General features: G+C 67.1%; 206 protein-coding genes, 5 tRNA genes and 2 pseudogenes (1 of these 213 only partly in view). 108 read left to right on the forward strand and 105 right to left on the reverse strand.

Features of this window, described 5'->3' with window-relative positions; genetic code table 11:
- Positions 1 to 59: 59 nt before the first annotated feature.
- From ASE02_RS10905 to ASE02_RS10915, 3 genes are all read right to left on the reverse strand, one after another.
- Complete coding sequence (locus ASE02_RS10905) at positions 60 to 1466, reverse strand: alkaline phosphatase (RefSeq protein WP_082602008.1); 1407 nt, start codon at positions 1464 to 1466, stop codon at positions 60 to 62.
- Entirely contained in the window at positions 1426 to 3699 is a 2274-nt protein-coding gene (locus ASE02_RS10910) for a TonB-dependent siderophore receptor (RefSeq protein WP_056734074.1), read from the reverse strand. The genes ASE02_RS10905 and ASE02_RS10910 overlap by 41 nt, the downstream gene beginning before the upstream one ends.
- Before the next feature lie 138 nt (positions 3700 to 3837).
- The gene (locus ASE02_RS10915; protein ID WP_056734076.1) at positions 3838 to 4764 is read right to left on the reverse strand and encodes a S1/P1 nuclease; all 927 of its coding nucleotides are present in this window, start codon (positions 4762 to 4764) and stop codon (positions 3838 to 3840) included.
- Between the two features lie 157 nt (positions 4765 to 4921).
- Here ASE02_RS10915 and ASE02_RS10920 point away from each other — a divergent pair, with 157 nt between their 5' ends.
- Positions 4922 to 6730: an acyclic terpene utilization AtuA family protein gene (locus ASE02_RS10920; RefSeq protein WP_056734078.1), complete on the forward strand. Its 1809-nt coding sequence runs from the start codon at positions 4922 to 4924 to the stop codon at positions 6728 to 6730.
- A 113-nt stretch (positions 6731 to 6843) separates the two neighbouring features.
- On the opposite strand, the gene ASE02_RS10925 is transcribed toward ASE02_RS10920, so the two are convergent.
- Genes ASE02_RS10925 through ASE02_RS10940 form a run of 4 tightly spaced genes read right to left on the reverse strand, consistent with a single transcriptional unit; the run spans position 6844 to position 11741 of the window.
- The gene (locus ASE02_RS10925; protein WP_056734081.1) at positions 6844 to 7098 is read right to left on the reverse strand and encodes a hypothetical protein; all 255 of its coding nucleotides are present in this window, start codon (positions 7096 to 7098) and stop codon (positions 6844 to 6846) included.
- Between the two features lie 19 nt (positions 7099 to 7117).
- Entirely contained in the window at positions 7118 to 8653 is a 1536-nt protein-coding gene (locus tag ASE02_RS10930; protein ID WP_082602009.1) for a Ppx/GppA phosphatase family protein, read from the reverse strand.
- The gene (locus ASE02_RS10935; protein ID WP_056734083.1) at positions 8634 to 10832 is read right to left on the reverse strand and encodes an RNA degradosome polyphosphate kinase; all 2199 of its coding nucleotides are present in this window, start codon (positions 10830 to 10832) and stop codon (positions 8634 to 8636) included. Before ASE02_RS10935 ends, ASE02_RS10930 begins: the two co-directional genes overlap by 20 nt.
- Before the next feature lie 57 nt (positions 10833 to 10889).
- Positions 10890 to 11741: a DnaA ATPase domain-containing protein gene (locus ASE02_RS10940; protein WP_304438358.1), complete on the reverse strand. Its 852-nt coding sequence runs from the start codon at positions 11739 to 11741 to the stop codon at positions 10890 to 10892.
- Positions 11742 to 11847: 106 nt separating this feature from the next.
- On the opposite strand from ASE02_RS10940, the gene ASE02_RS10945 reads away from it, so the two are divergent.
- Entirely contained in the window at positions 11848 to 12156 is a 309-nt protein-coding gene (locus tag ASE02_RS10945; protein WP_056734089.1) for a hypothetical protein, read from the forward strand.
- A gap of 13 nt (positions 12157 to 12169) precedes the next feature.
- Here ASE02_RS10945 and ASE02_RS10950 read toward each other — a convergent pair whose 3' ends face one another.
- Positions 12170 to 12943 carry an arginyltransferase gene (locus tag ASE02_RS10950; protein ID WP_056734091.1) on the reverse strand — a complete coding sequence of 258 codons (774 nt, stop codon included), beginning with the start codon at positions 12941 to 12943 and terminating at the stop codon, positions 12170 to 12172.
- 95 nt (positions 12944 to 13038) lie between these two features.
- Positions 13039 to 13944, reverse strand: a complete 906-nt coding sequence (locus ASE02_RS10955) for a flagellar motor protein MotB (protein WP_056734092.1) — start codon at positions 13942 to 13944, stop codon at positions 13039 to 13041.
- A gap of 85 nt (positions 13945 to 14029) precedes the next feature.
- Between ASE02_RS10955 and ASE02_RS10960 the strand changes: the two genes are divergently transcribed.
- Positions 14030 to 14884 (forward strand): NAD(P)-dependent oxidoreductase, encoded by an 855-nt coding sequence (locus tag ASE02_RS10960; RefSeq protein WP_056734094.1) that lies wholly within the window; start codon positions 14030 to 14032, stop codon positions 14882 to 14884.
- 63 nt (positions 14885 to 14947) lie between these two features.
- On the opposite strand, the gene ASE02_RS10965 is transcribed toward ASE02_RS10960, so the two are convergent.
- The 3 genes from ASE02_RS10965 to ASE02_RS10975 are packed head-to-tail and all read right to left on the reverse strand — an operon-like array spanning position 14948 to position 16793.
- Complete coding sequence (locus ASE02_RS10965) at positions 14948 to 15337, reverse strand: NUDIX domain-containing protein (protein ID WP_056734095.1); 390 nt, start codon at positions 15335 to 15337, stop codon at positions 14948 to 14950.
- The gene (gene hemB / locus ASE02_RS10970) at positions 15334 to 16344 is read right to left on the reverse strand and encodes a porphobilinogen synthase (protein WP_056734097.1); all 1011 of its coding nucleotides are present in this window, start codon (positions 16342 to 16344) and stop codon (positions 15334 to 15336) included. The genes ASE02_RS10965 and hemB overlap by 4 nt, the downstream gene beginning before the upstream one ends.
- Positions 16341 to 16793, reverse strand: coding sequence for a hypothetical protein (locus ASE02_RS10975; protein WP_156406014.1), 453 nt, complete (start codon positions 16791 to 16793; stop codon positions 16341 to 16343). The genes hemB and ASE02_RS10975 overlap by 4 nt, the downstream gene beginning before the upstream one ends.
- A 132-nt stretch (positions 16794 to 16925) precedes the next feature.
- On the opposite strand from ASE02_RS10975, the gene ASE02_RS10980 reads away from it, so the two are divergent.
- From ASE02_RS10980 to hemA, 5 genes are all read left to right on the forward strand, one after another.
- Positions 16926 to 18065, forward strand: coding sequence for an isobutyryl-CoA dehydrogenase (locus tag ASE02_RS10980; protein ID WP_056734101.1), 1140 nt, complete (start codon positions 16926 to 16928; stop codon positions 18063 to 18065).
- Positions 18062 to 19105 carry an enoyl-CoA hydratase/isomerase family protein gene (locus ASE02_RS10985; protein ID WP_056734103.1) on the forward strand — a complete coding sequence of 348 codons (1044 nt, stop codon included), beginning with the start codon at positions 18062 to 18064 and terminating at the stop codon, positions 19103 to 19105. The genes ASE02_RS10980 and ASE02_RS10985 overlap by 4 nt, the downstream gene beginning before the upstream one ends.
- A gap of 41 nt (positions 19106 to 19146) precedes the next feature.
- Positions 19147 to 19872: a class I SAM-dependent methyltransferase gene (locus tag ASE02_RS10990; RefSeq protein WP_082602010.1), complete on the forward strand. Its 726-nt coding sequence runs from the start codon at positions 19147 to 19149 to the stop codon at positions 19870 to 19872.
- A 2-nt stretch (positions 19873 to 19874) separates the two neighbouring features.
- Positions 19875 to 20768, forward strand: coding sequence for a 3-hydroxyisobutyrate dehydrogenase (gene mmsB, locus ASE02_RS10995; RefSeq protein ID WP_056734105.1), 894 nt, complete (start codon positions 19875 to 19877; stop codon positions 20766 to 20768).
- 155 nt (positions 20769 to 20923) lie between these two features.
- A complete protein-coding gene (hemA, locus tag ASE02_RS11000) occupies positions 20924 to 22153 on the forward strand; it encodes a 5-aminolevulinate synthase (RefSeq protein ID WP_056734107.1) in 1230 nt (409 codons plus the stop codon).
- Positions 22154 to 22264: 111 nt separating this feature from the next.
- Here hemA and ASE02_RS11005 read toward each other — a convergent pair whose 3' ends face one another.
- Positions 22265 to 22696 carry a MucR family transcriptional regulator gene (locus ASE02_RS11005; RefSeq protein ID WP_056734109.1) on the reverse strand — a complete coding sequence of 144 codons (432 nt, stop codon included), beginning with the start codon at positions 22694 to 22696 and terminating at the stop codon, positions 22265 to 22267.
- 188 nt (positions 22697 to 22884) lie between these two features.
- On the opposite strand from ASE02_RS11005, the gene glyA reads away from it, so the two are divergent.
- From glyA to ASE02_RS11050, 9 genes are all read left to right on the forward strand, one after another.
- On the forward strand, positions 22885 to 24174 hold the full coding sequence (gene glyA / locus ASE02_RS11010) for a serine hydroxymethyltransferase (protein ID WP_056734110.1): 1290 nt from the start codon (positions 22885 to 22887) through the stop codon (positions 24172 to 24174).
- Positions 24175 to 24216: 42 nt separating this feature from the next.
- Positions 24217 to 24690, forward strand: a complete 474-nt coding sequence (gene nrdR / locus ASE02_RS11015) for a transcriptional regulator NrdR (protein ID WP_056734112.1) — start codon at positions 24217 to 24219, stop codon at positions 24688 to 24690.
- The gene (locus ASE02_RS11020; protein WP_056734114.1) at positions 24680 to 25327 is read left to right on the forward strand and encodes a RibD family protein; all 648 of its coding nucleotides are present in this window, start codon (positions 24680 to 24682) and stop codon (positions 25325 to 25327) included. Before nrdR ends, ASE02_RS11020 begins: the two co-directional genes overlap by 11 nt.
- Positions 25328 to 25918 (forward strand): riboflavin synthase, encoded by a 591-nt coding sequence (locus ASE02_RS11025; protein WP_056734116.1) that lies wholly within the window; start codon positions 25328 to 25330, stop codon positions 25916 to 25918.
- A 29-nt stretch (positions 25919 to 25947) separates the two neighbouring features.
- The gene (gene ribH, locus ASE02_RS11030; RefSeq protein WP_056734118.1) at positions 25948 to 26412 is read left to right on the forward strand and encodes a 6,7-dimethyl-8-ribityllumazine synthase; all 465 of its coding nucleotides are present in this window, start codon (positions 25948 to 25950) and stop codon (positions 26410 to 26412) included.
- Positions 26409 to 26873, forward strand: a complete 465-nt coding sequence (nusB, locus tag ASE02_RS11035) for a transcription antitermination factor NusB (protein WP_056734119.1) — start codon at positions 26409 to 26411, stop codon at positions 26871 to 26873. Before ribH ends, nusB begins: the two co-directional genes overlap by 4 nt.
- Entirely contained in the window at positions 26860 to 27834 is a 975-nt protein-coding gene (gene thiL, locus ASE02_RS11040) for a thiamine-phosphate kinase (protein WP_056734121.1), read from the forward strand. The genes nusB and thiL overlap by 14 nt, the downstream gene beginning before the upstream one ends.
- A 45-nt stretch (positions 27835 to 27879) precedes the next feature.
- On the forward strand, positions 27880 to 28338 hold the full coding sequence (locus ASE02_RS11045) for a hypothetical protein (protein WP_056734123.1): 459 nt from the start codon (positions 27880 to 27882) through the stop codon (positions 28336 to 28338).
- 203 nt (positions 28339 to 28541) lie between these two features.
- Entirely contained in the window at positions 28542 to 30668 is a 2127-nt protein-coding gene (locus tag ASE02_RS11050) for a sodium-translocating pyrophosphatase (RefSeq protein ID WP_056734125.1), read from the forward strand.
- Between the two features lie 76 nt (positions 30669 to 30744).
- Here ASE02_RS11050 and ASE02_RS11055 read toward each other — a convergent pair whose 3' ends face one another.
- Positions 30745 to 31233: an outer membrane protein assembly factor BamE gene (locus ASE02_RS11055; protein WP_056734127.1), complete on the reverse strand. Its 489-nt coding sequence runs from the start codon at positions 31231 to 31233 to the stop codon at positions 30745 to 30747.
- Between the two features lie 105 nt (positions 31234 to 31338).
- Between ASE02_RS11055 and ASE02_RS11060 the strand changes: the two genes are divergently transcribed.
- The 7 genes from ASE02_RS11060 (at position 31339) to ASE02_RS11090 (ending at position 35584) form a co-directional block, all read left to right on the forward strand.
- On the forward strand, positions 31339 to 31869 hold the full coding sequence (locus tag ASE02_RS11060; protein WP_056734129.1) for a ubiquinol-cytochrome C chaperone family protein: 531 nt from the start codon (positions 31339 to 31341) through the stop codon (positions 31867 to 31869).
- Entirely contained in the window at positions 31866 to 32387 is a 522-nt protein-coding gene (locus tag ASE02_RS11065) for a DUF177 domain-containing protein (RefSeq protein ID WP_082602011.1), read from the forward strand. Before ASE02_RS11060 ends, ASE02_RS11065 begins: the two co-directional genes overlap by 4 nt.
- A gap of 83 nt (positions 32388 to 32470) precedes the next feature.
- Entirely contained in the window at positions 32471 to 33523 is a 1053-nt protein-coding gene (gene plsX, locus ASE02_RS11070; protein WP_082602012.1) for a phosphate acyltransferase PlsX, read from the forward strand.
- On the forward strand, positions 33524 to 34504 hold the full coding sequence (locus tag ASE02_RS11075; protein WP_056734133.1) for a beta-ketoacyl-ACP synthase III: 981 nt from the start codon (positions 33524 to 33526) through the stop codon (positions 34502 to 34504). It abuts the gene before it with no gap.
- Between the two features lie 162 nt (positions 34505 to 34666).
- Positions 34667 to 34969 carry an integration host factor subunit alpha gene (locus tag ASE02_RS11080; RefSeq protein WP_056734135.1) on the forward strand — a complete coding sequence of 101 codons (303 nt, stop codon included), beginning with the start codon at positions 34667 to 34669 and terminating at the stop codon, positions 34967 to 34969.
- Positions 34970 to 34982: 13 nt separating this feature from the next.
- Positions 34983 to 35396, forward strand: a complete 414-nt coding sequence (locus ASE02_RS11085) for a MerR family transcriptional regulator (protein ID WP_056734138.1) — start codon at positions 34983 to 34985, stop codon at positions 35394 to 35396.
- A 111-nt stretch (positions 35397 to 35507) separates the two neighbouring features.
- Positions 35508 to 35584 (forward strand) — tRNA-Pro (locus ASE02_RS11090).
- Between the two features lie 51 nt (positions 35585 to 35635).
- On the opposite strand, the gene ASE02_RS11095 is transcribed toward ASE02_RS11090, so the two are convergent.
- Positions 35636 to 35836: a DUF2842 domain-containing protein gene (locus ASE02_RS11095; protein ID WP_056734140.1), complete on the reverse strand. Its 201-nt coding sequence runs from the start codon at positions 35834 to 35836 to the stop codon at positions 35636 to 35638.
- 43 nt (positions 35837 to 35879) lie between these two features.
- The gene (locus ASE02_RS11100) at positions 35880 to 36128 is read right to left on the reverse strand and encodes a GlsB/YeaQ/YmgE family stress response membrane protein (protein ID WP_056734141.1); all 249 of its coding nucleotides are present in this window, start codon (positions 36126 to 36128) and stop codon (positions 35880 to 35882) included.
- 138 nt (positions 36129 to 36266) lie between these two features.
- On the opposite strand from ASE02_RS11100, the gene ASE02_RS11105 reads away from it, so the two are divergent.
- Positions 36267 to 37298 carry a COX15/CtaA family protein gene (locus ASE02_RS11105; protein WP_056734143.1) on the forward strand — a complete coding sequence of 344 codons (1032 nt, stop codon included), beginning with the start codon at positions 36267 to 36269 and terminating at the stop codon, positions 37296 to 37298.
- Between the two features lies 1 nt (position 37299).
- Here ASE02_RS11105 and ASE02_RS11110 read toward each other — a convergent pair whose 3' ends face one another.
- Positions 37300 to 38736, reverse strand: a complete 1437-nt coding sequence (locus ASE02_RS11110) for an alkaline phosphatase PhoX (RefSeq protein WP_056734145.1) — start codon at positions 38734 to 38736, stop codon at positions 37300 to 37302.
- 215 nt (positions 38737 to 38951) lie between these two features.
- On the opposite strand from ASE02_RS11110, the gene rplM reads away from it, so the two are divergent.
- The 5 genes from rplM to msrB all read left to right on the forward strand — a co-directional run bounded on the left by rplM (position 38952) and on the right by msrB (position 41928).
- Positions 38952 to 39425 (forward strand): 50S ribosomal protein L13, encoded by a 474-nt coding sequence (gene rplM / locus ASE02_RS11115; protein WP_056734146.1) that lies wholly within the window; start codon positions 38952 to 38954, stop codon positions 39423 to 39425.
- A 5-nt stretch (positions 39426 to 39430) separates the two neighbouring features.
- Positions 39431 to 39901, forward strand: coding sequence for a 30S ribosomal protein S9 (gene rpsI, locus ASE02_RS11120; RefSeq protein WP_056734149.1), 471 nt, complete (start codon positions 39431 to 39433; stop codon positions 39899 to 39901).
- Between the two features lie 91 nt (positions 39902 to 39992).
- Positions 39993 to 40970 carry an N-acetyl-gamma-glutamyl-phosphate reductase gene (gene argC / locus ASE02_RS11125; protein ID WP_056734150.1) on the forward strand — a complete coding sequence of 326 codons (978 nt, stop codon included), beginning with the start codon at positions 39993 to 39995 and terminating at the stop codon, positions 40968 to 40970.
- Positions 40967 to 41407, forward strand: a complete 441-nt coding sequence (locus ASE02_RS11130; RefSeq protein ID WP_200957662.1) for a GNAT family N-acetyltransferase — start codon at positions 40967 to 40969, stop codon at positions 41405 to 41407. Before argC ends, ASE02_RS11130 begins: the two co-directional genes overlap by 4 nt.
- 38 nt (positions 41408 to 41445) lie before the next feature.
- Positions 41446 to 41928: a peptide-methionine (R)-S-oxide reductase MsrB gene (gene msrB / locus ASE02_RS11135; protein WP_056734152.1), complete on the forward strand. Its 483-nt coding sequence runs from the start codon at positions 41446 to 41448 to the stop codon at positions 41926 to 41928.
- 16 nt (positions 41929 to 41944) lie between these two features.
- Here msrB and ASE02_RS11140 read toward each other — a convergent pair whose 3' ends face one another.
- Together ASE02_RS11140 and phaC are read right to left on the reverse strand one after the other, a co-directional pair.
- Entirely contained in the window at positions 41945 to 42898 is a 954-nt protein-coding gene (locus ASE02_RS11140; RefSeq protein WP_056734154.1) for an alpha/beta fold hydrolase, read from the reverse strand.
- A gap of 22 nt (positions 42899 to 42920) precedes the next feature.
- Positions 42921 to 44879, reverse strand: coding sequence for a class I poly(R)-hydroxyalkanoic acid synthase (gene phaC, locus ASE02_RS11145; protein ID WP_162257164.1), 1959 nt, complete (start codon positions 44877 to 44879; stop codon positions 42921 to 42923).
- 77 nt (positions 44880 to 44956) lie between these two features.
- Here phaC and ASE02_RS11150 point away from each other — a divergent pair, with 77 nt between their 5' ends.
- The 12 genes from ASE02_RS11150 to ASE02_RS11205 all read left to right on the forward strand — a co-directional run bounded on the left by ASE02_RS11150 (position 44957) and on the right by ASE02_RS11205 (position 53545).
- Complete coding sequence (locus ASE02_RS11150; RefSeq protein ID WP_056734156.1) at positions 44957 to 45436, forward strand: hypothetical protein; 480 nt, start codon at positions 44957 to 44959, stop codon at positions 45434 to 45436.
- Between the two features lie 114 nt (positions 45437 to 45550).
- A complete protein-coding gene (locus tag ASE02_RS11155; protein ID WP_056734890.1) occupies positions 45551 to 46771 on the forward strand; it encodes an LL-diaminopimelate aminotransferase in 1221 nt (406 codons plus the stop codon).
- Positions 46768 to 48057 carry a homoserine dehydrogenase gene (locus ASE02_RS11160; protein ID WP_056734158.1) on the forward strand — a complete coding sequence of 430 codons (1290 nt, stop codon included), beginning with the start codon at positions 46768 to 46770 and terminating at the stop codon, positions 48055 to 48057. Before ASE02_RS11155 ends, ASE02_RS11160 begins: the two co-directional genes overlap by 4 nt.
- 44 nt (positions 48058 to 48101) lie before the next feature.
- On the forward strand, positions 48102 to 49055 hold the full coding sequence (glpX, locus tag ASE02_RS11165) for a class II fructose-bisphosphatase (protein WP_056734159.1): 954 nt from the start codon (positions 48102 to 48104) through the stop codon (positions 49053 to 49055).
- 120 nt (positions 49056 to 49175) lie between these two features.
- Positions 49176 to 50975, forward strand: a complete 1800-nt coding sequence (recJ, locus tag ASE02_RS11170; RefSeq protein WP_056734160.1) for a single-stranded-DNA-specific exonuclease RecJ — start codon at positions 49176 to 49178, stop codon at positions 50973 to 50975.
- 142 nt (positions 50976 to 51117) lie between these two features.
- Positions 51118 to 51192, forward strand: a tRNA-Glu gene (locus ASE02_RS11175).
- A gap of 152 nt (positions 51193 to 51344) precedes the next feature.
- Positions 51345 to 51956 carry a cold-shock protein gene (locus ASE02_RS11180; RefSeq protein ID WP_056734161.1) on the forward strand — a complete coding sequence of 204 codons (612 nt, stop codon included), beginning with the start codon at positions 51345 to 51347 and terminating at the stop codon, positions 51954 to 51956.
- 24 nt (positions 51957 to 51980) lie between these two features.
- Complete coding sequence (locus ASE02_RS22970; protein WP_156406015.1) at positions 51981 to 52556, forward strand: DUF192 domain-containing protein; 576 nt, start codon at positions 51981 to 51983, stop codon at positions 52554 to 52556.
- Positions 52549 to 52977, forward strand: a complete 429-nt coding sequence (locus ASE02_RS11190; protein ID WP_056734163.1) for a PaaI family thioesterase — start codon at positions 52549 to 52551, stop codon at positions 52975 to 52977. Before ASE02_RS22970 ends, ASE02_RS11190 begins: the two co-directional genes overlap by 8 nt.
- A gap of 72 nt (positions 52978 to 53049) precedes the next feature.
- Positions 53050 to 53126, forward strand: a tRNA-Pro gene (locus ASE02_RS11195).
- Positions 53127 to 53156: 30 nt separating this feature from the next.
- Positions 53157 to 53462: an ETC complex I subunit gene (locus ASE02_RS11200; RefSeq protein WP_056734165.1), complete on the forward strand. Its 306-nt coding sequence runs from the start codon at positions 53157 to 53159 to the stop codon at positions 53460 to 53462.
- Between the two features lie 6 nt (positions 53463 to 53468).
- Positions 53469 to 53545, forward strand: a tRNA-Arg gene (locus ASE02_RS11205).
- Between the two features lie 17 nt (positions 53546 to 53562).
- Here the strand turns inward: ASE02_RS11205 and ASE02_RS11210 are convergent.
- A complete protein-coding gene (locus ASE02_RS11210) occupies positions 53563 to 54324 on the reverse strand; it encodes an SRPBCC domain-containing protein (RefSeq protein WP_056734167.1) in 762 nt (253 codons plus the stop codon).
- A gap of 104 nt (positions 54325 to 54428) precedes the next feature.
- Positions 54429 to 55592 carry a cystathionine beta-lyase gene (gene metC, locus ASE02_RS11215; protein WP_056734169.1) on the reverse strand — a complete coding sequence of 388 codons (1164 nt, stop codon included), beginning with the start codon at positions 55590 to 55592 and terminating at the stop codon, positions 54429 to 54431.
- 139 nt (positions 55593 to 55731) lie between these two features.
- On the opposite strand from metC, the gene ASE02_RS11220 reads away from it, so the two are divergent.
- A complete protein-coding gene (locus ASE02_RS11220) occupies positions 55732 to 56796 on the forward strand; it encodes an amino acid ABC transporter substrate-binding protein (RefSeq protein WP_082602013.1) in 1065 nt (354 codons plus the stop codon).
- On the opposite strand, the gene sseA is transcribed toward ASE02_RS11220, so the two are convergent.
- From sseA to ASE02_RS11235, 3 genes are read right to left on the reverse strand one after another with little or no spacing between them, the layout of a single operon-like run.
- Positions 56793 to 57632, reverse strand: coding sequence for a 3-mercaptopyruvate sulfurtransferase (sseA, locus tag ASE02_RS11225; RefSeq protein ID WP_200957663.1), 840 nt, complete (start codon positions 57630 to 57632; stop codon positions 56793 to 56795). The genes ASE02_RS11220 and sseA overlap by 4 nt on opposite strands.
- Positions 57633 to 57634: 2 nt before the next feature.
- Positions 57635 to 58633: a cysteine synthase A gene (locus ASE02_RS11230; RefSeq protein ID WP_056734172.1), complete on the reverse strand. Its 999-nt coding sequence runs from the start codon at positions 58631 to 58633 to the stop codon at positions 57635 to 57637.
- Positions 58634 to 58676: 43 nt separating this feature from the next.
- Positions 58677 to 59819, reverse strand: coding sequence for a cyclopropane-fatty-acyl-phospholipid synthase family protein (locus tag ASE02_RS11235; protein ID WP_235536668.1), 1143 nt, complete (start codon positions 59817 to 59819; stop codon positions 58677 to 58679).
- A 308-nt stretch (positions 59820 to 60127) separates the two neighbouring features.
- On the opposite strand from ASE02_RS11235, the gene kdsA reads away from it, so the two are divergent.
- The 6 genes from kdsA (at position 60128) to ASE02_RS11265 (ending at position 66929) form a co-directional block, all read left to right on the forward strand.
- Positions 60128 to 60973 (forward strand): 3-deoxy-8-phosphooctulonate synthase, encoded by an 846-nt coding sequence (gene kdsA / locus ASE02_RS11240; RefSeq protein ID WP_056734175.1) that lies wholly within the window; start codon positions 60128 to 60130, stop codon positions 60971 to 60973.
- A 20-nt stretch (positions 60974 to 60993) separates the two neighbouring features.
- Entirely contained in the window at positions 60994 to 62448 is a 1455-nt protein-coding gene (gene rfaE2, locus ASE02_RS11245) for a D-glycero-beta-D-manno-heptose 1-phosphate adenylyltransferase (RefSeq protein WP_056734177.1), read from the forward strand.
- Complete coding sequence (rfaD, locus tag ASE02_RS11250; RefSeq protein WP_056734179.1) at positions 62445 to 63443, forward strand: ADP-glyceromanno-heptose 6-epimerase; 999 nt, start codon at positions 62445 to 62447, stop codon at positions 63441 to 63443. The genes rfaE2 and rfaD overlap by 4 nt, the downstream gene beginning before the upstream one ends.
- A 13-nt stretch (positions 63444 to 63456) precedes the next feature.
- Positions 63457 to 64584: a DUF3089 domain-containing protein gene (locus ASE02_RS11255; protein WP_056734181.1), complete on the forward strand. Its 1128-nt coding sequence runs from the start codon at positions 63457 to 63459 to the stop codon at positions 64582 to 64584.
- 24 nt (positions 64585 to 64608) lie between these two features.
- Positions 64609 to 65865 carry an NAD(P)/FAD-dependent oxidoreductase gene (locus tag ASE02_RS11260; protein WP_056734183.1) on the forward strand — a complete coding sequence of 419 codons (1257 nt, stop codon included), beginning with the start codon at positions 64609 to 64611 and terminating at the stop codon, positions 65863 to 65865.
- Positions 65866 to 65933: 68 nt separating this feature from the next.
- Complete coding sequence (locus tag ASE02_RS11265) at positions 65934 to 66929, forward strand: NADP-dependent oxidoreductase (RefSeq protein ID WP_056734185.1); 996 nt, start codon at positions 65934 to 65936, stop codon at positions 66927 to 66929.
- A 136-nt stretch (positions 66930 to 67065) separates the two neighbouring features.
- Here ASE02_RS11265 and recG read toward each other — a convergent pair whose 3' ends face one another.
- On the reverse strand, positions 67066 to 69141 hold the full coding sequence (gene recG, locus ASE02_RS11270) for an ATP-dependent DNA helicase RecG (RefSeq protein WP_056734187.1): 2076 nt from the start codon (positions 69139 to 69141) through the stop codon (positions 67066 to 67068).
- Positions 69142 to 69216: 75 nt separating this feature from the next.
- Here recG and ASE02_RS11275 point away from each other — a divergent pair, with 75 nt between their 5' ends.
- The 4 genes from ASE02_RS11275 (at position 69217) to ASE02_RS11290 (ending at position 74070) form a co-directional block, all read left to right on the forward strand.
- Positions 69217 to 69816 (forward strand): hypothetical protein, encoded by a 600-nt coding sequence (locus ASE02_RS11275; RefSeq protein WP_056734189.1) that lies wholly within the window; start codon positions 69217 to 69219, stop codon positions 69814 to 69816.
- A 46-nt stretch (positions 69817 to 69862) separates the two neighbouring features.
- Positions 69863 to 70153: a succinate dehydrogenase assembly factor 2 gene (locus ASE02_RS11280; protein WP_056734191.1), complete on the forward strand. Its 291-nt coding sequence runs from the start codon at positions 69863 to 69865 to the stop codon at positions 70151 to 70153.
- Positions 70143 to 73634, forward strand: coding sequence for a transcription-repair coupling factor (gene mfd / locus ASE02_RS11285; RefSeq protein ID WP_056734193.1), 3492 nt, complete (start codon positions 70143 to 70145; stop codon positions 73632 to 73634). Before ASE02_RS11280 ends, mfd begins: the two co-directional genes overlap by 11 nt.
- A gap of 61 nt (positions 73635 to 73695) precedes the next feature.
- A complete protein-coding gene (locus ASE02_RS11290) occupies positions 73696 to 74070 on the forward strand; it encodes a hypothetical protein (protein ID WP_156406016.1) in 375 nt (124 codons plus the stop codon).
- 7 nt (positions 74071 to 74077) lie between these two features.
- On the opposite strand, the gene ASE02_RS11295 is transcribed toward ASE02_RS11290, so the two are convergent.
- A complete protein-coding gene (locus ASE02_RS11295; protein ID WP_056734197.1) occupies positions 74078 to 74584 on the reverse strand; it encodes a CcdC protein domain-containing protein in 507 nt (168 codons plus the stop codon).
- Positions 74584 to 75912 (reverse strand): diguanylate cyclase domain-containing protein, encoded by a 1329-nt coding sequence (locus ASE02_RS11300; protein ID WP_056734199.1) that lies wholly within the window; start codon positions 75910 to 75912, stop codon positions 74584 to 74586. The genes ASE02_RS11295 and ASE02_RS11300 overlap by 1 nt, the downstream gene beginning before the upstream one ends.
- A 133-nt stretch (positions 75913 to 76045) precedes the next feature.
- On the opposite strand from ASE02_RS11300, the gene ASE02_RS11305 reads away from it, so the two are divergent.
- Together ASE02_RS11305 and ASE02_RS11310 are read left to right on the forward strand one after the other, a co-directional pair.
- Entirely contained in the window at positions 76046 to 76822 is a 777-nt protein-coding gene (locus ASE02_RS11305; RefSeq protein WP_056734202.1) for an SDR family NAD(P)-dependent oxidoreductase, read from the forward strand.
- Between the two features lie 60 nt (positions 76823 to 76882).
- A complete protein-coding gene (locus ASE02_RS11310) occupies positions 76883 to 78016 on the forward strand; it encodes a CaiB/BaiF CoA-transferase family protein (RefSeq protein WP_056734204.1) in 1134 nt (377 codons plus the stop codon).
- A gap of 53 nt (positions 78017 to 78069) precedes the next feature.
- Here ASE02_RS11310 and ASE02_RS11315 read toward each other — a convergent pair whose 3' ends face one another.
- On the reverse strand, positions 78070 to 79149 hold the full coding sequence (locus tag ASE02_RS11315; RefSeq protein ID WP_082602014.1) for a substrate-binding domain-containing protein: 1080 nt from the start codon (positions 79147 to 79149) through the stop codon (positions 78070 to 78072).
- Positions 79150 to 79452: 303 nt separating this feature from the next.
- On the opposite strand from ASE02_RS11315, the gene ASE02_RS11320 reads away from it, so the two are divergent.
- Complete coding sequence (locus tag ASE02_RS11320; protein ID WP_366932436.1) at positions 79453 to 80421, forward strand: YihY/virulence factor BrkB family protein; 969 nt, start codon at positions 79453 to 79455, stop codon at positions 80419 to 80421.
- Here the strand turns inward: ASE02_RS11320 and ASE02_RS21990 are convergent.
- Together ASE02_RS21990 and ASE02_RS11325 are read right to left on the reverse strand one after the other, a co-directional pair.
- Positions 80393 to 80638 carry a sulfurtransferase TusA family protein gene (locus ASE02_RS21990; protein ID WP_235536669.1) on the reverse strand — a complete coding sequence of 82 codons (246 nt, stop codon included), beginning with the start codon at positions 80636 to 80638 and terminating at the stop codon, positions 80393 to 80395. The two genes, ASE02_RS11320 and ASE02_RS21990, sit on opposite strands and share 29 nt — an antisense overlap.
- A gap of 38 nt (positions 80639 to 80676) precedes the next feature.
- Positions 80677 to 82092 carry a CoA transferase gene (locus ASE02_RS11325; RefSeq protein WP_056734898.1) on the reverse strand — a complete coding sequence of 472 codons (1416 nt, stop codon included), beginning with the start codon at positions 82090 to 82092 and terminating at the stop codon, positions 80677 to 80679.
- Positions 82093 to 82247: 155 nt separating this feature from the next.
- On the opposite strand from ASE02_RS11325, the gene ASE02_RS11330 reads away from it, so the two are divergent.
- Positions 82248 to 84764, forward strand: a complete 2517-nt coding sequence (locus tag ASE02_RS11330; protein WP_056734206.1) for an ATP-binding protein — start codon at positions 82248 to 82250, stop codon at positions 84762 to 84764.
- A 50-nt stretch (positions 84765 to 84814) separates the two neighbouring features.
- On the forward strand, positions 84815 to 85426 hold the full coding sequence (locus ASE02_RS11335) for a pyridoxamine 5'-phosphate oxidase family protein (RefSeq protein ID WP_056734208.1): 612 nt from the start codon (positions 84815 to 84817) through the stop codon (positions 85424 to 85426).
- A gap of 4 nt (positions 85427 to 85430) precedes the next feature.
- Here ASE02_RS11335 and ASE02_RS11340 read toward each other — a convergent pair whose 3' ends face one another.
- Together ASE02_RS11340 and ASE02_RS11345 are read right to left on the reverse strand one after the other, a co-directional pair.
- Positions 85431 to 86168 (reverse strand): 16S rRNA pseudouridine(516) synthase, encoded by a 738-nt coding sequence (locus ASE02_RS11340; RefSeq protein ID WP_056734210.1) that lies wholly within the window; start codon positions 86166 to 86168, stop codon positions 85431 to 85433.
- A complete protein-coding gene (locus ASE02_RS11345; protein ID WP_056734212.1) occupies positions 86165 to 87067 on the reverse strand; it encodes a class I SAM-dependent methyltransferase in 903 nt (300 codons plus the stop codon). The genes ASE02_RS11340 and ASE02_RS11345 overlap by 4 nt, the downstream gene beginning before the upstream one ends.
- A 127-nt stretch (positions 87068 to 87194) precedes the next feature.
- Here ASE02_RS11345 and lpxA point away from each other — a divergent pair, with 127 nt between their 5' ends.
- From lpxA to ASE02_RS11360, 3 genes and pseudogenes are all read left to right on the forward strand, one after another.
- Entirely contained in the window at positions 87195 to 87989 is a 795-nt protein-coding gene (gene lpxA, locus ASE02_RS11350) for an acyl-ACP--UDP-N-acetylglucosamine O-acyltransferase (protein ID WP_056734214.1), read from the forward strand.
- Between the two features lie 330 nt (positions 87990 to 88319).
- Positions 88320 to 89324 (forward strand): annotated as a pseudogene (ftsZ, locus tag ASE02_RS11355) (cell division protein FtsZ); the annotation flags it as partial.
- Positions 89325 to 89503: 179 nt separating this feature from the next.
- Entirely contained in the window at positions 89504 to 90199 is a 696-nt protein-coding gene (locus ASE02_RS11360) for a superoxide dismutase (protein WP_235536670.1), read from the forward strand.
- 3 nt (positions 90200 to 90202) lie between these two features.
- Here ASE02_RS11360 and ASE02_RS11365 read toward each other — a convergent pair whose 3' ends face one another.
- The gene (locus ASE02_RS11365) at positions 90203 to 91513 is read right to left on the reverse strand and encodes a dicarboxylate/amino acid:cation symporter (protein WP_082602017.1); all 1311 of its coding nucleotides are present in this window, start codon (positions 91511 to 91513) and stop codon (positions 90203 to 90205) included.
- A 145-nt stretch (positions 91514 to 91658) separates the two neighbouring features.
- Here ASE02_RS11365 and ASE02_RS11370 point away from each other — a divergent pair, with 145 nt between their 5' ends.
- The 4 genes from ASE02_RS11370 to ASE02_RS11385 all read left to right on the forward strand — a co-directional run bounded on the left by ASE02_RS11370 (position 91659) and on the right by ASE02_RS11385 (position 94814).
- Positions 91659 to 92378, forward strand: coding sequence for an RNA polymerase sigma factor (locus ASE02_RS11370; protein WP_056734216.1), 720 nt, complete (start codon positions 91659 to 91661; stop codon positions 92376 to 92378).
- Positions 92371 to 92949, forward strand: a complete 579-nt coding sequence (locus ASE02_RS11375; protein ID WP_056734218.1) for a ferritin-like domain-containing protein — start codon at positions 92371 to 92373, stop codon at positions 92947 to 92949. The genes ASE02_RS11370 and ASE02_RS11375 overlap by 8 nt, the downstream gene beginning before the upstream one ends.
- 58 nt (positions 92950 to 93007) lie before the next feature.
- Positions 93008 to 93373, forward strand: a complete 366-nt coding sequence (locus tag ASE02_RS11380; RefSeq protein WP_156406032.1) for a cytochrome c family protein — start codon at positions 93008 to 93010, stop codon at positions 93371 to 93373.
- 163 nt (positions 93374 to 93536) lie between these two features.
- A complete protein-coding gene (locus ASE02_RS11385) occupies positions 93537 to 94814 on the forward strand; it encodes an O-acetylhomoserine aminocarboxypropyltransferase (RefSeq protein ID WP_056734222.1) in 1278 nt (425 codons plus the stop codon).
- Between the two features lie 41 nt (positions 94815 to 94855).
- Here the strand turns inward: ASE02_RS11385 and ASE02_RS11390 are convergent, their stop codons facing one another.
- The 3 genes from ASE02_RS11390 to ASE02_RS11400 are packed head-to-tail and all read right to left on the reverse strand — an operon-like array spanning position 94856 to position 96409.
- The gene (locus ASE02_RS11390) at positions 94856 to 95557 is read right to left on the reverse strand and encodes a uroporphyrinogen-III synthase (RefSeq protein ID WP_235536671.1); all 702 of its coding nucleotides are present in this window, start codon (positions 95555 to 95557) and stop codon (positions 94856 to 94858) included.
- The gene (locus tag ASE02_RS11395; protein WP_056734225.1) at positions 95539 to 96195 is read right to left on the reverse strand and encodes a hypothetical protein; all 657 of its coding nucleotides are present in this window, start codon (positions 96193 to 96195) and stop codon (positions 95539 to 95541) included. Before ASE02_RS11395 ends, ASE02_RS11390 begins: the two co-directional genes overlap by 19 nt.
- 10 nt (positions 96196 to 96205) lie before the next feature.
- Positions 96206 to 96409 carry a hypothetical protein gene (locus tag ASE02_RS11400; protein ID WP_056734227.1) on the reverse strand — a complete coding sequence of 68 codons (204 nt, stop codon included), beginning with the start codon at positions 96407 to 96409 and terminating at the stop codon, positions 96206 to 96208.
- Positions 96410 to 97032: 623 nt separating this feature from the next.
- On the opposite strand from ASE02_RS11400, the gene ASE02_RS11405 reads away from it, so the two are divergent.
- Genes ASE02_RS11405 through ASE02_RS11420 form a run of 4 tightly spaced genes read left to right on the forward strand, consistent with a single transcriptional unit; the run spans position 97033 to position 98447 of the window.
- A complete protein-coding gene (locus ASE02_RS11405) occupies positions 97033 to 97230 on the forward strand; it encodes a hypothetical protein (protein WP_056734229.1) in 198 nt (65 codons plus the stop codon).
- Entirely contained in the window at positions 97227 to 97613 is a 387-nt protein-coding gene (locus ASE02_RS11410) for a GreA/GreB family elongation factor (RefSeq protein ID WP_056734231.1), read from the forward strand. The genes ASE02_RS11405 and ASE02_RS11410 overlap by 4 nt, the downstream gene beginning before the upstream one ends.
- The gene (locus tag ASE02_RS11415; protein WP_082602018.1) at positions 97610 to 98053 is read left to right on the forward strand and encodes an NUDIX hydrolase; all 444 of its coding nucleotides are present in this window, start codon (positions 97610 to 97612) and stop codon (positions 98051 to 98053) included. The genes ASE02_RS11410 and ASE02_RS11415 overlap by 4 nt, the downstream gene beginning before the upstream one ends.
- Positions 98054 to 98069: 16 nt before the next feature.
- On the forward strand, positions 98070 to 98447 hold the full coding sequence (locus ASE02_RS11420; protein ID WP_056734235.1) for a GreA/GreB family elongation factor: 378 nt from the start codon (positions 98070 to 98072) through the stop codon (positions 98445 to 98447).
- 17 nt (positions 98448 to 98464) lie between these two features.
- On the opposite strand, the gene ASE02_RS22330 is transcribed toward ASE02_RS11420, so the two are convergent.
- The 5 genes from ASE02_RS22330 to ASE02_RS11440 form a co-directional block, all read right to left on the reverse strand.
- A complete protein-coding gene (locus ASE02_RS22330; protein WP_200957664.1) occupies positions 98465 to 98584 on the reverse strand; it encodes a DUF2474 family protein in 120 nt (39 codons plus the stop codon).
- On the reverse strand, positions 98581 to 99588 hold the full coding sequence (gene cydB, locus ASE02_RS11425) for a cytochrome d ubiquinol oxidase subunit II (RefSeq protein ID WP_056734236.1): 1008 nt from the start codon (positions 99586 to 99588) through the stop codon (positions 98581 to 98583). The genes ASE02_RS22330 and cydB overlap by 4 nt, the downstream gene beginning before the upstream one ends.
- Complete coding sequence (locus tag ASE02_RS11430) at positions 99585 to 101006, reverse strand: cytochrome ubiquinol oxidase subunit I (RefSeq protein ID WP_056734238.1); 1422 nt, start codon at positions 101004 to 101006, stop codon at positions 99585 to 99587. Before ASE02_RS11430 ends, cydB begins: the two co-directional genes overlap by 4 nt.
- Position 101007: 1 nt before the next feature.
- Positions 101008 to 101592, reverse strand: a complete 585-nt coding sequence (locus ASE02_RS11435) for a GbsR/MarR family transcriptional regulator (protein WP_056734240.1) — start codon at positions 101590 to 101592, stop codon at positions 101008 to 101010.
- 96 nt (positions 101593 to 101688) lie between these two features.
- Positions 101689 to 103425 carry an amidohydrolase family protein gene (locus ASE02_RS11440; protein ID WP_056734242.1) on the reverse strand — a complete coding sequence of 579 codons (1737 nt, stop codon included), beginning with the start codon at positions 103423 to 103425 and terminating at the stop codon, positions 101689 to 101691.
- A gap of 232 nt (positions 103426 to 103657) precedes the next feature.
- Between ASE02_RS11440 and ASE02_RS11445 the strand changes: the two genes are divergently transcribed.
- Positions 103658 to 104683, forward strand: coding sequence for a RimK family alpha-L-glutamate ligase (locus ASE02_RS11445; RefSeq protein WP_156406017.1), 1026 nt, complete (start codon positions 103658 to 103660; stop codon positions 104681 to 104683).
- Entirely contained in the window at positions 104680 to 105393 is a 714-nt protein-coding gene (locus ASE02_RS11450; RefSeq protein WP_056734245.1) for a bifunctional 2-polyprenyl-6-hydroxyphenol methylase/3-demethylubiquinol 3-O-methyltransferase UbiG, read from the forward strand. The genes ASE02_RS11445 and ASE02_RS11450 overlap by 4 nt, the downstream gene beginning before the upstream one ends.
- Positions 105394 to 105429: 36 nt before the next feature.
- Here ASE02_RS11450 and ASE02_RS11455 read toward each other — a convergent pair.
- Positions 105430 to 105519, reverse strand: a tRNA-Ser gene (locus ASE02_RS11455).
- A 156-nt stretch (positions 105520 to 105675) separates the two neighbouring features.
- On the opposite strand from ASE02_RS11455, the gene ASE02_RS11460 reads away from it, so the two are divergent.
- The 6 genes from ASE02_RS11460 to ASE02_RS11485 are packed head-to-tail and all read left to right on the forward strand — an operon-like array spanning position 105676 to position 110541.
- The gene (locus ASE02_RS11460) at positions 105676 to 106641 is read left to right on the forward strand and encodes a septal ring lytic transglycosylase RlpA family protein (RefSeq protein WP_056734247.1); all 966 of its coding nucleotides are present in this window, start codon (positions 105676 to 105678) and stop codon (positions 106639 to 106641) included.
- Positions 106642 to 106689: 48 nt separating this feature from the next.
- Positions 106690 to 107337 carry a dTMP kinase gene (gene tmk, locus ASE02_RS11465; RefSeq protein ID WP_056734904.1) on the forward strand — a complete coding sequence of 216 codons (648 nt, stop codon included), beginning with the start codon at positions 106690 to 106692 and terminating at the stop codon, positions 107335 to 107337.
- A complete protein-coding gene (locus ASE02_RS11470; protein ID WP_056734249.1) occupies positions 107330 to 108328 on the forward strand; it encodes a DNA polymerase III subunit delta' in 999 nt (332 codons plus the stop codon). The genes tmk and ASE02_RS11470 overlap by 8 nt, the downstream gene beginning before the upstream one ends.
- A gap of 13 nt (positions 108329 to 108341) precedes the next feature.
- Entirely contained in the window at positions 108342 to 109118 is a 777-nt protein-coding gene (locus ASE02_RS11475) for a TatD family hydrolase (protein ID WP_056734251.1), read from the forward strand.
- On the forward strand, positions 109115 to 109936 hold the full coding sequence (locus ASE02_RS11480; protein ID WP_056734252.1) for an MBL fold metallo-hydrolase: 822 nt from the start codon (positions 109115 to 109117) through the stop codon (positions 109934 to 109936). Before ASE02_RS11475 ends, ASE02_RS11480 begins: the two co-directional genes overlap by 4 nt.
- Complete coding sequence (locus ASE02_RS11485) at positions 109936 to 110541, forward strand: phosphoribosylglycinamide formyltransferase (protein ID WP_056734253.1); 606 nt, start codon at positions 109936 to 109938, stop codon at positions 110539 to 110541. Before ASE02_RS11480 ends, ASE02_RS11485 begins: the two co-directional genes overlap by 1 nt.
- Here ASE02_RS11485 and ASE02_RS11490 read toward each other — a convergent pair.
- The 10 genes from ASE02_RS11490 to ASE02_RS11535 all read right to left on the reverse strand — a co-directional run bounded on the left by ASE02_RS11490 (position 110538) and on the right by ASE02_RS11535 (position 120683).
- Positions 110538 to 111929, reverse strand: coding sequence for an NAD(P)/FAD-dependent oxidoreductase (locus ASE02_RS11490; RefSeq protein ID WP_056734254.1), 1392 nt, complete (start codon positions 111927 to 111929; stop codon positions 110538 to 110540). The genes ASE02_RS11485 and ASE02_RS11490 overlap by 4 nt on opposite strands.
- Positions 111930 to 111994: 65 nt before the next feature.
- The gene (locus tag ASE02_RS11495; protein WP_056734256.1) at positions 111995 to 113401 is read right to left on the reverse strand and encodes a PepSY domain-containing protein; all 1407 of its coding nucleotides are present in this window, start codon (positions 113399 to 113401) and stop codon (positions 111995 to 111997) included.
- A 2-nt stretch (positions 113402 to 113403) separates the two neighbouring features.
- Positions 113404 to 115569, reverse strand: a complete 2166-nt coding sequence (locus tag ASE02_RS11500) for a TonB-dependent siderophore receptor (RefSeq protein WP_056734258.1) — start codon at positions 115567 to 115569, stop codon at positions 113404 to 113406.
- A gap of 84 nt (positions 115570 to 115653) precedes the next feature.
- Positions 115654 to 116034, reverse strand: a complete 381-nt coding sequence (locus ASE02_RS11505; protein ID WP_235536672.1) for a hypothetical protein — start codon at positions 116032 to 116034, stop codon at positions 115654 to 115656.
- A gap of 25 nt (positions 116035 to 116059) precedes the next feature.
- Positions 116060 to 116656: an SCO family protein gene (locus ASE02_RS11510; protein ID WP_056734260.1), complete on the reverse strand. Its 597-nt coding sequence runs from the start codon at positions 116654 to 116656 to the stop codon at positions 116060 to 116062.
- Positions 116653 to 117123 carry a copper chaperone PCu(A)C gene (locus tag ASE02_RS11515; RefSeq protein ID WP_056734262.1) on the reverse strand — a complete coding sequence of 157 codons (471 nt, stop codon included), beginning with the start codon at positions 117121 to 117123 and terminating at the stop codon, positions 116653 to 116655. Before ASE02_RS11515 ends, ASE02_RS11510 begins: the two co-directional genes overlap by 4 nt.
- 143 nt (positions 117124 to 117266) lie before the next feature.
- A complete protein-coding gene (locus tag ASE02_RS11520; RefSeq protein ID WP_235536673.1) occupies positions 117267 to 117695 on the reverse strand; it encodes a DUF2946 family protein in 429 nt (142 codons plus the stop codon).
- A 46-nt stretch (positions 117696 to 117741) separates the two neighbouring features.
- On the reverse strand, positions 117742 to 118875 hold the full coding sequence (nagA, locus tag ASE02_RS11525; protein ID WP_056734266.1) for an N-acetylglucosamine-6-phosphate deacetylase: 1134 nt from the start codon (positions 118873 to 118875) through the stop codon (positions 117742 to 117744).
- Positions 118875 to 119879, reverse strand: coding sequence for an SIS domain-containing protein (locus ASE02_RS11530; RefSeq protein WP_056734268.1), 1005 nt, complete (start codon positions 119877 to 119879; stop codon positions 118875 to 118877). The genes nagA and ASE02_RS11530 overlap by 1 nt, the downstream gene beginning before the upstream one ends.
- Positions 119880 to 119945: 66 nt before the next feature.
- Positions 119946 to 120683: a GntR family transcriptional regulator gene (locus ASE02_RS11535; protein WP_056734269.1), complete on the reverse strand. Its 738-nt coding sequence runs from the start codon at positions 120681 to 120683 to the stop codon at positions 119946 to 119948.
- A gap of 246 nt (positions 120684 to 120929) precedes the next feature.
- Between ASE02_RS11535 and ASE02_RS11540 the strand changes: the two genes are divergently transcribed.
- From ASE02_RS11540 to nagE, 5 genes and pseudogenes are all read left to right on the forward strand, one after another.
- A complete protein-coding gene (locus tag ASE02_RS11540; RefSeq protein ID WP_056734272.1) occupies positions 120930 to 123590 on the forward strand; it encodes a TonB-dependent receptor in 2661 nt (886 codons plus the stop codon).
- Positions 123591 to 123726: 136 nt separating this feature from the next.
- Entirely contained in the window at positions 123727 to 126030 is a 2304-nt protein-coding gene (locus ASE02_RS11545; RefSeq protein ID WP_056734908.1) for a family 20 glycosylhydrolase, read from the forward strand.
- Positions 126020 to 126400: pseudogene (locus ASE02_RS23340) on the forward strand (PTS glucose transporter subunit IIA); the annotation flags it as partial. The gene ASE02_RS11545 and the pseudogene ASE02_RS23340, both read left to right, overlap by 11 nt.
- A gap of 93 nt (positions 126401 to 126493) precedes the next feature.
- Positions 126494 to 128530 (forward strand): phosphoenolpyruvate--protein phosphotransferase, encoded by a 2037-nt coding sequence (ptsP, locus tag ASE02_RS11550; RefSeq protein ID WP_369818563.1) that lies wholly within the window; start codon positions 126494 to 126496, stop codon positions 128528 to 128530.
- Position 128531: 1 nt separating this feature from the next.
- Positions 128532 to 130220, forward strand: coding sequence for an N-acetylglucosamine-specific PTS transporter subunit IIBC (gene nagE, locus ASE02_RS11555; protein ID WP_056734277.1), 1689 nt, complete (start codon positions 128532 to 128534; stop codon positions 130218 to 130220).
- Positions 130221 to 130232: 12 nt separating this feature from the next.
- Here the strand turns inward: nagE and ASE02_RS11560 are convergent, their stop codons facing one another.
- Both ASE02_RS11560 and ASE02_RS11565 read right to left on the reverse strand, forming a co-directional pair.
- Positions 130233 to 130877: a hydrolase gene (locus ASE02_RS11560; protein WP_056734279.1), complete on the reverse strand. Its 645-nt coding sequence runs from the start codon at positions 130875 to 130877 to the stop codon at positions 130233 to 130235.
- Positions 130878 to 131024: 147 nt separating this feature from the next.
- Positions 131025 to 131894, reverse strand: a complete 870-nt coding sequence (locus tag ASE02_RS11565; protein ID WP_056734280.1) for a pirin family protein — start codon at positions 131892 to 131894, stop codon at positions 131025 to 131027.
- Between the two features lie 118 nt (positions 131895 to 132012).
- Between ASE02_RS11565 and ASE02_RS11570 the strand changes: the two genes are divergently transcribed.
- Positions 132013 to 132915: a LysR substrate-binding domain-containing protein gene (locus ASE02_RS11570; protein ID WP_056734282.1), complete on the forward strand. Its 903-nt coding sequence runs from the start codon at positions 132013 to 132015 to the stop codon at positions 132913 to 132915.
- Between the two features lie 243 nt (positions 132916 to 133158).
- On the opposite strand, the gene ASE02_RS22655 is transcribed toward ASE02_RS11570, so the two are convergent.
- Positions 133159 to 133848: a PEPxxWA-CTERM sorting domain-containing protein gene (locus tag ASE02_RS22655; protein WP_082602019.1), complete on the reverse strand. Its 690-nt coding sequence runs from the start codon at positions 133846 to 133848 to the stop codon at positions 133159 to 133161.
- A gap of 206 nt (positions 133849 to 134054) precedes the next feature.
- Positions 134055 to 135794, reverse strand: coding sequence for a gamma-glutamyltransferase (ggt, locus tag ASE02_RS11580; protein ID WP_235536674.1), 1740 nt, complete (start codon positions 135792 to 135794; stop codon positions 134055 to 134057).
- Between the two features lie 284 nt (positions 135795 to 136078).
- Between ggt and yghU the strand changes: the two genes are divergently transcribed.
- Genes yghU through ASE02_RS11595 form a run of 3 tightly spaced genes read left to right on the forward strand, consistent with a single transcriptional unit; the run spans position 136079 to position 138698 of the window.
- The gene (yghU, locus tag ASE02_RS11585) at positions 136079 to 136954 is read left to right on the forward strand and encodes a glutathione-dependent disulfide-bond oxidoreductase (protein ID WP_056734287.1); all 876 of its coding nucleotides are present in this window, start codon (positions 136079 to 136081) and stop codon (positions 136952 to 136954) included.
- Positions 136955 to 136962: 8 nt separating this feature from the next.
- Positions 136963 to 137877: a hypothetical protein gene (locus ASE02_RS11590; protein WP_056734289.1), complete on the forward strand. Its 915-nt coding sequence runs from the start codon at positions 136963 to 136965 to the stop codon at positions 137875 to 137877.
- A 26-nt stretch (positions 137878 to 137903) separates the two neighbouring features.
- Positions 137904 to 138698 (forward strand): SDR family oxidoreductase, encoded by a 795-nt coding sequence (locus tag ASE02_RS11595; protein WP_056734291.1) that lies wholly within the window; start codon positions 137904 to 137906, stop codon positions 138696 to 138698.
- 60 nt (positions 138699 to 138758) lie between these two features.
- Here the strand turns inward: ASE02_RS11595 and ASE02_RS11600 are convergent, their stop codons facing one another.
- The gene (locus ASE02_RS11600) at positions 138759 to 139079 is read right to left on the reverse strand and encodes a multidrug efflux SMR transporter (RefSeq protein ID WP_056734293.1); all 321 of its coding nucleotides are present in this window, start codon (positions 139077 to 139079) and stop codon (positions 138759 to 138761) included.
- A gap of 286 nt (positions 139080 to 139365) precedes the next feature.
- Between ASE02_RS11600 and ASE02_RS11605 the strand changes: the two genes are divergently transcribed.
- Positions 139366 to 141036: an MFS transporter gene (locus ASE02_RS11605; protein WP_056734296.1), complete on the forward strand. Its 1671-nt coding sequence runs from the start codon at positions 139366 to 139368 to the stop codon at positions 141034 to 141036.
- A gap of 79 nt (positions 141037 to 141115) precedes the next feature.
- Here the strand turns inward: ASE02_RS11605 and ASE02_RS11610 are convergent, their stop codons facing one another.
- Entirely contained in the window at positions 141116 to 142708 is a 1593-nt protein-coding gene (locus ASE02_RS11610) for an isocitrate lyase (RefSeq protein WP_056734298.1), read from the reverse strand.
- Between the two features lie 166 nt (positions 142709 to 142874).
- Between ASE02_RS11610 and ASE02_RS11615 the strand changes: the two genes are divergently transcribed.
- Positions 142875 to 144293 carry a short-chain fatty acyl-CoA regulator family protein gene (locus tag ASE02_RS11615; RefSeq protein ID WP_056734300.1) on the forward strand — a complete coding sequence of 473 codons (1419 nt, stop codon included), beginning with the start codon at positions 142875 to 142877 and terminating at the stop codon, positions 144291 to 144293.
- 138 nt (positions 144294 to 144431) lie between these two features.
- On the forward strand, positions 144432 to 146576 hold the full coding sequence (locus ASE02_RS11620; RefSeq protein WP_056734301.1) for a malate synthase G: 2145 nt from the start codon (positions 144432 to 144434) through the stop codon (positions 146574 to 146576).
- A gap of 75 nt (positions 146577 to 146651) precedes the next feature.
- Here ASE02_RS11620 and ASE02_RS11625 read toward each other — a convergent pair whose 3' ends face one another.
- The 3 genes from ASE02_RS11625 to alr all read right to left on the reverse strand — a co-directional run bounded on the left by ASE02_RS11625 (position 146652) and on the right by alr (position 149468).
- Complete coding sequence (locus ASE02_RS11625; protein ID WP_056734303.1) at positions 146652 to 146999, reverse strand: RidA family protein; 348 nt, start codon at positions 146997 to 146999, stop codon at positions 146652 to 146654.
- Between the two features lie 67 nt (positions 147000 to 147066).
- Complete coding sequence (locus ASE02_RS11630) at positions 147067 to 148323, reverse strand: D-amino acid dehydrogenase (protein ID WP_056734305.1); 1257 nt, start codon at positions 148321 to 148323, stop codon at positions 147067 to 147069.
- Positions 148320 to 149468, reverse strand: coding sequence for an alanine racemase (gene alr, locus ASE02_RS11635; protein WP_056734307.1), 1149 nt, complete (start codon positions 149466 to 149468; stop codon positions 148320 to 148322). Before alr ends, ASE02_RS11630 begins: the two co-directional genes overlap by 4 nt.
- Positions 149469 to 149599: 131 nt before the next feature.
- Here alr and ASE02_RS11640 point away from each other — a divergent pair, with 131 nt between their 5' ends.
- On the forward strand, positions 149600 to 150079 hold the full coding sequence (locus ASE02_RS11640) for an Lrp/AsnC family transcriptional regulator (protein WP_056734309.1): 480 nt from the start codon (positions 149600 to 149602) through the stop codon (positions 150077 to 150079).
- A gap of 4 nt (positions 150080 to 150083) precedes the next feature.
- Here the strand turns inward: ASE02_RS11640 and ASE02_RS11645 are convergent, their stop codons facing one another.
- From ASE02_RS11645 to ASE02_RS11655, 3 genes are read right to left on the reverse strand one after another with little or no spacing between them, the layout of a single operon-like run.
- Positions 150084 to 151694, reverse strand: a complete 1611-nt coding sequence (locus ASE02_RS11645; RefSeq protein WP_082602020.1) for a fatty acid--CoA ligase — start codon at positions 151692 to 151694, stop codon at positions 150084 to 150086.
- Between the two features lie 11 nt (positions 151695 to 151705).
- Complete coding sequence (locus tag ASE02_RS11650) at positions 151706 to 152890, reverse strand: acyl-CoA dehydrogenase family protein (RefSeq protein WP_056734310.1); 1185 nt, start codon at positions 152888 to 152890, stop codon at positions 151706 to 151708.
- An 11-nt stretch (positions 152891 to 152901) separates the two neighbouring features.
- Positions 152902 to 155268, reverse strand: a complete 2367-nt coding sequence (locus tag ASE02_RS11655) for a TonB-dependent receptor (protein ID WP_056734313.1) — start codon at positions 155266 to 155268, stop codon at positions 152902 to 152904.
- Between the two features lie 151 nt (positions 155269 to 155419).
- Between ASE02_RS11655 and ASE02_RS11660 the strand changes: the two genes are divergently transcribed.
- Positions 155420 to 156178, forward strand: a complete 759-nt coding sequence (locus ASE02_RS11660) for a LuxR C-terminal-related transcriptional regulator (RefSeq protein ID WP_056734315.1) — start codon at positions 155420 to 155422, stop codon at positions 156176 to 156178.
- On the opposite strand, the gene ASE02_RS11665 is transcribed toward ASE02_RS11660, so the two are convergent.
- From ASE02_RS11665 to ASE02_RS11690, 6 genes are all read right to left on the reverse strand, one after another.
- A complete protein-coding gene (locus ASE02_RS11665) occupies positions 156175 to 157470 on the reverse strand; it encodes a sugar MFS transporter (RefSeq protein WP_200957665.1) in 1296 nt (431 codons plus the stop codon). The two genes, ASE02_RS11660 and ASE02_RS11665, sit on opposite strands and share 4 nt — an antisense overlap.
- A 22-nt stretch (positions 157471 to 157492) precedes the next feature.
- On the reverse strand, positions 157493 to 159454 hold the full coding sequence (locus ASE02_RS11670; protein ID WP_056734320.1) for a glycoside hydrolase family 3 protein: 1962 nt from the start codon (positions 159452 to 159454) through the stop codon (positions 157493 to 157495).
- A 136-nt stretch (positions 159455 to 159590) separates the two neighbouring features.
- Positions 159591 to 160589: a glucokinase gene (gene glk / locus ASE02_RS11675; RefSeq protein WP_082602021.1), complete on the reverse strand. Its 999-nt coding sequence runs from the start codon at positions 160587 to 160589 to the stop codon at positions 159591 to 159593.
- Between the two features lie 14 nt (positions 160590 to 160603).
- Entirely contained in the window at positions 160604 to 161416 is an 813-nt protein-coding gene (locus tag ASE02_RS11680; RefSeq protein WP_056734324.1) for a phosphatase PAP2 family protein, read from the reverse strand.
- 28 nt (positions 161417 to 161444) lie between these two features.
- Positions 161445 to 163604 carry a TonB-dependent receptor gene (locus tag ASE02_RS11685; protein WP_162257165.1) on the reverse strand — a complete coding sequence of 720 codons (2160 nt, stop codon included), beginning with the start codon at positions 163602 to 163604 and terminating at the stop codon, positions 161445 to 161447.
- Between the two features lie 104 nt (positions 163605 to 163708).
- Positions 163709 to 165913 carry a TonB-dependent receptor gene (locus tag ASE02_RS11690; RefSeq protein ID WP_056734327.1) on the reverse strand — a complete coding sequence of 735 codons (2205 nt, stop codon included), beginning with the start codon at positions 165911 to 165913 and terminating at the stop codon, positions 163709 to 163711.
- Between the two features lie 254 nt (positions 165914 to 166167).
- Between ASE02_RS11690 and ASE02_RS11695 the strand changes: the two genes are divergently transcribed.
- Positions 166168 to 167178, forward strand: coding sequence for a LacI family DNA-binding transcriptional regulator (locus ASE02_RS11695; protein ID WP_056734329.1), 1011 nt, complete (start codon positions 166168 to 166170; stop codon positions 167176 to 167178).
- On the opposite strand, the gene ASE02_RS11700 is transcribed toward ASE02_RS11695, so the two are convergent.
- From ASE02_RS11700 to ASE02_RS11735, 8 genes are all read right to left on the reverse strand, one after another.
- Positions 167175 to 168191: a LacI family DNA-binding transcriptional regulator gene (locus tag ASE02_RS11700; protein WP_235536675.1), complete on the reverse strand. Its 1017-nt coding sequence runs from the start codon at positions 168189 to 168191 to the stop codon at positions 167175 to 167177. The two genes, ASE02_RS11695 and ASE02_RS11700, sit on opposite strands and share 4 nt — an antisense overlap.
- A gap of 111 nt (positions 168192 to 168302) precedes the next feature.
- Positions 168303 to 169898, reverse strand: a complete 1596-nt coding sequence (locus tag ASE02_RS11705) for a carboxylesterase/lipase family protein (RefSeq protein ID WP_235536676.1) — start codon at positions 169896 to 169898, stop codon at positions 168303 to 168305.
- A 44-nt stretch (positions 169899 to 169942) separates the two neighbouring features.
- Entirely contained in the window at positions 169943 to 172105 is a 2163-nt protein-coding gene (locus tag ASE02_RS11710) for a beta-glucosidase (RefSeq protein WP_235536677.1), read from the reverse strand.
- Between the two features lie 266 nt (positions 172106 to 172371).
- The gene (locus ASE02_RS11715; protein WP_156406019.1) at positions 172372 to 175608 is read right to left on the reverse strand and encodes an efflux RND transporter permease subunit; all 3237 of its coding nucleotides are present in this window, start codon (positions 175606 to 175608) and stop codon (positions 172372 to 172374) included.
- A gap of 3 nt (positions 175609 to 175611) precedes the next feature.
- Positions 175612 to 176775 (reverse strand): efflux RND transporter periplasmic adaptor subunit, encoded by a 1164-nt coding sequence (locus tag ASE02_RS11720; RefSeq protein WP_056734335.1) that lies wholly within the window; start codon positions 176773 to 176775, stop codon positions 175612 to 175614.
- Entirely contained in the window at positions 176772 to 178025 is a 1254-nt protein-coding gene (locus tag ASE02_RS11725; protein ID WP_056734337.1) for a TolC family protein, read from the reverse strand. The genes ASE02_RS11720 and ASE02_RS11725 overlap by 4 nt, the downstream gene beginning before the upstream one ends.
- Positions 178026 to 178076: 51 nt before the next feature.
- Entirely contained in the window at positions 178077 to 178439 is a 363-nt protein-coding gene (locus tag ASE02_RS11730; protein WP_056734338.1) for a hypothetical protein, read from the reverse strand.
- A gap of 8 nt (positions 178440 to 178447) precedes the next feature.
- Positions 178448 to 179167: a cation transporter gene (locus tag ASE02_RS11735; protein WP_235536678.1), complete on the reverse strand. Its 720-nt coding sequence runs from the start codon at positions 179165 to 179167 to the stop codon at positions 178448 to 178450.
- 75 nt (positions 179168 to 179242) lie between these two features.
- Between ASE02_RS11735 and ASE02_RS11740 the strand changes: the two genes are divergently transcribed.
- On the forward strand, positions 179243 to 179686 hold the full coding sequence (locus tag ASE02_RS11740) for a helix-turn-helix domain-containing protein (RefSeq protein ID WP_056734343.1): 444 nt from the start codon (positions 179243 to 179245) through the stop codon (positions 179684 to 179686).
- On the opposite strand, the gene ASE02_RS11745 is transcribed toward ASE02_RS11740, so the two are convergent.
- From ASE02_RS11745 to ASE02_RS11770, 6 genes are all read right to left on the reverse strand, one after another.
- The gene (locus ASE02_RS11745; protein ID WP_056734346.1) at positions 179683 to 181116 is read right to left on the reverse strand and encodes a mannose-1-phosphate guanylyltransferase/mannose-6-phosphate isomerase; all 1434 of its coding nucleotides are present in this window, start codon (positions 181114 to 181116) and stop codon (positions 179683 to 179685) included. The genes ASE02_RS11740 and ASE02_RS11745 overlap by 4 nt on opposite strands.
- Before the next feature lie 100 nt (positions 181117 to 181216).
- Positions 181217 to 181627, reverse strand: a complete 411-nt coding sequence (locus ASE02_RS11750) for an OsmC family protein (RefSeq protein ID WP_200957666.1) — start codon at positions 181625 to 181627, stop codon at positions 181217 to 181219.
- 156 nt (positions 181628 to 181783) lie between these two features.
- Entirely contained in the window at positions 181784 to 184630 is a 2847-nt protein-coding gene (locus ASE02_RS11755) for a TonB-dependent receptor domain-containing protein (RefSeq protein WP_156406020.1), read from the reverse strand.
- Positions 184631 to 185105: 475 nt separating this feature from the next.
- Positions 185106 to 186110 (reverse strand): SMP-30/gluconolactonase/LRE family protein, encoded by a 1005-nt coding sequence (locus tag ASE02_RS11760; protein ID WP_056734350.1) that lies wholly within the window; start codon positions 186108 to 186110, stop codon positions 185106 to 185108.
- Between the two features lie 2 nt (positions 186111 to 186112).
- Positions 186113 to 187753 carry a PQQ-binding-like beta-propeller repeat protein gene (locus ASE02_RS11765; RefSeq protein ID WP_056734351.1) on the reverse strand — a complete coding sequence of 547 codons (1641 nt, stop codon included), beginning with the start codon at positions 187751 to 187753 and terminating at the stop codon, positions 186113 to 186115.
- Positions 187750 to 188607: a c-type cytochrome gene (locus tag ASE02_RS11770; RefSeq protein ID WP_082602022.1), complete on the reverse strand. Its 858-nt coding sequence runs from the start codon at positions 188605 to 188607 to the stop codon at positions 187750 to 187752. Before ASE02_RS11770 ends, ASE02_RS11765 begins: the two co-directional genes overlap by 4 nt.
- A 240-nt stretch (positions 188608 to 188847) precedes the next feature.
- Between ASE02_RS11770 and ASE02_RS11775 the strand changes: the two genes are divergently transcribed.
- A complete protein-coding gene (locus ASE02_RS11775; RefSeq protein WP_056734917.1) occupies positions 188848 to 189594 on the forward strand; it encodes a hypothetical protein in 747 nt (248 codons plus the stop codon).
- A 113-nt stretch (positions 189595 to 189707) separates the two neighbouring features.
- The gene (locus ASE02_RS11780; protein ID WP_056734355.1) at positions 189708 to 190535 is read left to right on the forward strand and encodes a flagellin; all 828 of its coding nucleotides are present in this window, start codon (positions 189708 to 189710) and stop codon (positions 190533 to 190535) included.
- 3 nt (positions 190536 to 190538) lie between these two features.
- Here ASE02_RS11780 and ASE02_RS11785 read toward each other — a convergent pair whose 3' ends face one another.
- Complete coding sequence (locus ASE02_RS11785; protein ID WP_056734357.1) at positions 190539 to 192776, reverse strand: TonB-dependent receptor; 2238 nt, start codon at positions 192774 to 192776, stop codon at positions 190539 to 190541.
- 178 nt (positions 192777 to 192954) lie between these two features.
- On the opposite strand from ASE02_RS11785, the gene ASE02_RS11790 reads away from it, so the two are divergent.
- From ASE02_RS11790 to ASE02_RS11800, 3 genes are read left to right on the forward strand one after another with little or no spacing between them, the layout of a single operon-like run.
- The gene (locus tag ASE02_RS11790; protein ID WP_056734358.1) at positions 192955 to 194241 is read left to right on the forward strand and encodes a TetR/AcrR family transcriptional regulator; all 1287 of its coding nucleotides are present in this window, start codon (positions 192955 to 192957) and stop codon (positions 194239 to 194241) included.
- A 2-nt stretch (positions 194242 to 194243) separates the two neighbouring features.
- Positions 194244 to 195392, forward strand: a complete 1149-nt coding sequence (locus tag ASE02_RS11795) for a serine hydrolase domain-containing protein (RefSeq protein ID WP_056734360.1) — start codon at positions 194244 to 194246, stop codon at positions 195390 to 195392.
- 39 nt (positions 195393 to 195431) lie between these two features.
- Positions 195432 to 196445, forward strand: a complete 1014-nt coding sequence (locus ASE02_RS11800; RefSeq protein WP_056734919.1) for an LLM class flavin-dependent oxidoreductase — start codon at positions 195432 to 195434, stop codon at positions 196443 to 196445.
- On the opposite strand, the gene ASE02_RS21995 is transcribed toward ASE02_RS11800, so the two are convergent.
- On the reverse strand, positions 196442 to 196618 hold the full coding sequence (locus tag ASE02_RS21995; protein ID WP_082602025.1) for a YegP family protein: 177 nt from the start codon (positions 196616 to 196618) through the stop codon (positions 196442 to 196444). The two genes, ASE02_RS11800 and ASE02_RS21995, sit on opposite strands and share 4 nt — an antisense overlap.
- Positions 196619 to 196813: 195 nt before the next feature.
- Between ASE02_RS21995 and ASE02_RS11805 the strand changes: the two genes are divergently transcribed.
- The 3 genes from ASE02_RS11805 (at position 196814) to mazG (ending at position 199624) form a co-directional block, all read left to right on the forward strand.
- On the forward strand, positions 196814 to 197314 hold the full coding sequence (locus ASE02_RS11805) for a hypothetical protein (RefSeq protein WP_056734362.1): 501 nt from the start codon (positions 196814 to 196816) through the stop codon (positions 197312 to 197314).
- 95 nt (positions 197315 to 197409) lie between these two features.
- Positions 197410 to 198834, forward strand: a complete 1425-nt coding sequence (locus ASE02_RS11810) for an MFS transporter (protein WP_200957667.1) — start codon at positions 197410 to 197412, stop codon at positions 198832 to 198834.
- On the forward strand, positions 198809 to 199624 hold the full coding sequence (mazG, locus tag ASE02_RS11815; RefSeq protein WP_082602026.1) for a nucleoside triphosphate pyrophosphohydrolase: 816 nt from the start codon (positions 198809 to 198811) through the stop codon (positions 199622 to 199624). The genes ASE02_RS11810 and mazG overlap by 26 nt, the downstream gene beginning before the upstream one ends.
- Before the next feature lie 38 nt (positions 199625 to 199662).
- Here the strand turns inward: mazG and hflX are convergent, their stop codons facing one another.
- The 5 genes from hflX to ASE02_RS11840 form a co-directional block, all read right to left on the reverse strand.
- On the reverse strand, positions 199663 to 200979 hold the full coding sequence (hflX, locus tag ASE02_RS11820) for a GTPase HflX (protein WP_056734366.1): 1317 nt from the start codon (positions 200977 to 200979) through the stop codon (positions 199663 to 199665).
- The gene (gene hfq, locus ASE02_RS11825; protein ID WP_056734369.1) at positions 200976 to 201227 is read right to left on the reverse strand and encodes an RNA chaperone Hfq; all 252 of its coding nucleotides are present in this window, start codon (positions 201225 to 201227) and stop codon (positions 200976 to 200978) included. The genes hflX and hfq overlap by 4 nt, the downstream gene beginning before the upstream one ends.
- A 101-nt stretch (positions 201228 to 201328) precedes the next feature.
- Positions 201329 to 202192: a D-amino-acid transaminase gene (locus ASE02_RS11830; RefSeq protein WP_056734372.1), complete on the reverse strand. Its 864-nt coding sequence runs from the start codon at positions 202190 to 202192 to the stop codon at positions 201329 to 201331.
- A gap of 1 nt (position 202193) precedes the next feature.
- On the reverse strand, positions 202194 to 203585 hold the full coding sequence (locus ASE02_RS11835) for a sigma-54 dependent transcriptional regulator (protein WP_056734374.1): 1392 nt from the start codon (positions 203583 to 203585) through the stop codon (positions 202194 to 202196).
- Entirely contained in the window at positions 203585 to 205825 is a 2241-nt protein-coding gene (locus ASE02_RS11840) for a PAS domain-containing sensor histidine kinase (protein WP_056734376.1), read from the reverse strand. Before ASE02_RS11840 ends, ASE02_RS11835 begins: the two co-directional genes overlap by 1 nt.
- A 289-nt stretch (positions 205826 to 206114) precedes the next feature.
- Between ASE02_RS11840 and ASE02_RS11845 the strand changes: the two genes are divergently transcribed.
- On the forward strand, positions 206115 to 207206 hold the full coding sequence (locus ASE02_RS11845) for a 3-deoxy-7-phosphoheptulonate synthase (RefSeq protein ID WP_056734378.1): 1092 nt from the start codon (positions 206115 to 206117) through the stop codon (positions 207204 to 207206).
- Between the two features lie 133 nt (positions 207207 to 207339).
- On the opposite strand, the gene ASE02_RS11850 is transcribed toward ASE02_RS11845, so the two are convergent.
- Genes ASE02_RS11850 through dusB form a run of 3 tightly spaced genes read right to left on the reverse strand, consistent with a single transcriptional unit; the run spans position 207340 to position 210892 of the window.
- The gene (locus ASE02_RS11850; protein WP_056734381.1) at positions 207340 to 208770 is read right to left on the reverse strand and encodes a sigma 54-interacting transcriptional regulator; all 1431 of its coding nucleotides are present in this window, start codon (positions 208768 to 208770) and stop codon (positions 207340 to 207342) included.
- Complete coding sequence (locus ASE02_RS11855) at positions 208767 to 209888, reverse strand: nitrogen regulation protein NR(II) (protein ID WP_056734383.1); 1122 nt, start codon at positions 209886 to 209888, stop codon at positions 208767 to 208769. The genes ASE02_RS11850 and ASE02_RS11855 overlap by 4 nt, the downstream gene beginning before the upstream one ends.
- On the reverse strand, positions 209885 to 210892 hold the full coding sequence (gene dusB / locus ASE02_RS11860) for a tRNA dihydrouridine synthase DusB (RefSeq protein ID WP_056734385.1): 1008 nt from the start codon (positions 210890 to 210892) through the stop codon (positions 209885 to 209887). The genes ASE02_RS11855 and dusB overlap by 4 nt, the downstream gene beginning before the upstream one ends.
- Positions 210893 to 210982: 90 nt before the next feature.
- On the opposite strand from dusB, the gene ASE02_RS11865 reads away from it, so the two are divergent.
- A complete protein-coding gene (locus ASE02_RS11865) occupies positions 210983 to 212128 on the forward strand; it encodes a bifunctional 2-C-methyl-D-erythritol 4-phosphate cytidylyltransferase/2-C-methyl-D-erythritol 2,4-cyclodiphosphate synthase (RefSeq protein ID WP_056734386.1) in 1146 nt (381 codons plus the stop codon).
- 7 nt (positions 212129 to 212135) lie between these two features.
- Here ASE02_RS11865 and ASE02_RS11870 read toward each other — a convergent pair whose 3' ends face one another.
- A complete protein-coding gene (locus tag ASE02_RS11870) occupies positions 212136 to 214385 on the reverse strand; it encodes a spermidine synthase (RefSeq protein ID WP_056734923.1) in 2250 nt (749 codons plus the stop codon).
- A gap of 83 nt (positions 214386 to 214468) precedes the next feature.
- Between ASE02_RS11870 and ASE02_RS11875 the strand changes: the two genes are divergently transcribed.
- Positions 214469 to 214960: a CinA family protein gene (locus ASE02_RS11875; RefSeq protein WP_056734389.1), complete on the forward strand. Its 492-nt coding sequence runs from the start codon at positions 214469 to 214471 to the stop codon at positions 214958 to 214960.
- Here the strand turns inward: ASE02_RS11875 and ASE02_RS11880 are convergent.
- Together ASE02_RS11880 and lipA are read right to left on the reverse strand one after the other, a co-directional pair.
- Positions 214957 to 215406 carry a type II toxin-antitoxin system RatA family toxin gene (locus tag ASE02_RS11880; RefSeq protein WP_056734391.1) on the reverse strand — a complete coding sequence of 150 codons (450 nt, stop codon included), beginning with the start codon at positions 215404 to 215406 and terminating at the stop codon, positions 214957 to 214959. The genes ASE02_RS11875 and ASE02_RS11880 overlap by 4 nt on opposite strands.
- Before the next feature lie 2 nt (positions 215407 to 215408).
- Positions 215409 to 216371 carry a lipoyl synthase gene (gene lipA / locus ASE02_RS11885; protein WP_056734393.1) on the reverse strand — a complete coding sequence of 321 codons (963 nt, stop codon included), beginning with the start codon at positions 216369 to 216371 and terminating at the stop codon, positions 215409 to 215411.
- Between the two features lie 77 nt (positions 216372 to 216448).
- Between lipA and ASE02_RS11890 the strand changes: the two genes are divergently transcribed.
- The 3 genes from ASE02_RS11890 (at position 216449) to ASE02_RS11900 (ending at position 219593) form a co-directional block, all read left to right on the forward strand.
- A complete protein-coding gene (locus tag ASE02_RS11890; RefSeq protein ID WP_056734396.1) occupies positions 216449 to 217468 on the forward strand; it encodes an alpha/beta hydrolase in 1020 nt (339 codons plus the stop codon).
- Between the two features lie 125 nt (positions 217469 to 217593).
- A complete protein-coding gene (locus tag ASE02_RS11895; protein ID WP_082602028.1) occupies positions 217594 to 219147 on the forward strand; it encodes an AMP-binding protein in 1554 nt (517 codons plus the stop codon).
- A 50-nt stretch (positions 219148 to 219197) separates the two neighbouring features.
- Positions 219198 to 219593 carry a DoxX family protein gene (locus ASE02_RS11900; protein ID WP_056734399.1) on the forward strand — a complete coding sequence of 132 codons (396 nt, stop codon included), beginning with the start codon at positions 219198 to 219200 and terminating at the stop codon, positions 219591 to 219593.
- A 127-nt stretch (positions 219594 to 219720) separates the two neighbouring features.
- Here ASE02_RS11900 and lpdA read toward each other — a convergent pair whose 3' ends face one another.
- The 5 genes from lpdA to ASE02_RS11925 all read right to left on the reverse strand — a co-directional run bounded on the left by lpdA (position 219721) and on the right by ASE02_RS11925 (position 225237).
- A complete protein-coding gene (gene lpdA / locus ASE02_RS11905) occupies positions 219721 to 221121 on the reverse strand; it encodes a dihydrolipoyl dehydrogenase (protein ID WP_056734401.1) in 1401 nt (466 codons plus the stop codon).
- Between the two features lie 10 nt (positions 221122 to 221131).
- The gene (locus ASE02_RS11910) at positions 221132 to 222412 is read right to left on the reverse strand and encodes a pyruvate dehydrogenase complex dihydrolipoamide acetyltransferase (protein ID WP_056734403.1); all 1281 of its coding nucleotides are present in this window, start codon (positions 222410 to 222412) and stop codon (positions 221132 to 221134) included.
- A gap of 57 nt (positions 222413 to 222469) precedes the next feature.
- Positions 222470 to 223822: a pyruvate dehydrogenase complex E1 component subunit beta gene (locus ASE02_RS11915; protein WP_056734406.1), complete on the reverse strand. Its 1353-nt coding sequence runs from the start codon at positions 223820 to 223822 to the stop codon at positions 222470 to 222472.
- Complete coding sequence (gene pdhA, locus ASE02_RS11920; protein ID WP_056734408.1) at positions 223819 to 224865, reverse strand: pyruvate dehydrogenase (acetyl-transferring) E1 component subunit alpha; 1047 nt, start codon at positions 224863 to 224865, stop codon at positions 223819 to 223821. Before pdhA ends, ASE02_RS11915 begins: the two co-directional genes overlap by 4 nt.
- A gap of 75 nt (positions 224866 to 224940) precedes the next feature.
- Positions 224941 to 225237, reverse strand: coding sequence for a septum formation initiator family protein (locus ASE02_RS11925; protein ID WP_056734925.1), 297 nt, complete (start codon positions 225235 to 225237; stop codon positions 224941 to 224943).
- A gap of 96 nt (positions 225238 to 225333) precedes the next feature.
- Here ASE02_RS11925 and ASE02_RS11930 point away from each other — a divergent pair, with 96 nt between their 5' ends.
- Positions 225334 to 226491 (forward strand): MFS transporter, encoded by a 1158-nt coding sequence (locus ASE02_RS11930; RefSeq protein ID WP_056734410.1) that lies wholly within the window; start codon positions 225334 to 225336, stop codon positions 226489 to 226491.
- On the opposite strand, the gene eno is transcribed toward ASE02_RS11930, so the two are convergent.
- The 3 genes from eno to ASE02_RS11945 all read right to left on the reverse strand — a co-directional run.
- Positions 226488 to 227771, reverse strand: a complete 1284-nt coding sequence (gene eno, locus ASE02_RS11935; protein WP_056734412.1) for a phosphopyruvate hydratase — start codon at positions 227769 to 227771, stop codon at positions 226488 to 226490. The two genes, ASE02_RS11930 and eno, sit on opposite strands and share 4 nt — an antisense overlap.
- A 189-nt stretch (positions 227772 to 227960) precedes the next feature.
- The gene (gene rpmF, locus ASE02_RS11940) at positions 227961 to 228143 is read right to left on the reverse strand and encodes a 50S ribosomal protein L32 (RefSeq protein WP_056734414.1); all 183 of its coding nucleotides are present in this window, start codon (positions 228141 to 228143) and stop codon (positions 227961 to 227963) included.
- A 91-nt stretch (positions 228144 to 228234) separates the two neighbouring features.
- Positions 228235 to 228420 carry the 3' portion of an MmcQ/YjbR family DNA-binding protein gene (locus ASE02_RS11945; protein WP_056734416.1) on the reverse strand. 201 nt of this gene lie beyond the right edge of the window, so the window shows 186 of its 387 coding nt (coding positions 202-387); its start codon lies off the right edge, out of view; its stop codon occupies positions 228235 to 228237.

Raw genomic sequence — 228420 nt, forward strand, 5'->3', positions numbered from 1 at the left:
CCTAGGCTTCATCCACCTCGCCGCCACACTCATCTGGATGCGCTGAATGTCGATTCCACCTAGTCCGCAGGCAGGCCCAAGGCCTCGCGCATGACCTGGAACACGGCCGGGTGATCCATCAGACCGTGAACCCGCTCGGCGCCGGGGCCGGTGGCGTAGGTCGCGACGTCCTCGCCGGTGTGAGCGGCGCTGTAGAGCGGCACGGCGGCGAAGTTGCGCAGGTCGGGATCGGCGGTGTCGACGTCGGTGAGGTCGGGGCGAAGCTCGCCGACCGGCGGGGCGCCGGGGCCGCTGGCGTACATCAGGATCGGGATCGCCTTGCCGTCCATGGCCTTGGCCGGGTCGTCGTCATTGCCGGGCAACAGGCCCAGGATCGAGGTGTCGCGCATCCCGCCATTGATCGTCAGGCCATGGCTGTGGTCGGCCGTGACGATGATCAAGGTGTCCTTCGGATCGGTCATGGCCACAGCGGCGGCCACCGCCTTGGAGAGCTCGACCGTCTCGGTCAGGGCTTCGTGGGCCAGGCTGAGGTGGTGGGCCTTGTCGATCAGGGCGCCTTCGACCATCAGGAAATAGCCCTGCTTGCTCTGCGACAGGATCTCGATGGCCTTGACGGTCATGTCGGTCAGGCGCGGTGCGTCGGTTTGCGTGGCTCGGCGGGCGTTCTCACGCATCATGTTGCCGGGCGCGAACAGGCCGAGCAGACGCTTGGTCCCCTTGGGCACGGCGGCCATCGCCGTGCCGGTCTCGACATAGGCGCCGCCTGAGGCCCGCCACTCGGCGGTCAGGTCGCGGCCGTCCAGACGCTTGCCCGTACCTTCGCTGGGCGTAAAGGCGGCCTGGCCGCCGCCCAGCATGACGTCGAGTTGCAGGGCCTTGGGGCCGTCCAGCATTTGCCGGGCGATGTCCTTGCAGCCTTGCGCGACCGCTTCAGGCGGCAGGTCGGCGTCCGACTGCCATTGGCGCGAGGGGGTGTGGGCGTAGAGCGAGGCCGGGGTGGCGTCGGTGATCGCGGCCGTGGAGACCACGCCGGTGGCCAGACCCTTCTTGCGCGCCATCTCCGCCAGAGTTGGAACCGACGCACCCTTGACCGAGGCGCAGTCGCCGCGCCGCACCTTGTCGTCGACGCCGAGCGCGCCGTTCAAGGTCCGGTGGCCGGTGAGGATGGCCGAGGCCCCGGCGGCGGAGTCCGTCACCAGCCCGTCGGCCGAATAGGTCTGGCTGAGGGCCAGGTGAGGGAAGGTCTCGAAGGACAGGCGATTGGAGGCGCCATCCTTGCCCCGCTGCTGACCGTCATAGATCCGCGCCGCGGTGAGGGTCGCGACCCCCATGCCGTCGCCGATGAACAAAATTACGTTCCGGGGGCGCTCGGCGGCGGAGGCCGGAGCCCCCGCCGCGCAGATCACGCCCACCAGGGCCAGCGCGCTAGAAGCGCGCCGACACCCTGACAAAATACTCTCGCCCATCGACACCAAGTCCGCCTGCCTCCGTATAGGGTCGGCCGTCGTTCGAACCGACGACCTCGTCGGGGTACTCATCGGTCGCGTTGATCACACCCGCATGAAGGCTGAGCGTTTTATTGATCTCGACGGACGCGGTGAGGTCCAAGGTGATCTCGTCGCCGAACACCTGGGTCGGTCCGAGCGGCGAGGAACGGTATTTTCCAAAGCGCACGACGTCGGCCAGCAGGCTCCAGCGACCCATGTCGAGACCCGCGTTCAGCGTGACCTTGTTGCGCGGCTGGGCGTCGGTGAGGACGCCGATCGAGGTCGGGCCGAGCAGGGCCAGCGCCGGCAGCACCGGGTTCACGGCCAGCGATTTCACGTCGTTGTCGTAGGCGGCGTAGGCCAGGGTCAGGGTCAGCCGGCCGTCGGTGGCGATCGGCGTCGACCAGTTGACCGCGGCCTCCCAGCCTTCGGTGCGGGTGTCGGCGGCGTTGGTGAAGAACCGGACCTGCGAGGCGTTGGTGATGCCGCGTGCCGCCAGGATGGCGGTGACGGCCGGCCCCGACAGCGATTCCGACAGCGCGATGCGGTCATCGATCTCGATGCGGAAGACGTCGGCGGTGAAGCTCAGCCGAGGGATCGGCGTCAGCACCACGCCTGCCGAGATGTTGCGCGACTTCTCGGGCTTGAGGTCGGAGGCGCCCAGCGCGCGGGCGACCGGATCGCTGACCGCGAAGGTGCCGACATTGACCAGTTGGCCGGCCGAGAGCTGGCTGGTCACGGTGGCGAAGTGCTGCTGTTGCAGGGCCGGGGCGCGGAAGCCGGTGCTGGCGGTGGCGCGAACGGCCAGCCAGTCATTCGTGCGCCAGAACAGCGAGGCCTTGCCGGTCGTTCGGTCGCCAAAGTCGCTATAGTTCTCGAACCGGGCGGCGAGCCCGAGGTCGAGCCCCTTCACCGGCGAGATTTCCCCGTCGATGAAGGCGCTGTATGCGGTGCGGTCGACATTGACCGGGGACGGCGGATTGTAGCCGGGGAAGCCTTGCGCGCCCGCGCCCTGGTACGAGGCGGGCTCGCCGGGGACGATCTTGAAGCTCTCGAAGCGGTGCTCAAGGCCCGCCGCAAGGTTGGCCCCGGCCAGCACGTCTTCGAACCGGCGGTTGACCGTCAGGTTCACCAGGTTCTGGCCGTAGCGGGTGCCGCCGGATTCGAACCGCCTGGGGCTGGCCGCGCCGAGCGAGGTGTTGGCGCTGTTGGAGACGGCGAAGTCTCCGCGGTTGAAGCCGACCGTGTCGCTGAGGTCCCAGGACCAGCCGGCGGCCTCACCACGCACCCCGACCGCGCCGCCGAAGTCGATCATGTCGAACTCGACCAGGGGCAGGAAGCCGAGCGGATAGAGCGCCGGCGCGACATTGGGCAGGCGGAACAGCGGCGCGCTTTCCGAGTAGCGGCGGTCGAAGGTGGCGAAGCCGTAGAGCGTGGCGCCGGGTAGCGGGACCTCGGCGTTGGCGGCGAGGTTCAGATCGAGCGATTCCGGATCGCCGTGGCGCTGGGTGACGCGGCCGACCCGCGGATCGACGCGGGCGGAGTTGGTGAAGTTGCGATAGCGGGCCTCGGCGGCCAGGGTGAGGAAGCCGTCCTCGCCGAGTTTGAAGCCCTGGCGCGCGGTTCCGATGGCGGTCTCGCCGTCGCCGTCCTCGGTGGCGCCGATCTGGAACGTGCCGAGCCCGCCCTCGGCGTCGTCGCGCAGGACGATGTTGATCACCCCGGCGATGGCGTCGGAGCCATACTGGGCCGCGGCGCCGTCACGCAGCACCTCGACCCGGGCGATGGCCGAGGCCGGGATGGTGTTGAAGTCGATGGGCACGGTGCCGCGCCCGACATTGTTGTTGAAGTTCAGCACCGAGGACGAGTGCCGGCGACGGCCGTTCACCAGCACCAGCACCTGGTCGGGGCTCAGGCCCCGCAGACTGGCCGAGCGGGTGTTGGCGGCCGAGGGGCCGGTGGCCGAACGGGGGAAGTTGAAGGACGGCGAGACGAACTGCATGACCTTCGACAGGTCGTTGAAGCCGCGAGCCGCCAGTTCCTCGCCGGTGAACACGTCGACGGGCGATGAGGTCTCGGTGGCGAGCCGGGGCGCGCCGCGCGAGCCGACCACCACCAGTTCGCCGAGCTCTTCGACCGGCGGAGCTTCGGCCCAAGCCTGCCCCGCCATCAGGGCCAGGCCCGCGGCTCCGCATAGAATGTTCCGACGCATGCCGATCCCCCTTCAAGAAACTTGCAGCCGGCTTCTGGCCGGGGGCGTGGGCAGGGTCGAACGCAAAGGGCGCGACGGGCGTTGCGTGACGCGCAACATCCGACATGGATGTGTCACGCGCCCGCCGCGCGCCCGGCGTCAGTCAGCGGCGACCAGGGCCTGGGCGATGTCGGCCAGGCGATAGCCGGCCAGGGTCAGGCGGCGCTCAGCCTGCGCCGTCACGTCGGCGACATAGGCCCCCGGAAGCTCAGGAGCCTTGTCGGCGCTGTCGGCCGAGACTAGATCGGCTCGATAGGCGAGGGGCCCCGCCAGGCGGTAGCTCTCGCCCGCCCAGGCGCTGAAGGCTGTGGCCACGGCGGGGCTGTGGCCCAGTTCCGGGAAGGAGGCGCGCGGATAGCGCGTGGTCAGGTCGCGCGCGCGGGCCAGGGCCTGCTCCGGCTCGCCGTCGCGATTGACCGAGTCGTCCCAGAACCAGTGCAGGCTGATCGGCTCGCCGGTCTTGGGATCGCGGACATGCTGCAGTCCGCCGCCCCGATCTCCGGTCGGGAAACGGCCGGAGAACAGCTGGGCGGTGTGCAGCGGCTGGTGAATGTCGCCAGCGATGTGGAACACCCAGGCGACGGCCATGGCGCGCTCGGAGATCGGGGCCTTGGGGTCCGAGGCGACCTTCACGTTGAGGGCGAAGGCTTCGTTGGCCGCGCCCGCGCTGTCGGTGGCCGGGGTCTTGGGCGGCGGGCTGCGCGGGTCGATGACCGGCCGCAGGGCGTGGTGCCAGGTCGGGTGGTCCTGGGCGCCGCCGCGCACGTCGTCGGGCCAGCGCGCCAGCTCCATGAACAGTCGCCGGGCGCGCTCGTCCCCGGTCGCCCGGCCGACGGCGACTTCAAACGGCCCGCGGTCGGGGTGTTGAGCGGCGATGGAGAGCAGCTTCTGCAAGGCCTTGGGATCGCGGGCGGCGAGTTCGTCATAGGCGATGGCGGCCGTGACCATGTGGCCCGGCCGGGTCCAGGCCTGGGCCGGAGCGTGCAGGGTGAGCGCCAGGGCGGTGGCGAGAAGGGGCAGGCGCATGATCGGGCTTCCATTGAGTGGCAGGAAACCTTGGTAGCAGCCGGGCTATCGCAGGCTGTCGCAAAGGACCGAACGCCAGTTGCGCGGCGCGCAACGTGCTAGGCGCCCGCTACGGCAGGGGCCTAGCTTTGCGGCGCGTAAGTTCAGCGAGGCGGCTATGGTCAAGATTGTCAGGATCGGTGGAGCCGGCGGCTTCCTGGGGGACTCCTCGGTGGCCGCGCCGCAACTGCTGAAGGGCGGCCGGCTCGACTACATGATCCTCGACTATCTGGCCGAGGCGACGATGTCGTCGCTGGGTCAACTGAAGGCGGCGCGGCCGGATCAGGGCTATGCCCGTGATTTCACCGAGTGGGTCTGGAAGGACAACCTTCAGGAGCTGAAGGCGCAGGGGGTGAAGATCGTCACCAATGCGGGCGGGCTCAACCCGCACGCCTGTCGCGCCCGGATGGAGGAACTGGCCGCGGCCGCAGGGCTCAGCTTCAAGATCGCCGTGGTCGAGGGCGACGATCTGATGGGCCGGCTGGATGATCTGGCGGCGCGCGGTCTCACCGAGATGTTCACCGACGCGGCCTTCCCCGATCCCAAGCGGGTCTTCACCGCCAACGCCTATTTCGGCGGGAGGCCCATCGCCGAGGCCCTGGCGGCCGGAGCCGACATGGTGATCACCGGGCGGGTGGTCGATAGCGCCCTGGCCTTGGGCCCGCTGATGCACGAGTTCGACTGGACGGAGGCCGACCACGATCTGCTGTCGGCCGGCTCGCTGGCGGGGCATGTGATCGAGTGCGGCGCGCAGGCCACCGGCGGGTTGTTCACCGACTGGGAGGACGTGTCCGACTGGGCCCACATCGGCTATCCGGTGATCGAGTGCCAGGCCGATGGGACCTTCGTGGTCACCAAGCCGCCCGGCACCGGCGGGCTGGTGTCGCCGGCGGCGGTGGCCGAACAGATCCTCTATGAGGTCGGTGACCCGCAAGGCTACGCCCTGCCGGACGTGGTGTGCGATTTCACGCAGGTGAAGGTCGAGGCCGTGGGCGAGGACCGCGTGCGGGTCAGCGGCGCCAAGGGCTATCCGCCGAGCGGCGCCTACAAGGTCTGCATCACCTTCGAGGATGGCTATCGGTTCATCGGCGCCATGCCGGTCGTCGGGCGCGACGCCGTCCGCAAGGCAGAGCGTCAGGCGCAGGCGGTGCTGGAACGCCTGGGGGAGATGCTGCGGGACCGCAACCTGCCGCCGCTGCGCGATCAACGGATCGAATTGCTGGGCGCCGAGACGTCCTATGGCGCGCAGGCCCGGCCTGAAGCCCGTGCGGCGCGCGAAGTCGTGGCGCGGGTTGGGGCTGAGCACGAAAGCGCCCAGGCGCTGGGGCTGTTGGCGCGGGAGTTCGCCTCGCCGACTACGTCGATGAGCGTGGGATCGACCGGATGGTTCGGCGGCGCGCCGACCATCACCCCGGTCGCGCGGGTGTTCTCGGTCTTGCTGCCCAGGGTCGAAGTCGACGCCGTGGTGAGCCTTGGCGCCGAACGCCGTGAAATCCGCGCCGCGCCGCCCGCGGCGCTGTTCGATCCTGGCATGGTGGTGCGGCCGGTTGTTCCAGAGCCCCCGAGCACGGAGGGCGAACTTGTCCTGACGCCGCTGATCGACCTGGCCTGGGCGCGGTCGGGCGACAAGGGCGACGCCTTCAATATCGGGGTGATCGCCCGGCGGCCTGAATACCTGCCCTGGATCCGGCGTGGCCTGAGGCCCGATGCTGTCCAGGCGTTCTTCGCCCACGAGTTCGAGGGAGCGAAGACGCCCAAGGTGCTTTGCTATGAGCTGCCGGGTTTGCAGGCGATCAACCTGCATTGCATCCAGGCCTTGGGCGGGGGCCAGTTCTCGAGCCTGCGCCTGGATCCCTTGGCGAAGGGCAAAGCGCAGCAGCTGCTCGACATGGAGATCGAGATTCCGGCGGGCTTGCTGGGCGGGTAGGCGTTGGGGCTCGGCCCTTCCACCCACCTCGTCATCCTAGGCACAAGGCCTAGGATGACGAGGCGAGAGGCGAGAGGCGAGAGGCGAGAGGCGAGAGGTGACAGGTGGGAGCCTTAAGCCCCTGCCGACGCATCCTGAGCGCGGCGGGCGGCTTGGATCGCGCCGGTGATCGCGGCGCGGGCTTGTGGGCTGTTGCGCCAGCAGGTCGAGCCCAGGTGGGCGGAGGCGGCGACGCACAGGGCGGCGGCGTCTTGCCCCGCCAAGGTGGCGAGATCCTCGACGCCCATCTGTTCAAGGCGCAGCACGACCGTGGGGCCGACGCCCTTCACCGCGAGCAGGATGGCCCGTTCGTGTTCGGCGAAGGCCATGACGTCTCCTGGTTCGGGTCTAACCCAACTGTAGCTTGAGCCGCAGCGCCTGGGCCAGGGTCTGGGCGCGCTTGGCGGTCTGTTCGCCGAGCAGCATGTCGGACCAGCCGTCCTGGGCGCGTAGGATCAGGCGCTCGCCTTCGATCGCCAGGGTGCAGTGGCCGAGCAGGCCCGCGTTGCGGCCCGACAGGTCGCAGCCGAGACGGATGGCCGAGCCCAGCGCTCGGGCGCGTTGGCGGCGCTCGACCGACAACACCTTGGAGACCGTGCCAGGTTCAGGCGTCGCGGGGGCCGAGGAGTGGCGGGCGAAGGCCGCGCTGGCCAGGAAGGCGCGCTCGGGGTGGTTCATGCCGGCGATGGGGGCCCGCAACACCTGTTCGAAGGCCAGCTCGCCGCGATGGTCGGGGTGAAGTCGCGCGCCGAGATCGGCCAGTCGGCAGGCGGCGGCGATGAGCACCGGCTCGCGGGCGCCGAAGACCGGGGGCAGGCGACTGAAGGCCGGATCGAGCCAGGCATGCAGCGCCGTGCCGAGATCGTTGGAGAGCCCGCGCACGGTCGTCAGGGCTTCGCAGCCCTCGATCAGCGGGTCCTGCGCGGCCTCTTCGGGCGCCATGGCTTCCAGCAGTAGGCCTTCGCGCAGGCCATAGGCGGAGATCACGATGCGCTCGATGCCCAGGCGCTCGATTAGGGCGTCCAGCACCAGGGCCGAATAGGGCAGGGTGTCGAAGCGCTTCTTTGACAGCCCCTGCATCCGCTCCAGCGAGCCCTTGGACTGGCGGGCGACAAAACGGGCGACGTCGACGGCGTCGGAGCGGTTCATCTCGTACTGGTGAGCGACGCGCAGCGGGTAGTCGGCCATCTCCATGTGCAGGAGCGCCAGGTTGCGCCAGGCGCCGCCAACGGCGTGGAACTCGCGCGTGCGGAACCGCAGGCCGGCGTTTTCAATGCGGCCCTCGATCACCTTGCGCATCTTGTCGACGTCGAGCGGTTTGGGCGCTCCCAGGGCGAACGGGCCGAGGGGCAGGGTGACGCCGTCACGCGGCGCGCCCGAATCGAGGTGCACCAGTTCGAGGCTGGAACCGCCCATGTCGCCGACCACGCCGGTGGCGTCGGGCTGACCGGCCAGGACGCCGAGCGCGGCGTAGCGGGCTTCCTCGACGCCCGAGAGGACGCGCAGGCGCAGGCCGGTCTCCATCTCCACGCGGGCGAGGAAGGCCGGACCGTCAGAGGCCTCACGCACGGCGGCGGTGGCGACGGCGAAGATGTCGGCGGGAGCCCAGCCGCTGAGCGCGGCGCGGAACCGGCGCAGGGCGACCAGGGCTGTCTCGATGCCGGCCGGCGACAGGCGACCAGTGGCCGGCAGGTCGCGGCCGAGGCCGGCCAGGGCCTTTTCGTTGAAGACCGTCCAGATCGCGCGGCCTTCCAGCCGGTAGATCACCAGGCGCACGGAGTTGGAGCCGACGTCGATGACGGCGGTCTGACGGGAACCTAGGTCCTTGAAAGCTCCAGGACCGGGATCGGGGGAAAGGGCCCGGCTATCCGCGCGGGGCCACATGATCGATCGCGCGCGGCATGTCCTTCACCTTCTGCCCCCGGCCCGACAGGCTGGGATTGGTCATGAAGTACTCGTGCGCGGAGAAAGCGCCCGGGTGATCCCATGATGGATCGCGGGTATAGCGGCCGTCCGCGTCGAGCGTCCAGCTTTGCGCTTCGTCCTTGAGATTGGCCACCATGATCTGTTGCAGGACCTGCTGGTGGACAGTGGGGTTCTCGACGGGAGTGAGGCACTCCACGCGGCGGTCGAGATTGCGCGGCATCCAGTCGGCCGACGAGATGAAGACGCGGTTTTCCGCCGAGGGCATGGCCGCGCCGTTGCCGAAGGCGACGATGCGGGCGTGCTCCAGGAACCGGCCGACGATCGACTTGACCCGGATGTTCTCCGAGAGGCCGGGCACGCCGGGGCGCAGGCAGCAGATGCCGCGGATGACGAGGTCGATGGAGACGCCGGCCTGGCTGGCCTCGTAGAGGGCGTCGATGATGACCGGATCGACCAGCGAGTTCAGCTTGGCCCAGATGGCGGCGGGCTTGCCGTCATGGGCGCTCTGCACCTCACGCATGATGTAGGTCAGCAGGTCGGCCTTCATGGTCAGCGGCGAGGGCGACAGCTTCTCCAGGCCGTCGGGGCGCGCATAGCCGGTAATGAAGTTGAAGAGGCGGGCGCTGTCGCGGCCCATGGCCGGGTCGCAGGTGAACAGCGACAGGTCGGTGTAGATCCGCGCGGTGACGGGGTGGTAGTTGCCGGTCCCGAAGTGGCAGTAGGTGCGAAGGGTGTCGCCCTCCTTGCGGACCACCATCGAGAGCTTGGCGTGGGTCTTGTACTCGACGAAGCCGAAGACGACGTGGACGCCGGCGCGCTCGAGGTCGCGCGCCCATTTCAGGTTCGCTTCCTCGTCGAAGCGGGCCTTGATCTCGACCAGGGCGGTGACGTTCTTGCCGTTCTCGGCCGCCTCGATCAGGGCGGCGATGATCGGGCTGTCGGACGAGGTCCGATAGAGGGTCTGCTTGATCGCCAGGACGTTGGGGTCGCGGGCCGCCTGACGCAGGAACTGGACCACCACGTCGAAGCTCTCGAACGGGTGGTGGACCAGGATGTCCTTGTCGCGGATGGCCGCGAAGCAGTCGCCGCCATGGTCGCGGATCCGCTCGGGGAAGCGGGCCTCGAACGGTTTGAATTTCAGGTCGGGCCGGTTGGCGGGGATCAGCTGTGACAGCTCGTCCAGGCCCAGCAGGCCGTCGATGAGGATGATGTCGTCGTCCTTGGCGTGCAGGTTCTCGACGATGAAGGTGCGCAGTTCGGCCGACATCTCGGCCTCGATCTCGACGCGGACCACAGAGCCGAGGCGGCGCTGCTTGAGCCGCAACTCGAACTCGCGCACCAGGTCCTCGGCCTCTTCCTCGATCTCCACGTCGCTGTCGCGGATCAGGCGGAAGACGCCTTTGGCCTCGATCTCGCTGTCGGGGAACAGGTGGTCGAGGAACAGGGACGTCAGGCTTTCCAGGCTGATGAACCGACGATCTGGAAACTTTCGGCGGCTAGGCGCGGCCGGCAGCTCCCAGAACCGGGCGACCTGGGCCGGAATCGGCACCAGGGCGTAGAGCGGGCGGCCGTCCGACACCCGCTTCAGCTTCAGCACGATGCAAAAGGCGAGGTTCGGAATGAACGGGAACGGGTGAGCCGGGTCGATGGCCAGCGGTGTCAGCACCGGGAAGATCCGGGTGATGAAGGTGGCTTCCAGCGCCTGTTTCTCGGCCGCGGTGACTTGCTCCTCGCCGATCACGATGAGGCCTTCGCCGGCGAGCTCGTCGCGCAGCCGGCGCCATTGACCCTGCTGGTCGGCCATCAGGTTGGCGGCCTCGGCGTTGACGCGCACCAGCTGCTCGACGGGGGTGAGGCCGTCCTGGGACACGACCCGGAGGTCTTCGCGGGCCTGGGCCTTCAGGCCGGCCACCCGGACCATGTAGAATTCGTCGAGGTTGTTGGCCGAGATCGACAGGAACCGCAGGCGCTCCAGCAGCGGATGGCGCGGGTTCTTGCTCTCGTCCAGCACGCGCTCATTGAAGGCGAGCCAGGAGATTTCCCGGTTGAAGAAGCGTTCGGGCGAGCCGACCAGCTCAGAGTCGAGCGCCAGGGGCGTCTCGCCGGCGGGCCGCGGACCAGGGGCGGCGTAGGTCATGATTTCAGCGTCCGTAGGCATAGGTTGGTTCTGACCCAACCCGAAATGTACCGCAAGTCATCCATCGAAAAGGTCAAGATTCTCGCTATCATCTTCAAGAATCTGTCGCGCAAGTATGCGCGAAATAGGGCGTTGTTCATCGTCGGCGGCTTCATCCAGCCGCTTCACGATTTCGCGCGCATAGGGGATCGACCTCTCCATGCGGCGCAGCAGGTAGGGATAGACCTCCTTCGGCGCGCGAATGCTCCGTTCGCGGAAGAATTTCTTGAGGACGCCTTCCAGGACTTCATCGTCCGGCTCCTCGATCTCGGCCACCAGCAAGGCGTGGAGACGCGAGGGCAGGTCAGGCAGCTCGGTGCGCCAAGCGACCGGCGCCTCGCGTGCGGTCAGCAGCAGGCCGCCGCCTTCGCGGGCGGCCATGTTGATTAGGTGGAACAGCGCCTCGTTGTCGACGCCCTGGTCGACGTCCTCCAACAACACTGGGCGACCGGCGGCGGCGGCCACGTCGGGCGCCAGGCGATCCAGGACCACGGCGTTGGCGCGCGTGGCCCATTCGCGAGCGAGATGGGTCTTGCCGATGCCGGCCGGGCCGAACAACGCCAGCGCGCCGCCGGGCCAAGCCGGCCACAGGTCCAGCGCCGCGATGGCCTGGGCGTTTGACGGGCCGGTTATGAAATCCCGGCGCGAGAAAGAGCCCGGGCGCCGGAGTTCCAGGCGCAACTGCCGTGTCATGCGTCTGGTCCAACCAACTGAAGCACAAGAGCGGTTTACCAAGCTGGCGGCGCCTGGTCGACGTGTTGCAACCCTGGGCTTGGGGATGACTTGGTGAATCCGAGGGACAACTCGGCGCTGGCGAGCAGCTTGGCGGGTTCCAGTCACGAACATGTGCTGCTGCGGCGCGGCGGTCACGATTGACGGGCGTTCGCGATGAGCAGTGGGTGCACGCCGCGAGGGGGGAAAGCAGCGTCCGCGCGCCCTCGATCCCGAGCAGCGGTGACGCTCAAGGGAGGATGACATGATCGGTGTAGGACGCAGCGCCCAGATCATCGGAGATCCCCAGGCCGCGATGGCGTTCGCCGCCAGCATGACCGAGCACATCAAGGGCTGGCCCGGCGTGCAGCGCGCCACTTGCTGGGCTTCGCTCGCCGGGGCGACCGGCACGGTGGCCTGGTGGCTGGAAATGACGGACTTGGCGGCCTTCGAGGCCCTGAACACCGCAATCGCCAGCGACAAGACCTACTGGGCCAAGGTCACTGAGGCGCGAGACAAGGGTTACTTCGCGCCCCAGAGCTTCCATGACAACCTGATGCGACAGGTCGCCTGATCGCGACCTGGGATCAGGAGCCGGGACTGTCGATTGGCCGGACCCGGTCGCGGGCCGACATCAAGGACCAGCCCTCCGGGCGCAGCAGTTCGATGGGCGAGAAGCGGACCTTGTAGTCCATCTTCTCCGACCCCCGGACCCAGTAGCCGAGATAGACGTACGGGATGTCGGTCAGGCAGGCCTGGACGACGTGGTCGAGGATGACGAATGAACCAAGGCTGCGACGGGTCAGGCCTGGGTCGTAGAACGAATAGACCAGGCTGAGGCCGTCGCTCATCAGGTCGACCAGGGCGCAGGCGACCAGATCGCCGGGGCCGCCGTCCTTGGAACGCTGTCGGTATTCGATGATGTGGGTGCGGACGGCGGTGTCCTCGACCATGGCGACATAGTCGGGCCAGGTCATCTCGGCCATTCCACCGTCGGCGTGACGGGTCAGCAGGTAGCGGCGGAGCAGATCGAACTGCTCCATGGTGGCCTCGGCCTCGACCAGATGGCGTTCGAGATCCTCGTTGCGCGACAGGACGCGGCGTTCGGAGCGCGAGAAGACGTAGTCCTTGGTCGGGATACGGGCCGAGACGCAGGCCGAGCAGCTTTCGCAGGCCGGGCGATAGGCGATGTTCTGCGAGCGGCGGAAACCGACCTGGGTCAGGCTGTCGTTGACGTTCGCGCCGTCCGACAGCGGCAGGTGCGCGAAGACCTTCCGTTCGTGCCGTTCCGGCAGGTACGGACACGGACTGGGCGCGGTCAGGAAAAACCTGAGTTGTCGTGTCGGAAAATGCTGCGTCACGGACTTGCGATCGCTTTCGAACCACTGCGCCTGGAGAGATTAGGCGTCATGGGAAGCCCAGGCGCAAGGTCCCAAACGTCACGGAGCGAGTTACGTCATTGAAGCCCATGGTCAGGCGGGAGCACCGGCGCCTCGCGGAGCAGCACGATGGCGATGCGGCGATTGCCCGCCAGGGTCGGATCGTCCGGATAGAGCGGTTCGGAGCTGGCCTTGCCCGAGACTTGATAGACGCGGTCGGGGTCGACGCCGGCCGACTGCAGCACGCGGCGCGAGGCGTCGGCGCGGCCGGCCGAGAGCTGCCAGTCGCCGTCGGGCTTGGCCCCGTCGGCCGAGGCGTTGGTGTGGCCGGCGATGCTGACCCGGTTGGGAAGCTGGTTGATGATCTTAGCCACCGCGCGCAGCAGCAGCTTGGCGCGGTCGTTGGGTTCGGTGCGGCCGGTGGCGAACATCGAGCGGCCTTCCTGGTCGACAAGCTGGATGCGCAGGCCTTCCGGGGTCTGGTCGATCAGGATGTTCTTCGACAGTTCGGCCAGCTCGGGCATGTCCTGCAGCGCCTGGCGCAGGGATTGGGCGGCGGAGGCGAAGGCGGCCTGCTCACGTTGCAAGATGGCTTCGCGCAGGGCCTCGGTGGAGGCTTCCGGGGCCATGGCCTTGGCGGCGTCTTCCTGGGCGCCGTCGCTCGGGTTGCGCGATTCGGGAGCCATCTCCTCGATGATCGATTGAGACCCCGCGCCCTTGACGCCGTCCTCGCCCAGCGCGGTGCCGCCGAGGATGCCGCCGGAGCCGGAGGTGGATTCGGAGATGCTGGCCGGAGCGAAATAGTCGGCGATGCCGCGCTTCTGCTCAGGGCTGGTGGTGTTGATCAGCCACATCAGCAGGAAGAAGGCCATCATCGCCGTGACGAAGTCGGCATAAGCGACCTTCCAGGCGCCGCCATGGTGAGCGTGCCCGCCGGCCTTCTTGACCTTCTTGATCAAGATAGGCGCTTCGCCCATCGCCATGGTTCAAACCCCGTTAGCCCTGATTCCGCCGCAAGATGGCGCAGGTCCCGTTAAGATGACGTTGAGTTGAGAGAAGGACGTACGGATGAAAGTCGCTTTCGTGGGCCTGGGCGTGATGGGCTTCCCCATGGCGGGCCACCTGGCCAAGGCCGGACATGAGGTCTCGGTGTTCAACCGCAGCCCGGAGAAGGCCCAGCGTTGGGTCGCGACGCACGGCGGCCGGGCCGGGGCCAGCGTGGCGCAGGCCGCGGACGGCGCCGAAATCGTTTTCCTGTGCGTCGGCAACGACGACGACGTTCGCGGCGTCGTCACCCAGCTGCTGCCTGCGATGGCGGCGGGCGGGATCGTCGTCGATCACACCACGACCTCGGCCAAGGTCGCCCGCGAGATGGCGGTGCTGGCCGGCGAGGGCGGGCGCTGGTTCGTCGACGCGCCGGTCTCGGGCGGCCAGGCCGGAGCGGAGAACGGCCAACTGACCGTCATGTGCGGCGGCGACGGCGGCGCCTACGCCCGGGCCGAGCCGGTGATCGCCGCCTTCGCCAAAGCCTCGCGGCTGATGGGCGGACCTGGCGCGGGCCAGCTGACCAAGATGGTCAACCAGATCTGCATCGCCGGGATCGTTCAGGGCCTGGCCGAGGGCATGCATTTCGCCAAGCGCGCCGGGCTCGATCCGCTGGAGGTGGCCGCGGCGATCTCCAAGGGCGCGGCGCAGTCCTGGCAGATGGACAATCGCTGGGGGACGATGGCGGAAGGCAAGTTCGACTTCGGCTTCGCCGTCGACTGGATGCGCAAGGATCTGGGCCTGGTGCTGGACGAGGCCCAGGCCAACGGCTCGAGGCTCGACATGACCGCGCTGGTCGACGGCTATTACGGCGAGGTCCAGGCGCTGGGCGGCGCCCGCTGGGACACCTCGAGCCTGGTGGCGCGGTTGGAGAAATAGGCTCTCGCAACTCGTCATCCCCCGGGCTCGCAAAGCGAGATCCGGGGGATGACGATATTTGGTCTATGCGGCCGTCAAACGCGGCAGCACTTGGCGTTCCAGCAGCGGGGCAAGCCGCACGCTGGGCGGGGATTTCGGGTCGATCCAGAGCAGTTCTTCGATCTCGGCCTTGGCGACAGCCTCGCCGGCGACGACCGCCAGATAGATCGATCCGTAGACGCGGGTCTCGGGCTCATTGGCGGCCGGGGCGTCGAAGGTGCCCAGATGATCGGCGGTGATCAGGTCGCAGCCGATCTCCTCGCCCAGTTCGCGCGAGAGGGCGGTGATGTCGCTTTCGCCGGCCTCACGCTTGCCGCCGGGCAGCATGAAGGCGCTCGTGCCGCGTTTGCGGACGGTCAGGACGCGGCCGCCGGCGTCACGAATGACCCCGGCGACGATCTCTATGGCCTTCACGCGCCGAGCATTTTCGCGGCGCGCGGTGCGAAATAGGTGATGACGCCGGCGGCGCCGGCGCGCTTGAAGGCGCCCAGGCTTTCCAGGACGGCGCGTTCCTCGTCGATCCAGCCGTTCTGGGCGGCGGCCATGATCATGGCGTACTCGCCCGAGACCTGGAACGCGAAGGTCGGCATCTGGAAGGCCTCGACCACCCGGCTGACGATGTCGAGATAGGGCATACCCGGCTTGACCATGACCATGTCGGCGCCTTCGGCGATATCAAGGGCGACCTCGCGCAGGGCCTCCTCGGTGTTGGCCGAGTCCATCTGGTAGGTCTTCTTGTCGATCGGCGCGCCGCCGGTGCCGAGCTTTCCCGAGCCGATGGCGTCGCGATAGGGGCCGTAGAAGGCCGAGGCGTACTTGGCGGCGTAGGACATGATCATGGTGTCCTGCAGGCCCGCGCCCTCCAGGGCGGCGCGTAGGGCGGCGCAGCGGCCGTCCATCATGTCGGACGGGGCCAGGATATCGCAGCCGGCCTGGGCCTGGATCAGGCCCTGCTCGACCAGGCGCTCGATGGTCGGGTCGTTGGCGATCTTGCCGTTTTCGATGACGCCGTCATGGCCATGGTCGGTGAAGGGATCGAGCGCGACGTCGCACATGATGCCGACCTCGGGGGCCGCGTCCTTCATGGCCTTGATCGCCTTGACGATGACGCCGTTCGGGTCGGCGGCTTGGGAGCCTAGGGCGTCCTTCTTGGAGCCGTCGATGTGCGGGAAGATCGCGATGGCCGGAATGCCCAGCTTGCGGGCCTCGACGGCGGCCTTGGCGCACTCCTTGACCGACAGGCGCGAGACGCCGGGCATGGAGGCGACGGGAACCTCGCCATCGCCCTCATGGACGACCATCGACCAGATCAGGTCGGCAGGGGTCAGGACGCTTTCGCGAACCAGCCGGCGAATCCAATCGGACTGGCGCAGGCGGCGAAGACGCAGGGCGGGGTAGGCGGCGAGGGGGGCGGAGCTCATAAGCGCGCGCTGTGGCCCATCCCCCGCTCGGACGCAAGCCTGACGAAGCCGTAGGCGGGCGCCAGCACCAGCCAGACGCCGCCCAGCGCCGAGAACAGCCCCGTCGACGTCAACAGGGCGACCAGGGTTCCGTCGAGGGTGACGTTCGACAGGTCCAGTTTCACATTGTCGTGGGTGTCCCAGCCGGTGATCTGCGTGAACTCGAAGACCTCCCCGGTGATGCGGATGACCACGCCCAGGAAACTCAGGCCGGCGGCGACGGCCAGGGCGAAGGCGACCCAGAAGATTCGAATCTGGAATCTGTGGTGCGAGCGGATGGTCGGCGGCGCCTCGTCCTGTTGGGAATAGGCGATGATCGCGGCGATCAGGGCCGGCACGCCGGCGAAGAACAGCGACGCGAACAGCAGTCCGTAGTTGATGTAGGCGAGATTCCGAGCGGACTCGCTCACGCGCCCGCCAACCGCTTCGTTCGCCATTCAAAGACCCCGAGAAAGGCGCGCCCCCACGCGTCGCGTCGTTGACAGGTTGCGCCAGCAGAGCGACTTGCTCAAGTCAGCCTCTTCAAACGCGGGTTCGAGCGCATGGATTTCACCCTCTCCGACGATCAGCGCGCAATACAAGATGCGGCGAGAGCCTTCGCCGAGGCTGAACTTGCCCCGAACTCGGCGCGCTGGGATGAGGACAAGCACTTCCCGGCGGACGTTTTGCGCCAGGCCGCGGAGATGGGGTTCGCCGGCATCTACATTGGCGAGGACGTTGGCGGCTCGGGCCTGACCCGGCTGGACGCCTCCATCGTGTTCGAAGCGCTGAGCTATGGCGACGTCTCGGTGGCGGCCTACCTGACCATCCACAACATGGCCTCGTGGATGATCGACCGGTTCGGGGACGATCAGCTGCGCCAGCGCTATCTGCCGCGCCTGACGACCATGGAGTTGATCGCCAGCTACTGCCTGACCGAGCCGGGTTCGGGCTCCGACGCCGCGGCGCTGCGCACTAGCGCGGTCCTGGACGGCGACCATTATGTGCTGAACGGCTCGAAGGCCTTCATCTCCGGCGGCGGGGTTTCGGACCTCTATGTGGTGATGGCGCGGACCGGAGCCGCCGGGGCCAAGGGCGTCTCGGCCTTCGTGGTCGAGAACGGCGCGCCGGGCCTGTCGTTCGGGGCCCAGGAAAAGAAGATGGGCTGGAACGCCCAGCCGACCGCCCAGGTGAACTTCGACAATCTCCGGGTCCCGGTCGCCAACCGGATCGGCGGGGAGGGCGAGGGGTTCCGCTTTGCGATGATGGGGCTGGACGGCGGGCGGCTGAACATCGCCTCCTGCTCGCTGGGCGGGGCGCAACTGGCCCTCGATACCGCCCAGGCTTACATGACCGAGCGCAAGCAGTTCGGAAAGCAGCTCGCCGACTTCCAGGCCTTGCAGTTCAAGATCGCCGACATGGCCACCGAACTGGAGGCCGCGCGCTTGATGGTGCGGCGGGCGGCCCAGGCGCTGGACGACCGCGATCCCCAGGCGACCAAATACTGCGCGATGGCCAAGCGCTTCGCGACCGACGCTGGGTTCGAGGTCGCCAACCAGGCGCTGCAACTGCACGGCGGCTACGGCTACCTGAAGGACTATCCGCTGGAGAGAATCGTCCGCGACCTGCGGGTCCACCAGATCCTCGAAGGCACCAATGAAATCATGCGGGTGATCATCGCCCGGGAGATGTTCCGGCAATGAGCGACGTCCTGACCCGTATCGAGGGCCGTGTCGGCCGGATCACCCTGAACCGGCCCCAAGCGCTGCATGCCCTGACGACCGACATGTGCCAGGCGATGACCGATGCGTTGTTGGCCTGGCGAGAAGACCCGGCTGTCGAACTGGTGCTGCTCGACCACGCCGGCGAGCGCGGCTTCTGCGCGGGCGGCGACATCCGGATGCTGGCCGAGAGCGGCGCGGGCGACGGCAAGGCCGCGCGCGAGTTCTTCTTCATCGAGTACCGGCTGAACCACCTGCTGTTCGAGTACCCCAAGCCGGTCGCGGCGATCATGGACGGGATCACCATGGGTGGCGGCGTCGGCCTAGCCATGCCGGCCCGCTACCGGGTGGCGACCGAGAAGACCACCTTCGCCATGCCCGAGACCGGGATCGGCCTCTTCCCCGACGTCGGCGGCGGCTGGTTCCTGCCGCGGATGCCGGGCCATATCGGCCAGTGGCTGGGCCTGACCGGGGCTAGGATCAAGGCGGCCGACTGCGAATTGGTCGGGGTCGCCACCGACTTCGTCGAAAGCGGCAAGATCGCGGAGTTGAAGGCCGCCATCGTGGCCGATCCGGCGGCCATCGAGACGCTGCTGACGCAATTCGAGGCCGACGCGGGCCGTCCGCCCATCGCCCAACATCAGGACGAGATCGACAGAATTTTCGGACAGGGCAGCCTCGAGGCGATCCTGGCGGCGCTGGAGGCGTCAGGCTCGGACTGGGCCAAGGACCAGCTGAAGGTGCTGGCCACCAAGTCGCCCCAGACCATGAAAGTGGCGCTGCGCCAGCTGCAACTCGGCGGGCAGGCCAAGACCTTCGCCGAGAACATGGCGATGGAGTATCGGGTCGGGGCGCGCGTCGTGCAGCGGCACGACTTCCTCGAGGGCGTGCGAGCGGTGATCGTCGAGAAGGACCATACCCCGCGCTGGAATCCTCCGACCCCCGAAGGCGTCAGCGAGACCATGCTCGAGGCGATTTTTGCAGCTCTTCCTTCCGCCGAGGAGTGGACGCCACTACCTTGAACGGAACGGCGGCCATTGAGCACGCCGATGGAGGAAGCAAGATGACGCGCAATCTGTTGATGGCCGCTAGCGCGGCCCTGGTGCTCTGCGTATCGGCCGCCCACGCCGCCCCGCCGGCCAATGTGGCCGCGGCCGTCTCCGATCCAAGCCGTTCCGACGCCGACAAGGCCCGCGACGCCGCCCGCAAGCCCGCTGAGATGCTGGAGTTCGCAGGCGTGAAGCCGGGCGACAAGGTGGTCGAGCTGCTGCCAGGCGGCGGTTATTTCACCCGCGTGCTGAGCGCCGCGGTCGGCCCGACCGGCAAGGTCTACGCCGCTGTGCCCGCCAATGACGTGGAGAAGGCCAAGACCGTCCTGCAGAAGGGCAATGTCGAGGTCATCACCCTGGCCGCCAAGGACTTCAAGACGCCTGAGCCGGTCGACGTGATGTTCACCGCTCAGAACTATCACGACTTCCACCTGAAGCAGTTGGCGCTCGACGTTCCAACCGTCAACAAGACCCTGTTCAATTCGATCAAGCCGGGTGGCACGCTGCTGATCATCGACCATGCGGCGGTGACCGGCGCGCCCGTCGAGGTGGCCGACACCCTGCACCGGATCGACCCGGCCATCGTCAAGGCCGAGGTCGAGGCGGCGGGCTTCAAGTTCGTCGGCGAGGACAACGCCATCCGCAATCCGGCCGACCCCAAGACCGTCAACGTCTTCGATCCGACGATCCGCGGCAAGACCGACCAGTTCGTCTTCAAGTTCCAAAAACCCAAGGGATAGTCATGCGTATCGCGTTCATCGGCCTGGGAAACATGGGCGGCGGCATGGCCGCCAACCAGGCGAAGGCCGGCCGTCAGGTCGCGGCCTTCGATCTGTCGGCCCAGGCTCTGGATCGCGCCAAGGCGGCGGGCTGCACGCCCGCCGCGACCGTGGCTGAGGCGGTCCGGGACGCCGACGTCGTCGTGACCATGCTGCCGGCCGGACCGCACGTCCGTTCGGTCTATGCCGAACACATTCTGCCGAACGCTCCCAAGACCGCGCTGCTGATCGATTGCTCGACCATCGACGTGGAGAGCGCCCGGGCGGTGGCGACGCAGGCCAAGGACCTGGGGTTCAGGTTCGCCGACGCCCCGGTCTCCGGCGGTACGACGGCGGCGGACGCGGGCACGCTGGCCTTCATGGTCGGTTGCGACGAGGCCGACTTCACCGAAGTCGAGGCCGTGATCGCGCCGATGGCGCGGGCGGTGATTCGCGCTGGCGATCACGGGGCGGGGCAGGCGGCCAAGATCTGCAACAACATGGTGCTGGGCATCTCGATGATCGGCGTGTGCGAGGCCTTCGCGCTCGCCGAGAAGCTCGGTCTCGACGGCGAGCGGTTCTTTGAAATCGCCACCAAATCCTCGGGGCAATGTTGGTCGCTGTCGAACTACTGTCCCTGGCCGGGGCCGGTGGAGACCGCGCCGTCAAATCGCAGCTACGAAGGCGGTTTTGCCACGGCGATGATGCTCAAGGACCTGAAACTGGCCCAGCAAGCCGCAGCCGCAGCCGGGGCCGCGACGCCGATGGGGGCCCAGGCCGAGGGGCTCTACGCCCTATTTGATCGGCTGGGATATGGAACTAAGGACTTCTCCGGAATTGTGCAGATGCTCCGGGGGCGTTTGGATGAATTGGCGTAACCGATCACGAAGGTTGCACGGTCCTTAGTAAAAACTGATCGACTGTGACGTGACGGATTGTAGACAATCGGCTCGGGTGGCGCGATAAGCCCGGCCATATCAAGGGACCGCCTTCGGCGTGAGATCGTCGACCGTCCAAGGCGGAATTTGAATCGATGGATTACAAGAGCGCCTTCACCTCCGCCCTCGAACAGATCCGTTCGGAAGGTCGCTATCGGGTGTTCGCTGATTTGAAGCGCCATCGCGGGCAGTTCCCGCAGGCGACCTGGACGCAGAACGACGGCACGCAGTCGGACGTCGTGGTCTGGTGTTCCAACGATTATCTCGGTCAGGGCCAGAACCCGATCGTCACCGACGCCATGCACAAGGCGATCGATGAAGCCGGCGCCGGTTCGGGCGGCACACGCAACATCTCGGGCACCACGCACTATCACGTCGAGCTCGAGCATGAGCTCGCCGACCTGCATGGCAAGGAAGCGGCCCTGCTGTTCACGTCGGGCTATGTCTCGAACGAGGCTTCGCTCTCGACGCTCTACAAGATCCTGCCCGGCCTGATCATCTTCTCCGACGAGTTGAACCACAACTCGATGATCTCCGGCATCCGGGCCGGCGGTCGCGAGAGCCGCCGGGTCTTCCGGCACAACGATCTGGCGCATCTGGAAGAACTGCTGGCCGCCGCGCCGGCCGACGCGCCCAAGGTGATCGCCTTCGAAAGCGTCTATTCCATGGACGGCGACATGGCCGACATGGCCGGCACCGTGGCCCTGGCCAAGAAGTACGGCGCCATGACCTATCTGGACGAAGTCCATGCGGTCGGCATGTACGGTCCGCGCGGCGCGGGCGTCGCCGAGCGCGACGGCGTGATGGACCAGATCGATATCGTCGAAGGAACGCTCGGCAAGGCGTTCGGCGTGATGGGCGGCTATATCGCCGCCGACGCCCTGATCGTGGATGCGATCCGCTCCTATGCCGACGGCTTCATCTTCACCACCTCGATCCCGCCGGCCCTGGCGGCCGGGGCCGTCGCTTCGATTCGCTGGTTGAAGGATCACAACGAGATCCGCGAAGCCCATCAGGAGCGCGCCGCGACCCTGAAGGCCCGTCTGCGCAAGGCCGGCCTGCCGGTCATGGACTCGGTCAGCCACATCGTTCCGGTGCTGGTGGGCGACGCGGTTCACTGCAAGATGATCTCGGACATCCTGCTGGCCGATCACGGCATCTACGTGCAGCCGATCAACTACCCGACCGTGCCGCGTGGCACTGAGCGCCTGCGCTTCACGCCGTCGCCGGCCCATACCGACGAGATGATGGACGCCCTGGCCGATGCGCTGGAAAAGCTGTGGGTCCACTGCAACATCGCCCGCGTCGGCGGCGTCGCGGCCTGATCTCACTTGCCCACGAGATCACGCGGGCGCATACCCGCGTGATCTGCGATTTCTCGGAGACCCCACGGGTTCGCTAAGTCATTGAACGAAGGGGCGGCTAGGCCGCCCGCATCATTTCCCTCGACGGACGCCTCGGCCCAGGCCGATCTTTTTGGCGAAGTCGGAGCGGCGCGCCGCATAGGCCGGCGCCACCATCGGATAATCCGGCGGCAGACCCCAGCGACGACGATAGTCGTCCGGGCTCATGTCGTAGCGCGAGCGCAGATAGCGCTTGAGCATCTTGAGCTTCTTACCGTCCTCCAGGCAGACGATGAAGTCGTGCTGGATCGAGCGGTTGATCGGAACTGCCGGCTTAGGTTTCTCCTCCGGCGCAGCTACGCTGGCCTTGTTGAGGCCTTCCAGAGCGCCATAAACAGAACGGATGATATCCGGGACCGCATCAGCGGAAACGGAATTGCGGCTGACATAGGCCGAGACGATATCCGCCCCAAGCCGCATCAGTTCCTCGCCCGAACGAACCTCGGGCTCGGCTTCCATACTCATTCAGGATCCCCTGGCAACGCGATGACAAGCGGCGCAGGTGCACGAACACGCGCACCCCGACCTCTCACGCAACGCTGCAGACAGAAGTTCGTTCCCCGCCGTTGGATCGCAGGTCCGATGGCGCTAAAGAGCCCTCGACGAGGTGCTCGCCCGCTCTCCGCCTCAACCGTTTTCCGAAAGGCCCGGCCATGACCGTTCACGCACAAACCCCCGCCGACGCATTCTTCACGTCCAGCGTCGCGGAAACCGACAAGGACATCGCCGCTGTCCTCTCCGGCGAGCTGAAGCGTCAGCAGGATCAGATCGAGCTGATCGCCTCGGAGAACATCGTCTCCAAGGCCGTCATGGACGCCCAGGGCTCGGTGCTCACCAACAAGTACGCCGAAGGCTATCCGGGCAAGCGCTATTACGGCGGCTGCGAAGTCGTCGACATCGCCGAGGAAATCGCCATCGCGCGGGCCAAGGAGATCTTCGGCTGCGAATACGCCAACGTGCAGCCGCACTCGGGCAGCCAGGCGAACCAGGCGGTGTTCATGGCGACCATGAGCCCCGGCGACACCTTCATGGGCATGGACCTGTCGGCCGGCGGTCACCTGACCCACGGTAAGAACGTCAACCAGTCGGGCAAGTGGTTCCGGCCGGTGGCCTATGGCGTTCGCCAGCAGGACCACCTGATCGACTACGACATGGCCGCCGAGGTGGCGCTGGCCGAGAAGCCCAAGGTGATCATCGCTGGCGGTTCGGCCTACAGCCGCGAAATCGACTTCGCTCGCTTCCGCGAAATCGCCGACAGCGTCGAAGCCATCCTGATGGTCGATATCGCCCACTATGCGGGCCTGGTGGCCGGCGGGGTCTATCCGAACCCGTTCCCCCACGCTCACGTGGTGACGACCACGACCCACAAGACCCTGCGCGGCCCGCGCGGCGGCATGATCATGACCAACTCCAAGAAGCTGGCCAAGAAGATCGATTCGGCGGTGTTCCCCGGTCTGCAGGGCGGTCCGCTGATGCACGTGATCGCGGCCAAGGCCGTGGCCTTCGGCGAGGCCCTGCGCCCTGAGTTCAAGCAGTATGCCCGTCAGGTGGTCGATAACGCCCGCGCGCTGTCCGACAGCCTGCAGGCCGCCGGTTTCAAGATCGTCTCCAACGGCACCGACAGCCACCTGATGCTGGTCGACCTGACGCCCAAGGGCGTGAGCGGTTCGGATGCCGAGGTGGCCCTGGAGCGGGCGCTGATCACCACCAACAAGAACGGCATTCCGTTCGACCCGCTTCCCCCGATGCAGACCTCGGGCCTGCGCGTCGGCACGCCGGCCGGGACCACCCGCGGCTTCGGGACCGGTGAGTTCCGTCAGATCGGCACGTGGATCGGTGAAGTTCTCGACGGCCTGGCGACGGGCGGCGACAACTCGGCCGTGGAAGCCAAGGTGCGTGACGAGGTATTGGCGCTGACGAAACGATTCCCCATCTACAGCTAGACCCTGTATCTGGGGGCCAAGTAGGCCAAGAGGGGCTATATTATGCGGTGCCCGTTCTGCGGCCACGCCGAGAGCCAAGTGAAGGACAGCCGCCCGTCGGAAGACGGCGCGGCTATCCGTCGCCGGCGGCTCTGCCCGGAGTGCGAGGGTCGGTTCACGACCTTCGAGCGGGTGCAGTTGCGTGAACTGACAATCCTGAAGCGGTCGGGACGGCGCACGCCGTTCGACCGTGACAAGCTGGCGCGCTCCATCGCCATCGCCACCCGCAAACGGCCGATCGAGCCGGAGCGGATCGAGAAGATGATCTCGGTCATCGTTCGCCAGCTCGAGAGCATGGGCGAAACCGAACTGCCGTCATCGGCGGTCGGCGAGATGATCATGAAGCAGCTCAAGAGCCTCGATGACGTGGCCTATGTCCGCTACGCCTCGGTCTATCGCGACTTCCGCGAAGCTGGAGAGTTCGCCACCTTCCTTGGCGAAGAGGGCCTGAACGACGGCGACGAGGATGGCCGGTAGCGTCACCCTCAAACTCGCCACCTCGCTGGATGGCAAGATCGCCACGGCGTCGGGCGAGAGCCGCTGGATCACCGGACCGGAGGCGCGAGCCGCCGTGCACCAGCTGCGCGCCGAGCATGACGCGGTGCTGGTCGGCGTCGAGACGGCGCTGGCCGATGATCCCGAACTGACCGTGCGGCTGGACGGCTGGGCAGGTCCGCAACCGGCCCGCGTCGTGCTGGACAGTCGCCAGAGGCTGGCCGACGGTTGCAAGCTGGTCGCCACCGCCCGCGACATCCCGACCTATGTGATCTCCACCACGCCGCCCGCGTCGCGGCTGGTCGCGGCCGGCGTGCGGGTGCTGCAGGTCAAGGCGTTCGGCGACCGCCCCGAGTTGCATGACGTTGTGGAAGCCCTGGCAAAGGCTGGTCTGAACCGTCTGTTCGTCGAGGGCGGCGGGCAGGTGGCGGCGAGTTTCCTAAGCTGTGGCCTGGTTGAGCGGCTGGAATGGTTCCGGGCGGCCATGGTGATCGGCGGGGAGGGGCGTGCGGGCGTCGGCGCCCTGGCCCTGAGCGCGCTGGCCGACGCGCCGCGCCTACGCAGAATTGAAGTCCGGGAGGTCGGAGACGACCTCTGGGAGCGTTACGAGAGGATTTGAATGTTCACCGGCATCGTCACCGACGTGGGGCGGCTCCGCGCCGTCCGTGAGACTAACCGCGACCTTCGCTTCGAGGTCGAGACCAGCTTCGACCCGTCGACGATCGACATGGGCGCCTCGATCAGCCACGCCGGTTGCTGCCTGACCATCGTCGAGAAGGGCGAGGGCTGGTTCGCGGTCGAGATTTCCGGCGAGACCATCAGCCTGACCACGCTGGGCGGCTGGAAGGAAGGCGATCCGATCAATCTGGAACGCGCCGCGCGTGTCGGCGACGAACTGGGCGGGCACATCGTCTCGGGTCACGTCGATGGCGTCGGCGAGGTGGTCTCGATCGAATCCGAAGGCGGCTCGCATCGCGTGAAAGTGCGCGTTCCCCGGCCGCTGCACCGCTTCATCGCCCCGAAGGGCTCGATCACCGTCGATGGCGTTTCCCTGACGGTGAACGAGGTCGAGGACGACGTTTTCGGGGTCAATCTGATCCCCCACACCTGGGATGTGACCACGCTGGGCCGGCTTCGGCCGGGGGCAAAGGTCAATCTCGAGATCGACATGTTGGCCCGCTATCTCGCCCGCTGGCGCGAAACGGCCTAAAGGGTCGGACTGAACAGAGACTGGACCCCATGCTCGAAGAGAAAATCCGCATCCTCATCGTCGAGGCGCGCTTCTACGACGACCTCGCTGACGAGTTGCTGAAGGCCGCGGCCGACGTGATCACGGCCCATGACGCCGAGTACGACGTCATCAGCGTGCCTGGCGCGCTGGAGATCCCCGGCGCCATCGCCATCGCCGAAGAGGGCGGCAGCCGTCCGACCGGCCGTCGCTATGACGGCTATGTCGCGCTTGGCACGGTGATCCGTGGCGAGACCTATCATTTCGAGATCGTCTCCAACGAGTCGGCTCGCGGGATCATGGATCTGGCGGTCGGCAAGCGCCTGGCCATCGGCAACGGTATCCTCACCGTCGAGGACGAGTCCCAAGCCTGGGCGCGGGCCAAGGCCAGCGAAGGCGACAAGGGCGGCGGCGCGGCGCGCGCGGCGCTCGACATGATCGAACTGAAGCGCCAGCTGCTCGGCCACGCCCGATGAGCCGGGTCCATAACCAGCGGTCGGTCGCGCGTCTGGCGGCCATCCAGGCCCTCTACCAGATGGAAGTCTCCGGCGTCGGCGTCGAGGCGGTGATCCGCGAGTTCGCCGACCATCGCTTCGACCGCGGCGTCGAAGGCGACGCGGCGACCGAAGGCGACATGATGGCCAGCGCCGACGAGGGCTTCTTCGCCGAGCTGGTTCGCGGCGTGGTCGAGAACCAGCGCGAGATCGACACCGCCGTGGTCAAGCGCCTGGCCTCCGGCTGGCGGCTGGAGCGGATCGACGCCACCGTGCGGGCGATCCTGCGCTCGGGCGCCTTTGAGCTGGCCCATCGCGCCGACGTGCCGACCGAGGTCGTGATCGACGAATATGTCGAACTGACCAAGTCGTTCTTCGAAGGGCCCGAGCCCGGCTTCGTGAACGGGGCGCTGGACGCGGTGGCCCGCGATGTCCGCACCTGAGCAGCCCGATGGCGGGGGTTTGGACGAGTTCGGGCAGATCGCCCGGCTTTTCCGCCCCCTGACCAAGGGCGCTGCGGAAGCGCTTGGGCTGATGGACGACGCCGCGGCGATTCCCTCGCGGCCGGGTTTCGACCTGATCGTCACCAAGGACGCGATGGTCGAGGGCGTGCATTTCCTGCCCGGCGAAGCGCCTGACCTGATTGCGCGCAAGCTGCTGCGAGTGAACCTCTCCGATCTGGCGGCCAAGGGGGCCGAGCCCTACGGCTACTTCCTGGCGACCGCCTGGGCGCCGGACTTCGATTGGGCCAAGCGGCAGGCCTTCGCCGAGGGCCTGCGCGTCGATGGCGAGGCCTTCGGGCTGGTGCTGCTGGGCGGCGACACGGTGTCGACACCGGGGCCGCTGACGCTGTCCCTGACCATGCTGGGCTGGGTTCCGAGCGGCACGATGATTCGGCGGGGCGGGGCGCAGGCCGGCGATCTGATCCTGGTTTCCGGCGCCATCGGCGATGGATGGCTTGGACTGCAGGCCGCGCGCGGCGAACTGGCCGACCCAGACGGTTATCTGGCCGGCCGCTATCGTCTTCCCGAACCCCGAGTCGCCCTGCGCGAGGTCCTGCGCGCTCACGCCAACGCCGCGGCTGATGTTTCGGACGGACTGATCGCCGACGCCGGCCATCTTGGGCAAGCCAGCGGCCTGGCGGTGCATCTTGATCTCGACCGGCTGCCGCTGTCGGCGGCGGGCCGCGCCTGGCTGGAGGCGCAGCCGAATCGCGCCGAGGCGTTGCGCGCGCTGGCGTCAGGCGGCGATGACTATGAAATCGTCTGCACCGCCCGGCCTGACGTCGCCGCCGGGCTCGGGCTGACCGTCATCGGCGTGATGGCTGAGGGCGAGGGGATCGGCGTGATGGTCGACGGACGGGCCATTGCGGCCGGGCCAGGCGGCTGGAAGCACGTGCTCTAGAGCCAGGCAAGCTTCCGGAAACCCTATTGCGGTAAGGCTGGGCGCATGATCCGCCGCGCCTTCACGATCTCCGCCATTCTCCTCGCCGTCGCCACCTCCGCCGGTGCGGCGGAGAAGGACGCCCCGGCGAAGCCGAACGGCCAATATGTCGACCTGGCCCCGGTGGCCTTGCCGATTGTCGTCGATGGCCAAGTGATCAACTACGTCTTCGTCTCGACGAGGCTGCAGCTCAGCGCGACCGCTGATGTGATCAAGCTCCGCGCCAAGGAACCCTACTTCCGCGACGCCCTGGTGCGGGCCGCCCACAAGGCCCCGTTCACCGATCCGAAGGACTACACCGTGGTCGATGTTCCCCGGCTCCAGGCGGTGCTGTTCCGGGAGGCCAGCGCCATCGCCGGCGGCAAGAACATCAAGGCCGCTGTGGTCACCGCGCAAACCCCGAAGCAGCGCCGGGGGCTTCCCAAGCCTTCGACGAGCGCCGCCGCGCCCCAGGTCCGACCCTAACCCTAGGGGTTGACGTCCCGGCGCCTTGGTCAACGGGGCGTTGCGCGTCCCGGTTACAACTGGCAACGTCTCGACCATTAATAAGGAGCGCCGGGTTCACGGGGCTCCACCTAAGGGAAAAACGACAGGGCCTGGAGCGTCGAACACCGCCCATCCCGGGCGGCGATCGGCGGCTTCGCGCAATCGATAGGGGCGCTTAGAACATGAGTCTTACGCTTACGCTGGTGATCGCCGCCGGCTTACTGGCGGTGCTCTACGGCATCGTCCAAACCGCATCGTTGTTGCGTGCTTCCCCGGGTAACGCCCGGATGCAGGAGATCGCTGCGGCGATCCAAGAAGGGGCGCAGGCCTATCTGCGCCGCCAATACACCGCCATCGCCATTGTTGGCGTCATCATCCTCATCGCCGTCGCGATCCTGATCGGGCCGCTGGCCGCGGCCGGCTTCCTGGTCGGCTCGGTCCTCTCGGGCCTGGCTGGCTTCGTCGGCATGCTGATCTCGGTCCGGGCCAATGTCCGCACCGCGCAAGCCGCATCGGAAGGACTGGCCCAGGGGTTGTCTCTGGCGTTCCGCTCCGGCGCGATCACCGGCATGCTGGTGGCTGGCTTCGCCCTGATCGGGGTGGCCGGCTACTACGCGGTGCTGACCGGGCCGCTCGGCCATGAGAACACCAGCCGCGAAGTCGTCGACTCGATGGTCGCGCTTGGCTTCGGGGCTTCGCTGATCTCGATCTTCGCCCGTCTGGGCGGCGGTATCTTCACCAAGGGCGCCGACGTCGGCGGCGACATGGTCGGCAAGGTCGAGGCCGGAATTCCGGAAGACGACCCCCGCAACGCCGCCACCATCGCCGATAACGTGGGCGACAATGTCGGCGACTGCGCCGGCATGGCCGCCGACCTGTTCGAGACCTACGCGGTGACCACGGTCGCCACCATGGTCCTGGCCGCGATCTTCTTCCGTGGAACCGACGCGGTCAGCAACATGATGCTGCTGCCGCTGGCGATCTGCGGGGTCTGTATCCTGACCTCGATCATCGGCACCTTCGCGGTCCGCCTGGGCAAGTCCAACAACATCATGGGCGCGCTCTATCAGGGCCTGATCGTCACCGGCGTGCTGTCGGTGTTCGCGATCTACTGGGTGGTTCACCAACTGGTTCCTGGCCAGTTGACCGTGGGCGAGAAGACCTTCGACGCCATGAGCCTGTTCTGGTGCGGCATCGCCGGCCTGGTGGTCACCGCCCTGATCGTGGTGATCACCGAGTACTACACCGGCACCGGCTTCCGTCCGGTGAAGTCGGTGGCCAAGGCCTCGGTCTCGGGCCACGGCACCAACGTCATCCAGGGCCTGGCCATGTCGCTGGAGTCCACCGCGGCTCCGGCCCTGGTCATCGTGGTCGGCATCATCGTCACCTACGGCCTGGCGGGCCTGTTCGGCATCGCCATCGCCACGACGGCGATGCTGTCGCTGGCGGGCTTTATCGTCGCCCTGGACGCCTTTGGTCCGGTCACCGACAACGCCGGCGGCATCGCGGAAATGGCCGGTCTTCCGCCGGAGGTCCGTGTCACCACTGACGCCCTGGACGCGGTCGGCAACACCACCAAGGCCGTCACCAAGGGCTACGCCATCGGTTCGGCCGGCCTGGGCGCCCTGGTGCTGTTCGCGGCCTACACCGAAGACCTGAAGTACTTCGCCGCCAACGCCGAGCCTGGATCGTTCTTCCACGGCCTAGGCACCGTCGCCTTCGACCTCTCCAACCCCTACGTGGTGGTGGGCCTGCTGATCGGGGGGCTGCTGCCCTTCCTGTTTGGCGGGATGTCCATGACCGCCGTGGGACGTGCGGCCGAGGCGGTCGTCGAGGAAGTTCGCCGTCAGTTCCGTGAGAACCCCGGCATCATGACCGGCGAGGTGAAGCCCGAATACGGCCGCGCCGTCGATATCCTCACCAAGGCGGCGATCAAGGAGATGATCGTGCCGTCGCTGCTGCCGGTGTTCTCGCCGATCGTGCTGTTCATCATCATCAACATGATCGCGGGCAAGGTGAACGCCTTCGCCAGTCTGGGCGCCATGCTGATGGGGGTGATCGTCACCGGCCTGTTCGTCGCCATCTCGATGACCTCGGGCGGCGGCGCCTGGGACAACGCCAAGAAGCTGATCGAAGAAGGTCACTATGGCGGCAAGGGATCGGAGGCTCACAAGGCCGCCGTGACCGGCGACACCGTCGGCGACCCCTACAAGGACACCGCGGGTCCCGCGGTGAACCCGATGATCAAGATCACCAACATCGTGGCTCTGCTGCTGCTGGCGGTCCTGGCCAAGGGCGTCGTCGGATAGACCGACCCGCCTGACAACGAGAAAACCCCGGAGAGCGATCTCCGGGGTTTTTTGATTCTGACGGCTGTCTGATCGACTAGCGCTGATCGCCCGGACGGCTGCCGGGGACGCCTTCGTCCTGGTTCGGCAGCATGCCGCCGCGGCCGACGTTGCCCAGCAGCTGCTCGAGGATGGTCAGCTCGCGACCGCGGGTCGGGGTCTCACGACCATTGAAGGCGACGACCTTGCCGTCCTTCAGGGACATGGTGTCGACGGTCTTCACGACCTCGGTGTCCTTGTCGAAGGTCACCGCCACGACGTTGCGCGAAGTGATCACCGGCCGACGAAATGCGACCCGCTCCTTGATCTGATCGATATAGAACCAGACATTGGGGTCGAAGGTGGATGTGGCCGAGGGAGAGCCGAGGCTGGCCCTAACGGTCGACTTGGTGTCTGTGCCGACCTTGACGTCCTTCGGATTGGCCTCGATGGCCTGGAACCCAGAGTAGGTCGTGATTGGCGCGCAAGCGGCCGCTGAGGTCAGGAGACCGGCGGCGAGTGCGACATAGGCGACGCGGCGAAACATGTGCGAACCGGACCTGTTCAATTCTTCGAGGCTTTGACCTATCTCTCGCCGCCCCTTAGTTCAATGCCGCCTGTATCTGCGCCTGAGGGCGAAATCGAGGCCGATATGTTCCTAGACCGTTTCTTCCGCCCTCGCGTCACCCAAGCCATGGGGCAAAAGCTCTATGTCGGCGTGGTCGCTCAGGCCCGAACGCCTGCGCTCTATGAGAGCTATGGCGTGCCAGACACCGTTGAGGGCCGGTTCGAGCTCTACACCGTGCACGTTTTCCTTCTGCTGGACCGGTTGAAGGGGCAGGGCGCCCGCGCGAGCGAGACCTCTCAAGCCCTGTTCGACACCTATCTCAGCGCGCTGGACGACGCTCTGCGCGAGATGGGCGTCGGCGATCTGTCGGTCGGCAAGAAGATGCGCAAGCTGGGCGAGGCCTTCTACGGTCGCGTGAAATCCTATGAGTCGGCGTTCGCCGCGCTGCCGCAGCTCGATCACCTGCAGGCGCTGTTGAGTCGCACCGTTTATGAGCAAGGCGGGGCGGAAAACGCGGCCAAGCTTGCGGATTATGTCGTTCGGCAGCGCGCGGCGCTGGCCGAGCAGAAACTGGACGCCCTGATGGACGGCCAAGTGGCCTGGAGCGCGGCGTGAGCGACTGGAAACATGTGATTCGGCTCGCCGATCTGGCGCGCGGCTCGGTGAGCGTGCGGCTGGAACCGGACGCCGAGACCCTTGGCAAGCTGGCCAAGGAGCTGAACCTCGAAGCTCTGCTGGCCTTCAGCGGCAAGCTGACGGTGCGGCCCTGGCTGGACGGCGCGGAGATCCTGGGACGCTATTCGGCGCGGGTGGTGCAGATCTGCGGCGTGACCCTGGACCCGTTCGAGGAGGAGCTGGAGGGCGAGATCGCGCTTCAGGTCGTGCCGCCGGGCAGTCCTCACGCCCTGATCGAATCGGAAGGCTCCGAGATCAGCCTTGATCTGGACGCACCCGATCCGCCGGACGTGCTGGAGAGCGAGGAGATCGACCTGGCGCACTATCTGGTCGAACAACTGGTGCTCGATCTGGATCCCTTCCCGCGCAAGCCCGGCGTGGCGTTCGACTACACGCCCGCGGTTACGGAAGAATCGCCCTTCGCCGTCCTCAAGACGCTGAAGGGTGACGGAGAGTGAGCACGTCCCGGTTTTCATCGACGGGCCTCGGCTGTATCTATGTGACGATTACGGCGCGACGCTGTGAGGGGTAAGGCGACGCCGTGACGAAGTCTCCAATCATCTCCATCGACGCCATGGGCGGCGACCACGGTCCTTCCGTGGTGGTGCCTGGCGTCGTGCTGGCCGCGGCCGAAGCCCCGAGCCTGCGCTTCATGCTTCACGGCGACGAGGCCGCGATTTCGGCTGAGCTCGCCAAACACCCGACCCTCAAGGATCGCGTCGAGATCCGTCACGCTGACCGCGTGGTGGCCATGGATGAGAAGCCCGCCCAGGCCCTGCGCCGGGGCAAGGGCACCTCGATGTGGGCGACGCTCGAAGCTGTGAAGGCCGGCGACGCCTCCGCGGCCGTCTCGGCCGGCAACACCGGCGCTCTGATGGCGATCTCGCTACTGATTCTGCGGATGAGCGTCGACGTCGACCGGCCTTGCCTGGTGGTGGGCTGGCCCGGCGTGCGGGGCACGACCACGGTGCTGGACGTCGGAGCCAATGTGGACTGCGACGCCGAGCGGCTGGTGGAGTTCGCCATCCTCGGCGAGGCCTTCCACCGCGCGGCGCACGGCGTGGCCAAACCGACCGTCGGCCTGCTCAACGTGGGCTCCGAGGACATGAAGGGTCACGAGGAGGTCCGTCAGGCCCACGCGATCCTGCGCGGCGGCCAGTTCGATCTGGACTATCGCGGCTTCGTCGAAGGCGATGAGCTGTTCCAGAACAAGGTCGACGTCGTGGTCACCGACGGCTTCACCGGCAATGTCGCGCTGAAGACCGCCGAGGGGGCCGCGAAGTACATTGGCGGGGAGCTGAAGGCCGCCCTCACCAGTTCGCTGATCTCCAAGCTCGGGGCGCTGCTGGCGCGCTCTGGTCTGTTGAAATTCCGTGAGAAACTTAGCCCCGACGCCGCGGCGCCCTTGCTCGGCCTCAATGGCGTGGTGGTGAAGAGCCACGGCGGCGCCTCGGCCCGGGATTTCGCCGCCGCGATCCGCATGGCGTCCAAGTTGGCGCAAAGCGACTTCGCAGCGGAGATCGAACGGAATATGACGCGGCTCACCGCCGCGGTGGCCGAACAACAGCCGCCGGCCGTGGATGGAGCCGCCTGAGTGACGAAAGTTCTGCGTAGCGTTGTGACCGGCGTCGGAGGCTATCTGCCCGACGAGATCGTCACCAATGACGACCTGGCCAAGGTGGTCGACACCACAGACGAATGGATCATCGAACGCACCGGCATCCGCCAGCGCCATCGCGCGGCGGAGGGGCAGGCGGTGTCCGATCTCGCCGTCGAGGCCGCGCGCCGTGCATTGGCGGCGGCAGGCAAGACGCCGGCCGATGTCGATCTGATCATTGTCGGCACTACGACGCCTGACCTGACCTTCCCGGCGACCGCCACTATCGTGCAGCGCAAGCTGGGCTGCCCGGTGGGTATCGCCTTCGACGTTCAGGCGGTCTGCTCGGGCTTCGTCTACGCTTTGTCGACCGCCGACGGCTTCGTGGCCCGCGGGCGCTCGAAGTGCGCGCTGGTCATCGGCGCCGAAACCATGACCCGCCTGATGGACTGGACCGACCGGGGCACCTGCGTGCTGTTCGGCGACGGGGCCGGGGCCGTGGTGGTGGAGCCGCGCGAAGGCGACGGTACGACCGCCGATCGCGGTCTGCTGGGCTTTGCGCTGCGCGCTGATGGCACCAAGCAGGACCTGCTCTATGTCGACGGCGGCGTTTCGACGACCGGCCAGATCGGCCATCTGCGCATGCAGGGCAACCAGGTGTTCCGCCATGCGGTCGTGAACATCTCCGAGGCGGTTTTCGCCGCGGCCGCCGACGCCGGCGTCCCGGTGGACGAGGTCGACTGGTTCATCCCCCACCAGGCCAACCAGCGGATCCTGGAGGGCGTCGCGCGGCGCGTCGGTATCCATGAGTCGAAGGTGATCTCGACGGTGGCCATACACGCCAATACGTCCGCGGCCTCCATCCCGCTGGCGTTGGCCAAGGGCGTCGAGGACGGGCGGATCAAGCCTGGGCAGATGCTCCTGCTGGAAGCCATGGGCGGGGGCCTGACCTGGGGCGCTTGCGTTCTGCGCCTCTAGGCTGCACGCGAAAATCCTGGCGCTTGCGTCTTGTGCTTGTAAGCGCGAGGTTGGGCGCGGGGACAATGAATCCCTTGAAGTCTTTGACCTGATGCGACAATCAGGTCATGACGGAATGTCGATCTATTCAGTAACGGTGTTTTTTCCGGGGTAGGGGCGTTCATGAAAGGCGCGACAGTAACGCGAGCCGACCTGTGTGAGGCGGTTCACGAAGAGGTGGGTCTGACTCGCCAGGACTGCTCCGAACTTGTTGAGCGGACCCTGGAGCTGATGGCCCAGGCCCTGGAACGGGGCGAGCAGGTGAAGCTTTCGGGATTCGGCGTTTTCCAGGTTCGCGCCAAGCGCGCGCGCATGGGCCGCAATCCCAAGACTGGGGAACCCGCCGCGATCGAGCCGCGCCGGGTAATCGGCTTTCGCGCCTCCCAGGTCATGAAGGCGCGGGTGGACCGCGCCCTCGCAAAGTGAGGAAGGCGGCCGCGTGGCCAAGGGGCCTGACGCCTTTCGAACGATCTCCGAAGCAGCCGATGAGCTGAACGTGCCGCAGCATGTGCTGCGGTTCTGGGAGACCAAGTTCTCCTTCATCAGACCAATGAAGCGGGCTGGCGGACGTAGGTTCTACCGCCCGCAAGACGTCGCGGTGCTGCGCGGCGTGCGCGTCCTGCTGCATGACGCCGGCTACACCATCAAGGGCGTGCAGAAGCTGCACAAGGAGCAGGGGCTGAAACGCCTGCTGGCGGCGGCCGACGGCGATGTCGGTCCGCGCTCCGAAAGCCTGGCGCTCGATCTTGCAAATAGCGACATGACCGAGGAGGGACGCGAGCGTCTGCTCTTCGCTCTGGATGATCTCCAGACCGCCAAACGCCGCCTGGATGCGTTGCTGAGCCGGGATTAGGCGACCGGCTCGCGGGGCGCCAAGAAAACTATCCTCAGCGGTCTCGCCTGTTCCTCGAAATTCAGCTTGCCCGCCGGGCGCAAGCGGTTAGAAGGGCCGCCTTGCCGATGTCGGAGCGTGGCGCAGCCTGGTAGCGCACTTGACTGGGGGTCAAGGGGTCGCAGGTTCGAATCCTGTCGCTCCGACCATCGGCGGACTTCCCCAAAAAGACTATCAGACGCCCTGCGGGGCAGGGCCGCCTAGAGGCGGCCGCGGTTCATCCACGAGATGAGCGGCAGAATCGGGATGCCCCAGGCGAGGCCGCCGATTCCATAGAAGGCGAGCTGGGCCCACCAACGGTCAGGCAGATGTTCGCCGACCGTCGTCAACGCCCAGGCGTAGGCGCCCAGGAAAACGACAATACCAATTCCACCGATAAACTTCCGGACGCGCGCGCTCATGACGCCAGCCTATAGGCGCCTGAGCGCGCGTCGTCACTAGACGCTAACGTCGCTTCATCATCCCGAGCAGGAAGAGCAGCAAGATCGCGCCCAGCGAGGCGATGACAAAGCTGCCGATCCAGCCGCCGAAATTGATGCCGAGCAGGCCGGCGATGAAGCCGCCGAGTAGAGCGCCGACAACCCCGACGATGAGGTTGGTCAGCAGGCCTTGATCACGTTTCATCACCTTCTCGGCGACGAAACCGGCCGCGATGCCGATCACAATCCAGCCGATAATTCCTACGCCTTGCATTGAGCAGCCCTCTGGTTGAATCCCACTAACCAAATGCAATCAAGCTTAACCGGTTCCGTTCGCCCACCATGGACCTTCGTTGCGATCTCCGATAGCGGATCGCCGTAAGAACGCCCTGAAGAGTACCCATTCAGAGTCATGACCTCGTTCCTTCGTTCAGATCGGTCCCGTCCGGTCGCGGTTTGGTTGTTTGTCGTCGCCGCCCTGGTGCTGGCCATGATCGTGGTCGGGGGTGCGACGCGCCTCACCGACTCGGGCCTCTCGATCACCGAGTGGAAGCCCGTCACCGGGGCCTTGCCGCCGATGTCGGCCAAGGACTGGAACGACGAGTTCGCGCTGTACAAGGAGATCCCCCAGTACGCGCAGCTGAACCAGGGCATGAGCCTGGATCAGTTCAAGACCATCTACTGGTGGGAGTGGAGCCACCGGCTGCTGGGCCGCCTGGTCGGCGCGGCCTTCGCCCTGCCGTTCGCCTACTTCCTTATTCGCCGTGAATTGCCCAAACGCCTGATCGTCCGCTGCGTCGGATTGTTCGCCCTGGGCGGCCTTCAGGGCGCGGTCGGCTGGTGGATGGTGGCCAGCGGGCTGTCGGACCGGGTCTCGGTCGCCCCCGAGCGGCTGACGGTTCACCTAGGCCTGGCCTTCACCCTGCTGGGCGCCCTGGTCTGGACGGCGCTGGACGCCTGGAACGGCGCGCCGCGCCAGACGGTCCCTAGTCCCTGGTCGCGCCGGGCGTTGGCCTTGGTTGGCCTGATCTTCCTCCAGATTCTGCTGGGCGCGCTGGTGGCGGGCAACGACGCTGGGCTGGTTTACAACGACTGGCCGCTGATGAACGGGGCCCTGCTGCCCCAGGAATACGCCGGGGCCAACCTCTGGGCGACGATCGCTCACAGCCAGGGGGCGGTTCAGCTGCATCACCGGCTGGTGGCCTATTTGCTGACCGTGGTCGGAATCGCGGCGGCCTGGGGCGCGTCGCGCTCGCGCTACCTGCCGTTCGACGCCAAGGTCCTGGCCGTGACGGTCGGCGGCGCGATTGTGCTGCAGGCGATTCTCGGCGTGATCACCCTGGTCTTCGGCGTGCCGATCTGGCTGGGCATGGCCCACCAGATCGTCGCGGCGATTGTCCTGTCCCTGGCGGTCGCCTTCGCTTGGCGCGCTCGGCGACCCTGATCTAGGCCTTGAAGGCGCCCCAGGGGCCGGTGATCGCCAGCGTGCAGCCTGGGCTGTAGATGTTCACGAACAGGGTCGAACCGTCCGGCGAGAAGCAGACGCCGGCCAGCTCCGAGGTGCCGCGCACCTTGGCGCCGCCCAGCATCTGGGCGTTCCGGCCCAGGGCGTAGACCTGTCCCTGGGGCGTGATCCCGCGCAGATAGTTGGTGCCGCCGATCTTATCCTCGCAGGCCACGATATGGCCCCAGGGAGCGATGGCGATGTTGTCGGCCATTTCCATGAAGCGGGTGTCCGAGGGCTCGACGAACAGCTGCAGGCGGCCGGGCTCGTCGACCTCGCCGGTCTGGCCCTCGTGCTCGCTCGGCACGTAACGCATCACCTGGCCGTGGTGCTTGGGACCGCCGCTGGTGCAGGTGAAATAGAGCTCATCCTTGCCGAAGAAGATGCCTTCGCCGCGGGCGAACCAGGAGGCGCCGGCCGCCTTGCCGCGCTGGCGCAGATCGTTGCCTGGGTTGTCGACACCGTCGAGGTCCACCCAGCGGACGCTCTTCCAGTCGCCCTGTTTCCAGGAGTCGGAATCCCAGTTACGCGGATCGCCGCCATCGGTGACCGCCAGGGCCTGCAGGCGTCCGCCCTTGTGCAGGCGGCGGCGATCATTGGGCAGGTAACGGTAGAACAGGCCCTTACCGTCCACCTCGTCCTCGGTCATGTAGATGACGCCGGTGCGCGGATCGACCGCGCAAGCCTCATGCTTGAAGCGGCCCATGGCGGTGATCGGCAGCGGGTCGGCCAGGCCGCGCAGGCGGGACGGGACCTCGAACACCCAGCCGTGGTCCTTCTTGGCGGTCTGCCCCGCCTTGATGAGCGTCTCCTCGCAGGTCAGCCATGAGCCCCAGGGCGTTGGGCCCCCGGCGCAGTTGACGGCGGTTCCGGCCAGACTGAGGTGCTGTGACTTCAGCTCCCGGCTCTTCAGGTCGTAGATCAGGGTCGAGGTCCCGCCGCCCAGCGGCAGGCCCGCCAGGTCGGTGTCGTAGACGCGCGCGGCCGAGACCTTGGGCGCGAGCAGCCGGTCGGCGCCGTAGGCGGTGATCTGGAGATCGCGGGGCGGGGGGCTGATCTCGTGGTTGCGGACCAGGGCGACCTTATTGCGGCCGGCCGGGAAGCAACCCATGCCGTCCATCTTGCCCGGCGCGATGAGACCGTCGTCCATCCTGTCGCCGGCCTTGGAGATCACCTGATAGGAAAAGCCCTCCGGCAGATCGAAGACCTGGGCGGGGTCGAGCCGGAGCGGGCCATAGCCTGTGACTTCGCTGGCGTAACCGGGGTTGGAATAGCCGTCTGGCCCCGTCGTGATCTGGGCGTTGGCGTACCGCGAGAGGCCTGAGAAGGCGGCGGTGGCCGCGGCGGTGCGAAGGAACTGACGACGAGAACCGATCATGACTCTTTCCAGCTTGGCTTTGGCGTGCTGGCGGGACCATAGAAGCGGAACTGCTGCTTTGTGCGGTATCATAATACCGAAGGCTGGAAAGCCTTATCGCGTAACGATTTGCGGCATGTACGTTGCGTTTAAGTGTTGACAGGCGGGCTGTGGCTGCTTACTAGCCGCCCCTTCGTCGGGACCGTTTCGTCCCGCTAACTTACGGACCCGTTCCCATGATGAAGACGACGGCTTCTTTGAAGCCCGCCGACGTCGAGAAGAAGTGGATCGTGATCGACGCAGAGAACGCCGTTGTCGGCCGCCTCGCTTCGTTCATCGCCATGCGTCTTCGCGGCAAGCACCGCCCTGACTACACCCCGCACGTCGATTGCGGCGACTTCGTCGTCGTGATCAACGCCGACAAGGTGAAGTTCACCGGCAAGAAGCTGACCGACAAGGTCTACTACTGGCACACCGGTCACCCGGGCGGCATCAAGGAACGCACCGCGGACAAGATCCTCGGCGGCAAGTACCCGGAACGCATCCTGGAAAAGGCCGTTGAGCGCATGCTGCCCAAGGAAAGCCCCTTGGCCCGTAAGCAAATGACCCACCTGCGTATCTACAATGTGGGTGAACATCCGCACCAGGCGCAGAACCCCGAAGTCATCGCGTTCGCCGACCTGAACTCCAAGAACGTGCGGAGCAAGTAAGCCAGATGTCCGAGACTCAAGGTTTCGAGGCCCTGCAAAGCCTCTCGTCCAACCCCGACGTCGCTCCGGCCGAGCCGAAGATCGACGCCCTGGGCCGCGCCTATGCCACCGGCAAGCGTAAGAACGCGATCGCCAAGGTCTGGATCAAGCCCGGTAAGGGCACGATCACGATCAACGGCCGCGACCAGGAAGTCTATTTCGCGCGTCCCGTGCTGCGCATGATGATCGCTCAGCCGCTGCAGGTCACCGACCGCCTCGGCCAGTTCGATGTCATCATCTCGGTCGAAGGCTCGGGCCTGTCGGGCCAAGCCGGCGCGATCCGTCACGGCCTGTCCAAGGCGCTCACCTACTACGAACCGGCCCTGCGCCCGGTCCTGAAGCCGCACGGCTTCCTGACCCGCGATAGCCGTATCGTTGAGCGTAAGAAGTACGGCAAGGCGAAAGCCCGACGCAGCTTCCAGTTCTCGAAGCGCTAACCCGCTCACGCGAACTCGCGTTTGGAGGGGCGCTTCGGGCAACCGAAGCGCCCTTTCTCATATCCGGTCGACAGTTTTCAGGACCCGCACCATGTCCCACACCGTGTTCATCGATGGCGAAGCCGGCACCACGGGCTTGCAGATTCGTCAGCGCCTGGAAGGCCGCAAGGATCTCGAGGTCGTCTCGATCGATCCCGCCAAGCGCAAGGACGTCGATGCGCGCGCCGAGCTGCTGAACAGCGTCGACGCGGTGATCCTGTGCCTGCCCGACGATGCGGCCAAGGAGGCCGTCGGCCTGATCTCGTCCAACAGCGTGCGGGTGATCGACGCCTCGACCGCCTATCGGACCGCGTCCGGCTGGACCTACGGCTTCGCCGAGATGGACCGTGATCAGCGCGCGGCCATCGCCTCGTCGACCCGGGTCAGCAATCCTGGCTGCTATCCGACCGGCTTCATCGGCCTGGTGCGTCCGCTGGTGACGGCCGAACTGATCCCCAGCGACTGGCCGCTGACGCTCAACGCGATCTCCGGCTACACCGGGGGCGGGAAGGGGCTGATCGCTGAGTTCGAGGCGCCTGCGCCGGAAACCAGCAGCGACGCCTTCCGCATCTACGGCCTGCCGCTGCAGCACAAGCACATCGGCGAGATGCAGGCGCATGGCGGGCTGGATCATCCGCCGCTGTTCGCGCCCGCCGTCGGCCGCTACGCCCAAGGCATGATCGTCGAGGTGCCGCTGCAACTCTGGGCGCTGCCCGGCAAGCCGCGCCCCGCCGACCTGCGCGAGGCGTTGGCCAAGGCCTATGCGCGTGAAGCCTTCGTCGAAGTGGCCAGCGCCGAGGAATGCACGGCGCTGCAAAAGGCGCGGGCGGGCGCGGCCGGCTACAACGCCGACCTCGATCCCGAAGCGCTGAACGGCACCAATCGCATGAAGCTCTATGTCTTTGGCAACGAGGAACGCCAGCAGGCGCGCCTGGTGGCGGTGCTGGACAACCTTGGCAAGGGCGCGTCGGGGGCCGCGGTGCAGAACCTCAACATCATGCTGGGCCTGCCTGAGACGGCGGGGCTGTGATCCTGCGCCGGGCGAGCCTGGACGACGCAGGCGCCATCGCCCGACTGCACCGCCTGACCATGCGGGAATCGTTGCCGTTCCTGCCGGAACTCCACACCGCCGAGGAAGACCTGTGGTTCTTCCGCGAGCGATTGATGGTCGAGAACGAGGTCTGGGTTTCCGAGAGCGACGGGGAAATCTCCGGCTATGTCGCCTTCAAGCCCGGCTGGGTCAGCCACCTCTATGTCCACCCGCAGCACCAGGGACGACGGATCGGGGACGCCTTGCTCGCCAAGGCCCTGGAGGATGGCGAGGCGCGCGAGCTCTGGACCTTCCAGCAGAACGCCCGGGCGCGGGCGTTCTATGAGGCGCGGGGGTTCACCATGGTCAAACTGACCGACGGCGCCGACAACGAAGAGAAGACGCCGGACGCGCTTTACGCCTGGGCAGGCCGCTAGGCTTGCATCCAAGGCCCGAGAGGAGTCGTATCTCGGACATGAGCAAGATCGACCGCCGCGCCTTCCTGATGGGCTCCGCCCTGGCCGTCACGCCGATGACCGCCTTCGCCGCCGATGATCCCTACGCCGCCTCGCCGTGGCGTAAGATCACCGACGCGCAGTGGAAGAAGCGGCTGGATGTCGCGACCTACAACGTCCTACGCCATGAGGCGACGGAGATGGCCGGCACCAGCCCGCTGAACAAGGAGAAGCGGCGAGGGACCTTTGTCTGCGCCGGCTGCGCCCTGCCGCTGTTCAAGTCCGATTGGAAGTTTGAGAGCGGGACGGGGTGGCCCAGCTTCTACACCGCCATCAAGGGCGCGATGGGCAAGAAGACCGATTTCGCCATCGGGGCGCCCCGCACCGAGTACCACTGCGCCCGTTGCCTGGGTCACCAGGGCCACGTCTTCCCCGACGGCCCGCCTCCTACGGGCCTACGCTACTGCAACAACGGCGACGCGTTGCGGTTCGTGCCGGCCTGATAAAGGCGAGGGAGATTCACTTCGCCTGCGGGCTTGGCGGGGCGAGCGCGGCCAGGACGTGATCGACGGCCCGCAGCACCGCGCCGTTGTGCTCAAGACCAAGCAGGTTGGCGTGTTCAGCCTCCGCGACGTTTTCGTAGTAGCCGGCGCGGGAGGCCCGTTCGGGCGCTCGGCGGGCGATGTTCCATTCGCCCATGCGGGCGGCGTCGCCGGCGGTGACGACGGCCACGGGCCATTGCCGATCCAGGCTCACCTTCCCAGCCTGGATCGATCCCTGATCCCAGGCGAGGACCTCGGCCGCAGCGGTGCGCGCATGGCGGCCGGAGACGAAGGCGTGACGCTTCTCAGCCTGGCCTTGTGGTGGAAGACCGATGCGGTCGCCCCAATAGTAGGCGACGGGGGTCAGGCCAAGAGAGCCGGCGGCGGCGGTCGCACGGGCCACGTTGCGCACGCGGCTGAGGAACGGCTGGGCGCGCGGATCGCTGGTCATTTCCGGCGTCGTGGCTTCCAGCAGCACTAGGCCGGCGACCTGATCGGGGTGCTGGCCGGCGAACAGCCGGATGTGCTGGCCGCCCATCGAGTGGGCCATCAGGATGAAGGGGCCGCGTTCACCCGACGCCTCGATCAGCTTGGCGAGGTCGGCGGCGATGGCGGCGCTGTTACGGGGCCCTGGGCCAGGATCGGAAAAGCCCATGCCAGCCCGGTCATAGGCGCAGGAGCGAACGCCCTTCGCCGTCAGTCCCTGCTGGATGGCGGCGAAGTCGGCGGCCAGGCCCCAGGCGCCGGCCTCCATCCAGACCACTGGCTTGTCGGACTTCGGGCCGTCGCAGACCAGCCGCAGCTTGCGCCCGCCGATGTCGACGAAACGCCCGCTGGGCTCGAAGCGGCCCGACAAGGCCACGACCGCGAAGCCCGCGCCGATCCATACGGCGAGCAGGACGGCGAGGCCGCCAATCAGCAATTTGAGCATCTATCCCCCAGGGAGCGGTCGCTTACGACTTCACCTTCACATAGGAACCGGGCGCGTCCTCGATAGGCTTGAACTTGCCGTTCGCCGGATCGCGGGCCGGGACGAGACCGCCGGACTTCTCCCGCAGCCAGGTAGCCCAGTGCGGCCACCAGGAGCCCGCCGTTTCCTTGGCGCCCTCCATCCACTGTTCGACGGAGCCGGGGAGGTCGGTGTTGGTCCAGTGCTGGTACTTGTTGGCGACCGGGGCGTTGATCACGCCGGCGATGTGCCCCGACCCCGCGAGGGTGAAGGTCACGGGGCCGCCGAACAGCCGCGCGCCGCGATAGACCGATCGCGCCGGGGCGATGTGGTCTTCCTTCGACGACTGCACGTAGACCGGGGTCTTCACGGTCGCCAGGTCGAGCTTGATATTGTCGAGAACCAGCTCGCCCTTCGCGAGGGCGTTCTCGCCGTAGAACTTGCGTAGATAGAACAGGTGCAGCGCCTTGGGCATGCGCGTCTGGTCGGAGTTCCAGAACAGCAGGTCGAAGGGCTTGGGCTCCTTGCCCATCAGATAGTTGTTCACGAAGAACGACCAGATCAGATCGTTGGCGCGCAGCGAGTTGAAGGTCTCGGCCATGGCCTGGCCCGACAGCACCCCGCCGGCCGCGTCCATCTGCTTCTCGAGATCGCCCAGCCAGTCTTCATTGGTGAACAGCAGCAGGTCGCCGGCCTCGGCGAAGTCCTGCTGGGCCGCGAAGAAGGTCGCCGAGGCGATCCGCTTGTCGTTCTTGGCCGCCATGTGGGCCAGCGTGGAGGAGAGCAGGGTGCCGCCGATGCAGTAGCCGACGGTGTTTACGCGATCGACGCCGGCCTGGGTCATGGCCGCCTCGGTCGCGGCGTAGATGCCATCGAGCATGTAGTCCTCGAAGGTCTTGGCGGCCATGGCGACGTCGGGATTGACCCACGAGGCCACGAAGACCGTGAAGCCCTGGTCCGCCAGCCAGCGGATCATCGAATTTTCCGGCCGCAGATCGAGGATGTAGAACTTGTTGATCCAGGGCGGGAAGATCAGCAGCGGGATCTCGTGGACCTGTTCGGTCGTCGGGTTGAATTGCAGCAGCTGGAGCACGTCGTTCTGGAACACGACCTTGCCCGGCGCGGTGGCGACGTTCTCGCCGATCTTGAACATCTGATAGTCGGTCTGGCTGATCGCCAGCTGACCGCCGCCGCGCGTCAGGTCGTCGGCGAAGTTCTCCATGCCCTTCAGCAGCGAGGCGCCTTGGGTCTGCATGGCTTCGCGCAGGGCGGCCGGATTGGAGACCAGGAAGTTCGACGGCGAGAAGGCGTCGGTGAGCATCTTCATGAAGAACTCGACCCGGCGCTTGGCCATCGGATCGACGTCCTCGACCTGGGAAACCAGCGCGTTCAGCCAGTTCGAGGTCAGCAGGTAGGATTGCTTGATCACGTCGAAGACCGGGTTTTCGGCCCAGTCGGGATCGTTGAACCGCTTGTCGCCCTTGGCGGGGCTGACCACGGGCTCGACCGTTTCGCCCCCGGCGCGGCGGGCGGCCGATTGCCAGAGCTCCAGATATTGTTGGAACAGGTCGGCCTGGGCGCGGACCATCCGGTCGGGCTGACTGGCCAGCCGACCCATGACGTCGGTGAGGGCGGGGGCGACGTGGAAGGGATCGGGTTGCAGGGCGGCCGGACGTTCGGCCTGGCGCAGGGCGGCCTCGGCGATCGCGCCCTGGGCGGTCAGCGCCGCGCGGGCCAGATTCGCCGACAACTTCTCCATCATGTCGCGTTGGTCAGCGCTCAGGTGGTCCAGCCTCGCGGAGGTGGTCTCGCCGTTCCGCGGCGGTTCGGGGGGCGGAGCGGCCTCGAAAGCTGCGGCTTTGGCGGCGGTTTCAGCCTTATTGGCCTTGGAAACAGCCTTGTCGGCGGCCTTGGCCTTCTTTTTTCCCTTGGCCTTGGTAGGCGTCGACGGTTGTACGCTCATCGCTCAACTTCCTCCCACACGCGCTTCCTTGAGGCTTTGGGGCGCTCGCGCCCTTTCACCTGAGGCGATCATGGCATATGACCTGGGTGAATATGAACGCGCCGCTTCGACTTTTCGCAAAAGCGCCATTCGGGGCCTCCGCTCGGGGGCTGCTGGCCTGTGTCTGCCTGGGGGCGCTGCTGGCTGGCTGCGCGACCTCCAACCCGTTTGCGACTGTCCCGGTGGATCCGGCCTCGCCGGTGGCGGCCGACGTGGCGCGCATGGCGCGAACCGGCACGGACTATCCGACCTTCGCCGACATTCCGCCGCTCCCCACCGATCAGCGACCGATCGCGCAATGGGGCAAGGAAGCCGACAAGCTCGAGACCGCCAGCGCCGATCTGGAGCGGAAGACCGCGGCCAACACCTGGACGCTGGACGGCACCGAGCGGTTCCAGGCGCGGGCCCAGGCCGAGGCCGGACCCGACAACACCGGCGCAGCCTCCAGCACAGCAGCCACCGAGGCCTTCGCGCGGCAGCTCCGGGAACGAGCTACGCCGCCTCCGTCGCCCAGATAAGAGGCAGGCGGGGGCATAAATGACCTTGAACCTGCTTGGCTGCGCCCCTGACGGGGGCTATCCATGCGCGACTTCAGCTCCCAATCGCCGCAGGGTCCGCGGTACGAGCTCAAAATGACTCCCGAATTCCACCGTATCCGCCGCCTCCCGCCGTACGTCTTCGAGGAGGTGAACCGCATCAAGGCGCGGCTTCGCGCCGAGGGCGTGGACATCATCGACTTCGGCATGGGCAATCCGGACATGCCGACGCCCAAGCACATCGTCGACAAACTGGTCGAGACCGCCCGCGACCCGAAGGCCGGGCGCTATTCAGCTTCCAAGGGCATCGTCGGCCTGCGCAAGGCTATGGCCGGCTACTATGAGAAACGCTTCGGCGTGACCTTGAACCCCGACACCGAGGTGATCGCCACCCTGGGGTCGAAGGAGGGCTTCGCCAACCTCGCCCAGGCGCTGACCGCGCCGGGCGACGTGATCATCTGCCCGAACCCGGCCTATCCGATCCACGCCTACGGTTTCATCATGGCCGGCGGGGTGATCCGTCACGTGCCGGCGCCTTCGCCTGAAGAGTATCTGGCCGGCATCAGCCGAGCGGTGAAGCACTCGGCGCCGCCGCCGTCGGTGTTGATCCTGTCCTATCCGTCGAACCCGACGGCCCAGTGGGTCGATCTCGACTTCTACAAGGACGCGGTCGCGCTGGCGAAGAAGCACGACATGCTGGTGCTGTCGGACATCGCCTATTCCGAGATCTATTTCGACGACAATCCGCCGCCCTCGATCCTGCAGGTCGACGGGGCCAAGGACATCGCCGTCGAGGTCAACTCGCTCTCGAAGACCTACGCCATGGCCGGTTGGCGCGTGGGCATGGTGGTCGGCAACGCGCGCATGTGCGCGGCGCTGGCGCGGGTGAAGTCGTATCTCGACTATGGCGCCTATACGCCGATCCAGGTCGCGGCGGCCGCGGCGCTGAACGGTCCGCAGGATTGTGTCGATGAGATCCGCGCGATGTACAAATCGCGCCGAGACACCCTGGTGTCGTCGATGAAGCGCGCCGGCTGGGACATTCCCGCGCCGTCCGCCTCGATGTTCGCCTGGGCGCCGCTGCCGGAACAGTTCAAGGAAGCCGGCTCGATGCTGTTTTCCAAGCTGCTGATCGAGGAAGCGGGCGTGGCTGTGGCCCCGGGCGTGGCCTTTGGCGAATATGGCGAGGGGTATGTGCGTATCGGGCTCGTGGAGAACGAGCACCGCATCCGTCAGGCCGCGCGCAACGTGAAGAAATTTCTGGCCAATGCCGACGAAATCCTCGGCCGAGCCCACAACACCTTGGCGGTGCAATGAGTAAAACTGAATGGCGGGTCGGCGTCGCGGGCCTCGGTACGGTCGGCGGCGGACTGCTGAACTTCCTTTCCGACCACCCGGATTTCGCTCCGGCCGGCGGCCGCGCCGTCGTGACCGGCGTTTCGGCGCGTTCGCGTTCGCGTCCGCGCGCCTTCGACATCTCGAATCTGCCCTGGTTTGATGATCCGGTGGCGCTGGCCGCCTCGCCGGACAACAACATCTTCGTCGAACTGATCGGCGGCTCCGACGGTCCGGCCAAGGCCGCGGTCGAGGCCGCGCTGAACGCCGGCAAGCCTGTCGTCACCGCCAACAAGGCGCTGATCGCCGAGCACGGGGCCGAGCTGGCCGCGCTGGCCGAGGCCAAGGGCGTTCCGCTGCTGTTCGAGGCCGCCGTCATGGGCGGCACTCCCGCCGTCAAGATGATGCGCGAGGCGATGGTCGGCGACGAGATCAAGTCCGTCGCGGGCATTCTCAACGGCACCTGCAACTACATCCTGTCGGAAATGGACTCCGGCGGCCGGGCCTTCGCCGACGTGCTGGCCGAGGCTCAGCGCCTCGGCTACGCCGAGGCCGACCCGACCATGGACGTCGGCGGGTTCGACGCCGCGCACAAGATCTCGATCCTGGCGGCGCTGGCCTTCGGCTGCGCGCCGAACTACGCCGCCGCCGAGATCGAGGGCATCGACCAGGTGGCGCTGCTGGACATCCAGCTCGCCAAGGACCTGGGCTACAAGATCAAGCTCATCGCTTCGGCCAACCGGTCGGACGACGGCGTGCTGGTGCGGGTGCACCCGACGTTGGTGGCCCAGAATCATCCGCTGGCCCAGGCCGGCGGGGCCTTGAACGCGCTCTTCATCGAGGGCACGCGGATCGGCCGCATCTATCTGCAGGGCCCAGGCGCCGGCGCTGCGCCGACCGCCGCGGCCGTGGCCGCCGACATCGCCGACGTGATGACCGGCGCGGCGCGCCCGGTCTTCCAGGCTCCCGCCGCCACGCTGAAGCCGTTCACCCCGATCGATCCGGCCAAGAGCATGAGCCGGGCCTATCTGCGCTTCCTGGTGAAGGACGAGCCGGGTGTGATCGCGGCGGTGTCGGAGACCTTGGCCGAGGCCGGCGTCTCCATCGAGAGCTTCCTTCAGAAGCCCGTCGAGAACGCCGACGGCGTACCGATTGTGCTTACGACGCATGCAGTTGCGGAGTCGGTGCTCACGGCGGCGATCGATCGCATCGCAAATCTGCCTTCAGTACTGGATAGACCGCGCCTCTTGCGTATCGCGCGCATATAAGAGCCCAACGATAAAACGCGCCCTGGAGGCGCCGGGAGAGACTTATGAGTTCGGAAAATCTGGATCGCGGCCTGGTTCTGGAAGCGGTCCGGGTGACGGAAATCGCCGCCATCGCTGCTTGGAAGCTGGTTGGACGTGGTGACGAGAAGGCGGCCGACCAAGCCGCCGTGGACGCGATGCGCACGGCGCTGAACGACCTCGACATCGACGGCGAGATCGTCATCGGCGAGGGCGAGCGCGATGAAGCGCCCATGCTCTACATCGGCGAAAAGGTCGGCAGCGGCAAAGGTCCGGCGATCGACATCGCCCTCGACCCGCTGGAAGGCACGACGCTGACCGCGAAGGCCATGGCCAACGCGCTGGCCGTCATGGCTTGGGCGCCGAAGGGCACCCTGTTGAACGCGCCGGACACCTATATGGACAAGATCGCTTGCGGGCCGGGCTATCCGGCCGGCGTGATCGATCTCGACAAGTCGCCTGCGGAAAACGTGCAGGCGCTGGCCGAGGCCAAGGGCGTCGAGCCCTCGGAGATCACGGTCTGCATCCTGGACCGTCCGCGTCACGCCGATCTCATCGCCAGCGTCCGTTCGGTCGGCGCGCGGGTCTATCTGATCACCGACGGCGACGTGGCCGGGGTGATGAACACCGCCGATCCCTCGACCGGCGTCGATCTCTATGTCGGCCAGGGCGGAGCGCCCGAGGGCGTGCTGGCCTGCGCGGCGCTGAAGTGCGTCGGCGGCCAATTCCAGGGCCGTCTGGTGTTCCGTAACGCCGATGAGAAGGCCCGGGCGGCCCGCGTCGGCATCACCGACTTCGACAAGAAGTACGACCTGCACGAGATGGTCCGCGCCGACGCGATCTTCGCGGCCACCGGCGTGACCAACGGCGCCCTGTTGGACGGCGTGCAGTACGACGACGGCTTTGTTCATACCCACACCCTGGTGATGAACTCGGCCACCCGCACCGTGCGCGAAGTGCGGATGAAGCGTCCGGTCTAGAGCCAGGGGGCTCTAGATTTTTGATTGGAGCGCGATGGTCGCCGAAACCGGCGTCCACTTTCAGCTATCGCGCTCGGGAGTATCCTTCGTGGCGGTTCCGACTCCGACTAGGCTCGACCGATGGCCGATGGAACCGCCTCCTTGGGATATCTAGGCGTCGAGCGCTCGCTGAGCGGGCGACTGTGGCGTGAACGTCCTGCTGACGCCGAGGTGGTGCGCCGTCACCAGCTCGGCCTTGGCCTCAGCGAGCCGCTGGCCCGCGCCCTGGCCTCGCGCGGCGTGACCGCCGAGGGCGGGGTCGACTACCTCAACCCGACCCTCAAGGCGCTGTTTCCCGATCCGTCGAGTTTCGTCGACATGGATCTGGCCGCCAAGATCCTGATCGACGGCCTGATCGCCGACCGTCCGATGACGGTCTTCGCCGATTACGATGTCGACGGGGCCTCCAGCGCGGCCCAGTTGGTCCGTTGGTTCCGCACCCAGGGCAAGGAATTGCCCATCTATGTTCCCGACCGCCTGACCGAGGGTTATGGCCCTTCACCCGCCGCCTTCCGGCGGATCCGCGAATCCGGCGTCGAGCTGGTGATCACGGTCGATTGCGGCGCGGCGGCCTATGAGGCCTTGGCCTGCGCCAAGGAGATTGGTCTCGACGTCGTGGTGATCGACCACCACCTGATGCGCGACGAGATCCCGGAGGTCGCGGCCCTGGTGAACCCGAACCGGCCGGGCTGCGGCTCGGGGCAGGGGGTTCTGGCCGCCGCGGGCGTCGTTTTCGTGCTGATGGCCGCCCTCAACCGCGAGGCGCGCGGTCGCGGCCTGTTCGAGGACCGCCCCGAGCCCGACCTGCGCCAATGGCTGGACCTGGCGGCGATGGGCGCGATCTGCGACGTCACCCAGCTGGTCGGTTTCAACCGCGCCCTGACGACCCAGGGGCTGAAGGTGATGTCGGCCTGGCGCAATCCAGGCCTGAAGGCCTTGCTGGAGGTCGCCAAGGGTTCGGGTCCGGCCGGCGTCTTCCATGCCGGCTTCATCCTGGGGCCGCGCATCAACGCCGGCGGGCGGATCGGGCGTTCGGACCTCGGCGCACGTCTGCTCTCGACCGACGATCCGGAAGAGGCCGCGATGCTGGCCGCCGAGCTGGATGGCCTGAACGCCTCACGCAAGGAAGTCGAGCGCGAGATCCTGGAAGAGGCGATCCGTGTCGTCGAGCGCGAGAGCAACCAGGAGGGCGCGGCCCTGACCATGGTCGCCGCCGACGGTTGGCACCCAGGCGTCATCGGGATCGTCGCCAGCCGACTGAAGGAACGCTACCGCAAGCCGGCCCTGGTCATCGGGATTGATCGGGCGGCCAATATCGGCAAGGGCTCGGGCCGCTCGCAAACCGGGGTGAACCTGGGGCGAGCCGTCCAGGCGGCCTATGACGAGGGGCTGCTGCTGGCCGGGGGCGGGCACGCCATGGCCGCTGGCCTCTCGGTGCGCCCCGACACCATTCCGGACCTGCGGGCCTTCCTGAACGAACGCCTGGCCGACGAGGCGCAGGCCGCCGCCGAACAGGACGGTCTCGACATCGACGCCCTGATCACGACCGGCGGGGCGGACCGCGGCCTCTATCAATCATTCCAGGCCCTGGCGCCGTTCGGTCCCGGAAACCCCGAGCCGATGTTCGCCGTGGCTAATGCGCGGGTCGAGCGGCCGATGGCGCTGCGCGGCGGCCATGTCCGCGTGACCCTCACCGACGGGTCGGGCGGACGTCTGAAGGCTGTGGCCTGGCGCGCGGAAGACACCGAGGCGGGCCGGCGGCTGCTCAATGAGGGCGGCGCCATCCATGTGGCGGGCCGCCTGAAGCCCGACGACTGGCAAGGCCGCGAGAGCGTCGAGTTGGAAATCGAGGACGTCGCCGACCCGCGCCGGGTGGGCTGAGCATTTTCGCCTGGCCGCATGGCCCAGGTTTTTCGCCGATTTCGGCACTGTCCACAGGCTGCTGCGGCACTTTCGAAAAAGGTTGAGCAAGGCGCTTGCCACCCCGCGGAATCGTCAATATAGACACCGCTCTCGCGGACGCGGTCCCTTCGTCTATCGGTTAGGACGCCAGGTTTTCAACCTGGAGAGAGGGGTTCGACTCCCCTAGGGACTGCCACCGCGAGGCTCCCCCACACGATGTTGGCGCGATAATTACGACTGATGCGTGCATCAGTTGGAAAATGCCCCATTGACGGCACTCTCCCAACGAGAACAGTGTTATAGCTGGCTACGTCCGAAAGGATCGGGGGGACCGGGCCAGAGGGGCATATGTCTGGTTACGAATTCGAGGGAGTGGGTCCACACGAAGAATCCGTGAGGATCAGCGGGCGGGTGAAGTGGTTCGACGCCGGCAAGGGGTATGGCTTTATCGTTCCTGACGACCCCAATCAAACGGGGCTCAAGGACGTATTGCTCCACGTCACCAGTTTGAGGAGTTCCGGGCGCGAGAGCGCTCTGGAAGGGGCCGTGATCGTCTGTGACGTGATCCGCCGTCCGAAGGGCTGGCAGGTATCGGAGGTGGTGGAGGTCGACGAGACGTCGGCGCCGCCGGCTTCAGACCGCCGAAGGCACGAGGAGGGCGGCGGTTTCCGTCGGGAGCGCGATAGCTACGACCAGGGCGGCTTCCAGGCTCGGCAACCGCGAAGGCCGCTGACGGCGCGCGGTCCGCTGGAACGGGCCAAGGTGAAGTGGTTCAACCGCGCCAAGGGCTACGGTTTCGTGGTCCGCGACGGGGAGAGCGGCGACATCTTCGTGCACATCGAAACCCTGCGACGATCCGGTATCGAGGACCTGCAGCCTGGCGACGACGTCATGGTGCGGTTCGCCGAAGGTCCGAAAGGGCTTGTCGTGGCCGAGATCGAGTCTGTAGGTCTGGCTTAAGACCTAACAACTCGGAGTTCTCCGGTGTCCAGTTTGACGGGGCCGCAACGCGGCTTGACCGCGACATTCGTCGCGCTTGCGCTGTTGGCGGCCTGCGCCGAGCAGCCGGCCGCCCAGACCGGCTCGGCGGCCGCTCAGGCCAAGCCGACCCAGGCCCCGCCAACGGCGGCTGGCGCGCCGGCCAAGGCCGCGGCAGGGGCGGTTGGTCAGGCCCCAGCCGGGTTTGAGGTCCTGGAGGCGGTGACGCCGTCCGGACGCACCCGGTTCTTCGTGGAAATCGCCGACAACGACGCCACGCGCGAGCGGGGCCTGATGTTCCGCAAGTCGCTGGCGCCTGATCGCGGCATGCTGTTCGACTTCCACACGCCGCGCGAGGTGGCGTTCTGGATGCGCAACACGCTGATCCCGCTCGACATCATCTACATCAAGGCGGACGGCACGGTGCTGTCGATCGCCCGCAACACCACCCCGCTGTCGGAGGCGCCGATTCCTTCCGGCGGGCCGACCCTGGGCGTTCTGGAACTGGCCGGCGGGCGTTCGGCCGAGATCGGCCTGATGCCCGGCGACCGCATCGAGCATCGGATCTTTAAGCGTGACTGACCGCGATGTCGTGCCGCCGCCGCCCGAGGGGTTCGTTGAATCGAGCGGGCGCGGAGCGTTCTCCAGCCATAACGGCCCATACTTCCATCGCGCGCAGATGGGAGAACTGACCGAGCAGGCCTTCTACGCCCTCCCGCGCCACGCCAACGGCCTGGGACTGGTGCATGGCGGCATGCTCAGCGCCTTCCTCGACGGTCTGATGGGGGCGACGGTGTTCCGGGCCACGCGCCAGACGGCGGTGACCATCCACCTGTCGATCGACTTCCTGCACATGGGGCGGGTCGGCGACTGGGTGATGGGCGAGGGCAAGATCACCCGGGTGACCAAGGACGTCGCCTTCGTCGAGGCCCGCGCCCATGTCCGCGGCGTGGACGTTGTGAGGGCCACCGGGGTCTTTAAATTGATGCATAAACGCGCCTAATCGCCCAAAGCGAGTTTGTTCGTTTGCGATAAAGTCCAAAGCCTTATATCGGACCCCCTCGCCGGCGTTTTTCGGGGTGTAGCGCAGCCTGGTAGCGCATCTGGTTTGGGACCAGAGGGTCGGAGGTTCGAATCCTCTCGCCCCGACCAACGCCGGTCAGAATTGTTTGAGGGGTCCGCATGCTCGCGCGCATCTATCGTCCAGCCAAGAACGCCATGCAGTCGGGCAAGGCGAAGACCAAGGACTGGGTGCTGGAATTCGAGCCGGCCTCGGCTCTGCGCTCGGACCCGCTGATGGGCTGGACCCTCACCGCCGACATGGACGGACAGATCCGCCTGGCCTTCGAGACCAAGGACGAGGCGGTCGCCTACGCCCAGGCTCACGGCATCGCGTTCCAGATCTCCGACCCCAAGCCCGCCAAGCGCATCATCAAGGCCTATGCCGACAACTTCGCCTTCGGCCGCAAGCAACCCTGGACGCATTAGTCCGCGGCGCCCATAGCTCAACCGGATAGAGCATCCGCCTTCTAAGCGGACGGTTGCAGGTTCGAGTCCTGCTGGGCGCGCCAGGATTGGGCCGGGGCCCTCAGGCCAGGCGCTGGCCTTTTATTTCTTCTGGAAAATTCGTCTTCCACCATGCGGCCCAGCGGCCGTGGGCTGCGTCGAACGCCGCGTCGTCCAGGCCGTAGGTGGTGACGATGACCGAGCCGCCGCCATGCGGCGGGCGGTTCTGCGCGCTGAAGTCGGTGACCAGGACCAGGCCGTCGCCGAACCCATCGACGGAGAAGGAGATCTGGCGACGGGACCGGTGCCAGACCTTGCCGGCCAGGGTGTCGCCTGGGCCGACCTTCAGGCTGTAGTGGGCGTCCTCTACCAGGTCGGCGAGGGCGTCGACGCCGAGCGCCGCGCGAGGCAGGTCGGCGTCAGCGCCCTCGGCCAGATGGCCGGCGAGATAGAAGGTGCGGCGCTCTTCCCCCGGGTGATGCTCCATGGCGAAGCGGAGTTGCTCCAGGAAGGCCTTCCAGCCCTCGGTCATGTCCTCGTTGGGGCCGTCCCAGTCGCTCTCGTCACCGGTCGCGCCCAGGCGGGTCAGGCGCAGGCGGGTTCGGCCGCCGCCCAGGTCTGTCAGTTCGAAGCGGTCAGGCATGCCCTCGAATGCGAGGATATGGGCGGCCTCATCGGGCCTGACGTGGTCGACGAAGATGTAGTCGATCTCGTCGGCCAGGGTGTCGGCGTCCCAACCGAACCAGCGGCGGATCTGGGCCGGGTCGCGCAGCGCCTCCCAGACCGTGGCGATAGGAGCCGCGATGGTGATCTCGATGACCGGCTTGTGCTCAGACTGACTCAAGGAAACCTCCCTGGCTGGCCTGGCCCATTCCGTGAGCAGGCCCCCGAACTCCGACACATCAGCGGTCCGAAGTCCATTCGAGGCATGAGCCGGGTGGCGCGTTCCTAGGCCGTCGCCCGGGCGTAGGCGTCCAGGCCGCCGCGCAGGTCGGCGATCAGGTCGTCCTCGTTCTCCAGGCCGACGTGCAGGCGCATCAGCGGTCCGGCCAGATCGGGCACGAACTTGCGCTTGCCGAGCTGCGGGTCGCAAAGAATGGCCAGGCTCTCGAACCCGCCCCAGGAAAAGCCGAGGCCGAACAGGTCAAGGGCGTTGAGGAAGGCGTTAGCGCAAGCTTCGGAGCCGGGCCTCAGGACGAAGCCGAACAGGCCGCAGGCGCCGCTGTAGTCGCGCGCCCAGAGGTCGTAGTCGGCGGCGCCAGGCAGGGCGGGATGGATGACCTGCGCCACCTCGGGCTGCTCGCGCAGCCAGGCGGCGATCTTCAGGCCAGCCTCGCCCTGGCGCTTCAGCCGGGTGGGCAGGGTGCGCAGGCCGCGCAGCATCTGGTAGGCGTCCTCGGCGGCGACCGCCCAACCGAGATTGTGCACTCCGTCCTCAAGCTGGCGGACCAGGGCCAGGTCGCTGGCGGCCGCAGAGCCCATGAAGACGTCCGAGTGACCGCCGACATACTTGGTCAGGGCCTGGACGCTGATATCGATCCCCTGGGTCAGGGGCTTGAAGAGATAGCCGGCGCCCCAGGTGTTGTCGGCCAGGGTGAGGATGCCGCGCGCCTTGGCCAGCCGGGCGATAGCGGCGAGGTCCTGCAGTTCGAAGGTCAGCGAGCCGGGCGACTCCATGACGATCAGCCGGGTGGCGGCGGTGGCCGAGCCGACGAGGTCTTCTGGGGACTGGCGCGGATCGAAATAGCGGACCGCGACGCCGTAGCGCGCCAGCACCTGGTCGCAGAAGCGGCGGGTCGGCTTGTAGATGTTGTCGACGACCAACACCTCGTCGCCGGCTTTCAGCACCGCCAGCATGGCGCCGGTCAGGGCCGCGAGCCCGGACGGATAGAGGTTGACGCCGGCGGCGCGCTCCATCTCGCCCAGCGCCGCCTTCAGCGCGTCATGCGCGGCTAGCCCGGCGCGGCCGTAGGTCAGATAGGCGTCGTCGTCGTACAGCGCCTCGGCGCAGGGCAGCAGCACTGTCGATCCCCGCTGGATCGGAGGTCCGACCGTCTTGACGAGATCGCCTGACGTAGCGCCGGCGCGGATAAGACGGGTTTCTTCTGACATGCGGGTTGACGGGCCGGAACGAACTGGAGCCAAAATCAGGCGTCACTTAGGGCCTTGGCCGCTAAGCAATCAAGGAGGGCGACCAATCTCCCGGCGCAGTATTTCTCGGCCAGGCCCATGGATCGCTCTGGTCGCCGCGATGGTCCTTACCGGCTGCAGCAAAGCCAAGGAGGAGGCGCCCGCGCCACCGCCGGCCGCAGCGCCCATCGCCGCCCCCGCGCCGGGCGCCTACAAACCCAAGCCCAGCCCTACCTTGGCGGCGATCAAGGCGCGGGGATGGCTGTCCTGCGGCGTCAATCCTGGACTGGCCGGGTTCGCCTACTCCGACGACCGCGGCGCCTGGCGGGGCTTTGACATCGATGTCTGCCGCGCGGTGGCCGCCGCGGTGCTGGGCGACGCCAAGGCGGTGCGGTTCACGACGGTCACGGCCCCAGAGCGCTTCACGGCCCTGAGGGGCGGCAAGATCGATATCCTGTCGCGCAACACCTCCTGGACCCTGTCACGCGACGCGGGCGAGGGCGTTGATTTCGCGGCTGTCACCTACTACGACGGCCAAGGCTTCCTGGCGCCTAAGACGCTGTCGCTCGCCTCGGCCGACGAACTGAACGGCGCGCGAATCTGCGTCCAGAAGGGCACCGCCAGCGAGACGAACCTGGCCGACTATTTCCAGGCGCGTGGCCTGAAGTACCAGGCCGTGGTGGTGAACAACGGGGCCGAGGCGCGAGCGCGCTACCAGGCCGAGGAATGCGACGTCTTCACCGCCGACATGGCGGCGCTGGCCTCGGCGCGTTCGCTGATGAACACGCCTAACGCCCACGTGATCCTGCCGACGGTGATCTCGAAGGAGCCGCTGGGGCCCGTGGTGCGGCAGGACGATCCCGCCTGGACCGATATCGTCCGGTGGACCGTCTACGCCACGATCCTGGCCGAGGAGCTAGGGGTGGATTCGAAGTCCGCGCCGGACCAGCTCAAGACCTCGACCGATCCCAGGGTGCGACGGCTGCTGGGCGCCCAGGACAATCTGGGGCCGATCCTGGGGCTGAAGCCTGACTGGGCCTATCAGGTCATCGTCCAGGTCGGATCCTATGATGAGATTTTCGAGCGCAATCTGGGGCAGGGCTCGTCGCTCAAGCTGGCGCGGGGACACAACGCCCTTTGGAGCGCGGTGGAACCTGGCCTGATGTACGCCCCGCCGGTGCGCTAGGCGCCGATGACGACCGGGGTGTCGGTCAGCCCGCCCCATTCGGTCCAGGACCCGTCATAGACCGGGGTCCGGTCGAGACCGATCCGCGCCAGGGCCAAGGCCAGGACCGAGGCGGTGACGCCCGATCCGCAGCTGGTGACGATAGGCTTGCCGAGATCGACGCCCGCGGCCTTGAAGACCGCCTTGAGCTCATCGGCCGGTTTCAGCGTACCATCGACGGCGATGACCTGCTCCCACGGCACATTGGCCGCGCCCGGCATATGGCCCGAGCGCAGGCCGGCGCGGGGTTCGGGGGTTTCGCCGGTGAAGCGTGTCGCCGAGCGAGCGTCAACCACTCGGGCCTCGCCGGAAACCAGCAGGGCGCGCACGTCGTCGACATTGCGCACCAGGGCGGGGTCAAGGATGGGTTCGAGCGCCGCGGCGCGCGGGAAGATCTCACCAGCTTCGACCGGCCGGCCTTCGGCGAGCCATTTCTTCAGGCCGCCGTCCAGCACGTAGACCTTCGGATAACCCATGGCCCGCAGCGTCCACCAGACGCGCGCCGCTGAGCGGATCCCATGGGTGTCATAGACCACGATGTCGGCTTCTCGCGGCAGGCCCAGCGCTCCGGCCTCTTGGGCGAAGACCTCGGGCGAGGGCAGCATGTGCGGCAGGTCGGTTGCGCGGTCGGCGATGGCGTCGATATCGAAGAACACCGCGCCCGGAATGTGGGCCTGCAGATATTCGTCGCGACCGGAACGCCTCTCGGCGGGCATGAACCAAGTTCCATCGACGACGCGGACATCCGGCGCCCGCAAGCGGTCGGCCAGCCACGCGGTGGAGACGACGGGATCCATGCCTACAGCCACTTCGGAATTGGGAAGCCGCGTTCCTTCAGGAACTCGGGATTGAAGATCTTGCTCTGATAGCGTGAGCCCTGGTCGCACAAGATGGTCACGATGGTGTGGCCGGGGCCCATGTCCTTGGCCATGCGGATGGCGCCGGCGACATTGATGCCGGTGGAACCGCCCATCACCAGGCCTTCGTGCTCGACCATGTCGTAGATGACGTTCAGCATCTCGTGGTCATCGATGCGATACGGGCGGTCGATGTTCAGGCCTTCGAGATTGGCGGTGATCCGGCCCTGGCCGATGCCCTCGCTGATCGAATTGCCTTCCGACCGCAACTCGCCGTCGGCGTACCAGGAATAGAGCGAGGCGCCGTGCGGATCGGCCAGGCCGATCTGGATGTCGGACTTCCGCGCGCGCAGAGCCTCGGCCACGCCGGCCAGGGTGCCGCCCGAGCCCACGGCTGAGATGAATCCGTCGACCTTGCCGCCGGTCTGTTCCCAGATTTCCGGCCCCGTCGTCTCCACGTGGGCCTGGCGGTTGGCGACATTGTCGAACTGGTTGGCCCAGACCGCGCCGGCCGGTTCCTTGGCGTTCAGTTCCTCGGCCAGGCGGCCGGAATAGCGGACATAGTTGTCGGGGTTGGAGTAGGGGACGGCGTCCACCTCGACCAGCTCGGCGCCGAGCAGCCGAATGGCGTCCTTCTTCTCCTGGCTCTGGGTGCGCGGGATGACGATCGTGGTGCGATAGCCGGACGCGGCGGCGACCATGGCCAGGCCGATGCCGGTGTTGCCCGCCGTGCCTTCGACGATCCGCCCGCCAGGCCGCAGCAGACCGCGTTTTTCCGCATCGCGAATGATGTAGAGCGCCGCGCGGTCCTTCACGGACTGGCCGGGGTTCATGAACTCGGCCTTGCCGAGAATTTCGCAACCCGTGGCCTCGCTTGCGCGGCGCAGGCGGATCAGGGGCGTGTTTCCGATGGCGTCGAGGACGCTCTGAGCGACGGTCATGGCCGTCTACTTAAGCGGCCAAGGCCGCCAAGAACAGGGGTCATCAAGCCTTGGAGAGGCTTAGCTGCACGACATTGGTGCGGCCGGTGCGGAACCCTGCCTCGCAATAGCTGAGATAGAACCGCCAGAGTTTGCGGAACCGCTCGTCGAAGCCAAGCTGAGCGATCTCGTCCCAGGCGCCCTCAAACCGCCGGCCCCATTCGGCCAGGGTGTCGGCATAGTCCTCACCGAACCGGCTGAGACCGGTCCAATGCAGGCCGGCCCGATCGGTGATCGGTTTTAGGCGCTCTTCGGACGGCAGCATCCCGCCCGGGAAGATGTACTTCTGGATGAAGTCGGCGCGGCGGCGATAGGCGTCGAAGATCTCGTCGCGAATGGTGATGATCTGCAAACCGGCGCGGCCGCCGGGGGCCAGGACGTCGCGAATCTTGCCGAAATAGGTCGGCCAGTAGCGTTCGCCGACCGCCTCGAACATCTCGATAGAGGCGACCCGGTCGAAGCTGCCTTCGACGTCGCGATAGTCGATCATGCGGATGTCGGCCCGCTCAGTCAGGCCCTGCTCGAACATCCGCTTGCGGGCGAAGTCGAACTGCTCCTTGGAAATGGTGATGCCGGTGACCTTGGCCCCAACTTCCTTGGCCGCATATTCGGCGAATCCGCCCCAGCCGCAGCCGATCTCCAGCACGCTCTGATCTGGGCCAAGCCCCATGCCCAGCGCCAGCATCCGGTACTTGTTGGTCTGGGCCTGATCCAGCGCCTGACCGGAGCGTTCGTAGCGGGCCGAGGAGTAGGTCATCGTCCGGTCGAGCCAGCGCGAATAGAAGGCGTTGCCGAGATCGTAGTGGGCGTGGATGTTCTTGCGCGATCCTTCGCGGGTGTTGGCGTGCAGGGTGTGGCCGACGAAGTTGGCGGCGCGCACCAGCGGATTGCCAAGCACCACCCTGGCCAGGCGGTCGAAGTTGAGGCTCACCGCGCTGAGCACCGCCGCGAGGTCCGGCGTTTCCCATTCGCCGGCCATGTAGCCCTCTGCGAACCCGATGTCGCCAGCGGCCAGCACTCGCCGCATGAAGCGGAAGTCGTGAATGATGATCCGGGCCTCGACCCCAGGCTCGGCGCCCTTGATCTTGAGTTCGCGGCGTGAGGGCGTGACGAAGGTGAGGCCCCCGACCCGCCAGTTCAGCGCCATCAGCCTGGCCGCGAAGCGAAACGCCGCCGGAGCTCCCGCGAGTTCGGGGAGCCTGCCGAAAGCTCTGGGCGAGGCGGCGAGCGCTCTCAACGATGGTTCATGCGCCAAGCTCATGGTCGCAACCCTCGATTTTCTTCAAGCTAACACTGCATTTGGGATTGAGGCGAATCAACTCCAACCCTCGCCCTACGGTTCCGCTGGTCAGGCGGATGTGTTCTGGGGCGTTTTCGCGCTTGTGAACCACGCAGACGCGCGCCACTTAGGCCCTTACGGCGCTAGACCGCCGACGGAAAAAGCTCGGGAATGTCATGACCGTACTGACGCTCAATCGCTGGAATATCTCCATCGGCGACGGCCAACCGCTGGTCGTGATCGCGGGGCTGAACGTGATCGAGGACTTGGATCTGGCGCTGGAGACCGGCCGCCATCTGAAGGCGGTGACCTCCGAGCTGGGCCTGCCCTATGTGTTCAAGGCGAGCTTCGACAAGGCCAACCGCTCTTCGATCAAGAGCTTCCGCGGGCCGGGCCTGACCGAGGGCCTCAAGATCCTCGCCGAGGTGAAGGCGCAGTTGAATGTGCCGATCGCCACCGACCTGCATGAAGTCAGCCAGGCCGAGCCGGTGGCCGCTGTCGCCGACATCGTCCAGATCCCCGCCTTCCTGTGCCGCCAGACCGACCTGGTCGTGGCCACCGCCAAGGCCACGGCGGCGGCCGGCGGGCTGCTGCATGTGAAGAAGGGCCAGTTCCTGGCGCCTTGGGACTGCCAGAACATCCTCTCGAAGATCAAGGAAGCCGCCGACGTGGGAGTGATCCTCTGCGAGCGCGGCAACTCGTTCGGCTACAACAATCTCGTGGTCGACATGCTGGGCATTCAGGAGATGAAGAAGCTCGGCGCGCCGGTGACCATCGACGCCACCCACGCCGTGCAGCTTCCTGGCGCAGATCCGCGAACGGGCGGGGCCTCGACGGGCGGGCGACGCGAGGGCGTGGCGATCATCGCCAAGGCGGCCGTGGCCTCGGGCGCGGACGGTGTGTTCCTGGAGTTCCACCACGATCCGGACAAGGCGCTCTGCGACGGCCCGAGCTGCCTGCCGCTGGACGGCGCGCGTGATCTGCTGGCGACCTTGAAGGCCGTCCATGCGGCCGTGCGATAATCGGCGTAGTCTCTGAAATCATGGACCTGTCGGCCCTTCAGCAGATTCTCTCCGCCCTCCCGGGGGCTCGTATCGCCTGTGTCGGCGACCTGATGGTCGACCGCTTCGTCTATGGCGACGTCACCCGCGTCTCGCCCGAGGCGCCGATCCCGGTCCTGGCCCGCAAGCGCGAGCTGGTGATGCTGGGCGCGGTCGGCAACGTGGCGCGCAACGCCGCGGCCCTTGGCGGTGAGGTCTGCCTGGTCGGCATGATCGGCGGCGACGCCGAGGGCGTCGAAGCCCTGCGCCTAATCAAGGCCGAGGTGGGCGTTGAAGGCTTCGTGGTCACCGATGCCGGGCGGCCGACCACCTTGAAGACGCGGTTCGTTTCCGGCGGTCAGCAACTGCTGCGCGTCGACATGGAAACCAGCGGCCCGGCCAGCGGGGATGTGGAGCAGCGGCTGATCCGCACCGTCCGCGACGTGGCGCGCGATGTCGGCGTTGTGCTGTTGTCCGACTACGGCAAGGGCGTGGTTACGGCCGGCGTCATCGAGGCCTGCCGGGCCTCGGGCGCGGTGATGATCGTCGACTCCAAGGCGCGCAGCTTCGCGCGCTATGGGCAGGTCGACATCGTCAAGCCGAACGCGGCCGAACTGGCCCACGCCACCGACATGCCGACCTCGACGGACATTGAGATCGAGGCGGCGCTCATTCACGCTCTGACCCTTTGTGAAGCCAAGGCGATCTTGGTGACGCGGGCGGCGAAGGGGATTTCGCTGGCGGTGCGCGGGCAAGCCGTGCGGCACTTCCCGGGCGTTCCGCGCGAGGTGTTCGACGCCTCGGGCGCGGGCGACACCACGCTGGCGGCGCTGGGCCTGGCCCTGGCGGCCAAGGTCGAGATCGCCGACGCCATCGCCTTCGCCATGCTGGCCTCAGGCGTGGCGGTGGGCAAGGCCGGCACCGCCGTGGTGACGCCGGAAGAGATGATCGAGGCCTCGATCAGCGCCCACATGGCGCCGGCGGAGGCCAAGATCGTCACGCCGCAACGGATGGCCGACGAAATCGCCCGCTGGCGGGCCAAGGGGCTGAAGGTCGGCTTCACCAACGGCTGCTTCGACATTCTGCATAAGGGTCATGTCGCCTATCTGACCCAGGCGCGGGCCTGGTGCGACCGGCTGATCGTCGGGGTCAATTCCGACCGGTCGGTGCGCGAACTGAAGGGCGAGGGGCGTCCAGTCAACGACCTGGAGGGCCGCGCCGTGGTGTTGGCCGGGCTGGGCTCGGTGGACCTCGTCGCGCCGTTCGACGAGGACACCCCGATGAAGCTGATCGAGGCGGCGCGGCCTGACGTCCTGATCAAGGGCGCGGACTATGCCGAAAGCGAAGTGGTCGGCGGGGATTTCGTGAAGTCCTACGGCGGAGAGGTTAGGCTGGCGCAGATCGTCGACGGCTATTCGACCACGGCCGCCATCGCACGGATGCAGGAGAAAGCATGACCCGCCGGATCATCTTCGTCACAGGCGGGGCCGGGTTCATCGGCTCCAACATCGTCGCCAAGCTGGCCGAGGACCCGTCGCTGGACGTCGTCGTCTGCGACTGGCTGCACGAGGCCGAGCTCGGCAAATGGCGCAACATCGCCAAACACCCGATCGGCGACTTCGTGGCCCCGGAATCGATGTTCGAATGGCTTGAGAAGCGTTGGCGCGACGTCGAGCTGGTCGTCCATATGGGCGCGGTGTCCTCCACCACGGAGCCGGACGCCGACAAGATCGTCCATGCGAACTTCACCCTCAGCCGCGACCTGTTCCGTTGGTGCGCCGACCATCAACGCCGGTTCGTCTACGCCTCCTCGGCGGCGACGTATGGCGACGCCGTCGACTTCCGGGACCAGGACGACGTGGATTCGCTGGCCGCGCTCCGGCCGCTGAACACCTACGGCTGGTCCAAGGCGCTGTTCGACCTGTTCGCGGCCCGCCAGGCGGCTCGGGATTACGCGCCGCCGCAATGGGCGGGGCTGAAATTCTTCAATGTCTACGGGCCGAACGAGGAACATAAGCACTCGATGAAGTCGGTGGCCTCGCAGATCTGGCCGAAGGTGCGCGACGGCCATGCGGTGCAGCTCTTCAAGTCCTATCGCGAGGGCGTCCCGGACGGCGGCCAGACCCGCGACTTCGTCTATGTGCGCGATGTCGCCGACGTGGTCGGCTGGCTGGCCAAGAACGAGCAGGTCAGCGGGATCTACAATCTCGGCTCGGGCACGGCGCGGACCTTCGAGGACATGGCCAAGGCCGTCTTCGCCGCCGTCGATCGGCCTGCCGAGATCGAGTACACGCCGATGCCGCCGGCCATTCGCGACAAGTACCAGTACTTCACCCAGGCCCACATGGAACGCCTGCAGGCCGCCGGCTACAACCAGCCGATGACCGGGCTGGAAGAGGGTGTCGGCGATTACGTGAAGCGTTACCTCTCTCAGCCCGACCCGTACCGGTAGGGCCAGGGCGGTCATGGCGGATCGTCCCAGGGGATTTCGGCGCCTGATCGCCGCTGGAGTTGTGCTGCTGGCCTTGCTGGTGGCCGCGGCGGCTTTCGTCTGGCGCGACGATATCCTGCGGACCCGGCTCGATCCCAAGGAACCGTTCCAGACCTACGACCCGCCGCCGGCGCCGGACTATGCGACCAAGGCCGCCTGGGCCTTGCTGCCGGCCAATGCGGGGAGCCCGACGCCCAGGGATCCGCCGGCCGATGTGTTCTTCGTCGGGCCGACCACCTTTGACGGCGGCCGTCACTGGAACGCGCCGATCGATGATCCCAAGGCCGACCGGCTGTTTCGGGAGGTGATGGCGCCGAACTATGCCGGGCCGTTCGTTCGGGTCGGCCGGATCTTCGCGCCGCGCTATCGGCAGGCCAGCCTCTACACGCTGATGACCCTGCGGGACGACGCCAAGGAGGCGCGCCGCTTCGCCTATTCCGACGTGGCGGCGGCCTTCCGGTACTATGTCGAGCACTACAACCAGGATCGGCCCTTCGTGGTTGTCGGCGTAGAGCAGGGCGGGACCCTGGCGGCGCGGCTGCTGGCGGAGGAAGTCGCGGCTCATCCGGAACTGAAGGCGCGGATCGCCGCAGCCTATCTGGTTCAGACGGTGATCCCTGCCAACTCGCCGCCGCTGCCCCCGTGCCTTGGTCCGGGGCAGCCTGGATGTGTCGCGGCCTGGGCCTCGGTGTTCGAGGGCGAGCCCGAGCGGGCCCAGGCGATCTTGGATCGCTCGTTGGTTTGGGGCGAAGGCGGCCAGCTGGTGAACCTCCAGGGCCGGGTTCCCATGTGCTTCAATCCGTTGCTGGGCGCGGCGAGCAACGCCGAGGCTCCGGCGCGTCTCAGCCTGGGCGCGGCCAACGCCACGGGCCTGGAATGGGGCGCGCGGCCGGCCTTCTTGAGCCGGCAGATCTCGGCGCGCTGCGAGAAGGGCGTGCTGCGCGTGTCGCGGCCGAAATCGACCTCGCTGAAGCCGTCGGGATCGTGGACCGATCGCCGCAAGTCACCGGCCTACAACCTGTTCTACGGCGATCTGGAGGCCGATGCGAAGGCCCGGGTGGCTGCGCTGGAAGTCCAGCGATCCGATGGAATGCAGAACTAGCGTGCTCGTGCAGGGGGTTTTCGCGTGAACCAATCGTCGGCCCCCGCTCATCGTCCTCAGGTCGTCATCATCGGCGGCGGCTTTGGCGGTCTGGCCGCGGCGCGCGAACTGGCCAAGGCGCCGGTCGACATCACCCTGCTGGATCGTCGCAACTATCACCTGTTTCAGCCGCTGCTCTATCAAGTCGCGACCGCGGCCTTGTCGCCATCAGAGATCGCCTGGCCGATCAGGCATCTGTTGCGGGGGCAGCCGAACGCGCGGGTCCTGCTGGCCGAAGCGACCGGGGTCGATCTTGATCGGCGCTGCGTCCAGACCACGGTCGGCGACCAGGCGTTTGACTATCTGGTGGTCGCCACCGGCGCCGATCACTCCTATTTCGGCCACCCGGAATGGTCGGAAAGCGCGCCGGGCCTGAAGAGCATTGAGGACGCGACAGCGATCCGTCGGCGGGTGCTGGGCGCGTTCGAGAGGGCGGAGAACGCGCCGCTCGCCGAGCGCGAGGCGCTGCTCACCTTCGTTATCGTCGGCGGCGGGCCGACCGGGGTGGAGATGGCCGGCGCGGTCGCCGAACTCGCCCGCGACGCCCTGGCCCGCGACTTCCGCAACGTCGATCCGCGTGAGGCCAAGGTGATGCTGGTCGAGGCTGGTCCCCGCATCCTGGCGGCCTTTCCCGAGCCGTTGGCCGCCTATGCGGCGCGGGTTCTGCGGCGGCTGGGCGTGAGCGTCATGACCGAGACCGCCGTCACGGGGTGTAGCGCGGACGGCGTCGAACTCGGCGAACGCCATCTGGCGTCCAGCACAGTCATCTGGGCGGCCGGCGTGGCCGCCTCGCCGTTGGCGGCAGGCCTCACCGGCCCTCATGACCGGGCGGGTCGATCCGTGGTGCAGGACGATCTCTCGCTGGAAGGTCACCCCAATGTCTTCGTGGTCGGCGACGCCGCGTCGACGAAGGGACCCGCGGGCGCGTCCGTGCCCGGCATCGCCCCAGCCGCCAAGCAAGCGGGCCGGCATGCGGCTGGCGTGATCGCGGCTCGCATTAGCGGGCGTCCCGGGCCGGGCGCGTTCCGCTACCGCCATGCCGGCGACCTCGCCACCATTGGCCGTAGCGCCGCCGTCGTGCGGTTCGACGGGTTCCATCTCACCGGCTGGCTCGGCTGGGTCTTCTGGGGCCTGGCGCACATCTACTTCCTGATCGGCCTGCGTAACCGGATCGCCGTCGCGCTCGACTGGTCCTGGAGTTGGCTCACCCGCCAGCGGCACGTGCGGTTGATCATCGGCTAGGTTCGATTGACCTGCGCCGCCGCCAAGGGCCATCGTGCCGGCCCAGAGCGCCCCAGGGAGATAACGCCATGACCAATCGCCAGATCGTCCTCGAGCAACTTCCCCAGGGCAAACTGTCGCCGGACCACTTCCGCCTGACCGAGACGGCGACGCCGACACCTGGCGATGGGGAGGTGCTGCTTCGGACCCGCTACATCTCGCTGGACGCCGCCAACCGGGCCTGGATGCAGGGCGCGACCTATCGCGCGGCCCTGGCGGCAGGCGATGTCATGGCCGGCGGATCGCTGGCCGAGGTGGTGGAGAGCAAGGCGCCGGGCCTGGCCAAGGGCGACTTCGTGTTCGCTGACACCGGCTGGCAGGACTATGCGGTGCTGGCGGGCGAGGGGCTCTCCAAGCTGCCGGACCTGAAGCCGATGACGCACCTGCTCAGCGTTTATGGCGTGGCCGGGCTGACCGCCTATTTCGGCCTGCTGGAATGCGGCCAGCCAAAAGCCGGGGAGACGGTCGTGGTTTCGGCGGCGGCCGGCTCGGTCGGCTCCCTGGTCGGGCAGATCGCCAAGATCCGCGGCTGCAAGGTGGTCGGGATCGCCGGCGGCGCCGAGAAGTGCGCCTGGCTGAAGGACGAACTCGGGTTCGATGAGGCCGTCGACTACAAGGCCGGTGACGTTCGGCGCGCCTTACGGGCGGCATGTCCGAAGGGGATCGACGTCTATTTCGACAATGTGGGCGGCGACGTCTTCGAGGCGGCGCTGTTCAACATGAACAATTTCGGCCGGATCGCCTGCTGCGGGGCGGTCTCGCAATACGACGGCAGCGCGCCGCCGCACGGTCCGCGTGGCATTCCCGGCCTGATCGTCACCAAGCGCCTGAACGTGCGGGGCTTCATCGTCTCCGACTTCAACGCTCAGCGTGAGGCCGCGCTGTCCGACCTGGAGAGCTGGGTCGAGACCGGCAAGCTGGAGGTGTTGGAGGATGTCATCGACGGACTTGAGAACGCGCCGTCGGCCCTGGTCGGCCTGCTGGCGGGGGAGAACCGCGGCAAGCGTATGGTGAAGGTTAGCTGATCTTCCCGCTCGTCATCCTCCGATCAGCCGAAGGCTGATCCGGGGGACCCAAGCTGACTTCGCAGAATGTGGTGAGCCCGTCTGGGTCCCCCGGATTGTCTTTCAGACGACCGGAGGATGACGAGCATCAATAGTGCTAACCCGCGTCCCTCAGCGGCGAGCTCGGGCGCCAGTCGAAGAGTTCCTGCAACACCCGCAAGGCCTTGCCGCGCTCGGAGGTGAGCTCGGGATCACGATCCACGATCATGCGAGCATCGTCGCCGGCCGTGGCGATCAGGTCGCGGTGGGCGATGGGATCGGCGAAGACATAGGCGGGGAAACCCGACTGTCGCAGGCCCAGCGCATCGCCGCCGCCACGCAGTTCGAGGTCGACCTCGGCGATCTGGAACCCGTCATCGGTGCGCCGCAGGATGTCGAGCCGCTTCTGGGCGGTCTCCGACAGCGGCGGATCATAGAGCAGGACGCAGGCGCTTTCGCGCGAACCGCGCCCGACCCGGCCGCGAAGTTGGTGAAGCTGGGCCAGGCCGAAGCGTTCGGCCTGTTCGATCACCATGATGGTCGCATTGGGGACATTGACCCCGACCTCGACGACCGTGGTCGCCACCAGCAGGCTGATCTTGCCGTCGGCGAAGTCGGCCATGACCGCATCCTTCTCCGGGCCGCTCATCTTGCCGTGCACCAGGCCGACGCCAGGACCGATTTTCTGGCGCAGCTCGGCGGCGCGCTTCTCGGCGGCCTTCAGGTCGATCAATTCGGATTCGGAAACCAGCGGGCAGATCCAGAAGGCCTGGGCGCCGTTGGCGATCACATCGCGCAGCCGGGCCTCGACCTCCTCGACCCGGCTCATGGGGACGGCGCGGGTGGCGACCGGCGTGCGGCCCGGTGGCTTCTCGTCGATGCGCGAGACGTCGAGATCGCCGTAGACGGTCAGTTCCAAGGTCCGCGGGATCGGGGTGGCGGACATGGCGATCAGGTGGACAGCTTCGCCCTTGGCCTGGAGCCGCTGACGCTCAGCCACGCCGAAGCGGTGCTGCTCATCGACGACGGCCAGTTGCAGGCGTTGGAAATTCACATCGTCCTGGAAAAGGGCGTGGGTGCCGACCGCGACCTGGACGGCGCCGGAGGCCAGGGCGCGCAGCTTTTCGGCGCGGGCCAGGCCCTTGTCTCGGCCAGTGAGCAGGACAGCGCTGATCCCGTGGTCGGAGAGCGGACCGGAGAGGGTCTCGAAGTGCTGGCGGGCCAGGATCTCGGTCGGGGCCATCAGCGCGCTCTGGCCCCCGCCGCCCGCGACATCGGCCATGGCCAGCATGGCCACCACGGTCTTGCCGGAGCCGACATCGCCCTGGATCAGCCGGCTCATCCGCTCGCCGGCGGCGAAGTCATTGCGAATGTCGGCGAGGGCGCGCTCCTGGGCTCCGGTCAGGGAGAAGGGGAGGTCAGCCCTGATCTTGGCGGAAATCTCGGCGGGAACGAGCTTGGCGGCCGGCTCGCGGCGGCGGTCGGCCTTGCGTTGGGCCATGGCCAACTGATGGGCGAGGAGTTCGTCATAGGCCAGGCGGCGAATGTGCGGCGTCTGCGGGGCCAGGTCGATTTCGCCGGCCGGAGCGTGGAGCCGGACCAGGGCCTCGCGCCAGGTCGGGAGCTGTTCGCGCGCCAACCAGGCGGCGTCCTGCCACTCGGGCAGTTCGGGCGCGCGTTCCAGAGCCTCCAACGCAAACTTGCGGACCGTGCGGGCGGGGAGGCCCGCCGTGGCTGGATAGACCGCCTCGAAGAGGGCGATCTCGTCGGCCCGTTCCGGAGGCAGGAAATAGTCCGGATGGGCGATCTGCAGGTTCAGGCCGAAGCGCTCGACCTTGCCGCTGACCAGCCGCTTGGCGCCCAGCGGGTGCTTCTGCTCGAGCTGTCCACCGAACCCGCCAAAGAAGACCAGGGTGAGGACGCCGGTGCCGTCATAGGTCTCCACGCGCCAGGGCTGCTGCGGGCTGCGCGGCTTCTTGAAGGCGTCGATCTGGACTTCGAAGATCTGGGTCGCGCCCTCGATGGCGGTGTTCACCGTGGCGTGGGTCCGCTGGATCACCGAGTGAGGGCGAAGGAACAGGACGTCGCGGACGACGGGGCCAGCCAGTTTTTCCAGCAAGGGAGCCACGCGAACGCCGACCCCCTTGAGCGAGGTGATGGGCGCGTAAAGCGGGAATAGAATCTCAGGCCGCATGGCGCGAACATAGCGCGACCATGGACAGGGTGCGGCGCCCGTGATGATCTTCTTTCAAACAGGGGGGAATCTACCATGCGTAGCGCGCTCATCGCGACGGTCGCCGTCGTTCTGCTGGCCGGTTGCGGTCAATCTGCCGAGACGGCCAAGAGCGAGGCCGCGGCGGCCCCGGCGCTGCCGCCGGCGGTGGCGATCGACCCCAGCTTCACCGGTTTCGCCAAGCCCAAGGGCGACGATCAGTTCGGCTATTACCTGCCGGCCGCCGAGGTGAAGGTGGGCGACTACAGGCTCGATAACCTGCACATCGCCGGGCAACAGGGCTTTGGCGACTGGGAACGGGGAGACCGGACCAAGACCTATGGTCCGGTCATGCTCGAATTCGTCGACATCACCAGTCCGGCCCGTAAGAACGCGCTGGGCAATGTGACCTATTCGGTGAAGTTGAAAGTGCTGCCCGCGGCCTACGCCGTCACCGACGATCGGGTGCGGCTGGTGGGCAAGCATCCCAAGCTCGGCGATGTGCGGATGGACGTGAAGATCGACCCCGCGGCGTTGAAAAAATCAAAGGCGACCAAGGGCAAGGACGGCGTGACGGTCGCGACCGGCGCGCTGCAGGTCGGGGACACGCCGTTCAAGGACGTGGCTTTCACCTGGCGGGGAGGCGATTGGGGCTGATCGCCCCTGGCGTGGGACGACGGGGGGGCCTATATCGGCCTCCCTCATGAACACCCACGAAACACGACTGAAAAAGGTGAAGTTCCGGGCCTGGCACCGGGGCTTTCGCGAAGCGGACCTCATCTTGGGGCCGTTCGCGGACCGCTACGCCGCGAGCCTGAGCGTCAGCCAGCTCGACGCCTTCGAGGCGTTGATGGAAGAGGCCGACCAGGACCTCTATGAGTGGATCGTCGAGCGGACGCCGACTCCGCCTGAGTTCGACGGCGAAATCATGAAAATGATCAAAGCTTTCCGCTTCGAAGCTTATGAGGCTCGCGGAGAGGATCATGGCGGCTGACGGCGCGCGCGCGCCGACGGCGGCTGACCATCGGCGGATAGCTCAGGATCCTGGGCGGCTTGACCTTGTGGGCGCGCCGGAGGGTTTCGACGCCCTGGTGATGGCCGATATCGTCAAGGCCCGTGGGGGCCTGTCGATGTTTGTCGCCCGCGACGGCTCGCGGCTTTCGGCCTTCATCGACGCCTTCACCTTCTTCTCGCCGCAGGTGCAGATCTTGCGGTTCCCGTCGTGGGATTGCCTGCCTTACGACCGCATCGGGCCTTCGCCAGGCTCCGCCGCCGAGCGGATGACCACCCTGGCGCGGCTGGCCAAGGGGCTAGACCCCAAGAAGCCGTCGCTGCTGGTGACCACGGTCCCGGCGCTGCTGCAACGGGTTCCGCCGAAGTCGACCGTCGAGGGCGCGGCCTATTCGGCCAAGGTCGGCAATGTGGTCGAGATCGCCGATCTCGAACGCTATTTCGCGATCAATGGCTACCAACGGGCCTCGACGGTGTCGGAGCGCGGCGAGTTCGCGATCCGCGGCGGGGTGATCGACGTCTTCCCGCCGAGCGCCGAGGAGCCGGTGCGGCTCGACCTGTTCGGCGACACGCTGGAATCGATCCGGGGCTTTGATCCCGAGACTCAGCGCTCAACCCGCCAGCTCAAGGACGTCTCGCTGCTGCCGGTGAGCGAGTGCCTGCTGGACAAGGATGCGATCTCGCGTTTCCGGCGCGGCTATGTCGAGACGTTCGGCGCGCCCGGCGGCGACCCGCTGTACGAAACCGTCAGCGAAGGCGGTCGCCGCGCGGGCATGGAACATTGGCTGCCGCTGTTCTATCCGGACATGGCGACCCTGCTGGACTACCTGCCCAGCAACACCTTGATCGCCACCGATCACCTGGCTGAATCGGCCCGCGAAGAGCGGATGTCGATGATCGCCGACGCCTACGATTCCAGGGCGCAGGCCGACCGCAAGGTTCACTATCATCCGCTGTCGCCCGACCGGCTCTATATGGACGCCGACGAATGGCGCGAGCGGCTGGCGGCGCGGCCGACCCGGCGGTTCTCGGCCTTCCAGGAAGTGGAAGGCGACACCGTCGTCGACATGGGCGCGCGGCTCGGCCGGACGTTCGTTGCCGAGCGTCAGCAGGATTCGGTCAATCTGTTCGAGGCCACGGCCGACCACGCCCGGAAGAAGGCCGCTGAAGGCAAGCGCGTGCTGTTCGCCTCCTGGTCGGACGGTTCGTCGGACCGCCTGGGCGCCATGCTGGCCGATCATGGCCTGAAGAACATTTCGCTCGCGCCTTATTGGGATGCGGCCAAGGCCGCCGATCCGAAGAGCCCGCAGCGCGTGGTGCTGCCGCTGGAGTCCGGTTTCGAGACCGAGAACCTGGCGGTCATCTCCGAGACCGACATTCTCGGCGACCGGCTGGCGCGTCCGCGCCGCAAGCGCCGGGCCGCGAACTTCCTGGCCGAGGCCTCGTCCCTGACGCCAGGCGATCTGGTGGTCCATATCGACCACGGGATCGGGCGTTATGAGGGCCTGAAGACCCTCGACGTCCAGGGCGCCCCGCACGACTGCCTGGAACTGCAATACGGCGGCGAGGCCAAGCTCTATCTGCCGGTCGAGAACATCGACCTGCTGACCCGTTACGGCTCGGACGGCGAGAACGTCCAGCTTGACCGCCTCGGCGGGGCGGCCTGGCAGGCGCGTAAGGCGCGGGCCAAGGAGCGCCTGCGCGAGATGGCCATGGGCCTGATCGGCATCGCCGCCGAGCGCGCGACCAAGGTCACCGACCCGGTCGTGCCGCCGCATGGCGTGTTCGACGAATTCTGCGCCCGCTTCCCCTATGAAGAGACCGAAGACCAGCTCAACGCCATCGGCGATGTCCTGGAAGACCTGGGCGCCGGCCGGCCGATGGATCGCCTGATCTGCGGCGACGTCGGCTTCGGCAAGACCGAGGTCGCCCTGCGCGCCGCCTTCGTGGTGGCGATGAGCGGCCTGCAGGTCGCGATCGTGGCCCCAACGACCCTGCTGGCCCGCCAGCACTTCAAGACCTTCTCCGAGCGCTTCCAGGGTTGGCCGATCAAGGTCCGGCGTCTGTCGCGCCTGGTTCCCGCCAAGGAAGCGGCCGAAACCCGCGAGGAGCTCAAGAACGGCGAGGTCGAGATCATCGTCGGCACCCATGCGGTGCTGTCCAAGCAGGTCGGGTTCAAGAACCTCGGCCTGGTGATTGTCGACGAGGAGCAGCACTTCGGCGTGAAGCACAAGGAGAAGCTCAAGGAGCTTCGCACCGACGTGCACATGCTGACCCTGACCGCGACGCCGATCCCGCGGACCTTGCAGATGTCGCTGTCGGGCATCCGCGAGATGTCGATCATCGCCACGCCGCCGGTCGACCGGTTGGCGGTGCGGACCTATGTCACGCCCTTCGATCAGGTGGTGATCCGCGAGGCGCTGCTGCGCGAGAAGTATCGCGGCGGCCAGGCCTATTACGTCGCTCCGCGTCTTTCCGACCTGCCGGAGTTGGAACGGTTCCTGCGCGTGCAGGTGCCGGAGGTTCGCTATGTGGTCGGCCACGGCCAGATGGCGCCGACCCAGCTCGAGGAGGTGATGAGCGCCTTCTACGAAGGGCAGTATGACGTGCTGCTGTCGACCACCATCGTCGAGAGCGGGCTGGATATCCCGACCGCCAACACCATGATCCTGCACCGCGCCGACATGTTCGGCCTGGCCCAGATGTACCAGCTGCGCGGCCGGGTCGGCCGGGCCAAGGCGCGGGCCTACGCCTATCTGACCACCCCGGCCGAGAAGCCGATCACGCTGTCGGCCGAGCGCCGCCTGAAGGTGCTGCAGTCGCTCGACAGCCTCGGTGCCGGCTTCCAGCTCGCGAGCCATGACCTGGACCAGCGCGGCGGGGGCAACCTGCTGGGCGAGGAACAGTCGGGCCATATCCGCGAGATCGGGGTCGAGCTCTATCAGCAGATGCTGGAAGACGCGGTCAACGAGCTGAAGGAACTGGCCGGCAAGGGCGACGGCGCCGCCGACCGTGGTTGGTCGCCGCAGATCAACACCGGCGCGGCCGTGCTGATCCCCGAGGAATACGTGCCCGACCTGAACGTGCGCCTGTCGCTCTATCGCCGTCTGTCCGACGCCGAGAAGTCGGGCGACCGCGAAGCCCTGGCCGCCGAGATGATCGACCGCTTCGGTCCGCTGCCGCCGGAGGCTGGCCAGCTGCTGAAGGTCGTGGCCATCAAGGGCCTGTGCCGCGAGGCCAATGTCGCCAAGATCGACGTCGGCCCCAAGGGCGCGGTCGTCACGTTCCGGGGCGATGAATTCAAGAACCCGATGGGTCTGGTCGGCTTCGTCCAGAAGAACCAGATCGCCTGGAGAATCCGTCCCGACCACAAGGTCGTGGTGAAGGGCGAGTGGGAAACCCCGGAGCAACGGCTCGCCGCCGCCGAGCGGGTGCTGGCCGAGCTCGCCAAGCTGGCGGCCTAGCGGGGTTTGCCTCGCGATGGCGCTGCTCTAGGTTGCGGCGTCGGGGTGTAAGGGAACGTTCGTGCAAAAAGTCATCACCGCAGCAGCTCTGACTGCATCGCTATTCATGGCCGGCGGTGCGAGGGCGCAGGATGCTGAGACCTTGGGCGACCTGAAGTGCATCGCTGTCATATCGATCGCCGCCGGCCAACAGACAGATCCGGCCGCCGTCATGAGCGCGGGGATGGGAATCCTCTATTTCATGGGCCGGATCGAAGGCCGCGTCCCGGGCTTCAACGTCGAGAACGGCCTGCGAGTCGAGGTGGGGAAGCTGACCAGCGCCGGCGTGACGACCGAACTTGTCCGCTGTGGCGGGGCGCTGACCTCGAAGGGCAAAGAACTGCAGGCCATCGGACGCAGCATGCAAAGCATGCCCGACTTGAAGCCGGACACCTGAGCCTGGTTCAGGAGGCTTCCGTCGCCGTCAACAGGCGCCGTGCCCGGATCCACATTTCAAGCCGCTGGGCGCAGACCAGGCCCGCCGCGAACAGCAGGAAGACGTCGGTGATCTCCACCGGCGTGACATGCAGCTCGCTTGCGTGGCTCATCGCATAGTCCCTGAACGAGAAGCGCAGCAGGAAGACGCCGGCGATCAGCGCCATGCCGAGCGGCGAGGCCTTGCTGGTAAAGGCGTGGGTGGCTGGATCGATGGTGATGGCGACAGTCCGTCCGCGCCACCAGCCCATGCCGACGCCCATGCCAAGCGCAAACATCTCCGCGGCCAGAACCGGAAGACGCGGCGCGGCTTGGGCGGAGAGGCTGAGGATGACCGCAGTTAGGATCAAGGTCGGCATGATCCACATGCGTTCGATCCGCAGGCGGCGTGCGCGGCTTCCGCGCAGGACCATGATCGCTATGGCGATGAGCGGAACAAGGTAGGTCCAGGGGACCGCCGAGTTCTGCGGCTCCATCAGCTGGCTTTCTGATGGGCGCGCGCGGCCGCCTCTTCCAACGCCTTGCCGACTGCGTCGGGGGATGCGACCTCGGCGACGCCGATGTCGAAATCGACCACGAAGGGCGGCTTGCCGTCACCGGCCTCGAAGGCGGTGCAGCCAATGACCGCGGCGATCCGTTCGCCGGCGGCGCGGGCCGCGGCCTTGTTGGTGGCGGGTAGCGCGAGCGCGAAGACTTCAGGACCCAGACGGGCGGCGGTGTCCTCGACGCGGACCAGGCGGCCGATCATCGAGCCGATCTGCGGTATGGCGCGATCGAGCCAGCCGCCGGCGCGGGCGTGAGAGACGTCGGTGCGTTCTGCGACCTTGAGCACGCAGACCGAGAGCGGCCGCCCGCGAACCCGCGAGGCCTGGGCCAGTCGGCCCACGTGACGGGCGAAGAGGTCGCGGGTGAAGAGGCCGGTGGCCGCGTCCATCAGGCCCGAGGTGCGGGCCTTCTCCAGGGCGCGGCGGACCGCGCTCTGATGGCGGTAACTGCGGGCCAATTCCAGAACACGCCGGGCGGTCTCGGTCTCCGGAGTTTCCGGCGAGGCCACATCGGAGACGCCCCGATGGTAGGCCTCGGACATGGTCACGTAGCTTTCCTGGCGCATGTAGAGCAGGGCGGGCGTGTGATAGAGGCGGGTGTTGCGGCGCATGCCGGCGGCGATCGACAACGCCTCCTGGCTGGTGTCGCCGGCCCACAGCACCACGGCGTCGAACGGCCGCTCATGCAGGTAGTCGAAGGCCGTGTACGCGGTGAAGGCGCCAACCACCTCGGCCCCCGACCGGGTGAGGGCGTTGGCCAGGGCCAGGAACTGCGGGGCCGGTTCGCCGATGGCCAGCACCTGGAACGGCGAGGCGTCGGGTTCGGGCATGTCCAGCCGGCGGCCACGGTCGGCGAAGGTCTCGAGCCGAAGTTCGAACTCTTCTTCCGCCACGGCGGTCCGGACCAGTGTCTCCAGCCGCATCACCGCCTGGGCGGGGTGCAGCGGGGCCGCCAAGGTCAGGTCGAAATCATAGGTGTCGAGCTCGGGGCCCGGATCGCCAATGGCGATGACCGGCAGCCGGCGCGGGGCGCAGGCCGCTTTCAGGCGGCGCGCCATGGTCAGGGCTTCGTGACCGCCGCTGGCGAGGTCGACGATGGCCGCCTCAACCCCCAGGTCGCCCAGGGCCGCGAGCGCCGCATAGGGGCCGCGGGCGGTGACCGTGCGCCAGCCGAGCCTGTCCAGACCCTCGGCGAGAGGGCCCGCCAGGGCGTCGTCGCGTGCAACAATCAAGACGCGCGCCTGGACGCCAGCCGTCATTTCCGAGAATCCTCGCCCAGTTTCCGCGACGCCCTTACCCGGTGTGGGCGGGAATCGAAGCGCAGAAGGACTATACAGCCCCAGCGCGCATGGGACAGCGACCGCGCGTCGCAGGGAGAAGAGAAGGATGGTTATGGATCAGATGCTTAAGGGCCAGGTGGCGGTGATTACGGGCGCTTCGGGCGGCCTGGGCGCGCATTTTGCGGGTCTGCTGGCGCGGGCGGGGGCTTCGGTGGCCCTCACGGCCCGTCGGCTCGATCTTGTGGAGAACCATGCTGGTGTCATCGCGGGCGAAGGCGGACGCGCCATGGCGCTGAAACTGGACGTGGCGGACGCCGCGTCCATCGGTCCGGTCTTCGACGAGGTGGAGACCGCGCTCGGTCCGATCTCGATCCTGATCAACAACGCCGGCGTCGGCGGCGAGGGGCTGGCCCTGGACCTCTCCATCGACGAGTGGGATCGGACCTTCGACGTTAATGTGCGCGGGGTCTTCTTCGCCGCCCAACAGGCCGCCAAGCGGATGATCGCCTCGGGCGTCGCCGAGCGGGGCGACGGACGGATCGTCAACATCGCCTCGATCGCCGCGCACACGGTGCTGCCGGGCCTTTCAGCCTACTGCGCCTCCAAGGCTTCGGTCGCGATGCTGACCAAGGGGCTGGCGCGCGAATGGGCGCGACGTGGCGTAGCGGTGAACGCGATTTGCCCGGGCTATATCGAAACCGACATCAACGCCGATTGGTTCGCCACTGAAGGCGGGCAGAAGCAGATGAAGAGCTTCCCGCGGCGGCGGCTGATGGAGGCCGGTGACCTGGACGCCGCGCTGATGATGCTCTGCGGCCCGGCCGCCCGCGCGATCACCGGGACCGTCATCACCGTCGATGATGGCCAGTCGTTGCCCGGCGGCGGCTGATGGTTGGCTGACGGAGCGTCACCACTTCTAAGCTCTCAGCACAATCAAGGGAGACGACACATGGGCCAGGGACCGCTTTCGGGGCTTAAGATCGTGGAGTTCGCCGGGATCGGACCTGGCCCGTTCTGCGGCATGTTGTTGTCGGACCTGGGGGCCGACGTCGTGCGGATCGACCGCAAGGGTCAGGGCCGGGCCTCGCCCGCCGACATCACCAGTCGCGGGCGGCGCTCGGTGGCCCTGGACCTGAAGAACCCGGCGGCCATCGAAACCTGCCTGAAGCTGATGGAAGGGGCGGACGCCGTCTTCGAGGGCTTCCGCCCAGGCGTCATGGAGCGGCTCGGGCTCGGCCCCGAGGTGGCGCTGAAGCGCAATCCGAAGCTGGTCTATGGCCGGATGACCGGGTGGGGGCAGTTTGGCCCCTACGCCAATGCGGCTGGCCACGACATGAACTACATCGCCATCACCGGGGCGCTGCACGCCATCGGGTCCAAGGACAAGCCGGTCCCGCCGCTGAACCTGGTCGGCGATTTCGGCGGCGGCGCGCTCTATCTCGCCTTTGGCCTGCTGGCCGGGGTGCTGAGCGCACGCTCGACCGGCCGCGGCCAAGTCATCGATTGCGCGATGAGCGACGGCGCGGCCTCGCTGATGTCGATGTTCTACGGCTTCAAGGCTAGCGGGATGTGGAAGGACGAGCGGCGGGCGAACCTGCTCGACGGCGGCGCGCACTTCTACGACACCTATCAATGCGCCGACGGCAAGTGGATCTCGATCGGCTCGATCGAGCCGCAGTTCTACGCGTTGCTGCTGGAGAAGACCGGGATCACCGACCCTGAGTTCGCGGCCCAGATGAACCGCGGCAGCTGGGATTCGCTGCGCGAGAAGCTGGCCGAGGTGATCGCCAAGAAAACCCAGGCCGAATGGTGCGAGATCATGGACGCCACCGACGTCTGTTTCGCGCCGGTGCTGGACCTCGATGAAGCCCCCAAGCACGCGCATAACGTGGCGCGGCAGACCTTTGTGGAACTGGAAGGCGTGGTTCAGCCCGCTCCGGCGCCGCGGTTTTCGGTGACGCCTGGGGCGATCCAAGGACCGCCGCCGGCCATCGGCGCCCACGACCAGGAAGCCTTGGGAGATTGGGGCTTCTCACCGGCCGCCATCGACGCGCTGAAGGCTTCGGGCGCGCTGGCGGGGTAGGCGCGTCGCGCTCCGGATCGACCAGGCGGCCGATCCGGAGGCGACCTCAAATACTACTTCGTCGGGGCGGTCATCGCCGTCATCGCGGTGGCGACTTCCTTCTGAGCGGCGTGGGCGTCGGCCGCGAGCGGGATCAGGCCGCGTTGCTGCAGATAACCGCCCTTGCCGGTCGCGCCGTCGGAGACGAAGGCCGAGACGAACTCGCGCAGGCCCGGCGTCACGCCGATATTGGCCTTTTTCACGTAGATGTAGAGCGAGCGCGACACCGGGTAGGTGCCGTTGGAAATGGTCTCGAACGTCGGGGCGACGCCGTCGACCTTGGCCGCCTTGACGGTGTCCATGTTGTTTTCGAGGAACGAGTAACCGAAGACGCCGAGCGCGTTCGGGGTCTTGGTCAGGGTTTGGACGATGGCGTTGTCGTTCTCGCCAGCGTCGACCCAGGAGCCGTCGCTGCGGATCGTGTGAGCCTTGGCCTTGAAGGCGTCCTCGTCCTTGCCGTGCAGGGCGTCGAGAGCCGGGATCTTGCGGGCGCCCTTTTCCAGGCCGAGTTCGACGAAGGCGTCGCGAGTGCCCGAGGTGGGCGGCGGGCCGTAGACCAAGATCGCCTGGGCGGGCAGGGAAGCGTCGACGTCCTTCCAGCTCTTGGCGCTGTTCTTGGCGAAACCGGCCCCATCGGGCAGTTCGGCGGCCACGCCGCGATAGACCTGATCGAGCTTGAAGTCGTAGGTCGGGCCGGACTTGGCGTTGGCGATCACGATGCCGTCATAGCCGATCTTGATCTCGACGATGTCGGTGACGCCGTTGGTCACGCACTGCTCGAATTCCGACTTCTTGATTGGACGCGAAGCGTTGGCGACGTCGGGGAACGCCGCGCCGCTACCGCCGCAGAACAGCTTGAAGCCGCCGCCGGTGCCCAGGCTTTCGACCTTGGCCGGACGACCGCCCGTGGTCTTGGCGACATTCTCGGCCACGCGGGTGGCGAAGGGGAAGACCGTGGAGGAGCCGGCGGCCCAGACCTGGTCGCGCCCGCTGGCGCTGGGACCTGCAGCCTTCTCGGCGCCGCTCTTGGAAGGTTGCTGACCACAGGCGCTCAAGGCGACCGCGACGACGGCGAGATAGGCAAAAGTCTTCATGGGATGGCTCCGCACCAGTTTAGGTGGCTGGCGCTAACATCCAAGTTTGACAGTTCCGTGAAGGTCACGTGACGGCTTACCCAGCGGATGAACGGGTTCCGTGAACGGCGTTCACGCAGGGTTCAGCCGAGAAGCCCCAAAACCACGCCAGATTGGTCGCCGCAAACTCCCGTCCCTCGACGTGGCGGCTGGTCTGGTGGAACGACACGCCCATCGGCGGCGCGCCGGTTTCCCGCAAGGGGCCGGCGCGCCGTTTCACATGCGCGAGGGGCCTGCGATGATCGCTTGCGCCGGGAGGCGACGTTGATCACCTTCCGCGCCATGTCGATCCGCCAGAGAATCCGTCAGTTGCGAGAGATCGATTGGGACCCGTCACATTGGGCGCGGCTCATTCTGATCATCACCGGACGGGCCTTGAGCCGGCTCTGGGGCCGCGACGTCATGCTTTATGTGGGCGGCGTCTCGTTCTTCGTCATGCTCGCGGTGTTTCCCGCCCTGGCGATCAGCATCGGGATCTACAGCCTGCTGGCTGATCCCAGCACAGCAGCGCATCAGGCCGAGATGTTGGCGCGGCTGATGCCGGCCGGCGCCCAGAGTCTGTTCCAGGCCGAGCTGGAGCGCTTGGCCCACGCCCCGTTCCAGGCGATCTCGACCCAGAGCATGGTTGCGCTGGTGGTCGGCGGATACGCGGCCCATCGCGGCTTCAAGGCCTTGCTCGCCGGCTTGTCGTTCATCCATGACGACGAGGCGCCGCGTGGCTTCCTGGGGTTCAATCTCCTGGCGCTGGGGGTGCTGATCGCAGCGTTCGCGATGATGGCGTTCTTCTCCACCATCTTCTTCTATTTCCGGTTCGTCGCCGCGGCGTTCGGACTCAAGCCGCTGGCCGGCGTGTCCTGGCTCTATAGCGAGTGGACCTGGGCGAGCCTTGGCCTGACCTTCGCCATGAGCCTGATCTACCGCTTCGCCATGTCCAGCCGACCGGTCGACTGGCGCGCCTCGATCCTAGGCGGGGCGTCGGCGGCGATCCTTTGCCTGTTCGTGTCCTGGGCCAGCGCCTTCTATGTCGAACAGATCGCCCACCTGGGCGCGACCTACGGCTCGGTGGCCGCTGTCGTCATCTTCCTGATCTGGCTGTCGTGGAGCGTAAACGCGGTGTTCTTCGGCGGGGCCTTCGCCACCGAGATCGAGATCGTCCTGAACGAGCGGCGGTCGTTGCCGCTGCTGGACGATCAGCGAGAGAAACCTAAGCTGGTTTCCCGATCAGAAAACTGAGCACGCCGTCGTCCTCGGCGACATCGAGCACCTCGAAACCACCACTGGCGGCGAAGTGTGGCACGTCGATCCGCGCCAGCGGGTCGTCGGCATAGAGACGGACCAAGGCGCCCGAGGGGGCGTTTTCCAACGCGCGCCGCAAGCGAAGGGTCGGCACCGGGCAGCGGTGACCGCGGGCGTCCACGGTGATTTCAGTCGAAGGCATGCCTGCGGCCATACAGGTTCGAAGCCCTAAACCCAAGCGTGGCCTTCGTCCTAAACCGGCCAAGCGGCCGGGTGACTGCCCAGCGGCATGGTCGGCCGCGCCCAGCCGACTGGGGTCGCCGACATCGACACCGGCGCGCGCAGGTGGCGAACAGGCCCGAAACCAGAGTCGGAGTCGATCCGCCAGCCGTCGATCTCCTGGGGCGACAGGGGCTGAACTTCGCTCAAGGCCTCAACTGTTTTGAGCCCGAGCCCGCGCACCCAGACCCCGGTCTGGGCCAGGGAAACCCGGACCAGATAGCTCCCGCCGAAGCGGGCGCGGCGATCCAGCGCGACCATGGTTCCGAAGGCGGCGAGGAAGCCGGTCGTGTAGTCGGTGACAGCGCCGGGCTGAAGTTGCGGTCCTCTAGCCCCGCCGTGAATATCGGCCATGCCGGTCACGGTCTGGGCCAGTTGCTCCCAGCCGGGACGCTGGCTCCAAGGGCCTTCATGACCGTAGGCGTTGATCGAGGTGTAGATGATCCCGGGCCGCAGCCGAGCGAGGTCCAGCGGTCCCAGGCCCATGCGTTCGAGAGCTCCGGCCCTGTAGCCCTGACTGAACACGTCGCACTCGGCGATCAGGGCCTTGAGGCGGGTCAGCTCGGCCGGATCGGTTAGATCCAGCCAGGTCGATAGCTTGCCGTGGTTGACGTCGCTGATGAAGTACTCGGTCGCCGGCAGCTTTGGCGAGGCCACGTAGAGAACGTCAGCGCCGTGCTGAGCCAGGGTCCGGCCGCAGGTCGGGCCGGCCAGGACGCGGGTCAGGTCCAAGGCCCGGACACCCGAAAGCGGCTGGTCGCCGTGGGCGGGCAGGGGCATCGGCGGGCCTTCGGCGATCTTGATCACCTCGACGACCGGCCGCGAGGCCAGGATCTGGCCCTGTTCCGAGGCGTCCCATTCATCGGCCGTGCGGACCATGGCGCCGCACACGCCGGCGTCGACGATGGCCTTCTCCAGGTCCAGCGCGTTCCAGGTCAGGACGTTGGCGGCGACCGCCGCGTTGTCGGCGGGTGAGCCGATCAACTTCAGCAGCTTGGCGGTGCTGGCCGGGAAGCTCGGGTGCAGGAACACCGCGCGGCCGTCCTTGGTCGGGAAGAAGCCCTGGCCAAGAATCGCCGGAGCCCCGCCGAGTTCCCCGGGGAGCGGGGGCGGCGCCCGCGACGCATCGGTGAAGTTCTGGAACGCGAAACTGAGAAGGGCCGCGCCCGCTTCGCGCGTGGAGACCGTGACGTCCTGCGTCTGGCCGGTGCGCTGGGTCCAAAGGTCGGCGGCCATGGCGCCGGTCGCGGCGAGGGCGGCGGCGGCGGCGGCTTCGGCGTGAAACCGGGTCTTCAATCCGGCCGCCTCCTCGGTGATCGCGACGGACGCTGAGGGCGCCTTGCCCGCTATCCGCATCAGTTGCGCGAACGCATCAGTCGCCGCCGTCATCGAGATCCCCACCCTGGTCTTTTGACCATTATGGAAGGTGTCGCGCGGCGGTGGCAACAGGGACCACCTGGGCGCCAAGCAGTTGGAAAGACGTGTAAACCAGGGCGAAACAACTTCCCCGCTATGCTCGATGGGTGAAGCGAGCTCGGGGTGGCATGCAGTCTCTGTCGCGCAGGTTCCAGGTCAGCCTGGGGGTGATGTCGCTTGTCGTCACCGCGCTCGGAACCCTGGGAGCCTTCGTGGTCTTTCAGCGCGAGCTTTCGAGCCGGCAGATCACCTATCTGGCCGACTATGTGCAAGAGCGCAGCAGCAACGTCGATAAGCGCTTCTCCAACCTCGAGAACCTTCACAAGTCCGCGGCGCACGAACTGGAGCGGCGGGTGAATCAGCTCTCGCCGGCCCAGGTCGAGCAAATGATGGAGACCTATTATCCGTTGCGGCCGGACGGTACGCGACGGAGCCGACCGGAACATTTTGAAGGCCACCAGACCTCGGCGGGCAAGATCATCTATGGGGTCGGCGCCTTCGTTTCGCGGCCGCAAACCGCAACGATGGCGGAGAAGGCGGCGATGGTCGCGGCTTTCGAGATCGTGTCCGACTTCGGTCAGGCCGCCCGCGGCGACTACGACAACTTCTACTTCGTCACACCCGAGACGCGGCTGGTGATGTTCGGGCCCGATCGGCCCGATCGCCTGATGTTCTATCGCGAGGAAGCCCCCGCCGACCTTGATGTCGGCAAGGAGGAGATGGCCACCCTGACCACCCCAGGGAATGATCCGGAGCGCTCCACCCGCTGCACCAGCCTGCAGCGCCTGATCCAGGACAATCACGGCGAGCGTCTGGCGACCGCCTGCATGACGCCGGCCTATGTGAACGGCCAGTATGTGGGCGCGTTCGGATCCTCCATCGAGCTGACGGGCTTCTTCCTCAACGCCATTCGTCACACCCTGCCTGGCGCATCGAACCTGGTCGTCACGGGGAAGGGGCAGCTTATCGCCTATCCCGGGTTTGAGACGCGCGGGACCGCGTCGGAAACCACGATCCGCAACTACGAGCAGAACCTGGACGTGAAGGCGCTGGTCCGCGCCATCCGAGCCGACGGCAAGACCCACGGCGTGATCCTGAGCCCGTCGGGGAAGGATATCGTCGCCTATGGCAAGCTGACCGGACCCGACTGGTATCTGCTGCTCACCTACCCAAAATCGGCGGTGACATGGTCGGCGGCGAAGTCGGCCTCGTGGGTCTTGCTGCTGGGCTTGTTGGCCGCCGTCGCCCAGATGCTGATGGTCCTCGCAGTCGCCCGGCGCACCATCGTCCAGCCGTTACGGCGACTGGCCGCCTCCTGCGAGCCGGAGGCGTTCGGCGAACGCGACCGCACCGACGTGACCGATATCGAGGCGCGTGACGACGAGATCGGCGTGCTGGCCAAGGCGCTGCGAGGTGAGCGCGACAAGGTCGATCAGGTCTTGGCCTCGCTCGAGGACCGAGTCCACGAGCGGACCGCGCAGTTCGAACGCGCCAACGCCGAGAAGTCGCGGTTCCTGGCCAATATGAGCCACGAACTGCGAACCCCGCTGAACGGGGTGATCGCGATCTCCGAAACCCTGGCTCAGCAACAGAAGACCCAGCAGAGCCGTGAACTGGCTGAGCTGATCGTGTCGTCCGGCCGGCTGCTGGAACAGGTGCTGACCGACATCCTGGACTTCTCGAAAATCGAGGCCGGCGAGATTTCGCTCGGCAGCGAGGCGTTCTCGATGCCCGAGGTGGTCGGGCGGATCGCCGAATTGCATCGCGCCTCGGCCGAAACCAAGGGGCTGGTGCTCGCCTGGAGCGTGGAGGCGGGCGTCGATGGCCGATTCATGGGCGACCCCGTCCGGCTGACACAGGTGCTTTCGAACCTGCTGTCCAATGCTGTGAAATTCACGGACGCTGGATCGATCCGGCTGGAGGTCCGAGGCCATGGCCGGGCCGTCCAGTTCACGGTCACCGACACCGGCATCGGTTTCGACGACGAGGTGAAGCAGCGACTGTTCCGCCGTTTCGAACAGGCTGACGCCTCGATCCGCCGGCGGTTTGGAGGCACAGGGTTGGGACTGGCGATCAGCCGGTCGCTGGTCGAATTGATGGGCGGAGGGATCGACGTCGAGTCCGAGGCTGGAATCGGTTCGACCTTCGCCTTCACGCTTCCCCTCGAGCGGGCCGCCGAAGAGACGGCGGCGCCCGCGCCTTGTCCGACCGAGAGCTTCGACATCACCGGCCGACGGGTGTTGCTGGCGGAAGATCACCCCACCAATCAGAGGGTCGTTCAGCTGATCCTGCAGTCGGTGGGCGTCGATCCGGTCATCGTGGAGAACGGCGCCCTGGCGTTGGAGGCGCTGCGGGCCGAGCGGTTCGACGTGGTGTTGATGGATATGCAGATGCCGGAACTCGACGGCCTGTCGGCGACCGCGCTGCTACGAGACTTCGAGCAGGCGCAAGGCTTGACCCGCACCCCGGTGATCATGCTCACGGCCAACGCCTTGGATGAACATGTCCGGGCCAGCCACGACGCCGGAGCGGACCAGCATCTGTCCAAACCGATCCGGGCCGGCGCCTTGATCGAGGCGATCGTCCAAGCGATCGCTGGCGCTGAACCGAAGGCCGAGGCCTTGAAACCGGCGGTCGGCGGCTGACGCGAGGCTGTTGCGCGGCTACAAGCGGCGTGGCGATTGCGGAGGATGTAGTGACCATCATCACCACGACCGAACAACTGGAAGCCCTTTACGGCGTTCCGGGCGAGGCCTCGACGGTCAAGGAGACCGACCAGATCACGCCGGAATATCGCGCGCTGATGGACGCTTCGCCGTTCGTGGCCCTGGCCACGGCCGGGCCGGAGGGCCTGGACTGCTCGCCGCGCGGCGACGCCGGGCAGGCGGTGAGGGTGGTCGACGAACGGACCCTGATGATGCCCGACCGGCGCGGCAACAACCGCTGCGACTCGCTGCGCAACATCGTGCGTGACCCGCGTGTCGCCTTGCTCTTCCTGATCCCCGGCTCGGGGACGACCTTGCGCGTCTATGGAACGGCCCAGCTATCGGTGGACCCCGAGCTGCTGACCTCGTTCGCGGTCAAGGGCCAGGCGCCGCGCTCCGTCATCGTGATCACGATCCAGAGCATCTATTTCCAATGCGCCCGGGCCATCGTGCGCTCGGAACTGTGGAACCCGGAACGTCATGTCGATCCGGCGACCCTGCCGACGCCAGGGGACATCCTGGCCTCGATGAGCCAGGCGCGGGTCGGGGGACGGGCCTATGACGAGGAATGGCCCGAACGCGCCGCCAAGACCATGTGGTGAGCTTCTAGCCCGCGAACACCAGCTCGGCGGTCGCGGCCTGCAGCACCCTATGCGCGCCCGGCTCCAGGTCGTCAGGCAGGATAAGGCCGCCGATACGGTCGCGATGCAAATCGACCACATGATTGCCCACCGCGGCGAACATGCGCCTGACCTGGTGGTAGCGGCCCTCCTCGATGATCAGTCGGGCCTTGGTTTCCGAGAGCGGCTCGAGGATCGCCGGGAGCAGGGGCTTCTCCTCGCTCTCCAGCATCAGAGTCCCGGCGGCGAACACCGCGCCTTCCTCCCCGGTCAGGGGCCGATCAAGCGTGGCGATGTAGCTCTTGGGCACGTGGCGCTTGGGCGAGATCACTCGGTGCAGGAACCCGCCGTCGTCGGTGATCAGCAGCAGGCCGGACGTATCCTTGTCCAATCGCCCAACGCTCGACAGCGCAGGGTCGCGAACCCGCCAGCGCGGCGGCAACAGGTCATAGATGCGACGGCCGGCTTCCTTGTGCGAGCAGACAACGCCGACCGGCTTGTGCAGCATGATGACGACCGGCGGCGGCGGATCGACCGGATGGCCCATGATCGTCATCCGAACCGGCAAGTCGGGGCCGATAGCGATCCGCGCATTGGCGTCGGTGAGTTCGACCCCGTCGAGGGTCACCTCGCCGGCGGCGACCAGACCGTGCATCTCCTTGCGACTGCCGTAGCCCAGATTGGCCAGCAGACGGTCCAGGCGCATGGTCGGGGTCTTGCTCATCGTCGCGCCTCATAGACCTTGAAGCCGCTGGCGTCCGCCACCGGTTTCACAACCTTGAACACTTCGCCAAGCACCGCCTCATAGGGCAGATGGCGATTGGCGGTCAGCCAGAGCGAGCCGCCCTTGCGCAAAGAGCTTGAAGCGGCCCGGATAAAGGCCTGGCCCAGCGCACGGTCCTCGGCGCCGCCGTCGTGGAACGGCGGGTTCATCACCACGAAGTCAAGGTCAGCGAGGGTGGCGGAGGCGCCCCGGACGTCGGCCCATTCGAGCGAGACGCGGGGATCCTGGACGTTGCGTTTCACGCAGTCGACCGCCCGACGATCCAGTTCGATGAGCTTGAGGCTGGTGACCTCAGGATAACTCAACACCTTTTGCGACAGCCAACCGATCCCGCATCCGAGGTCCGCGCCTCGGCCTTTCAGTTTCGGAAGGTGCTTGATCAGCAGTTCGCTGCCGGGGTCGAGCCGCTCCCAGCTGAACACGCCGGGCTGGGACCAGAGGCCCGAGGCCAGCTGCCGTGGCGCGCCATCAGCGATGGCCTGCTCCAGCCCTACCAACGCCGCCGGCCGCTCGACCGAACAGATGCGATGATGGCGGCGCGAAACCTCAGCGACCTCGCAGCCGAAGCCTTCCAGCGTACGCTTCAGACGCAAGCCGCCACGATCCTTGGGGGCCGCAGCGGTCAGGGTCCCGCCCGGCGTCAGGACCCGCAGGGCCTGGGCCACGACAAAGCGCGCCTCGACCGCGCCTGGCGGAACCAGCAACGCAACCTCGTCCAGCGAGGCGTCCGCGAGTTGGGCCAGATCGTCCGAGCCGGGGATCAGCGGCGATAGCTGCCGAGCTCCCTTAGGCGTCTCGATGACGTCGGCGGGCGGGTTTCCATAGACTGCAGTAGGCAAGGGGCAGGTCCGAACGGCGAATCTCAAACCTCTCCTTTAGGCTATTGGGCCGCCTGGCGCCTCGCTCCGTCGCAATCAGACATGCAAGTTGAGTTGGCCCGTGATGTGCGAAGCCTAGGGTCTGGCGATGGCGAACGTTCACTCCACCGCGGTCATCGCACCTAGCGCGTCTATTCATGAGACCAGCGAGGTCGGACCCTACGCCGTCATCGGTCCGCAGGTTCGTCTAGGGCCTGGGAATGTGGTGGGGCCGCATGTGGTGATCGAGGGCGACACCGAGATCGGGGCCGACAACCGTTTCTTGGCGTCCTGCTCGATCGGCGCCAGTCCGCAGATCACCGGGCGGAGCGGCCACGTCGGGCGCCTGATGATCGGCGATGGCAATGTCTTCCGGGAGTTTGTCACCGTCCACGCAGGCGGCGAGGGTGTCACCGTCCTGGGTTGCCGCAATCTGATCATGGCGACGGCTCACGTGGCTCATGATTGCCGGCTAGGCGACGACATCGTCCTCGCGAACGGCGCGACCCTGGGCGGTCATGTGCAGATCGAGGACGCGGCCCAGGTCAGCGGGCTCTGCGCCATCCATCAGCATGTGCGAATCGGAACCAACGCCTTCGTGGCGGGTGGCTCAATCGTCACGCAGGACGTGGCCCCCTATTGCCTGGTGCAGGGCGATCGAGCGCGCCTGGTCTCGCTGAACCTGGTGGGGTTGAAGCGGGCAGGGCTGTCGACGATCGAAGTGGCCGCCTTGAAGCGGGTCTATCGGGCGCTGTTTCGTGGGCCTGGTTCAATGGCCCAGCGGATCGCCGCCCTGGACGCCAGCGCGCCCGATCAGCGCGCGCGTCGCCTTCTGACGTTCCTGCGGACCAGCGAGCGCGGGGTCATCACGACACCGCGCCGGAGCTTTGCAACTGCGGCCTAAGGCCCAATCGTTCACCTTCGGCTTGCCGTTTGTCGCCCGATAGGCGAAGTGACCGCCATGGCCATTGGACGCAGGAGAGTAGATCGGGCGCAACGCTTTCGGGCGCGCCGGGTCTGGTGGGAACGGCACGGCGCGTTTACGCGGGGCGTGGTCACGGGCGTCGTGTTGTGCGCCGTGGTCATGTGGATCGCGCGGATCGCCGCCACCTTCTAAGAGCTGGGGATAGGTCGCGGGCCGCCCGGTTCAAACCACATTCCTGTGGAACTGGTCCGCGCTCGGTTGCGGAATCGCAGCCGATCACGACAGGGACATACGAGGGATTTTCGGAGCATGGCAGTGTCACCCCACAACGGTTCGCGGCCGGCGGTCACCCAATTGAAGCCTCGCATCGTCGTGTTCGGCGTTGGGGGCGCCGGGGTCAACGCCGTCAACAATATGATCGAATCGGGCCTTGAGGGCGTCGATTTCGTGGTGGCCAACACCGACGCCCAGCAGTTGTCGCTGGCGCTGGCCAGCCAACGCATCCAGCTGGGCATGCACGTGACCCAAGGTCTCGGCGCCGGCGCGAACCCGAACGCCGGCCTGAGCGCGGCCGAAGAATCGATGAGCGACATCGTCCACTACCTGGACGGCGCCGACATGGTCTTCATCACCGCGGGCATGGGCGGCGGCACCGGCACCGGGGCCGCGCCCTTCGTGGCCCGCTGCGCCCGGGAGCGCGGCATCCTGACTGTCGCCGTGGTCTCCAAGCCGTTCCGCTTCGAGGGCCGTCACCGGATGCGCCTGGCCGAGGCTGGCCTGCGCGAGTTGCAGCAGTTCGTCGACACCTCGATCATCGTGCCGAACCAGAACCTGTTCCGCGTCGCCACCGAACAGACCACCTTCGCCGAAGCCTTCAACATGGCCGACCAGGTGCTGCACGCCGGCGTGCGTTCGATCACCGACCTGATGGTGCTGCCGGGCCTGATCAATCTCGACTTCGCCGACGTGCTCAGCGTCATGGGCGGGATGGGCAACGCCATGATGGGCACCGGCGAGGCGGTCGGCGAAGGCCGCGCCAGCGTCGCGGCCCACAACGCCATCCAGAATCCGCTGCTGGACGAAACCTCGCTGGCCGGCGCCAAGGCCGTGCTGGTGAACGTCACCGGCGGCTCGGACATGACGCTGCTGGAGGTCGATGAGGCCGCCAACGTCATCGCCGACCAGGCCGATCCGGACGCCAACATCATCTTCGGCGCGGCCTTCGACGCCTCGTTGGAAGGCAAGCTGCGGGTCTCGGTCGTGGCGACCGGCATGTCCTCGGGCAACACCGACGCGCCGATCGGACCGGCGCCGGGCGCCCCGCCGCCTCAGGCCGAAGAACCGGGCGGCGGAGAGCCTACGCCCGCCACGCGCCGCTTCTGGTGATCGACCGGGCGGCGCGATCTTTAGCAGGCGTCGCCGTCATCCAGGTCTAAGGTTTCTCTTCGGGACGAGCGGCATAGGACCGACCTCGTCCCGAGGGAGCCTTCGCCTTGCCTGATCCCATCCTCGACCGCCGCCAGATGCTGGTCATCGGCGCGGCGGTGTCCGGCGCAGCAGCCGTTCCGGCCGTGGCCGCCACCGCCCCGTCACCCGCCTTCACCGCCAAGCCGCTGCCCTTCGATCCCAAGGCTGTGCCCGGATTGTCGGAAAAGCTGCTGGTCAGCCATTTCGAGAACAACTACGGCAACGCCGTCCGCAAGATCGGGGCGATCACCGCCGAGGTCGCGGCGATGGATGTCGCCACAGCGCCCGGCTATCGGCTCAACGGGCTGAAGCGCGAAGAGCTGCTGGCCTGGAACTCCGTGGTCCTGCACGAGCTCTATTTCGCCGGCCTGGGCCTGGCCGTGGCGCCGAGCCCGGCGCTAGCCAGAGCGCTTGAGCGTGATTTCGGCGGCCATGAGGCTTGGCGCGCCCAGTTTTCGGCCATAGGCAAGGCGCTGGGCGGCGGATCAGGCTGGGTGATCCTGGCCTGGAGCCGACGCGACGGACGCCTGGTCAACCAGTGGGCGGGCGATCACACCATGAGCCTGGCCGACGGCGCGCCGCTGCTGGCGCTGGACATGTACGAACACGCCTACGCCATGGACTACGGCGCCAAAGCGGCCAGCTATGTGGACGCCTTCATGAAGGCGATGACCTGGAGCGAGGCCAATCGCCGCTTCGCCCGGGAGATCGCAGAGGCCTAGGCGCTATTCGACGGGCCGCGCCAGATAGGCCGCCTCGTCGAGCTCGCCCTCCCACTTGGCGACGGTCACCGCGACGGACAGATCGCTGGTGGCGTTGGTGATCGTGCGGGTCATGTCCAGCAGCCGGTCGAAGGGGAGGACGAAGCCGACCACCAGAGCGGTCTGTTCGGCGCTCAATCCGATGACCTGCAGGACGGCGGCCAGCATGAACAGCGAGGCCGACGGCACCGGGGCGGTGCCCAGAGCCACGACCGTGGTCGTGATGCCAAGCATCAGATACTGCGCGAAGGTCAGGTCGACACCGAAGGCTTGCGCCGACAGCATGGCCAGCAAGGCCACGTAGAGCGCGGTGCCGTCCATGCTCAGGGTGACGCCCAGCGGCAGCGCCGTCGAGGCCACGGTGTGGCTGACCCCCAGGTTCTTCTCCGCCACCCGCATCGCCACCGGCAGGGTCGCGGCGCTGGAGGAGGTTGAGAACGCGATGGTCACCGCGTCGGTGATGTCGCGAAAGAAGGGGAGGGCCGGCAACCGCGCGACGAGGCGGATCAATCCGCCATGGATGAGCAAGGTCTGGATCGCGCAGCCGACAATCAGAGCCGCGGCGAGCTTCAGGACATGGACGAACGCGCCTGGGCCTGACGTCCCCATGACCCAGGCGACCAGGGCGAAAACCCCAAATGGGGCGACCTCCATGATGAAGCGGACGATCTGCAGCATGATATCCGCGCCGGCCTGGAAGAGGCGTGCGGCGATCTCGGCCTTCGGCGCGATGGTCAGGATGCCCAGGCCCACCAGGATGCCGAAGAAGATCACCGACTGGATTTCCCCGGCGGCGAGCGCGGCGATCGGATTGGTCGGGATGATGCTGATCAGGTGCTCGCCCAGCCCCGGCGGCGCCTTGGCGATCACCTCAGGCGTCGCCCCGCTGACGTTCATACCAACGCCGGGTTGGAACAGCGTGCCGATGCTCAGGCCGACGCTGACCGCGATCACGGTGAGCGTCAGGTAGAGGGCCAGGGTCTTGACCCCGATGGAACCCAACCGCCGCGCGTCGCTCATGCCGGCGATCCCGGAGACGATAGAGAAGAACACCAGCGGCGCCACGACCATCCGGATGAGGCGTATGAAGACATCGCCCATCCATTTGATCTGCACGGCGACCTCGCCAAGCACCAGTCCAATGATCGTGCCGAGCACCAAGGCCGCCAGGATGCGCTTCCACAGGACGACGTCGAACCAATAGCGCCGGATCAGACCGCCGACGCCCGGGCGTCGGGCTACTGGTGGGGCGGCGGGATCAGGGTCGATGGCCATGGAAGCATCCTAGGTTACGCCGTGCCGAGATACGCCGGACAACGATAGTTGCGTCGGTATCTCCAACACTAGCCTGACCGGGCGGCGGATTTCGGGAACCTTTCGAGATCTCCGTCATCCAATCGAGCGAACAAGGGGCAGAGCCATGAGCGTCCAACCGCAGATCGACTACGAAACGCTCAGCGATCTGGAGCTCGCGGCCTTTGTCGCGGTTCGGGACGCGGCGGCGGTGCGGGTGATCACCGGCAGGAACAACCAGCGCCTGTTCCGCGCCGCCTGGAGCATCCTGAAGAACCGCAGCGAAGCCGAGGATGCGGTGCAGACCGCCTACCTCAAGGCGTTCGCCGCCATCGCGGGGTTCAACGGCGGGTCTTCGCTCGCGACCTGGCTGACCCGTATCGCCATCAACGAGGCCTTAGAACGACGCCGCGCCAGTCGTCGGCGCGAGGCGCAAATCGACGCCGGATCCGTGGTCGTCATGGAGGAGTACCGGGACAAGCTCATGCGTGGATCGACCAACGGCCAACCCGATGGCGCGCTGCTGCGCGCCCAGATCCGCCGCCTTCTGGAGGAGGCCATAGGCCGGCTCCCCGACGACTTCCGTCTGGTCTTCGTCCTGCGGGAAATCGAAGGCCTGAGCGTGGAGGAGGCGGCCGAGGTGCTGGGCATTCCGCAACCGACCGTGAAGACACGGCACCTGCGGGCCCGGCGCCGGCTTCAAAACGAACTCGACCCCGAACTCAAGACCGCCCTCGAAGGCGCCTTTCCCTTTGCCGGCGTGGACTGCGAGGCGCTGACCGAGCGGGTCCTAGCGCAGTTCTGCGACATACCTTCACTTCCCACCGGAGATCTCGAAAATGACTGATCAAATGCGGTTCATTGACCGCCGCGCGGCGCTGGCTCTCGGAACCTCCACCCTTTCTGCCGCTGGCGTCCTGGCGGTGCTGGGCGTGGCCACACCGCGCAGCGCCTTCGCCGCCGGCGCGCCGACCCAGGACGTGCAACTTCTCAACGCCGCCATCGCCTTGGAGCATGAAGGCATCGCGGCCTATCAGATCGCCGCCGAAAGCGGACTGCTGACCCCCGACGTGTTGAAGATCGGGATCACCTTCCAGGGACACCACAAGCAGCACCGCGACGACCTGGCCTCGGCGGTTCGCCGCCTGGGCGGCCAGCCGGTGGCGGCCAAGGCCCTGAGCGCCTACGCCACCGATCTGGGCGCGGGGTCGCTGAAGGATCAGACCGGGGTGCTGAAGCTGGCCCTCAAGTTGGAGCGGGGCGCGGCCAACGCCTATCTTGGCCTGATCCCGTCGCTGGACCAGACCGACTTCCATGTCCTGGCCGCCCGCATGGCCGGTGACGAGGCCTTCCACGCCGCCACGCTGGGCAATGCGCTGGGCGAGGCCATCCCGCAGAAGGCGCTCATCTTCGGCTGAGCCAGGACACGCCATGACACCGCTTCGCTTCGCAATTCCCGCAGTCGCCGCGGTGCTCATGGTCTGCCCGCCTGCCGCGGCCGCTTCGCTCCCCGGTGATCCCCAGCGGGGGGCGAGCCTCTATGAGACCCGGTGTGGGGCTTGTCATTCCCTTGACGCCAACCGGATCGGGCCTAGCCATCGCGGGGTCGTCGGACGGCGCGCAGGGGTGGTTCCAGGGTTCGCCTACACCCAGGCCCTGAAAGCTTCGGGCCTGGTCTGGACACCGAGCAACCTCGACCGCTGGCTGACGGCGCCGACCAGCCTAGCAAAAGGAACCGCCATGGGCTTCCGGATGCCCGCCGCCCAGGACCGCGCCGACGTCATCGCCTATCTCGCCAGCCCCGCGGTCGCTGGAGCCAAGCGGCCCGCCGCCGGACGATAGACCGATATTCCTCCCGCAGAACGATCAGGAGTTGCACCTGGCGATGGGATCGCCGATGCGATGGTCAGAGCCATGGCGAGCGGCCCCCTCGGGGACGCCTTCTCGACTGGCCGCGCGCTTGATTTCGTTGTTGCAGCGCCCCCAAGGCGCAGGAAGGAAACCGATGACCTCGCCGAAGCTGGAGACGCTGGCCATCCACGCCGGAGCCGCGCCCGATCCGACCACCAAGGCGCGGATCACCCCGATCTATCAAACCGCGTCCTATGTCTTCGACGACGCCGACCACGCTGCGGCGCTGTTCAATCTGGAGCAGGGCGGCAACATCTACACCCGGCTGATGAACCCGACGACCAGCGTCCTGGAAGAACGGGTCGCGGCGCTAGAAGGCGGCATGGCCGCCTTGGCCGTCGCCAGCGGCCACGCCGCCCAGTTCATCGTCTTCCACACCCTGATGGAACCCGGCTGCAACATCGTGGCCTCACGCAAGCTCTATGGCGGGTCGATCAACCAACTCGGCCAGAGCTTCAAGCGGATGGGCTGGGGCGTGACCTTCATCGACAGCGACGAGGCGTCGGACTTCGCCGCCGCCATCGACGACAAGACCCGCGCGGTGTTCGTAGAATCGATCGCCAATCCGGGCGGCGTCATCACCGACATCGCTGCGATCGCCGAGGTCGCCCATGCCGCCGGCGTGCCGCTGGTCGTCGACAACACCATGGCCAGCCCGTACCTGTGCCGGCCGTTCGAGCATGGGGCGGACATCATCGTCCACTCGCTGACCAAGTTCCTGGGCGGCCACGGCAATTCGCTGGGCGGCGTGATCGTCGACAGCGGCCGCTTCGACTGGAAGGCCGGGGGCAAGTACCCGTACCTGTCGGAACCCAACCCCAGCTACCATGGCAAGGTCTTCACCGAGGCCTTCGGCCCCGTCGCGTTCATCGTGGCCTGCCGGGCGCTCGGCCTGCGCGACCTGGGTCCCGCCCTGTCGCCGTTCAACGCCTTCATGATCCTCACGGGCATCGAGACCCTGCCGCTGCGGATGGAGCGGCACGTCCAGAACGCGCTGGCCGTGGCCCAGTGGCTGCAGAAGCACCCCAAGGTGGCCTGGGTGTCCTATGCCGGGCTCCCGGACGATCCCTACTACGCCAAGGCGCAGAAGTACGCGCCGCGGGGCGCCGGTTCGGTGTTCACCTTCGGGCTGAAGGCCGGCTTTGACGCTGGCGTGAAGTTGGTCAGCGGCGTGAAGCTGTTCTCCCACCTGGCCAATCTTGGCGACACGCGCAGCCTGATCATCCATCCGGCCTCGACCACGCACCGGCAATTGGAAGAGGCGGCTCAGCGCGCGGCCGGCGCTGGTCCCGACGTAGTCCGGCTCTCGGTCGGGCTGGAGCATATCGACGACATCATCGGCGATCTGGACCAGGCCTTGGCCCAGATCTAGGGCGAGGCTTTCCGGCGGGCCTGCGCTCGCCGGGACCTTCATCACGCTGAGCCCAGCGCCGCGAGCATCGCCGCCTCACCGGGGTGGGCGGCGATGACGACCGGGTGTCCGGCTTCGATCAAGGGCTGGGCCGCCGCCTTTGAGATGCAGATGATGCGGCTGGCCGCTGGATGGCTCAGCAAGCCGGCGAGCCGGCGTCCAGCTCTTGGCGAATGCACCAGCACGGCGGCCATGTCGCCAGAGGCCAATCTACCGATCTCGGGGCCGCCAGCGTCGAGGTCCGTGGCCGTCGTCTCGTAGACGACGCAGCTTTCCCCCTGGATGCCCAGCGCCGCCAGAGCGCCGTCGAGGTCGCCGGCCGGCTCACGCGGGCCGGGGCGTAGCAGGCGGCCGGAGAAGCTCTCCCGCCGCGCATCGATCAGGCCCACAAGATCGTGGACGTCGCCAGCCGCCGAGATCACCTCGGCGAAACCGGCGCAGCGAGCAGCGTCAGCCGTCCCGTCACCGACCGCGAAGACGGGCAGGGCCCGTTCGGTCCGCAGACGCGCGAAGGCTGCAACTCCATTGGGGCTGGTGAACGCCAGGGCACCCACCTCGTCCAGTGCGACCGGAGCATCGAGCAGCCGGACCTCCAGCAAGGGGCTGACCAACGGCGTCCAGCCGAGCGCTCGCACCCGCGCGGCGGTGAGCGCGGCGCCCGGCAGGGTGCGCGTGATCCAGACAGTCAGGCTCGGGAGGCCCACGGCTCGAACGGAGCCCTCAACCATTTCCAGACACCGCCCCTTTTCGGCTGTGACCTCGTACGCTCGGTTTTGCGAGGTTTGACCGCCTCCAGCCGCAGGCTCAAGCCGAGTTCCCCGGCCCGCATGAGCCGGCGCGCGTCCAGGTCGGCGGTGATCCTGGGGTCATCCCATAGGGCGGACTGCAAGACGATCTCGTCGCTGAGCCGCTCAGTTAACTGACGCGCGGCGGTGAAGGAGTCGCCGCCGTCCTGCAGCAGGCGCGCCTCGATGCTCGCGGCCACCGAGGCGGCGACCGCGTCGGCCGGCTGGTAGGGTGTCACCAGCCGCCTGAGTTCCGCCCGGCTTTCGGGGCTCGGACGAAGCTCCTCGGCGAAGAAGGTCGGCCAGTTGGAGAGGGCGGCGCGACCCCAGGCGAGATCATCCGCGGCCGCTTCGAGCGCGCGGCTCTTGAGCTGTTCGCGGGCCGCGCCGGAGTGGGCCAGCTCGGCCGCTCGCTCGCGGAGCCGCGCTACGACGCCGGCGCGGCCTGCATGGCGGGCGAGGCCGTGGATCTCCTCATGGACCTCGATGATCGCCGCGGCGGCGGCCGAGGCGACAATGGAGTCGGCGATCCCGACCGGCGGGGACGTGGATGTCATGGCTGGGTTCCTAGCGCCGATAGGCGGCTTGGGAGGCGCCGCCCTCAAGCAGCCCGGCGGCGCCCTTGGCCCCTTTGGCGCGCAGGGCGAGCGCGGCTTGGCTCACAGCGAAGGTGTTCGCCGGATGGGTCGCGGCGAAGGTCTGGACCAGGGCGGCGAGCGCGGTCTCCAGATCGACGATCCGAAGCTGATGATCGTGAAGGCTGAGCGACATGAATGGTCTCCGGTTGGCGCGCGACGTCGAGGCGCAGGACCGTCGGCGCGGGGAGGCGATTGTTCTGTGTGATTTGTCCCGTCGAAGGCTCGCGGTCAGGCGAGCCTGCCCCGAGCTTGGCGGGGGGACGCCTAAGCTCGGGGTGGCTCACCTTCGACGCGCCGGCCTGCATGGCAGCGGCGGCCATCGGGAGGGGGGAGGGACCACATGACCCCCTGAACATGGCCAGCCAAATCGGAAAGTCAATCGCGCGGCGGCGGCGTTGTGGAAAATCTAGATAAGAAACCGCGATTTGACATGCGGCATGGGCTGGCCCATCCTTGGCGCATCATGAATTTGCGGACCTCGACCAGCCCGCGCCGAAAGCAACAACGCGGCGCCATCGAACAGTCTTAGCCCCGAACTGCTTGCGGCATAGGTCGCGCGGTTCGGGGAAGACTTCATTGTCCCTGTCATAAATTGCATGAAAGCTTGTCGGATACCTTAGTCCCGCAAGAATGAATCGTGTCTCATCAACAGAAGAAACCGGCGCCTTCAGGCGCGGGTGAGACGGCCGTGGCCGCTCGCAGCGCAGGCCTGAGCGCCCCGCAGCGGGGGTATAGAGCCGTCTCGCGAGGCCCCTCGTGATCGGCGCAGTCCTGCTCGGGCTGCTGGCGGCCGGCCCTGCCGGGCTCGCACGCTGGCTGACCTTCAACCGCGCCGCCCATGCCGGCCGTTTCGACGATCCGATCGGCGCGATCTTCGCCGTCTGGCTGGCCGTTCCCACCGCGCCGCCTGACGCCCGCGCCAGCCAACATCCATTCCGAAGGAGTTTCACATGACCAATACCTCGCCGCCGCCGGTCTTCGCGTCGAACGACGACTTCCTCGCGCTCTCCAGTCTTGGACAAACCCTCGAGGGATCCACCGCGCCGGGGCCGATGCTGCTGGCCGCCGAGATCGGCCGCCTGTCCGTTGTCGAAGATCCGAAGGCCGGGGCGCCGTTCGTGCGGATCGGCTCGCGCGTGACCTACTGCGACGTGCAACGCCGCCGCGTGCGGACCGCTCGCGTGGTGATGCCGGGACAGGACAGCATCCACGAGAGCACCATCCCGGTCACCTCGCCGATCGGCGCGGCCTTGCTCGGCCTGGGTGTCGGCGACGTGTTCAGTTGGTGGACCAATGGCGGGATGCGCAGCGTCCACGTCCTGGACATCGGCAAGTGAGCGGCGCGGAGACCAAGCTCCGCCGTCAGTTCGCCGCCCTGCCGTTCACGGTGGGGAGCGACGGCGACGTCCGCATCCTGCTGGTCACCTCGCGCGGGACCGGCCGCTGGGTCTTGCCGAAAGGCTGGCCCAATGCGGCCGACGCCACCAACGCCGACACCGCTCGGCGCGAAGCCTTCGAAGAGGCCGGAATTCACGGCGATATCGTCGGTCTCAAGGAGGTCGGAGCCTATCGCTATGAGCAGGTTGGGAAGGACGGGGTGGCCGCGACATGCCGGGTGGGGGTCTTTCCCCTACGGGTCTCAGGTCTGGCCAAGACTTGGCCCGAGAAGGGCCAGCGGGTTCTGCGCTGGTGCACTCCCAAGCAAGGCGCTCGGCTGGTTCAGGAGCCTGAACTGGCCGCGCTGTTATCGGGCTTCAAGGCGCCCGGCGAATTCTGACGACAAGAGGATAGCCATGTTCACACGACCGCCCGTCTACGCGCTCGCCGACGACGTTCCCAAACTGCAGGTTCTGGCCCAGAGGTCAGAAAGGGACGCCCCGGGCGCCGTTCTGTTCGCCGAGGAATTCGATCGCCTCTGCGTCCTCTCTCACGGCGGCAAGGACCCGTTCGTTCGTCCGGGATCGTGGCTGACCTATCGCGACCTACGCACCAAGGAGGAACGCCGGGTTCGCCTCTCGCATCCAGGCGATGGCGATCAGGGCGCGGACGACGTCTCGATGCTGTCGCCGCTCGGCGCCGCACTGATCGGTCTGATGGAGGATGCGATCTTCCGCTGGTCGGAGGCCGATGGTCGGCTGAGGGCGATAAAGGTCGTGTCTATCGAGACTTGATCCCGCCCCCGGCGGCGTCAGAGCAACCAGGTGCGGATCACCATGCTGACCGCGCCGACCGTCAGGACGCCGCCGAGCCACAGTCCGAGGAACCACAGCAACCGGCGCCAGAGCGGGGTCGGGCCGGCGGCCATCAATGATAGCCCTCCTGCCCGACCTTGCCGCGGAACACCCAGTAGGCATAGCCGGTGTAGGCCAGGATGATCGGCACCAAGACGACCGCACCCACCAGCATGAAGATCAGGCTGGAGTCCGGAGCGGCGGCCTGCCAGATCGTCACCGCGCCCGGCACGACATAGGGGAACATGCTGATCCCCAGGCCGATGAAGCTCAGACCGAACAGGCCGAGCGCCAGCAGGAACGGCCACCGCTCATGGCCGCGCCGCAGGCTGCGGAAGAACAGCACGGTTCCGATCAGCACCAGCAGCGGCACCTGCGCCGTCAGCAGGACGTTCGGCCAGGCGAACCAGTTCTCGTAGTAGGCGCCTTTCAGGAACGGCGTCACCGCGCTGACCACGCCGATCAGGCCGACGGTCCCGGCGCCCAGCCATCCGGCCAGGCGGCGCACATGGGCCTGCATGTCGCCCTCGGTCTTCATCACCAGCCAGGTCGCGCCGAGGAAGGCGTAGCCGACCACGAGGCTGACGCCGGTCAGCAGGCTGAACGGGGTCAGCCAATCCCACCAGCCGCCGCCATACTGCCGGCCGTCGACGGCGACGCCTTGGAGCAGGGCGCCCAGGGTGATCCCCTGGGCCAGGGTGCCGATGATCGAGCCGCCGGTGAAGGCCACGTCCCAGAAGGCGCGGTGATCGGGGTCGCGCCAGCGGAATTCGAAGGCCACGCCACGGAAGATCAGAGCCAGCAGCATGATGATGATCGGTGCGTAGAGCGCCGGCAGGATGATCGCATAGGCCAGCGGGAAGGCCGCCATCAGGCCGCCGCCGCCGAGCACCAGCCAGGTCTCGTTGCCGTCCCAGACCGGAGCGACGGAGTTCATGGCCGAGTCGCGCTCGCGCCCCGGCTTAAAGGTCGGGAACAGGATGCCGATGCCGAGGTCGAAGCCGTCCATCACCACATAGGCGAACACGGCGAAGGCGATGATGCAGGCCCAGATGGTCGGGAGGTCCAGAGCCAGGCTCATGACGCATCTCCCTCTGAGGCGTGTTGGATGCCGGGGGCGGGCGTAATGCCGGCCGTCCGCACCGGATGGTCGGGGCCTTGCTCCAGGCCAGGTTCGCCGGCGTGGGGCGCGTGGCTCATCAGTTTCAGGATGTAGCCGGTGCCCGCGGAGAAGACGACGAAGTAGACGATGACGAAGGCGAGCAGGGAGGCGGCGACGGCCGGAGCGTCCAGCGGCGCAGCCGAGTGCGCGGTGCGCAGCAGGCCATAGACCGTGAACGGCTGGCGCCCGACCTCCGTCGTCACCCAACCAGCCAGGACGGCCACGAAGCCGGCCGGCCCCATGACCAGAGCGAAGCGGTGCAGCAGCGGCCAGTCGTAGAGCCCGCGCCGAACCCGCGCCAGGACGCTGAAGGCGCCCAGGGCCAGCATCAGCATGCCGAGCCCGACCATGATCCGGAAGGACCAGAAGACGACAGGCACCGAGGGCCAGTCCTCGCGCGGCACGGTGTCCAGGCCCGCCAGCGGGGCGTTCGGGTCGTGCTTGAGGATCAGCGAGGACGCCTTGGGGATCGCAATCTGTGCGCGGACCTCGCCAGCCTTCTGGTCGGGGATGCCGAACAGGATCAGCGGCGCGCCGTCAGGGTGGCTCTGGTAGTGGCCTTCCATGGCCATCACCTTGGCGGGCTGGTGCTCGAGCGTGTTGAGCCCATGCATGTCGCCCGCGAAGATCTGGATGGGCGCTGCGACGGCGACCAGGCCCATCGCCATGTTGAACATCACCCGCGCGCCGGGGTTGGTTCTGTCCTTAAGCAAATGCCAGGCGCCGACCGCGCCGACCACCAGGGCCGTGGTCAGGTAGGCGCCGAGCACCGTGTGGACCAGGCGGTAGGGGAACGACGGATTGAAGATGATCGCCAGCCAGTCGGCCGGGGCGAACTGGCCCGCGGCGTTCATGGTGAAGCCTTGCGGCGTCTGCATCCAGCTATTGGCCGACAGGATCCAGAAGGCCGAGATGAAGGTGCCGACCGCCACCGCCAGGGTGGCCACGAAGTGCAGTTTCGGTCCGACCCGGTTCATGCCGAACAGCATGACCCCCAGGAAACCCGCCTCGAGGAAGAAGGCGGTCATCACCTCATAGGCCATCAGCGGCCCAATGATCGGTCCGGCCTTGTCGGAGAACACCGACCAGTTGGTGCCGAACTGGTAGGACATGGTGATGCCCGAGACGACGCCCATGGCGAAGGCCAGGGCGAAGATCTTCAGCCAGTATTTGAAGAGGTTGAGATAGACCTCGTTCTTGGTGCGCAGCCAAAGCGCTTCCAGAACCGCAAGGTAGCTGGCCAGGCCGATGGAGAAGGCCGGGAAGATGAAGTGGAACGAGACGGTGAAGGCGAACTGAGCCCGCGCCAGATTGAGCGCACTGATGTCGTCAAACATCTCATTGCCCCTCGGTTCTTGGCCGTCGACGCAGCTTACCCCCGGCGACAACCTTCAGGCGATCTTTCATTTCGAACACCTTCTGAACCTTGGAGCCCACCTCCAACAGTTGAATGAGGGTCTCGGTCTCGAGCTTCTGGATGTCTTCCGACCAGCGGGTGATCAGTTCGATCAGGCCGTGCATCTCGGCCATGCGGTCCTGGGCGTGGCGCTCGCCCGGCGTGGCGGGGGTTTCGACCAGGGCCTGCCGCAGCATGGAGAGCGTCGGGTCGATCTCGCGCTTGCGCCGCTCCTCGGCCAGGATGCGGACGATTTCCCAGATGTCCTCGGGCGTGGAGAAGTACTCGCGTCGGTCGCCGGGCTTGTGCTGCAGCTTGACCAGCCGCCAGGAGGTCAGTTCCTTCAGCCCCATGCTGACGTTCGAGCGCGAGAAGCCGAGCTTCTCGGTGATGTCGTCGGCGTTCAGTGGATTCTCGGCCAGGAACAGCAGGGCGTAGATCTGGCCGACCGTGCGGCTGATCCCCCAACGGCTGCCCATTTCCCCGAAGTGGAGAACGAAGGATTGGGTGAGTGGCGGCAAATTCATTTTCGTGAACTTTCAGGAATTCCTGAAAATTAGAAACATTAAGCCGCCGGGTCAACCGCCGCGGTGACGCGGCGGCACCCTCTCGATGGCTAGGGCCTATTCCGCGGCGATCGCCATGCCGGCGTGCTGGGGACCGCGGATCAGTTTCCCGGGCATCTCGCCGGTGGCCTCGCCCGCCTCGAACGTGACCACGCCGCTGACGATGGTGGCGACATAGCCTTGCGCCCGCTGGATCAGGCGTCGGCCCTGGGCCGGCAGGTCGAAGGCCATTTCCGGCGCCAGGATCTCCAGCCTGTCGTAGTCGATCAGGTTGAAGTCGGCCTTCATGCCAGGCGCGATGGTTCCCCGGTCGTTGAGCCCATAGAGCCGCGCGGTGTCCCGGGTCTGCATCGAGACCACCTTCTCCAGCGACAGGCGCGCGCCCCGGACCCGGTCGCGAGCCCAGTGGGTCAGCATGTAGGTTGGGAAGCTGGCGTCGCAGATCACCCCGCAGTGAGCCCCGCCGTCCGAGAGGCTGAGCACGGTGTTGGGGTGGTTCATCATCTCGTGGATGTGGTCGAAGTTGAACTCAGCGTAGTTGAGCAGCGGCAGGTAGATGTAGCCGGCGCCGTCCTTCTCCATGAGCATGTCGTAGACGATGGCGTCCGGCTCCTGGCCGGTGGCGGCGGCGAGGGCGGCGATCGAGTCCTCCGCCCGCGGCTCGTAGTCGAGACCGCTTTCCTGCTCCAACCGGAACATCCGATCAAAGCCGCGTGTCAGGATCATGCCGATGGCGCCCATCTGCTTCGAGGGCTCGCTAAGGATCTGGGCGCGTACGGCCGGATCACGCAGATGCACGATCCGTTCGGCGAAGGGCAGGTGGGCCAGTTCGCGATAGGTGGCGCGGCCCACGAACGGGTGCACCGAGCTCTGCCAGCCGAGCACCATGCCGGTCGGGCGGCAGGCGATCTGGGCGGTGATCTGGGCGCCCTCGGCCCGGGCCTCCTCGGTCAGGGCCAGCATCTTCTTCCAATTGTCGGCCTTGGTCGGAGATTGCAGCAGGCCGTAGGTCACAGGCACGCCGGTCTCAGCCGACATCGCCTTCATCCATTGGAATTCGTCCTCGGCCGGGGCCATGTCGGAGGCCATCTCGAACACGCCGTGACCGACCGCGCCCATGGCCCGGCCGATCCCCAGCAGTTCGTCCTCGGCGGCGAAGGTGCCAGGCACCGGCTCGCCGTCCTTGGCCAGGTGCAGCATGGTGCGCGAGGTCGAGAAGCCGAGCGCGCCGGCGGCGACGCCTTCACCGACGATGCGCGACATCTCCACGATATCCTCGGCGGTGGCCGGTTCGTTGCGCGCGCCGCGCTCGCCCATCACATAGGCTCGGACCGCGCCATGCGGCACCTGGGTCGCCACGTCGATGACGCGCGGAAGGACCTCCAGGCTGTCGAGATATTCGGGGAAGCTCTCCCAGGTCCACTTGATGCCTTCGGAGAGCGCTGCGCCGGGAATGTCCTCGACGCCTTCCATCAGCTCGATCAGCCACTCGTGGCGGTCTGGCCGGACCGGCGCGAAGCCGACGCCGCAATTGCCCATCACCACGGTCGTCACCCCATGCCAGCTCGACGGCGCGAGATAGGGGTCCCACGTGACCTGGCCATCGTAGTGGGTGTGGATGTCGACCCAGCCCGGCGTCACGATCAGGCCGGCGGCGTCGATCTCGCGCCGGCCGCGCCCGTCGATCTTGCCCACGGCTGTGATCTTGCCGCCATCCACGGCGATGTCGGCCGTGAAGGCGGCGGTTTCGGCGCCATCGACCACGCGCCCGTTACGGATCACCAGATCATGCATGCTTCCACCCTCCGTCGAGGTGCTCGCAAGCGTCATTCCGTCCGCGCCTGCGTACCCGACAGCGGAGAGTATGACTCCATCCCGAATGTTCGAAAAGTGTGACGCAGCGGTAAGACGCCGCAGGGACGCTCGCCAGCGAGGTTCAGGGGGCACGAGTTTTCGGAAGAGCTATCCTTGCCTACAGGAGATTCGCACGCCACTGCGTGTCGGCTAGCGAGTATGAAAGCCAGTAATGAGCACAGATTCTAAGCTTGGCATGCCTGGTGAGGTGCTTTTGATCCGCGGCGCGCCCCTCGACCAGAACTGTAAGATCGACGTGCGAGACGGCTTCGACACGCCGCGCATGGTCGTCAATGGCACTGCGAGCTTTCTGCCCTACGTGCCGGAGCTGTTGTCGCGCGCCCGGAAATTGTGGCTGAGTTCTGGCGAGTGGACACAGCCGGTAACCCTGGGCCGCCTTCCGGTCATCAACTATATGGCCGACGCCGACCTCTACGAGGCGGCCCTGCGCAAAGCCGACGAGGTCGTCCAGTTGGTCAACCGGCCGGCGTTCAATGCTCCGGCCGCGATCCAGCGCACGCGGCGCGACCAGGTCGCCGCCAGTCTGGCTGGCCTGCCAGGCGTGTCGATACCGCGGACCATCCGCACGCCGGCGCCCGACCGGGCGACACTAGCCGAGGCGATCGCCGCGGCGAGCCTGACATTCCCGCTGCTGATCCGCCCGGCTGGCGCGCATGGCGGCGCTGGCATGATCAAGGTCGACCGCCGCGAGGACCTGGAGACGGCGAAGGTCCGTTTCGATGACGGACCGGTCTACGTCACCGAGTTCGCCGACTTCGCCGACGCCGACGGGCTCTATCGCAAGGCCCGGTTGGTGGTGGTCGGCGAGGAGATCTTCCTGCGCCACATCATCATCGGCGACAGTTGGTTGCTGCACGCCGAGCGGCGGGCGCAGAACACTCAGACTGAAGAGGAGGCGGCGCTGGCGGCCTTCGCCGAGCAGACCTGCCCGGCCATCCGCCCGGCGGTGATGGCCGTGGCCGACGCCCTGGACCTCGACTATTTCGGGATCGACTGCTCGCTACGGCCGGACGGCGCCATGCTGGTGTTCGAGGCCAACGCCTGCATGAACGTGCTGCACAACAGCGCCTCATCACCGAACATGTGGGACGCCCCGATCGCCACGATCCTAGCGGCGCTGCGCGGCCTGCTGGCCGAGCCCGCCCGCTGGCGCGCCCAGCCGCCGGCCGCCGCATGAATCTGGAGTACGGCGACATCTTCGAGACGCGCGGCCGGCCCTATCACCGGGCGATGACGCGCCAGCCACAAGCGCGGCGGCGCGAGTTCGAGCAACTCTTCGCCCGGCGGCCGCTAGGGGCGGGGGAGACGATCCTCGATCTGCCGGCGGGCGGCGGCTACCTCCAAACCATGGTTCCGGATGGATGCCTGGTCGAGGGCTACGAGCTGAGCGCCGGTTTCGGCGGTAGGGAGACGGTGCTGGACCCGGCCGAGCCCTGGCCGCTGGACCGGTTCGACCGCGTGGTCTGCCTGGCGGCGCTGCATCACATCGAGGACAAGGCCGGGTTCCTAGGCAAGCTCATCTCGCACACCGCGCCGGGCGGAGTGCTGCACGCCGCGGACGTCGCCCAGGACGCGCCGATCGCCGCCTTCCTTGACGACTTCGTCGGCCGCTTCAACGTCACAGGGCACGAAGGCGCCTATCTGGACCGGCGGACCTTCGAGCAGGTCGAGGGCGCTCAGATCGCGGCCTACGAGGAGCGCGACTGCCCCTGGGCCTTCGAGACCGAGGCGGCCATGCTTGAGTTCTGCGCCGACCTGTTCGGCCTGACAGCCTGCCCGCCAGACGAACTGCTTGCGGCGCTGAAGCGATATGTAGGGATAGCCGATGGGGCGGGCGGCCCGGTCCTGAATTGGCGGCTAACCTATGTGGACCTGATCCCGACCTAGGTGATCGAGGCGGCCGAACGCGCCTGGACGCCCTTCTGGCGGACGGGGTGGGATTCGAACCCACGGTAGGCTCACACCTACGGCGGTTTTCAAGACCGCTGCCTTAAACCACTCGGCCACCCGTCCGGGGTGGGGGCTATAGCAGGAGCCGGGCGCTGGCTCCAACCCACGGAAACAGCCTTAACGAAAAAGCCTTCGGCGTTAACCCTGGCTCAAAGTTCTAGGGGCACCCTGGCCATGAGATTCCGGCGCTGGGGAGCGTAAACTAGAGGAACCGCGGCCATGACCCGCAATCGTTCGCGCGCCCGCAACTTGGCCGTCGTACTCCTGGCCGGCGCTTCGTTGGCCGCCTGCGCCACCCCGCACCCCAAATTCGCCGCCAAGCATCCCGTCACGGGACCGACGCCCGGACAAATGCCGGCCGGCGCGGGCGGCAAGTACAAGGTCGGCGCGCCTTACCAGGTCGCTGGCGTCTGGTACTCGCCGAAGGAAGAGCGGGACTACGACCAGCAAGGGCTCGCCACCTGGTACGGCGCAGAACACCACCTGAAGCCCACCGCCAATGGCGAGATCTTCGACAGGTTCGCGCTGTCGGCGGCCCATACCACCCTGCCGCTGCCGTCGATCGTCGAGGTCACCAACCTGGAAAACGGCAAGTCGATCCAGGTCCGCGTGAACGATCGCGGGCCATTCCATGACGGCGGCCTGATCGATCTGTCGCAGGCCGCCGCCCAGCAGCTTGGCTTCGAGCAGCAGGGCCGGGCCAATGTCCGCGTGCGTTATGTGGGGCCTGCGCCGCTGGGCGCGCCCGACGCGGGGCTGCGCTATTCCGGATACACGCCAAGTTCGCCGTCGGATCAGTTGCCCGGCGGGCCGATACCCTATGCGGGTCTGACCCCGTCGCCGAGCACCGCGCCGTTGTCGCCAGCGGTCGGTTCGACCCCGCTGGCGCCGGTTGGCGCTAACGCGTATGCGCCCCCAACCTCGACCTCGACCTCGACTTCGGGTGGCCTGGCCTACCGTATCCAGGCGGGCGCCTTCGCCGATCCGGCCAACGCCCAGCGCGTGGTCGGTCAGCTGGGAAGCGCGGTCAGCGCCACCGTCGAGCCGTTCCAGCGCGCCGACGGCGTGACACTCTATCGCGTGATGGTGCAGGGCACGCCGGACGAGGCCGAGGCCTGGGCTCTGCGTGATCGGGTCGCAGCCTACGGCTTCACCGAGGCCCGCGTCGTACGTCCAGGACTTTAGCGCGCATCGCGGCTGGACAAACCGGGCGAACCGGCCATTTTGGCCGGCGTGACGCGCGGGCGGTTCATCACCTTCGAAGGCGGGGAAGGGGCCGGGAAATCCACCCAGGTCCGGCGCCTAGTCGCGCGCCTGCAAAACGAGGGCGTCGACGTCGTCGCCACGCGCGAGCCGGGCGGCTCGCCAGGGGCCGAAGCCATCCGCAATCTGGTGCTGAAGGGCGACGCCGATCGCTGGAGCCCGGTCACCGAGACCCTGCTGATGTACGGCGCGCGGCGCGACCACATCGAGCGGACGATCCTGCCGGCCCTGACGCGCGGCGCCTGGGTGGTCTGCGACCGCTTCGCCGACTCGACACGGGCCTATCAGGGCGGCGCCGGCGGCGTGGAACCGGTGTTGATCTCGGCGCTAGAGGCCCATGTCCTGGCCGACGTCCGCCCCGACCTGACCCTGGTCTTCGACCTGCCCGTCGAGGTCGGCTTGGCGCGGGCTGAGACCTTCGCCAAGGCCGATGGTCACGCTGAAACCCGTTTCGAATCCAAGGGCGTGGCCTTCCATGAGCGGCTGCGCGCGGCGTTCCTCGACATCGCCAAGAGCGAACCCAATCGTTGCGCGCTGATCGACGCCTCCGGCGCGATGGACGTGGTCGAGGGCCAGGTGTGGGCCGCGGTCAACAGCCGGCTGGCGGTTCATGGCTGATCAAGCCACCCATCCGCGCGAGGTCTTCGACCTCAAGGGCCACGAGGCCGCCGAGATCGCTTTCGAGGAAGCGCGCAGCCGTGGGCGCCTGCATCACGCCTGGCTGCTGACTGGTCCTGAAGGCGTCGGAAAGGCGACGTTCGCCTACCGCGCCGCCCGCCGACTACTCGGCGCGCCGCCAGAGCCGTCCTATGGCGTGCTGGGCGCCGCACCGGGCCACCCGGTCAGCCGCCAGATCATCGCCCGCTCGCACCCCGACATCATGGTGCTGGAGCGGATCGGCGAGGACGGCAAGGTCCGCAAGGCCATTCCGGTCGACGAGGCCCGCAAGCTCTCGGACTTCTTCTCCAAGTCGCCGGCCAGCGCTCCGCACCGCGTGGCGATTATCGACGCGGCCGACGATCTGAACGTCAATTCCGCTAACGCGGTGCTCAAGACGCTGGAAGAACCGCCCGAGCGCGGCATCCTGCTGCTGATCTCGCACTCGCCGGGCCGGTTGCTGCCGACCATCCGCTCGCGGTGTCGGCGGCTGGCCTTTGGCGGCCTGGCCGAAAGCGACGTGACTGAGTTCGTGCAGTCGCGGACCTCGGCCAACGCCGAGGACTCGATCCGTTTGGCGCGGATGGCCAATGGCGCGCCTGGTCGCGCCCTGGCCCTGGCGCTGGCCGGCGCGGTGGCGGTGGACGACGCCGCCAAGGAAATCCTGATCGGCCTGCCGCAGATCAACGAGGCCGCGGCGCTGGCGCTGGCCGACCGGTTCCGGGGCGGGGAGGGGCAGGCGCAGTTCAACCTGCTGTTCGAACGGCTGGCCGAGCGCGTCCACAGCCACACCACGCGGCTGGCGAGCGAGGGTTATGGCGGTCTTGATCGCTGGGCCTCGGCGTGGGAGACGCTGCAGCGCCTGCCGCGCGAGGTTGAGGCCGTCAATCTGGACCGGACGGACGCCTTCTTCACCGCGCTTTCCGAACTGCGCGCCGCCGCGCGCGCCTGAGTTTCTCCGTTCCATGCTGATCGACAGCCACGTCAACCTGCACGCGCACCAGTTCGATGAGGATCGGGACGAGGTGATCGCCCGCGCCCGCGCCGCCGGCATCGGCCTGATGGTCAATATCAGCGACAAGGTCTCGCATTTCGAGGCGGTGCGCGCCCTGGCCGATCATCCTGACATCTGGTGCACGGTCGGCACCCATCCGCATGAGGCCAAGGAGAATCCCGATCTCAGCGCCGCCGACCTGATCGCGCTGGCCGCCGATCCGCGCGTGGTCGGGATCGGCGAGACGGGCCTGGACTTCCACTACGACCTGAGCCCCCGCGACATCCAGGCCAAGGTGTTCCGCGCCCACGTGGCCGCGGCGCGGGAGACCGGCCTGCCGCTGGTCGTCCATACCCGGCAGGCCGACGAGGTCATGGGCGACATCCTCGAGGAGGAGTACGCCCGCGGGCCGTTCAAGATGCTGATGCACTGCTACACCTCGGGCGCGGAGCTGGCGGCGCGGGCCGCGGCGCTGGGCAGCTGGTTCTCGGTCTCCGGGATCGCGACCTTCAAGGCCGCCGAAGACGTCCGCGCCGTGGTGCGCGACATGCCGGCCGACCGGATCATCGTGGAGACCGATTGCCCCTACCTGGCGCCGGTCCCCCATCGCGGGCGGCGCAATGAGCCGGCCTATCTGCCGGCCGTGCTCGCCAAACTGGCCGAGATCCGTAGCTGGTCGGGCGAGGAGGCCGAGCAGAAAACCGAGGACGCCTTCTTCGCCCTGTTCGACAGGATCCCACGGCCATGAGCGGGGTGCTGGAGTTCACCATTCTCGGCTGCGGATCGTCCGGGGGCGTACCGCGCGCCGATGGCGACTGGGGTGACTGCAACCCGGCCAATCCGAAGAACCGCCGTCGCCGCTGCTCGCTGCTGGTTCGCCGCAAGGGCGTGAGCGCCGAGAGCGAAACGACTTTGATTGTCGACACTTCGCCCGATCTGGTTTGGCAGACCTCAGGCGCCGGCGCCAAGCGCATGGACGCCGTCCTGCTGACCCACGACCACGCCGACCAGACCCACGGCATCGATGACATCCGCGCCTTCTTCATCCGCCAGCGGGCGAAGATCGGCTGCCACATGGATGCGGCGACGGCGGAGTCGATGCGTCGGCGCTTCGGCTACATCTTCGAGAGCGAAGGCGGATATCCCGCCATTGGCGACATCCGCATCGTTCCCGATCATGGCGCGACCTGGTCGGTCGAGGGACCGTCGGGCGTGATCCCGGTGACCACCTTCGATCAGGACCATGGCGGTGTGAGGTCTCTCGGCTATCGCTTTGGAAACGTGGCCTATTCCAGCGATGTGGTCGGACTGGACGAGGCGGCGTTCGAAGCCCTTCAGAATCTCGACGTCTGGATTGTCGACGCCCTGCGCTGGCGGCCTCACCCGACCCACGCCCATGTCGACATGGCGCTGGAATGGATCGAACGGGTCAAGCCACGACGCGCGATCCTCACCAACATGCATATCGATCTCGACTTCGACGATCTCGCTGCGCGGTTGCCGCCCGGCGTCGAACCAGCCTTCGACGGCCTGCGTTTCGAACATCAGCTTGACGAGAGTTTCTGATGAGTTCTCCGCCACTTAAGCTTGGCTTTTTAGCCTCACGTAACGGCTCCAGCATGCGGGCGTTGATCGAAGCGATCGAGGCCGGCGATCTGGCCGCCGAGGCCCTGCTGGTGGTCAGCAACAACAAGACGGCCGGGGCGCTGGAATTCGCGGCCACTCACGACGTGCCGACCCTGGTCATTCCGACCCAGGCCGACCCGGAGGCCGCCGATGCGCGTCTGTGCGCGGCCATGGACGCGGCCGGTGTCGAGCTGATCGTGGCTTCGGGCTATCTGCGCCGACTGGGACCCAGGACGCTCGGGCGCTATCGCAACCGGGTCATCAACATTCATCCGGGCGCCCTGCCGGCGTTCGGCGGCGAGGGCATGTACGGCCGCCGGGTCCATGAGGCGGTGATCGCCGCCGGCGTCGCCGAGAGCGGCGTCACCATCCATGCGGTGGACGAGATCTACGACCACGGTCCTGTGATCGCGCAGCGTTCGGTTCCGCTCGCGGCTGGCGAGACAGCCGACAGCCTCGAGGCCAAGATCATCGCCCTGGAGCCCGCCTTCTTCGTCGAGACCCTGCAGCGCATCGCCGGCGGCGACCTGGCCCTGCCGGACTAGCTGTCGTGCAGCGCCGGCCGTGAGGCGGCCAGAGGCGTGCGGCCAGGCACCGGCAAACGATTGCCCGCCGCCATGGCGCGCTTGCCGCCTCGGGCGATCTCCTTGTGCAGGTCGGCCACGTAGGTGTTGAAGTCGACCTGAATGGTATGGCGCTTGGACCGGTAGTAGTGGCCCAGATGCGTCGCCTCGTCCTTGACGATGATCTGCGCCATCTCGGCCGGCGAGGGCGGTTGGTAGAGGCCCGCAAGGTAGGCGGCCGCCAGCTTGGCCTGCTGTTCGGCGAAATTGACCAGGGTCGGTAGCGGCTGGGCCAGGGCCATATAGAAGAGGTTCGGCACGCCGGGTTTCATCATCCGCTTGAACAGCGGCAGCCGGTGATCGGCGTCCGGAGCCAGCGCCGGATCATCGAAGAACGGGAAGCGCATGTCGTAGCCGGTGGCGAAGATGATCACGTCGACATCCTCCACCGTGCCGTCAGCAAAGCGGACCTGATCGCCATCCAGTGCCTCGATGGCCGGCTTGAACTTGATGTCGCCGCAGCCCGCGCGGGTCAGGAACTCGCCGCTGACCGAGGGATGGGCCTCCAGCGGTTCATGGTCGGGCTTGGGCAGACCATAGTCCTCCATCGCCCCGATGGCCTTCTTGATCACCTTGCGAGCCAGGGCGAGGCCAAATTTCCGCGGCATCCAGGGCGGCATGGCCGATTTGTCGGCCGGTTTGCCGTTCATGTACTTGGGCAGCACCCAGACCCCGCGCCGCGCCGAAACCCATAGGGTCTTGGCGATCGGCCGCTGGGCGAGCTCGGAGGCGATATCCATCGCCGAATTGCCCATGCCGACCACGACGACGTTCTTGCCGCGCATGTCGACGGGATCGAACGGGTCGGAATAGGCGTGGCTATGGAACGCCGCGCCATCGAACTCACCGGGATAGTCCGGAATGCGCGGGCTCCAATGGTGGCCGTTGCAGACGAAGAGCACGTCATAGACGCGCATCTCGCCGGTCGAGAGCGTGACCTCCCATAGGCCGTCGGCGTTGCGTCGGGCTTTCTCGACCGCCGTCTCGAAGGTGATCGTCTCGCGCAGCTCGAAATGCTCGACATAGTCCTTGAAGTACTGGTGCAGCTGGGCGTGGTGAGGGAAGTCCGGCCAGTCAGTAGGAACTGGGAAATCCTCGAACGCCAGGCGCCACTTTGAAGTGTCGATGTGGAGGCTTTCGTAGCAGGCCGACATCCCGTTGGGGTTCTTGTAGTACCAGTTGCCGCCGATCTCGTCGGAGATCTCGAAGCAATCGTACGGAATGCCGAAATCCTTCAGCCGCTTGGCCGTCGTGAACCCCGAACACCCCGCACCAATGATGCAGGCTTTGGGCAGACGCGTCTCGGCCACTGGGGCCTCCCTGACTTATCGTTGTTCAGAAAAGCCTAGCAGCCCGTCGCACCCGGTCAAACCGACTAGGCGTTGTCTTCGGCCAGAGGCCGGACTGCCTTTGCGCCTAACACTCGGTCGAGCAATAGCACCAAGGCCAGCGATCCCCCGGCCAGTGGGAAGATGGTCCCCAAGCCGATTGTGATCAGGGCGACCGTTCGAAGTCGCAGCGGCTGAAGTTCGCGCGGAGCGCCCAATGCGCCTTTCGGTCGCCGGCGCCACCACATGAGCGGGCCGGTGATCGACAACATGCTGACGCCCAGGCACGCGATCAGCATGACGATCTGATTGGCGCGCCCGAAATAGTTGCCCATGTGCAGTTGGACGCCCAACTCGACCCCCTTGGCCGCCCAGCCGTAGTCGGCGAAGGCCACGTCGCCCAGGACCTGCCCGGAATACTGGTCGATATGGATCGTCCGCTGCCCCTCCGGTCGGTCCGGATAGGTATAGGCGGTGAAGGCGCCGGTCGGGCCGGACGGCAGAAACAGGCGGTAGGCCGGGTTCATCCCTTCGCGCGCCAGGATGAAGACGGCCTGGTCGACGCCTATGGCGCCGGGAAGGGCGTCCATGGTCATGCCGGCATGGCCGCCGTGATGTTCCGCGTGAGGGTCGGAGGCCGGCATCGGGGCGTTCTCGACTGTCCAGGGCGCCTCGCCGAGGGTCTGCCTGATCGTGGCGGCGGGCGGCGCTCCATGCAGCCGATGATTGGCTGGATAGCCGATCCCCGCTGCGTCGGTCCCTCGCTTCAGGAGATCACCCCAGACATTGGCCCAGGGCAGGCCGGTGACGATCAGGAAGGCGATGAGCAGCGCGGTCCAGAGGCCGGTGACCGCATGCAAGTCGCGCCAGAACACTCGCCCCTCAGCCTTGAGGCGCGGCAGGATCACGCCCTCCGCCCGCAGTCGCCCGCGCGGCCACCACAGATAGAGGCCGGTGATCACCAGGATCAGCCCCCAGCAGGCGGCCAATTCGACAATCCCGTCGCCAAACTTGCCGATCATCAGCGAGCCGTGCGCCAGGTCGGCGAAGCCGACCAGGGTCTGGGCGTAGACATAGGCGCCCAGCACCGCGCCGGTCCCCGGATCGACATAGACGCGGACAGGCTCGCCGGTCTTCGGGGTCACGAACACCTGGGCGCTGCGTCCCGGCTCAGTCGGCATGTCGATGCGGGTGGCCGAACCGCCCGGATAGCCCGCCAGCGCGGCGGCGATCAGGACGCTGGTCGGCTGTTGCTCGGCAGATGTGGCGACCAACCGCTGCGCGGGATGCAGGGCGTCGTTGATCTCGTCGTTGAACAGATAGATCGCGCCCGTCACGGCCAGGATCAGCATGAAGGGCGCGACCAGCAGCCCGGCGTAGAAATGCCAGCGCCAGATCGTCCGGTAGAGGCCGGCGGGGCCGATGCTGATGCTCTGCGATGTCGTCGTCGCCATGATCAGAAGCTCCGGACCAGGGTGAGATCGACGCTGCGCGGCGCGCCCAGATAGACCTGGGTCGCGCCATAGCCGGACCAGTCGGCGTAGAGCGTGTCGAAGAGATTGCGGCCGCGCAGGGTCAGCCGTCCGAACGGCGCGCGCCAGCTCACCTGTGCGTCGACGACGGTCCGGGCCTCGACACGATAGGTGTTGGCGTTGCTGGTGTAGAAGTCGCCGTCGTAGCGGACCGTGGCGCCGAAGGTCAGCGGCAGGGTCGCCAGGCTGTAATAGGCGCTGAGGTCGAACATCTGCTCGGGCACATTGGGAGGCCGGTTACCGGCTCGGTCGAGCCCACCGGCCTCGATCAGGGTATCGAATTTGCTCTTGAGCAGCGCGGCGCTGGCGTCGATCCGCAGTTGGTCGGTGAGGGCGGCGGAGAGCGAAACCTCGACACCCTTGGACGACTGCTCGCCGCCCTGGACGGTCAGCGCCGGATTGGCCGGATCGCGGGTCAGGATGTCGTCCTGGGCGATGTGGTAGAGCGCCGCCGTCAGGTCGATGCGGTCGTTCCAGAGGCTGCTCTTGATCCCGACCTCGACGGCGTCGCCGGCGCTGAGATCGAACTTGGCGTTGGCCGCATTGAGGAACAGGAAGCTGCTGACTGGAGTCACGGCATGGCTGAACTGGCCGTAGATCTGGGTCTTGGGCGCCAGATCGTACACCGTGCCGACCCGCCAGGAGATCGGATCATAGGTCTGGCCGAAGGCGGCGGCCGCGCCGGTGTTGAGGTCCAGGGTCCGGCGATCCAGTTTGACATGATCATAGCGAACGCCGCCGACCAGCAGCCACCTCGTGGTGAGGTTGAAGGCCTCCTCGGCGAAGATCGCGGCGCTCGTCGCATCGCTGGTCCAGTCGACGCGATTGCCGGCGCCCGGGAAGTTGGCGGCCGTAACCTCCGGGAAGCGGCCCCGAAGCGGATTGAAACGGTCGACCGGCGTCGTGGCCCCGAACCGCCGATTGGTGACGAAGTGCGTGTCGCTGTACTCGGCGCCGACCGTGAAACGGTTGCGACGCCCGAGCAGCGGGCCATCGAAGGCGGCATAGGCGCGGTCGACCCAATATTGGTGATCGTGGGCGATCAAGGTCGTGCTGCGGTTCAGCCGGCCGGTGGCCGCGTTGAACGTCACGTCCTCGGAGTTCTTCCAGAGCCGGTCGGCCGTGTACCACGCCAACTCGTTGGAGAGGGTCCAACGGTCGGAGAGGCGGTAGTCGGCGCGGGCGCGAAGCTGCCAGGAGGTCGAGCTCATCTCCCCGTCGTCGACATTGTAATTCCGCTTGATCGTCGCTCGGTCGAGCACCAAGCCCTGGCTGTTGCGGATCAGGTTCGAGGGATCACGCGCGAAGGCGGCGGGAACCAGGGTCGCGCCGAAATAGGCGGTCGAATAGTCGTCGTCATAGTAGTCGCCCGACAGGGTGATCGTCAGGCGTTCCGTCGGCTTCAGCAGCAGGGAGGCCGTCACCGCCCGGGTGAGCGAGCCGGTGTCGTCCACCCAGCCTGACGAGCGATTCAAGCTGACGTCGGCGCGCAGCGCGACCGTGTCGCTGAGCGCGACATTGCCGCCCAGTCCGGTGCGCAGAGTGTCGAAACTGCCGATGCTGATCAGCGCCTCACCGTTGGTCTCGCCCAGATGTGCGCGCTTCGGAACCAGGTTGATGGCGCCGGCCAGAGCGCCTTCGCCGTAGAGCACGGAGGCTGGCCCCTTCAGCACCTCGATCCGCTCGAAATTAAAGGTGTCGAAGTTGCGGATGGAGCTGTTGGAACCGGTCACCCGCACCCCGTCGAACAGATAGGCGATGGCCGCGCTGGTGAAGCCGCGCATCGAGGTGACGCCGACCGAGCCGGGCAAGGTCCCGCCGTTAACGCCGGGCGCGGCGTTGAACGCCTCGACGGAGGTGCGCAGGCCCTCGACCTGCATCCGCTGCTGGCCGACGACGTCGAGGGTGGCGGGGGTCTCGCGATTAGTGAGGCCGAGCCGGTTGGCGGCGGGCGCGGCCTGGTCGAGCGCCAGGGCCGCCGGGCGGCCGGTGACCAGCAGTTCGTCGACGCTGGTCGCGTTATCGGCGTAGGCGAGGGCGGGTGAAAAGCAGGCGCCAAGCGCGCTGGCGGCCAGGAGAAGAGATTTCATACGGGCGTCCTTCGACGGCCGGGCAGGCGCCGCGGCGGTCGTCATGTCGATGATCTGGATGGAGACCGCGCGGTCGCGCGGCAGTCAGATCGACAGGGGAGGCCCACGCGCCGGCGGCGGCGGTGCGCAAAGCCCGAGCCCCGGTGTCGCCGCGTAGGGGCGCGGCAGGAGCGGCTGATAAACCGCGATCGGCAGATACAGTCGGTGGGCGTCGCTCGGCGGCTGCGCCCCGACGCCATGACCGGCGAAGACGCAGGGAGCGTCATGGTCGCTCGTCGGCGTGTCGTGGGTCGCGCCGCCGGGCTCGATCTCGACGGCTCCCTGGGCGGTGCAGATGACGATGGCGAACGGCAGGTCGTTCGTTCGCGGCGCGACCATGTAGCCGGCGGGGATCGCCACCTTCAGGGCGAGCGCCAGCAAGGCCAGCGTCAGGATGACGCCGCGCCGTACTTGCACCCAAGCCATGAAGCCGCCGCCCCGCATGACGCCCCTAGCCCTGCGTCGCCAGTTTCTTCAGCTGGGCCACGACCCGCTCGTGCGGCGTGCCGTATCCGATGGGCTCGACGAAGCGGCCCTTACGGTCGAACAGGTAGATCGCCGACGAGTGGTCGACGGTGTAGCGGCCGCCCTCCAGCGGGACCTTCTTGTAGAAGACCCGATAGGCCTTCGCAGCTTGGGCGATAGCCTCCGGCGTGCCGGTGAAACCCTGGATGCGGGGATCGAAGCTCGACAGGTAGAGCTTCATCTGCTCGGGCGTATCGCGCTCCGGGTCGACCGAGACGATGACGACATTGAGCTTGTCGGCGTCGCGGCCGAGGGCCTTCATCGCCGCGCTCAGTTCGGTAAGCGTGGTCGGGCAGACCTCCGGACAATAGGTGAAGCCGAAGAACACCACGCTCGGCTTGCCGAGCAGCGCCTTCTCCGTCACCGCCCGCCCTTGAGTGTCGAGGAGTTGGAAGGACCCGCCGATGTCCACGGCGGCGACGGTCGCCACCGGCGCCTGCCTGAGCTGGACGAAGGCGATCGCCCCCATCAACGCGACGGCGAGCGCGGCCAGCCCGATCAGGATGGGAAGCCGCCGGCTCATTGGTCGTGGCTCATGCCGTGGTCCATCTGATGATCCATCACGGCTGGGCGGATCGGCGCCTGGATGCTCTGGGACGGGGCCTTCTCGAACTTAAAGGTCAGGGGGACCTCGCCGCCGATGGCCAGGGCCTGTTTCGGGCCGATGATCATCAAGTGCTCGCCGCCGGAGGCCAGCGCGACTGCCTTTCCGGCCGGCAGGGGCAGACCGCCTTCGAGCTTGCGCATCCGCATCACGCCGCCGGCCATGTCCATGCTGTGGATCTCCGCGCGCTCGGCGACGGCGGTCTCCACCGCCACGAGCCGATCCTCCGCGCTGGCGGTCAGGGTGACGTAGCAGCCGCCGGTCATGGCGCCGGCCGGCGCCGCGCGGCACCAGGCGTCGGTCACGGCGACCGTCGGAGGGGCCTGCGGGGCGCGATCGCAGGCGGCGACCAGGACGAGGGGAATAAGGGCGACGAGAGCTTTCATGGAAGCAGGCTCCTGGCTGAAGAGGCGCGGGCGGCTCTATGAGCGACCGCGAAGGATCAAACGCGATAGGGAAGGGTGCGCAGCATCTCGCGCCGCGCAACAGCGGCGCACACATCTGCGCGCTCGGCCGCGAGGCCGGCGTCCTAGATCAGCAGGGTTGGCGGCCCGCGGGCAGGTAGCGGCGGCGCGGCGAGGCCGCGACCGGGCGCGAGGTGGACCACCTGGATCGCCGCCGGCGCACGATAGGCCACGAACTCAACGTCGCGCGCGTCCAGCAGATTGGGTGGCGGAGCGGAGGTGGCGTGCCCCGCAAAGGCGCAGGGGCTGTCGTGAGCGCTCTTGGTGTCCGAGCCGTGATCGTCCTGGCTCTGTGAGGTCGCGGTCTCGCCCGGCTGGATGACGACTGCGCCTTGAGCGGTGCAGAGGACAAGGGCGAACGGCAGGTCATTGACCGGCGCTCTGGCGGTCATGAATCCCGCCGGGATCATGATCTTGATCGCAAGCGCCAAGGCGGCCAGCACCATGAAGGTGCTGCGCGGCGTCGGTCTGCGATGATCGAGAGCCCGGGTCACGCCCCTGCCTTAGGCCAGGTTCCGGCGATTGTGGAGCCTTTTCGCGTCAGACCTCTCGCCCGCCGATCCAGGTGCGGCGCGCCGTCAGCTCGGCGCCCAGCAAGGTGAGGTCGGCTCTGAAGCCTGGCGCAATCTGGCCCACCTCTGCATCAAGCCCCAGGAAGGCGGCAGGGTTGGTCGAGGCCATCGCCGCGGCGTCGGCCAGGTCGAGGCCGGTCAATTGAACGGCGTTACGGACCGCGCTGGCCATGTCGAGGTCCGAGCCGGCCAGCGTCCCGTTCTCGTCGACGCAGACCCCGTCGACCACCCGAATCGGCCGGCCCTGGATCGTGAAGGTCTTGTCGACCATCCCGACGCTGGGCATGGCGTCGGTGACCAGCATGAAGCGGTCGTGGCGCTTGGCCCTGAAGGCGATACGCAAGGCGGCGGGATGGATGTGCCGGCCGTCGATGATGACGCCGCACCAGCTATCTTGGTGATCCAGCGCGGCGCCGACCGCGCCTGGCTCACGGCTGGCCAGCGGCGACATGGCGTTGAACAGGTGGGTGAAGCCAGTGACCCCAGCGCCCAGGGCCTCCATGAGGCGATCATAGGTGGCGTTGGTGTGCCCCGCGGCGACCGTGACCCCGGCGGCGGCCAGCCGGCCGATCATTTCCGGCGTCGTGGTTTCCGGCGCCAGAGTGACCAGCGTCTTGCCATGCCGCGCCGAGGTCAGGAGCTGGAGGGACGCCTCGTCCAGCGTCCTGAACTTCGAGGCGTCATGAACGCCCTTGCGCCGCTCGCTCAGGAACGGTCCCTCGATATGGATGCCCAGGACGCCCGGCACGCCGGCCTCGATGGCTTCGTCGACGGCGGCGATCGCCTTGGCGACAGTCGCCAGATCGTCGCTGATCAGGGTCGGCAGGAAACCGGTGACGCCATATTTGCGATGCGCCGCGCCGATGGTGGCGATGGTGTCGGCGTTCGGAGCGTCGTTGAACAGCAGTCCGCCGCCGCCGTTGACCTGGGTGTCGATAAAGCCGGGGACGAGGAACCCGCCCTCCATATCGACCTGTTCGGCGCCCGCGATGGCGTCTGCCTCGGCGCCCAAGGCGACGATGCGGCCGCCCTCGACCAGGACGGTGGCGGGCGTGAACCGCCCATCGGTCAGAACCTGACCATTGACGAAAGCTACGGCCATCAGATGGTCTCGGTCACCTTGTTCAGGTGCGGTGGCTTGTCGGGGTCGTGACCGCGCAGAATCGAGAGCGCGTTGGCCATCCGATAGAAGCTCTGAATCCGCGCGATCGGTTCTAGGTTCGGGTTGGTGCTGACGGTCGGCAGGGCGTCGAATCCCTCGCCGCCGCCAGCCAGCATGATGTCGGCGCCGCGCGTCGCCAGGCTGCGGGCCAAGGCGACGACGCCGGCCGCGCTCTGATCATCCTGGGCGAAGATCAGGACCGGAAACCCCTCTTGCACCAAGGCCATCGGTCCATGCAGGACCTCGGCGGCGCTAAATGCTTCGGCGTGCAGCCCGCAGGTCTCCTTGAACTTCAGCGCCGCTTCCTGGGCGATCCCGAAGCCGACGCCACGGCCCAGCACATAGAGGTTGTGAGCGGCCTTTAGACGGTCGGAGGCGGGGCTCCAATCGAGCGCCCAGGCCTGGCTCAGAACGCGTGGCAATTCATCCAACGCCTGCGTCAGCGCCGCATCCTCGGTCCAGGCGGCGACCAACTGGGCGATGGCGGCCAGGGCGGCGATGTAGGATTTTGTGGCCGCGACGCTGATCTCCGGCCCGGCGTGCAGCGGCAGGACCCGGTCGGCCAGCGCCGCCAGGGGCGAGTTCTCGTCATTGACCAGGGCCACGACCAGCGCGCCGGCCTGCTTGGCGGCTTCGACCGCGGCCAGCAGGTCGGGACTCTTTCCCGACTGGGAGATCGCCAGATAAAGCACGCCCTCCAGCTTGGGCTCCGTCGCGTAGACCGAGCTGACCGACAGCGCCGCCGAGGAGGTGATGACGCCCGTGCCGGTTTCGATCAGATACTTGGCGTAGGTCGCGGCGTGGTCGGACGATCCCCGGGCGCAGGTGACGACCGCCCGCGGGGGATTGGCCCGCAATTCCGCGCCCAGGGCCTGGGCCGCCGATCTGTTGGCGGTCAACAACCGGGCCACGACGGCCGGGGCTTCGGCCGCCTCGCGAAACATCTGCGTGGTCTCCGGGGCGGGGGATTTCAGTGACAAACGCGTTCTCCGGACCACAAGGCGTTCAAATCAGACGGCGTTGAGCTCGGCGACGAAATCGTAGGCGTCGCCGCGATAGTAGGACTGGGTGACTTCCACCGCCCGGCCGTCCTTCAGGAAGCCCCGGCGTTCGATCAGCAGGCCAGGATCGCGCGGGGCCACCTTGAGCAACTCGGCCTGTTCCGGCGTGAAGAGGACGGCGCGGAGACGCTGCAGGGCGCGCACCGGGCGATGCCCGGTCTTCTCCAGGGCCTCGTAAAGCGAAGTCTCCACGAAATCCGGGCTCGGCATGCAGAACGCAGCCAGGGTCGAATATTCCAGCGCCATCGGCGCCCCGTCGGCATAGCGGATCCGGTTGAAGCGATAGACCGGCGCCCCGGGCGACAGGCCGAGCGTCAGCGACTCCTCGGGCGTGACCTGACCTTCAGTGCGCGACAGCCAGGTCGAATGCGGAACCCGGCCGCGGGAGATCATGTCCTCGGTGAAGGACGAGAGCTTGGAGAAGTTCTTCTCGACGCGGGCGGCGACGAAGGTGCCGGCGCCCTGACGGCGGATCAGCAGGCCTTCGCCGACCAATCCGTCGAGCGCCTTGCGCACGGTGATTCTGGAAACCCCCAGCTCGTCGGCGAAGTCGCGTTCGGCGGGGAGGGCGTCATCGGGACCGAGCAGCCGATTGGCGATGGCGTCGCGAAGAACCTTCTGGAGTTGCCGATAGAGCGGCGCGTGGTCCTGGGCGTCGAGCCGGCCGATACGGTCGGAAAAGGTCAAGGCTGTCTCCCCAGCTCGGTCGCCCATTCGCTGGGCGTAGATGCGTCTTGGGACCATTTAGATACCAATATGTACCAATAGCGCAATTGGTCTCTTTTTGGGCTTGTCAATTTTATGAAACTGCGCACAGTTCGGCTCCGCAGGGTCAGTGAACTCCGGTATTCGCAGAAACATGCGAACAATTGGTATCACATTGGGCTCGCGTCGGCTCCGGGTGGAGGCCCGGACTTTGGGGAGAGAAGCCGAGTGAAAAAACATCGCAAAAGCGTACTGATCGCGTCCGTCAGCCTGTTCTGCCTTACAGGCGCCGGCTCGGCCTTCGCCCAAGAGACGCAGGTCGACGAGTTGGTGGTCACCGGCATCCGCGCCTCGCTGCAGCAGTCGCTGGAAACCAAGCGCAAAGCCGACGCCATCGTCGACTCGGTCACCGCCGAGGACGTCGGCAAGTTCCCGAACACCAACGTCGCCGAAGCCCTGACCATGGTGCCCGGCGTCACCGTCGACCGCCAGTTCGGCCAAGGCGAAAAAGTCAGTATCCTGGGCACCGACCCGGCGCTGAACCGCACCTTGCTCAACGGCCAGACCGTGGCCTCGGCCGACTGGTTCATCCTCGACAGCCCGGGACGGACATTCAACTACGCGCTTCTGGCGCCCCAGATCGTGGGCCGGGTCGACATCTATAAGACGCCCGAGGCGCGGATCGACGAAGGCAGCATCGGCGGGACGGTGATCGTCAGCACCCGCAAGCCCTTCGATCTCAAGGCTGGGATCATCGCCGGGTCTGTCGGCTATCTCTACAACGACCGCTCCAAGAAGGGCGATTTCCAGGGCGCCCTGATGGGCAGCTGGAAGAACCAGGCCGAGACCATCGGCGTCGCCCTGTCCGTCCAGAAGGCGACCGATCAGCTCCGTCGCGACGGGGTCGAGACCTACGGCACCATGGCGGCGAACCAGTGGGCGGGCGGCAACCCCGACAACCCTGTCGACTCCCGCAACAACGGCTGCCTCACGACCTGCGCCGCCACCCTGACGGCGAACCTTGGCGCCCGCAGCCCGAACGCCTTCGGCACCTCGTTCTTCGAGCAGGAACGTGATCGCCTGACCTACACCGGATCGGTGCAGTTCCGCCCGAACGACCAGCTGGAGCTGGAGTTCAACTGGCTGAAGATCAAGGCCGACTACGACAACCTGAACCAGTCGATGTACGCCTTCCAGGGCAACACCTGGAACAGCCTGGGCGCTTTGACCGGCCTCACCGTGAACAACGGCGTCGTCACCAAGGCCAGCTTCCACAACGCGCTCAGCGTACTGGACGTCCAGTACCGCGAAGCCGAGATGAACTCCGACACCTACGACTTCCGCGGCAAGTGGAAGGGCGACGGCTGGGACCTGTCCGGCAACGCCGGGATTTCGAAGGCTGATGGCGGCACCAAGCGCCAGGTGTTCCTCGAGTTCCTGAACTGGGCCGACTACACCGTCGACATCAGCGGCTCGCCGGGCAATCCCGGCCAGCTGACCTACGCCAACAACGTCCAGGGCAATCCCGCCGCCTTCGCCACCGATCCAGGCTGGAGCGGCAACCTGGTCACCAAGCCGACCAAGGACGAGGAAAAGTACGCCCAGGCCGACTTCGGCCTGGACCTCGACGGCGTGATCAAGCGGGTGGAGGTCGGCTACAAGTTCCGCCGCCACGAGACCAGCCAGGAATACGCCGGCATCGCCATCACCGGCGTCGCGGCTCCGGCCAGCCTGTTCGCGCCCTCGACCGTGCCTGGCAACTACCTCCGCGGCTTCGGCTCCAACGACCAGATGCGCGGCCGCTTCCGGATCGACGGCGACTCGATGGTCGACTACGTGACCGGCGGCAAGTGGCTGGCGCCGGGCCAGACCATGCCCAAGCCTTCGATCTTCGCCGCGCCGGAATTCACGGCCGGGAACTGGGCGATCCAGGAAGACATCAACGCGGTCTACGCCCAGGCCAATGTCGAGGCCGGCGAACTGCGCGGCAACTTCGGCGTCCGCTATGTTCACACCGGCGTCGACAGCTCCGGCTATGTCTGCAATCCCGGTTCGGCCTGCTCGGGTCCTGCAGACTGGGGCTGGAAGAGTTCGTCGAAGTCCTACGACAACTTCCTGCCCAGCGTGAACCTCGCCTACAATCTGCGCGAAGACCTGATCCTGCGCTTCGCGGCCGCCCAGGTCATCGCCCGGCCGAACTACGCCGACATGACCAACTTCTTCCAGCTTTCCGACGGCATCCTCATCGGATCGGGCGGCAACCCCAATCTGGATCCCTACAAGTCGAGCAACTTCAACTTCTCGGCCGAATGGTACTTCCAGCCGCAGGCCATCCTGGCCGCTGAGTTCTTCTACAAGGACATCAGCAACTACATCCTGCAGCAGACCGCTCCGGAGCAGTACTTCAACCAATCCCAGGGCCGGGTGACGACCTATCAGATCAGCCGCCCCCACAACGCCGGGTCGGCCGACGTGAAGGGCGTGTCGTTCGCCTACCAACAGAACTACGCCTACGGCCTGGGTCTGCTCGCCAACTACACCTATGCCGACGGCAGCGGGCAGGACGGCGCGCCCCTGCCATTCAACTCCAAGCACCAGGTCAATCTCAGCCCGTTCTACGAGAACGGTCCTGTGCAGGTGCGGGCGACCTACACCTGGCGCTCGAAGTACTTCACCGGCGTCGACCGCGGGGACGACATGTTCGTCCGGGCCTACAAGTCGGTGGACGTGTCGGGCACCTACAACTTCACGAAAAACGTCAGCCTGACGGTGGCCGGCATGAACCTGACGGACTCCGAGTACTTCGCCTACGCCAACACGCCGGCCCTGCCGCGCGGGGTCTACAAGACTGGCCGCAAGTACATGGCCACCCTCAATCTGACCTTCTGATCCGGAAGCGCGGCCTATGCCCAGGCCGCGCTCCACTCTCGCGGGGATGCAGGTTCTTCAGTCTAATCCCCCGCGACTCGAAGGCGAGCCGGTACGCCGGTTCGCCTTCCCCTTTTTCATGGACGATAGTCGCACCATGCGCTTGCCCCTCATGATCGCGATGGCTGCGAGTTTCGCGAGCCTCGCCTCCGCGCCCAACGCCGCGGTTCCCGCCCAGATCATTCCGGCCCCGGCCGTCGACACGCCCCGCGAAGGCGTCTTCCATCTCACCGTCCGGACGCCAATCATCGTGCCGCCTGGCGACGCCGAGGCGCGCGCCGCCGCACATCAGCTGGCTGATCTGCTAGCGCGCTCACGCGGTCTGAAGCTGTCGGTTCGCGAAGGCGTCGCCAGGCCAGGCGCCATCATGTTCCAACGCGGCGCGCCCCAGGGCGAGGCCTACGATCTGGAAGTGAGCGGGGATCGCCTCGTCGTGACCTCAGGCGGTTCGGCCGGCCTGTTCTACGGCGCTGTCAGCGTCTGGCAGCTCGCCACCGAGGTCGCGGGCAGGGGAGGCGTGGATATCGCCGCCCGCCGGATTGAGGACGCCCCACGTTTCGCCTGGCGCGGCCTGATGCTCGACGGCGCCCGGCACTTCCAGGACGTGGAGTTCGTGAAGGGCTTCATCGACCGCATGGCGCTCGCCAAGCTCAACACCCTGCACTGGCACCTGGTGGACGATCAGGGTTGGCGGCTGGAGATCAAGAAGTACCCGCGGCTGACCGAGGTCGGCGCCTGGCGCGTTCCCGCCGGTCCTGCCGCAGCGGCCGACATCGATCCGAAGACCGAGAAGCCGCGGGTGACCGGCGGCTTCTATACCCAGGACCAGGTGCGTGAGGTCGTGGCCTACGCCGCGGCGCGCCACATCACCATCGTGCCCGAGATCGAGATGCCGGGTCACGCGCATGCGCCCATCGTCGCCTATCCAGAGCTCGGTTCAGCGACGCCGGCGCCGACCGCGACATCCGGCGACTGGGGGGTCTTTCCCTACCTCTACAATGTCGACGACAAGACCTTCGGCTTCCTGGAAGACGTCCTGACCGAGGTCGTCGACCTGTTCCCCAGCCGCTACATCCACGTCGGCGGCGACGAGGCGGTGAAGGACCAGTGGAAATCCAACCCCGCCGTCCAGGCGCGGATGAAGGAACTTCATATCGCCAGCGAGGCCGCCCTGCAGGGCTGGTTCATCTCGCGGATCGAACAGGTGCTGAACGCCAAGGGTCGGCGGCTGATCGGCTGGGATGAAATCCTCGAAGGCGGAGTCGCGCCGAGCGCCACGGTGATGTCCTGGCGCGGGATCGACGGCGCCATCGTCGCGGCCAAGCTGGGCCACGACACGGTGCTGAGCCCGGCGCCGACCCTTTATCTCAACCATCGCCAGACCGCCGCGCCGGACGGACTACCTGGCCGTGGTCAGGTGATCGGGCTGAAGGACGTCTACGACTACGATCCCATGCCGGCCGCCCTGAACCCGGATGAACGCCACCACGTCCTGGGCGTCCAGGCCAATCTCTGGACCGAGCATATGCGCACCCAGGAGCGGGTCGCCTTGATGGCCTTCCCCCGCGCGGCGGCGCTGGCGGAAACGGCGTGGTCGCCGGCCGAACGCAAGGACTGGAAGGACTTCGCCGACCGCCTGCCAGCTGAACTCGGCCGCTATCACGCGCTCGGCCAGCCCGCCGACGAGACGGCGCTGCGCGTGCGCGCCATCGCCAGCCCGGACGGCGCAGGGGCCAGGGTCAGCCTGCTGGGCGCCGAGGAGGTGGGGGAGATCCGCTACACCCTCGACGGCTCGGCGCCCAAGGCCTCGTCCTTGTCCTATCAGACCCCGATAGCCGCGCCGCTCGGATCGCGGATCCACGCCCAGGCGTTCCGGGACGATCAGCCCCTCGCGACCGCCTCCGAGATCGCGGTCGACGCCCGCTCGATCCGGACCCGCGCGAGCCAGGACCTGAAGTCCTGCAAGGACGGCTTAGTACTCAACCTTGAGGACGATGCGCCGGTGCGCGGCGACCGGGCGCGGTTCCTGATCGACGTCATGAACCCGTGCTGGATCTACCAGGACGCCGACCTCGCCGGTGTGAGCGCCATCGAGGTGGCGGTCGGCCAACTGCCGTTCAATTTCCAGATCGGCAAGGACGTCGAGAACATCAAGTTCCGGCCTCCGGCCACGCCCGACGGCGAATTGGAGGTGCGGCAGGGCTCCTGCGAAGGCGCGGTCGTCGCGACCCTGCCGCTGGCGCCGGCCACGAAATCGCAGGCGATCACCGTTCTGAAGGGTAGGATCGCCGGCGCCGCGGGGCCGCAGAACCTGTGTTTCACCTTCACCCAGAAGAGCGTCGAGCCGATGTGGGCTGTCGACCGTGTCACCCTGATCGTCGGAGGCCGCGATGACCGCTGACCTGGTGCTGCGCTCGCCGCTGGATGGATGGGCCTCACCGCTATCGGAGGTCCCGGACCCGGTGTTCGCCGAGGCGATGCTGGGCGATGGCGTGGCGATCGACCCGACCGGCTCGACGCTCCATGCGCCCTGCGAGGGCGTGATCACCTCCATCCACGCGTCGCGTCACGCGGTGAGTTTGCGCGCCGCCGGCGGCGTCGAGATCCTGATGCATATCGGCCTGGAGACCGTCGCCATGAACGGCGAGGGTTTCGAGGCGCACGTCGTTGCGGGACAGGCGGTCGCGGCCGGTGACCGGCTGATCTCGTTCGATCTGGAGCTGCTGGCCCGCCACGCCAAGAGCCTGATCACCCCCATCGTCATCACCAACCCAGCCGGCCGCGCGATCACCACGCGCTTTGTCGACCGCACCGTGAAAACAGGCGAGCCCTTGCTGGCCTTGTCCGGGGCGCTCGCCGGTGGCGTGGTCGCCGCCATCGCCGACACCCCCGAGTTGACCCGCGCCGTCATCGTGCCACTGATTCATGGCCTGCACGCGCGGCCCGCCGCCCGGGTAGCCGACACGGCCAAACGCTTCGAAGCCGAGGTGTCGCTGGTGGCGCTCAATCGCCGGGCCAACGCCAAGAGCCCCATCGGACTGATGTCGCTGGGCCTGCGCCACGGCGATGCCGTCACCCTGGTCGCCACCGGTCTCGACGCCGCTGCAGCGCTCGAAGCGGTGGCGGAGCTGATCGAGGGCGGGATGGGGGAGGGCGCGCCGGTCAGGCCGACGGTCTCCCCGGTTCCGTTCAGCGCCACGCCAACGGCCAGGCCGGGCGTCGCTGTCCTGCGCGGGGTCATGGCCTCGCCGGGCCTGGCGGTCGGCAAGGCGGTCAGGTTGTTCCTCGACGAAATCGCCGTGCCGGAACTCGGGCAGGGCGCGGCTCACGAGAAGGCGGCGCTCGACGCCGCGCTTACCGCAGTCCGGACGCGGATATCGCGGGAGGCCGAGGCCAGCGGCGGTCAGGCGCGCCGGGCGATCCTGGGCGCGCATGCCGCCTTCCTTGAGGACCCGGAGCTCACCGGCCAGGCCCTGCGGCTGATCGGCGAAGGCAAGAGCGCCGGCTATGCCTGGCGCGCGGCCATCGGCGCCTATGTCGAGGCTCTGCGCAGCCTCGGCGACCGCCGGATCGCCGAGCGGGTCGATGATCTGTTGGATCTCGAACGGCGCGTGCTGTTGGTGATTTCCGGCCAGGAGGACCGCGGCCCGGACCTGCCGCAGGACGCCATCCTGCTCGCTGACGAACTGCTGCCGTCCCAGTTGATGGCCCTGGATCCGGCGCGGCTCGCCGGGATCTGCACCGCCGGCGGCGGACCCACCTCGCATGTGGCGATCCTGGCCGCCTCGATGGGCATCCCGGCCGTGGTCGCCGCCGGTCCTGGCGTAGCCCGCGTCAATGAAGGCACCAGCCTGATCCTCGACGCCGACGCCGGACTTCTGCACCTGGCGCCGGACGCCAAGGCGCTGGAGACCGCCCAGACCGCTCTCGCCGCGCGCAGCGAGCGCCGCATCGCCGCGCGCGCCACGGCCCGCGAGGACTGTCGGATGGCCGATGGCACGCGGGTCAAGGTGTTCGCCAACCTGGGCTCCCTGGCCGACGCCGAGGCGGCGGCCGACGCCGGGGCCGAGGGGTGCGGCCTGCTGCGCACCGAGTTCCTGTTTCTGGAGCGCGACACTGCGCCCGATGAGGATGAGCAGGCCGACGAGTACGCCGCGATCGCCCGAGCCATCGGCGGTCGTCCCCTGATCGTGCGCCTGCTGGATGTCGGCGGTGATAAGACAGCGCGCTATCTACCCATCGCAGCAGAGGAAAATCCCGCGCTGGGCATGCGAGGAATACGCGTTCTGCTGCGCCGTCCGCATATCCTGCGGACCCAGCTGCGGGCGATCCTGCGCGGCGCGCCCCACGCCAAGATCATGGCGCCGATGGTCACTGGCCTTGGCGAACTACGCGCGGTGCGGCTGGTTCTGGACGAAGCCCGGCGTGACCTCGGCCGAGTCGGGCGGACCGACCTGGGCGTCATGATCGAGACCCCCGCCGCGGCCATGATCGCCGATCTGCTGGCGGCCGAGGCCGATTTCCTTTCGGTCGGCACCAATGACCTGACCCAGTACACCCTGGCCATGGACCGCGGGAATCCGGACCTGGCCGGCGACATCGACGCCTTGCATCCCGCCGTCCTGCGGCTGATCGCCCAGACGACGCAGGGCGGGGCCAAGCACGCGCTTTGGACCGGGGTTTGCGGCGGATTGGCCGGGGATCTCGCCGCCGTGCCGATCCTGCTGGGGCTCGGGGTCAGCGAACTCTCCATGCCGTCCGCAGCGATCCCCGAGGCCAAGGCCATGATCCGGACGCTCTCGCCCGAGGCCTGCCGCGGTCTGGCGGCCAAGGCCCTGGCGCAGTCCTCGGCCGACGCGGTCCGGACGCTCTCCAACACCTTCCTCACCGGAGAAGCCTGAAATGGCCTCGCCTCTCGAAGCTCTGCAGTCGCTCGGCCGCGCGCTGATGCTGCCCATCGCCGTTCTGCCGGCGGCGGGCCTGCTCCTGCGCCTGGGGCAGCCGGACCTCCTGGACATCCCGTTCATGGCGGCGGCGGGGGAGGCGATCTTCGCCAATCTTGGCCTGTTGTTCGCGGCCGGGGTCGCGGTCGGATTGGCGCGGGACAATAACGGTGCGTCGGGCTTGGCCGGCGTGGTCTGCTTCCTGATCGCCACCAAGGGCGCCGAGACCCTGCTGCATGTGCCGCCCGAGGCGCTGAAGGGCATGGCCGGCGACGCCGTGGGCCTCGCCACCGCCGCTTTCAAGCAGAAGGCCATCGCCAAGGTCTCGGTGCCGATCGGCATCCTCTCGGGCGTGATCGGAGGTCAGTTTTACAACCGCTTCTCGAACGTGAAACTGCCGGAATACCTGGCTTTCTTCGGCGGGCGGCGTTTCGTGCCGATCATCGCAGGGCTAGCAGGCCTGGGGCTCGCCGGCGTCGTCGGCTTCACCTACGAAGGCCTCGACACCGCCATGGACGCGGCCAGCCGCGGGATCGTCGGGTCAGGGGAACTGGGGCTCTTCGTCTATGGCGTGCTGAACCGGGCGCTGATCGTCACCGGCCTGCATCACATCCTGAACAACATCGCCTGGTTCATCGTCGGCGACTTCAATGGCGCGACGGGCGACCTCAACCGCTTCTTCGCCGGCGACCCCACGGCCGGCGTCTTCATGGCCGGCTTCTTCCCGGTGATGATGTTCGGCCTGCCGGCCGCGTGCCTGGCCATGTATCACGCCGCCCCCGCGCACCGACGCAAGGCGGTCGGCGGGATGCTGGCCTCGATGGCCTTGACCACCTTTCTGACCGGGGTGACCGAGCCCATCGAGTTCAGCTTCATGTTCCTGGCGCCGGTGCTCTACGCGATCCACGCGCTGCTCACCGGCCTGTCGTTCGTGGTCATGAGCCTGCTCGATGTGAAGCTCGGCTTCGGCTTCTCGGCGGGCCTGTTCGACTATGTGCTGAACTTCAACAAGGCCACGCACCCGTGGCTGCTGGCGCCGATCGGCGCGGGCTATTTCGCGCTCTATTACGGCCTGTTCCGCTGGGCCATCGCCCGGTTTGACCTGAAGACGCCGGGGCGTGAGGCCGAGGTTGTTCCGTCCCAGGCCGTCCATGCGCCGAGCGGCCGTCGCGGCGAGGACTTCGTGACCGCCTTGGGCGGCGCCGCCAACCTCGTCAGCGTCGACGCCTGCACGACCCGGCTGCGCCTGGTCCTGGCCAATCCGACGGCCATCGACGAGGCCGCGCTGAAGGCCCTCGGTTCGCGCGGCATGGTGCGGCCTTCGGAGAAAGGCCTGCAGGTCGTGCTCGGGCCGATCGCCGATCAGGTGGCCGGCGAAATGCGCCAGTCCATGGCCGCCCAAGGCGCTTCGACCACCAAGGCCCAGAGCCTCGTCGCCCCAACGCATGGCGTTGATCTCGCGCGCTGGACGCCGGCGCTGGGCGGCTTGGCCAATGTTCGCCAGATCGAATTCCTGGCGGGCAGAATTCTGGCGGAGCTCAATGACGTCGCCGCCGTGGACGAGCCAGCGCTGCTGGCGCTCGGCGCACGCGGGATCGCGCGGCCGGCGCCAGGGCGCGTCCAGGTTTTGCTGAAGGTCGTCGTTTAGCGGCCGCGAGCGTCAGCCGTCGGTGCGGTCGTAGGAGAACTGGATGCCGGCCGTGCCGCCGGTCTCGATGAACAGGTTCATGAAGGCTGGAACCGTCGCGCTGCGGGCCCAGTCACGTTGCAGCTCGCAGAACAGCTGCGGCACGCTGATCATCTTGCCGCCGGCCTGTTCGATCCGGCGTAGGGCCGCGTCATGGGCGGCGAGCGATGTGCCGCCGACGGCGTCGGCGACGACATAGACCTCGTACCCGGCCGCCATCGCGTCGAGGGCGGGGAAGGTGAGGCAGGCCTCGGTCCAGAGCGCCGTCATGATCAGCTTCTTGCGACCGGTCTTCTCGACCGCCTCGCGGAATTCGACGTCCTCCCACGAGTTGATGGTCGTGCGGTCGTAGGTCGGGAACTCGCCCAGCACCTTGCGCAGCTGCGGGATCGGCGGCTTGTTCAGTCCGGTCTTCACGTTCACCGTCGAGTGGACAATGGGCAGGCCATAGGCCACCGCGGCCTTGGCCGCGCCGACGATGTTGTTGACCAGCAGTTGCCGGTCCATCGAGGCGATCGAGTTCACCTGCACAGGTTGGTAGTCGATGATGACGAAGGCGGAGTTCTGAGGCGTCAGCAGGTCATCGCGAACAGGATCGCGGATAGGTTCGCTGGTCATGGCGATATCGTCTCTCTGCAGGTCCTCGCCAGGGCTCCACGCAGGATCGAGGTCCTGCGGGGCAGGGGACAGGGCGAGTTGGGCCGCCCCCACTGAGGAATGTCGACGTTCGGCCCCGGCCCACATTTGGGGTCGGGGCCTTTCCGCCTAGGCGTGCGCGATCGCTCCGAAGCGGCCGGTGTTGAAGTCGTCGATCGCTTGATGGATCTCGGCTTCGCTGTTCATCACGAACGGACCGTGGCCGATGATCGGCTCATCGATCGGCTCGCCCGTCAGCACCAGGACGACAGCGTCGCTGCTGGCGTCGATGGTCGCCGAGCCGCCTTCACGGTCGAGCATGACCATTTCGGCGTCCTGGGCGTCCTGCTGACCGTTAACGACGATCCGGCCGGACAGGACCACCAGCATGGTCGTGTGCCCATCGGGCAGGTCGAGCGTGACCGAGGCGTCGCGGTTCAGGCGCAGGTCCCACACGTTGATCGGCGTGAAGGTGCGCGCCGGCCCGGTGTGCCCGCGGAAATCGCCGGCGATGACGCGAACCCGACCCGCGCCGTCCGGCAGATCGACCGACGGGATGTGGCTATCCAGGATCGACTGGTAGCCAGGGGCGCTCATCTTGTCCTTGGCCGGCAAGTTCACCCAGAGCTGGATCATCCGGAACGGACCACCCGTGCGGGTGAAGCCCGGCGAGTGGAACTCCTCATGCAGGATCCCGCCGGCGGCGGTCATCCATTGGACATCGCCCGGACCGATCACGCCGCCTTGACCCGTGGAGTCGCGGTGAGCGACTTCACCGTCATAGACGATCGTCACGGTCTCGAAGCCGCGATGCGGATGCTGGCCAACCCCGCGAGGCCGCGTCGCGGGCTCGAACTGATGCGGCCCGGCGTAGTCGAGCAGCAGGAACGGGCTCACATGCGCGCCCAGCGAGTTGTAGGAAAACAGCGAGCGCACGGGAAACCCGTCGCCAACCCAATGGGCGTTGGGGTTGCTATAGAGTCCGAGGACCTTCTTCATATCGCACCTCGTGATGGTGAACCGAGCACGGGCTCGATCTCTGTGGCCCAAAGAATAGGCCTCCACCGCGGGGCTCAGTAGATTGCCGGATCACACGCTGCGTCCTACCAATAGGACGATGCAGGACCTCAACGACCTCTACTATTTCGTCCAGGTGGTCGAGCAGGGCGGTTTCGCCCCGGCGGCCCGCGCTCTGGGCATGCAGAAATCCAAGCTCAGCCGCCGGATCGGCCAGTTGGAGGAGCGACTTGGCGTCCGCCTGATCCAGCGTTCCAGCCGCAGCTTCTCGGTCACCGAGATCGGCCAGGAGTATTATCGGCAATGCGTGGCGATGCTGGTCGAGGCCGAGGCGGCCCAGGCGGTGATCGACACGGTGCGCTCAGGGCCCCAGGGCGTGGTCAAGATGAGCTGCCCGCCGGGCTTGCTCTATTACAGCTTTGGCGAACTGATCGCGCGGTTCATGGCCGCCAATCCGTTGGTCCAGATCCATCTGAAAGCCGTTAACCGACGGGTCGACGTGATCGCCGAGGGTTATGACCTGGTCGTGCGGGCCGGCTCGCCGCAGGGCGAACCCAGCGGACTGATGATGCGCAAGCTCGGCGAAACGCCGCAGTGCCTGGTCGGCAGTCCCGTCCTGCTGAACAGTGGTCCAGAGCCGACTGCGCCGACGGACCTCAGCGAGCTTCCGAGCCTGGACTTCGGTTTGCCGCAGGACACCCACGAATGGCGGCTCGAGCACACGGAAGGCCTGACGGCCGTGGCGCAGCATCAGCCCAGATTGATCACCGACGATCTCGCGTCGCTGCGGCTGGCCGCCATCGAGGGCGTCGGCATCGCCCAGTTGCCGTCCATGATGGTGCAGTCCGACATCGACGCAGGCCGCTTGATCAGCGTGCTGCCGGACTGGCGGCCGAAGAGCGATACGGTCTACGCGGTTTTTCCATCAAGACGGGGGCTGCTGCCATCAATCCGAGCCTTGCTGGACTTCCTCGCCGACGAATGCGTCGAGCACCGCCCATAGCATAATTTCCGATAATATTCCTTAGGCGATGACAATGACCAGCGGGATTGGATTGCTGCCACCGTTGATTGCTGTCCGCAAAATCGTGCAGCTGGCGAGCCGTCCTCCGCCCCTTAGAGGTTCGAGATGGCTACGTCGGAAGGCCGACTGGAAAAGCTCCACCCACTCCCCCACCGGGAGGAACACCCTCATAGGGGCCTCGGACGGCCGGCCGCTTGGCGGCGGGCGACCGTCCCTAAGGCGTCAAGGCAGAGCGATGAGCGCGCGCCGGCTGCGGAGTGCGCTCCCGGCCAGTCCGAACCCTGCGATCATCATCGCCCAGGTGGCCGGTTCAGGGACGGCGCTGCTCAAAGAGGTGGCCTCCATGGCGACATTGTCGAAATTGACTTGGCTGTAGACGGACGATTCCTCAGTGACACGGAAGCGAAACGACAGAGGCTGGCTGAGGGCCTCGGTCGCGTCGTAGCTCACGCTGAGGGTTCGGAAGGCGCCTGGATCGATGTCCGCCGCGCCGAATCCGCCCGAAGAGACGACCTGGCCACCCACGAGAATCTCGACGATGAACGCGGCGAGCGGGACGTCGAAACGTCGGCCAACGTCAGCGGTCAGGACATAACGCGTGTTCTCTCCGACACTCGCGGCGGCGGTCTGACCCAGTACGCCGGGGGCATAGAGGTCCTTCTGAGTACCGATCCATCCTGTCTGGGCCCCATCCGGGACGTTTGCGAACAACTGCGTTGTGGGATTCTGCCAGCCCACATTGCCGCCGCTGTTGGTCCAGCCGTTGACGCCGCCGGCGCGGTAGGCGCCGTCTGTCAAAGGGGTCTCTTCGAAAGATGCGTTGCTCAAGCTGAGGACCGCAGCCTGTGCGCCGCATGCGCTGGCGACGAAGGCCGCCAGGGCGCAGCTCGCCAGTAGACTCACCGATTTCATCTTCTGCCCGTTCTTTGGTGCATGAATACAGAACGGTTTCACTAGGCGAGGCCCACGCCGACCACCCGCCCCGTTCGACCGGCTCGGCCTGGTACACGACCAAGTCGACCAATTTCCCGCAGCTTGGGAAAAGGCCGACCTCGATCAATCGATCGCTGGACGGATGCGCCAGATCGGGGCGGTCAACGGGCGCAGACAGCCGCCGCCTATCGGACCGGCTCGGCCGAGCCCCCCTGCTGGCGGGCGTCATGGGCTCCGAACATCGTGGCCCCCGCTAGGGGTTGGTCGCCCAGGGAAAGCACCCGCGCCGTCGCCGGCGTCGCCGGCTGAAGGGTCGGACTACCCGTGACGATGCCCTCGGCGATACCCCACGGCGCTTCCTCCGTCACCACGTGGCCGCGCTGCTCGAGCAGCGCCCGCGTATCGGCCGACAGAGCGAACGGCTCGGCGTACACAACGTCCGGCAGCCACTGCATGTGGATACGCGGCGCGTCGATCGCGGCCTGCACGTCCATGCCATGGTCGATCATGTTGAGGATCGCCTGAAGCGTGATCGTGATGATCCGGGAACCGCCGGGGCTGCCGATGATCAGCGCGACCTTGCCGTCCTTCGTCAGGATGGTCGGACTCATCGAACTGAGCGGGGTCTTGCCGGGCGCGACGGCGTTGTTGGCGCCTTGAATCAGGCCGTAGGTGTTGGGCGCGCCCACCTTGGCGGTGAAGTCGTCCATCTCGTTGTTCATGACGATGCCCGTCGCGCCGGCGACGCGGTGGGCCCCGAACCAGTCGTTGAGCGTGTAGGTCACCGATACCGCCGAGCCCTTGGCGTCGAGGACGCTGTAATGGGTGGTGTTGCGACCTTCATGGGCCGGCGCGGCGGGTCCGAGCGTTGACGACGGCGTCGCTCGGACGGGATCGATGCTCGCCCGCAGCCGCGCCGCGTATGACCGGTCCAGGAGCTGCGCGACCGGATTGGCCACGAAGTCCGGGTCGCCAAGCTTGTTGTTTCGGTCGACATAGACGCGCCGCAGGGCCTCGGCCAGGACATGGACCTCCGCGGCCGAACGGAAGCCCATCGCCGACAGGTCGTAGCCTTCAAGGATGTTCAGCGCCTGGCAGATGGCGACCCCGCCCGAGCTGGGCGGCGGCGCCGATATGACGTGATAGCCGCGGTAGTCGCACTCGATCGGCTTGAGCTCGCGAACCTCGTACCGGGCGAAATCCTCTGGGGTGATCAGGCCCCCGCCCGCCCGGCTGGCGTCTGCGATCGCCGCCCCGATGGGGCCTTTGTAGAAGGCGTCGGGTCCCTTGGCCGAGATCAGCGACAGCGTCGCGGCCAGGTCTCGCTGCGCCAGCCGATCGCCCTTGGTGAGGAGCCGGCCTGCGGGCAGGAAGATGCGCGCCATCGCCGGGTCCTGACCCAGGCGTTCCCCCTCAAGCGCCATGACCGCCGCGTCGCCCTGCCCCAGCACGAAGCCGTCGCGCGCGAGCTTGATCGCCGGCGCCATCAGGGCGGCGCGGGACATGGTTCCGTAGAGCACGCGGGCGCGCTCCAGCCCCATCACCGTGCCCGGGACGCCGACAGCCTTCCAGCTATTGGTGGAGAGGTCTGGGATCACCTCCCCTTTCGCATCCTGGAACATCGTCGCGGTGGCGGCGATCGGCGCCTTCTCGCGGAAATCCAGGAAGGTCGTGCGCCCGTCGGCCAGGCGCACAGTCATAAAGCCGCCGCCGCCGATATTGCCGGCCTGTGGGTATACGACGGCGAGCGCGTATCCCACGGCCACCGCCGCATCGACGGCGTTGCCGCCCTTCCGCAGCACATCGACCCCGACCTCCGTCGCCAGATGCTGGGCGCTGACCACCATGCCGTCCCGCCCGGCGACCGGCGGCGGCGACGCGGCCTGTACGGCGGCGGCCTGCAGCGCCGCCAGCGCTGCGACCAAGCAAACGGCCCATCGCCGCAACCGCGACGGGAGGAGTGATCTGGTGCGCATGAGGTCTCCTGCTCCGCCTTGGTCGCCGTATATCCGACTCACCGCCGGTCATCACGCTACGCCGTATTCGGCCATGTAATCGACACGCCCGAGCTTCCCCTCACCCATCATTAGAAAACCCGACCTTGGCGCCCGCCCAGGGATGGCCCACCTTCCCACCCGCCCGATTTGAATCGCCCCGCGTCCACTTGCCGTGATGCGCAGCTGGCGAGCTAGCGCCTGGAGCCCGATGAATGACCGACACACCGGAATACACCCCGCCGAAGGTCTGGACCTGGAACAAGGAGAACGGAGGCCGGTTCGCCAGCATCAACCGCCCGATCGCCGGGCCGACCCATGACAAGGACCTGCCGGTCGGCCGCCATCCGTTCCAGCTCTATTCCCTGGCCACGCCGAACGGCGTGAAGGTGACGGTGATGCTGGAGGAGCTGCTGGCGCTCGGCCATAGCGGCGCGGAGTACGACGCCTGGCTGATCAACATCGGCAATGGCGACCAGTTCGGTAGCGGGTTCGTCTCGGTGAACCCCAACTCCAAGATCCCGGCCCTGATGGACCGCAGCGGGCCGACGCCGATCCGGATCTTCGAGTCCGGCGCGATCCTGGTTCACCTGGCCGAGAAGTTCGGAGCCTTCCTGCCGACCGATCCGGCCAAGCGCGCCGAGTGCATGTCTTGGCTGTTCTGGCAGATGGGCAGCGCGCCCTATCTGGGCGGGGGCCTTGGCCACTTCTACGCCTATGCGCCGACCAAGATCGAATACGCCATCGACCGCTTCGCCATGGAGGTGAAGCGCCAGCTGGACGTGCTGGATCGCCAGCTGGCCGAGCACCGCTACATCGCCGGCGACGAGTACACCATCGCCGACATCGCGATCTGGCCCTGGTACGGCGGACTGGCGAAGGGCGTGCTGTACGACGCTGGCGAATTCCTGTCGGTGCAGGACTACAAGCACGTTCAGCGCTGGGCCGACGCACTGGCCGAACGTCCCGGCGTGCAGCGGGGCCGGATGGTCAACCGCACCTGGGGCGAGCCCTCCACCCAACTTTATGAACGCCATGACGCCAGCGACTTCGAGCTGAAGACGCAAGACCGCCTGACTGAGGCGAAATAGGACCCATCATGACATTTGAGACGACACTATCGCTGGCCGGTCCTCTGCGCCGTCCCCGCCAGATGCTGGGCGATCAGGAATATGGTGGCCACGCCTCGATCCACGACGACTCGATGGCCGAGAAGCTGGGCTTCCGGGCCGGGCCGATCGAGGGGCCGACCCATTTCAGCCTGTTCCCGCCCCTGCTGGAAAAGATCTGGGGCAAGACCTGGTTCGAACGCGGCTGCATTTCGTCCCACTACCTGAACATGGTGGTCGAGGGCGAAGAGGTCCGCGCCTTCGCCGAGATCCCGGCCGACGGGGCGACGATGACGAGGGTCTGGGCCGAGAAGGCCGACGGCACCCCGGTGCTGGAGGCCAGCGCCAGCATCGGCCCTAATGCGGGCCCGACGTTGTTGGAGCGCCGTATGGCGGCGCTGCGCCCGCCCGAAAAGCTGCTGATCCTCGAAGACCTCCATGTCGGGATGAAGGGCGCGGTGGACGAGCAGGTCCGCATGGACGCCGACCAGCATATGGGCGCGCTCTATCCGTTCAGCCTGAACCAGAAGCTGGCGGCGATCACCGAAACCTCGCCCTGGTACTCCGACGCGGCGGCCTCGCCCTGGGGCCGTGCGATCATCCCGCTGGAGATGATCAGCGTGCTGGCCGAGCATTCGAGCCGGCTGGCGGGCTTCCCGGTCAAGGGGCCGGCGGTGGGGCTGTTCGCCGACCAGGAGATCTCGTTGATCGACGGGCCGCTGTTCGTGGGCGAGGACTATGTGTTGCGCCGTGAGATCGTGGCCCTGGCCGAGAGCAAGCGCACCGAGTCCTATTGGGTGCGCACCCGCATCTTCGACGCGAGCGGCGAGCGCCAGGTGGCCGAGATGCTGCTGAACCACGCGACGCTGAAGCATTCATACGCCGGATACGCCGACGCGGGCTGACGCCTGCCGGCAAGGGAGATCAAGACATGGACGTGAAAGACAAGGTCGTCGTCGTCACGGGCGGCGCCGACGGGATCGGCGCGGCCCTGGCTCGACGCTTCGCCAAGGCCAGCGCGGCCCAGGTGGTGGTGGTCGACCGTAATGGCGAAGGCGCGACGGCGGTCGCCAAGGAAATCGGCGGCGAGGCGGTGGCGCTCGACGTGACCGACGGCGAGGCGATGGCGGCCATGGTCGCCGACATCGAGGCGCGGCACGGACGGATCGATCTGTTCGTCTCCAACGCCGGGGTCGGCGACGGCGATCCGGACCGCAACAACGCCGCCTCCTCGCCCGACGCCGTGTGGCAGCGAGCCTGGAGCGTGAACGTCATGGCCCATGTCCATGCGGCCCGCGCGGTGACGCCGGGCATGGCGGCGCGCGGCGGCGGCTATATCCTGAACACGGTCTCGGCCGCGGGCCTGCTCTCGCAGATCGGCGGGGCGGTCTACTCGACCACCAAGCACGCGGCGGTCGGTTTCGCCGAGTCGCTGGCGATCACCCATGGCGACCAGGGGATCAAGGTCTCCATCCTGTGTCCGCAGGGCGTCGATACGGCGATGCTGCGCCAGGGAGGTTCGGGCTCGCCCCAGAGCCTGGACGGCGTGCTGACCCCGGACGAGGTCGCTGAAAGCGTCATCGCCGGGCTGGCGGCGGAGAATTTCCTGATCCTGCCGCACGCCGAGGTGCTGACCTACCTGCAGCGCAAGGCCGGCGACTATGATCGTTGGCTGGGCGGCATGCGCCGGCTCCGCGCCAAGGTCATGGGAACCTCGGCGGCCTAAGGCGAGGTCAAGCTCGCGACGCAGATCCGCCGAACCTCTGCGTCGCCGCGCGAGAATCGCTCAGTTTTGGGCGGCCAGCTTCATGCCGACGACGCCGAACACGACCATGCCCATGAAGCCGATCTGGGCGATGGACAGCTTCTCGCCAAACAGCAGCGCGCCGCACACCCCGACGCCGACGGCGCCAAGCCCGGTCCAGATCGCATAGGCGGTGCTGGCCGGCAGGCCGCGCATGGCGAAGGCCAGCAGCCCCATGTTCACGAAACTCAGGAGGATCGGGACGCTGGCCGCCTGCCACGTCGCCTGAACGCCGGCCCACTTCAGGCTCAGCGCCCAGATGATCTCGGTTACAACGGCAATGCTGAGCGCAAGCCACGCCATCGGATTTCTCCTGGTAGCGGGCTCGTGTGTCTGCGACGGCCGGAAACCCGAAAGAGGCCGTCGCATATGGAAGTGAACGCGCTTCCTACAGGAACAGGGGCGCCAATCCAAGCCGACGCCGCCGCAAGGCGCGCTCTGGGCGCCGGCCGGAACCCCGATTGCAGCCCAGACCAAAGTCGCTCTGCGCTTCGGCCCCGGAATCTGCCACCCTGTCTCGGAGTACGGACGGGCGCGGCCCCAACGACGAACAAAGCTCGCGAAAAGCGAGGGCATGGGAGAATTTGAGATGGTGGACGCCGCCAGACCGGACGCAAGCCCGGAGCCCCACACCGTAGGCCGCAGGGATGGGCTGGTAATCGGCGCCGCCTCGGTTGGGACGGTCTTTGAGTGGTACGACTTCTATCTGTACGGCTCGCTCGCCACCTACATCACCCATCACTTCTTCTCGGGCGTGAACGAGACGACAGGCTACATCTTCGCCCTGCTCGCCTTCGCCGCGGGCTTTGCGGTTCGGCCGTTCGGCGCCTTGGTGTTCGGCCGGCTCGGCGACCTCTGGGGCCGCAAGAATACGTTCCTGGTGACGATGCTGCTGATGGGGCTGTCGACCTTCGTCGTCGGCCTGCTCCCCTCCTACGCCCAGATCGGGGTCGCCGCCCCGATCCTTCTGGTGGTCATGCGCCTGATCCAGGGGCTGGCGCTCGGCGGCGAGTACGGCGGAGCGGCGACCTATGTCGCCGAACACGCCCCGCCCGGACGGCGCGGGCTCTACACCAGCTTCATCCAGATCACCGCCACCTTCGGCCTGTTCCTCAGCCTGCTGGTCATTCTGATGACCCGGTCGAGCATCGGCGAGGACGCCTTCAAGGAGTGGGGCTGGCGTGTGCCGTTCCTGATCTCCATCGCCCTGCTCGGGGTGTCGATGTGGATCCGGCTGCAGCTCAACGAGAGCCCCGCCTTCCAGCGCATGGTCAGCGAAGGCAAGGCGTCCAAGCAGCCCCTGCGGGACTCCTTCGGTCGCTGGCCCAATCTGAAGATCGTGCTGCTGGCCCTGGTCGGGCTGACGGCGGGCCAGGCCGTGGTCTGGTACACGGGCCAGTTCTACGCCCTGTTCTTCCTGGAGAAGATGCTGAAGGTCGATGGCGCCCTGACCAACACCATGGTCGCCGTGGCCCTGCTGATCGGCACCCCGTTCTTCGTGCTGTTCGGCTGGCTGTCCGACAAGATCGGCCGCAAGCCGATCATCATGGCCGGTTGCCTGCTGGCCGCCCTCACCTTTTTCCCGCTGTTCCAGTCCCTGACCTCGGCCGCCAACCCGCAGCTGGCCCAGGCGGTGGCCACCTCGCCGGTGGTCGTCGTGGCCGATCCGGCGAACTGCTCCTTCCAGTTCGACCCGGTGGGCAAGACGGTGTTCAACAAGTCCTGCGACATCGCCAAGTCCTACCTGGCCAAGGCCGGGGTGACCTACACCAACCAGCCCGCCGCTCCCGGCTCGCTCGCCCAGATCAAGGTCGGGGATCAGGTGGTGGCCTCGTTCGCCGGCGACCAGATGGACGGCGCGGCCTTCAAGGCGCGAAAGACCACCTGGGAAGAGGAGATCGGCGAGGTTTTGACCGCCGCCGGCTATCCCGCCAAGGCTGACAGCGCTCAGGTGAACAAGCCGCTGGTGATCGCGATCCTGACCATCCTGGTGATCTACGTCACCATGGTCTACGGGCCGATCGCCGCCATGCTGGTCGAGATGTTCCCGACCAATATCCGCTACACCTCGATGAGCCTGCCCTACCACATCGGCAACGGCTGGTTCGGCGGCTTCCTGCCGACCACAGCCTTCGCCATGGTCGCGGCCACCGGCAATATCTATTACGGCCTCTGGTACCCCATCGTCATTGCGGCGGTAACCTTCGTGGTCGGCATGCTCTTCCTCAAGGAAACCAAGGACGTCGACATCGAGGCCTGACTGCGAGCCGCCGAGCAGACAGCAAAACGGCCCGAGGCGACGCCTCGGGCCGTTCCGTCTTAGGGGCTGAGCCGTTCGCCTAGGCGAATTGGTTCATCGTGTTGTGCGCGCCGCCGGCCTTCAGGGCCGCTTCGCCGGCGAAGTATTCCTTGTGGTCGTCGCCGATGTCCGAGCCGGACATGTTCTGGTGACGAACGCAGGCGATACCCTCGCGGATTTCCTTGCGCTGAACGCCCTTCACGTAGCCGAGCATGCCTTGCGAACCGAAGTATTCCTTCGCCAGGTTGTCGGTCGACAGCGCCGCCGTGTGATAGGTCGGCAGCGTGATCAGGTGGTGGAAGATGCCAGCCCGCTTGGCGCCGTCAGCCTGGAAGGTGCGGATGCGCTCGTCGGCGTCGTCCGACAGTTCGGTGCCGTCGTAGTCGACGCTCATCAGCTTGTCGCGGTCATAGGCCGAGACGTCCTTGCCCGCCGCCTTGTAGGCGTCGAACACCTGCTGGCGGAAGTTCAGGGTCCAGTTGAAGGACGGCGAGTTGTTGTAGACCAGCTTGGCGTTGGGGATCACTTCGCGGACGCGATCCATCATGCCGGCGATCTGCTCGACGTGGGGCTTCTCGGTTTCGATCCACAGCAGGTCGGCGCCGTTCTGCAGCGAGGTGATGCTGTCGAGGACGCAACGGTCTTCGCCGGTGCCTTCACGGAACTGGAAGAGGTTCGACGGCAGACGCTTCGGACGCAGCAGCTTACCGGCGCGGTTGATGATCACGTCGCCGTTCTTCAGGTCGGCCGGCGAGATTTCTTCGCAATCGAGGAAGCTGTTGTACTGGTCGCCCAGGTCGCCCGGGGTGTGGCTGACGGCGATCTGCTTGGTCAGGCCGGCGCCCAGCGAGTCGGTGCGGGTGACGATGATGCCGTTCTCGACGCCGAGTTCCAGGAAGGCGTAGCGGCAGGCGCGCACCTTGGCGAGGAAGTCGTCATGCGGAACGGTGACCTTGCCGTCCTGGTGGCCGCACTGCTTTTCGTCGGACACTTGGTTTTCGATCTGCAGGGCGCAGGCGCCGGCTTCGATCATCTTCTTGGCCAGCAGGTAGGTCGCCTCGGCGTTGCCGAAACCGGCGTCGATGTCGGCGATGACCGGAACGACGTGGGTCTGATAGTTGTCGACGGCTTCGAGGAGCTTGGCTTCCTTGGCCTTGTCGCCGGCTTCGCGGGCGGCGTCGATCTCGCGGAACATGCCGCCGAGTTCGCGGGCGTCAGCCTGACGCAGGAAGGTGTAAAGCTCTTCGATCAGCGCCGGCACGGAGGTCTTCTCGTGCATCGACTGGTCCGGCAGCGGGCCGAATTCCGAACGCAGGGCGGCGACCATCCAGCCCGACAGGTACAGGTAGCGGCGATCGGTCGTGCCGAAGTGCTTCTTGATCGAGATCAGCTTCTGTTGGCCGATGAAGCCGTGCCAGCAGCCCAGCGACTGGGTGTACTTGGACGAGTCCGCGTCATAGGCGGCCATGTCCTTGCGCATAATGTCGGCGGTGTAGCGGGCGATTTCCAGGCCGGTCTTGAAGCGGTTCTGGAGACGCATGCGAGCCACGGACTCGGCGTCGATGCCGCTCCAGGGGCCCTTCTTGCTCTCGATGAGTTGGCTCATCTGAATGATGTGGTCTTGATAGGACATGTGCCTCTTCCGCGCTCGGCCGGGGGAAACTGGGAGGCCCCGGTACTTGATGGGTTCGGTACAGAGCCCTTCGCCGCTTGTGGAGTCGGCGCGAGGTGCAGATGTCAAACTTTACAGGGCTCGCTTGTAATGTTGTAATGTCTCTACAATTTCGTGGAGTCGAGACATGTCGACGGAACGCCGCCTTTACGTGGGGCCTAGCCTGCGGAGGCTTCGCCGCGACCATGGGCTGACCCAGGCCGACATGGCCGCCGACCTCGACGTCTCGGCCTCCTACATCGCCCTGCTGGAACGCAATCACCGCCCGCTCAGCGCCGAGATGCTGCTGCGGCTGTCGCAGACCTACAAGATGGACATGGCCGCCTTGGCCGGCGACGGCGGCTCGGACGACGCGGCCCGGCTGCAGGCGATCCTGAAGGATCCGATGTTCACCGACATCGACCTGCCGTCGCTGGAAACCGCCGACGTCACGACCAACTTTCCCGGCATCACCGAGGCGTTGCTGCGGCTTTACACCGCCTACCAGGAGGAACAGCTCGCACTGGCCGACCGCGGGGCCGAGACGCTGGCGGCCGGCGGGCGAGGCTCCGACGCGCCCGACCCGGTCGCCGAATCCCGGCGCTTCCTGGCCGCCCGCCGCAACAGCTTTCCAAGCCTCGACGACGCCGCCGAACGTCTGGCCCAAGCGGTCAGCGGGCATGACAACATCGTCGGCTACCTGAAGGCCCGGCACAATCTGCGGGTCCGGCGCCTGCCGTCGAACGTGATGGTCGGCTCCATCCGGCGGCTTGACCGGCATCGCAAGGAGATCCTGCTGGACGACGGCCTGGACACCGCCAGCCAGCTGTTCCAACTCGCGCTCCAACTGGCCTATCTGGAGATGCGCCAGGAGGTCGACGCCGTGGCCGACGAGGGCGCCTTCGCCACCGAAAGCGGCGAGCGCCTGACCCGCCGGGCGCTGGCCAGCTATGCGGCGGCGGCGCTGCTGATGCCCTACTCCGCTTTCGCCAAGGCGGCCGAGGCCCGGCGCTACGACGTCGAGGCCCTGGCCCGCCAGTTCGGGGCCAGCTTCGAGCAGACGGCGCACCGACTGACCACCCTGCAGAAGCCCGGTCAGGAACGGGTGCCGTTCTTCTTCATCCGCGTCGATCCGGCCGGAAACGTCTCCAAGCGGCTGGACGGCGCGGGCTTCCCGTTCGCTCGCCACGGAGGCGGTTGCCCGCTGTGGTCGGTGCATCAGGCGTTCCGCACGCCGCGTGAAATCGTCACCCAGTGGTTGGAGCTTCCCGACGGCCAGCGGTTCTTCTCGATCGCCCGCACGGTGACCGCCGGCGGCGGCGCCTACGGCGCGCCGCGGGTCGAGCGGGCCATCGCTCTGGGCTGCGCGGCCGAGCACGCCGGCAAGCTGATTTACACCCAGGATCGACCCGGTTTCGGACCAGAGTTCGCGACCCCGATCGGGGTCACTTGCCGCCTCTGTCACCGCACCGAATGCACCGCCAGATCGGCCCCTCCGATCGGCCGCCAGATCCTGCCTGACGACATCCGACGGACCAGCGCGCCCTTCGGGTTTTCGGACACCTAAACCGCCGAGCGCGGATACGGCGCCCTACTTTTAGGGGGTTCAAAGTGAAGCGCTTCCGTGCAGTAAAGCGCCGGAGACAAGTGGTTCGCCGCCGTGACGGCGAACTTTGCAACGCTTTATCGAGGGGCCGGTACGCTCATGGACATCAGCAAAACCCTTACAGTCGAAGACATCTTGCATGCCTTCGTCGAGAGCGAACTCCTGCCCGGTACGGGAGTGTCCGCCGACACCTTCTGGAGCGCCCTGGAAACCATCCTGGCCGACTTTACGCCACGTAACGCCGAGTTGCTGAATCGTCGCGACGAACTTCAGGCTCAAATCGACACCTGGTGGAGCGAGCGCAAAGGCCGCCAAACCGACGTCGCCGAGCAGACCGCGTTCCTCCGCGAAATCGGCTATCTGCAGCCCGAACCGGACGCCTTCCAGATCGGCACGCAGAACGTCGATCCGGAGATCGCCAAGCTCGCCGGACCGCAGCTGGTTGTCCCGGTTTCCAACGGCCGCTTTGCGCTGAACGCGGCCAATGCGCGGTGGGGCAGCCTCTATGACGCGCTCTACGGCACCGACGCCCTGGAGCCCCCGACCGGCGGCAAGGGCTACGACACCGATCGCGGAAACAAGGTCATCGCCTTCGCGCGCGGTTTCCTGGATCGCGCCGCCCCGCTCGCGACCGGATCGCATGCCGACGCGGTCGCCTACACCATCGCAGGTCAAGCCCTCACCGTTCGTCTGAAAGACGGAACCCAGGCCGCCCTGGCGAACCCCGGACAACTGGCCGGATGGCGCGGGGCCGCCGAGGCGCCGGACGGCGTTCTGCTGGCTCACAACAGCCTGCACTTCGAGATCCAGATCGACCCGCAACACTCGATCGGCAAGGACGACCCGGCCCACGTCGCCGACGTGCTGGTCGAGGCGGCGCTGACCGCCATCCAGGACTGCGAGGACTCCGTCGCCGCCGTCGACGCCGAGGACAAGACCGGCGTCTATCGCAACTGGCTGGGCCTGATGCGCGGCGATCTGTCGGCCAGCTTCTCCAAGGGCGGCCGCACCGAGACCCGCCGTCTCGACGAAGATCGCCGCTACACCGCGCCGAACGGAACCGAGCTGACCCTGCGCGGCCGCAGCCTGATGCTGGTGCGCAATGTCGGCCACCACATGACGACCGACGCCGTGCGCCTTGACGGCCAGCCGGTCTTCGAAACCGCGATCGACGCTCTGATCACCGTCACCGCCGCCCTGCACGACCTGAAGGCGCGCCGCAACAGCCCGGCCGGATCGGTCTATGTCGTCAAGCCGAAGATGCATGGCCCCGACGAAGTGGCCTTGGCCGTGCGCCTGTTCGACATGGTCGAGGATGCGCTGGGCCTGGCGCGCAACACCGTCAAGATCGGGATCATGGACGAAGAGCGGCGCACCAGCGCCAACCTGAAGGCCTGTATCCACGCCGCGCGCGACCGCATCGTCTTCATCAACACCGGCTTCCTCGACCGCACCGGCGACGAAATCCACACCGCGATGGAGGCCGGCCCGGTCGTTCGCAAGGACGCGATGAAGGCCGAACCCTGGCTGCCCGCCTACGAAAAGCGCAACGTCGAGATCGGCCTGGCCACCGGCTTCCCCGGCCACGCCCAGATCGGCAAGGGCATGTGGGCGGCTCCCGACCAGATGCAGGCCATGATGGCGGCGAAGATCGGCCACCCGAAGGCCGGCGCCAACACGGCCTGGGTCCCCTCGCCCACCGCCGCCGTCCTGCACGCCCTGCACTATCACGAGGTCGACGTCCCGGCGCTTCAGGCCTCGATGGGCACGGCCGGCGCGACCGGACTGGAAGACCTGCTGACCCCGCCTCTGGCCCGCTCCAACTGGAACGCCGCCGATATCCAGCAGGAGCTGGACAACAACGCCCAGGGCATCCTGGGCTACGTGGTGCGCTGGATCGACCAGGGCGTCGGCTGCTCCAAGGTTCCCGACATCCATGACGTCGGCCTGATGGAAGACCGCGCGACGCTGCGGATCTCCAGCCAGCACATCGCCAACTGGCTGCACCACGAGGTCTGCACCGAGGCGCAGGTCCGCGAGACCTTCGGTCGGATGGCCAAGGTGGTGGACGCCCAGAACGCCAGCGATCCGGTCTATCAGGCGATGGCCTCTGATCCGGCCGCCAGCATCGCCTTCCAGGCGGCGCTGGAACTGGTCTTCGAGGGCCGCGTGCAGCCGAACGGCTACACCGAGCACGTCCTTCACCGCCGCCGCCGCGAACGTAAGGCGCAGATCTCCGCCTAAGGGTCAGGCCCGTCGGGCCGAGCCCCGGCGAAATGACATTCGGTGCGGTCGCGCGAGCGACCGCACCGACGTCGACTAGCCGCGCGCGGCGACGACGATGACTTCGACCTTGTAGTCCGGGGTCGCCAGCTTGGCTTCGCCGGTGGCGCGCGCCGGGGCGTCTTTGCCGCCGACCCAGACATCCCAAACCGCGTTCATCTCGGCGAAATCGGCCATGTCGGCCAGCCAGATGGTGGCGCTGAGGATCTTGGACTTCTCGCTGCCGGCCTGGGCCAGCAGGGCTTCGACGGACGCCAGCACAGCCTGCGTCTGGGCCGTCACGCTTTCGCCCGGCGCGCCGACCTGGCCGGCGAGATAGACGGTGTCGCCGTGGATCACGGCCTGGCTCATGCGCGGCCCGGAGCCGATGCGCTCGATGCTCATATGTGTTCGTCCTTGCTGGTGTAAGTGAAGCGACGTGAAGCTGAGGCCGGCTGCGACCGCAACCAAATCATGCGGTGTATCGCGAGATCGCGAGGTCGCGGGTGTCGATGGCCGGCTCGGTGCGCCCGATCAGGTCGGCGATCACCTGGCCCGAGCCGCAGGCCATGGTCCAGCCGAGCGTGCCGTGGCCGGTGTTGAGGAACAGATTGTCGACAGGCGTCGCGCCGATCACCGGGGTGCCGTCCGGGGTCATGGGGCGAAGGCCCGACCAGAACGTCGCCTCATTCACCCGACCTGCATCGGGGAACAGGCTTTGCAGCGAGTGCTCCAGCGTTCGGCGGCGCTGCGGATGCAGGTCGTTGGTGTACCCTGAAATCTCGGCCATCCCGCCGACCCGGATGCGGCTCCCCAGCCGGGTGATAGCGATCTTGTAGCTCTCGTCCAGCAAGGTCGAAACCGGCGCCCGGTCCGCGTCGGCGATCGGCACGGTGATCGAGTACCCCTTCACCGGATAGACCGGCAGGCGAAGGCCGAGCGGCTTCACCAGGGCCGGAGAATAGCTGCCCAGCGCTACGAGATAGGCGTCGGCGGTCACATCGCCGCGGCTGGTCTTCACCGCCGAAATCCGCCCGCCTTCCGTTTGAAGCCCACTGATGGCGGTCTGGTACTGGAACGTCACGCCCATCTGCGCCGCCAGCTTGGCCAGCGCCGTGGTGAACATGAAGCAGTCGCCGGTCTCGTCGTTCGGCAGCCGCAGTCCGCCGACCAACGGGTCGCGGGAATTGGCCAGGCCCGGCTCGGCGGCGATGCAGCCGGCCTTGTCGAGCACTTCGAACGGCACACCCCCGGCCCTCAGGACCTCGACGTCCTTGGCGATCCCGTCGAGCTGATGCTGAGTGCGAAACAGCTGCAGCGTGCCCTGCATGCGCTGGTCGTACTGGATGGCGGTCTCGGCCCGCAGGTCGATCAAGCGGTCGCGGCTGTATTCGGCCAGCCGCACCATCCGGCTCTTATTCAGCGCGTAGCGCCCCGGCGTGCAGTTGCGCAGCATCGCCAGCAGCCAGCCGATCATGGCGGCGTCGAGCTTCGGCCGCAGGATCAGCGGCGGATGGTCCATCAGCAGCCACTTCACCGCTTTCGCCGGAATGCCCGGCGCGGCCCAAGGCGAGGCGTAACCCGGCGAAACCTCGCCCGCATTGGCGTGACTGGTCTCGCGGGCTGGGCCCGGTTGACGATCGATCACCGTGACCTCGTGACCGGCCTTGGCCAGATAATAGGCCGAGGTCACGCCGACCACGCCGGCGCCCAGGACTGCAACCTTCATGCGTTGATTTCCAATGCGGTTGTCTGCGCCTCATCGAGATAGGTGCGCGCGTAACGGCGCCCGAGGCTCGTGAGAATTTCGTAGGTGATGGTCCCGGCGTCGCGCGCCACGTCCTCGAGCGACTGGTGGGGGCCGATCAGTTCAACGGCGTCACCTGGCTTCAAGGCGCCGTCGGTAAGCGCGGTGACATCCAGGATCATGCTGTCCATCGACACCCGTCCGACGATGGGAAGCCGCACGTCGCCGAAATAGGCCGCCCCACGGCCGCCCAACTGGCGCGGCCAACCGTCGGCGTAGCCGACCGACACGGTCGCGAGCCGCGTGACGTCGGGCGCCGTGAAGGTGAGGCCATAGCCGACCCCGGTCCCCGCTGGGATGGTTCTGATCTGGATCACCCGCGCGTCGAGGCGAACAACCCGCGCCAGCGGATTGGGTGCATCCTCGACAGGGTTCGCGCCGTAGAGGGCGAGCCCAGGCCGCACCAGACCGCCGTGGAACTTCGGCGCTGCGAAGGCGCCGCCGGAGTTGGCGAATGACCGCGGCAAAGGCGGCAACATGGCCGCCAGACGTTCGAAGCGCGCCAGTTGCTCGCCGTTGGCGGCGGCCTCCGGCGCGTCGGCGCAGGCCAGGTGGCTCATCACCAGCTTGATCTCGACCTGATCGAAGAAGCCCGGCGTTTCGGCGAGCCGCGCCACGTCTTCCGGCGGCAGGCCGAGCCGCGACATGCCGCTATCGATTTGCAGCAGCGCCGGCAGCCGCCGCCGCTCAGCCAGCGCCAGATCGCGCCAGGCCATCGCCTGCTCCATGGAGTTCAGGACGGGCAGCACGCCAGCGGCCGCGCACCGCGCCTCGGCGCCTGGCTGCAGGCCGTTCAGAACGTAGAGGCGAGCGTCCTGGGGCAGCGAGGGCTTCAGGTGCAGCGCCTCGGAAAGGTGAGCCACGAAGAAGTCGCCGCAGCCCTCCTCGGCCAACACCCGCGCCACCCGAACCGCACCGAGCCCATAGGCGTCGGCCTTCACGACTCCGGCGACCGGCGAGGGCGCCACCAGCCCAGCGACGAAGGCGTAGTTCGCCCGGATCGCGGCCAGATCGATGACGAGGCAGCCGCCAGCGTCGTCCGCGACCTCGCACCCTGCCCCGATCATGCCGCCCCTCCGCCAGCTTGGATTTTCAAGCCAGACGATATTCGAAGGATATTCGAATTGTCAGCCAATTAGCCGCATGATTAGCTAATTGATGTCGGATATTCGAACATTGAACGGCACAAAATCAACCTATGACCACATCAATCGACGGCACCGACCGCAGCCTGATCCGGCTGCTGCGCCTCAACGGCCGGCGGCCGAACAGCGAGCTCGCCGCCGAGGTCGGGCTGTCGCCCTCGGCCTGCCTGAGGCGCATCCGCATCCTTGAGGAGCGCGGCGTCATTCGCGGCTACACCGCCATCATCGCCGGCCCGGCCGAGGACGAGGGCGTCGTGGCCATCGTTCGCCTGACCCTGGAGAAACAGACCGAAGAGTACTTCAAGCGCTTCGAGGCGGCGGTCCGCGAGCACCCGGAAATCGAGGAATGCTTCCTGATGACCGGCGACGTCGACTACATCCTGCGCGCCTCGGCGGCCAGCGCGGCCGCATACGAGGCGATCCACACCGAAATCCTGTCCCGCCTGCCCGGCGTCGCCCGCATCCACTCGAGCATCGCAATGCGCAACGTCCTTCAACAACGTCCCGCCAAGCGGCGCGCGCCGCCGCGTTAGGCCCCTAGTTCACCCGGCGCGCCCGGCCGGCCCAGTACGGCTCGCGCAGCTCACGACGCAGGATCTTGCCCGAAGCGTTGCGCGGCAGCGCGGCGATGAAGTCGATGCTCTTGGGGGCCTTGAACGCGGCGATCCGGCCGCGTGCAAAGGCGATGATATCGTCAGGATCAGGCGACGTTCCGGGCTTTGCGACGACAATGGCCTTCACCGCCTCGCCCCAGGTGTCGTGCGGCACACCGATCACCGCCACCTCGGCGACGTCCGGGTGGCCGTAGACCGCGCTCTCCACCTCGGCCGGATAGATGTTTTCGGCGCCCGAGATGATCATGTCCTTCACCCGGTCGTGGATGAACAGGTAGCCGTCTTCGTCCAGATAGCCGGCGTCGCCGGTGCGCAGCCAGCCGTCGTCGGCCATGGTGGCCTTGGTCGCCTCCGGCAGCCGCCAGTAGCCGGCCATGTTCGACACCGACCGCACCGCCACCTCGCCGACCTCATGGGGCGGCAGGCTTGCTCCCGCCTCGTCGACCACCTTCAGCTCGACCCCGGGCATCGGCAGGCCGGCCGCGCGCATCCGCGGCGTGCCGTTCGGATCGTGATCCTCCGGCGGCAGATAGACGATGGTGCCGCAGGTTTCGGTCATGCCGTACTGCTGGCAGAAACCGCAGCCGAAGATCTCCATGCACTCACGCAGCAGATCGAGCGGGATCGGGCTCGCCCCATAGAGGATGAACTTAAGGCGGCTGTAGTCCACCTCGCGGACACGCGGCTGGCGGACCACGATCTGCAGCGCCGCGGGCACCATGAACATCTTGGAGATCTGGTCGCGCTCGATGAAGTCCAGCACCTTGAAGGGATCGAACTCGCGCGCCACCACGCCCTTGGCGCCGTTGACCAGTCCGACGATCCCCCAGCCGGTGCCGCCGATATGGCCGACCGGCATGGCCACCAGGCTGATGTCGTCAGGCCCCCAGCGGTTCCAATCCATATTGGCGTCGGCCGCCTTGCGCCGACCGCCGAGGATATTCAGGTGGCTGAGCATCGCCCCCTTCGGCCGACCGGTCGTCCCGGAAGTGTAGAGCTGGACGGCGACCTCGTTTTCGCCGAGCGGCAGGTCGGGATCGGTCGCTGGTTGAGCATCCCGCCACGCCTCGTAGATTGGCCACCCTGAGCCGCCCGGCTCCATCGCCACGATCTTTACGCCGGGGAGATCGGGCGCGATCTGGAGCGCGCACTCGATCACTTCGGGGCCGACGAACAGCATCCGCGCCTGGGCGTCGCCGGCGATATAGGCCACCTCCGGCGGCGCCAGGCGCCAACCGATCGGAGCCATGACCACGCCGATCTTCAGCGCCCCGAACAGCAGCTCGAAATAGTGGTCGCTGTTCTTGCCCAGATAGGCGATGCGATCGCCCTTCCCCAGCCCCTCGGCCAGCAGGGCCTGCGCCGCCTGGTTCGTCCGTTGGTCGAATTCGGCGAAACTGCTCTCCCGCCCCTCGAACACCAGAGCCGTCGCCGATGGTCGCCGCTGCGCATGATAGCGCGGCACGTCGCCCAGGGTCCGCATGGCCTCGAAATCGACGGGCTCCTGCGCGTGGTCGGTGATCGCGGATTCCATGGGCGACGTCCTCAAAGTCCCAACACCAGACGGGCGATGATATCCCGCTGGATCTCGTTTGAACCGCCATAGATCGAGGCGGCGCGGTCGTTCAGATATCGGGGCATGGCGGTCAGCGCCGCGTCCGGTCCGATCGGTGGAATGTTCGAGCCCGGCTCACGCGCCGCAGGCTGATCGGCGGCGGCGTAGACCCCGGCGGTCTCCAGCATCAGTTCGTCCAGCAGCTGCAGGGTTTCGCCGCCCTGCGTCTTGAGCATCGACGAGGCCGGCCCAGGATTGGCGCCCGACGCCAGCGCCGCCAGGATGCGCTGCTCAGCGATCTCGATGGCGGTGAGCTGGATCTCGGCGGCCGCCAGCCTGGCCCTGAATGCAGGTTCGGCCAACAGCCCGGCCTCGGCCGCCACCGTCCGCACCCGGCCGAGCATCACCTTGAGCCCAGGCGAGGCCCCGCCGCCGCGTTCGAACTCCAACAGGTACTTGGCGACGGTCCAGCCCTTGTTCTCCTCGCCGACCCGGCCGGAAACCGGGACCCGGACGTCCTCGAAGAAGACCTCGTTGACCTCATGCTCGCCAGCCAGGGTGATGATCGGGCGCACCCGGATGCCCGGCGTCGCCATATCCAGCAGCAGGAAGGTGATGCCGGCCTGCGGCTTGCCCGTGGTGTCGGTGCGGACCAGGCAGAACATCCGATTGGCCCATTGGGCGTGGGTGGTCCACAGCTTGGAGCCCGACAGCACGTAGTCGTCGCCGTCACGAACCGCGCGCAGTCCCAGCGAGGCGAGATCGGAGCCGGCCTGCGGCTCCGAATAGCCCTGGCACCAATAGTCCTCGCCCGAGAGGATGCGGGGCAGGAAGTGCGCCTTCTGCTCCGCCGTCCCGAACCCCATGATCACCGGGCCAACCATGCGCAGGCCCATGGGCGCGAGGCTAGGCGCCCCGGCCCGCGCGCATTCGGCGGCGAAGATGTGCCGCTGCATCTCGTTCCAGCCGGGCCCGCCGTATTCGACCGGCCAACTGGGCGCCGCCCAGCCCCTGGCGTGCAGGATCTTCTGCCAGGGCAGGCTGTAGCGCTTGTCCATGAAGACGCTGGTGGCGCGGCGTCCGGCCTCACGCAGTTCGGGCGTCAGCGAGGCCTCGAGGAAGCTGCGCACCTCGTCACGGAACGCAGCCTCCTGACTGGTGAGGTCGAGATTCACCGATGCGACCTCTAGAACCGCGCCCGGAGCGTCACCCCATAGGTCCGTGGCGGCGCCAGGAAGGTCGCGAAGGTCCCCGTCTGCAACGGCTGATCAACGACCACCTGATTGTAGTCCTCGTCGGTCAGGTTCTGCGACCAGAGCTCGGCGGACCAGCGCTCGTCCGCCGAGCCCACCACAAGGCGCGCATTGACCAGGGTCATCGGCTTCTGGGACTTCATCGGATCGAGGTTGGACCCGGTGTTGTACTCCGAGGTGTATTTGGCCGAGAGGCTGGCCCGGAATTCCAGGTTGTCGCCGATCGGCCTCTTGTAGCTGGCCGTACCCGCCGCCGACCAAAGCGGCGCATAGGACAGGCGGCTGTTCGGCAGCCGCGGCGAGATGCCGGCCGGCGGGGCGAAGTCGCCGAATTGAGTTTCGGCGTAGGTGACGCCGCCTGAGAAGCTCAGGCCCTCCAGCGGCGTGCGCCACATCAGGTCGAGGTCGACGCCGCGCGACACCACCTCCGGGATCGAGGCCACCAGCCAGCTGATCCCCGTATAGGTGTTGAGCTGGAAGTCCTCGTAGGTCTGATGGAACAGGGTTGCGTTGGCGACCAGGCCATATCCCGCCGTGTTGGTCTTCACCCCCAGCTCATAGCTGGTCACCGTCTCGGCCGGGAAGCCGGTGTTGGGGTCGATCACCCCGATGGCCTTGCGCGAGCGGTCCAGGTTGAAGCCGCCGCTCTTGAAGCCCTCGGCGTAGGACGCATAGGCCATCACCCCTTCATTGAAGCGGTAGCTGCCTTTCAAGGTGCCGCTCCACCGGCCTTCGCCGGCGTCCTGGTGGGTGACGATGTTGTTGAAGGCTGGATCGGAGTGCGGGGCGCAGATCGCCGCGCGGGCCCCCGCAGGGATCGGTCGCACGATGGCGGCGGCGCAGGCGGCCGCGGGAACCGAGTTGGTGTAGTGGCTCTCGACGGTCTTCTCATCGTCGGAGTAGCGCAGGCCGAGCGTCAGCTCGAAGGCGTCCGTCACCTTCCAGCTGTTGTTGGTGAACAGCGCCCAGCCTTTCGAGGTGTGGTCGAAGCTGTCACGCGGTCCTTGGCCGGCGGGGAAGTTCGTCCCGACCGGAAGGCCGGTCAGGGCCGACACCGCGGCCGGATTGGCGCCGCCCGACAGCAGCAGGCTGAAATAGGTTTCATACGCGCTGCCGAATGTCGTCGTGGCCTGCGCCCTCAACGTCTCGTCCGAATAGAACGCTCCGACCAGCCAGTTCAGGTTCTCAGTCGCCCCGGCCAGTCGCACTTCCTGGGAGAAGGCCTTGATTTCGCTGAAGCTGGAGCCGTCGGCCGAGCGATACCAGATGTCCGCCGACGAGAAGTCGATGTCCGACCCATTCTCCGCTCGCCAATCGCGGAAAGCGGTGATCGAGGTCAGCGAAACGTCCTCGTTGATGTTCCAGTCGAGCTGGGCCGACACGCCCTTGTCGGTGATCTTCGATCCCATGTCCCGGTTGGCGTGGGCCACCCGCGCATAGGGATTGGCCGGGCGCATGACGCCGGCGTCGGCGGCCAGCGCGTCGACCAGGGCCGCGGTCGGCCCGGCCACGGTGACGAAGTTGACGCAGCAGTGCTCGTCGCGCTTAGAGAAGTCGGCCAGGAGCTTCACCACGACGGCGCTGGTCGGTTCGATCAGCAGCTGTCCGCGCACGGTGTAATAGTTCTGGTCGGTGTCGTCGGTGCGGGTACGGGGACCGGCGCCGGTCAGCACGTGGGCGAAACCGTCCCGCTCGCGCTTGGCGACATAGATCCGGCCGGCCATGACGTCGCCGGCGATCGGCCCCGTCACGCTGGCGGCCAGGCCGCGAGCGCCATGGTTGCCGTAAGTCACCTCACCGTTGGCGCCGAAGTCGAACGACGGCGGCTTGGTGATGACGTTGATCACGCCGGCCGAGGTGTTCTTGCCAAACAGCGTGCCCTGCGGGCCTTTCAGGATCTCGACGCGCTCCAACTCGCCAAGGTCGCCAAACGCCACGCCGCTGCGCGAGCGGTAAACGCCGTCGATAACCGTACCGACCGACGACTCCAGGCCCGGGTTGTCGCCGATGGTCCCGACGCCGCGGATCCGGGCCGAGGTTTGGGCCTCGCTGGTCGATGAGGTGACGCTGAGGCCAGGGGCCAGGACCTGAAGATCCTTGATGTCGCGGACGCCGGCGTCCTGCAACTGGCGCTGAGGCAGGGTGGTGACGACAATCGGAACGTCCTGGAGGTTCTGTTCCCGCTTCTGTGCGGTGACCACCAATTCGGCGACCGTTCCCTGATCCTGGGCCAACGCCGGGCTCGCCGCGCAGGCGGCCGCCAGAATCGCCCACGAGGCGGTGCGCATCATGTGTCTCATCTTCTCTCCCCAGACCGCCCTTTGATGGACGGCTTTGTTCTGTCGTCACGAACACCGGTGACGCTGCCATCGATGGTTGCGGAAGCGGGCGGAGAACTACAAGCTAGCGGAAGTGATAGGGTCGCCTCCGCGATCTGGGATTTGGCGGACCATGACGAGCACGACGCCGCAGGCCGAGCAGGAATTGGTGCGAGCCTTGGCCGTGCAGGTCCGCGATCTGGGCTTGAGGATCGGCCTGCCCTACATCGCGGTCAGCGCCGATATTGGCGACCCCGAGCCGGTGCGCGACGCCGACGGCGTACCCTTCGCCGAGACCCTGTTCCGGTGGTTGGATCCGGCCCTGCACTATTGGAAGGACCGCAGCTTCGCCCTGCGCTCGCCCTTCGTGTTCGCCGCGAGACATGTAGCCGAGCCGTTCTTCTTCGCAGACGGGCGTTTTGGGACCTGGCGCCCGGCGCCGCGACTGGAACGCCTTGAAGCTATCCAGTCCCCAGATCGCGTCGTGGTCGGAACCGCCATCGTGGCGCCGGCCCATCTGCCCGGCGGGGTGATCGGCGCCGTGGTTTGGGCCTCGCCGGAAGTCTTCGACATCCGCCCGACCTTCGAGCGTGAAGCGGCTGGTCTTCACGCCCTCGCGCTGCGTTGGCTGGCCGCCTACAACGACCTGGGCGTGGCGGCCGGCTCAGAGATGGTCCGGCTGACCCGGCGTGAGATCCAGTGCCTGAAATGGGCCGCCGACGGAAAGACCGACGCCGACATCGGGCAGATCATGAAGATCTCAACGCCGACGGTCCGCTTCCACATGCGCAACGCCGCCGACAAGATGGGGGTGGCCGGCCGTCCGCAGGCCGTCCACCACGCCACTACCCTCGGTTATATCGGCGAGCGCAAAAGTCGCAGCCGAGCCTAGACCTCCGCCGCGGACCGGCGGCAGAGGAAGCCGTAAATCGCGATCCAGATGTAGCAGGCCGCCGGAACCAGCAGCGCGATGCTCAGGCCGGCCTTGTCCGCGACCAGGCCGGTGAGCAGCGGGATGATCGCCCCGCCGACGATGGCCAGGCAGAGCAGGCCCGAGCCCTGGGGCGTGTCATCGCCCAGGCCCTCGATGGCCAGGGTGAAGATGGTCGGGAACATGACCGAGTTGCACAGCCCGATGGCGATGATCGCCACAGCCGAGACCATGCCCGCCGTGCCCGCCGAGGTGCAGGCCAACAGGCCAGCTCCAATCGCGCAGGCCCCCAGCACCAGGCCGGCCGGAACCTTGCGCATCACCGCCGAGCCGATGAACCGCCCGACCATGGCGCCGCCCCAATAGAGCGCGACCAGTTGGCCTGCCGTGGCGGCGACAGCGCCCAGGGTCTTGTCCAGCATCAGGTAGCTGATCATCACCGAGCCGATCGAGACCTCGGCGCCGACATAGACAAAAATTGACACCGCCCCGAGCGCCAGACGAGGACGCTTCAGCAGTGCGAAGTTGAACCCGCCGCCGACTTCGCTGGCCGAGGATGGCGCGGCCGGCGAGCGGCGCAGCAGCCAGAACACGACCGCGAGGACAACGAGCACCGAGGCGATCCCGAGGAACGGCAGTTGAACCGCATGAGCCTCGGCCTTGCGATAGGCTTCCAGCACGGCGGGCGCCACCTTGGCCGCGTCGGGGTGCTCGACCCCGCTCTTGAGGATCAGGGCCGCGCCGACCAGCGGGCCGACCGTGGTGCCGAGCGAGTTGAACGCCTGGGCGAGGTTGAGCCGCGAGTGCGACGTCTCCGGCGTGCCGAGCAGCGCGATCAGCGGGTTGGCGGCCACCTGCAGGGTGGTGATCCCCGCGGCCATCACGAACAGCGCCGCCAGGAAGGCCGGATAGAGGCCCAGCTGCGCGGCCGGCGCGAACATCAGGCACCCCGCCGCCATCACGATCAGGCCGACCACGATCTGGCGGAAATAGCCGATCCTTGACAGCAGCAGGCTCGCCGGGATCGAGAACACCAGATAGCCGAGGAAGAAGGCGAACTGCGTCAGCATCGCCTCGGCGTAGTTGAGCTGGAACAGCCCCTTGAGCTTCGGGATCAAGGTGTCGATCAGGACTGTCGCAAAGCCCCAGGCGAAGAACAGCGCCACCACCAAGGGCGCCACCCGCGCCGCCGCCGAGGCGCTGTGTGTCCCAACCGCCGCCGCAGCGCGACGAATATCCAGGGGCTGTTCCAAGCCGTTTCCTCCGCCGATCACTTTACTGGGTCAGTCCGTAGCCGAACCGATAAAGCGGTGCGGCGCTGTCATAAGGTTTGTCGCTCGCCTGGGACTGCACCGCAGCCATCGACGAGGGCAGTTCGAAGGGCAGACGCCCCTGCGCCTTGGCCTTGCCCATCAGGACGTCAAGCAGAGCCGCGTCGCTGACCCCGAAGTCGCCGATCAGAACGCTGGCGCGATCCTTGACCCCGGTCAGGATGGCCGGCCGATCGAGGAAGACGCTGACGATGGTCGGGACCTTCGCGCTCGCCTGCTTGATCGCCTCATAGTCCGCCGCGCCGTCCTTGAAGTCGAGATCACCCTCGTGCTGCATCAGGCCGAACAGATAGTTCGGATGGAGCATCTGGTGCGGCGCGCCAGTGCGGATGATGGCGACGTCGGCCTTATCCGGGCTGTCGACAACCACCAGGCCGCGAGCAGCGGCGATCTTGGCGTCCAGGCCCTGCAGATAGACCTTCTTGCCCGCCGTCAGCGGCAGGACGCCGTTCTTCTTTTCAAGCAGCACCAGCGAGCGAGCCTGGGCCGCCTCGCCCTCGGCCTGGAACGCCGGCGAGCCGACGATCCGTCCAGCCCGGGCCGGATCGACATAGGGATTTTCGAACAGGCCCTGCTCGAATTTCTGGACCAGGATCCGCTTCACCGACTGGTCGAGCCGCGCCTCCGTCGCCTGCCCCGACTTGACGATCCCGACCAGCAGCTCGGAATTTTCCGTGCCGCCGAACTGGTCGACCCCGGCGCCCAGCGCCTTGGCGAAGCGCTGGGTCTCGGTCAGATCATCGACGCCCCAGGGCATGCCGATCACCGGCGGCTGGCCAGCCTTCCACTCGCCGCGGCAGGCCGCCGGGCAATCGTTGGTGATCGCCCAATCGGAGAGAATGACTCCGTTGAAGCCGTACTTGCCGCGCAGCAGATCGGTCAGCAGGTACTTGTTGAAGCCCGCCCCCACCTGCTCCACCGGCTTGCCGTCGATGCTCAGGTTTTCAAGGATCGAATAGGTCGGCATGACGCCCGCCGCCTTGGCGGCGAAGGCGCCTTCGAACGGCTTGACGTGATAGGCGAAGTTCCCGCCCGGGAAGGTCGCGTAGCGGCCATAGGGACTGTGGCTGTCCCAGCCCTCCTTGGCCGCGCCATACCCGACCCAGTGCTTGACCACGGCGACGACGCTGTCCTTGGACAGGCCGTTCTCGCCGGCCTGGAACCCGGCCACATAGGCCCGGACCATGCGCGAGGCCAGGTCGGCGTCCTCGCCGAACGTGCCGGTGATCCGCGACCAGCGCGGTTCGGTGGCCAGGTCGGCCTGCGGCGACAGCGCCACATGGATGCCGGTCGCGCGGTATTCCTGCCGCGCCACATCCCCAAAGCGGCGCATCAAGGCGTCATCGCCGATCGCGGCGAAGCCCAGGCTCTCCGGCCATTTCGAGAAGCCGCCCGAGTCGACGCCCGCGCCGGCTGTAGATTGGAAGTGATTACGCGGATCGGTGCTGATGGTCGCGGGCACGCCGAGCCGGGTCTGCTCCGCCAGGGCCTGCAACTTGTTGTTCTCTTCGGCGATCGCCGGCCCCGAGCCGCTGAGGCGGGTGATGAAGCTGGAGACCCGCTTCTCGTTGATCAGTTTGGCCGCGCCTTCGAAATCATAGTGCTCGCCAGACCCGAACGTGTTGCCGGGGGCCGGCACGGTGCCGTGCATCATGGTTCCGGCCTTCTCGTCGAGCGTCATCCGCCCCACGAGATCGTTGGCGCGCGCCTGCGGCGTCAGCCGCCAGTCTTCATAGGGTTCGAGCTTGCCGCTGCGGTTGAGGTCCTTGAAGGACAAACCATCGACGGTGAGCTTGGCCGCCGAGCGCGCGCCAAGATCCGGCTGCGTGGCCGCCTGGCCCTGAGCCGGGATCGACGACAAGGCCGCCAGCGCCGCCCATGCGTATCCGATCCGCCGTACGTTCATTTCGCCCTCCCCGTTTTTTCTTTCGTCCGCCCAGGGCCCTGAAAAAGGGCGGCGGGCTCGGCCTTGATCCGAACCCGCCAGTGCCGCGTGGGTGACGCGAATATTTCCAGCAGAGCACACGCTACTGTTAACGTTGTCAATGCGCGACTTGAAGCGCTCGCGCCGTAAGATCCTGGGCGATGCGCGCGGCGCCGATCAGCGCGGTGTGGGGTTGCACGATCACGCGTGTGGGCATGTCCTGCACCAAACCGCTGAGCCGCCCCTTGGCCTCGAACCGCTGCCGGAAACGGCTGAATTCCAGGAAGGAGGCCACGCCGGTCGCCAGACCTCCGGCCAGGAACACCCCGCCCCTTGCACCGAATGTCAGGGCTGCGTCTCCCGCCACCGATCCGAAGACGGCGCAGAACTGTTCCAGCACCGCCACGCACAGCCGATCACGCTTGATGAGCGCGCCTTCGGTGATGTCCTCCGGCGTCAAGCCGGGTTCAGCCGGCAGGGCGAGGATCTCGGCCATGACCTCGTACAACGCCAACAGGCCAGGGCCAGACAGCAGCCGCTCGATGGAGACACGGCCATGCTGAGTTCTCAGGGCGCGCAGGATCTCGATCTCGATGTCGTCGGTCGGCGCGAAGCTCGCGTGGCCGCCCTCGCTGGCGACCACCTGCAACCCGCCCTGCCCGCCCCGGATCAGCGCCGCCAGGCCAAAACCCGTACCCGCGCCGGCCACCAATATCGGCGCCCCAGCCAGGCCCGGAAGCTCGCGCCCGATCACTTGGCTATCCTCGGGCCGCAGGTCGGCGACGCCGGTCGCCAGAGCCTCGAAGTCGTTCACCAGCCTGGCCCGAGCGAAGCCTTGGCCCAGCAGCTCGGCCTCCGAAGCTTCCCAGGCGACGTTCGTCAGACGCGCCGCCCCGTTCGCCACGGGGCCGGCGACGGCGATCACCGCCGCCTCCGGCCGCGCGGTCAAGGTCACCGAAGCCATGAAGGCTTCAGCCGCCTCGGCCAGGCTCGCATGATCACGGCACAGCACATTGCGGGCGCAGACGATCGACGAGCGTCCCTCGCCCAAGGTCACCACGGCGAAACGCGCATTGGTGCCGCCGATATCGCCCACCAGGGCGTAACTCCCACTCATTCGCCCGCTCGCCTTCAGTAGGCCGACGGGGCGATGAGCGCGGCCTCGGCGTCGCACGCCTGAGGTTTCTCCGCCCCGGGCGCGGCCCGCAAGGCGGCAAGCTCGGCGCGCGCCTGATCCATGTCGGCCCGGAACTCCGGCGAGCCATGCAGGGTGGCGAAGGTCGAGGCGGCGACCACGGCCCCGGCCTCGACGGCGCTGGCGTTATGAGCGCCGCACACCGCGCGGCTCTGACCATAGGCCCGGCCGCGGGTCAGGATCTCGGTGGCCTGATCCGGCGCCAGTTCGGCCAGCACCAGGGCCCAGGACCAACCCCAGACGGTGTGACCGGACGGATAGTCGAAACTGCTCGCGACCTGCGCGGTCGGTTGGCAGATCTCGCCCTGTGCGACCTGGAAGGGTCGCAGCCGCTTGAAGTGGTGCTTGGCGCTTTCATTGGCGACCATGCTGTCGCCCAGCACCCGAAGCATGATCGCGTTGAGCTTGGGCGCATTGTCGGCCGTGAGCTTGACCCCGACCGAGCAGGAATAGGCCTCCATCATCGCAGCCGGCGCCATCTGGACGTCGCGGGTCGCCAGTTTCCAACGCTCCCCGTCCTTGAGCGCCCGCGTCGACTGGAAGACCGCTCGGTCGGTCTGGTCGCGCGGATCGCCATCGGTCGGCGCCGGCGCGACGATGTGCTCGGCGTTCAGCGCGCCCGGCGCCAGGTAGCCCTTTGGCAGGGTCGGAAATTTCACCGGCTCGGCGCCGGCCAGGGCGGCGCCGGCCAGGATCGAGATCCCGGCCGTAACCACCCCTGCGCAGATCAGCTTGCGCATGTCGTTCATCGTAATCCTCTCAAACTCAGGCTGGAGATCAGCGCAGCTTCACACCGGCCTTGATCCCGAAGGTTCGCGGCGCGCCGTAGCTGCCGAAGAAGTTGCGCGCGGAGTCGGAGCTGACCGACAGCAGCACCGCTTCGTCCTCGAGGTTGTCGACGAAGGCCTCGACGTACCAATCCTTGTCGGCGCTGTAGCGCAGGCTGAGGTCGGTGGCCGTGTAGCCCTTCTGGCTCGCCTGGGCGTAGGGGTTCAGCACCGTCCCGGCGACCCGGATGTCGCGGTTGTTGAACTCGGTGAAGTAGACCTTCGACTGGTAGCGCGTGCTGGCGCGCGCGGTCAGTTCGCCCGACGCCAGCGGGATCGAATAGGCGACGCCCAGATTGCCGTTCCAGCGCGGCGCGCGCGGCAACCGGTTGCCTGACAGGTCATGCACCGTCCCGTAGAGCGCGTCGATCGCGCCGGTGTAGCGGTCGAACTTCGCGTCGAGATAGCCGGCCGAGGCGTCGAAGCTGAGACGATCGGTGATCCGGGCGCGGCCTTCGAACTCCAGGCCCCAGACGGTCGAAACCCCCGCGTTCGTGGTCAGGGCGCGGATGACGCCGCTCTCGTCCGGGCCGAGAGAAACCACCTGCAAGTCTTTGTAGTCATAGTAGAATGCGGAGAAGTTGGCGAGCAGTCGGCGGTCGAGGAAGTAGTTCTTCGAACCGAGCTCGTAGGCGGTCAAGGTCTCGGGACCGAAGTTGCGGTTGCTGGTGAACCCGCCAGCCTTGTAGCCGGTCGAGACGCTGCCATAGACCATGTTGTCCGGCGTCACTTCCCAGTCCGCGCCCAGACGCCAGGTGGTCTTGGCCCAGGAACCGGCGTCCGGTCGGAAGGTATTGATCGTCGTGCCCAGCGGCCGCGTCAGCCCGACCGGATTGCCCTTGCGGTCCTCGGAATAGCGAATGCCGCCGAAGATGGTCAGGGTGTCGGTGATGTCGAAGTCCACCTGCCCGAACGTCGCCCAGGATTCTGCGAAGCGGTCGGGACGGAGCAGCACCACCCCGGTGGTGCGGGCCAGGTTGGTGTACTGGTAGAGGTTATCGTCGTTGGTTTCCTTGATGTAGTAGGCGCCAAGGATGTACTTCAGCGGGCCGTCGCCGTTCGACGCCAGGCGAAGCTCCTGCGAGAAGGTCTTGTTCTTATTGAAATAGTGGATGGTTTGAGTGCCCGTCGCGGTGGCGTCGACATCGCTGGTCACTTCCTGATCGTCGGCCCGATATGAGGTCAACGAAACGATGTCAAAGGCGTCCAACCCGTAGGTGACCTCGCCGGTCACGCCCCAGATCTTGTTGTTGATGCTGCCGGCCGTGTTGGTCTCGGCGCGGTAAGGCGCGCTGCGGCCGGACTTGATGTAGCTCACCGGGCCGTTGCCGATCAGCACGTTGCCGGTTCCGGCCCCGCCGGCGTGATAGTAGTCGGCCGAGAGCAGCATCCGCAGTCGCTCACCAGGGGTGAACAGCATGTGGACCCGGCCGGCCTCCTCCTCGGCGTCGCCGAGGTTCGGCATCCCCGGCGTGACGTTCTTCTGGTAGCCGTCACGGCGGTTGATGATGAAGGCGGCGCGCGCGGCCAGCGTCTCATCGATGATGGGGAAGTTGTACATCCCCTGGGCGGTCATCCGGGAATAGTCGCCGAGCAGCATCTCACCGGCGGCCTCGAAATGGTTCACCGGCTTGCGGGTGATGATGTTCAGGCTGCCCGCCGTGGCGTTACGGCCCCAGAGCGTTCCCTGCGGCCCGCGCAGCACTTCGACCCGCTCAAGATCGTAGAAGACCGAGTTGGCGCCCGACGGCCTGGGCAGATAGACGCCGTCCAGGTGGAAGGCCACCGACGGGTCGCGCTGCGGCACAACGCCGGCCGAGCTGACGCCCCGGATGCTGATGATCACCTCGTTGCCGGCCTGGCCGATATTGAGGTTGGGGACCTTTCCGGTCAGGTCGCCGGCGTCGACGACATTCTGCTGCTGCAACACGTCGCCGCTGATGGCGCTGACGGAGAGCGGAGTGCTCTGCACGGTGCCTTCGCGCTTCTGGGCGGTGACCACCACTTCTTCGACCTGGACCGGACCGGCGCGGCTTCCCGATTGCGCATGGGCGGCGCTGGTCATGGCCAGCGCGGCGGCGCCGGCCAGCCAAAAGACTTTGCTCGTCATCATGTTCTCCCTGGGCGCGGCCGGCGCTTCATGGCCCCGGCCGTCTGTTAACGTTGTCAATTTCAGATGGACTGAGACGCCGCGATACCGCGGCGTCTCTGGACCTAGAACCTGGCCGAAAGCTGCACGCCGTAGAGCCGCGGCGGCGCATAGGCGCCGGAGCCCGCGACACGGTTGACGTTCTGAGCGTCGGGGCTGCCCTGTACCAGAACCGCCTCGTCCTCGAGATTGCGACCGTAGGCCATGAGGCTCCAGACACCGCCTGGCGCATCATAGGTCACGATCAGGTCGGTCTTGGTGTAGGCGTCCTGCTCGGTCACATCGAAGTTGTGATAGTCGAGGTTCTTGCTGCTCTCGTAGTGGGTCTGGACCCGCACGGTCAGCCGGCCGTCATTGGTGAAGCTCCAGCTGTGCTGGTAGCCGAGATTGAAGGTCCACTCCGGCGACTTGGCCAGCGTCAGGCCCGAATAGTCCGCGAAGCCGGGGGAGAACGAGTCGCCTCCAAGCAGGGCGAAATCCTTGTACTCGGCATGCAGATAGGCGGCCGAGCCGTCAATCCGATCGTTCTCTGTGATCAGCAACGTGCCTTCCAGCTCGGCCCCGTAAAGCGTCGCCTTGGCGGCGTTGACAGTGACAGCCGAGGGCTGGCCGGCGACGACGCCGGTCCCGGTGACCTGGAAGTCCTGATAGTCGTAGTAGAAGGCCGACAGGTTTAGCTGAGCGCGGTTCTCCATGAACCGGTTCTTGGCCCCGACCTCGTAGGCGGTCAGACGCTCTGGCTCATACTTGTTGTTCAGCGGCGGCAACCCGTCGCCGTAGCCGCCGGCCTTGTAGCCCGTCGAGGTCGAGACGAAGAGCAGCGAGGTCGGCGTCAGATCGAACTCCATACCCAGCTTGTAGTCGGTCGACTCCCAGGTGAAGTCCGCGACGTTGCCGTAAAGCAGGCATCCGGGCGGCGGGGCGCCGAAGAACGGCCGCTCCATACCGCCTGGCATCTGACAGCCGCCATTGCTGTTCAGCGCCACGTAGGTCCCGCCGGTCCGCCCCTTGTGGTCACGCGTGTAGCGCAGCCCCGCCGTCGCCCGCAGCTGATCGGTGAAGCTGTAGGTGCCCTGCGCGAACACCGCCTTGGAGTCCGAGTAGGTGTTGGGCTGGATGAAGGCCACCAACGGGAAGATGTTGGCGTAGACGTTGTTGGTCTCTTTGAAATAGTAGAGGCCGCCGACCCACTTGAACCGGCCCTCGGCATTGCCGAGGCGCAGTTCGTGCGACTCCTGCTGCTCATCAGAGTCGAAATAGATGGTGTTGCAGCCGAGCCCGAGCACGGGGTCGCAGCTGCTCGGCGGGCGAGGCGCTCCAACCCGATAGTTGCGGCCGCTGCCGGCCAGCGTATGGACGAGATCGTTACGGATCGCGCCCAGATAGGTCAGCACGCCGAACGACAGATCCAGATTGGCCTGCGCGCTGAGCCCGTAGTTTTGCTGATTGCTCGCGCCGTCGCGGGAGATCGGGAACGTATAGGGATCGCCCCCGGCCGCGTACTGGCCCAGCGGCGCGCTGGCGCTGCCGACATAGTCGTTGCGGAAATAGTCGCCGCTCAGCAGCAGCGAGAAGTTCTCGGTCGGCTTCAGCAGGACATGCAGGCGCAGGGCGACCGCGTCTTCATCGTTGTAGTCGTTGGACGGCGCGTTGGAGGTGTAGCCGTCGCGCTTGGCCGTCTGGAAGGCGGCGCGCACCGCCACCTTGTCCGAGAACGGCAGGTTCACCGCGCCGCTCGCGCGGATCAGGGAGTAGTTGCCGAGCTCAAGCTGGGCGTTGGCCTCATACTCGCTGGTCGGTTTCTTGGTGATGACGTTGAGGCTGCCGGCCGTGGCGTTACGGCCATAGAGCGTGCCTTGCGGACCACGCAGCACCTCGGTGCGGTCGAGATCGAAGAACAGGCCGGCGGCCGAACGCGGGCGCGCCATGTAGACGCCGTCGACGTTGAAGGCCACAGCCGGGTCCCCGACCTCGGTGTTGTTGGTGCTGCCGATGCCGCGCACCGCGATCTCCACCGAGCCGCCGACCGAACCGATCTGCACGCCGGGCACGACCGTGGTCAGGTCGGTGACGGTGCGGACGCCCTGCTTCTCGAGCTGGTCGGCCGAGAGCGCGGTGATCGCGAGCGGCGTGCTCTGCGCGGTCTCCTCGCGACGCTGGGCGGTGACCACCACCTCCTCGATTTCCATATTGGACTGGGCGTGCGCGGCGGTCGCCAGCATCAACACCTGAACAGCCGCACTCGCGGCCAGAATAGACCTGGTGAACATCGTTTCCCCCTCGTGACCGATATCCAACGCCCGGCCATCAATTTTCAGGCCCAGCAAACCAGCCGAACCGACGCCGGAAAGAGATCACATCCGATAACGTTGTCAATTTGAATCTGACAACGTTATCTGGATCGCAAATTTGTAGTACTGAGTATCCTTCCCGGCCGGCGTCGCTAAACGGCGGCGGCCCTGTGGAGCTTGCAGCTTTACGCGAACCGGACGAGGTTCCGAGGGCGCGCCGTCTGGAGTTAGGCTTGACCCGTCAACCGACGATCAAAGACGTCGCCACCAAGGCCGAGGTCTCCTTCAAGACCGTGTCGCGGGTGCTCAATGGCGAGCCGCATGTTCGCGAAGAGGTCCGTGATCGAGTTTTGGCCGCGGCGGCGGCGCTCAACTATCGCCCGAACATCGCCGCCCGAGGCCTGATCGGCGGGCAGTCGCGACTGATCGGATTTCTCTACGACAACCCCAACTACAGCTATGTGACCGAGGCCGAGATCGGCGCCCTGCTCCGCTGCAAACAGTCCGGCTACCACCTGGCGATCGAGCCGGTGGATTCGCAGGGCGATGTCGGCGGCCAGATCGAACAGATCCTCGCCAGCCTGCGCCTTGACGGCGTAATCCTGACCCCGCCGATCTCCGATGATCCGGCCGCCCTGGCCGCTCTCGACCGGCTGGGTGTCAGGCATGTGCGAATCGCGCCGCACGCCGACCGGGATCTCAGCCCCTGCGTCTTCATCGACGACGACGAAGCGGCTTTCGCCATGACCCGCAGTTTGCTGGATCTGGGGCACAGGACCATCGGGTTTGTTCTCGGGCACCCCGACCACGGAGCCTCGCCGCAGCGCCTGGCCGGGTTCCGCCGCGCGATGCGGGAACAAGGACTCAGCCCGGACGCAAACCACCTGATCCAGGGCTACTTCACCTTCGAGTCAGGAATGGAGGCGGGCCTGCGCCTGCTCACCCTGCCCCACCGCCCCACGGCGATCTTCGCGGCCAACGACAAGATGGCCCTGGGCGTCATGGCCGCGGCGCGCGACCTGGGCCTGACCATCCCGGGCGACGTGTCCATCGCCGGCTTCGACGACACGCACGCCGCGCAGATGGGGTGGCCGTCGCTGACGACCGTCCACCAACCGGTCGAAGACATGTGCGCCGCAGCCGCCGGCATGTTGATATCGCTGGCCGCCGGCGAGCCCCTTCGCGAGGCGGCCAGAAAGCTCGACTTTCAGATCATGCCGCGTGCGTCGACCGCGCGGATCTAGACGCTTGGCGGCGCGGCGGTCGTGCCGCGAAACACCAGGCTGAAATCCAGCCGCCGATGCTCGACCTTGCGCTCCTCGGCGTCCGCTTGGCCGATGACCAGCTCGGCGGCGGCGGCGGCCATGGCCTGGATAGGTTGGCGCACCGTCGTCAGTTGCGGCCAGGCTAGCCGCGCGATCTCGCTGTCGTCGAAGCCCGCCACCGAAAGATCGCCCGGAACCGACAGTCCCAGCCGATGCGCGGCGGCCATCACCCCGATCGCGGTCTCGTCGTTGCTGCCAAAGATCGCGGTGGGACGATCGGGGGCGGTCAATAGCGACATCGCGCTGGTCTCGCCGCCGTCAAACATGAAGTCACCTTGCTGGACCAGCCGCGGTTCGATCGCCCGCCCTCGACCTTCAAGCGCGAGGCGGTAACCTTCGAAGCGCCAAGCCGACGCTGCGTGGTCCCCTGGCCCAAGGATGAAGCCGATCTTCTCGTGACCGAGGTCAAGCAGCGCCTCGGTCATCTCGCGGGCGGCCTGGACGTCGTCGATCGAGATCGACGAGGCCCGCTCAGGCTCGAGGCTCGGCGCCATCCGTACATATGGGGTGCGGGCGCGGTCGAGAGCCTCGAGCACCGGCAGGTCGTCAGTCATCGGCGGCAGCAGCAGGAACCCGTCAGGCCTGAGCGCCGCGATGGCGCTGACCACTGCGCCAGCCATGACATCGGTGCGGCTGTCATAGGGCTGGGCCACGACATGATAGCCCTCAGCCCGGCAGTACTGGATCGCCCCTTGCTGGAACTCGGCCACATAGGCGGGAATGATTTCCGGGATCAGCAGGCAGATCAGGAACGACCGCGATCCGGGAAGCCCCCGCGCGAAGACGTTACGCCGATAGCCAAGCGCAGAGACGGCGGCCTGCACCCTGTCCCTGGCCTCCGCGCTGACGTGGCGTTCGCCGTTCAGCACGCGAGATACGGTCATCACCGACAGGCCGGCCCATGCCGCCACGTCCCGGATCGTCGTCGTCACGCGTTCGAATCTCCGCCCGTCGGCCGGTTTGCCGACGGTCCTCACGCGCGGTTATAGCGCGGAAATCTGAAGGAAGCGGCCTCGTCGTATCAGACGAGGCCGCGCCCAAGACTAGTGCTGGCCTGCGTCGACGGCCTGCTCGGTGAGATCGAGCCGCGCCTTCCAAGGATCGGCCTTGGCGGCGGTTCCATCATTGGCCAGATCCAGAATCTGATCACTCGCCGGATCATAGACCGGCCAGGCCGGACGACCGTCGCCGTTAGGATCACCTGTTTTCGCGAAGGCCACCCAATAGGCGTTGGTGAGTTGCGCGATCTTGGCGTCGGAGGGGGTCAGGGCCTCGCCGTACTTGGCCTTGACCGTGTCGAACACGTACGGGATTTCCGTGGCGTGCGGAGCGCCTGGCCATTCCTTGCGCATCGACTCAGCGACATAGGAGAACCGGAAGACGTAGACCGGCCGCTTCAGATGCGACCAGGCCTTGGCCGCGAACCGCGCCGGCTCGACCATCATCTTGTCGCTGGCGACCAGCGACCCGACCGCGCCGACGCTGCCCGTGCCCTTGGGATCGTAGGCCGCCTGAGCCGCCGCTCGGTTCGCAGGCCCGAAGGGCGCGTAGATCTCATCCAAGGTCCGGGCCATCGAGATCCCGATGTCCATGCTGTTGGCGCCGACCATCAACGGGACATTGGCGCCGCCGCCGGCCCGGTAGATCCGTTCCGGCTCATCCACCACGATCAGGCCGTCGGTCATCGGCCCGGCGTAGGTCGGTGTGGGCGCGAACATGGTCATCAGGTTCAGATTGGCGATGACGGCGTCGGTCGGGAGCTTGCGCAGCGCGGCCAAGGCGGCGGCGTCCTCGCCTTCAATCCCAACGCTCTTGGCGAAGGCCAGCCCGACGGTCTCGCCCGAAGGCGGCGCCCCGGCGGTGGTCCCGCTGACGCGGCGACCGGGGGCCATGGTGCCCCGTCCGCCGCCGGACTCGACGATCGCCTTGTGGAACAGCCCCTTGGCCTCCGGCGTCGTCAGCAGGGTGTGGACCGAGAAGCCCCCCGCCGATTCTCCGAAGACCGTGACATTGCTTGGGTCACCGCCAAAAGCGGCGATGTTCCTCTGCACCCACTTGAGCGCGGCGATCTGGTCCATGAACCCGTAGTTGCCGAGCGGCCCCTTCGGGCTCTCCTTGCTGAGCGCGGGGTGGGCGAAGAACCCGAACCGGCCGAGGCGATAGTTGAAGCTGACGAGAACCACGCCCTGCTTGGCGAACTGGTCGCCGGCATAGACCTCCGGCGACGAACCGCCGTTCACGAAGCCGCCGCCATAGATCCAGACCATCACCGGCAGCTTGGCCTTGGAGGCCGCGGCCGGACGCCAGACGTTCATGACCAGGCAGTCCTCGGACGGCGCCGTCCCCAGGGGCGCTGCGTCGCTCGGGAACGGTTTCTGCGCGCAGTCATGGCCATACTCGGCCGCTGGGCGGATACCGCTCCAGGCCGGGGCCGGTTGCGGCGCGCGCCAGCGCAGGTCGCCGACCGGCGGGGCCGCGAACGGCACGCCCTTGAAGGCGGCAACCCCATCCTTGACCACGCCTTGGACCTGGCCGCTCTGGGTCCGAACCACTTCAGTCCGGGTCTCCGCAGCGTGCGCCCCGCTGCTCGCGAGGCCGACCACCAGGGCCGCGCCCAGAGCACTCATCTTGCCGTTCATAGCTTTTTCCCCAACGGCACGAGGCCGCGCTTTGTGTTTGTTTCTCATGGCTTCAGCAGCGTGGCGGTGACGCGCGAGGCGCCGTTCAGTCGCAGGTCCGCCGAGCTCGCGCCGACGGCGACGGCGTAATCGCCCGCCGAAACCCGCCAGCCCGGAGCCTTGACGTCGTACTCTGCCAACAGCCGCGGGTCGGCCGACACCTCGACCTTGCGAGTCTCGCCCGGCTTCAGCGCCACCTTCTTCCAACCGATCAGACGGCGTTGTTGACCAGGCGGGGTGGCGTAGACCTGCGCCACCTCCATGCCCTCGCGGGCTCCGGCGTTGGTCAGGGTGAAGCTCACCTTCAGCGTCTCCCCGCCTGCCACCTTCAAGCCGCCGTAGGTGAAGTGGGTGTAGGAAAGCCCATGGCCGAAGGGGAACAGCGGCTTTTGCCCGCGTGCCTCAAAGCCGCGATAGCCGACCTCCGAACCTTCCGGATAGGGCACGCTGAACAGCGGATCATTGCCGCCGAACAGAACGAACTTGAGCTCCGAGCCGGGGATCTTGGGACGCGGAAGCTGCGCCTCGCTTTGCGGGAAAGAGATCGGCAGCTTGCCGGACGGATTGACCTTGCCGAACAGGATGTTGGCGATGGCCTCCCCGCCCCGTTGCCCCGGATACCAGACCTCGAGCACGGCCCCGACGTTGGACAGCCAGGGCATCAACACCGGATTTCCGGTCTGCAGCACCACGATCGTGCGCGGATTGGCGGCTGCGACGGCGGCGATCAAGGCGTCCTGACCATCCGGCAGCGACAGGTTCGGCGCGTCCTGGATCTCGGTCTGCCATTGTTCGGCGAAGACGATGGCCACCTCGGCCTGCTTGGCCGCCGCTACGGCGGCGGCGATGTCCTGGCCGCCGGAGAAGCTGACCTTCGCACCCGGAGCCGCCGCCGCGATCGCCTTCATCGGCGACGAGGCGTGGTAGACGATCTTGAACAGGCCCCCGAAGGCGCCCTTGCCGGGAAGCTCCAAGGCCGATCCGCCATACGAAATCACCTGCGAGGATCCGGCCCCCGAAAGCACGCCCACGTCGGCATGGGCGCCGATCACCGCGATGGACTTGGCTTGGGCCGCCAACGGCAGCAATCCGCCCTCGTTTTTCAGCAGCACGGCGCCTTCCTCGGCGACCTTCTGGGCGACCGCGGCGTGGGCCGCCTTGTCGATGTCGCGCTTGACCGGCGGATGCTCGACCACGCCGACTGCATACATGCTGTGCAGGATCCGGCCGGCCATGTCGTCCAGCCGCGCCATTGGCACCTGGCCGCTTTCGACGGCGGCCTTCAACGGCGCGCCGAAGAAGTCCTGCTTGTCGAAGGTGTGGGCCGACTCCTGGTCCAGGCCGCCCATCGCGGCCTTCACCGTCGAGTGCACGCCGCCCCAGTCCGACATCACCCAACCCGGGTAGGCCCAGTCGCCCTTCAGCACCTTGTTCAGCAGGAAGTCGTTCTCACAGCCATACTCGCCGTTGATGCGATTATAGGAGCACATCACCGCGCCGGGCTTGCCGCGCTCGATGGCGATCTCGAACGCCAGCAGATCGGTCTCGCGCATCGCCTTCTCATCGATGTCGGAGCTCAGCGTCATCCGACCGGTCTCCTGGTCATTGATCGCGAAGTGCTTCACCGTCGAGATCACGTGGCGGCTCTGGATGCCGGCGATCGACTCCCCCGCCATGACGCCGGCCAGCAGCGTGTCCTCGCCGAGATATTCAAAGTTGCGGCCGTTGCGCGGGTCCCGCGCTAGATTGACCCCGCCGGCCAGCAGCACGTTGAAGCCTTTGGCGTGGGCCTCAGTTCCGATCATCGCCCCGCCGTCATGGGCGAGCTGCGGATTCCAGGTCGAGGCGGTGGCGAGGCCTGACGGCAGCGCCGTGGCCTGATCGCCCGGCCGCATATTGCCGCCGTTGGCGACGCCCAGGCTGGCGTCGCTCTCCTGCAAGGCCGGCACGCCCAGCCGCGACACGCCGGGAACATAGCCAGCCCCTCCCAGGGCCTCCTTCGGCGGCGTTGCATTCATCGGCGGCGGCGCACCCTTCAGGCTCGCGCCGAAATAGCCGTGCACCAGGGAGAGTTTCTCATCCAGGGTCATCTGACCGACCGTCGCCGCGGCTCGCTGAGCCGGCGCCTGGGTCCGATCCTGCGCTGCGGCCGAAGCCGTCCACGCCATTGCTGTGACAGCCACAAGTTCCACGCCACGCCGGCGCCATCGACGTTCGAGCATAGCTCGTTCCCCCCTCACGAACCGCTGAGCGGTTTCCTCGTCGCATTCACGGGCGCACATCCGCGCACCATGACGACGACCAATGCTGCGCCCACTCTGGTAACGTTGTCAATTCGCATTGCTCCGGCGCCCTTCGATGAGCCGGAACACGACCAGCCGGCCAGAAGACGAGACCCCGACGCGTGCGCGCCGGGGCCTCTGATCTTCCAGCGCTATTCCGCCGCCGCCGGGACTGGTCCCGCGCGCCGAGGTGAACGGCGCTCGGCCAGGCCCAGGACAACCTGGGTGATGGCCGGCAACACCAACAGGGTGAGCGCCGTGGCGGTGATCAGCCCGCCGATGACGACCATGGCCAGGGGCTTCTGCACCTCAGCCCCCGTGCCGCTGGCGAGCGCCATCGGGATGAAGCCGATAGCCGGGACAAGACCCGTCATCACCACAGGGCGCACCTTCTCCATCGCGCCTTCGATGATCGCCTGGGTGAGCGCCATCCCGGCCTCCAGACGCTGGCGGATGCTGCTCATCACCACCAGGCCGTTCAGGACCGCGACGCCCGCCAGGACGATGAAACCAACCGCCGCCGACACCGAGAAGTTGATCCCGCTCATAGCCAGTGCAAGGACCCCGCCGCCCAGTCCCAGCGGCACGGCGACGAACACCGCGATGGCCGGCGCGAACCCGCCAAGCGCCAGGTAGAGCAAAGCGAAGATCGCCGCGAAGCAGATCGGCACCACGATCGCCAACCGTTGGGAAGCGGCCTGCAGGTTCTGGAACTGACCGCCCCACTCGATCCACGTCCCCGGCGGCAAGGCCACGGCCTCCACCTTCGGGCGCGCTTCGGTGACGAACGAGCCGACGTCGCGACCACGGACATTGGCCTGGACGACCACCCGCCGTTTCCCGCCCTCGCGGCTGATCTGGTTGAGCCCCTCGACATAGCGGAACTGAGCCAGTTGGCTGAGCGGCACGGAGCCGCGCGAATGACCGCCTTCCTCCGGCAGCATCACCGGCAGCGCGCCCAGGGCGTCCAGATCGTTGCGGGTCGACTGCGGAACCCGGACCACGACGTCGAAGCGGCGGTCGCCCTCGAACAACAGCCCGGCCTCGCGCCCCGCCATCGCGGCGGCGACCGTGTCGGCCACCTCCTCAACGGTCAGCCCGAACCGCCCGATGGCCGCCCGGTCGAACCGGACGTCGAGGGCCGGCGCGCCACTCACCTGCTCCACCCGCACGTCAGCCGCGCCCGGCGTGGACTGCAACGCCGCGGCGATCCGAGCCCCTGTGGCGCTCATCTTATCGAGATCGTCGCCATAGATCTTCACCGCGACGTCGCCGCGCACCCCGCCGATCAGCTCGTTGAAGCGCAGTTCGATCGGCTGGCTGAGCTCGTAGCCCTGACCGATCAGCGCGTTGGCCTTGGCCTCCACGCGGGCGATCACCTCTTCCTTGGTCTTGACGTCCTTGGGCCACTCCTTCTGGGGCTTGAGGATCACGAAACCATCGGAGATGTTCGGCGGCATCGGATCGGTCGCGACCTCGGCGGTGCCGGTCTTGGAGAACATGTAGTCCACCTCCGGCAGGCTGCTGATCGCCTGTTCCACCCCCCGCTGCATCCGCAGGGATTGTTCCAACGACGTGGACGGTACGCGCTGTGAAGCGAGCGCCAGGTTCTTCTCATCAAGCTGGGGGATGAACTCCTGCCCCAGGAAGGTGAAGGCCACGCCGCAGAGGACGAAGACGCCCGCCGCCGCTCCGATGAACGGCCAGGGCCGAGCCACGGCCTGCCGAAGGACCGGCTCATAACGCTGCTTGATCTTGGCGATGGCCCAGACTTCCTTCTCAGCCACCTTGCCCCGGATCAGCAGCGCGACCATCGCGGGGACGAAGGTCAGCGACAGGACGAACGCTGCGGCCAAGGCCAGCATCAAGGTGATCGCCATCGGCGAGAAGGTCTTGCCCTCGACGCCGGTGAAGGTGAGCAGCGGGGCGAACACCAGGAAGATCACCCCTTGGCCGTAGACAGTCGGGCGGATCATCTCCTGGGAGGCCAGCATGGTCTCCTCCAGCCGCTCCCGAAGATTGAGCAGCCGGCCTTCGAGGTGCTGTCGCTCGGCCAGGCGGCGCAGGCAGTTCTCGATGATGATCACCGCCCCGTCGACGATCAGGCCAAAGTCGAGGGCGCCCAGGCTCATCAGGTTGCCGGAGACCCCGAGCGTGTTCATCCCGATGCCGGTCATCAAGAACGAGATCGGAATGATCAGCACCGCGATCAGCGCCGCGCGGACATTGCCGAGCAGGAAGAACAGCGCGATCGCGACCAGGACCGCGCCTTCGAACAGGTTGCGCTGAACCGTGGCGATGGTGGCGTTGACCAGCTTGGAGCGGTCCAAGGTCGGCGTGACCTTCACCCCGACCGGCAACGACTTTTCGACGGTCTGGAGCTTTTCGCCCACCGCCTTGGCGACGGTGCGGCTGTTTTCGCCGATCAGCATCAAGGCGGTGCCGACCACCACCTCGTGGCCGTTCATGCTGGCGGCGCCGGTGCGCAGTTCGCCGCCGATCCTGACCGCCGCCACGTCCTGCACCCGGACGGGCACGCCGCCTCGCGTGGCGATGACGGCGTCCGAAATCTCGTTGATCGAGCGGATGCGGGCGTCGGCGCGAACCAGATAGGCCTCGCCGCCGCGCTCCAGGAAATTGGCGCCGACCGACAGGTTCGCGGCCTCGAGGGCCTTGGCCAGTTCGGAGAACGACACGCCATAGGCGCTGAGCTTCACCGGATCGGGTTCGACCAGATACTGTTTCTGGAACCCGCCGATGGAGTCGACACCGGCCACGCCGCGCACGGTGCGCAGTTGCGGACTGATGATCCAATCCTGCACGGTCCGAAGATAGGCCGCGCGCGCCACGTCATCGGTCAGGCGCTCGCCTTCAGGCGTCAGGAAGGCGCCGTCCGACTGCCAGCCGGGCTGGCCGTCCTTGGCCTTTGCGCCCTTCCCGCCCGGATTAGCGAAGTCCACGGTGTACATGAAGACTTCGCCCAGCCCCGTGGTCACCGGGCCGATCTGCGGCTGAACCCCTTCAGGCAGGTCGTCGCGCGCCTGGGCGAGCCGTTCGCTCACCTGCTGGCGGGCGAAATAGAGGTCGACGTTCTCCTTGAAGACCGCCGTCACCTGCGAGAAGCCGTTCCGCGACACCGAACGCGTGGTTTCCAGGCCGGGGATGCCGGCCAGCGCTGTCTCCACCGGGAAGGTCACCCGCTTCTCGATCTCGACGGGCGACAGTCCCGGATCGACGGTGTTGATCTGCACCTGATTGTTGGTGATGTCGGGCACCGCGTCGATCGGCAACTTCGAGAGTTGCCAGACGCCGATCCCCGAGATGATCGCGACAATGAAAATGACTGCCCAGCGCGCCCGGACGGAAAGGGCCATGAGACCTGCGATCATGACCTAATGCCCCTCGCCTTCGCCCTTGCCGAGTTCGGCTTTCAGCAGGAAGGCGTTGCGGGCGGCGATGACCTGCCCCGCCGCCAGCCCGCTGACGATCTCGGCCCGCCCGGCGCTGCGCTGCCCAACCGTCACCGGCCGCGCCTCGAAGCCCGCGGCCGTGCGCACGAACACCACGTCATGGCCCTCGACGCTCTGGACGGCCTCATCGGGAACCACGATCGCCTTCGACCCGCTGGCGACGCCCGGGATGATGCGAGCCCGCACCGATTGACCCGGCTGCAGTCCGTCCGGAGACACGTCCAACACCGCGGTCGCCGCGCGCGTCTCGGCGTTCAGCCCCGGCGTGATCGACCGCACCTTGCCTTCAATCGCCCTCCCGTCCGCCGTCTCGATGACGGCGCGGTCACCCGGCTTGATCCTCGGCGCGTCCATGTCGGCGATTGAGGCCTCGACCTGGATCAGCTTCGGATCGGCGATCCGGAAGAGTTCGGTCTCCGGCTGGACAAAGGCGCCCAGGTTCGCGGTCGACGCGGTGATCTGGCCTGAGATCGGGCTGGCCACGATGACCCCGCGGCCATCGGCCGTGACGTTCGCCGCCCCGGCGGCGACCTGCGCGCGGCGGGCCTCTGCATTGGCAGCCGCCGCCTCCGCCTGCGCCTGCTCATAGTCCTGCCGGGCCGAGACCCGCTGCTCGAACAGACGGCGTTCACGCGCCAGGGTCGTCTGGGCCAGGGTCGCGCGGGCTGCGGCCACCGAACGGTCAGCGGCGATCTGCGCCGCCTCGCGGCTCTCGACCACGGCCAAGGCTTCACCGGCGCGGACCGGATCGCCCAGTCGCTTGTAGATGCGGGTCACCGCCCCAGCGGCGCGGGCCGTCAACACCGCCTCGCCTCCTGGCGTGGCCGCGACCGTGCCTTGCGTGAGGATCTCCCCCGCAAAGCCGCCGGCCGAGACCGGTTGGACAACGATGCCGGTCGCCTGGATCGCTCCGGCTTCCATCACGACGACCCCGGGTTCGCCTTCTTCATGCTCGGCTTCAGCAGCGGCGGCGACTGCGGTGACCGGTTTGCCGTCGCTCAGCTTCGCCAGGCTAAAACCGCCCAGGCCGGCGAGGATAACAGCGGCCGCCACACCGCCGTAGAGGCGGGATTTGTCTTGCTTCACGGTTGTTCTCCAAAGGGCGCGCGGCCTTGCAGGCGCGCAAGCACGGCCTGGGCGCTCAGGCGCTCCAAGGCTGCATCCAAGGTTTGGGCGCGGGCGTCGGCGAGCGCCCGACGGGCGCCCAGCAGTTCGACGAGGGCGAGCTTGCCGCCCTCGTATCCGATGCGGGTCAGGCGATAGGCTTCCTCCGCCGTCCGCTCCCCCTCTCGCGCGGCGACCAGCCGGCTGTCGGTGGCGGCGACACGGGCGACACCCGCCCTGGCGCCGGCTTCAGCGTCGAGCCGCGCGGCCTCCAGCCGGGCCTCGGCGGCGCTTAGCTCGGCCTGCGCCGCCCCAATGTTTCCCCGGTTGCGGTCAAACAGCGGGAATGGCGCCGAGACGCCGGCGACCATCGCGGTCGTGTCGTCTTCCTGAAACCTGCGCACGCCGAGCGAGATGGAAAGATCCGGCGTCGCCCGGGTGCGTTCGACCCGGATCCGCCGGGCGGCGGCTTCACGCTCGGCCTGGGCGGCGAGGTAGCCTGGGCTAGCCAGCGGATCGAGCGGCGAGATCGTGAGCTTCCGATCGGCCTGCGCCAACAGGCTCGTGGAGATCGAACTGAGCGGCGTCGGCGCTCCGGCCAGGACGGTCAGCGCCCCGAACGCGGTCGCCCGCGCCGCCCGCGCCTCGTCGAGCCCGGCCCTGGCGGCCTGGACCGCGGCCATCGCCTGGACGCGACGCAGATCGGCCTCCCGTCCGGCCTCCACCAAGGCGCTCGCAACCCTGGCGTCCTCCTCGGCGAGAGCCACGGCTTCCGTCGTGAATTCAACGCGGCGCTCGGCCGCCTCAGCCCCCGCATAGGCGGCTGCGAGATCGTAGGCGAAGGCTGCGCCGGCCTCGGCGGCGCGGCGGCGCGCAGCCTCGACCTCAGCCCGGCCGGCCTCGACACGGGCTCCGCGCTTGCCGCCGAGTTCCAGGGTCTGTTCAAGGCTCGCCGTGGTCTCGGCCAGGCTTGAGCCCTTGTAGGGACCGGACCCGGAAAAATTCTCGATCTCGACGCCCAAGATCGGGTTGGGCCGGGCGCCCGCCTGGTGGGCCAACCCGGTCGCACGGGCGATCTCGGCGCGCGCTTCGGCCAAGCGCGGCGACGTCGTCTGGGCCTGGCGGAGCAGTTCTGGGTAGGGCGGCGCAGGGTCGGCGGACGCCGCGCCCGCAGACAGGGCGACACCTGCCATGACCGCGCAAAGCGGCCACCGGCGATAGGGGGAAGTCATGGAAATCCTCGCGTGATGACGGATGAGACGCGCGCAGGCGCGCGTAGTCCGTCAGGCGCGTGGAGGTCGCTCGAGTCCGGCGGGAGCTCGGGAAGCGTGGCGCGTGGAAGGCGGCGCCAGATAGTGCTGATCGAGCGGGCTCAATTCAGTGGTGGTCTCGACCGCGAGCACCCCGAACCCAACACCGTGGTGGCAATGGCCATGGGGACAGGCCGCCGACGAACCGCCCCCGTGACCGTCGTCCGGATGGTCGCTGGAGGGCAGGACATGGTCCTGCTGCGACGTAGCAACCGCGGCTTCACTGTCCGCCTCGCAGAGGACGGCGTCGAGGATCGGGGCCGCCAACAAGGTCGTCAGCAGGCAGACGGCCATCAGGCCGCCGAGCTTGCGCCACCATGTTTTGAGTCCCGTCATCGCGGCGTCTATAGCTGCGACGTCGATGGGCGGGAATGCGTTACAAAATCACGGTTCGCCTCGGTCGACTTGGCTTCACGAAGCTCCTGACGCGCCTGGGCCGTGATCTGCCAGGCTGAGCGCAGGAACACCGCGGCGAGCAGCACGCCGACCAGCAAGTCGGGCCAGCGCGACCCGGTCACGCCGACCGCGACGCCGGTCGCCGCCACCGCCAGGCACTGGATCATGTCGTTGCGGGTGCAGAGCCAGACCGAACGAACATTGGCGTCGCCGTTGCGGTAGCGAACCAGGAGCAGCGCCGCCAACAGGTTGGCGGCCGCACCGAACAGGCCAAGACCGGAGATCACGCCGGCCTCCGGCGTCGCGCCGCTCAGGGCCCGCCAGATGGCGAAACAGAGGATGCCAGCAGCCATCGCCGCCAAGCTGGCGCTCTTGATCAAGGCCGCGCCGGCGCGCACCTGGACGCTCCTGCCGATGGCCCAAAGGCTGAGGGCGTAGGTCGCCGCATCGGCCGCGAAATCCAGGGTGTTGGCCGCCAGCGACGCCGAACCGGCCATCAGGCCGCCGACCGCGACAACCGCGAAGCCGACCAGGTTGATGGCGATCACGCCCATCAGGGCGCGGCGATAACCGACGGAGGCGCCGTCGAAGACCACCGCATGGCCGCAACCGCATCCGCTGGCTGGCGACTCAGACTTGGTCTCGGGAGATGAGGTACAGCTCGACATGAGCCCAACCTGCATCCTCTAGCCACTAGAGGATCAAGCCCCTATTTTCAGGAACCGCAACCGGACGCCTCGCCCATGTCTCAGCTCTCCATCGGCGCCCTCGCCAAGGCCACCGACGTCAAGGTCACGACGATCCGGTTCTACGAGCAGATCGGCCTGCTGCCCCAGCCCTCGCGCGCCGCCAACGATCGACGGATCTATGACGAGCGGACCCTGAGCCGCCTGGCCTTCATCAAGCACGCTCGCCAACTGGGCTTCGCGGTCGACGCCATCCGCACCCTGCTGCAGCTCTCCGATGACCCCGAACAGCCGTGCGAACAGGCCAACATCCTGGCGGCCGAGCAACTGGCGGCGGTGGACAGCAAGATCGCGCGGCTGCAGGCCCTGCGCGGCGAACTGCAGCGCGTGGTCTCGGCGGCTTGCCAGGGGCGGGTTTCCGACTGCCGCGTGATCGAGGTCCTGAGCGATCACCGCCATTGCGGGGGCGAGCACGATGCACCCGCCCCTCTGGCGTCCTAGGTCCGCGCGTAGTCGTCCTCGTAACGGACGATGTCGTCTTCGCCGAGATAGGCGCCCGATTGAACCTCGATGACGCTGAGCGGCTGGTCGCCCGGATTGGCGAGCCGATGACGCGCGCCCAGGGGGATGAAGACAGACTCGTTGGCCCGGACCGTCACGTCCCGGTCGCCGATAGTCGCCAGCGCCACGCCGCTGACCACGACCCAGTGTTCGGCGCGGTGAGCGTGACTTTGCAGGGAGAGCTTGCAGCCGGGCGCCACGGTGATCCGCTTGACCTGGAATCCGTCGCCGCCGAGCACGGTCTCGTACCAACCCCAGGGCCGACGCACCCGCCGCGCCTGGGTGGCGGCCTCGCGTCCCGCGGCGCGCAGGACTTCGACAATCCGCCCGACGTCCTGGTCGACCGTACGGTCGGCGACCAGCACGGCGTCAGGCGTCGCCACCACGATCAGATCATGCACGCCGAGCGTCGCGACCACGGGCCCGTCGCTACGCACATAGGAGTTGGTCGTCGCCTCGGCGAAGGCTTCACCAACCAGCACATTGCCCGCCGAGGTCTTCTCGCCGAGCTCCCACAGCGTCGACCAGGCCCCGACGTCGGTCCAATCGAACCGGGCCTTCACCACAGCCAGCCGGTCGCTGCGCTCGATCAGCGCGTGATCCAGCGAGATCGAAGGGCCGCCGGCGAAGGCGGCTTCCTCCAGCCGCACGAAATCCAGGTCGCGCCGCGAGGCGTCCAGCGCCGCTTTCGCCGCGGCCAGGACGGCGGGCGCCAATCGCTCGATCTCGTCGAGAACCAGTCGCGCCGGCGCCAGCAGCAGGCCGCTGTTCCACAGATAGTCGCCGGTCTTGAGCAACGCCTCGGCCGCCGCCAGATCGGGCTTCTCGATGAACCCCGCGACCCGCCAAGCCTCGTCGCCCTGCCCCATCGGCGCGCCAACACGGATATAGCCGTAGTCCGGGACCGGCGAGGTCGGATCGATCCCGAACAGCACCAACGCGCCCTGTTCGGCGATGGCCGCCCCGATCTCCACCGCGTGAAGGAACTGCGCCCTGTCGCCCACGACGTGATCGGCGGGCGTCACCAGGATCAGGGCGTCAGGATCGCGATCAAGCGCCAACAGCGCGGCCACGACGGTCGGCGCGGCCGTGTTGCGGCCGCAGGGCTCCAGGGCGATCAGCGGGTCCCCAACGCCGATGACGCGAAGCTGCTCTGCGATCGTGAAACGGTGCTCGACATTGGCGACGACGATCAACGGCTCGAAGCGGGCCGGATCGGACACCCGCGCCGCGGCCATCTGCAGCAGCGTCTGCTCGCCGGTCAGCGAGAGCAGCTGCTTGGGATGACTTTCGCGCGAGGCGGGCCATAGGCGCGCGCCCGCTCCGCCGGACAGCAATACCGGGAAGATCCTGGAACGGCGCGTACTCACGAAACCCTCTTCTCGACCGGCGCCGATTCATGAGCGCTCCATCCAGCATATGACACAGCGGCGGCAGGAACGTGCCCCAATAGGCGTTCTGCGCCGGGACCTACTCGATGGTGGTGTTGATGGTCATCCCGGCCTTCAGGGCCAAGGTGACCGGGGTCTTCTCGACCACCTCGGCCAAGCGCTGCACCTGGCCCTCGTCCAGCCCCTCGTCGAAGCTCACCACGCGCTCAATCACACGTTGGCCGTCGATGATGCGCAGCGTCAGCGCCACGTGGACGCCGACCGGCGGCCACGCCTTATGCTCGCAGTACATTCGCAACGTGATCGCCGAGCACGCCCCAAGCCCCGACAGGACGTAGCCGAACGGCGAGGCCCCGGCGTCCGCGCCGCCAAGTCCCTTGGGTTCATCGGCCGTCAACCGATGATGGCCCGCCGCGATGGCCACCGCGTAGGGCGTCTCTCCAAGATCGGCGTGGACCGAGGCGATGATCATCTCTCCAGGCGCGCTCATGGCGGCTCCTCCGTGCCGGGCTGACGGCCCCTACCCCGCGCCATGGGACGGGGCGCCGTCAAGGCGTCCTACCTTGCCCGCACAAAGAAAGACCCCGGCGGCTTGGGAGCCGCCGGGGTTGAGGATACCGGGGGGTGATCGAGGGTTGGCTTCGGATCAGAATTTGAAGCGGATACCCGTGGTGTAGTAGCGGCCGACCACGTCGTGGATGGCCAGGACCGCCGGATAGCTGATGCCCGGCTGATCCCGCGCCGGGGCGAACGGCGGCGCGCGATTGAACAGGTTGTTGATCGTGATGAAGGCGTCGAGATCGCGGCCAGCCACCTCGAACTTGTAGGTCACGGTCGTGTCCACGTAGGTGATGTCCGGGATCGTATTGTCCGCGAACACCAGGGCCGGATCGTTGGTCCGCTTCAGCTTACCGATGTAACGCGCCTGGAGGTTCACCGAGAGCGGGCCGTCGGTGTAGTTCGCCACGACGTTGAACCGGTCGATCGGCGCGCCGCCATTGACGATGCGAGGATCAGCGCCAGCGGCCTGGACCGGAGCAGCCGTCGCCGTGGTCTTGGTCTTACGGGTCGGGTTGTAGCTGCCGATCAGTCGCAGATCGAGGGTCGCTTCAGTGTCGTAGAACTTGTCCAGCTGCAGCCGGTAGGCCGCCTCGTAGTCGATGCCGTGATAGTAGGCCATCGCCTGGTTGAACGGGGTCGAGCGCACCGAGATCGGGAAGTTGTTCGGCGAGCGATCCGAGAACGGACCCGGCCGGACGATGTTGGCGCACAGCGGCGAGGTCCCGTTGCTCCGCTCGCACTCCTCGTTCGAGAAGGTCGTGCTGATGTTGGTGATCACGTCGCTGATTTCGATGTTGTAGTAGTCCAGCGAGGCGCTGAAGCCTGGGATGTAGCGGGGCTGCCAGACCACACCGACGGTGTAGGTGTTGCCTTCTTCCGGCGTCAGGTTCGGGTTGCCGCTGGAAAGGCTGATCGCCGTCTGGTTGACGTTGGTGTGGATGTCGTTGAACGGCCCACGCCCGGCGGAGTCGCCAGCGAACAGTTCGTACAGCGTCGGCGCCCGGATATCGCGCGAGCGGGTGTAGCGGAAACGCAGCTCTTCGATCGGCTGGTAGCTGACGCCGATCTTCCAGGTCGTGACGCCGCCGCTGGTCGAGTAGTCGGTGTAGCGGGCCGCGGCGTTGACATCGAGGCTGTAGACGAAGGGCAGGTCCTTGAAGACCGGCACCTGGGTTTCGACGAAGACTTCCTTGATGTTGTACTCGCCGTCAGCCTTGCCGACGTTCGTCGAGGCGGTCCGGTTCAGGTAGGTGTTGACGTTGGTGCGCAGGCCCACCAGCGAAACCGGGCTAGCCGGATCGGAGTTGGTGGTCTGGTGCAGCTCTTGCTTGCGGTACTCGGCGCCGGTCGCGAAGCTGACCACGCCGGCCGGCAGGGTGAACAGCTCACCCGAGATTTCCGCCGAGACGACGTCCATCTTCTGGGCGATCTGATACTGCGAGACCCCCATGACATAGTCGTTCTGGGCCTGGGTGACCGCGCCGTCCCCGAAGATGTTGATCGGGATACAGTCGTCCTGCATGCCCGGATTGGTCTGGGTGATCCGGCAAACGATGTTGCCGTTCGGGCCGCGAACGGCGTCGAGGGCGGCATACCAGTTGCGATTGATCAGGTTGCCGAAGTGGGTGACGCGAACCCGCGAGTCGCCGTGGCCGTAGGTGGCCTTCCAGCGATAGTCGCCCAGGTTCCCCTCGGCGCCGGTCAGGAAGGTGTAGACGTCGTTGAGCGTATTCACCCACTTGTAGTCGAGGTCGCGCCCGATCCGGCCGCCGATGAAGCTGGTGTAGCCGGCGGCCTCCATGGTCTGGCGCACGCCGTTCGGCAGGAACGGGTTCTCGGTGAAGATCCGGAAGTCGCCGAGCTGGGTGCCCGAGCCCACGGTGTTGAAGCGGTTGAACGACTCCGCGAAGGTCAGCTGGGCGAACAGCTTGATGTCCGGGGACACTTCGTAGTCGATCCGGCCGAACAGCTGATCGGTGATGATCTTGCCGGTCAGGGCGTGACCGACGATGGCCGCGCCATCGCTGTTGTAGGAGTAGTTGCTGGTCCCGGTCGGGATGCCCGAGTTGAACGGCACGAGCTGGCCGTTCGGCAGGAAGTGATAACCGCGCAACGGGTTGCCGGCGTTCATCGAGGCGGTGTTGTTGTTGATCACCGTCCCGTAGGTGGCCGAGATATAGGCCGTGTCACGATAGGCGCGGATCGGGTTGGCCGCGGTGCCCTGGCCCGCGACGATCCAGTTGTCGTCACCGTTCGGGCGCTTGGCGTTGTCCGAAATCCCGTCGCGCTCATAGTGCTCGGCGCTGAACAGGACGTGCAGTTTATCGGTGATGTTCGCGCCGGCGGCGATGCCGAAGCGCCACGAGGCGTCGTCCTTGTAGTCGGAGATCCCGGCTTGGGCGACGCCCTTCACGCCGGTGAACTTGGTGTCGAGGATGAAGTTGATGACGCCCGACACGGCGTCGGAACCGTAGGCCGCCGAGGCGCCGCCGGTGACGACGTCGACGCGCTGAACCAGCAGCTGCGGAATGATGTTGGTGTCGACGGTGCCGTCATAGCTGGTGGGCGGGACGCGCTGTCCGTCGAGCAGGACCAGGCCGCGGATCACGCCGATGCCGCGCAAGTTCAGATAGTTGCCGGCCGCCGGGCTCGTCGCCGAGGCGCCGGGGTTGCCGGCGCTGCGCGAGTTGGCGAATTGGGGAAGCTGGTTCAGACCATCGGGGATGCTGGCCGGCGCGGACTTGGCCAAGGCTTCGGTCGTCGCGACCGTAACCGGCGTGGGCGCAGCCGTGCCGTCGCTGACGATGCGCGAGCCGGTGACGATGACTTCTTCGACGTCCTGCGCCGCGGCGCTTTGGGCGAAGGCCCCGTTGGCCATCGCGAGGGTCGAGGCCCCCACGAAGAGCGCAGTAGTAAGGCGATGATAGTTCAAGAATTCCTCCCGAGATCCTGGCGTCTTGCCCCTCGCCGCGCAAGCGCAGGCGCAGGCTTACGCCCGCGTTCCACGCTCGCCTCGTGGCGATGGTTTTCGAGTAGCTTGCGCTTCCCCCGTTTGCGTCCTCGACCTTGTGGCCGAGCGGCGCTCCCTTGATGACTGTATACAGTATTCTGCACTCAGGCCGTCAAGGGCACTCTGTATACAATTTGACCAGCGTTCGCTCGGGCTACGCCTTTGGGTTGGAGTGCGACACGAATGTCACACTTCGACGACGATTCCGCGAAAACGAGGCGTTGGAGGCCAAAATCCACGGTTTCACGGCCACCACCCATGCCTCTCGGCACGATGGCGTCCGCCGACTTAGCCCGGCTTGCCTTGAAGACAACGGGGAACTGGCCGTCCGCTGCTCGCGGCCGGCCACCGATCACCACCTATGCTTGTCTCACTCCGTTTTGAACGGAGCCGATGGCTAGATCTTGAGCTTGCGCGCCTTGATAGGGACCCGCGCCAGCCGGCGATTGGACGACATGTAGAGATAGCCGTCGCCGCCGAGCTCGCAGTTCGACACCACGTCGTTCAGGCGGATGTTGCCCAGACGCCGGCCGCCCGGCGCGATCACCGCGATACCATCGCGGCAGGACACCCAGACGTTCCCGACCTGGTCGACCTTGAGGCTGTCGCCCCCCATGATTCCGCTCGCCGCGCGGTCCACGAACAGGCGATCCCCCACCGATTCGCCAAGGGCGTTGAGGCTCACCGCCACCCAGCCCTTGGTCCGATCGGTATGATAGAGCGTGCGGCCGTCCGGCGAGATACCTACCCCGTTCGGGACCTCGGCCTTGGCGATCAGCGACACGGTGTTGTCCGGCGCGACCCGGAAGACCCCGGTGTAGTCCATCTCGCGCAGCGGCGAGCGCAGGCCGTCTTTCAAACCGTAGGGCGGGTCGGTGAAATAGATCGAGCCGTCGACCGGCGAGACGCACAGGTCGTTTGGGCTGTTGAACCGTTTGCCCTCGAAGCGGTCGGCGATGACGCTCTTGCGCTTGGTCTTCAGGTCGATATGCCCGATGCAGCGGTTGCCGCTGTCAGCCACCACCAGGCCTCCGCGCCCGAGGAACAATCCGTTGGTCCCCGGCTCCGAGAGGTTGGCCGCGACGGCGTCGCCCTCGTAGCCCGAGGGCTTCAGCCAGGCCGAGCCGCCGTCCTTCGCCGACCAGCGGGTGATGATGTTGGTCCGCGGATCCGACACCAGGACATGGCCGCCCTTGCCGCCCACCCAGACCGGCCCCTCGCTCCAGACGAAACCGCCTTGGACCTCTTCGACCACGGCGTCGGCGTCGATCAAGGCGTCCAGCGCCAGATCCAACCGCTCGACCTTGCCGACGACCGGATAGGTGGTTTGCGCATGGGCTATTGCCGGCGGCGCCATGGCGGCGCCGGCGGCCAGCACGGCCCGCCTGGAGAGACTGGTCATGCCTATTGCTCCGCCTTGATTTGACTGTCGGGCAAGGTGAAGGCGTAGAGCGTGTCCCCTGCCCCCATCAGCAGCCACTGCTTGCCGTCCAGCATGTAGGTCATGGGACCGTTCGATTGGTTGGCCGCGGCCTTGTAGTGCCAGAGGATCTCGCCGTCGTTGGCGCGATAGCCGATGATGTTGCCCTGGTCGTCGCCGGTGAACAGCAGGTTGCTGGCCGTCGAGATCAACCCCGGACCGATGGTGGTGCCGGCCGAGCGGACATTCGGATAGACGTGCTCCCACCGGCGCTTGCCGGTCAGGGGATCGATGGCCATCAGCACCCGCTGCGCCTCGCCGACGCTGGGTCCGCCAGTACCGGCGTAACCGGCCGGGATCGGGCTGGTGTCGAGCTTGTAGTAGAGCGTCATCCCCCGGATCGTGTTCACGTAGAACAGGCCAGTGGTCTCGCTGAAGGTCGGATTGTACCAGTTGGTCGGGTTGTTATTGCTGATCGAACCCTCGACCTTCGGGTCGTTGTCACGGTCCGAGATCGGCTCTCCAGTGACCTCGTTGCGCCCCTTCACCCACTTGATATCGTCGATATAGGGCTGCGAGACGAGATACTTCCCGGTCTCCCGGTCGACGGTGACGAACCAGCCGGAGCGGGCGGCGAAGGACATCAGCTTGCGCGGCTTGCCGTCGATCACCCGGTCGAACAGCACCGGCACCTGGGTGTTGTCGAAGTCGTGGGTGTCGTGCGGCATCGGCTGGAAATGCCACTTCAGCTTACCGGTTTCGACGTCCAACGCGATGATGGTGGCGGTGTAGAGGTTGTCGCCCAGCCGCCCTTGGCCGGCATAGACCGGGTTGGCGTTGCCGGTGCCCCAATAGATCATCTTCAGCTCGGGATCGTAGGATCCCGGCATCCAGGTGCCGCCGCCGCCGCGCATCGAGGCCGCGACGTTGGGCCAGGTCTCGATCCCCGACTCGCCCTCGCCCGGCGTGGTCCAGAATTTCCATTGCTCGGCCCCGGTTTCCGGGTCCAGGGCCATCAGGAAGCCGCGGATATCCATGGCGTCGCCGCCGACCCCGACCAGCACATGGTTTCCGGCGATGATCGGGGCGGAGGTGGAGAAGTACTGCTCGCGGGCGTTGGCGATCTCCTTGCGCCAACGCTCTTTGCCGGTCGAGGCGTCCAGGCAGATGACCCAGTTGTCCGGGCCCAGGAAATAGATCCAGTTCTTGTACATCCCGACGCCGCGATTGCCGACGAGATGGCCGCCCTTGTCGACCCAGGTGTACTGCCAGAGCCGCTCGCCGGTCCGCGCATCCAGGGCGTAGACCAGGTTCGGCAGGGTCACATAGAGCACCCCGTTGACCATCAGCGGCGTGCCCTTGAGCACGGGCACAGGCGAGCCGCGTTGCGGCCCCACGTCGCTGAACTTGGCGGTCCAGGCCGGGGCCAGGGTGTCGACGTTCTTCTCGTCGATCTGGGTCAAGGGCGAGAACCGGCGGCCGGTATAGTCGCCGTGATGGGTGGGCCAGACGTCGACGGGCGGCTTGCCCAGGGTCGACATGTCCAAGGTGTTGGCGGCGAGCGGCGTGGCGCTCAGCAGCACGGCGAGCGCGCAGGCGCCCAGGGCGGCGAGTTTCGCGCTCACTTCAGCGTCTCCAGATAGGTCGTGACGTTGCTCATGTCCTGGTCCTTCAGCGTCCGGGCCAGTTCGCGGTGGGCGGCCAGCGGGTCCTTGATCTCGACCTTGACGGCCTTGGTCCGGGCGAACGGCCGCACCGCGCCGGCTGCATCCACGATCACGATGCGGAAGTCGTCGACCTGCCTGACACGGCCCTCGAACCTGCCCTGCGGCGAGGTCACCACCGCCTGGAAGGCGCGCGGGCCATCGGCCGGATCACGGGGCGGGAAGATCCAGTTTCGCTGCAGGTCGAGCGGCCGGTACTTGGCGCCGATCCCCTTCAGGTCACCGGTCACGGAATGGCAAGTGGTGCAGTTCCTCTGGACGAAAGCCGCGCCCTTCTTCTTGTCGCCAACCAGGATGTTGTTGGTGTTCTCGTAGGTGCCGCGGTTGGCGACGCTCTCCACCTCGTGGTGCAGATACTCGGTGACGTCGGTCAGATCGCGATCGCTGAGCGTGCCGAAGCTCGGCATGCCGCGCTCCGGGCGGCCGGTCTTGAGGAACGGCGTGAGCTTCTCGCCGTGATCGTCGTCCAGCACCACCGACGAATGGATGAGGCTTGGTCCCATCCCGCCACGAGCGGTCGCGCCATGGCAGGCCGCGCATTGCGCTTCGTACAAGGGTTTCCCACGGGCGGCCGCCACGGCGTCGGGCTCGACGCCCAGGCCCAGGAACTCCCGGGTGGACTGGGCCCGCCCCGCGGCCCCGCCGCCGCGCCCGCCCTGCGCCGCCGCACCTTCCGGCGGCGGTGGAGGATCAGCGGCCCACGCCGCTCCCGCCGCCATGAGTAGCCCGGCGGACAGCAAAAGGAGACGGCGCATGCGGTGCTCTATGGCTATATTGAACTTTGTATACAGTTCGTCCGTCTAACCCCTTCAAGTCAAGGCCGATTTCTGAACGCCCCACGCCGCCCTCAGGCCCCGCACCGCCCCAGCCTTGAGATGACGCGCCAAAGCCTCTGTAATCCCGCCCCTTCCAGCTGATGCTAGGGAAAGTCGCCATCCAGCTTCGAACCGATGGATCGCACCTGCTAGGCTGCGGCGGAGATAGGGAAACCCATGATGAGTCGTCTTCCAACCGCCCTTGGGGCTCTCCTGGCCGTCGCGATCTCGGGGGCCGCCCAGGCCGAGCCGACGCAGATCGTCGTGCGCGCGATCAGCAAGGACGCCAAGTTCATCGGCGACAGCATGGGCGGGGCTCGCGTGACCCTGACCGACGCCCGGAGCGGCCGCGAACTGGCCTCGGGCCTCATCAGCGGCGGAACCGGCGACACCGGGCGGATCATCGTCGCTCCCCGCGTGCGCGGCGCGGCGCTGTCGACGCCCGAGGCCGCCGCGTTCCGCGCCACTCTCGACCTTGACCACCCGACCCTGGTCAAGGCGCAGGCTGTCGGTCCGCTCGGCAAGCCCGGTGCCCAAATCACCGTCACCTCGATGATGTGGCTGCTGCCCGGCCAGCCCGTGGCCGGTGACGGCTGGCTGCTGGAGTTTCCCGGCCTGGTGGTGGAACCGACCTGGACCAGCCAGGGCAACGGCCTGCGGATCGACGCCAAGGTCACCTTGATGTGCGGCTGCCCGATCGAACCTGGCGGCCACTGGGACGCGGCGAAATACGACGTGCGCGCGACCCTGCTGGACGGCGACAAGACCGTGGCTGCAACCAAGCTCTCCTACGCCGGAAAGCCTTCGACCTTCGCCGGCGACCTGCCCAAGCCGAAGGCTGGCGCCTATCGGCTGCTGGTCACCGCGACCAACGCCGACACCGGCAATACCGGCGTCGTCGAGCAGTCCCTGAGCCTCGCTCGATGAAAAATCACCATAGGGCGTAACGCTTCACCAACCTTGGTCGGTCACGTTGGCCTCGGGAAGACGCCCTGCGAACGCACCGCTACGCCTTCGCTCCCTTGGAACCGAGGCTCGTCATGTCGCTGAACAGCGTCAATACGAACACGGGCGCGATGATCGCGCTCCAGAGCCTCAACGCGATCAATAACGAGTACGCCCAGGTTCAACGTCGGATCTCGACGGGCCTGAAGATCGCCAGCGCCAAGGACAACCCCGCGATCTGGGCCATCGCCCAGAACATGCGCGGCGAATCCAAATCCCTCGACGCTGTAATGAGCTCGCTGCAACGCGGCCAATCCGTCGTCGACACCGCCCTGACGGCCGGCGAGTCGATCTCCGACATCCTGTCTCAGATGAAGGAAAAGGCCCTGGCCGCCACGGAGGATGGCCTCAGCACCGCGACCCGCCAAGCGCTCAGCGACGAGTATGTCGCGCTGCGCAAGATGATCAACACCGTGGCCGCCAACGCCAGTTTCGACGGCGTGAACCTGATTTCAGCGGGCTCGACCGGCAATATCCGCGCGCTGGCCGATACGCGGGCCAATTCCTCCATCGACGTCGACCACATCGACCTCTCGACCACCGGCACGGCGATCTCCTCGACCCTGACCGGGTTGATGGGCGGGGTCGCCACCGCCGACATCGACGCCATCGACGCCGCGATCCAGAAGGTCTCCTCGGCGCTCTCGAAGTTCGGCGTCGGGGCCAAGTCGCTGGACCGGCACCTGGATATGATCTCCAAGCGCCAGGACACCATCGACGCCGGCATCGGTAATCTGGTCGACGCCGATCTCGCCAAGGAGAGCGCCCGGCTGAAGTCGCTCGAGGTCAAGCAGCAGTTGGCGATCCAGGCGTTGCGGATCGCCAACCAGACCCCGTCCCTGCTGCTCTCCCTGTTCCGCTAGGCCCTACCAGCTCTTGCTGATCGAGACCCCGTAGGTGCGCGGCGCATTGTATGTGCGGAACCCGACACCCAGCGCGCCGTTGTTCACGCCCTGGACCAGGTGCTGCTCGTCGCCAAGGTTTTTGCCCCAGACCGCAAGCTCCCATCCCTGCTCGTTCGCCAGCAATGCGACGCGCCCGTCCCAGCTCCAGTAGCTGTCCTGCCGGAGCAGCGGATCGTTGAGCGCATCCTTGAAGAGGCCGTCGGAATAGCGCGTCCCGCCTTGGAGACGGAGGGTCCAGGCGTCGTTCAGCCGTGCGTCGTACTGGGCCGAGGCGTTGAAGGTCACCTCCGGGGCGTTGGGCAGCTTGTTGCCCGCGGGCACGACGCCCGCCGAGGCCGCAAACGCCCCAAGCTCGGTATGCAACAGGCCAAGCCCGGCCTGTAGCGTCAGCCCGTCGACAGCCGCCGGCCGCCAGGACACGTCCAGATCGGCGCCATAGAGCTCGGCCTCGCCCACATTGCCCAGCCGCTGGATCGGCAGCGCGCCGGAGGTGTCGCGAATGAAGGTCTGGATGTCGCTGTAGTCGTAATAGAAGACGCTGGCCGAGAGCTGCAGGCCGGCGCCTGGGATCCGCGTTTTCCACCCGGCCTCGAAGGCCAGCAGCGTTTCAGGATCGTAGGGCTCGAGCTGGGCGCTGCTGGTGGCCACGCCGGAGAAGAAGCCCCCCGACTTCACCCCTTGCGAGGCGCTGGCGTACAACAGGGTCAGCGGGTTGAGCTTCCAGTTCAAGCCCAGCTTCCAGGACCAGTTGGTGTCCTTGATCTTGGCGTCGACCGAGGCGATGCGGATCGGCGGAGAGCCGCACGGCGCGCCGGTCAGGGCGCTGCCAGGGCAGACGAGCGCAAGGTCGTCGGTGCCGCCGACATCGGTCTTCTCTTCCCAGGTATAACGCAGGCCGGTGATCAGGCTAAGCTGCTCACCCAGCTTCCATTCGCCATTGGCGAACATCGCCGCCGACTTGGTCTTCTGGTCGGCGAAGCTGAGGGTTTCGGTGTTGAAGAGGTCGTCGAGGAAGCCCGGATTGTACACCCGCACCCGATCGGTGGAGTAGAACCCGCCGACCAGCCACTCCAGCCGCTCGGTCGACCCGGCCAGGCGCAGCTCCTCGGAGAGCTGATGGATCTTGTCTGTCTGGATGAAGTCGGTCTGGCGCAGCGGCGTGGCGTCGGTGTCGATATAGAAGCTGCGTTGGAAATTGGCGTAGCCGGTGACCGAGGTCAGGGTCGCCCAGCCCATGCGGTAGTCGACCTTCAGCGCCGTGCCGACCTGGTCGATATTGTAGAAGTGGCCGCCCGACCAATCGCCCTTAAAGGGATCGCCGTCGCGGTCGCTGTAGCCGAAGAAGTCCGTGCAGGCCGGTTGGCCGGGACAGGCGACGCCAGGCGCCGAGGGGGATGGAAGCACCCCGAAGAACTCACCCTGCCCCAACTCCGAGCGGGACCGCTGTCCCTCGACCTTCAGATTGACGTCGAGATCGTCGTTCGGGGTCCAGCGCGCCTGGACACGTCCCAGCCACAGGTCGCGGCGGCCGATGTCCGAGGCGATCTTGCGATTGTACCAATAGCCCTCGTCCTGCTGGATGGTCTTGCCGGCGAAGCGCAGCGCGAAGGTGTCGCTGAGCGGCAGGTTGACCATGCCTTCCAGGTCATAGGCCTTGAAGTTGCCGTAGCTCCCGGCCGCCCGGGCGCTGAAGCCCGAGGTCGAGGGCTTGGCGGTGATGATGTTGAGCGCCCCGGCGGTGGAGTTGCGCCCGTAGAGGGTGCCCTGCGGTCCCTTCAGCAGCTCGACCCGCTCCAGGTCGAAGAGGTCGAAGCTCATCTGCGCCAGCGAGGCCAGATAGACCTCGTCGACATAGACGCCGGCGCTGGGATTGTTGGTCGAGGAGAAATCGTCCAGGCCGACGCCGCGGATCGTCAAGATCGGCATGGCCCCCGGCACCTGCTCCTTGATGTCGAGGTTGGAGGAGAAGGTCGCCAGATCCCGGACCTGCTCGATACGGCGGCTGGCCAGTTCGCCGGCGCTCACCACATCGAGGGTCCCGCCGACATCGAGCACGTCCTGCGCCCGCTTCTGGGCGGTGACCGTGACCTCCTCGACCAATGCGGCTTCCTGCGCCGCCGCCGGCGCGCCGATCAACAGCGCTACGCCGAACACCGTGGACGACAACAGAGCCGCTCGGCTCACATGATGATGCTTCATTCCCGCTCCTCCCTCGTTGCTTTCCCCGCTTGTCCAGACCGCGCCGCGGCCGTCGCCAGAGAAATTTGACATCGAAGTATGGGTGGATATCGGCACGTTGGGATTTTGTTGTCAATAAATTCCACATCTGCGTATGTGTTCGATATCTTGCGTCAAGAAACGCGAGCAGACGGGAATCATGGCGCAGACCAGGAAGACCAGGCCGGAGGAAACCTCGACCGCCAGGGCGACGCCCAAGGCGCCGACCAAGCGTGTCCTGAAACGTGAAGCGCTGCTGGCCCACGCCACGTCGCTGTTCAACCTGCGAGGCATCGCCGCGACGTCGCTGGCCGACATCGCGGGCGCAGCCGGCCTGACGCGGGCTGCGCTCTACTACTATGTCGATGATCGAGCCGAGCTGGTCTTCCAATGCTACCTGCGGGCCTGCGAGCAGACGGCCGAGGATCTGGCGCTGGCCTCCCAGGCCGCCGACGACGGACTGGGCCAGGTATTGGCCTTCGTCGCCAGCGCCACGGCTCCAGAGCGGCCGCCGACGGCGGTGCTCAGCGAGATCAACTACCTGTCCGGCGCGCACCGCGAACTGATCGAGACCGCCAACCGCCGCAACGCCGAACGCCTCACCGAGATGGTCGAACGTGGGACCCGAGACGGCAGCATCCGCCTGTGCGACGCTCGCGTCGCGGCGCAGTCGATCCTGGGGATGCTGGCCTGGGCCCAGCTATCCCCGCACTGGGTCCGCAGCCCCAAGGGCAAGGGTTTCCGCGTCAGGACCGCCGATGCACTGCTGGATCTTCTGAAGAACGGGATCGCCAAACAGGTCCGAAACACCCCGCCCTGCCCGATCGACGCCGCGAGCTTCCTGCCCGGCCGCTTCAACGCCTTCGACAAGCGCGAAGCCGCGGAGATGAAATCCGCCCAGCTGGTGATGACCGCCTCGCAGATCTTCAACCGCGACGGCATCGAGGCCACGTCGCTGGACGATGTCAGCGCTGCGCTGGGGGCGACCAAGGGGATCGTCTACCACTACATGCAGGACAAGACCGATCTGGTGGTCCGCTGCTACGAGCGCGGTTTCGACCTGTTCGAGGACTTCGCCAAGGCGGCCCGCAAGCACGGGGCCAACGGGCTCGAACGGGCGATGATCGGCGTCCACCTCAACAGCCAGGCCCAGGCTGGCGAGCTGTCGCCGCTGATGCCGCAGCCGGGGCTCGACTCGCTGCCCTCGCCGCATCGCGAGGCCCTGACCAAACGCGCCAACGCCCTGCGCGGGCAGTTCGCCGCCTTCCTGCGGCAGGGCGTGGCCGACGGCTCATGCCGCCCCTGCGATGTGCCGGTCCTGGCCCAGGTCGGCGCCGGCGCCTTCGGCCGGCTGCCCAAATGGATCACGCCGGAAGACGCAAACCACCCGCGTCGGTTCGGCGACGAGATCGTCTCCCTCTTCACCCTAGGCCTGAAAGCGAGCTGACCATGGCGAGCGACAACATCCACGGCGAGGTCGCCCCCGGATTCGAACCGGTCCGCGAGCGGTTCGCCGCGAACTTCACCCGCGACGACGTCCATCGCGAGATCGGCGCCAGCCTGGCGGTCTATCGCCGCGGCCAGAAGGTCGTCGACCTGTGGGGCGGACACCGTGACGAGGCCGCGACCGTCCCGTGGGCCCACGACACCCTGGTCAATGTCTGGTCCACCACCAAGGGCGTGACGGCCATCGCCCTGGCCAGACTGGTGGACCAGGGGCTGATCGACTACGCCGCGCCGGTCTCGAACTACTGGCCGGAGTTCGCGCAGGGCGGAAAGGCGGCGATCACGGTTTCCCAGCTGCTGTCGCACCAGGCCGGCCTACCAGGCTTCGTCGAGCCGACCTCGCTGGAGGACTTCTACAGCTGGGAGACGGTCACCTCACGGCTGGCCGCCCAGACACCGATGTGGGAGCCGGGAACCAAGAACTCCTATCACGCCATGACCTTCGGCTTCCTGGCCGGCGAGCTGATCCGCCGGGTCAGCGGGCGCAGCGTCGGACGCTTCCTCGCCGACGAGATCGCCGAGCCCCTGAACGCCGACGTCCATATCGGCCTGGCGGAGCACGATGAGCCGCGCGTCGCGCCGCTGGTGGCGCCCAAGGAAGACGCCCCGTTCGATCCGGAGACGATGGCGCCCGAGGCGCTGGCGGCCGTGGCCAATCCGGCGATGACGCCGACCATCCCCAATGATCGGGCCTGGCGAGCCGCCGAGGTTCCAGCCGGCAACGGCCACGCCACCGCGCTGGGCCTGGCCCGCATCTACGGCGCCCTGGCCAACGGCGGCGCCCTGGACGGCGTGTCGATCATGGGGCCCGCCACCATCGCCCAGCTCTCGGAGGTCCAGACCCGACGTGAGGACGTCATGCTGGGCTTCAAGCCGTTCTGGGGCCGCGGGGTCGGCCTCAACGACTCCGGCATCTTCGGCCCACGGCCCGACACCTTCGGCCACACCGGCTGGGGCGGATCGTTCGGCTGCGCCGACGTCCAGAGCGGCGTCGCCGTCGGCTATACGATGAACCAGATGGGCGCGGGCCTGGTCGGCGACGTCCGGGCGGTGGGGCTGTGCCAGACGATCTTTGCCTGCGCGGGTGACTAGGCCCCTCGTCAACCGCCCAGGAGCGCCTATATGGCGCTGATGGTTGATCTCTCGGTACTGGACCTCTCGCCCATCGTCGAAGGCGGCGACGCGGCGCAATCGCTGCGCAACACCCGCGATCTGGCGCAGCACGCCGAACGGCTGGGCTATCGCCGCTATTGGCTGGCCGAGCACCACAACATGACCGGGGTGGCCAGCGCCGCCACCGCCGTGGTGATCGGCCACGTGGCGGGCGGGACCTCGACCATCCGGGTCGGCGCGGGCGGCGTCATGCTGCCCAACCACGCCCCGCTGGTGATCGCCGAACAGTTCGGCACCCTGGCCGCGCTCTATCCAGGCCGCATCGACTTGGGCCTTGGCCGCGCGCCGGGATCGGACCAGGCGACCGCGCGCGCCCTGCGCCGCAACCTAACCGGCGACATCGACCAGTTCCCGCGCGATGTCATCGAGCTGATGGACTATTTCAAGCCAGCCCAGCCGGGGCAGCTGATCCGCGCGGTGCCTGGCGCCGGGCTGGATGTCGATTTCTGGATCCTGGGCTCCAGCACCTACGGCGCGCAACTCGCCGCGGCGCTGGGACTGCCCTTCGCCTTCGCCTCGCATTTCGCTCCGACGCAGCTGGAGACGGCGCTCGCCATCTACCGCAGCCAGTTCCGGCCGTCAGAGCACCTGGCCGAGCCCTATGTGATGCTGGGGGTCAATGTGACGGCGGCCGAGACCGATGAAGAGGCCGAACGGCTCTTCACCTCGCTGAAGCAGGCCTTCATCAATCTGGGTCAGGGACGGCCAGGTCCGCTGCCGCGACCGGTCGATGATCCACACCGTCAACTGGACGAGATCGGCGGCGCGATGCTGCGTCAGAGCCTGAGCTGTTCGATTGTCGGGTCGCCGGATCGCGTGCGGCAGGGCCTGGCGGACTTCATCAAGCGCACCGGCGCGAACGAACTGATGGTCACCGCGCAGATCTATGATCACGCCGCGCGGGTTCGTTCATTTGCGATCACCGCGCAGGCGCGCGATGAACTCGCGCGCCCGGCGGCCGCATCAGTTTAGGAGTTGTCTTCGGTCGGCGCTTCTGGACCGTTCTTCTTGATGGATTCGATGGCGTTCTGAGCGCTCGCCTTGGACGCATATCCCTCGGTCGCGAAGATCACTTCGCTATTGTACTTGAAGCGAACGCGAAACTCGCCGGCCTTGTCTTTGTAGATCTCGAACTTATGCGCCACTGGTCGTCTCCATTGGACCGTTGAACTTGGTCGCCCATCCCGAACGCAGACTTGGGCGCCGCCCGCCTCAGGTCAAGCCCGATCGGGCCAGCATGGGATCGCCATACTACAGCCACGCTCCAACGACACTTTGCAGGCTTCGGGTCGCCTTCCTATCTAAAGGGCGCGACACCTAGCTATTTCAAGGAGCCTGTCATGCGCGCCCTGCTCTTCGCCGCCTTCGCGACCCTGGCGCTGGTCGGTTCGGCCTATGCCGATCCGCTGTCCACCGTCTCGAGCGTGGAGGTCAAGCTCAGCCCCGAACTCCAGAAAAAGGCCACCGCCGAGTACGGCGTGAAAGAGGTCGATCGTCTGGCCGGCGAGCTCAAGAAGGATGTCGAACGCGAACTGCAACGCACCGGCGTCCTGGCCGGCGGCAAGATCGAGCTGACCCTGATCGACGCCCGTCCGAACCGGCCCACCTTCAAGCAGTTGGGCGACCGCCCAGGTCTGTCCTTCGAGAGCTTCAGCACCGGCGGCGCCGCCATCGAAGGACGCGCGATCACGGTGGATGGCGTTGTCACGCCGATCCGCTACGACTGGTACGAAAACGACATCCGCCAGGCCCGGATGTCCGGCACGTGGTCGGACGCCTACATCGCCTTTGACCGCTTCGCCTACAAGCTGGGACGCGGCGCGACATACGCCCGCCGATAACACCGTTAGGCCTTGCCTCCCCGACCGGCGCGCGGTCTGATCCCGGCCGCGCACCGGACGCGTTGTATCCCGAGCGCACTTAGGGGATGAGTAAGATGACCGCGAAGGCGGACCGGCGTTCCAACTGGACTTTGGCGGCGCTGGCCGCCCCATGTCTCCCACTGGCGGGCCTTGGCCTGCCGCTCGTGGTCTACCTCCCCGAATATTACACCAACCAGCTTGGCCTCAGCCTGGCCTCGGTCGGCGCGGCCTTTGGGGCCGTGCGCCTGCTGGACATGGCCTTCGACCCCTATATCGGCGGGGTGATGGACCGCACCCGCTCGCGCTTCGGGCGGTTCAAACTGTGGTTCGCGATCAGCGCGCCGATCCTGATGCTGGCCTCCTACATGCTGTTCATGGCCAAGCCCGGGGTCAGCAGTCTCTATCTCTGGCTCTGGCTGCTGGTGGTCTATGCCGGCGTCTCGATCGCCGGCTTGTCGCAGCTGGCCTGGGCCGCCGTGCTCTCGCCGCAGTACGACCAGCGATCAAGGATCTATGGCTGGTGGCAGGCCGGCAACGTGGTCGGCATGATCCTGGTGCTCACCCTTCCGGCCCTGCTCCCGCTGCTGGGCTTCAAGGGGCACGGCTCGGGCGTACAGGCGATGGGGTGGTTCATCGTCATCCTGATGCCGATCACCGTCGCGCTGGCCCTCTGGAAAGTGCCCGAGCCGCAGGTGGTCTCCGAGGTCAAGAAGTCCGGCTTCCGCGAGTACCTCGCGCTCTTCAAACGCCCATCCGTGGTCCGCATCCTGGTCGCCGATCTGCTGATCGGCACCGGCCCGGCGATCACCGGCGCCCTGTTCTTCTTCTTCTTTGGCCGAGTGAAGGGCTTCAGCCACGCCGAAGCCAGCCTGCTGCTGCTGATCTACTTCGTGGGCGGCTTGGTCGGCGCGCCGCTGTGGACGTGGCTTTCCTACAAGATCTCCAAGCACAAGGCGCTGGCCGTTTCGGGCGTCGTCTATGCGGGCCTGACCATGTGCTCGCTGATGATCCCCCAGGGCGCGATGCTCCCGGCGGCGGTGCTGATGTTCATGATCGGCGTTCCCTACGCCGCCGGCGCCTTCCTGCTGCGGGCCATGATGGCCGACGTCGGCGACGAGGAACGGCTGGCCAGCGGCGTCGACCGCACAGGCCTGCTCTACGCGATCCTCTCCGGTACGGTGAAGATCGGCTCGGCTGCGGCGATCTTCATCACCTTCCCGCTGCTTCAGCTGATGGGCTTCGACCCCAGGGGCCAAGGCGTGGACACCGGCCTGCAAGGCCTGGCCGTCCTGTTCGCAGCGGTTCCTGCGGGCATGTCGATCATCGCCAGCTTCATCGTCTGGAGCTTCCCGTTGACCGCTGAGCGCCACGCCGAGATTCGCGCGGGCCTGGCGGCGCGCGATATGAAGGAGCCCGGCCTCGCCGAGGCCGCGCCCGAAATGGGCTCCGAACCCCTGCTGACCAAAGAGATCAATGCCGCTGTCCGCCCCGCCGAGTGACGAAAAGCCCATCGACCGACTGATCGCCATCATGGCGAGGCTGCGCGATCCCGATGGGGGCTGCGCGTGGGACCTGGAGCAGAACTTCGCGACCATCGCGCCCTATACGGTGGAGGAGGCCTATGAGGTCGCCGACGCCATCGAGCGCGGCGATCTCTCCGACCTGCGTGAGGAACTGGGCGACCTGCTGCTGCAGGTCGTCTTCCACAGCCAGATGGCGCAGGAAGAAGGCGCCTTCGCCTTCGACGACGTGGCCAACGCCATTTCCGAGAAGATGATCCGGCGCCACCCGCATGTCTTCGGGCCCGAGACCCAGCGCACCAGCGCCGAGCAGACCCATGCCTGGGAAATCATCAAGGCCCAGGAACGGGCGACGAAGGGCAAGAACCAGAGCCTGTTGGACGACGTCCCCACCGGCCTGCCCGCGTTGACCCGCGCCGTGAAGTTGACCGCGCGCGCCGCCCGCGTCGGCTTCGACTGGCCCGACGTGTCCTTCGTCTTCGACAAGCTGCGCGAAGAGACCGCCGAGCTGCAGGCCGAGATCGCGACCCGCGACCGGGCCAAGATGCGCGACGAGCTGGGCGACATCCTGTTCGTCTGCGCCAACCTCGCCCGCAAGCTCGACCTGGAGCCGGAGGACGCGCTGCGCTCCACCAACGCCAAGTTCGCCCGGCGCTTCCAGTTCATCGAGGCGCAGCTGGCCGCCCGCGGCAAGACCCCAGGCGACTCCGACTTGGCCGAGATGGACGCGCTCTGGGACGCCGCCAAGGCCGCCGAGAGGGCGGACTAGACCTCCGTCGTCATGGTTCCGCCATGACGACGAACGGCCTAAAGCGGGCTTAGATCGACCTTCGGGAACTGCTGTTCGAACTGCCCAAGGGCTTGCGGATCCAGACGCACGGCGAGCCGCACGCCGCCCTCCTCGTCCTCGATCCGGTCCAGCACGCGGCCGTGCCGATAGAGCCAGGCCACCGCCGCGCCCTGCGCCGGGGTCGCATAGACCGAGACCGGCGGCGCATCGTCGACCATGCGGGCCACGGTCTCCAGCAGGGCTTCGCAGCCCTCGCCGGTGACCGCCGACAGCAGGACGGACGGCGGGTGGGACCGCCGCGCATCGCCCGCCAGATGCTCGCGGGCTTCCTCGTCGACCAGGTCGGCCTTGTTCCAGACCTCGATGACGTTGCGGTCGGCGACCTCGATCCCAAGCCGCGACAGCACGGCGCGCACGTCGGCGGCCTCGGCGTCGCTGTCCTCGCTGGCGATGTCGCGGACATGCAGGATGACGTCGGCCTCCTTCACCTCCTCAAGGGTGGCGCGGAAGGACTCGACCAGTTCGTGCGGCAGGTCGGAAATGAAGCCCACCGTGTCCGACAGGATCGCCGGCCGGCCGTCAGGCAGGTTCAGCATCCGCAGGGTCGGATCGAGGGTGGCGAACAGCATGTCCTCGGCCACCACATCGGCGTTGGTCAGCCGGTTGAACAGCGTCGACTTGCCAGCGTTGGTGTAGCCGACCAGGGCCACGGCCGGGAACGGGTGGCGCTGGCGGGCGCCCCGCTGAAGGTCGCGCGTGCGGCGCACCTCCACCAGTTCGCGCTTCAGCTTGCCGATCTTCTCGGCCAGCAGCCGGCGGTCGGTCTCGATCTGGGTTTCCCCAGGACCGCCCATCACCCCGAAACCGCCGCGTTGGCGTTCAAGGTGGGTCCAGGTGCGGACCAGGCGCGAGCGCTCATAGGAGAGCCTCGCCAATTCGACCTGCAGGATGCCTTCACGGGTCCGGGCGCGGCGGGCGAAGATCTCCAGGATCATGCCGGTGCGGTCCATGACCTTCACCTGCCAGGCCTTTTCCAGGTTCCGTTGCTGGACCGGCGTCAGGGCGTCGTCGACGACAGCGACGTCGACATGGAGCTGAAAGCAGAGCTCCCCGATCTCGATGACCTTGCCGCTGCCGAACAGGGTGGCGGGCGTGCGCTTACGCAACGGCGCGGTGATCGCGTCGCAGATTTCGAGATCGAGGGCCTCGGCGAGGCCGACGGCCTCGTCCAGGCGCGCCTGAGCGCTCCGGGGCGAGCCGCGGCCGTCGCGTTGGGGATGGATGACAAGCGCCTTTTGAGGAGGCGCTTCACGATCAATGAGTTTTGAGGTCAATCCGCATCGTCTTCCGCGGGCTCATACAGCTGAACAGGCTGGGCCGGCATGATGGTGGAGATGGCGTGCTTGTAGACCAGCTGCGACTGGCCGTCGCGGCGCAGGAGCACGCAGAAATTGTCGAACCAGCTCACCACGCCCTGCAGCTTGACGCCGTTGACGAGGAAGATGGTCAGCGGCGTCTTCGATTTGCGCACGCTGTTCAGGAAGGTGTCCTGAAGGTTCTGTTTCTTTTCGTTGTTGGACATGGCTTGTCGCCCTTTTTTCTGGATCGGGGGGCAAGACGCCCCCCACACACACGAGTGAGGCTAGACCGACCCGCATCACGGGCGCAATCACGCCGGTCAGATCAGATGGCTGTCGCCCTCGCACGCTCGATATAGAGGCGACGGAGCTTCATCGCCACCGGTCCGACGACGCCGTCCCCAACAGGTTTGTCGTCGACGGCGATGACCGGCAGCACCAGACTGCCGGCGCCGGTGATGAACGCCTCCCTCGCGGCGACCGCTTCGGCCGGCGTGAAGGGCCGCTCATCGACCTTCATGCCCTCTTCGCGCAGCACGTCCAGCAGGGTGTAGCGGGTGACGCCCCGCAGTATGTTGGCGTTGGTGTCGCGGGTCCGCAGCGCGCCGTCGGCGTCGACGATCCAGGCGTTGGACGAGGAACCCTCGGTGACGAGACCGAGCTCGTCGACGAACCAGGCTTCAGCCGCGCCACGCTCCTTGGCCGCCTGCTTGGCGAGCGCATTGGGCAGCAGGCCGACGGTCTTTATGTCGCACCGGCCCCAGCGGTTTTCCGGGGTGGTGACGACCTTCACGCCCTTGGCGGCCTTGGCCTCGCTCGCGGCGCGATCGACGGCGGAGACCGTGATTACGATGCTCGGCGGGATCGGCTCGTCGGGGAAGGCGTGGCCGCGCGGGGCGACGCCGCGCCCGACCTGCAGATAGACCAGGCCTTCGCTGACCCGGTTCCGACGCACGGCTTCGCGCAACACGATGGTCAGGGCCGCGCGGCTCATCGGCATGGGAATGCGCAGTTCGCCCAGGCTCCGCTCCAGACGCGCGAAGTGGCCTTCGGGATCGGCCAACTTGCCGCCGAACAGGGCCCAGACCTCATAGACCGCGTCGGCCAGCTGATAGCCACGGTCCTCGATGTGGACCACGGCCTGTCCGTGCCGAACGAACTGGCCGTTCACATAGGCGATACGCCCCAACTTACGCGTCCTCTTCTTCCAACGGCCGGGCGCCCGAAAGGCCCAGCGACTTGAGTTTCCGGTGCAGGGCCGAACGCTCCATGCCGATGAAGGCGGCCGTGCGCGAGATGTTGCCGGAGAAGCGCAGCATCTGGGCGTTCAGGTACTCGCGCTCGAACACCTCGCGGGCCTCGCGCAGCGGCAGGGCGATGATCTTCTCCGCCCCCATGTTCGACGGCTGATCGGAGATCGCGGCGTCGCCCGGCAGCATGTCGGCGGTGATCGCCTCGCTGGGATCGCCGGCGGCCAGGATCAGCATGCGCTCCACATTGTTGCGCAGCTGGCTGAGATTGCCCGGCCAGGCGCGGACCTGCAGGGTGGCCAAGGCGTCGTCGGCTAGCCGGCGGCGCGACATCCCCGTCGCCTCGCAGATACGGGTGATGAAGTAGTCGATCAGCTCCGGGATATCCTCGCGGCGCTCCGACAGGCCTGGCACCGTCACCGGCACCACGTTCAGGCGGTGGAACAAGTCCTCGCGGAATCGCCCAGCGGTGATCTCCTCGCGAAGGTCGCGGCTGGTGGAGGAGACCACCCGCACATCGACCTGCACGTCGGCGTCGCCGCCAACTCGCCGGAAGCGTTGCTCGACCAGGACCCGCAGGATGCGGCTCTGGGTCTCGCGCGGCATGTCGGCCACCTCGTCCAGATAGAGCGTGCCGCCGTGGGCGCGTTCGAACACGCCGATCTTGGCCGGGCGTCCGCCCTCCAGCTCCTCGCCGAACAGCTCGGAGTCGACGCGTTCGGGGGTCATGCCGGCCGCGCTGATGGCGACGAACTCGTTGCGCGCGCGCGGGCTGGCGCCGTGGATCAGGCGCGCCACGGTCTCCTTGCCCGAACCGGGCGGGCCGGCGATCAGCACCCGGCTGTTGGCCGAGGCCAGCTTGGCGATCAGGCCGCGAAGCTGCTGGGTGACGACCGACTTGCCGATCAGCCCGTCCGGCTGGATCGTCTGGGCCCGCAGCCGGCGGTTCTCCCGCTTCAGGTTGCTGGTCTCCAGCGCCCGCTCGACGCAGAGCAGCAGCCGGTCGGACTTGAACGGCTTCTCCAGGAACTCATAGGCCCCGCGCTTGATGGCGCTGACCGCGGTCTCGATATTGCCGTGGCCGGAGATCATGATCACCGGCAGGTCGGCGTCCAACGCCTTGACCAGATCCAGCAACTCCAGACCGTCCATCCCCCCGCCCTGCATCCAGATGTCGAGGATCAGCAGGGCCGGTTTGCGGGATTTGACCGCCGCCAGGGCGCTTTCGGAATCGTTGGCCGTCCGCACGGCGTAACCTTCATCCGACAGGATGCCCGCCACGAGATCGCGGATGTCCGCCTCATCGTCGACCACCAGAACGTCAGCCGCCATCACATCACTCCTGCGTCTTGAGCCCTGTCTTGCGACGGCTCGGAGGCGGTCAGGGATTTCGCCCGGGCCGTCGTCGGTAGTTTCAAGATCGCCCGCGCGCCCTGCCCCTGGACCGAGTCGGTCAGAATCAGTTCGCCGCCGTGGTCTTCGAGGATACGTTTCACGATGGCCAAGCCCAGGCCCGTTCCCTTTTCGCGGGTGGTCACATAGGGCTCGGTCAAGCGATCACGGTCCTTGTCGGGCAGGCCGACGCCGTTGTCCTCGATCTCGATCTGCACGCCCTGATCGTCCGACATCAGCCGAGCGACGATCCGGCCCTTTGGGTCGGGCGAGGCGCCTGTCCGCGCCGAGACCGCCTCGGCGGCGTTCTTCAGCACGTTGGTCAGGGCCTGGGTCAGCATCCGGCCATCGGCCACCAAGGTCACTTCGGGCACCGGCTCGGCGAGTTCGACCGAGATATCCGGGCTGGCCACGCGCTGGGCGAACACCGCGGCGCGGAGCAATTCAGCCCCGTCCTGATCGGCGAACTTCGGGGCCGGCATCCGAGCGAAGGACGAGAATTCGTCGACCATCCGGCCGATCCCGTCGACCTGCCGCACGATGGTGTCGGTGCAACGGTCGAAGGTCTCCAGATCCTCTTCGGCGACGTCCTTGCGGAACTTGCGTCGCAGGCGCTCGGCCGAGAGCTGGATCGGGGTCAGCGGGTTCTTGATCTCATGGGCGATGCGGCGCGCCACGTCGCGCCACGCCGCGTTCCGCTGGGCCGAGACCAGCCGGGTGATGTCGTCGAAGGTGAGCACCAGTCCGCCTTCCGAGCGGCTGGCCCGGACCCGCAGGCGATGGGTTTCGCGCGAACGGACGACGTCCACCTCTTCCTCGGCCTCGCCGGCGATGTCGCCGTGCTCGGCGATGACCACCAGTTCGGGCGCCACCTCGGCCAGCTTGCGGCCGTGAATTTCGCCAGACGTGAGATCGAGCAGCGCGATGGCCTGGCGGTTGATCGCCGACACCCGGCCGTCGGCGTCCAGGCCGATGACGCCGGCCGACACTTCCGACAGCACCGTCTCGATGAACTGACGCCGTTCCTCGGCCTCGTCGCCCGCCCGCTTCAACGCCGCCTGCTGCGCCTGAAGATCATGCGTCATGCTGTTGAATGCGCGGGACAAGACGGCCAATTCGTCCGGGTCTCGATCGGCGTCGAGCCGGACATCAAGATCACCGCCGGCCACCCGTCCAGCGGCCTGCACCAGCCGGCCGACCGGGGCGGAGATGGCGCGCGCCGCCCCCATGCCCAGCCAAACCGCGCCGACCAGCACCAGCATGGCGGTCTCCATGTAGGAAAGCGCGAAAACTCGTTGGATTCGCTGACGACTCTCGGCCGCCTCGCGATAGGCGGTGACCGAGTTCGAGGCGTCCTGCAGCTGGGTGACGATGCCCTTCTGCACCGGCCGCGTCACATAGAGGTAGGCGTCCGGATAGGCCGACAGTTTGTAGAGCGCCCGCGTCAGGTCGGTGGAGACGAAGATCACCGCATCCTCGTCGACGGCGGCGAAGCCGGACTGCGGCGGGGCCACGAACTTGGGCGCGTCGACGGCCTCGGCGCGCGCCAGGATGCGCCCCTCGCGGTCGATCAGATAGGCGGCTGGGAAGGCGTGATAGGACGCCTGGTAGCCCAGGAAATGGCTGAAGGTGACCGGACTGGCCTGAAGCGCCGGCGCGGCCCGGTTCAGGTCCTGCGCCATCAGGAACACGTGCTCCTCGACGAACCGCGTCTGGTCCTCGACATAGGAGCGCATCACCGTCGCGGAGTTCTCGACCACGGTCTGCACCCGCTCGGAGAACCAGTTCTCGACGCCGCGATTGACCAGCACCGTGTAGAACAGCGCCACCACCATCGCCGGCGCCACCGCCGCCAGGGCGAAGAGTGTGACGAACCGCAGGTGGAGCCGGGCCGCGGCGTCGCTGGACCGGGCCCGCAGCAGCGCGACGATCTGCCAGCCGACCTGCGCCGCCAGCGCCAGGATCAGCACCAGGTTGAAGGCCAAGACCGCCAGGATGTTCTTGGACGCCGGCGCCAAGGGACCGGTCTCCGGCGGCGAGGCCGCCAGCAGGATCGCGATCGCCGTCAGGAACGCCGCCAGGGCGTAGCCGCCGCCCAGCACATAGCGCGACTGCAACGCCCGCCAAATTCGCGCGGCGGGCGCCACTTGAGTTCCGCCATCGTGAACTTGGGACGCCATGATTGAGGGACCCTAGCGAAAACTGTGCCCAGAATTCAACAGGGATGTGGCGCAGAAACGTCAGTGTAACCAGATGTGATGACAAGCCGTGGCCGACACGCTATCTGTGGGGTGATGATCCCTTCGGCCAGCCAATATTCGTTTTGGTATTTTAGCTATTCCGATGCCGCTGGCGGAGGAAGGGGATCGCACGTCAGGACCACGCAGTCCTAGACCGAGACCCATCAGCCGCCAGTCACCTGGCGGCTTTTTTTATGCCGCCGCGTGACGCTTTCTTCGGAGCGCACCCGTGCCAGACCTCACCGACGACCTTCGCATCCTCGACATCAAGCCGCTCGACACCCCCGCCGAGGTGATGAGCGCCCTGCCGGCCGGCGAGCGCGCCTCGGCCACCGTGGCCGGCGCCCGCCGGGTGATGCACGACATCCTCCATGGCCAGGACGACCGCCTGATCGTGGTGATCGGCCCCTGCTCGATCCACGATCCGGTCGCGGCGATCGACTACGCCAAGCGCCTGGCCGAACAGCGGACCCGGTTCGCCAGCACGCTCGAGATCGTCATGCGGGTCTATTTCGAAAAGCCGCGCACCACCGTCGGGTGGAAGGGGCTGATCAACGATCCGCACCTCGACGGCACCTTCCGCATCGACGAGGGCCTGCCGCTGGCGCGCAAGCTGTTGATCGAGGTGGGCGACCTGGGGCTGCCGGCCGCCGTCGAGTTCCTGGACGTGATCACGCCGCAGTACCTGGCCGACCTGGTCAGCTGGGGCGCGATCGGCGCACGCACCACCGAGAGCCAGATTCACCGGGAAATGGCGTCAGGCCTCTCCTGCCCGGTCGGCTTCAAGAACGGCACCGACGGCAACCTGCGCATCGCTGTCGACGCGGTGAAGGCCGCCAGCCAGCCGCACCATTTCCTGGCGGTCGGCAAGGATGGACGCGCCTCGATCGCGGCCACCCGCGGCAATGTCGACAGCCACGTCGTCCTGCGCGGCGGCAAGACCCCGAACTATGACCCAGCGGGCGTCGCGGCGGCCTGCGCCGAGCTCGCCTCCAGCGGCCTGAACCAGAACCTGGTCATCGACGTCAGCCACGCCAATAGCCTGAAGAAGCCGGAGAACCAGCCGGCCGTGGCGCGAGACGTCGCGGGCCAGATCGCCGCCGGCGACCAACGCATCGTCGGGGTGATGGTCGAGAGCCATCTGGTCGCAGGCCGCCAGGACCTGGTCGCAGGCCAGCCCCTGACCTACGGCCAGAGCATCACCGACGGCTGCATCGACTGGGACACCTCGGTCGAGGTGCTCGAGGACCTGGCCATGGCCGTGGAGGCCCGGCGGCGGGTGAGCGCCAACCTCGCGGAGGAGAAGATCGGCGCCATCTAGCTGCGACTTGGCCCGCTGGGCTCCACCTTACAGCTCGTCATGGCCGACCTCTTGTGTCGGCCATCTATAGCGGCCCGTGCGTATGGGTCGCCGGGACAAGAGCCCGGCGATGACGAACGGGGAGTTGAGGAAGCTAGCGGCGCCCCCGGCTCATCTCGACGCCCAGGTCCTGGATCTTCTTGCGCAAGGTGTTGCGGTTGAGGCCCAGGATCTCGGCGGCGCGGACCTGATTGCCGCGCGTGGCGGTCAGGGTCAGCTGGATCAGCGGACGCTCCACCTCCTCCAGCACCCGGTCATAGAGGCCGACCGGAGGAATACCGTCCGGCTGCTCGGCGAAGTAACCGCCGAGGTGGCGCTCCACCAGGGTGGCCAGGGTCACCGGCCCCTCGTGCCCAGGAATGACCGGCTGCTGGTCGGCCAGCTCGCGCTCCACGATCCGCGCGCTGATCAGCTCCTCGGCATAGAGGGCGCAGATCCGGCGGATTAGGTTTTCCAGCTCGCGGACATTGCCCGGCCACGCGTGCAGCTTCAGCCGCTCCAGGGCGCCGGAGTCGATGGTCTTGGACGGCAGCCCCTCACGGTTGGCGCGCAGCAGGAACGCGCGCGCCAGGTCAGGAATATCGTCGGTGCGGTCGCGCAGCGGCGGCAGGCGCAGCGGCGCGACGTTGAGGCGGAAGAACAGATCCTCGCGGAACAGCCCCTGCTGGATCAAGGCCCGCAGGTCGCGGTTGGTGGCCGCGATGATCCGCACATTGGGCGGCCGGCCGGTCTTCGGGTTGATCGACTGCTCCGAGCCGTCGATCACCCGCAGCAGGCGGGTCTGGGCGTCGAGCGGCATGTCGCCGACCTCGTCCAGGAACAGGGTGCCGCCGTCGGCCTCCACCAGCTTGCCATAGTCGCCGTCGTCACGGCCGAACAGCTCGGCCTCGACCCGCTCGCGCGGCACGGCGGCCAGGTTGATGACCACGAACTTGCCGTCCTTGCGCCGGCCCATGTCGTGCAGGGCGCGGGCCACCAACTCCTTGCCGGTGCCGCTCTCGCCCAGGATCAGCACCGTCAGGTCAGCCCCGACCAGGCGCGCGATGGTGCGATAGACGTCCTGCATCGGCCCGGAGCGGCCGATCAGCGGCAGGCGCTCGTCGCGAACCGCGCGGGCCTGGGCCTTGGACGCCTCGGCGTCGGCGGGCCGCGACAGCGCGCGGCGCGCGGCGGCGGTCATGTCGTCCAGATCGAACGGCTTGGAGATATAGTCGAAGGCGCCTACCTCGGCGGCGTTCACCGCCGTCCGCAGGGTGTTCTGAGCGCTCATCACGATGACCGGCAGCTTCGGCCGCTCCTTGCGGATACGCGGTAGCACGTCGAACACGTTCTCGTCGGGCATCACCACGTCGGTGACGACCAGATCGCCCTCCCCGTCCGAGACCCATTTCAGCAGGGTGGTGGCGTTGCCCGTGGCCCGCACCTGATAGCCCAGCCGGGTGAAGGCCTGGCTCAGCACCAGCCGGATCGAGGCGTCGTCGTCAGCGATCAGGATCTTCTTGCTGGCGTTGGCGATAGCATTCATGCCGGCATATCCTCTTCAGACGCGATCGGCAGCAGGACGCGGAACGTCGTGCGGCCAGGTTCAGACTCGAAATCGATCAGTCCGCCATGGCCGGCGACCAACTTGGCCACCAGGGCCAGGCCCAGGCCTGCCCCATGGGTCTTGGTGCTCACGAACGGTTGGAAGAGGCTTTCGCGCAGGTGATCGGGCACGCCTGGCCCATTGTCCTGGACCCGGATCTCCAGCGGCGCGCCGCGCAGGACCTGCCCCTTGGCGGCGCGGACCTTCACCCCGTGGCGATAGGCGGTGTGCACCGTGATCGCGCCGCGCCCGTCGCCGCGCGCATGGGCGGCCTCGGCGGCGTTCTTCACCAGGTTCAGGAAGATCTGGATCAGCTGATCCTCGTCCCCCAGCGCCGGCGGCAGGGAGGGGTCGTAGTGGTCGCTAAGCTGCAGGCCGTCGGCGACGCCATTGGCCGCCAGCGCCTTCACGCGGTCCAGCACCAGGTGGATGTTGATCGGCCGACAATCGGGCAAGGCGTCGTCAGAGAACGCCTCCATGCGGTCGACCAACCGGCGAACCCGGTCGGTCTCGTCGACGATCAGCTGGGCCAGCGGCACGTCTTCAGCCTTGGCGCCGCTCTTCAGCAGCTGCGCCGCCCCGCGGATGCCGGCCAGCGGGTTCTTGATCTCATGGGCCAGCATGTGCCCCAGGCCGACGATGGTCCGCAGGCCGGCCTGCTCGGCGCCGGTCCGCTCGCCGCCCAAGGCTCCGCCCTTCACGTGCAGGGTCAGCAGGACCGAGCCGTCGCCCATCGGCGCGGCGGCCCCGTCGGCCTCGAACGAGGGATGGCCAAAGAGGCTGATCTCCACGCCCCGCTCCCGAACCCGGACGCCTTCCTGCACCGCGCGGTCGAGCAGCGAAACCAGGGCCGAACCGGGCGGCAGGGCCGAGCCGAACCGGCCGCGCATCAGCAGACCCAGGCCCTGTCCGAACAAAGCCTCCGCGGCCTCGTTGACCGCCACCAGGGCGCCCTGCGGGTCGATCACCAAAGCCGGTTCCGGCGAGAGTTCGAAGGCGGTGGCCTTCAACAGCTCGAGGTTCACCCCCGCGGCCGCGGCCCGGTTCTGATTGTTCATGCCGCCAATCTCGTGTCGGGATCGCGCCACAGCGCGATCAGGCCAGCCTCCACCTCGGCGGGATCTTCCAGGCGGCACAGCACCGAGCGGGCGCTGCGCCGGTCTGCGGCCTCGCCGGGCCACGGGGCGTTCTCGATGTAGGACGCCAGGTGCTTGCGGAAGATCCGCAGTCCCAGGCGGTCGCCGTAGAAAATCAGGCTGTCGCGGAAATGGTCGAGCACAATGGAGAGCCGCGCCTCCACGTCGGGCTGCTCGTACACCCGGCCCGCCAGTTCCGCCTCGATCTGGGCGGCGATCCAGGGACGCCCATAGACCCCGCGCCCGACCATGATCCCGTCGGCGCCGGAAGCGGCCAACGCCCGCCTGGCGCTGTCGCCGTCGATGATGTCGCCATTGACGATCACCGGGATCGACACCGCGTCCTTCACCGGGCGCACCGCGCTCCAGTCGGCGGCGTCCTTGTAGAACTGAGCCCGGGTGCGGCCGTGGATCGTCACCGCCTGGGCGCCGCGAGCCTGAGCGCGAGCGGCGATGTCCGGCGCGTTCTTCGAGGCCTCGTCCCAGCCCAGGCGCATCTTCACCGTCACCGGCACGTCGACGGCGTCGACCGCAGCGGCGATCAAGCTTTCGGCCAGGTCGGGATCGCGCATCAGAGCCGAGCCGGAAAGAATGCCCGTGACCTCCTTGGCCGGGCAGCCGAAGTTCAGGTCGATGATCTGCGCGCCGGCCTCAGCGGCCAGACGCGCGCCCTGCGCGATGTGCGCCGGATCGCGGCCGACCAGTTGCACCACCATCAACGGCAGGCCCTCGCCCACCGCGGCGCGGCGCACGACGTCGGGGCGTCCCTTGGAGAACTCGGCGCAGGCGACCATCTCGGTGGCGACATAGGCCGCGCCCAGCTTGCTGGCCGCCTTGCGGAACGGCAGATCGGACACGCCGGTCATCGGCGCGATCCAGGCCCGCCCCCCGACTTCGACATTCCCGATCGCGAGCGATTTGCTCATTTAATAATCACCTTCATCGCCTCTGTTTTAGGCAAATTGTGCAGCGCCGTAAAGCCTAGACACGACGGGCCTGAGCCCTAAACAGGCCACATGACCTTTTCAGCCGTCATTGTCGCCGCAGGGGCCAGCACACGCGCCGGGCCAGGCGCCCCAAAACCCTGGCGCGCCCTGGGCGGCCGCCCCATCCTGACCTGGTCGGTCGAGGCCCTGGCCGCCGCCGGCGCAAGCCAGATCGTGGTGGTCGCCGCCGCCGATCGGGTCGCCGACGCCGCCGCCCTTCTTACCGGAACCGCGAACGCCAAGGCGGTGGCCGGCGGAGCCACCCGGGCCGAGTCGGTTCAGGCGGGCCTCGCGGCCCTGACCGCCGACGCCGGAACCCCGGTGCTGATCCATGACGCCGCCCGTCCCTTCGTGACCCGCACCCACATCACGCCGCTGTTGGTCGCCCTGGCCACCGCCGACGGCGCGGTCCCCGCCCTGCCGGTCGCCGACACGCTGAAGCGTGGATCGGGGCTGATCGAGGCCACCGTCTCCCGCGATGGGCTCTGGCGCGCCCAGACGCCGCAAGCCTTCCGTCTGCAAACCCTGCGCGAGGCCTATGCCGCCTGGCCCGCCGACGCCGAGCCCACCGACGACGCCGCTGTCGTCGAGCGCAACGGCGGGCGGGTGGTGATGACGCCGGGCGACCCGATCCTGATGAAGCTGACCTATCCGGAGGATTTCGCCATGGCCGAGCGCCTCGCCGTCACACAGCGGATCACCCGGATCGGCCAAGGGGTCGACGCCCACCGCTGGGGGCCAGGCGAAGCTGTCTGGCTGTGCGGGGTGAAGATCGCCCACGACCAGACCCTGATCGGCCACTCCGACGCCGACGCCGGCCTGCACGCCCTGACCGACGCCATCCTGGGCGCCATCGGGCAAGGCGATATCGGCGAGCACTTCCCGCCGAGCGATCCTCAGTGGAAGGGCGCGGCCTCGGACCGCTTCTTGCGCCACGCCGTGGAGCTGGTGGCTGCGCGCGGCGGCCGGATCCTCAACGCCGACGTCACCCTGGTCTGCGAGCGCCCGAAGATCCGTCCGCACCGAGACGCCATGCGCCAACGCCTGGCCGAGTTGATGGACCTGCCCGTCGACCGGGTCAGCGTGAAGGCCACGACCACCGAGGGCATGGGCTTCACCGGCCGTGAAGAAGGCCTGCTGGCCCAGGCCGTGGTGCTGATCGACACCCCGGCCTAGCTGGGCCTCAGGGCAGCCAGGTCCAATTGATCTTCATCTGCGCGTAGAGCGCGCCGACCAGGTTCATGTAGTCGTCGGTCCAAGGCCGCACGAGCGTCGGATCGGTGGCCTCCCAGCGCTTGTCCGCCGCATAGGGGGCGAGCGCCTTCAGGTCCTTGGTCACGATCATCGCGTCCTCGGCCGACTCCCACAGCACCGGGCTGCCCTTCGCCGCGCTATGGCGCTGCATGAGCGAGAAGCCGCCGGCCGCCCCAGCCACCGCCATGGCCGGACTGCGCAGCTCAAGGTTCCGGTTGGAAAGGTGGAGGATCAACACCCCGTCCGGCTTCAACTTGGCGAGGTAGCCGCGCATGGCCTCCACCGTCAGCAGGTGCGCCGGCACGGCGTCCGACGAGAACGCGTCGATCAACAGTATGTCGAAGGTGTCGTTCGGCTGTTTGGCGAGCGTCAGCCGCGCGTCGCCCAGGACGTAGTCGATCGCGCCCTTCGCGCACTTGGTCGTGTAGCTGAAGTATTTGGGGTCCGTGGAGATCTTGATCACCATCGGATCGATCTCGAAGAAGGTCAGCTTGTCGCCCCGCCGCGTATAGGCCGCGACCGCTCCGGTCCCCAGACCGACCGCCCCGACCCGCAACGGCTTGTCGCCGTTGACGCCGCGCGTGAACACCTGGCCGATCGGCGTTTCGGGCGCGTAGTAGACCAGCGGCCGGCAAGCATAGTCAGGATGCTGGGCCTGGGCGCCGTGCAAGGTGGTGCCGTGCGAGAGCATCCGCACCTGCCCCTTCATGCCCGGAACCGGCATTTCCGACTGACGCACGACGCCGAAGAAGCTCCGCCAGCTGTGACGCACGTCGACGCGATCCCCGACCGCCTCGGACGCCAAGGACAGCACGACGATCAGGCCGAAAAACACGATCATCCGGCGCCGCAGCAGGAAGGCGCACACCGTCGCGCCCGCCAGCAACGCCTTGACCGCCAGCCCGGCCAGGTCCCCTTCGGGGTTCCAGAACAGGGCCACGACCGGCGCGGCGACGGCCGCGACAGCGCCGAGCACGAAGGTCGCCCAACGCCACGGCTCGATCGGACCAAGGCCCGGCCGCACGAGGCAGGCCAGCGCCAGGACCAGGGGATATTCCCAGACGTTCGTGAAGATGACCGGGGCCAGGAAGGCGTTGAACGCGCCGCCGACCACGCCGCCGAACGACATCCAAAGATAGAACTCGGTCAGATGAGCCGGTTTCGGGCGGCGAGCGACCAGGGTCTGATGGCACATCAGGGCGGTGAGGAAGAACGCCGCCAAGTGGACGAAGATCTGCAACGGCAGGCTGGTCTGCTTGAACGGCAGGATGGCGGCGCAGCCGGCGACCGCGGCGGCCTGCAGCAGCAGGGTCATCTCGGTCGAGATGACCGGCTTCTCGGAAAAGGCGATGATGAAGGTCGCCAGATAGAGCGCCAGCGGGATCACCCACAGGAACGGCGCGGAGGCGACGTCGGTGGTGATGTGGGTGGTGACCCCCAGCATCAGGCTGGACGGGATCGCCGCCAGGGCGATCCAGATCGCGCGCTCCTTCCAGGTCGGAGCGGGACCAGCGTCCGCGACCGGTCCTTCGATGACCGAGGCCCGGGCGCGGGAGACGAAGAGCGCCAGGGTCGCCATCAGCAGGATGAAGCCGCCATAGCCAAGGCTCCAGCCGAAGGTCTGACCCTTCAGTGTCGCCAGCGGCTCGACCAGCGCCGGATAGGCCAGCAGCGCCAGCAGGCTGCCCATGTTGGACGCCGCATAGAGAACGTAGGGCTCGGCCCCGGTCTCGGCGTGGATCGTCCGCGCATGCCAGGCCTGCACCAGCGGCGCGGTCGCCGACAGCACCGCGAAGGGGGCGCCGACTGAGACCGCCAACACCCCCAGCAGCCACAACGACGGGTGATTTGACGAGGGTTCGCCCATCAGGCCGCTGACATGCAGCGGCAGGGCGAGCGTCGCGAGCAGCAGCGCGCCCACATGCACCATCGCTTGGACGCGAACGGATCTCACCCTCTGCAGGAAGTGCGCATAGCCGTAACCGACGAGCAGCGCGGTCTGGAAGAAGGCGATGGAGGTGTTCCACACCGACGAACTGCCGCCCAGCAGCGGCAGGACCAGCTTGGCCACCATCGGTTGAACCAGGAACACCAGCCCCGCGCTGGCGAAGATAGTTACGGCGAACAAGGCCGGAGAGATCGAGGCGGCGGGCCGGGCGGCCCCTTCTAGCGTGCTCATGGTCTCGAATCGGCTTGTGTGACGGGTGCGCGCGATGTTGTGGTCTGCGCCTGTCATTGCCTAGAGCCGGTTGGAGTCGCGTTATGTTTTCCCTGGAGGTCGAGACGCTCGCCCGGCTGCTGATCGACGAGGCACGGCAGCGCTCGCTGCGCATCGTCACCGCCGAGAGCTGCACCGGCGGTCTGGTCGCCGCCGCCATCTGCGCGATCCCCGGCGCGTCGGACGTCTTCGAACGCGGCTTCGTTGTCTACACCAACCGCGCCAAGCAGGAGATGCTGGGCGTGCCCGGCGACCTGATCGCCGATCTGGGGGCGGTCTCCGAGCCTGTGGCCCGGATGATGGCCGAGGGCGCGCTGGAGGCCTCCAACGCCCACGTCGCCGTGGCGATCACCGGCGTGGCCGGACCTGGCGGCGGCACCCCGATGAAGCCGGTAGGCACCGTCCACATCGCCACCGCGCGGTCGAACCAGGCGCTGATGCACCGTGCCGAGCTGTTTGACGGCGAAACCCGCGCCGAGGTTCAGGAAATGGCCGTCCGCTCGGCGCTGCAGGCGTTGCGCGACCGGATGGTCTAGCGGGCGTAGAGCGCCTGAGCCCTGGCCTCGAAGCAGCTCATCAGCTTGTCCACGGCGTGGTGGAAGTTGGCGGCCAGCATCCCCGACAGCAGGCGCGACTTGAACTCGAAGTCGATGTCGAACTCGATCTTGGTTCCGCCCTCGACCGCGACGAAGCGCCAGCGATTGGCCAGGTGCTTGAACGGCCCCGACAGCAGCTGCACGTCGACCTGTCGGGCGGCGGCGTCGCGGCGCACGCGGGTCGAGAACTTCTCCTTCAGGAACGAGAACCCGACGCCGGCCTGGGCGTCGAGCAGACTGACCCCCTCGCCTTCGATGCGCGCGTTCCAGGTGCGCATGGATTGGATCCACGGCACGAATTCCGGATAGGCCTCCACGTTCCCGACCAGGGTGAAGAGCTGGTCGGGGGTGTAGGGCAGGATTTTCTCGACGTGATAGCGCGGCAAGCTTAGGCCGCCGCGTCCTTGGCGAGACGCGCGGCCTTCAGCCGGGCGAAGTCCTCGCCGGCGTGGTGCGACGAGCGCGTCAACGGGCTGGCCGAGACCATCAGGAACCCCTTGGCCCGCGCGATCTCCTCGTAGGCCTTGAACTCATCAGGGGTCACGAACCGGTCGATGGCCGCGTGCTTGCGGGTCGGCTGCAGGTACTGGCCGATGGTCAGGAAGTCGACGCCGGCCGAACGCATGTCGTCCATGACCTGCATGACCTCTTCCTTGGCCTCGCCCAGGCCGACCATCAGGCCCGACTTGGTGAACTGGTTCGGGTCGCGTTCCTTCACCCGCTCCAGCAGGCGCAGCGAGTGGTAGTAGCGCGCGCCGGGCCGGATCGAGAGGTAGAGCCGCGGCACGGTTTCGAGGTTGTGGTTGAAGACGTCGGGCCGGGCGTCGATGACGATCTCGGCGGCCGAGGCCGGCTTGCGCAGGAAGTCGGGCGTCAGGATCTCGATGGTGGTGCCGGGCGCCGCGGCGCGGATCGCGTGGACCACGGCGGCGAAGTGCGCCCCGCCGCCGTCGGCGAGATCGTCGCGGTCCACCGAGGTGATGACCACGTGCTTCAAGCCCATCTTGGCCACCGCGTCGCCGACGCGGGCCGGCTCGGTCGGATCCAGCGGGTTCGGCTTGCCGGTCGAGACGTTGCAGAAGGCGCAGGCCCGCGTGCAGATCTCGCCCATGATCATCATGGTCGCGTGGCTCTGGCTCCAGCACTCGCCGATGTTCGGGCAAGCGGCCTCTTCGCAGACCGTGACCAGACCATGGGTCTTCACGATCTCACGGGTGGCGTTGTAGCCGGCCGAGCCGGGCGCGCGAACGCGCAACCACTCCGGCTTGCGCAGGATCGGGGTGTCCGGACGGGACTGCTTTTCGGGGTGCCGGGGCCGTGAAACCCCGATGGTGTCAATGACGGTCGCCATAGGGCCTAGATCGGCTTTCTGGCCCTCCGGATCAAGGCGTGATTGAGCGGCCACGCGCCGCATGCTCAAACTTGGCCATGGTTCGTGCGTCTCTGCTCGCCGCTCTTCTCCTTGCGCTCGCGGCGTGCAGCCGCGACGGCGCGCTCGAACCGTTCGCGGAAAGCCAGGTTCCCGCGACGCTCACGCCCCGCTTCTACCCGCCCGAAGGATGGGCCTGGGGGTTCATCGGCGTCGGCGACAAGCCCGTCCAACGCTATGGCGTCGCCAGCACCCGCCGCGTCCCGACCGCCATCGTCGTCATCGTCCCTGGCTACGGCGAAACCGCAGAGATGTGGTTCGAGACCGCCTCGGACCTGATCGGCGCCGGCCGCACGGTGTGGGTCCTCGACCGCGCCGGCCAGGGCGGCTCCGGGCGCTACGTGGGGCCGCGCGATCTTGGCCATGTTCCGAGCTTCGATCCCGACGTCGCGGCCCTGCGCGAATTGGTTCGCATCGTCATCAGGCCTTCGCCCGACACGCCGTTGGTGATCCTCTCCCACGCCGACGGCGTGGTCGTCGCGCTGAGCGCGGTGCGCGCGGGCATGAAGGTCGACGGCGTCGTCGCCTCCTCGCCGCGCTTGGCCAGGTCCGACCCCGCCCGGCGTCTGCTGGGCGCGGTCCGGCGCAGCGAGGCCGCGCCCGCCGGCTGGAAGCCCTGGACGCGGGAAACGGCTGACGACCGCGCCGGCGGCGCCACCCACGACATCTGGCGTGGCCTCGTCGGGCAGGCCTGGCGCACCACCAATCCCGATCTGCGGATGTCGGGGCCGAGCCTGGGATGGACCAAGGCCTATGAAGTCGCCAGCCGCCTGATCGAGACCGGCGCCCGCCAGACCCGCACCGAGGTCGTGATGATCAATGCCACCGGGGACGCTGAGGCCCTGTGCGCCAACCTGCCCTCCTGCCGCACAGAGGCGATTCCCGGAGCCGGCGCGGCGCTGCATCTGGAGGCCGACCGGTGGCGAGCGCCGTGGCTCACCGACGTCGAGGACTTCATCGCCACACGCCTTGAAGCGCGGCGATTGGCGGCTGTTTCAGCCGATCAATCAAAACCTTAGCGACGATGACTAAGACGTGCTGACGCTTGCCGATCACGCGCTGTAACATATCTTTTCAATGCCGGGCGTGGGCGATAGGCTCACGCCAACCAATAACGGCGAGACGTTCGGGGAGGTGTTCGCCTTTGTCGCGTTCCTTTGATCTGCGTGTGTCTGAGCGCGCTTTGTTCGATGCGCTCATCGACGCCCGCAACACCTACGGCGCCAAGAAGCCGATCCTGGAAGATCAGGAGCGCAAACCGCTCAGCTATACGGATCTGATCCGCGCGGCCTTCGCATTGGGCCGCAAGATCGCCGGCATGACCACGCAAGGCGAGCGCGTCGGCGTCATGTTGCCGGCCAGTTCCGGCGCGGTGGTCACCTTCTTCGCCCTGCACGCCTTTGGCCGCACCCCGACCATGCTGAACTTCACGGCCGGGCTTCGGAACCTGAAGGCCGCCTGCGAACTGGCCGGGGTGAAGCGGGTGCTGACCTCTCACCGGTTCATCGAACAGGGCAAGCTGCACGACATCATCGACGCGCTCGAGCCGATCGCGACCATCACCTATCTGGAAGAGGTCCGCGAAAAGGTCGGCCTGGCCGACAAGCTGTTCGCCGCCACCGCCGCGACCTTCCCCAAGCGTTTCCGGGTGGAGACCAAGCCGTCCGATCCCGGCGTCATCCTGTTCACCTCCGGCAGCTTCGGCGCGCCGCGCGGGGTGGTGCTGAGCCAGGCCAACCTGATCGCCAATGTGGAGCAGATCGCCGCCCACATCCCGCTCGACCCGTCCTGGGTGATGTTCAACCCGCTGCCGACCTTCCACTGCTTTGGCCTGACCGGCGGCGTGCTGCTGCCGCTGCTAAAGGGGATGAAGGCGTTCGAGTATCCCTCGCCGCTGCACGTCAAACAGATCCCGCCGCTGATCAAGGACACCGGGGCCTCGATCCTGTTCGCCACCGACACCTTCCTCAATCAGTACGCGCGCAACTCCGAACCCGACGAGCTGTCGGGCCTGAAGTTCATTGTCTGCGGGGCTGAGAAGGTTCGCGAAGAGACCCACAACCTGATCCGCGACCGCTTCGGCGACGTACCGGTGCTGGAGGGTTATGGCGCGACCGAGGCCTCGCCGGTCATCGCGGTCAACAAGCCCACCGACAATCGCCGCGGCACGGTCGGCGGCCTGCTGCCCGGCGTCGAGACCCGGCTTGAGCCCGTCGAGGGCATTCCCGGCGGCAAGCTCTATGTGCGTGGCCCCAACATCATGTCGGGCTACCTCAACGCCGACGGCGTGCTGGAAACGCCGCCCGGCGGCTGGCACGACACCGGCGACGTGGTCGAGATCACCAACGACGGCTGGATCAAGATCCTCGGCCGCGTGAAGCGCTTCGCCAAGATCGGCGGCGAGATGGTTTCTCTGACCGCCGCCGAAGACATCGCCACCACGGTCTGGCCCGACAGCCGCCACGCGGTGATCGCCATGCCCGATCCCAAGAAGGGCGAGCGCTTGGTGCTGGTCACCGATCGCCGCGACGCCGAGACCGCCCCCCTGCTCGCCCACGCCAAGGCCATCGGCGCGCCTGAGCTGGCTGTCCCGAAGAAGATCATCAAGGTCACCGAGATCCCGGTGCTCGGCACCGGCAAGACCGACTATGTGGCGATCATGCGAATGGCGGAGGCCGAGGGGCGCCGCGCCGCCTGATCTCCCGGGGGATCTCGCGTCGCTAGGACGCGGGTTGGGAGGGACACGACATGCCAAACCTCGACGTCTGGGCGCCGCGGGCGCTCAGCCTCTTGCGGATCATCGCCGCGCTGCTCTTCATGGAGCACGGCCTGATGAAGCTGTTTCACTTTCCGGCGCCTCAGCCGGGCGCGCCGGATCCTCTGCCGATGATGTTGATGGCGGCGGCCTGGATCGAGGTGATCGGCGGTGGTCTGATCGCGCTCGGGCTCTTCACCCGCCTCGCCGCGTTCGTCTGCTCGGGCCAGATGGCGGCGGCCTACTTCATGGCCCATGCGCCGCAAGGCTTCTGGCCGGCGCTCAACGGCGGGGAAGCCGCGATCCTGTTCTGCTTCGTGTTCCTGTACCTGGCGCTCGCCGGCCCCGGTCCGTGGAGCCTGGACGCTCTGCTGCGCAAGCGGTCGTAACTCTCGCTCGTCATCCTCCGGTCGCCTGAAAGGCGATCCGGGGGACCCAAGCGGCGGTGCTAGGTTTGCAACTCAGCTTGGGCCCCCCGGATCTCGCTTCGCGAGCCCGGAGGATGACGATCAAGGATCAGATATGCAGGACCCGGCCGTAGGCGTCGAGCGAGGCCTCGTGCATGGCTTCGCTCATGGTCGGGTGCGGGAAGACCGTGGCGAACAGCTCCTCCTCGGTTGCTTCCAAGGTGATCGCAAGGGTGAAACCCTGAATCATCTCAGTGACTTCCGCGCCGATCATGTGAGCGCCGATCAAGGCGCCGGTCTTCTCGTCGAAAATGGTCTTCACGAAGCCGTCGGTCTCGCCCGAGGCGATGGCCTTGCCGTTCACCTTGAACGGGAAGCGGCCCACCTTGGCGGCGATCCCCTGTTCCTTGGCCTGGGCCTCGGTCAGGCCGACCGAGGCGATCTGCGGGCTCGAATAGGTGCAGCCCGGGATCGGCGAGGTCAGGTTGCTCGGCTTCAGGCCGGCGATGTGCTCGATGCAGTGCACGCCCTCGTGGCTCGCCTTGTGCGCCAACCACGGCGGACCGGCCAGGTCGCCGATGGCGTAGAGACCCGCGACACCCGTGCCGCCATGGCTGTCGGTGACCACGTGGGTCTTCTCGACCTTCACGCCGAGCGCTTCAAGGCCAAGGCCCTCGACGTTGCCGACGATGCCGACCGCGACGATGGCGACATCAGCCTGCAGGGTTTCGGCCTTGCCGCCGGCCTCCAGTTCGATGGCGACGCCGGTCTTTGACTTTGTCAACTTCTTGACGCTGGCCCCGACCCGGAACTTCAGGCCGCGCTTTTCGAACGCCTTGTGAGCGGTCTTGGAGACCTCCTCGTCCTCGACCGGCAGGATGCGCGGCAAGGCTTCGATCACCGTCACGTCCGAGCCCAGGGCCCGGTAGAAGCTGGCGAACTCGATGCCGATGGCGCCCGAACCGATGACGATCAGCGACTTCGGCGCCGCCTTGGGGACCATGGCCTCGCGATAGGTCCAGACCCGCTCGCCGTCCGGCTCCAGGCCGATGGCCGGAATGGTGCGGGCGCGGGCGCCGGTGGCCAGGATCACATGCTTGGCCTGGACGCTGCGCGAACCGCCAGCCTTCAGGGCCACGACGACCTTCGGCGCGCCCTGCCCCTTTTCGAGCTTGGCGGTGCCCTCGATCACCTCGATCTTGTGCTTCTTCATCAGGAAGCCGACGCCGGAATTCAGCTGGCTGGCCACCTTGCGCGAACGCTCGATCACCTTGGAGAAGTCGAAGCTCGCCTTCTCGATCTTGATCCCATAGTCGGCCAGATGGCTGAGGTTCTCATAGGCCTCGCCGGACTTCAGCAGCGCCTTGGTGGGAATGCAGCCCCAGTTCAGGCAGACCCCGCCCAGCATGTCGCGTTCGACGATGGCGGTCTTGAAACCCAGCTGGCTGGCGCGGATGGCCGTGACATAGCCGCCCGGGCCCGAGCCGATGACGATGACGTCGAAATCCATGTGACTAGCCTCAGACGATCATCGTGATGGGGTCTTCGATCAGGGCCTTGAAGGCCTGCAGCCAACGCGCGCCGATGGCGCCGTCGACCACGCGGTGATCGCAGGTGAGCGTCACGCTCATGACGGTGGCGACCGCCAGCTGGCCGTTCTTCACCACCGGCCGCTGTTCGCCCGCGCCGACCGACAGGATGCAGCCCTGCGGCTCATTGATGATCGAGTTGAACGACTTGATCCCCATCATCCCCAGATTGGAGATCGAGAAGGTGCCGCCCTGGAATTCCTCGGGCTTCAGCTTCCGGGTCCGCGCCCGCTCGGCCAGGTCCTTGGCCTCCTTGGCGATCTGGGCCAGGCCCTTGGTCTCGGCCTTGCGGATGATCGGGGTGATCAGGCCGCCATCGATGGCCACGGCCATGGCGATGTCGGCGTTGTGGTGCATGGCGATGCCCTCAGGCGAATAGGAGGCGTTGGCCTCCGGCACCTGCTTTAGCGCGATCGCGGCGGCCTTGATGACCAGGTCGTTGACGCTGACCTTCACGCCTTGCTTCTCCAGCATGGCGTTGATCTTGGCGCGGCCAGCCAGCAGTCCGTCGATCTCCAGATCGATGGTCAGCGGGAAGTGCGGCACGTCTCGGAAGCTGTCGCTCATCCGGCGCGCGACGGTCTTCTTCATGCCGTCCAGCGGGATCAGATCGTAGCTGCCGTCCGGAATGCCCATCTGGGCCAGGCTCTGAACCTGACGCGGCGCGGACGCCGCGGCGCCGGCGGCCGGCGCGGAGGTCCTGGCCTGCGGCATAGCGCCGTCGACATCGCGCTTGATGATCCGGCCACGAGGCCCCGAACCCTGGACCTGCGAGAGATCCAGGCCCTTCTGTTCAGCGATCCGGCGGGCCAACGGCGAGGCGAAGACGCGTTCGCCCGAGGCGCGGGCCGGAGCAGCTGGGGCCGGCGCGGCCTTGGCGGCGGGCGCAGCCTCGGCCTTAGGGGCCTCAACCTTCGGAGCTTCGGCCTTGGGCGCGTCGGCCTTGACCGGCGGCGGCGCGGAGCCGGCGTCGTCGCCAGACAGGCGCGCGATCGGCGTATTGACCTTCACGCCCTCGGAGCCTTCGGCGACGAGGATGTCTTCGACGACGCCCTCATCGACCGCCTCGACCTCCATGGTCGCCTTGTCGGTTTCGATCTCGGCGATCACGTCTCCAGAGGAGACCTTGTCGCCTTTCTTCACGTGCCACTTGGCGAGCGTGCCCTCCTCCATGGTCGGAGAGAGGGCGGGCATCAGGACATCGATAGACATGGGTCGTTTCTCAGGCGCTGAGCAGGACAGGAGCCGAAGCGGCGAAGGATCGCGCGGTCATTTGTAGGTGACCGCCTTCACCGCCTTCACGATGTCCTCGACCGAGGGCAACGACAGCGCCTCCAGATTGGCGGCGTAGGGCAGCGGGACGTCCTTCTGGTGCACGCGCGCCGGCGGGGCGTCGAGATAGTCGAAGGCGTGGTCGATCACCCGGGCGATCACCTCGGCGCCGACGCCCATCGGGCCCCAGCCTTCCTCGGCCGTCACCAGACGGTTGGTCTTCTTCACGCTCTCGACGATGGTTTCGTGGTCGAGCGGGCGCAGGGTGCGCAGGTCGATGACCTCGGCGTCGATACCTTCGGCCGCCAACAGTTCGGCCGCCTTCAGCGCCATGCCGACCATCCGCGAGTGGGCGGTGATCGTCACGTCCTTGCCCTCACGGCGGACCTTGGCCTTGCCGATCGGCACCACCCAGTCGACGTCCTCGGGAACGTCGAACTCCTGGCCGTACATCATCTCGTGTTCGAGGAAGACGACGGGGTTCGGGTCACGGATCGCGGCCTTGAGCAGGCCCTTGGCGTCGGCGGCGTCATAGGGCGCCACGACCTTCAGGCCGGGAACCTGAGCGTACCAGGCCGAGTAGTCCTGGCTGTGCTGGGCGCCCACGCGCGCCGCGGCGCCGTTGGGGCCGCGGAACACGACCGAGCATTTGATCTGGCCGCCGGACATGTAGAGCGTCTTGGCGGCCGAGTTGATGATGTGGTCGATCGCCTGCATGGCGAAGTTCCAGGTCATGAACTCGACGATGGGCTTGAGGCCCGCCATCGCCGCGCCGACGCCAAGGCCGGCGAAGCCGTGCTCGGTGATCGGGGTGTCGATGACGCGCTTGTCGCCGAACTCCTGCAGCAGATCGCGCGAGACCTTGTAGGCGCCCTGGTACTGGGCGACTTCCTCGCCCATCAGGAAGACCTTATCGTCCTTGCGCATCTCCTCGGCCATCGCATCGCGCAGGGCGTCGCGGATGGTCGTCTTGACGAGCTTGACGCCCTCGGGAAGCTCCGGATCGCGGAGTTCCACCTTCGGGGCGACCGGCGCGGCGGCCTCGACGGCCGCGGGCGGCTTGGCCTCGGCTTCGGCGGCGACGGGCGCCTTGGGGGCGCTGGCGGCCGCGTCGTCGCCGGACAGGCGCGCGATGGGCGTGTTGACCTTCACGGCCTCGGTGCCTTCGGGGACGAGGATCTCCTCGATGGTCCCTTCGTCGACGGCCTCGACCTCCATGGTCGCCTTGTCGGTCTCGATCTCAGCGATCACGTCGCCCGAGCGGACGGTGTCGCCCTTCTTGACGTGCCATTTGGCGAGGGTGCCTTCCTCCATGGTCGGGGAAAGCGCAGGCATCAGGACGTCGGTCACTCGGCGGCCTCCAGATAGACGTCCGTGTAGAGCTCCGAAGGTTCGGGCTCGGGCGAGGTGCGGGCGAACTCCGCGGCGTCGGCGACGATCTTCTTCACCTCGGCGTCGATGACCTTCAGCGAGGCCTCGTCGGCCCAGCCCTTCTTGGCCAGCAGTTCCTGCAGGTGGTCGATCGGGTCGCGGGTCTTGCGGACCTCGTCGACCTCGTCGCGGCTCCGATACTTGGCCGGATCGCTCATCGAGTGGCCGCGATAGCGGTAGGTCTTCATCTCGAGGATGTAGGGGCCCTTGCCCGAGCGGGCGTGGTCGGCGGCCTTCTTGGCCGCGGCCTTGACCGCCAACACGTCCATGCCGTCGACTTCCTCGCCCGGGATCCGGAAGGAGGCGCCGCGCTTGTAGAGATGGGTTTCCGACGAGGAGCGCTCGATCGAGGTCCCCATGGCGTACTGGTTGTTCTCGATCACGTAGACGACCGGCAGGCTCCACAGCTGAGCCATGTTGAAGCTCTCGTAGACCTGACCCTGGTTGGTCGCGCCGTCGCCGAAGTAGGTGAAGGAGACCTTCTTGTTGTCGCGGTAGTGGTTGGCCAGAGCCAGGCCCGTGCCCAGCGCGACCTGCGCGCCGACGATGCCGTGCCCGCCGTAGAAATCGGCCTCGGTCGAGAACATGTGCATCGACCCGCCCTTGCCCTTGGACGACCCGCCGGCCCGGCCGGTCAGCTCGGCCATGACTTCGCGAGGGTCCATGCCGCAAGCCAGCATGTGGCCGTGATCACGATAGCCGGTGATCACCTGATCACCCTGCTCCTTGATCGCCTGCACGCCGACCGCGATGGCTTCCTGGCCGATATAGAGGTGGCAGAAACCACCGATCAGACCCATGCCGTACAGCTGGCCCGCCCGCTCCTCGAAGCGGCGGATCAACAGCATGTCGCGGTAGTACTTGAGGAGCTCGTCCTGCGTCACGGGGCCGTCTGCGGCGCCGCTGATACCGGTGTCATTGCTCTTCCGCTTAGCAGCGGAGCCTGCCTGCCCACGCGCCATCCGTCTCTCCCGTAGGAATGCATTTCGCGGTTAAGCTCCGCGTGTCCGTAGCCGTTTAGAACGAACGAATCCGCCCTAAGGCTTCACGCGGATCACATAGTCGTTCGGGTGTCCGAAACCTAGCAGGGAACGGGCACGTTCTTCCAGTAGGTCGGCGGAGAGGCTGTTGTCGCGCAACAGACGGGCACGGGCTTCCAAATCCTGCCTTTGGGTACGCAGTTGGGCCAATTCCTGGGATTTGGCCGCAAGGGTCGCGTCCCTTTGCGTAGAAGACAACAAACCGCGATCGCCCGTGAAAGCGTGGAACCCGAAATAGAAAATCAGGAACGCGAGCGCCGCTGTCGGCAGATATGGGCGAAGGCGTGCAAACACGTCGAATCGAAGACTCCTGATCAAACCCACCTCACGCGATCGTGCTTAATTTAGGGTTACAATGCCCCGTCGACGCGGGCGTTAGGGGGAAAAATCGTGCGCAGCGTCCTCGGCAAGATCTACGCCTACAAGGCCTTGGACGATCTGATCCTCATCTACCCGCTTTACGCGGTGATGTTCGTCGATCATGGCGTCTCGCCCAGCCAGCTGGCCTTGCTGTTCGCCGTATGGTCGGCGGTCGGTCTGGCGCTGGAGGTGCCGTCCGGCATCTTGGCCGATCACCTGTCGCGCAAGCATCTCCTGGCCGCCGGCCAGCTCATCCGGGCGGCGGGCTACGCATGCTGGCTGCTGTTCCCGAGCTTCTGGGGCTACCTCGCGGGTTTCGTCCTCTGGGGGATCAAGGGCGCCCTGCAGTCCGGGACTTTCGAGGCCCTGGTATACGACGAGCTCGATCGGCGCGGCGCCGCCGACGACTACGCCAAGGTCATCGGCCGGGCGCGGGCCAGCGGAATTGTCGCGATTTTAATGGCGATGCTGGCCGCCTCGGGGGTTCACCGGCTCGGCGGTTACGAACTTTTGATGGTCCTCAGTGTCGCGGCGGTGATCGCCGCCGCGGTGGTCGCGCTCGCCCTGCCCTCGGCGCCCCGCGCGCAATCGACCGGCGAGGTCGATTATCTGGCTCACCTGAAGCAGGCCCTGGGCGAAGCCCTGAGCACCGTGGCGATCCTGCGCCCGATGCTGGTGGTCGTCACCCTCTGGACCCTGGGCGGATCTCTCGATGAGTTCTGGGGGATCTATGGCGAGGAGGCCGGCCTCAGCCGCGACGCTATCCCGATCTACTACGCCGCCACCTATGCGACGTCGGCGCTCGCCGCGGCCCTGGCCTATCGGCTCAGCGGAGCGCCCGCCGCCGCCCTCTACGGCGTCGTCATCCTCGCCGGCGGCCTGCTGATCGCGGCGGCCGACATGATGAGCCCGGCTGGAATGCTGTTGTTGGCGGTGTTCGCCGGGCTGGTGAAGCTGATCGACATCAACTTCGAGACCCGGATGCAGCACGCCATCTCGACCGAGCGCCGCGCCACCATCGCCTCGCTGGCGGGCTTCCTGTGGACGGTGGGCTCGATCGGCCTCTACCTCGCCTTCGGCCAGATCGCCGAGCGCTGGTCCTATGGCGCGGCGTTCATGACCTTTGGCGTGGTGATGGTGCTGAGCGGCGCGGCCTTTCTGTTCAGCCGCGCCTTTCGGCGGATCTAGAGGCGCTTCAGCGCCTTGGCGCCGAGATAGATCGCCTGGTCGCCCAGCTCTTCCTCGATGCGCAGCAGTTGGTTGTACTTCGCGGTCCGGTCCGAGCGCGACAGCGAGCCGGTCTTGATCTGACCGCAGTTGGTGGCGACCGCCAGGTCGGCGATGGTCGAGTCCTCGGTCTCGCCCGAACGGTGGCTCATCACGGCCGTAAAGGCGGCGCGGTGAGCCATGTCGACGGCGTCCAGGGTCTCCGACAGGGTGCCGATCTGGTTGACCTTCACCAAGATGGAGTTGGCCAGGCCCTGCTCGACGCCCAGCTTCTCCAGGCGAGCCGGGTTGGTGACGAAGAGATCATCGCCCACCAGCTGGATCTTGCCGCCCAGCTTGTCGGTCAGCAGCTTCCAGCCTTCGAGGTCGTCCTCGGCCATGCCGTCCTCGATCGACACGATCGGGAACTTGGCGACCAGGCCGGCCAGATAGTCGACCATGCCGGCCGGATCGAGGGTCTTGCCCTCGCCGCCCAGCACGTACTTGCCGCCTTTGAAGAACTCGGTCGAAGCCGCGTCGAGGCCGAGCTGGAAGTGCTCGCCGGCCTTGAAGCCCGCGGCCGCGCCCGCCTTGACGATGAAGGCCAGTGCCTCTTCAGCCGAACCGATGTTGGGGGCGAAGCCGCCCTCGTCGCCGACATTGGTGTTGTGGCCGGCGTCGGACAGCGCCTTCTTCAGCGCGTGGAAGATCTCGGCGCCCATGCGCAGGCCTTCGGCGAAGGTGTCCGCGCCGGTCGGCAGGATCATGAATTCCTGAATGTCGATCGGATTGTCGGCGTGGGCGCCGCCGTTGATGATGTTCATCATCGGCACCGGCAGGACGCGGGCCGAGACGCCGCCGACATACTTGTAGAGCGGCAGGTCGGCGCTGATCGCCGCGGCCTTGGCCGCCGCCAGGCTGACGCCCAGGATTGCATTGGCGCCGAGACGGCTCTTGTTCGCGGTGCCGTCCAGCTGGATCAGCTGGGTGTCCAGACGGCGCTGGTCCTCGGCGTCGAAGCCGGCCAGCGCGTCATAGATCTCGCCGTTGACGGCCTCGATGGCCTTCAGGACGCCCTTGCCGCCATAGCGGCTCTTGTCGCCGTCGCGCTTCTCGACCGCCTCGTGAGCGCCCGTGGAAGCGCCTGACGGCACCGCGGCGCGGCCCAGCGAGCCGTCTTCCAGAATGACATCCACCTCGACCGTCGGATTGCCGCGGCTGTCCAGGATCTCCCGGGCGATGATGTCGACGATCTCGGTCATGGAAGCTCCTAGAGATTGGGCGGAAATATGCGCGCCCCTTTAGCCACCTTCGAGAAAGGTGGCAATCTTGGGCCCGGCGCCCAGGCGCAAAGCGCGCAAGCAAAATCCCCCGCCCGGAACCCGGACGGGGGATTTGGATAGCTCAGACCTTCAAGGGCTCAGGCGCGCGAGCGCGGCCCTCGAGAAGGACTAGTCTTCCTTCGGGGTGATGACCTGACGGCCCTTATACATGCCGGTCTTCAGATCGACGTGGTGGGGACGCTTCAGTTCGCCGGTTTCCTTGTCTTCGACATAGGAGTTGGCGCCGAGGGCGTGGTGCGAACGCCGCATGTTGCGCCGCGACGGGGATACTTTGCGTTTCGGAACGGCCATGGGGAATCTCGCAGGCGTAAAAATGGAGACGGCGGCCAAACGACAGGCCGCCGACGTGAGCGCGGGTGTATGCCGGAAATCGGCCTTGGTTTCAACCGCCCTTGTAAATCCTTGTGGAAGCCAAGGCTACAAGGCGTTTTGGCGCAACCTGCGCCCAGGCCATCCACATCAGATCGGCGAATCGCCCGGCCTCGACCTTCTCAAACCAGACGAAAGTCGAGCCATTGGCGCCCCAATAGCCGGCCACGGCCTCGATCACGCCGGGGTCCGCCTCGCA

The sequence above is a fragment of the Phenylobacterium sp. Root700 genome (assembly GCF_001429025.1).
Classification (GTDB): domain Bacteria; phylum Pseudomonadota; class Alphaproteobacteria; order Caulobacterales; family Caulobacteraceae; genus Phenylobacterium.

Bases quoted from the DNA above. Each gene is read 5' to 3' on its own strand.
- ASE02_RS10905 (WP_082602008.1), bottom strand. From the start codon at position 1,466: ATGGGCGAGAGTATTTTGTCAGGGTGTCGGCGCGCTTCTAGCGCGCTG.
- ASE02_RS10910 (WP_056734074.1), bottom strand. From the start codon at position 3,699: ATGCGTCGGAACATTCTATGCGGAGCCGCGGGCCTGGCCCTGATGGCG.
- ASE02_RS10915 (WP_056734076.1), bottom strand. From the start codon at position 4,764: ATGCGCCTGCCCCTTCTCGCCACCGCCCTGGCGCTCACCCTGCACGCT.
- ASE02_RS10920 (WP_056734078.1), top strand. From the start codon at position 4,922: ATGGTCAAGATTGTCAGGATCGGTGGAGCCGGCGGCTTCCTGGGGGAC.
- ASE02_RS10925 (WP_056734081.1), bottom strand. From the start codon at position 7,098: ATGGCCTTCGCCGAACACGAACGGGCCATCCTGCTCGCGGTGAAGGGC.
- ASE02_RS10930 (WP_082602009.1), bottom strand. From the start codon at position 8,653: ATGTGGCCCCGCGCGGATAGCCGGGCCCTTTCCCCCGATCCCGGTCCT.
- ASE02_RS10935 (WP_056734083.1), bottom strand. From the start codon at position 10,832: ATGACCTACGCCGCCCCTGGTCCGCGGCCCGCCGGCGAGACGCCCCTG.
- ASE02_RS10945 (WP_056734089.1), top strand. From the start codon at position 11,848: ATGATCGGTGTAGGACGCAGCGCCCAGATCATCGGAGATCCCCAGGCC.
- ASE02_RS10955 (WP_056734092.1), bottom strand. From the start codon at position 13,944: ATGGCGATGGGCGAAGCGCCTATCTTGATCAAGAAGGTCAAGAAGGCC.
- ASE02_RS10960 (WP_056734094.1), top strand. From the start codon at position 14,030: ATGAAAGTCGCTTTCGTGGGCCTGGGCGTGATGGGCTTCCCCATGGCG.
- hemB (WP_056734097.1), bottom strand. From the start codon at position 16,344: ATGAGCTCCGCCCCCCTCGCCGCCTACCCCGCCCTGCGTCTTCGCCGC.
- ASE02_RS10980 (WP_056734101.1), top strand. From the start codon at position 16,926: ATGGATTTCACCCTCTCCGACGATCAGCGCGCAATACAAGATGCGGCG.
- ASE02_RS10985 (WP_056734103.1), top strand. From the start codon at position 18,062: ATGAGCGACGTCCTGACCCGTATCGAGGGCCGTGTCGGCCGGATCACC.
- ASE02_RS10990 (WP_082602010.1), top strand. From the start codon at position 19,147: ATGACGCGCAATCTGTTGATGGCCGCTAGCGCGGCCCTGGTGCTCTGC.
- mmsB (WP_056734105.1), top strand. From the start codon at position 19,875: ATGCGTATCGCGTTCATCGGCCTGGGAAACATGGGCGGCGGCATGGCC.
- hemA (WP_056734107.1), top strand. From the start codon at position 20,924: ATGGATTACAAGAGCGCCTTCACCTCCGCCCTCGAACAGATCCGTTCG.
- ASE02_RS11005 (WP_056734109.1), bottom strand. From the start codon at position 22,696: ATGAGTATGGAAGCCGAGCCCGAGGTTCGTTCGGGCGAGGAACTGATG.
- glyA (WP_056734110.1), top strand. From the start codon at position 22,885: ATGACCGTTCACGCACAAACCCCCGCCGACGCATTCTTCACGTCCAGC.
- nrdR (WP_056734112.1), top strand. From the start codon at position 24,217: ATGCGGTGCCCGTTCTGCGGCCACGCCGAGAGCCAAGTGAAGGACAGC.
- ASE02_RS11020 (WP_056734114.1), top strand. From the start codon at position 24,680: ATGGCCGGTAGCGTCACCCTCAAACTCGCCACCTCGCTGGATGGCAAG.
- ASE02_RS11025 (WP_056734116.1), top strand. From the start codon at position 25,328: ATGTTCACCGGCATCGTCACCGACGTGGGGCGGCTCCGCGCCGTCCGT.
- ribH (WP_056734118.1), top strand. From the start codon at position 25,948: ATGCTCGAAGAGAAAATCCGCATCCTCATCGTCGAGGCGCGCTTCTAC.
- nusB (WP_056734119.1), top strand. From the start codon at position 26,409: ATGAGCCGGGTCCATAACCAGCGGTCGGTCGCGCGTCTGGCGGCCATC.
- thiL (WP_056734121.1), top strand. From the start codon at position 26,860: ATGTCCGCACCTGAGCAGCCCGATGGCGGGGGTTTGGACGAGTTCGGG.
- ASE02_RS11045 (WP_056734123.1), top strand. From the start codon at position 27,880: ATGATCCGCCGCGCCTTCACGATCTCCGCCATTCTCCTCGCCGTCGCC.
- ASE02_RS11050 (WP_056734125.1), top strand. From the start codon at position 28,542: ATGAGTCTTACGCTTACGCTGGTGATCGCCGCCGGCTTACTGGCGGTG.
- ASE02_RS11055 (WP_056734127.1), bottom strand. From the start codon at position 31,233: ATGTTTCGCCGCGTCGCCTATGTCGCACTCGCCGCCGGTCTCCTGACC.
- ASE02_RS11060 (WP_056734129.1), top strand. From the start codon at position 31,339: ATGTTCCTAGACCGTTTCTTCCGCCCTCGCGTCACCCAAGCCATGGGG.
- ASE02_RS11080 (WP_056734135.1), top strand. From the start codon at position 34,667: ATGAAAGGCGCGACAGTAACGCGAGCCGACCTGTGTGAGGCGGTTCAC.
- ASE02_RS11095 (WP_056734140.1), bottom strand. From the start codon at position 35,836: ATGAGCGCGCGCGTCCGGAAGTTTATCGGTGGAATTGGTATTGTCGTT.
- ASE02_RS11100 (WP_056734141.1), bottom strand. From the start codon at position 36,128: ATGCAAGGCGTAGGAATTATCGGCTGGATTGTGATCGGCATCGCGGCC.
- ASE02_RS11105 (WP_056734143.1), top strand. From the start codon at position 36,267: ATGACCTCGTTCCTTCGTTCAGATCGGTCCCGTCCGGTCGCGGTTTGG.
- ASE02_RS11110 (WP_056734145.1), bottom strand. From the start codon at position 38,736: ATGATCGGTTCTCGTCGTCAGTTCCTTCGCACCGCCGCGGCCACCGCC.
- rplM (WP_056734146.1), top strand. From the start codon at position 38,952: ATGATGAAGACGACGGCTTCTTTGAAGCCCGCCGACGTCGAGAAGAAG.
- rpsI (WP_056734149.1), top strand. From the start codon at position 39,431: ATGTCCGAGACTCAAGGTTTCGAGGCCCTGCAAAGCCTCTCGTCCAAC.
- argC (WP_056734150.1), top strand. From the start codon at position 39,993: ATGTCCCACACCGTGTTCATCGATGGCGAAGCCGGCACCACGGGCTTG.
- msrB (WP_056734152.1), top strand. From the start codon at position 41,446: ATGAGCAAGATCGACCGCCGCGCCTTCCTGATGGGCTCCGCCCTGGCC.
- ASE02_RS11140 (WP_056734154.1), bottom strand. From the start codon at position 42,898: ATGCTCAAATTGCTGATTGGCGGCCTCGCCGTCCTGCTCGCCGTATGG.
- phaC (WP_162257164.1), bottom strand. From the start codon at position 44,879: ATGAGCGTACAACCGTCGACGCCTACCAAGGCCAAGGGAAAAAAGAAG.
- ASE02_RS11150 (WP_056734156.1), top strand. From the start codon at position 44,957: ATGACCTGGGTGAATATGAACGCGCCGCTTCGACTTTTCGCAAAAGCG.
- ASE02_RS11155 (WP_056734890.1), top strand. From the start codon at position 45,551: ATGACTCCCGAATTCCACCGTATCCGCCGCCTCCCGCCGTACGTCTTC.
- ASE02_RS11160 (WP_056734158.1), top strand. From the start codon at position 46,768: ATGAGTAAAACTGAATGGCGGGTCGGCGTCGCGGGCCTCGGTACGGTC.
- glpX (WP_056734159.1), top strand. From the start codon at position 48,102: ATGAGTTCGGAAAATCTGGATCGCGGCCTGGTTCTGGAAGCGGTCCGG.
- recJ (WP_056734160.1), top strand. From the start codon at position 49,176: ATGGCCGATGGAACCGCCTCCTTGGGATATCTAGGCGTCGAGCGCTCG.
- ASE02_RS11180 (WP_056734161.1), top strand. From the start codon at position 51,345: ATGTCTGGTTACGAATTCGAGGGAGTGGGTCCACACGAAGAATCCGTG.
- ASE02_RS11200 (WP_056734165.1), top strand. From the start codon at position 53,157: ATGCTCGCGCGCATCTATCGTCCAGCCAAGAACGCCATGCAGTCGGGC.
- metC (WP_056734169.1), bottom strand. From the start codon at position 55,592: ATGTCAGAAGAAACCCGTCTTATCCGCGCCGGCGCTACGTCAGGCGAT.
- ASE02_RS11220 (WP_082602013.1), top strand. From the start codon at position 55,732: ATGGTCCTTACCGGCTGCAGCAAAGCCAAGGAGGAGGCGCCCGCGCCA.
- sseA (WP_200957663.1), bottom strand. From the start codon at position 57,632: ATGGATCCCGTCGTCTCCACCGCGTGGCTGGCCGACCGCTTGCGGGCG.
- ASE02_RS11230 (WP_056734172.1), bottom strand. From the start codon at position 58,633: ATGACCGTCGCTCAGAGCGTCCTCGACGCCATCGGAAACACGCCCCTG.
- ASE02_RS11235 (WP_235536668.1), bottom strand. From the start codon at position 59,819: ATGGCGCTGAACTGGCGGGTCGGGGGCCTCACCTTCGTCACGCCCTCA.
- kdsA (WP_056734175.1), top strand. From the start codon at position 60,128: ATGACCGTACTGACGCTCAATCGCTGGAATATCTCCATCGGCGACGGC.
- rfaE2 (WP_056734177.1), top strand. From the start codon at position 60,994: ATGGACCTGTCGGCCCTTCAGCAGATTCTCTCCGCCCTCCCGGGGGCT.
- rfaD (WP_056734179.1), top strand. From the start codon at position 62,445: ATGACCCGCCGGATCATCTTCGTCACAGGCGGGGCCGGGTTCATCGGC.
- ASE02_RS11255 (WP_056734181.1), top strand. From the start codon at position 63,457: ATGGCGGATCGTCCCAGGGGATTTCGGCGCCTGATCGCCGCTGGAGTT.
- ASE02_RS11265 (WP_056734185.1), top strand. From the start codon at position 65,934: ATGACCAATCGCCAGATCGTCCTCGAGCAACTTCCCCAGGGCAAACTG.
- recG (WP_056734187.1), bottom strand. From the start codon at position 69,141: ATGCGGCCTGAGATTCTATTCCCGCTTTACGCGCCCATCACCTCGCTC.
- ASE02_RS11275 (WP_056734189.1), top strand. From the start codon at position 69,217: ATGCGTAGCGCGCTCATCGCGACGGTCGCCGTCGTTCTGCTGGCCGGT.
- ASE02_RS11280 (WP_056734191.1), top strand. From the start codon at position 69,863: ATGAACACCCACGAAACACGACTGAAAAAGGTGAAGTTCCGGGCCTGG.
- mfd (WP_056734193.1), top strand. From the start codon at position 70,143: ATGGCGGCTGACGGCGCGCGCGCGCCGACGGCGGCTGACCATCGGCGG.
- ASE02_RS11295 (WP_056734197.1), bottom strand. From the start codon at position 74,584: ATGGAGCCGCAGAACTCGGCGGTCCCCTGGACCTACCTTGTTCCGCTC.
- ASE02_RS11300 (WP_056734199.1), bottom strand. From the start codon at position 75,912: ATGACGGCTGGCGTCCAGGCGCGCGTCTTGATTGTTGCACGCGACGAC.
- ASE02_RS11305 (WP_056734202.1), top strand. From the start codon at position 76,046: ATGGATCAGATGCTTAAGGGCCAGGTGGCGGTGATTACGGGCGCTTCG.
- ASE02_RS11310 (WP_056734204.1), top strand. From the start codon at position 76,883: ATGGGCCAGGGACCGCTTTCGGGGCTTAAGATCGTGGAGTTCGCCGGG.
- ASE02_RS11315 (WP_082602014.1), bottom strand. From the start codon at position 79,149: ATGAAGACTTTTGCCTATCTCGCCGTCGTCGCGGTCGCCTTGAGCGCC.
- ASE02_RS21990 (WP_235536669.1), bottom strand. From the start codon at position 80,638: ATGGCCGCAGGCATGCCTTCGACTGAAATCACCGTGGACGCCCGCGGT.
- ASE02_RS11325 (WP_056734898.1), bottom strand. From the start codon at position 82,092: ATGACGGCGGCGACTGATGCGTTCGCGCAACTGATGCGGATAGCGGGC.
- ASE02_RS11330 (WP_056734206.1), top strand. From the start codon at position 82,248: ATGCAGTCTCTGTCGCGCAGGTTCCAGGTCAGCCTGGGGGTGATGTCG.
- ASE02_RS11340 (WP_056734210.1), bottom strand. From the start codon at position 86,168: ATGAGCAAGACCCCGACCATGCGCCTGGACCGTCTGCTGGCCAATCTG.
- lpxA (WP_056734214.1), top strand. From the start codon at position 87,195: ATGGCGAACGTTCACTCCACCGCGGTCATCGCACCTAGCGCGTCTATT.
- ASE02_RS11365 (WP_082602017.1), bottom strand. From the start codon at position 91,513: ATGGCCATCGACCCTGATCCCGCCGCCCCACCAGTAGCCCGACGCCCG.
- ASE02_RS11370 (WP_056734216.1), top strand. From the start codon at position 91,659: ATGAGCGTCCAACCGCAGATCGACTACGAAACGCTCAGCGATCTGGAG.
- ASE02_RS11375 (WP_056734218.1), top strand. From the start codon at position 92,371: ATGACTGATCAAATGCGGTTCATTGACCGCCGCGCGGCGCTGGCTCTC.
- ASE02_RS11380 (WP_156406032.1), top strand. From the start codon at position 93,008: ATGGTCTGCCCGCCTGCCGCGGCCGCTTCGCTCCCCGGTGATCCCCAG.
- ASE02_RS11385 (WP_056734222.1), top strand. From the start codon at position 93,537: ATGACCTCGCCGAAGCTGGAGACGCTGGCCATCCACGCCGGAGCCGCG.
- ASE02_RS11395 (WP_056734225.1), bottom strand. From the start codon at position 96,195: ATGACATCCACGTCCCCGCCGGTCGGGATCGCCGACTCCATTGTCGCC.
- ASE02_RS11400 (WP_056734227.1), bottom strand. From the start codon at position 96,409: ATGTCGCTCAGCCTTCACGATCATCAGCTTCGGATCGTCGATCTGGAG.
- ASE02_RS11410 (WP_056734231.1), top strand. From the start codon at position 97,227: ATGACCAATACCTCGCCGCCGCCGGTCTTCGCGTCGAACGACGACTTC.
- ASE02_RS11420 (WP_056734235.1), top strand. From the start codon at position 98,070: ATGTTCACACGACCGCCCGTCTACGCGCTCGCCGACGACGTTCCCAAA.
- cydB (WP_056734236.1), bottom strand. From the start codon at position 99,588: ATGAGCCTGGCTCTGGACCTCCCGACCATCTGGGCCTGCATCATCGCC.
- ASE02_RS11430 (WP_056734238.1), bottom strand. From the start codon at position 101,006: ATGTTTGACGACATCAGTGCGCTCAATCTGGCGCGGGCTCAGTTCGCC.
- ASE02_RS11435 (WP_056734240.1), bottom strand. From the start codon at position 101,592: ATGAATTTGCCGCCACTCACCCAATCCTTCGTTCTCCACTTCGGGGAA.
- ASE02_RS11440 (WP_056734242.1), bottom strand. From the start codon at position 103,425: ATGCATGATCTGGTGATCCGTAACGGGCGCGTGGTCGATGGCGCCGAA.
- ASE02_RS11445 (WP_156406017.1), top strand. From the start codon at position 103,658: ATGAGCACAGATTCTAAGCTTGGCATGCCTGGTGAGGTGCTTTTGATC.
- ASE02_RS11450 (WP_056734245.1), top strand. From the start codon at position 104,680: ATGAATCTGGAGTACGGCGACATCTTCGAGACGCGCGGCCGGCCCTAT.
- ASE02_RS11460 (WP_056734247.1), top strand. From the start codon at position 105,676: ATGACCCGCAATCGTTCGCGCGCCCGCAACTTGGCCGTCGTACTCCTG.
- ASE02_RS11470 (WP_056734249.1), top strand. From the start codon at position 107,330: ATGGCTGATCAAGCCACCCATCCGCGCGAGGTCTTCGACCTCAAGGGC.
- ASE02_RS11475 (WP_056734251.1), top strand. From the start codon at position 108,342: ATGCTGATCGACAGCCACGTCAACCTGCACGCGCACCAGTTCGATGAG.
- ASE02_RS11480 (WP_056734252.1), top strand. From the start codon at position 109,115: ATGAGCGGGGTGCTGGAGTTCACCATTCTCGGCTGCGGATCGTCCGGG.
- ASE02_RS11485 (WP_056734253.1), top strand. From the start codon at position 109,936: ATGAGTTCTCCGCCACTTAAGCTTGGCTTTTTAGCCTCACGTAACGGC.
- ASE02_RS11495 (WP_056734256.1), bottom strand. From the start codon at position 113,401: ATGGCGACGACGACATCGCAGAGCATCAGCATCGGCCCCGCCGGCCTC.
- ASE02_RS11500 (WP_056734258.1), bottom strand. From the start codon at position 115,569: ATGAAATCTCTTCTCCTGGCCGCCAGCGCGCTTGGCGCCTGCTTTTCA.
- ASE02_RS11505 (WP_235536672.1), bottom strand. From the start codon at position 116,034: ATGGCTTGGGTGCAAGTACGGCGCGGCGTCATCCTGACGCTGGCCTTG.
- ASE02_RS11510 (WP_056734260.1), bottom strand. From the start codon at position 116,656: ATGAGCCGGCGGCTTCCCATCCTGATCGGGCTGGCCGCGCTCGCCGTC.
- ASE02_RS11515 (WP_056734262.1), bottom strand. From the start codon at position 117,123: ATGAAAGCTCTCGTCGCCCTTATTCCCCTCGTCCTGGTCGCCGCCTGC.
- nagA (WP_056734266.1), bottom strand. From the start codon at position 118,875: ATGGCCGTAGCTTTCGTCAATGGTCAGGTTCTGACCGATGGGCGGTTC.
- ASE02_RS11530 (WP_056734268.1), bottom strand. From the start codon at position 119,879: ATGTTTCGCGAGGCGGCCGAAGCCCCGGCCGTCGTGGCCCGGTTGTTG.
- ASE02_RS11545 (WP_056734908.1), top strand. From the start codon at position 123,727: ATGCGCTTGCCCCTCATGATCGCGATGGCTGCGAGTTTCGCGAGCCTC.
- nagE (WP_056734277.1), top strand. From the start codon at position 128,532: ATGGCCTCGCCTCTCGAAGCTCTGCAGTCGCTCGGCCGCGCGCTGATG.
- ASE02_RS11560 (WP_056734279.1), bottom strand. From the start codon at position 130,877: ATGACCAGCGAACCTATCCGCGATCCTGTTCGCGATGACCTGCTGACG.
- ASE02_RS11565 (WP_056734280.1), bottom strand. From the start codon at position 131,894: ATGAAGAAGGTCCTCGGACTCTATAGCAACCCCAACGCCCATTGGGTT.
- ASE02_RS11570 (WP_056734282.1), top strand. From the start codon at position 132,013: ATGCAGGACCTCAACGACCTCTACTATTTCGTCCAGGTGGTCGAGCAG.
- ASE02_RS22655 (WP_082602019.1), bottom strand. From the start codon at position 133,848: ATGAAATCGGTGAGTCTACTGGCGAGCTGCGCCCTGGCGGCCTTCGTC.
- yghU (WP_056734287.1), top strand. From the start codon at position 136,079: ATGACCGACACACCGGAATACACCCCGCCGAAGGTCTGGACCTGGAAC.
- ASE02_RS11590 (WP_056734289.1), top strand. From the start codon at position 136,963: ATGACATTTGAGACGACACTATCGCTGGCCGGTCCTCTGCGCCGTCCC.
- ASE02_RS11595 (WP_056734291.1), top strand. From the start codon at position 137,904: ATGGACGTGAAAGACAAGGTCGTCGTCGTCACGGGCGGCGCCGACGGG.
- ASE02_RS11600 (WP_056734293.1), bottom strand. From the start codon at position 139,079: ATGGCGTGGCTTGCGCTCAGCATTGCCGTTGTAACCGAGATCATCTGG.
- ASE02_RS11605 (WP_056734296.1), top strand. From the start codon at position 139,366: ATGGTGGACGCCGCCAGACCGGACGCAAGCCCGGAGCCCCACACCGTA.
- ASE02_RS11610 (WP_056734298.1), bottom strand. From the start codon at position 142,708: ATGTCCTATCAAGACCACATCATTCAGATGAGCCAACTCATCGAGAGC.
- ASE02_RS11615 (WP_056734300.1), top strand. From the start codon at position 142,875: ATGTCGACGGAACGCCGCCTTTACGTGGGGCCTAGCCTGCGGAGGCTT.
- ASE02_RS11620 (WP_056734301.1), top strand. From the start codon at position 144,432: ATGGACATCAGCAAAACCCTTACAGTCGAAGACATCTTGCATGCCTTC.
- ASE02_RS11625 (WP_056734303.1), bottom strand. From the start codon at position 146,999: ATGAGCATCGAGCGCATCGGCTCCGGGCCGCGCATGAGCCAGGCCGTG.
- ASE02_RS11630 (WP_056734305.1), bottom strand. From the start codon at position 148,323: ATGAAGGTTGCAGTCCTGGGCGCCGGCGTGGTCGGCGTGACCTCGGCC.
- alr (WP_056734307.1), bottom strand. From the start codon at position 149,468: ATGATCGGGGCAGGGTGCGAGGTCGCGGACGACGCTGGCGGCTGCCTC.
- ASE02_RS11640 (WP_056734309.1), top strand. From the start codon at position 149,600: ATGACCACATCAATCGACGGCACCGACCGCAGCCTGATCCGGCTGCTG.
- ASE02_RS11645 (WP_082602020.1), bottom strand. From the start codon at position 151,694: ATGGAATCCGCGATCACCGACCACGCGCAGGAGCCCGTCGATTTCGAG.
- ASE02_RS11655 (WP_056734313.1), bottom strand. From the start codon at position 155,268: ATGAGACACATGATGCGCACCGCCTCGTGGGCGATTCTGGCGGCCGCC.
- ASE02_RS11660 (WP_056734315.1), top strand. From the start codon at position 155,420: ATGACGAGCACGACGCCGCAGGCCGAGCAGGAATTGGTGCGAGCCTTG.
- ASE02_RS11670 (WP_056734320.1), bottom strand. From the start codon at position 159,454: ATGAACGTACGGCGGATCGGATACGCATGGGCGGCGCTGGCGGCCTTG.
- glk (WP_082602021.1), bottom strand. From the start codon at position 160,589: ATGAGTGGGAGTTACGCCCTGGTGGGCGATATCGGCGGCACCAATGCG.
- ASE02_RS11680 (WP_056734324.1), bottom strand. From the start codon at position 161,416: ATGAACGACATGCGCAAGCTGATCTGCGCAGGGGTGGTTACGGCCGGG.
- ASE02_RS11685 (WP_162257165.1), bottom strand. From the start codon at position 163,604: ATGACGAGCAAAGTCTTTTGGCTGGCCGGCGCCGCCGCGCTGGCCATG.
- ASE02_RS11690 (WP_056734327.1), bottom strand. From the start codon at position 165,913: ATGTTCACCAGGTCTATTCTGGCCGCGAGTGCGGCTGTTCAGGTGTTG.
- ASE02_RS11705 (WP_235536676.1), bottom strand. From the start codon at position 169,898: ATGAACGGCAAGATGAGTGCTCTGGGCGCGGCCCTGGTGGTCGGCCTC.
- ASE02_RS11710 (WP_235536677.1), bottom strand. From the start codon at position 172,105: ATGGCGTGGACGGCTTCGGCCGCAGCGCAGGATCGGACCCAGGCGCCG.
- ASE02_RS11715 (WP_156406019.1), bottom strand. From the start codon at position 175,608: ATGATCGCAGGTCTCATGGCCCTTTCCGTCCGGGCGCGCTGGGCAGTC.
- ASE02_RS11725 (WP_056734337.1), bottom strand. From the start codon at position 178,025: ATGACTTCCCCCTATCGCCGGTGGCCGCTTTGCGCGGTCATGGCAGGT.
- ASE02_RS11730 (WP_056734338.1), bottom strand. From the start codon at position 178,439: ATGACGGGACTCAAAACATGGTGGCGCAAGCTCGGCGGCCTGATGGCC.
- ASE02_RS11735 (WP_235536678.1), bottom strand. From the start codon at position 179,167: ATGTCGAGCTGTACCTCATCTCCCGAGACCAAGTCTGAGTCGCCAGCC.
- ASE02_RS11740 (WP_056734343.1), top strand. From the start codon at position 179,243: ATGTCTCAGCTCTCCATCGGCGCCCTCGCCAAGGCCACCGACGTCAAG.
- ASE02_RS11750 (WP_200957666.1), bottom strand. From the start codon at position 181,627: ATGAGCGCGCCTGGAGAGATGATCATCGCCTCGGTCCACGCCGATCTT.
- ASE02_RS11760 (WP_056734350.1), bottom strand. From the start codon at position 186,110: ATGACCAGTCTCTCCAGGCGGGCCGTGCTGGCCGCCGGCGCCGCCATG.
- ASE02_RS11770 (WP_082602022.1), bottom strand. From the start codon at position 188,607: ATGCGCCGTCTCCTTTTGCTGTCCGCCGGGCTACTCATGGCGGCGGGA.
- ASE02_RS11775 (WP_056734917.1), top strand. From the start codon at position 188,848: ATGAGTCGTCTTCCAACCGCCCTTGGGGCTCTCCTGGCCGTCGCGATC.
- ASE02_RS11780 (WP_056734355.1), top strand. From the start codon at position 189,708: ATGTCGCTGAACAGCGTCAATACGAACACGGGCGCGATGATCGCGCTC.
- ASE02_RS11785 (WP_056734357.1), bottom strand. From the start codon at position 192,776: ATGAAGCATCATCATGTGAGCCGAGCGGCTCTGTTGTCGTCCACGGTG.
- ASE02_RS11790 (WP_056734358.1), top strand. From the start codon at position 192,955: ATGGCGCAGACCAGGAAGACCAGGCCGGAGGAAACCTCGACCGCCAGG.
- ASE02_RS11795 (WP_056734360.1), top strand. From the start codon at position 194,244: ATGGCGAGCGACAACATCCACGGCGAGGTCGCCCCCGGATTCGAACCG.
- ASE02_RS11800 (WP_056734919.1), top strand. From the start codon at position 195,432: ATGGTTGATCTCTCGGTACTGGACCTCTCGCCCATCGTCGAAGGCGGC.
- ASE02_RS11805 (WP_056734362.1), top strand. From the start codon at position 196,814: ATGCGCGCCCTGCTCTTCGCCGCCTTCGCGACCCTGGCGCTGGTCGGT.
- ASE02_RS11810 (WP_200957667.1), top strand. From the start codon at position 197,410: ATGACCGCGAAGGCGGACCGGCGTTCCAACTGGACTTTGGCGGCGCTG.
- mazG (WP_082602026.1), top strand. From the start codon at position 198,809: ATGCCGCTGTCCGCCCCGCCGAGTGACGAAAAGCCCATCGACCGACTG.
- hfq (WP_056734369.1), bottom strand. From the start codon at position 201,227: ATGTCCAACAACGAAAAGAAACAGAACCTTCAGGACACCTTCCTGAAC.
- ASE02_RS11835 (WP_056734374.1), bottom strand. From the start codon at position 203,585: ATGGCGGCTGACGTTCTGGTGGTCGACGATGAGGCGGACATCCGCGAT.
- ASE02_RS11840 (WP_056734376.1), bottom strand. From the start codon at position 205,825: ATGGCGTCCCAAGTTCACGATGGCGGAACTCAAGTGGCGCCCGCCGCG.
- ASE02_RS11850 (WP_056734381.1), bottom strand. From the start codon at position 208,770: ATGAATGCTATCGCCAACGCCAGCAAGAAGATCCTGATCGCTGACGAC.
- ASE02_RS11855 (WP_056734383.1), bottom strand. From the start codon at position 209,888: ATGAACAATCAGAACCGGGCCGCGGCCGCGGGGGTGAACCTCGAGCTG.
- dusB (WP_056734385.1), bottom strand. From the start codon at position 210,892: ATGAGCAAATCGCTCGCGATCGGGAATGTCGAAGTCGGGGGGCGGGCC.
- ASE02_RS11865 (WP_056734386.1), top strand. From the start codon at position 210,983: ATGACCTTTTCAGCCGTCATTGTCGCCGCAGGGGCCAGCACACGCGCC.
- ASE02_RS11870 (WP_056734923.1), bottom strand. From the start codon at position 214,385: ATGAGCACGCTAGAAGGGGCCGCCCGGCCCGCCGCCTCGATCTCTCCG.
- ASE02_RS11875 (WP_056734389.1), top strand. From the start codon at position 214,469: ATGTTTTCCCTGGAGGTCGAGACGCTCGCCCGGCTGCTGATCGACGAG.
- lipA (WP_056734393.1), bottom strand. From the start codon at position 216,371: ATGGCGACCGTCATTGACACCATCGGGGTTTCACGGCCCCGGCACCCC.
- ASE02_RS11890 (WP_056734396.1), top strand. From the start codon at position 216,449: ATGGTTCGTGCGTCTCTGCTCGCCGCTCTTCTCCTTGCGCTCGCGGCG.
- ASE02_RS11900 (WP_056734399.1), top strand. From the start codon at position 219,198: ATGCCAAACCTCGACGTCTGGGCGCCGCGGGCGCTCAGCCTCTTGCGG.
- lpdA (WP_056734401.1), bottom strand. From the start codon at position 221,121: ATGGATTTCGACGTCATCGTCATCGGCTCGGGCCCGGGCGGCTATGTC.
- ASE02_RS11910 (WP_056734403.1), bottom strand. From the start codon at position 222,412: ATGTCTATCGATGTCCTGATGCCCGCCCTCTCTCCGACCATGGAGGAG.
- pdhA (WP_056734408.1), bottom strand. From the start codon at position 224,865: ATGGCGCGTGGGCAGGCAGGCTCCGCTGCTAAGCGGAAGAGCAATGAC.
- eno (WP_056734412.1), bottom strand. From the start codon at position 227,771: ATGACCGAGATCGTCGACATCATCGCCCGGGAGATCCTGGACAGCCGC.
- rpmF (WP_056734414.1), bottom strand. From the start codon at position 228,143: ATGGCCGTTCCGAAACGCAAAGTATCCCCGTCGCGGCGCAACATGCGG.